This is a genomic window from Lysinibacillus sp. NPDC093692 (assembly GCF_050280125.1).
Lineage (GTDB): Bacteria > Bacillota > Bacilli > Bacillales_A > Planococcaceae > Lysinibacillus.
This window is the reverse complement of sequence record NZ_JBNNUW010000001.1, coordinates 112,166-342,851: the sequence shown is the minus strand read 5'-3', so window position 1 is coordinate 342,851 and position 230,686 is coordinate 112,166. Positions and strand designations below refer to the sequence as shown.

At 37.2% G+C, this 230,686-nt stretch carries 200 protein-coding genes, 3 pseudogenes and 1 other annotated feature; of the genes and pseudogenes, 33 read left to right on the top strand and 170 right to left on the bottom strand.

Annotation, left to right across the window (positions count from 1 at the left end; translation table 11 throughout):
- Positions 1–260: 260 nt before the first annotated feature.
- The 5 genes from ACQKN4_RS01510 to ACQKN4_RS01490 form a co-directional block, all read right to left on the bottom strand.
- Positions 261–437, bottom strand: coding sequence for a YjcZ family sporulation protein (locus tag ACQKN4_RS01510; RefSeq protein WP_079559577.1), 177 nt, complete (start codon positions 435–437; stop codon positions 261–263).
- A 65-nt stretch (positions 438–502) separates the two neighbouring features.
- Positions 503–862 (bottom strand): stage V sporulation protein AE, encoded by a 360-nt coding sequence (spoVAE, locus tag ACQKN4_RS01505; RefSeq protein ID WP_170938878.1) that lies wholly within the window; start codon positions 860–862, stop codon positions 503–505.
- Positions 863–878: 16 nt separating this feature from the next.
- Positions 879–1,874, bottom strand: coding sequence for a stage V sporulation protein AD (locus tag ACQKN4_RS01500; protein WP_079559575.1), 996 nt, complete (start codon positions 1,872–1,874; stop codon positions 879–881).
- Positions 1,868–2,323 (bottom strand): stage V sporulation protein AC, encoded by a 456-nt coding sequence (gene spoVAC, locus ACQKN4_RS01495; RefSeq protein ID WP_079559574.1) that lies wholly within the window; start codon positions 2,321–2,323, stop codon positions 1,868–1,870. The genes ACQKN4_RS01500 and spoVAC overlap by 7 nt, the downstream gene beginning before the upstream one ends.
- Positions 2,323–2,727: a YhcN/YlaJ family sporulation lipoprotein gene (locus tag ACQKN4_RS01490; protein ID WP_240518163.1), complete on the bottom strand. Its 405-nt coding sequence runs from the start codon at positions 2,725–2,727 to the stop codon at positions 2,323–2,325. Before ACQKN4_RS01490 ends, spoVAC begins: the two co-directional genes overlap by 1 nt.
- Before the next feature lie 133 nt (positions 2,728–2,860).
- On the opposite strand from ACQKN4_RS01490, the gene ACQKN4_RS01485 reads away from it, so the two are divergent.
- Positions 2,861–3,385, top strand: a complete 525-nt coding sequence (locus ACQKN4_RS01485; protein ID WP_079559573.1) for a CotY/CotZ family spore coat protein — start codon at positions 2,861–2,863, stop codon at positions 3,383–3,385.
- 66 nt (positions 3,386–3,451) lie between these two features.
- Here ACQKN4_RS01485 and ACQKN4_RS01480 read toward each other — a convergent pair whose 3' ends face one another.
- The 6 genes from ACQKN4_RS01480 to ACQKN4_RS01455 form a co-directional block, all read right to left on the bottom strand.
- Positions 3,452–3,856 (bottom strand): hypothetical protein, encoded by a 405-nt coding sequence (locus ACQKN4_RS01480; protein WP_240518162.1) that lies wholly within the window; start codon positions 3,854–3,856, stop codon positions 3,452–3,454.
- A 53-nt stretch (positions 3,857–3,909) separates the two neighbouring features.
- A complete protein-coding gene (mgtE, locus tag ACQKN4_RS01475; RefSeq protein ID WP_079559571.1) occupies positions 3,910–5,286 on the bottom strand; it encodes a magnesium transporter in 1,377 nt (458 codons plus the stop codon).
- Positions 5,287–5,929: 643 nt separating this feature from the next.
- Positions 5,930–6,838, bottom strand: a complete 909-nt coding sequence (locus ACQKN4_RS01470; protein ID WP_427481860.1) for an RluA family pseudouridine synthase — start codon at positions 6,836–6,838, stop codon at positions 5,930–5,932.
- A 1-nt stretch (position 6,839) separates the two neighbouring features.
- Positions 6,840–7,634, bottom strand: coding sequence for an NAD kinase (locus tag ACQKN4_RS01465; protein WP_079559569.1), 795 nt, complete (start codon positions 7,632–7,634; stop codon positions 6,840–6,842).
- Positions 7,631–8,302, bottom strand: coding sequence for a GTP pyrophosphokinase (locus ACQKN4_RS01460; RefSeq protein ID WP_049668156.1), 672 nt, complete (start codon positions 8,300–8,302; stop codon positions 7,631–7,633). The genes ACQKN4_RS01465 and ACQKN4_RS01460 overlap by 4 nt, the downstream gene beginning before the upstream one ends.
- A 62-nt stretch (positions 8,303–8,364) precedes the next feature.
- A complete protein-coding gene (locus ACQKN4_RS01455; protein WP_079559568.1) occupies positions 8,365–8,748 on the bottom strand; it encodes a hypothetical protein in 384 nt (127 codons plus the stop codon).
- Between the two features lie 746 nt (positions 8,749–9,494).
- Between ACQKN4_RS01455 and ACQKN4_RS01450 the strand changes: the two genes are divergently transcribed.
- The 4 genes from ACQKN4_RS01450 to ACQKN4_RS01435 all read left to right on the top strand — a co-directional run bounded on the left by ACQKN4_RS01450 (position 9,495) and on the right by ACQKN4_RS01435 (position 12,529).
- Positions 9,495–10,088, top strand: a complete 594-nt coding sequence (locus tag ACQKN4_RS01450) for a CYTH domain-containing protein (protein WP_427481857.1) — start codon at positions 9,495–9,497, stop codon at positions 10,086–10,088.
- Positions 10,089–10,270: 182 nt separating this feature from the next.
- The gene (locus ACQKN4_RS01445) at positions 10,271–11,068 is read left to right on the top strand and encodes a lytic transglycosylase domain-containing protein (RefSeq protein WP_427481855.1); all 798 of its coding nucleotides are present in this window, start codon (positions 10,271–10,273) and stop codon (positions 11,066–11,068) included.
- Positions 11,069–11,319: 251 nt separating this feature from the next.
- The gene (locus tag ACQKN4_RS01440) at positions 11,320–11,727 is read left to right on the top strand and encodes a globin (protein WP_197139873.1); all 408 of its coding nucleotides are present in this window, start codon (positions 11,320–11,322) and stop codon (positions 11,725–11,727) included.
- Entirely contained in the window at positions 11,720–12,529 is an 810-nt protein-coding gene (locus tag ACQKN4_RS01435; RefSeq protein ID WP_079559564.1) for a DsbA family protein, read from the top strand. The genes ACQKN4_RS01440 and ACQKN4_RS01435 overlap by 8 nt, the downstream gene beginning before the upstream one ends.
- A 446-nt stretch (positions 12,530–12,975) precedes the next feature.
- Here the strand turns inward: ACQKN4_RS01435 and pepF are convergent, their stop codons facing one another.
- The 5 genes from pepF to ACQKN4_RS01410 all read right to left on the bottom strand — a co-directional run bounded on the left by pepF (position 12,976) and on the right by ACQKN4_RS01410 (position 18,864).
- Entirely contained in the window at positions 12,976–14,787 is a 1,812-nt protein-coding gene (pepF, locus tag ACQKN4_RS01430) for an oligoendopeptidase F (RefSeq protein WP_427481852.1), read from the bottom strand.
- A gap of 48 nt (positions 14,788–14,835) precedes the next feature.
- Positions 14,836–15,957, bottom strand: a complete 1,122-nt coding sequence (locus tag ACQKN4_RS01425) for a competence protein CoiA (RefSeq protein ID WP_079559562.1) — start codon at positions 15,955–15,957, stop codon at positions 14,836–14,838.
- A 215-nt stretch (positions 15,958–16,172) separates the two neighbouring features.
- Complete coding sequence (gene mecA, locus ACQKN4_RS01420) at positions 16,173–16,841, bottom strand: adaptor protein MecA (RefSeq protein WP_079559561.1); 669 nt, start codon at positions 16,839–16,841, stop codon at positions 16,173–16,175.
- A gap of 433 nt (positions 16,842–17,274) precedes the next feature.
- The gene (spxA, locus tag ACQKN4_RS01415; RefSeq protein ID WP_024362527.1) at positions 17,275–17,670 is read right to left on the bottom strand and encodes a transcriptional regulator SpxA; all 396 of its coding nucleotides are present in this window, start codon (positions 17,668–17,670) and stop codon (positions 17,275–17,277) included.
- Positions 17,671–18,368: 698 nt separating this feature from the next.
- Positions 18,369–18,601 (top strand) — a binding site (T-box leader).
- 83 nt (positions 18,602–18,684) lie between these two features.
- The gene (locus ACQKN4_RS01410) at positions 18,685–18,864 is read right to left on the bottom strand and encodes a hypothetical protein (RefSeq protein WP_427481850.1); all 180 of its coding nucleotides are present in this window, start codon (positions 18,862–18,864) and stop codon (positions 18,685–18,687) included.
- A gap of 149 nt (positions 18,865–19,013) precedes the next feature.
- On the opposite strand from ACQKN4_RS01410, the gene trpS reads away from it, so the two are divergent.
- Complete coding sequence (gene trpS / locus ACQKN4_RS01405) at positions 19,014–20,003, top strand: tryptophan--tRNA ligase (RefSeq protein ID WP_427481848.1); 990 nt, start codon at positions 19,014–19,016, stop codon at positions 20,001–20,003.
- Between the two features lie 643 nt (positions 20,004–20,646).
- On the opposite strand, the gene fabF is transcribed toward trpS, so the two are convergent.
- On the bottom strand, positions 20,647–21,888 hold the full coding sequence (gene fabF, locus ACQKN4_RS01400; protein WP_079559557.1) for a beta-ketoacyl-ACP synthase II: 1,242 nt from the start codon (positions 21,886–21,888) through the stop codon (positions 20,647–20,649).
- A gap of 30 nt (positions 21,889–21,918) precedes the next feature.
- Positions 21,919–22,857 (bottom strand): beta-ketoacyl-ACP synthase III, encoded by a 939-nt coding sequence (locus ACQKN4_RS01395; protein ID WP_427481845.1) that lies wholly within the window; start codon positions 22,855–22,857, stop codon positions 21,919–21,921.
- Positions 22,858–23,258: 401 nt separating this feature from the next.
- Between ACQKN4_RS01395 and ACQKN4_RS01390 the strand changes: the two genes are divergently transcribed.
- Positions 23,259–23,453, top strand: a complete 195-nt coding sequence (locus tag ACQKN4_RS01390) for a YjzD family protein (RefSeq protein WP_079559555.1) — start codon at positions 23,259–23,261, stop codon at positions 23,451–23,453.
- A 47-nt stretch (positions 23,454–23,500) separates the two neighbouring features.
- On the opposite strand, the gene ACQKN4_RS01385 is transcribed toward ACQKN4_RS01390, so the two are convergent.
- Positions 23,501–25,627, bottom strand: coding sequence for an ATP-dependent Clp protease ATP-binding subunit (locus tag ACQKN4_RS01385; RefSeq protein ID WP_427481843.1), 2,127 nt, complete (start codon positions 25,625–25,627; stop codon positions 23,501–23,503).
- Between the two features lie 269 nt (positions 25,628–25,896).
- On the opposite strand from ACQKN4_RS01385, the gene ACQKN4_RS01380 reads away from it, so the two are divergent.
- Entirely contained in the window at positions 25,897–26,583 is a 687-nt protein-coding gene (locus ACQKN4_RS01380) for a Crp/Fnr family transcriptional regulator (RefSeq protein ID WP_079559810.1), read from the top strand.
- Between the two features lie 68 nt (positions 26,584–26,651).
- Here ACQKN4_RS01380 and ACQKN4_RS01375 read toward each other — a convergent pair whose 3' ends face one another.
- Both ACQKN4_RS01375 and ACQKN4_RS01370 read right to left on the bottom strand, forming a co-directional pair.
- A complete protein-coding gene (locus ACQKN4_RS01375) occupies positions 26,652–26,960 on the bottom strand; it encodes a metal-sulfur cluster assembly factor (protein ID WP_079559553.1) in 309 nt (102 codons plus the stop codon).
- Positions 26,961–27,013: 53 nt separating this feature from the next.
- A complete protein-coding gene (locus ACQKN4_RS01370; protein ID WP_079559552.1) occupies positions 27,014–27,778 on the bottom strand; it encodes a prolyl oligopeptidase family serine peptidase in 765 nt (254 codons plus the stop codon).
- A 121-nt stretch (positions 27,779–27,899) separates the two neighbouring features.
- Here ACQKN4_RS01370 and ACQKN4_RS01365 point away from each other — a divergent pair, with 121 nt between their 5' ends.
- Positions 27,900–28,709 (top strand): Cof-type HAD-IIB family hydrolase, encoded by an 810-nt coding sequence (locus ACQKN4_RS01365; protein ID WP_079559551.1) that lies wholly within the window; start codon positions 27,900–27,902, stop codon positions 28,707–28,709.
- 355 nt (positions 28,710–29,064) lie between these two features.
- Positions 29,065–29,922 (top strand): DegV family protein, encoded by an 858-nt coding sequence (locus ACQKN4_RS01360; protein WP_079559550.1) that lies wholly within the window; start codon positions 29,065–29,067, stop codon positions 29,920–29,922.
- Between the two features lie 59 nt (positions 29,923–29,981).
- Here ACQKN4_RS01360 and ACQKN4_RS01355 read toward each other — a convergent pair whose 3' ends face one another.
- The 8 genes from ACQKN4_RS01355 to ACQKN4_RS01320 form a co-directional block, all read right to left on the bottom strand.
- Entirely contained in the window at positions 29,982–31,472 is a 1,491-nt protein-coding gene (locus tag ACQKN4_RS01355; RefSeq protein WP_427481839.1) for an alpha-amylase family glycosyl hydrolase, read from the bottom strand.
- Positions 31,473–31,671: 199 nt separating this feature from the next.
- Entirely contained in the window at positions 31,672–32,040 is a 369-nt protein-coding gene (locus tag ACQKN4_RS01350) for a YisL family protein (protein WP_349659098.1), read from the bottom strand.
- A gap of 211 nt (positions 32,041–32,251) precedes the next feature.
- Positions 32,252–33,154, bottom strand: coding sequence for a fumarylacetoacetate hydrolase family protein (locus ACQKN4_RS01345; RefSeq protein ID WP_079559548.1), 903 nt, complete (start codon positions 33,152–33,154; stop codon positions 32,252–32,254).
- Positions 33,155–33,526: 372 nt separating this feature from the next.
- On the bottom strand, positions 33,527–34,693 hold the full coding sequence (locus ACQKN4_RS01340; protein WP_079559547.1) for a DUF418 domain-containing protein: 1,167 nt from the start codon (positions 34,691–34,693) through the stop codon (positions 33,527–33,529).
- Between the two features lie 99 nt (positions 34,694–34,792).
- A complete protein-coding gene (addA, locus tag ACQKN4_RS01335) occupies positions 34,793–38,509 on the bottom strand; it encodes a helicase-exonuclease AddAB subunit AddA (RefSeq protein WP_427481836.1) in 3,717 nt (1,238 codons plus the stop codon).
- A gap of 1 nt (position 38,510) precedes the next feature.
- A complete protein-coding gene (gene addB, locus ACQKN4_RS01330) occupies positions 38,511–42,020 on the bottom strand; it encodes a helicase-exonuclease AddAB subunit AddB (RefSeq protein WP_427481834.1) in 3,510 nt (1,169 codons plus the stop codon).
- Positions 42,021–42,324: 304 nt separating this feature from the next.
- On the bottom strand, positions 42,325–42,948 hold the full coding sequence (locus ACQKN4_RS01325; RefSeq protein WP_079559544.1) for a TVP38/TMEM64 family protein: 624 nt from the start codon (positions 42,946–42,948) through the stop codon (positions 42,325–42,327).
- An 11-nt stretch (positions 42,949–42,959) separates the two neighbouring features.
- Positions 42,960–43,511 carry a helix-turn-helix domain-containing protein gene (locus tag ACQKN4_RS01320; RefSeq protein WP_079559543.1) on the bottom strand — a complete coding sequence of 184 codons (552 nt, stop codon included), beginning with the start codon at positions 43,509–43,511 and terminating at the stop codon, positions 42,960–42,962.
- A 125-nt stretch (positions 43,512–43,636) separates the two neighbouring features.
- On the opposite strand from ACQKN4_RS01320, the gene ACQKN4_RS01315 reads away from it, so the two are divergent.
- Both ACQKN4_RS01315 and ACQKN4_RS01310 read left to right on the top strand, forming a co-directional pair.
- Positions 43,637–44,368: an AzlC family ABC transporter permease gene (locus ACQKN4_RS01315; RefSeq protein ID WP_079559542.1), complete on the top strand. Its 732-nt coding sequence runs from the start codon at positions 43,637–43,639 to the stop codon at positions 44,366–44,368.
- On the top strand, positions 44,365–44,691 hold the full coding sequence (locus ACQKN4_RS01310; protein ID WP_079559541.1) for an AzlD domain-containing protein: 327 nt from the start codon (positions 44,365–44,367) through the stop codon (positions 44,689–44,691). Before ACQKN4_RS01315 ends, ACQKN4_RS01310 begins: the two co-directional genes overlap by 4 nt.
- 123 nt (positions 44,692–44,814) lie before the next feature.
- Here the strand turns inward: ACQKN4_RS01310 and ACQKN4_RS01305 are convergent, their stop codons facing one another.
- From ACQKN4_RS01305 to ACQKN4_RS01235, 15 genes are all read right to left on the bottom strand, one after another.
- On the bottom strand, positions 44,815–45,051 hold the full coding sequence (locus ACQKN4_RS01305; protein ID WP_079559540.1) for a DUF2198 family protein: 237 nt from the start codon (positions 45,049–45,051) through the stop codon (positions 44,815–44,817).
- Positions 45,051–46,232, bottom strand: coding sequence for a PDZ domain-containing protein (locus tag ACQKN4_RS01300; RefSeq protein ID WP_427481831.1), 1,182 nt, complete (start codon positions 46,230–46,232; stop codon positions 45,051–45,053). Before ACQKN4_RS01300 ends, ACQKN4_RS01305 begins: the two co-directional genes overlap by 1 nt.
- A gap of 202 nt (positions 46,233–46,434) precedes the next feature.
- Positions 46,435–47,880: a S41 family peptidase gene (locus ACQKN4_RS01295; protein WP_427481830.1), complete on the bottom strand. Its 1,446-nt coding sequence runs from the start codon at positions 47,878–47,880 to the stop codon at positions 46,435–46,437.
- Between the two features lie 424 nt (positions 47,881–48,304).
- Positions 48,305–48,892, bottom strand: coding sequence for a peroxiredoxin family protein (locus ACQKN4_RS01290; protein ID WP_427481828.1), 588 nt, complete (start codon positions 48,890–48,892; stop codon positions 48,305–48,307).
- Positions 48,889–49,530: a hypothetical protein gene (locus tag ACQKN4_RS01285; RefSeq protein ID WP_079559536.1), complete on the bottom strand. Its 642-nt coding sequence runs from the start codon at positions 49,528–49,530 to the stop codon at positions 48,889–48,891. Before ACQKN4_RS01285 ends, ACQKN4_RS01290 begins: the two co-directional genes overlap by 4 nt.
- A gap of 289 nt (positions 49,531–49,819) precedes the next feature.
- The gene (locus ACQKN4_RS01280; RefSeq protein WP_079559535.1) at positions 49,820–51,154 is read right to left on the bottom strand and encodes a murein hydrolase activator EnvC family protein; all 1,335 of its coding nucleotides are present in this window, start codon (positions 51,152–51,154) and stop codon (positions 49,820–49,822) included.
- A 57-nt stretch (positions 51,155–51,211) separates the two neighbouring features.
- A complete protein-coding gene (ftsX, locus tag ACQKN4_RS01275; protein ID WP_079559534.1) occupies positions 51,212–52,096 on the bottom strand; it encodes a permease-like cell division protein FtsX in 885 nt (294 codons plus the stop codon).
- Complete coding sequence (ftsE, locus tag ACQKN4_RS01270; RefSeq protein ID WP_079559533.1) at positions 52,086–52,772, bottom strand: cell division ATP-binding protein FtsE; 687 nt, start codon at positions 52,770–52,772, stop codon at positions 52,086–52,088. Before ftsE ends, ftsX begins: the two co-directional genes overlap by 11 nt.
- Before the next feature lie 271 nt (positions 52,773–53,043).
- Positions 53,044–54,237, bottom strand: a complete 1,194-nt coding sequence (locus tag ACQKN4_RS01265; protein ID WP_079559532.1) for a DUF4097 family beta strand repeat-containing protein — start codon at positions 54,235–54,237, stop codon at positions 53,044–53,046.
- Positions 54,238–54,573: 336 nt separating this feature from the next.
- Positions 54,574–57,438 (bottom strand): excinuclease ABC subunit UvrA, encoded by a 2,865-nt coding sequence (uvrA, locus tag ACQKN4_RS01260; protein WP_427481823.1) that lies wholly within the window; start codon positions 57,436–57,438, stop codon positions 54,574–54,576.
- Between the two features lie 7 nt (positions 57,439–57,445).
- Positions 57,446–59,425 carry an excinuclease ABC subunit UvrB gene (gene uvrB, locus ACQKN4_RS01255; RefSeq protein WP_427481821.1) on the bottom strand — a complete coding sequence of 660 codons (1,980 nt, stop codon included), beginning with the start codon at positions 59,423–59,425 and terminating at the stop codon, positions 57,446–57,448.
- Positions 59,426–59,845: 420 nt separating this feature from the next.
- Positions 59,846–60,955 carry a DUF4179 domain-containing protein gene (locus ACQKN4_RS01250; RefSeq protein WP_427481819.1) on the bottom strand — a complete coding sequence of 370 codons (1,110 nt, stop codon included), beginning with the start codon at positions 60,953–60,955 and terminating at the stop codon, positions 59,846–59,848.
- A complete protein-coding gene (locus tag ACQKN4_RS01245; RefSeq protein ID WP_079559528.1) occupies positions 60,927–61,520 on the bottom strand; it encodes an RNA polymerase sigma factor in 594 nt (197 codons plus the stop codon). The genes ACQKN4_RS01250 and ACQKN4_RS01245 overlap by 29 nt, the downstream gene beginning before the upstream one ends.
- A gap of 108 nt (positions 61,521–61,628) precedes the next feature.
- Entirely contained in the window at positions 61,629–61,757 is a 129-nt protein-coding gene (locus tag ACQKN4_RS01240; protein ID WP_276207734.1) for a hypothetical protein, read from the bottom strand.
- A 43-nt stretch (positions 61,758–61,800) separates the two neighbouring features.
- Entirely contained in the window at positions 61,801–62,043 is a 243-nt protein-coding gene (locus tag ACQKN4_RS01235; protein WP_079559527.1) for an IDEAL domain-containing protein, read from the bottom strand.
- A 224-nt stretch (positions 62,044–62,267) separates the two neighbouring features.
- Between ACQKN4_RS01235 and ACQKN4_RS01230 the strand changes: the two genes are divergently transcribed.
- On the top strand, positions 62,268–62,777 hold the full coding sequence (locus ACQKN4_RS01230; protein ID WP_427481816.1) for a competence protein ComK: 510 nt from the start codon (positions 62,268–62,270) through the stop codon (positions 62,775–62,777).
- A gap of 86 nt (positions 62,778–62,863) precedes the next feature.
- Here the strand turns inward: ACQKN4_RS01230 and prfB are convergent.
- The 55 genes from prfB to ACQKN4_RS00955 all read right to left on the bottom strand — a co-directional run bounded on the left by prfB (position 62,864) and on the right by ACQKN4_RS00955 (position 119,061).
- Positions 62,864–63,968, bottom strand: a protein-coding gene (gene prfB / locus ACQKN4_RS01225) for a peptide chain release factor 2 (RefSeq protein WP_427413545.1) whose coding sequence is annotated in 2 segments (ribosomal slippage) — positions 62,864–63,892 and positions 63,894–63,968 — 1,104 coding nt in all. Because the reading frame shifts where the segments join, the coding sequence is not laid out codon by codon here.
- A 146-nt stretch (positions 63,969–64,114) separates the two neighbouring features.
- On the bottom strand, positions 64,115–64,669 hold the full coding sequence (locus ACQKN4_RS01220) for a competence protein ComK (protein WP_079559524.1): 555 nt from the start codon (positions 64,667–64,669) through the stop codon (positions 64,115–64,117).
- 346 nt (positions 64,670–65,015) lie between these two features.
- Positions 65,016–67,526, bottom strand: a complete 2,511-nt coding sequence (secA, locus tag ACQKN4_RS01215; protein WP_427481814.1) for a preprotein translocase subunit SecA — start codon at positions 67,524–67,526, stop codon at positions 65,016–65,018.
- Positions 67,527–67,894: 368 nt separating this feature from the next.
- A complete protein-coding gene (gene hpf, locus ACQKN4_RS01210; RefSeq protein ID WP_079559522.1) occupies positions 67,895–68,446 on the bottom strand; it encodes a ribosome hibernation-promoting factor, HPF/YfiA family in 552 nt (183 codons plus the stop codon).
- Between the two features lie 173 nt (positions 68,447–68,619).
- Entirely contained in the window at positions 68,620–69,003 is a 384-nt protein-coding gene (locus ACQKN4_RS01205; RefSeq protein ID WP_427481811.1) for a PilZ domain-containing protein, read from the bottom strand.
- Between the two features lie 214 nt (positions 69,004–69,217).
- Positions 69,218–69,628, bottom strand: a complete 411-nt coding sequence (fliS, locus tag ACQKN4_RS01200) for a flagellar export chaperone FliS (protein ID WP_427481809.1) — start codon at positions 69,626–69,628, stop codon at positions 69,218–69,220.
- Positions 69,629–69,704: 76 nt separating this feature from the next.
- Positions 69,705–70,064: a flagellar protein FliT gene (locus tag ACQKN4_RS01195; RefSeq protein ID WP_427481808.1), complete on the bottom strand. Its 360-nt coding sequence runs from the start codon at positions 70,062–70,064 to the stop codon at positions 69,705–69,707.
- Between the two features lie 21 nt (positions 70,065–70,085).
- Positions 70,086–72,413, bottom strand: coding sequence for a flagellar filament capping protein FliD (fliD, locus tag ACQKN4_RS01190; RefSeq protein WP_427481806.1), 2,328 nt, complete (start codon positions 72,411–72,413; stop codon positions 70,086–70,088).
- A 23-nt stretch (positions 72,414–72,436) separates the two neighbouring features.
- Positions 72,437–72,823, bottom strand: coding sequence for a flagellar protein FlaG (locus tag ACQKN4_RS01185; protein WP_427481804.1), 387 nt, complete (start codon positions 72,821–72,823; stop codon positions 72,437–72,439).
- Positions 72,824–73,012: 189 nt separating this feature from the next.
- Positions 73,013–74,665, bottom strand: coding sequence for a phospho-sugar mutase (locus ACQKN4_RS01180; RefSeq protein WP_427482139.1), 1,653 nt, complete (start codon positions 74,663–74,665; stop codon positions 73,013–73,015).
- A 37-nt stretch (positions 74,666–74,702) separates the two neighbouring features.
- Complete coding sequence (locus tag ACQKN4_RS01175) at positions 74,703–75,917, bottom strand: glucose-6-phosphate isomerase (protein ID WP_427481802.1); 1,215 nt, start codon at positions 75,915–75,917, stop codon at positions 74,703–74,705.
- Between the two features lie 60 nt (positions 75,918–75,977).
- Positions 75,978–77,120, bottom strand: a complete 1,143-nt coding sequence (gene pseC / locus ACQKN4_RS01170; RefSeq protein WP_427481801.1) for a UDP-4-amino-4,6-dideoxy-N-acetyl-beta-L-altrosamine transaminase — start codon at positions 77,118–77,120, stop codon at positions 75,978–75,980.
- A 2-nt stretch (positions 77,121–77,122) separates the two neighbouring features.
- A complete protein-coding gene (locus ACQKN4_RS01165) occupies positions 77,123–77,929 on the bottom strand; it encodes a formyltransferase family protein (protein ID WP_427481800.1) in 807 nt (268 codons plus the stop codon).
- Entirely contained in the window at positions 77,929–79,269 is a 1,341-nt protein-coding gene (locus ACQKN4_RS01160) for a DUF4910 domain-containing protein (RefSeq protein ID WP_427481798.1), read from the bottom strand. The genes ACQKN4_RS01165 and ACQKN4_RS01160 overlap by 1 nt, the downstream gene beginning before the upstream one ends.
- Positions 79,266–80,312, bottom strand: coding sequence for a pseudaminic acid synthase (gene pseI / locus ACQKN4_RS01155; protein WP_427481797.1), 1,047 nt, complete (start codon positions 80,310–80,312; stop codon positions 79,266–79,268). The genes ACQKN4_RS01160 and pseI overlap by 4 nt, the downstream gene beginning before the upstream one ends.
- Positions 80,309–81,265 carry a UDP-2,4-diacetamido-2,4,6-trideoxy-beta-L-altropyranose hydrolase gene (gene pseG, locus ACQKN4_RS01150; protein ID WP_427481796.1) on the bottom strand — a complete coding sequence of 319 codons (957 nt, stop codon included), beginning with the start codon at positions 81,263–81,265 and terminating at the stop codon, positions 80,309–80,311. Before pseG ends, pseI begins: the two co-directional genes overlap by 4 nt.
- Positions 81,266–81,988, bottom strand: coding sequence for a cytidylyltransferase domain-containing protein (locus ACQKN4_RS01145; RefSeq protein WP_427481794.1), 723 nt, complete (start codon positions 81,986–81,988; stop codon positions 81,266–81,268).
- 36 nt (positions 81,989–82,024) lie between these two features.
- The gene (locus tag ACQKN4_RS01140; protein WP_427481792.1) at positions 82,025–82,750 is read right to left on the bottom strand and encodes an SDR family NAD(P)-dependent oxidoreductase; all 726 of its coding nucleotides are present in this window, start codon (positions 82,748–82,750) and stop codon (positions 82,025–82,027) included.
- A complete protein-coding gene (locus ACQKN4_RS01135) occupies positions 82,747–83,988 on the bottom strand; it encodes an AMP-binding protein (RefSeq protein WP_427481791.1) in 1,242 nt (413 codons plus the stop codon). Before ACQKN4_RS01135 ends, ACQKN4_RS01140 begins: the two co-directional genes overlap by 4 nt.
- A gap of 1 nt (position 83,989) precedes the next feature.
- A complete protein-coding gene (locus ACQKN4_RS01130) occupies positions 83,990–84,214 on the bottom strand; it encodes an acyl carrier protein (protein WP_427481789.1) in 225 nt (74 codons plus the stop codon).
- Between the two features lie 19 nt (positions 84,215–84,233).
- Positions 84,234–84,770 (bottom strand): UDP-4-amino-4,6-dideoxy-N-acetyl-beta-L-altrosamine N-acetyltransferase, encoded by a 537-nt coding sequence (gene pseH / locus ACQKN4_RS01125; protein ID WP_427481787.1) that lies wholly within the window; start codon positions 84,768–84,770, stop codon positions 84,234–84,236.
- 539 nt (positions 84,771–85,309) lie between these two features.
- Positions 85,310–87,178, bottom strand: a complete 1,869-nt coding sequence (asnB, locus tag ACQKN4_RS01120) for an asparagine synthase (glutamine-hydrolyzing) (protein ID WP_427481785.1) — start codon at positions 87,176–87,178, stop codon at positions 85,310–85,312.
- A gap of 27 nt (positions 87,179–87,205) precedes the next feature.
- Positions 87,206–88,219, bottom strand: coding sequence for a hypothetical protein (locus tag ACQKN4_RS01115; RefSeq protein ID WP_427481783.1), 1,014 nt, complete (start codon positions 88,217–88,219; stop codon positions 87,206–87,208).
- Positions 88,220–88,396: 177 nt separating this feature from the next.
- Positions 88,397–88,534 carry a hypothetical protein gene (locus ACQKN4_RS01110; protein WP_427481781.1) on the bottom strand — a complete coding sequence of 46 codons (138 nt, stop codon included), beginning with the start codon at positions 88,532–88,534 and terminating at the stop codon, positions 88,397–88,399.
- Positions 88,535–88,779: 245 nt separating this feature from the next.
- Complete coding sequence (locus ACQKN4_RS01105; RefSeq protein ID WP_427481779.1) at positions 88,780–89,706, bottom strand: methionyl-tRNA formyltransferase; 927 nt, start codon at positions 89,704–89,706, stop codon at positions 88,780–88,782.
- A complete protein-coding gene (locus ACQKN4_RS01100) occupies positions 89,681–90,826 on the bottom strand; it encodes a DegT/DnrJ/EryC1/StrS family aminotransferase (protein ID WP_427481777.1) in 1,146 nt (381 codons plus the stop codon). The genes ACQKN4_RS01105 and ACQKN4_RS01100 overlap by 26 nt, the downstream gene beginning before the upstream one ends.
- The gene (locus ACQKN4_RS01095; protein ID WP_427481775.1) at positions 90,823–91,797 is read right to left on the bottom strand and encodes an NAD-dependent epimerase/dehydratase family protein; all 975 of its coding nucleotides are present in this window, start codon (positions 91,795–91,797) and stop codon (positions 90,823–90,825) included. Before ACQKN4_RS01095 ends, ACQKN4_RS01100 begins: the two co-directional genes overlap by 4 nt.
- A 17-nt stretch (positions 91,798–91,814) precedes the next feature.
- Positions 91,815–92,936 (bottom strand): DegT/DnrJ/EryC1/StrS family aminotransferase, encoded by a 1,122-nt coding sequence (locus tag ACQKN4_RS01090; protein ID WP_427481774.1) that lies wholly within the window; start codon positions 92,934–92,936, stop codon positions 91,815–91,817.
- 9 nt (positions 92,937–92,945) lie between these two features.
- Positions 92,946–93,506 (bottom strand): DapH/DapD/GlmU-related protein, encoded by a 561-nt coding sequence (locus tag ACQKN4_RS01085; RefSeq protein WP_427481772.1) that lies wholly within the window; start codon positions 93,504–93,506, stop codon positions 92,946–92,948.
- A complete protein-coding gene (locus ACQKN4_RS01080) occupies positions 93,503–94,579 on the bottom strand; it encodes a Gfo/Idh/MocA family protein (RefSeq protein WP_427481770.1) in 1,077 nt (358 codons plus the stop codon). Before ACQKN4_RS01080 ends, ACQKN4_RS01085 begins: the two co-directional genes overlap by 4 nt.
- A 12-nt stretch (positions 94,580–94,591) precedes the next feature.
- Positions 94,592–95,905, bottom strand: a complete 1,314-nt coding sequence (locus tag ACQKN4_RS01075) for a nucleotide sugar dehydrogenase (protein WP_427481768.1) — start codon at positions 95,903–95,905, stop codon at positions 94,592–94,594.
- Positions 95,902–97,134 carry a glycosyltransferase gene (locus ACQKN4_RS01070; protein WP_427481766.1) on the bottom strand — a complete coding sequence of 411 codons (1,233 nt, stop codon included), beginning with the start codon at positions 97,132–97,134 and terminating at the stop codon, positions 95,902–95,904. Before ACQKN4_RS01070 ends, ACQKN4_RS01075 begins: the two co-directional genes overlap by 4 nt.
- Before the next feature lie 10 nt (positions 97,135–97,144).
- A complete protein-coding gene (locus tag ACQKN4_RS01065; RefSeq protein ID WP_427482137.1) occupies positions 97,145–98,278 on the bottom strand; it encodes a glycosyltransferase in 1,134 nt (377 codons plus the stop codon).
- Between the two features lie 23 nt (positions 98,279–98,301).
- Positions 98,302–99,519 carry a UDP-glucose dehydrogenase family protein gene (locus ACQKN4_RS01060; RefSeq protein ID WP_427481765.1) on the bottom strand — a complete coding sequence of 406 codons (1,218 nt, stop codon included), beginning with the start codon at positions 99,517–99,519 and terminating at the stop codon, positions 98,302–98,304.
- Positions 99,516–100,403, bottom strand: a complete 888-nt coding sequence (galU, locus tag ACQKN4_RS01055) for a UTP--glucose-1-phosphate uridylyltransferase GalU (protein ID WP_427481763.1) — start codon at positions 100,401–100,403, stop codon at positions 99,516–99,518. The genes ACQKN4_RS01060 and galU overlap by 4 nt, the downstream gene beginning before the upstream one ends.
- On the bottom strand, positions 100,404–101,342 hold the full coding sequence (locus tag ACQKN4_RS01050) for a UDP-glucuronic acid decarboxylase family protein (RefSeq protein ID WP_427481761.1): 939 nt from the start codon (positions 101,340–101,342) through the stop codon (positions 100,404–100,406). It abuts the gene before it with no gap.
- Positions 101,342–102,316 (bottom strand): UDP-N-acetylglucosamine 4,6-dehydratase (inverting), encoded by a 975-nt coding sequence (gene pseB, locus ACQKN4_RS01045; RefSeq protein ID WP_427481759.1) that lies wholly within the window; start codon positions 102,314–102,316, stop codon positions 101,342–101,344. Before pseB ends, ACQKN4_RS01050 begins: the two co-directional genes overlap by 1 nt.
- A 121-nt stretch (positions 102,317–102,437) precedes the next feature.
- Complete coding sequence (locus tag ACQKN4_RS01040) at positions 102,438–103,637, bottom strand: motility associated factor glycosyltransferase family protein (RefSeq protein WP_427481757.1); 1,200 nt, start codon at positions 103,635–103,637, stop codon at positions 102,438–102,440.
- Positions 103,637–103,981, bottom strand: a complete 345-nt coding sequence (locus tag ACQKN4_RS01035; protein ID WP_427481755.1) for a hypothetical protein — start codon at positions 103,979–103,981, stop codon at positions 103,637–103,639. The genes ACQKN4_RS01040 and ACQKN4_RS01035 overlap by 1 nt, the downstream gene beginning before the upstream one ends.
- A complete protein-coding gene (locus ACQKN4_RS01030; protein ID WP_427481753.1) occupies positions 103,974–105,674 on the bottom strand; it encodes a motility associated factor glycosyltransferase family protein in 1,701 nt (566 codons plus the stop codon). The genes ACQKN4_RS01035 and ACQKN4_RS01030 overlap by 8 nt, the downstream gene beginning before the upstream one ends.
- Before the next feature lie 85 nt (positions 105,675–105,759).
- Positions 105,760–106,674, bottom strand: a complete 915-nt coding sequence (gene hag, locus ACQKN4_RS01025; RefSeq protein WP_427481751.1) for a flagellin Hag — start codon at positions 106,672–106,674, stop codon at positions 105,760–105,762.
- A 201-nt stretch (positions 106,675–106,875) separates the two neighbouring features.
- A complete protein-coding gene (gene csrA / locus ACQKN4_RS01020; protein ID WP_323645554.1) occupies positions 106,876–107,094 on the bottom strand; it encodes a carbon storage regulator CsrA in 219 nt (72 codons plus the stop codon).
- Positions 107,094–107,537, bottom strand: coding sequence for a flagellar assembly protein FliW (gene fliW / locus ACQKN4_RS01015; RefSeq protein ID WP_427481749.1), 444 nt, complete (start codon positions 107,535–107,537; stop codon positions 107,094–107,096). Before fliW ends, csrA begins: the two co-directional genes overlap by 1 nt.
- Before the next feature lie 16 nt (positions 107,538–107,553).
- The gene (locus ACQKN4_RS01010) at positions 107,554–108,117 is read right to left on the bottom strand and encodes a DUF6470 family protein (protein WP_427481747.1); all 564 of its coding nucleotides are present in this window, start codon (positions 108,115–108,117) and stop codon (positions 107,554–107,556) included.
- 104 nt (positions 108,118–108,221) lie between these two features.
- The gene (flgL, locus tag ACQKN4_RS01005; protein ID WP_427481745.1) at positions 108,222–109,139 is read right to left on the bottom strand and encodes a flagellar hook-associated protein FlgL; all 918 of its coding nucleotides are present in this window, start codon (positions 109,137–109,139) and stop codon (positions 108,222–108,224) included.
- A gap of 41 nt (positions 109,140–109,180) precedes the next feature.
- A complete protein-coding gene (gene flgK / locus ACQKN4_RS01000) occupies positions 109,181–110,737 on the bottom strand; it encodes a flagellar hook-associated protein FlgK (protein ID WP_427481744.1) in 1,557 nt (518 codons plus the stop codon).
- 66 nt (positions 110,738–110,803) lie between these two features.
- Entirely contained in the window at positions 110,804–111,304 is a 501-nt protein-coding gene (locus tag ACQKN4_RS00995; RefSeq protein ID WP_079559478.1) for a flagellar protein FlgN, read from the bottom strand.
- Positions 111,305–111,331: 27 nt separating this feature from the next.
- Positions 111,332–111,592, bottom strand: a complete 261-nt coding sequence (gene flgM, locus ACQKN4_RS00990; protein ID WP_079559477.1) for a flagellar biosynthesis anti-sigma factor FlgM — start codon at positions 111,590–111,592, stop codon at positions 111,332–111,334.
- Positions 111,593–111,893: 301 nt separating this feature from the next.
- Entirely contained in the window at positions 111,894–112,307 is a 414-nt protein-coding gene (locus ACQKN4_RS00985; RefSeq protein WP_197139767.1) for a TIGR03826 family flagellar region protein, read from the bottom strand.
- Between the two features lie 263 nt (positions 112,308–112,570).
- Positions 112,571–113,161, bottom strand: a complete 591-nt coding sequence (locus ACQKN4_RS00980) for a ComF family protein (protein ID WP_427481742.1) — start codon at positions 113,159–113,161, stop codon at positions 112,571–112,573.
- Complete coding sequence (locus ACQKN4_RS00975) at positions 113,158–114,543, bottom strand: DEAD/DEAH box helicase (protein ID WP_427481740.1); 1,386 nt, start codon at positions 114,541–114,543, stop codon at positions 113,158–113,160. The genes ACQKN4_RS00980 and ACQKN4_RS00975 overlap by 4 nt, the downstream gene beginning before the upstream one ends.
- A 79-nt stretch (positions 114,544–114,622) precedes the next feature.
- The gene (locus ACQKN4_RS00970) at positions 114,623–115,465 is read right to left on the bottom strand and encodes a DegV family protein (protein WP_427481739.1); all 843 of its coding nucleotides are present in this window, start codon (positions 115,463–115,465) and stop codon (positions 114,623–114,625) included.
- Between the two features lie 498 nt (positions 115,466–115,963).
- Positions 115,964–116,506 carry a nuclear transport factor 2 family protein gene (locus tag ACQKN4_RS00965; protein ID WP_427481737.1) on the bottom strand — a complete coding sequence of 181 codons (543 nt, stop codon included), beginning with the start codon at positions 116,504–116,506 and terminating at the stop codon, positions 115,964–115,966.
- A gap of 695 nt (positions 116,507–117,201) precedes the next feature.
- Complete coding sequence (locus ACQKN4_RS00960; RefSeq protein WP_079559471.1) at positions 117,202–117,876, bottom strand: response regulator; 675 nt, start codon at positions 117,874–117,876, stop codon at positions 117,202–117,204.
- Positions 117,877–117,912: 36 nt separating this feature from the next.
- The gene (locus ACQKN4_RS00955) at positions 117,913–119,061 is read right to left on the bottom strand and encodes a sensor histidine kinase (protein ID WP_079559470.1); all 1,149 of its coding nucleotides are present in this window, start codon (positions 119,059–119,061) and stop codon (positions 117,913–117,915) included.
- Between the two features lie 167 nt (positions 119,062–119,228).
- Between ACQKN4_RS00955 and ACQKN4_RS00950 the strand changes: the two genes are divergently transcribed.
- Positions 119,229–119,867: a YigZ family protein gene (locus ACQKN4_RS00950; protein WP_427481735.1), complete on the top strand. Its 639-nt coding sequence runs from the start codon at positions 119,229–119,231 to the stop codon at positions 119,865–119,867.
- 137 nt (positions 119,868–120,004) lie between these two features.
- The gene (locus tag ACQKN4_RS00945) at positions 120,005–121,042 is read left to right on the top strand and encodes an LCP family protein (RefSeq protein WP_427481734.1); all 1,038 of its coding nucleotides are present in this window, start codon (positions 120,005–120,007) and stop codon (positions 121,040–121,042) included.
- Between the two features lie 422 nt (positions 121,043–121,464).
- On the opposite strand, the gene ACQKN4_RS00940 is transcribed toward ACQKN4_RS00945, so the two are convergent.
- Complete coding sequence (locus ACQKN4_RS00940; protein ID WP_079559467.1) at positions 121,465–122,529, bottom strand: glycosyltransferase family 4 protein; 1,065 nt, start codon at positions 122,527–122,529, stop codon at positions 121,465–121,467.
- 223 nt (positions 122,530–122,752) lie between these two features.
- Here ACQKN4_RS00940 and secA2 point away from each other — a divergent pair, with 223 nt between their 5' ends.
- Positions 122,753–125,116 (top strand): accessory Sec system translocase SecA2, encoded by a 2,364-nt coding sequence (gene secA2, locus ACQKN4_RS00935; protein WP_427481732.1) that lies wholly within the window; start codon positions 122,753–122,755, stop codon positions 125,114–125,116.
- Positions 125,116–126,009 (top strand): accessory Sec system S-layer assembly protein, encoded by an 894-nt coding sequence (locus ACQKN4_RS00930; protein WP_427481730.1) that lies wholly within the window; start codon positions 125,116–125,118, stop codon positions 126,007–126,009. Before secA2 ends, ACQKN4_RS00930 begins: the two co-directional genes overlap by 1 nt.
- 376 nt (positions 126,010–126,385) lie before the next feature.
- Here ACQKN4_RS00930 and ACQKN4_RS00925 read toward each other — a convergent pair whose 3' ends face one another.
- Positions 126,386–127,267 (bottom strand): LysM peptidoglycan-binding domain-containing protein, encoded by an 882-nt coding sequence (locus tag ACQKN4_RS00925; RefSeq protein WP_427481728.1) that lies wholly within the window; start codon positions 127,265–127,267, stop codon positions 126,386–126,388.
- A gap of 249 nt (positions 127,268–127,516) precedes the next feature.
- Between ACQKN4_RS00925 and brnQ the strand changes: the two genes are divergently transcribed.
- The 3 genes from brnQ to ACQKN4_RS00910 all read left to right on the top strand — a co-directional run bounded on the left by brnQ (position 127,517) and on the right by ACQKN4_RS00910 (position 132,947).
- Entirely contained in the window at positions 127,517–128,836 is a 1,320-nt protein-coding gene (brnQ, locus tag ACQKN4_RS00920) for a branched-chain amino acid transport system II carrier protein (protein ID WP_079559463.1), read from the top strand.
- Positions 128,837–129,079: 243 nt separating this feature from the next.
- Positions 129,080–130,459, top strand: a complete 1,380-nt coding sequence (locus tag ACQKN4_RS00915) for a S41 family peptidase (protein ID WP_427481727.1) — start codon at positions 129,080–129,082, stop codon at positions 130,457–130,459.
- A gap of 496 nt (positions 130,460–130,955) precedes the next feature.
- Complete coding sequence (locus tag ACQKN4_RS00910; protein ID WP_427481725.1) at positions 130,956–132,947, top strand: S-layer homology domain-containing protein; 1,992 nt, start codon at positions 130,956–130,958, stop codon at positions 132,945–132,947.
- A gap of 1,055 nt (positions 132,948–134,002) precedes the next feature.
- Here ACQKN4_RS00910 and ACQKN4_RS00905 read toward each other — a convergent pair.
- From ACQKN4_RS00905 to ACQKN4_RS00885, 5 genes are all read right to left on the bottom strand, one after another.
- Positions 134,003–134,893 (bottom strand): alpha/beta fold hydrolase, encoded by an 891-nt coding sequence (locus ACQKN4_RS00905; RefSeq protein WP_427481723.1) that lies wholly within the window; start codon positions 134,891–134,893, stop codon positions 134,003–134,005.
- Between the two features lie 777 nt (positions 134,894–135,670).
- Positions 135,671–137,593, bottom strand: a complete 1,923-nt coding sequence (locus tag ACQKN4_RS00900) for an N-acetylmuramoyl-L-alanine amidase (RefSeq protein ID WP_427481721.1) — start codon at positions 137,591–137,593, stop codon at positions 135,671–135,673.
- Between the two features lie 219 nt (positions 137,594–137,812).
- Positions 137,813–138,727: an NlpC/P60 family protein gene (locus ACQKN4_RS00895; protein ID WP_427481720.1), complete on the bottom strand. Its 915-nt coding sequence runs from the start codon at positions 138,725–138,727 to the stop codon at positions 137,813–137,815.
- Between the two features lie 222 nt (positions 138,728–138,949).
- The gene (locus ACQKN4_RS00890; protein ID WP_427481718.1) at positions 138,950–140,029 is read right to left on the bottom strand and encodes an S-layer homology domain-containing protein; all 1,080 of its coding nucleotides are present in this window, start codon (positions 140,027–140,029) and stop codon (positions 138,950–138,952) included.
- A 192-nt stretch (positions 140,030–140,221) separates the two neighbouring features.
- Positions 140,222–143,689: a hypothetical protein gene (locus tag ACQKN4_RS00885; protein ID WP_427481717.1), complete on the bottom strand. Its 3,468-nt coding sequence runs from the start codon at positions 143,687–143,689 to the stop codon at positions 140,222–140,224.
- Positions 143,690–144,005: 316 nt separating this feature from the next.
- On the opposite strand from ACQKN4_RS00885, the gene ACQKN4_RS00880 reads away from it, so the two are divergent.
- Complete coding sequence (locus tag ACQKN4_RS00880; protein ID WP_079559455.1) at positions 144,006–144,683, top strand: hypothetical protein; 678 nt, start codon at positions 144,006–144,008, stop codon at positions 144,681–144,683.
- A complete protein-coding gene (locus ACQKN4_RS00875) occupies positions 144,683–145,936 on the top strand; it encodes an HlyD family secretion protein (RefSeq protein WP_427481715.1) in 1,254 nt (417 codons plus the stop codon). Before ACQKN4_RS00880 ends, ACQKN4_RS00875 begins: the two co-directional genes overlap by 1 nt.
- Before the next feature lie 660 nt (positions 145,937–146,596).
- Here ACQKN4_RS00875 and ACQKN4_RS00870 read toward each other — a convergent pair.
- On the bottom strand, positions 146,597–149,092 hold the full coding sequence (locus tag ACQKN4_RS00870) for an S-layer homology domain-containing protein (protein WP_427481714.1): 2,496 nt from the start codon (positions 149,090–149,092) through the stop codon (positions 146,597–146,599).
- A 72-nt stretch (positions 149,093–149,164) separates the two neighbouring features.
- Positions 149,165–151,042 (bottom strand): copper amine oxidase N-terminal domain-containing protein, encoded by a 1,878-nt coding sequence (locus tag ACQKN4_RS00865; RefSeq protein WP_427481712.1) that lies wholly within the window; start codon positions 151,040–151,042, stop codon positions 149,165–149,167.
- Positions 151,043–151,336: 294 nt separating this feature from the next.
- Here ACQKN4_RS00865 and ACQKN4_RS00860 point away from each other — a divergent pair.
- Positions 151,337–151,540 (top strand): annotated as a pseudogene (locus ACQKN4_RS00860) (IS3 family transposase); the annotation flags it as partial.
- Between the two features lie 111 nt (positions 151,541–151,651).
- On the opposite strand, the gene ACQKN4_RS00855 reads toward ACQKN4_RS00860, so the two are convergent.
- From ACQKN4_RS00855 to ACQKN4_RS00830, 6 genes and pseudogenes are all read right to left on the bottom strand, one after another.
- Entirely contained in the window at positions 151,652–153,538 is a 1,887-nt protein-coding gene (locus ACQKN4_RS00855; RefSeq protein ID WP_427481710.1) for a stalk domain-containing protein, read from the bottom strand.
- 698 nt (positions 153,539–154,236) lie between these two features.
- Positions 154,237–154,617: an Imm8 family immunity protein gene (locus tag ACQKN4_RS00850; protein ID WP_427481709.1), complete on the bottom strand. Its 381-nt coding sequence runs from the start codon at positions 154,615–154,617 to the stop codon at positions 154,237–154,239.
- Between the two features lie 155 nt (positions 154,618–154,772).
- Positions 154,773–155,093: a hypothetical protein gene (locus ACQKN4_RS00845; RefSeq protein WP_427481707.1), complete on the bottom strand. Its 321-nt coding sequence runs from the start codon at positions 155,091–155,093 to the stop codon at positions 154,773–154,775.
- 481 nt (positions 155,094–155,574) lie between these two features.
- Positions 155,575–155,757 (bottom strand): hypothetical protein, encoded by a 183-nt coding sequence (locus ACQKN4_RS00840; RefSeq protein WP_427481705.1) that lies wholly within the window; start codon positions 155,755–155,757, stop codon positions 155,575–155,577.
- Positions 155,758–156,082: 325 nt separating this feature from the next.
- Positions 156,083–156,589: a hypothetical protein gene (locus ACQKN4_RS00835; RefSeq protein ID WP_427481703.1), complete on the bottom strand. Its 507-nt coding sequence runs from the start codon at positions 156,587–156,589 to the stop codon at positions 156,083–156,085.
- Positions 156,590–156,633: 44 nt separating this feature from the next.
- A pseudogene (locus ACQKN4_RS00830) lies at positions 156,634–156,720 on the bottom strand (colicin E5-related ribonuclease); the annotation flags it as partial.
- Positions 156,721–157,281: 561 nt separating this feature from the next.
- Here ACQKN4_RS00830 and ACQKN4_RS00825 point away from each other — a divergent pair.
- Positions 157,282–158,121 carry a copper amine oxidase N-terminal domain-containing protein gene (locus ACQKN4_RS00825; protein ID WP_427481701.1) on the top strand — a complete coding sequence of 280 codons (840 nt, stop codon included), beginning with the start codon at positions 157,282–157,284 and terminating at the stop codon, positions 158,119–158,121.
- A 423-nt stretch (positions 158,122–158,544) separates the two neighbouring features.
- On the opposite strand, the gene ACQKN4_RS00820 is transcribed toward ACQKN4_RS00825, so the two are convergent.
- Positions 158,545–159,120: a site-specific integrase gene (locus ACQKN4_RS00820; protein ID WP_427481699.1), complete on the bottom strand. Its 576-nt coding sequence runs from the start codon at positions 159,118–159,120 to the stop codon at positions 158,545–158,547.
- A gap of 984 nt (positions 159,121–160,104) precedes the next feature.
- The gene (locus ACQKN4_RS00815; RefSeq protein WP_427481698.1) at positions 160,105–163,590 is read right to left on the bottom strand and encodes an S-layer homology domain-containing protein; all 3,486 of its coding nucleotides are present in this window, start codon (positions 163,588–163,590) and stop codon (positions 160,105–160,107) included.
- Between the two features lie 601 nt (positions 163,591–164,191).
- On the opposite strand from ACQKN4_RS00815, the gene ACQKN4_RS00810 reads away from it, so the two are divergent.
- The 5 genes and pseudogenes from ACQKN4_RS00810 to csaB all read left to right on the top strand — a co-directional run bounded on the left by ACQKN4_RS00810 (position 164,192) and on the right by csaB (position 171,996).
- Positions 164,192–166,063, top strand: coding sequence for an S-layer homology domain-containing protein (locus ACQKN4_RS00810; protein WP_427481696.1), 1,872 nt, complete (start codon positions 164,192–164,194; stop codon positions 166,061–166,063).
- A gap of 625 nt (positions 166,064–166,688) precedes the next feature.
- Positions 166,689–167,429, top strand: a complete 741-nt coding sequence (locus ACQKN4_RS00805; RefSeq protein WP_240518156.1) for a WecB/TagA/CpsF family glycosyltransferase — start codon at positions 166,689–166,691, stop codon at positions 167,427–167,429.
- Positions 167,426–168,973 (top strand): annotated as a pseudogene (locus ACQKN4_RS00800) (putative polysaccharide biosynthesis protein); the annotation flags it as partial. The gene ACQKN4_RS00805 and the pseudogene ACQKN4_RS00800, both read left to right, overlap by 4 nt.
- 30 nt (positions 168,974–169,003) lie before the next feature.
- Positions 169,004–170,917, top strand: coding sequence for a DUF5693 family protein (locus ACQKN4_RS00795; protein ID WP_427482135.1), 1,914 nt, complete (start codon positions 169,004–169,006; stop codon positions 170,915–170,917).
- Positions 170,917–171,996, top strand: a complete 1,080-nt coding sequence (gene csaB / locus ACQKN4_RS00790) for a polysaccharide pyruvyl transferase CsaB (protein ID WP_427481695.1) — start codon at positions 170,917–170,919, stop codon at positions 171,994–171,996. The genes ACQKN4_RS00795 and csaB overlap by 1 nt, the downstream gene beginning before the upstream one ends.
- A 43-nt stretch (positions 171,997–172,039) precedes the next feature.
- Here the strand turns inward: csaB and ACQKN4_RS00785 are convergent, their stop codons facing one another.
- Both ACQKN4_RS00785 and ACQKN4_RS00780 read right to left on the bottom strand, forming a co-directional pair.
- Positions 172,040–172,873, bottom strand: coding sequence for a flagellin (locus ACQKN4_RS00785; protein ID WP_427482133.1), 834 nt, complete (start codon positions 172,871–172,873; stop codon positions 172,040–172,042).
- Between the two features lie 361 nt (positions 172,874–173,234).
- Positions 173,235–173,708: a transcriptional regulator gene (locus ACQKN4_RS00780; RefSeq protein WP_427481693.1), complete on the bottom strand. Its 474-nt coding sequence runs from the start codon at positions 173,706–173,708 to the stop codon at positions 173,235–173,237.
- Between the two features lie 198 nt (positions 173,709–173,906).
- Here ACQKN4_RS00780 and ACQKN4_RS00775 point away from each other — a divergent pair, with 198 nt between their 5' ends.
- Positions 173,907–175,481 carry a hypothetical protein gene (locus ACQKN4_RS00775; RefSeq protein ID WP_427481691.1) on the top strand — a complete coding sequence of 525 codons (1,575 nt, stop codon included), beginning with the start codon at positions 173,907–173,909 and terminating at the stop codon, positions 175,479–175,481.
- Complete coding sequence (locus ACQKN4_RS00770) at positions 175,478–178,240, top strand: DEAD/DEAH box helicase (protein WP_427481689.1); 2,763 nt, start codon at positions 175,478–175,480, stop codon at positions 178,238–178,240. Before ACQKN4_RS00775 ends, ACQKN4_RS00770 begins: the two co-directional genes overlap by 4 nt.
- Positions 178,241–178,496: 256 nt before the next feature.
- Here ACQKN4_RS00770 and ACQKN4_RS00765 read toward each other — a convergent pair whose 3' ends face one another.
- On the bottom strand, positions 178,497–178,928 hold the full coding sequence (locus tag ACQKN4_RS00765; RefSeq protein WP_079559429.1) for a single-stranded DNA-binding protein: 432 nt from the start codon (positions 178,926–178,928) through the stop codon (positions 178,497–178,499).
- 309 nt (positions 178,929–179,237) lie between these two features.
- Between ACQKN4_RS00765 and ACQKN4_RS00760 the strand changes: the two genes are divergently transcribed.
- Both ACQKN4_RS00760 and ACQKN4_RS00755 read left to right on the top strand, forming a co-directional pair.
- Positions 179,238–179,663 (top strand): YwpF family protein, encoded by a 426-nt coding sequence (locus ACQKN4_RS00760; protein WP_079559428.1) that lies wholly within the window; start codon positions 179,238–179,240, stop codon positions 179,661–179,663.
- A gap of 101 nt (positions 179,664–179,764) precedes the next feature.
- The gene (locus tag ACQKN4_RS00755) at positions 179,765–180,745 is read left to right on the top strand and encodes a nuclease-related domain-containing protein (protein ID WP_427481686.1); all 981 of its coding nucleotides are present in this window, start codon (positions 179,765–179,767) and stop codon (positions 180,743–180,745) included.
- 776 nt (positions 180,746–181,521) lie between these two features.
- On the opposite strand, the gene ACQKN4_RS00750 is transcribed toward ACQKN4_RS00755, so the two are convergent.
- The 51 genes from ACQKN4_RS00750 to ACQKN4_RS00500 form a co-directional block, all read right to left on the bottom strand.
- Positions 181,522–181,872 carry a hypothetical protein gene (locus ACQKN4_RS00750; protein WP_240518155.1) on the bottom strand — a complete coding sequence of 117 codons (351 nt, stop codon included), beginning with the start codon at positions 181,870–181,872 and terminating at the stop codon, positions 181,522–181,524.
- A 109-nt stretch (positions 181,873–181,981) separates the two neighbouring features.
- Complete coding sequence (locus tag ACQKN4_RS00745; protein ID WP_079559426.1) at positions 181,982–182,365, bottom strand: hypothetical protein; 384 nt, start codon at positions 182,363–182,365, stop codon at positions 181,982–181,984.
- 189 nt (positions 182,366–182,554) lie between these two features.
- On the bottom strand, positions 182,555–182,998 hold the full coding sequence (gene fabZ, locus ACQKN4_RS00740) for a 3-hydroxyacyl-ACP dehydratase FabZ (protein ID WP_079559425.1): 444 nt from the start codon (positions 182,996–182,998) through the stop codon (positions 182,555–182,557).
- A 198-nt stretch (positions 182,999–183,196) separates the two neighbouring features.
- On the bottom strand, positions 183,197–183,481 hold the full coding sequence (locus ACQKN4_RS00735; RefSeq protein ID WP_079559424.1) for a DNA-directed RNA polymerase subunit beta: 285 nt from the start codon (positions 183,479–183,481) through the stop codon (positions 183,197–183,199).
- 47 nt (positions 183,482–183,528) lie between these two features.
- On the bottom strand, positions 183,529–184,368 hold the full coding sequence (locus tag ACQKN4_RS00730) for a flagellar hook-basal body protein (protein WP_079559423.1): 840 nt from the start codon (positions 184,366–184,368) through the stop codon (positions 183,529–183,531).
- A gap of 24 nt (positions 184,369–184,392) precedes the next feature.
- Positions 184,393–185,226 carry a flagellar hook-basal body protein gene (locus tag ACQKN4_RS00725; RefSeq protein WP_079559422.1) on the bottom strand — a complete coding sequence of 278 codons (834 nt, stop codon included), beginning with the start codon at positions 185,224–185,226 and terminating at the stop codon, positions 184,393–184,395.
- 21 nt (positions 185,227–185,247) lie between these two features.
- Positions 185,248–186,243, bottom strand: a complete 996-nt coding sequence (locus ACQKN4_RS00720; protein WP_079559421.1) for a rod shape-determining protein — start codon at positions 186,241–186,243, stop codon at positions 185,248–185,250.
- 514 nt (positions 186,244–186,757) lie between these two features.
- Entirely contained in the window at positions 186,758–187,018 is a 261-nt protein-coding gene (locus tag ACQKN4_RS00715) for a sporulation transcriptional regulator SpoIIID (RefSeq protein ID WP_079559420.1), read from the bottom strand.
- Between the two features lie 290 nt (positions 187,019–187,308).
- Positions 187,309–188,004 (bottom strand): peptidoglycan DD-metalloendopeptidase family protein, encoded by a 696-nt coding sequence (locus ACQKN4_RS00710; protein ID WP_427481682.1) that lies wholly within the window; start codon positions 188,002–188,004, stop codon positions 187,309–187,311.
- A 7-nt stretch (positions 188,005–188,011) separates the two neighbouring features.
- Positions 188,012–188,947, bottom strand: coding sequence for a stage II sporulation protein D (spoIID, locus tag ACQKN4_RS00705; RefSeq protein WP_197139690.1), 936 nt, complete (start codon positions 188,945–188,947; stop codon positions 188,012–188,014).
- A 410-nt stretch (positions 188,948–189,357) separates the two neighbouring features.
- Positions 189,358–190,671 carry a UDP-N-acetylglucosamine 1-carboxyvinyltransferase gene (gene murA / locus ACQKN4_RS00700; protein WP_079559417.1) on the bottom strand — a complete coding sequence of 438 codons (1,314 nt, stop codon included), beginning with the start codon at positions 190,669–190,671 and terminating at the stop codon, positions 189,358–189,360.
- 378 nt (positions 190,672–191,049) lie between these two features.
- Positions 191,050–191,289: a DUF1146 family protein gene (locus tag ACQKN4_RS00695; RefSeq protein WP_079559416.1), complete on the bottom strand. Its 240-nt coding sequence runs from the start codon at positions 191,287–191,289 to the stop codon at positions 191,050–191,052.
- 86 nt (positions 191,290–191,375) lie between these two features.
- Entirely contained in the window at positions 191,376–191,783 is a 408-nt protein-coding gene (locus ACQKN4_RS00690) for a F0F1 ATP synthase subunit epsilon (RefSeq protein ID WP_079559415.1), read from the bottom strand.
- Positions 191,784–191,807: 24 nt separating this feature from the next.
- A complete protein-coding gene (atpD, locus tag ACQKN4_RS00685) occupies positions 191,808–193,223 on the bottom strand; it encodes a F0F1 ATP synthase subunit beta (RefSeq protein ID WP_079559414.1) in 1,416 nt (471 codons plus the stop codon).
- Between the two features lie 49 nt (positions 193,224–193,272).
- The gene (gene atpG / locus ACQKN4_RS00680) at positions 193,273–194,130 is read right to left on the bottom strand and encodes an ATP synthase F1 subunit gamma (protein WP_079559413.1); all 858 of its coding nucleotides are present in this window, start codon (positions 194,128–194,130) and stop codon (positions 193,273–193,275) included.
- A gap of 47 nt (positions 194,131–194,177) precedes the next feature.
- Positions 194,178–195,686, bottom strand: coding sequence for a F0F1 ATP synthase subunit alpha (gene atpA / locus ACQKN4_RS00675; RefSeq protein WP_079559412.1), 1,509 nt, complete (start codon positions 195,684–195,686; stop codon positions 194,178–194,180).
- Positions 195,687–195,714: 28 nt separating this feature from the next.
- On the bottom strand, positions 195,715–196,251 hold the full coding sequence (locus ACQKN4_RS00670; RefSeq protein ID WP_427481679.1) for a F0F1 ATP synthase subunit delta: 537 nt from the start codon (positions 196,249–196,251) through the stop codon (positions 195,715–195,717).
- On the bottom strand, positions 196,248–196,769 hold the full coding sequence (atpF, locus tag ACQKN4_RS00665; RefSeq protein WP_079559410.1) for a F0F1 ATP synthase subunit B: 522 nt from the start codon (positions 196,767–196,769) through the stop codon (positions 196,248–196,250). The genes ACQKN4_RS00670 and atpF overlap by 4 nt, the downstream gene beginning before the upstream one ends.
- A 177-nt stretch (positions 196,770–196,946) precedes the next feature.
- Positions 196,947–197,159, bottom strand: a complete 213-nt coding sequence (gene atpE, locus ACQKN4_RS00660; protein WP_049668022.1) for a F0F1 ATP synthase subunit C — start codon at positions 197,157–197,159, stop codon at positions 196,947–196,949.
- A gap of 66 nt (positions 197,160–197,225) precedes the next feature.
- A complete protein-coding gene (gene atpB, locus ACQKN4_RS00655) occupies positions 197,226–197,948 on the bottom strand; it encodes a F0F1 ATP synthase subunit A (RefSeq protein ID WP_079559409.1) in 723 nt (240 codons plus the stop codon).
- Between the two features lie 36 nt (positions 197,949–197,984).
- The gene (locus ACQKN4_RS00650) at positions 197,985–198,356 is read right to left on the bottom strand and encodes an ATP synthase subunit I (protein ID WP_079559408.1); all 372 of its coding nucleotides are present in this window, start codon (positions 198,354–198,356) and stop codon (positions 197,985–197,987) included.
- 516 nt (positions 198,357–198,872) lie between these two features.
- Complete coding sequence (wecB, locus tag ACQKN4_RS00645; protein WP_276569468.1) at positions 198,873–199,994, bottom strand: non-hydrolyzing UDP-N-acetylglucosamine 2-epimerase; 1,122 nt, start codon at positions 199,992–199,994, stop codon at positions 198,873–198,875.
- A gap of 421 nt (positions 199,995–200,415) precedes the next feature.
- On the bottom strand, positions 200,416–201,045 hold the full coding sequence (gene upp, locus ACQKN4_RS00640) for a uracil phosphoribosyltransferase (protein WP_079559406.1): 630 nt from the start codon (positions 201,043–201,045) through the stop codon (positions 200,416–200,418).
- Positions 201,046–201,170: 125 nt separating this feature from the next.
- Complete coding sequence (locus ACQKN4_RS00635; RefSeq protein ID WP_427481676.1) at positions 201,171–203,321, bottom strand: EAL domain-containing protein; 2,151 nt, start codon at positions 203,319–203,321, stop codon at positions 201,171–201,173.
- A 309-nt stretch (positions 203,322–203,630) separates the two neighbouring features.
- A complete protein-coding gene (gene glyA, locus ACQKN4_RS00630) occupies positions 203,631–204,872 on the bottom strand; it encodes a serine hydroxymethyltransferase (protein ID WP_427481674.1) in 1,242 nt (413 codons plus the stop codon).
- A gap of 60 nt (positions 204,873–204,932) precedes the next feature.
- A complete protein-coding gene (locus ACQKN4_RS00625; protein WP_427481672.1) occupies positions 204,933–205,475 on the bottom strand; it encodes a TIGR01440 family protein in 543 nt (180 codons plus the stop codon).
- A 102-nt stretch (positions 205,476–205,577) separates the two neighbouring features.
- On the bottom strand, positions 205,578–206,015 hold the full coding sequence (gene rpiB / locus ACQKN4_RS00620) for a ribose 5-phosphate isomerase B (protein ID WP_079559803.1): 438 nt from the start codon (positions 206,013–206,015) through the stop codon (positions 205,578–205,580).
- A 500-nt stretch (positions 206,016–206,515) separates the two neighbouring features.
- Positions 206,516–206,641: a hypothetical protein gene (locus ACQKN4_RS00615; RefSeq protein WP_276207733.1), complete on the bottom strand. Its 126-nt coding sequence runs from the start codon at positions 206,639–206,641 to the stop codon at positions 206,516–206,518.
- Positions 206,642–206,945: 304 nt separating this feature from the next.
- The gene (locus tag ACQKN4_RS00610) at positions 206,946–208,229 is read right to left on the bottom strand and encodes a methyl-accepting chemotaxis protein (RefSeq protein ID WP_079559401.1); all 1,284 of its coding nucleotides are present in this window, start codon (positions 208,227–208,229) and stop codon (positions 206,946–206,948) included.
- Positions 208,230–208,237: 8 nt separating this feature from the next.
- Complete coding sequence (locus ACQKN4_RS00605) at positions 208,238–208,678, bottom strand: low molecular weight protein arginine phosphatase (RefSeq protein WP_427481670.1); 441 nt, start codon at positions 208,676–208,678, stop codon at positions 208,238–208,240.
- Positions 208,679–208,702: 24 nt separating this feature from the next.
- Positions 208,703–209,200 (bottom strand): manganese efflux pump MntP family protein, encoded by a 498-nt coding sequence (locus ACQKN4_RS00600; protein ID WP_079559399.1) that lies wholly within the window; start codon positions 209,198–209,200, stop codon positions 208,703–208,705.
- A 258-nt stretch (positions 209,201–209,458) separates the two neighbouring features.
- Positions 209,459–210,493: an L-threonylcarbamoyladenylate synthase gene (locus ACQKN4_RS00595; RefSeq protein WP_427481669.1), complete on the bottom strand. Its 1,035-nt coding sequence runs from the start codon at positions 210,491–210,493 to the stop codon at positions 209,459–209,461.
- Between the two features lie 101 nt (positions 210,494–210,594).
- A complete protein-coding gene (locus ACQKN4_RS00590) occupies positions 210,595–211,194 on the bottom strand; it encodes a stage II sporulation protein R (protein ID WP_427481667.1) in 600 nt (199 codons plus the stop codon).
- A 44-nt stretch (positions 211,195–211,238) separates the two neighbouring features.
- Positions 211,239–212,099: a peptide chain release factor N(5)-glutamine methyltransferase gene (prmC, locus tag ACQKN4_RS00585; RefSeq protein ID WP_079559396.1), complete on the bottom strand. Its 861-nt coding sequence runs from the start codon at positions 212,097–212,099 to the stop codon at positions 211,239–211,241.
- Positions 212,086–213,162 (bottom strand): peptide chain release factor 1, encoded by a 1,077-nt coding sequence (gene prfA, locus ACQKN4_RS00580; protein WP_079559395.1) that lies wholly within the window; start codon positions 213,160–213,162, stop codon positions 212,086–212,088. Before prfA ends, prmC begins: the two co-directional genes overlap by 14 nt.
- A 192-nt stretch (positions 213,163–213,354) precedes the next feature.
- Positions 213,355–213,927, bottom strand: a complete 573-nt coding sequence (locus ACQKN4_RS00575) for a thymidine kinase (RefSeq protein ID WP_197139666.1) — start codon at positions 213,925–213,927, stop codon at positions 213,355–213,357.
- 237 nt (positions 213,928–214,164) lie between these two features.
- Positions 214,165–214,368, bottom strand: coding sequence for a 50S ribosomal protein L31 (gene rpmE, locus ACQKN4_RS00570; protein ID WP_010857976.1), 204 nt, complete (start codon positions 214,366–214,368; stop codon positions 214,165–214,167).
- 157 nt (positions 214,369–214,525) lie between these two features.
- Entirely contained in the window at positions 214,526–215,332 is an 807-nt protein-coding gene (locus tag ACQKN4_RS00565; RefSeq protein ID WP_427481665.1) for a hypothetical protein, read from the bottom strand.
- A 421-nt stretch (positions 215,333–215,753) separates the two neighbouring features.
- Complete coding sequence (locus tag ACQKN4_RS00560) at positions 215,754–216,803, bottom strand: NAD(P)/FAD-dependent oxidoreductase (RefSeq protein ID WP_079559802.1); 1,050 nt, start codon at positions 216,801–216,803, stop codon at positions 215,754–215,756.
- A 24-nt stretch (positions 216,804–216,827) separates the two neighbouring features.
- Positions 216,828–217,772 carry an ABC transporter substrate-binding protein gene (locus ACQKN4_RS00555; protein WP_427481664.1) on the bottom strand — a complete coding sequence of 315 codons (945 nt, stop codon included), beginning with the start codon at positions 217,770–217,772 and terminating at the stop codon, positions 216,828–216,830.
- 30 nt (positions 217,773–217,802) lie between these two features.
- On the bottom strand, positions 217,803–218,837 hold the full coding sequence (locus tag ACQKN4_RS00550) for a FecCD family ABC transporter permease (RefSeq protein WP_079559391.1): 1,035 nt from the start codon (positions 218,835–218,837) through the stop codon (positions 217,803–217,805).
- Positions 218,834–219,886 (bottom strand): FecCD family ABC transporter permease, encoded by a 1,053-nt coding sequence (locus ACQKN4_RS00545; protein WP_079559390.1) that lies wholly within the window; start codon positions 219,884–219,886, stop codon positions 218,834–218,836. The genes ACQKN4_RS00550 and ACQKN4_RS00545 overlap by 4 nt, the downstream gene beginning before the upstream one ends.
- Positions 219,887–219,930: 44 nt before the next feature.
- Positions 219,931–220,725 (bottom strand): ABC transporter ATP-binding protein, encoded by a 795-nt coding sequence (locus ACQKN4_RS00540; RefSeq protein ID WP_079559389.1) that lies wholly within the window; start codon positions 220,723–220,725, stop codon positions 219,931–219,933.
- Between the two features lie 76 nt (positions 220,726–220,801).
- Entirely contained in the window at positions 220,802–222,526 is a 1,725-nt protein-coding gene (locus ACQKN4_RS00535; RefSeq protein WP_427481660.1) for an ABC transporter ATP-binding protein, read from the bottom strand.
- Positions 222,527–222,621: 95 nt separating this feature from the next.
- Positions 222,622–224,529: an AraC family transcriptional regulator gene (locus tag ACQKN4_RS00530; RefSeq protein ID WP_427481658.1), complete on the bottom strand. Its 1,908-nt coding sequence runs from the start codon at positions 224,527–224,529 to the stop codon at positions 222,622–222,624.
- A gap of 125 nt (positions 224,530–224,654) precedes the next feature.
- A complete protein-coding gene (gene rho / locus ACQKN4_RS00525) occupies positions 224,655–225,938 on the bottom strand; it encodes a transcription termination factor Rho (RefSeq protein ID WP_049668004.1) in 1,284 nt (427 codons plus the stop codon).
- Between the two features lie 332 nt (positions 225,939–226,270).
- Positions 226,271–227,230, bottom strand: coding sequence for a class II fructose-bisphosphatase (gene glpX, locus ACQKN4_RS00520; RefSeq protein WP_079559386.1), 960 nt, complete (start codon positions 227,228–227,230; stop codon positions 226,271–226,273).
- A 95-nt stretch (positions 227,231–227,325) separates the two neighbouring features.
- Positions 227,326–228,612 carry a UDP-N-acetylglucosamine 1-carboxyvinyltransferase gene (locus ACQKN4_RS00515; protein WP_079559385.1) on the bottom strand — a complete coding sequence of 429 codons (1,287 nt, stop codon included), beginning with the start codon at positions 228,610–228,612 and terminating at the stop codon, positions 227,326–227,328.
- A gap of 62 nt (positions 228,613–228,674) precedes the next feature.
- Positions 228,675–229,325 carry a fructose-6-phosphate aldolase gene (fsa, locus tag ACQKN4_RS00510; protein WP_079559384.1) on the bottom strand — a complete coding sequence of 217 codons (651 nt, stop codon included), beginning with the start codon at positions 229,323–229,325 and terminating at the stop codon, positions 228,675–228,677.
- Positions 229,326–229,580: 255 nt separating this feature from the next.
- Entirely contained in the window at positions 229,581–230,435 is an 855-nt protein-coding gene (locus ACQKN4_RS00505; protein WP_079559383.1) for a class II fructose-bisphosphate aldolase, read from the bottom strand.
- Positions 230,436–230,479: 44 nt separating this feature from the next.
- The coding region (locus ACQKN4_RS00500) for a hypothetical protein (protein ID WP_427481655.1) at positions 230,480–230,686 on the bottom strand (207 nt) is incomplete at its 5' end.

The window sequence follows — 230,686 nt, the reverse complement described above, 5'->3', positions numbered from 1 at the left end:
ATAATAAAGCACTCTGAAGAAAAGCTAAAGCCTCTTATCGACTGTCACATATCAATTATGCCTCGGCATAATTGCGTCAGGAATCGGCTTTGTGCCTGCACAAAGAACTCCTTTCCGATTCCATGGCATCCGCCGGAGGCTTAACTTCTTTCAGCAGGTATTTGGACACTCACTGAAAAGCAGCTTAAATCCCCTTCATCTCAGAAGACTTCTGTACCTGTCGCTACCCTTTCGGTACTAAAGACATATGCTGAAAGAAATTAAATGATAGTAGCACCAACAATGATTAGGAGAATGAATAGAACAACGATTAGAACAAACGTTGAACTCTGACCATGTCCATAGCCATAATATCCGCAGCCATAATATCCGCCGTAATCTCCTCCGTAGCAACCATCAGAGTGCCCTCCATACGAGCCCCAGCCTTGATATCCCATAAAAATACCCCTCCCTTCTACAACCTATAATATGTTTTGGTTGTAAAAATGGGTGGGGTATTCGTCTAGTCAACATTTCCTTTTGGTTTAAAAAGTAATGCTCCGATAAAGCCAAAGACAATGGCAGCACTGATTCCTGAGCTGGTTACTTCAAACATCCCAGTCAACACGCCTACAAGCCCATGCCTTTCTGCCTCAGCAAGCGCACCATGCGTTAAAGAATTTCCAAAGGACGTAATAGGAACTGTTGCACCAGCACCTGCAAAATTAATGAGAGGCTCATACAAGCCCATTCCGTCTAGAATTGCACCAATTACGACTAGAGTACTCAATGTATGTCCTGGCGTTAATTTTCCAACATCCATTAGTAATTGACCGATGGCACAAATAATGCCACCTACAATAAATGCAAATACAAATGTCATTACCATAGCTTTTACCTCATTTCATTGTAATTTCAATCGCGTGTGCCGTACATGGAATCGTCTCGCCCTGTTGAAAAGTAAGCGGAGACAGTAATGCTCCTGTCGCTACAAGAAGAACTCGTTTATAAGTACCTGCTCGCATCTGTTGAATTACATAACTAAAAAAAACAGCTGCTGAACAACCTGCACCACTTGCACCGGATTGAAATGCCTCATCCTGTCCATAAAACTCGGCACCTGCATCACGTAAAGGTTTTAAATCCTCACTTTTGATGCCATTTTCAACAAACATGCCTTTTAAAAGTTTTAAGCCAAGTTGACCCAAATCACCTGTTAAAATTAAATCATAGTGGTAAATTTTTTGATTACGTTGCTCTAAATGTGATTGAATCGTCTGAAAAGCGGCTGGTGCCATCGCTGCACCCATGTGAAATGGATCATCCATACCATAATCAACTGATTTTCCAACAGTTGCTGCTTCAATAGAAGGGTATTCCTCTTGATGTTTACCAATTAGAGCATATCCAGCAGCCGTTACCGTCCATTGAGCAGTTTGGGGCTTTTGTGAACCATAATCGATTGGATAACGGAATTGTCGCTCAACCGCATTGTGTTGGCTGGATGCACCAGCGAGCGAAAAGTTTGCGGCACCTGCCTCAGTTAAAAGGCTCGCAACGATTACTGAAGATATAGAGGTAGCACATGCTGAGAAGAGTCCAATAAAAGGAATTTCTAAGTCTCTAGCTGCAAAATTGGTCGGTGTCATTTGATTTACTAAATCGCCGCCCATAAAGTAATCAATGTCCTTATTTTTTACGCCCGCTTTTTTCATGGCAAATTCACAGGCCTCTTCCACCATTTTTCGATGACCTTGTTCATTTGTTTTCATTTGCCAACGTTCATCATCATAGGTCGCATCAAAGTGTTGACTAAATATACTTCGTTTCTCTAGTGGACCTGCGACTACACCTGCTGCTATTATGGATGGCTTCGATTGAAAGATAATTACCATGAAACCACTCCTAGCGTTACGAGAATGTATTTAATAAGTCCAACAAAAAAAGCGGAGACAACACCAAATAATACAACGGACCCAGCTAATTTGAATATATTCCCACCAACACCAAGTACTAATCCTTCAGATCTGTGCTCGATGGCAGCAGAAATAACAGCATTACCAAACCCCGTAACAGGCACAGCTGATCCAGCTCCAGCAAATTGACCAATCTTCTTATATAAGCCAAAACCTGTTAAAATCATGGCAAAGAACACCATTGTTGCAACTGTTGGATTTCCAGCTGTCTCTTCAGTAAAATTAAAGAAAATGATATAAAAAAGTGAAACGGCCTGTCCGATTGTACAAATAAGTCCACCTACAAAAAATGCCTTTGCAACATTTTTAAAATAAGGCGGTTTCGGCGTGACATTCTGTTCTAATTGATGGTATTGTTCTTTTTCCACTATGCTTTCTCCTTTGCTAGCTTTTTCAATTCGTTAATTTTATCTTTCAGTTTATTATCTTCAACTTGATCCCTTTTTATTTTATTGGCTTCATAAAATATTTTATAATCGGTTGAGACAAAAACCTTTTTATTTGGATATTTTTCATCAAATTTCTTTTGCAACTTTTTCTCTAATTTAGCCTTTTTCCATTTATCCCATGGTTTAATTTGCACTGCTACAAGCATACTATTGTCGTATTGGATAACCGTTGTTTTGTCTACATATTTCTGCTCTTTTAATATGGATTCAACTTCTTTTTCATTTTCCGGTGAACCGTAGACAATAAATTTTTCTTTTTCACCGCACCCACTTAAAAGCGATAAACTGACTAATAGAGGTAACATCATTCCTAATAGCTTCAAGTTTTACCCTCCTTTTCTTTAAAGTTTCTCCAACCATAAAAAAACTATTCATTTAACTATATATACAAAGGCCCGAGTCCATTTTTCTTAAGTACATATTGTAGAAGTAGTAACAAGGAAAGGAGGTGACAATATGGGTTGTGGCAAGCCAACAAATCCTATTGGACCAATCCATTCAGCAGGCTGCGTTTGTGACGTAGTACGCGCTATTTTAGACATTCAGAATCAAGCGGTGAGAGAAGAATGTCAACCATGTACAGCTAACTGTTTCCTAGAACCACTGGGAGGCATCGTAAGTCCAGCACGCTCTCATGCAGATACACGTGTATTTATGTTAATTACAAAAGATGGTACTCCTTTTAAAGCATTTTTCAGTTCTCCAACAGCAGATCCATGTATATGTACATCCGTATTTTTCCGTGTAGAAGATATGTTTGATGAGTGCTGCGCTACCTTGCGTGTTTTAGAACCTTTATGTTCATTTGACTCCAGTGAAAGTACAGTCGATCTATTAAGTCGAGATGGCTGCTGTGTCAACATGAAAAAAATATGCAAAGTAGATGATTGGAATTCCACTGAGAGCTGTATCACTGTAGATTTATCGTGCTTCTGTGCTGTACAATGTATTGCTGATGTAGACTTAGGGATTTGTGAATAATCTTTTTCTCCTTTGACACACTACACATAAAAAAAAGTGTACAGCATCCTCTGCTGTACACTTTTTTCATAAAGTAGGTAATTGTTTACCTCGCCATAATACTTGTTCTATGTCCTCAAAATAAATAATTTCTTGTGTCTTTAATTCAAAAGAAGTAAGCATCAATGAATCCGTCTCTACATTAGACGCACTACCTCGTAAATTTCGGCCATCCTTTAAACTTACGACTAACGGTTGATAAGCTTTTTGCCGAAATGGCTTTTCTAAAAATTGAAGTTGCTTTAGTAAATACGGATCTATTTGTAATTCTTCAACCACTTCTTCTTCTTTTTCTTCAATTGTCTGTTCATTGAAATAGCCGTCCTTTAGATACACTGACGTACTTTCATCCAAATCAAGTTCATGTAGTGCCTTAGAAATATTCAGAAAATAGGATGGTGACTTTATAAATAAGCGTGGCTCTTGACCCACATTACTCACTTCCCTTTTTTTCATACAATATGCGAAAGGAAGAAAATTGGTTCTCAGCCTATTTTGCTTATGAATGTTGTCGCCAAACCTAAGTAAATTAAAATACTTGTAATATCATTTAATGTTGTAATAAATGGACCTGATGCAACAGCTGGATCAATTTTCATGCGATGCATAAGCAATGGAATGAAAGAACCTGCAAGTGTTGCTACTAAAATTGAACCACACAGCGCTGCTCCTACTAGCATTCCAAGAATAAGCTCTTGTTTCCAAATATAGACGATGCCGATCACAATCAGCCCACAAACAATTCCAGACATTAAACCCGTGCCTGCTTCACGTAGGAGTAATTTTAACTTGCTATGTTCTTCAACATCTCCTGTTGCAATTCCTCGAATAGCTACCGCTAATGCCTGTGTTCCACTATTTCCAGAAGTACCTGAAATAAGAGGGATAAACACCGCGAGTAACGCTACCTGTTCTAACGTTGCCTCAAACTGTCCCATCAAATTTGCTGTCAACATCCCTAAAAATAATAATATGACAAGCCATGGTAAACGTTTTTTAGCCGCTTGGAACGAGGTTGTATCAAATTTATCCATATCGGAAATACCCGCTAATTTAGAGTAATCCTCCGATGCTTCTTCATCAATAACGTCGATAATATCGTCGACTGTAATAATCCCTAGTAATTCACCCTTATCGTCAATAACTGGTGTCGCTAAGAAGTTATAGTCCTTCATAATTTGGGCAACCTCTTCTTGGTCATCCCCCGCGTGCACCATCACAACACGTTCATTCATAATCGAGCGTATACGAGTATCTTCATCCGCAATGATTAAATCACGAAGCGAAATAACACCCGTTAATCGATGTGCTTCATCCACGACAAAAATATAATAAATGGTTTCAGCATCCGGTGCTTCTTTTCGTAAAATCGCCATCGCTGAACGAACAGTAGAATTTTCTGGTATCGCTACATATTCAGTCGTCATGATAGAACCAGCTGTGCCTTCGTCATATCTTAAAAGCTCATTAATCTCTTCAGCTGTTTCCTCATCCATCATGCCTAAATAGCTTTCACGTTGTTCCGTATCCAATTCATTTAAAACGTCTGCTGCATCATCTGCGTACATATGAGAAAGCATTTCTGCACCATATGACGGATCCATCTCAGCCAGATACGCTGTGTATTCATCATCATCTATTTCGATTGCCTCAAAAATATCAGCCATTTCCGCCGGAGACAAGAACGAATAGATGGTCTTTCGTATATCAGGCTCCACCTTCTCATAAAACGTTGCCTGATCATATGGATGAAGCTCTAAAAACTCATCGCGGAATGCGTTTATATCATGTGCTTCGAGCATTTCTCGCAAACGAGCCTCGTCGAATTGCACATCATCCCTTTCATTTCTTTCCTCTATCATGCTTGTCCCCTCCTTCCGAGCATTAAATCATTAATACGGGCAATTCCGTAAATCTACCTTTTATATAATAGAGCGTATGATGCCTTTTCTGCAAACCCTTTTTTTACTACATAGCATCCTACAACATCTCCGCAATCTAATTGGATAAATCTGTAGATAAAAGTTTCCGTTTTTCACCTTTACTGAATAAAAACTAGCTCCTCACCAAAAGTTGGAGATGACATTTATTAACCGTATGCCATAAATAGTTGATCTTCGTTCCGACTGGGCGACTCCTTGGGGATCAGCGATAGAGGACGGAGGCTAAAAGCATCACATCCTGTGATAACGCCTTCGTGACCAACATCGGTGCTGTTGTTGTTACTGTCGCTGCGCTTTCGCACAATCAAAACCCTCTGCTACCGCGAAAGCGAAGCGGCAGCAGCAAAGCGCCCAGTCGGAACGGAAATCAACCACACGTTATGGTAAATCCTCTACTCTACTATACCCTACAAATCGCTTTTTGTTCTGTTACGATGTTTTTAAGATAACTTATAAAATGATAAAGAGATGCCCGTTTGTGCGAACATCTCCTTAAATATATAACATGATTCAGTAATAGGTTTCACACTTCGGGAATAAAAGAGGATTGAAGAAATAAACTTCAAACTAAAGAGTCAATCAATAATTGCTGCATATCTTCATTTACGTTACTTGTAAATTGTAACCTCTCACCTGTCAAAGGATGAAGCATCTTTAAGGACACACAATGTAATGCTTGTCTATTTATATGATCACGACTTCCACCATAAAGTTCATCTCCAACAAGTGGATGTCCCACATAGGCCATATGCACACGAATTTGATGTGTTCGCCCTGTGTGCAACTTTAGTTGTATATGTGTCATCGGTTCACCCTGTAAATAAAAGTGCCTTAATATTGTCACATCTGTATGTGCAAATTGACCGTCCTCACGCACCTCACGCTCAATAATGCTCGTCTCCTTGCGTCCAATAGGAGCAATAATTGATCGTACATCTCGTGCCACATGTCCATGTACAATGGCTTCATATTGTCGAGAAATTTCTCCGCTACGTTGTGCAAGTCCCGCTAAATGATGAATATGAGCATGTTTGGCAATGCATAGCAAGCCAGAAGTATCACGGTCAAGTCTCGTGACGATATGAGCCGTTGATGCTAAACCTTGCTGTTGAAAATGACCACACACTAGATTCGCTACGCTATGTGTTGGATGCTCACGCGAAGGAATCGTACTTTGATGTGCTGGCTTATTAAGCAATATAATTGCTTCATCTTCGTAAATAATAGAAAGTTCACCATGTTCAACAGCAAGCCCCTCACTTTTTTCTTCAAGAGGGAATGTAACTTCAACTCGATCGCCAACGTGAAGAGGATGTCGAACATTGCGTTCGACATCATTTACTGTCAGTAAGCCTCCATCAAATTTAATAGCCGTTAAAGCTCGCTTGGAGATGCGCCATTCAGCTAAGGCCTCCCTAAGTAGTTGGCCTTCCTTTTCCGCTATAAAATGCAGTGTAAATCTTGTATCCATTTTACTCATTGGCCACGAATGATTCATGCACTCTTTCCCAGAATGGGAATGGACGGAAACGTGCAAAACGCACTCTTTCAGTTGCTACATTAAATGCAATCGACTTCACATCACCTTGCGTGACTTGTAAATGATCAACTGTCATATTAAAGTTTTGTTCATTGACTGGACGTAAAACACAATGATGGTGTGCTGGTAATATGAGTGGTGAACCAACTGTACGGAAGACACGGTTATTGATAGATGCTATCTCAGTAATTTGGAGTGCCGCTAAAGTCGGATGAATAATTGCTCCACCGAGGGCTTTATTATAAGCTGTACTACCAGAAGGCGTTGATACACATAGTCCGTCTCCACGGAAACGCTCAAACTGATTACCGTTTAATTCCACATCCATTACAAGCGTGACATCAGGTGATTTCACAGTTGCTTCATTTAACGCTAAATACGTATTGGATTCCGCATTATGATGCTCCACCTTTACCTCTAGTAGAGGATATTCCACAACGTTAAAGTCCTTTTTCGCAATGGATAAAACAAGCTTTTCTAATTCAGATGGCTTCCAATCGGCATAAAATCCTAAATGTCCCGTATGAATACCTACGAAGGCAACCTGATCTAGCAAATGAGCATATCGATGAAAGGCATGTAGTAAAGTGCCATCTCCCCCAATAGAGATTACGATTTCAGGAGCCTCTTCATCATAAGTTAACCCAAAATCCTGCAAATACGTTCTGGCTAGCTCCATTAATTCGTTCGACTGTGCATCTCTACGTGATTGAATGGAAAATTTCATTTTGAGTCACGCTCCTTCTCCGATAGTAAATTAGGATTCGATGCTTCTTTATATTCACTGAAATAAGCCTGCGCTTCTTGTATCTCACTACGAATGGACGACATTTCCTCATCTAATCGGAAAGCGGCCTCTGCTGCACTTTGAAGGCGATTTTTAATTTCCTCAGGGAACATACCTTTATATTTATAATTTAAAGAATGCTCAATAGATGCCCAAAAATTCATGGCTAATGTTCTTATTTGTATTTCAGCTAATACCACTTTTTTCCCCTGTATCGTCTCTACAGGATACTCCACAATCATATGATATGAGCGGTAGCCACTTGGCTTATTATGTGTAATATAGTCACGCTCTTCCACTACACGCATATCTTTACGTTGCCGTATTAGCTCTGTAACTGTCGATATATCATCTACAAATTGACACATAATACGTAAACCTGCGATATCGCCTAGCTCGTCACCTAGCTGTTTAGAAGGCTCAAAGGAAAGTCCTTTTTCTAGTGTTTTATCATATATACTTGCTAAAGGCTTTACACGTCCTGTCACAAATTCAATTGGTGAATTTGCATTAACAATACCAAACTGTGAACGCATACCCTTTAATTTTACTTTTAACTCATCTACTGCTTGTTTATAAGGACTTAAAAATATTTCCCATTGCCCCATCGCAAAAACCTCCCGACATTCGGTATCGAACAAAACCAACACCGTCTGTTCGTTTTGTCTTTTTATTCAGCTAGAATTTTCTCGAAGTGTTGTTCCACCGCTTGGACAAATTCCGCCCCATAATTGTAATTTCCTTCAATATTATACACGAGCATTTCCAATTCATCGTAAAAATTTGTAAGCTCAAGTACTTCTTCACCTAGTTGTAGCTTTGGGTTTTTCCCTTTTTGCAAAATATGTACAAGCTGATCCCAACTACTCGGCGGAAAACGCAAGTAATGATAATCCTCTCCTGCATCAAGTAAATAAATAAACGCAAAGTCATCAGAATCTGCAATTAATTGTGCAGCAGGTTTTAACTGTAAATTTACTTCATTGTCGTTTAAACTAAAATGAAGTTCTTCATTTTCAAAATTCAATGTTTCTATTGTATAAATTTTACGCACACGCGGTTCCCCTTTTCGTCGTACTCTTCCTCTTATTTTAGCATAGAGGGTAAATAGTTGCAGTGTGTAAATACTAAATCAATGAAATAACGAACGAAACTTTTTTATTATAGCGTGTAGTTGATTTCCGTTCCGACTGAGCGACTCCTTCGGGATCAGCAATAGCGGAACGAAGGCTAAAACATTACATCCTGTGATAACACCTTCGTGACCAACATCGATGCTGTTGCTACCGCTACGCTTTCATACAGAAATCATTTGTTGGTCCAAGCGAAACGGAAATCACCCCCATGCTATTGTAATGAGCCATACTAAAATTTTTATCTATCATCGGAATTTTAGTATGACCTTTTACTAAAACATATGATATGCATATAAGTTGATTGGAGTGGAGGCTGGGCGACTCCTTGGGGATTAGCGATATAGTAGAACGAAGGCTAAAAGCATCACGTCCTGTGATAACGCCTTCGTGACCAACATCCTGCTGCTGCCGCTACGTTGCACTCACGCTTTCCCGTTGCCCCGAGACCCTGCAGCGAGCAACGCGAGTGAAGCGGCTCATCGGACGCCCCCAGGAAGCTCTGCGCGAAAGCGAAGCGGCAGCAACAAATGTTTTATCTGTGCGAAAGCAAAGCGACAGCAACAACAAAGCGCCCAGCCGGAACGGAGATCAACCCCATGCTATGCTGATGAACCTTTCCCCTAATCAACACAAGTAAAAAAATTAAAATAAACAGGTGAACATAATGGCACAACAAATTGAAATAGAGTTTAAAAATCTTTTAACAAAAGAGCAATACGAATATTTACTGCAAGAATTCAACATTTCTGAAAATGCTATTCATCGTCAAACAAATCATTATTTCGACACACCTTCGCAAGCTATTCGGAAACGCCAAAGCGGGCTTCGTATTCGACAAATCGACAAATACTTTGAGTGTACTTTAAAAGAAAAAAATGCAGAGCATGCACACTTAGAGACGACTGACGAATTAACGGCTGAGCAAGCTGAGAAAATGCTTGCTAGTGAAGGTTTCTTTGCCCAAGAAGTAGCCAAAAGACTAGCTCTCTTTAACATCCCTTTGGAAAAATTGGAGGTATTTGGTTCACTAACAACTGATCGTGTCGAAATACCTTATAAGGATGGCCTTCTAGTATTCGATCATTCTTTCTATTTGCAGTGCGATGATTATGAGGTAGAATATGAATCAAAAGATGCAATAAAAGGAAATGCAACCTTCGACGAATTTCTACAGCAATATGGTATTGAAAAACGGGCAACAGATAAAAAAATTGCGCGTTTTATGAAAGCATTACAAATGAATAAAGAACAATCCTAATAGAGCAATTATGCCCCAGCATAATTGCGTCGCGTCCGGAATCGGCTTTGTCCTTGTACAAAGACTTCCTTTCCGATTCCGTGACATCCGCCGGAGATATTAGGCCAATGTGATGTTGGTCACTCTCTTAGCGGATGTTGCTGAAATAAGTTAGCTAGATAACAAGAAAGGGTGGCAACTCCTTGGATATCCAATCACTCAGAACTTTACTTGACATTCAAGCATTACAAACACTAGGAGCTTCAGAAAATTCATCGTCAAACAATCTTACAGACAGCAATTCTATGTTTTCTGACATGATTAGCGAAATACTTGGCGATTCAACTACTACTAACAATGCAAAATTATCTAGTTTGCTCGGAGGAGTATCAAGCGCTTCGTCTATGATGAATCAGTTTAATAGTTTAACTGGTTTATCTGAAAACATGCAAAATAATGCGTATCAAGCATTACTTTATAACGGTTCTAATAGCGTCTTTATACCTTCATCTGTACAAGCAGCTTTAGCAAACACACAATCTAGTACAACTAGTACAAAGCTAGACTCCTACGTTTCAGATAACGTAATTGGTTCAACAGCGTATGCCAATTCATTAGCAGGTGCGAATCAGTACGCTTCGATTATTCAAAAGGCAGCAGCTACATATAATGTACCTGAGAAACTCATCGCTGCCGTGATTAAGCAAGAGTCTAATTTTAATGCAAATGTGGTTAGTCATGCTGGAGCACAAGGATTAATGCAATTAATGCCAAAGACAGCACAATATTTAGGCGTTACAAACGCCTTTGATCCAGAGCAAAATATTATGGCAGGAGCCAAATATTTACGCCAAATGCTAGATAAATTTGATAACGATCCTACATTAGCATTAGCTGCTTATAACGCAGGAGCTTCACGCGTTACAAAGTATGGTGGCGTTCCTCCTTTCAAAGAAACGCAGAATTATGTCAATAAAGTGATGAATTACTACACAGTTTAACTTCCGGGCTCAATTATGCCGAGGCATAATTGATTCGCATAATCATTGTTAATACAGCGTTTTTCGGCAAATTTCACCCGCGTGGTGAAATTTGTGCTTTTTTAGCGAAAACATTTCGGAAGAGCGCTTTATTTGTGTTAACGAAAAGACGTTGATAGAATGAAGGTAGTCACAAGAAATTCACATTTAAAAAAATGACTAAGTATAAAAATATACTTTACGATATAAAGAATTGAAGGGGCATTAAACTTATGAGTCGAAAATACACTGTTCCTTATGAGGAGCTGGGGGCTGAAAAGCTTTCAGAGCTAATCCATGCGTTCTATAGAAGAGTTGCACAGCATCCTGATCTTATTCCAATCTTTCCAAAAGATTTAACGGAAACAGCACGCAAGCAAATTCAATTTCAAACACAGTATTTAGGTGGACCCAATCTTTTTACTGAGGAGCATGGTCATCCAATGATGCGTGCACGTCATATGAATTTTCCGATTACACCTGATCGCGCTCAAGCTTGGCTTGAATGTATGTCCGAGGCGATGGATGAAGTAGGAATGGAAGGTAAGTTCCGTGAAGTTTATTATCAACGTTTAGTATTAACAGCTCATCACATGATTAATACACCAAATGACGATGAGGGGGAATTGTTACGTGAATAATATTCAAATGCTACAAGAGCCAACTCCTGAGATTTCTACTGCTAATAAGCCTATTGAATTGTATATTTTCGTAGATCCACTTTGTCCAGAAGCTTTTAAATTGCAAGCCGTTCTTCGTAAGTTACAGCTAGAGTACAATCATTACTTTACATGGCGCTTTGTACTAAGCACAGAGCTAGCCTCTCTGAATTGCTTAAGTAAGCGTGTAAAAGGTTGTGTATCCGGTATTGAACTTGACATTAATCACCCTGTTTTGCCATCGATCGCTATTAAAGCAGCAGAGTTACAGGGGAAACGTGCAGGCGCACGTTATTTGTCGAAACTACAAGAATATGTATTACTAAACCAACAAGATGTCAATTCTTATGCTACGTTGCTAAAAATTGCGGAAGATGTTCAATTAGACATGAATGAATTTACCGCAGACTTCGGTTCAAAAGAAGCAGCACGTGCCTTCCAATGCGATTTATATATTAAACGTGAGATGGAAGTTGATGAAGTCCCTAGCATTGTATTTTTCAATGAATGTATTGAAGATGAAGGTCTTAAAGTTAGTGGCAACTATTCCTATGAAGTTTATGAACATATTTTACAAGAAATGATGGATGAACAGCTTGTGCGTCAACCATTACCAACAATGGAAGAGTTATTTGAAAAATTCCATACCCTTTCAACAAATGAAGTAGCTTTTATCTACTCATCAACAGAGCAAAATGCTGAACGTGAATTAAAGAAGCGTATGCTACAGCAAAAGATTGAACGAATTCAGACAGATCACGCTACACTGTGGCGTCTTAAATAATGCAATTATACTATTATTCTAAAGAACAGGGATACAACACACATTTAATGTTGTGTCCCTGTTCTCTTTTTTATTTATCGGATCGTTTCTGCGATTTATCGGAATGCTTCTTAAAAAAATAAAAGAAGCGCCACTATCCTCGACAGATAATGACGCCTCTTTTTCACAAAGGGGATGGGAGAAATGTTCACGTTCAAACAAAGGGGTGTATGTTTGTTTTTGTGATTTATTTCACATGATTCAATTTATCACGGAATAGTAAATATAGCAACAAGTCCAATGATAGATTCACAAATTTGTCAAATAGAAAGCGATTACAAACAGTATTTTTTCAAGATACGCACTTTTAAACATTTGGAAATCAAAAAAAATCATTATTCTTACAATTTTTATTATTTAATTAATCATAGAAAAAGGCTGTAGGGAAATTCCTACAGCCTTCCAAATTAATTATTCAACAATAATTTTTCTAACTCATTTAAACGTTCTTCAAATACTTTACATGCATCGTCAATCGGTTGTGCAACGTTCATATCAACGCCTGCTGCCTTTAATACCTCAATTGGAAAATTAGAGCAGCCTGCTTTTAAGAAGTTATTAATATAACGTTCTACAGCTGGTGTACCCTCTTCTAAAATCTGTTTACTTAATGCTGTCGCAGCTGATTTACCTGTAGCATATTGATACACATAGTAGTTATAGTAGAAGTGTGGAATACGAGCCCATTCTAAGCCGATTTCCTCATCTACAACAATATCCTCACCGAAGTATTGTTTATTTAAATTATAGTAAACCTCTGTTAGACGCTCTGCTGTTAAAGATTCACCATTTTTATCCATTTGGTGGATTAGGTGTTCAAATTCAGCAAACATTGTTTGTCTGAAAACAGTACTTCTGAAGCCGTCTAGCCAATGATTTAATAAATAAATTTTCTGTTGAGGGTCTTCAATTGTTTTCAGTAAATAATCATTTAACAGCTCCTCGTTACAAGTTGAAGCTACTTCCGCTACAAAAATAGAATAATCGCCATAAACGAACGGCTGATTTTTACGTGAATAATAACTGTGTACACTATGACCAAATTCATGCGCTAGTGTAAACAGATTATTAACATTGTCTTGCCAGTTCATTAATATATATGGATTTGTTCCATAAGCACCTGAAGAGTACGCACCACTGCGTTTCCCTTTGTTTTCTAAGACATCCACCCAACGATTATCTAGACCACCTTGAACAATGCCTTGATATTCCTCACCTAGTGGCGCTAAAGCTTTTACTAAAATATCCTTCGCTTCGTCGTAAGTGATTTTCATATCCACTTCCTTAACGAGTGGAGCAAATAAATCCCACATATGCAATTCGTCTACACCTAAAAGCTTTTTACGTAACGAAATATAGCGCTGCATAGCTGGTAAATGCTTATGGACTGTTTCTACTAATTGATCATAAACACTTTCCGGAATGAAGTTATTAGACATCGCTGCGTGACGTGCAGAATCATAATTACGAATACGTGCACTAACATTATGCTTTTTCACATTGCCCGTTAATGTAGCGGAAAACGTATTTTTAAAGTTACCGTAAGTTTCGTACATTGCTTTAAAAGCATTTTCACGAACAGTGCGATCTTTACTTTCTAAAAACTTAATATAGTTACCGTGTGTTAGCTGTACTTCTTCCCCTTCTTCATTTTTCACTTTAGGGAAGACAATATCAGCGTTATTTAACATACTAAATGCATTTGAAGCAGTACCTGTAACCTCAGACATTTGTGCAAGTAACGCTTCCTGCTCTGCTGGTAATACATGCGGACGTGCCATCGTGATTTCTTTTAATGATTGCTTATACAGTTGTAAGTCTTTGTTTTCTGCTAAGTAACTTTCTATCGTTTCTTCACTCAATGATAAAATCTCAGGTGTTAAAAATGATAGGGCAGCCGAAATACTAGTCGCTAATGTTTGAATACGACTATTCATATCTTGATAGAAGCTATTTGTCGTATCTTGGTCATTACGCATATGAGCATACGTGTAAAGCTTCATTGCACGTTCATAAATTTCATCGTGATAAGTTAGAACTGCCGCTAATTCATCTGCTCCATTTTTCACAGTACCTGCATAACTAGGTGCTTTTTTCGCAAGTTCTGCAACTTCTTTATACTCTTCTTCCCATAGGGCATCAGTTGCAAATATATCCTCTAAGCGCCAAGTTAACTCTTTTGGAACATCATTTCTTACTAAAACTTGATTACTAGCCATGTGCCAGCCCCCTTTATATGTGCGTTTTTCCTATACTCTCATATTTTCTCAGTATATTGCGTCAATTGCAAATAAATGTGCGTACACTCGCTCACAAATATCCGGAAAACGATCATCTTTTTCATCCCTTTTCGCCAGTACCATTCCGTAATTTTTAATAGCTTGTACAGCCTGGATTGTAACCTCTATATGTTGTTGGCTTAAAAACAATCGTATATTTCTCTCGTCTAGTTCATGAGGTGCTAATTGTAAACAACGACAAAAATGATGTAAAATCGTTTGCCACTCTATAGAAAACCTCGGTATTGCCTCTCCATCTTTTACCGGAATACCTACGTAATCAGGCATCCCCGTTAAAGCAAAGCCTAACTCATACCTACTTCGTAAAAATGCATCTTGCACCCCATTTTTACTATGGAATAATCGTTGATATACAAATTGCTTACAATACTTTTTATAAAGCTGCCAATACAGACGAAATTCCTCTTTCGTAATTGTCTTAGGCTCATAAAAAGGAAAATGTTGCTTGTGAATAGTTAATTCCTGTACTTTACCTATAAAAGTATGCCCATGAACATAAAGAAGATTCGCCCAATAAATAAATCTCGATGTGTTTGCATCATATGTCACTAAATAAGACAAGCCTAATGCTGTGGCATTTAGCACTTTTTGCATAATCGGAGAAATGGAAATTTTTTGAACACCTTGTGTAGTTTGTCTTTGAGGTGTTTGAAAAAGCCACAACGGCTGTATACAATTTTTCTCATATCCAGATGTACGTAATAGCCACTTTTCATGAGAAATTGTACTACATTGAAATTCAATGGCAATTTGCTTATGCTCCTTGATCAAAAGCATATCTGGCCGCTGTGAAAGCTTCCTTAAAAAGGGCTCCAGCTTTACTGTATGCCCGAGTTTTTTTAACCATTCAAATAATTGGACTTTTCCTTGTAAATGAAGTTTTGATTCACCCTCTGCAAATAACTGTACACAGCTATTAGTAGCAATATGAGCGAAATGAGGGATATTATATTTGCCTATCTTTAATTGGACAGGCTGCTGGCATTGAGGACAATAAAATTTCATCTGCCGCCTATATCGTTGTAAAGCTTCCCTTGAATATTGGTATGGGAGAAAAATCTGTTGCTGCTCATTATAGGCCATAAGCATAAAATCATCTCCTTTTTGCCTAATTGTATAGGAGCCTTTTTATAGCGACAAATAAAGTACGGCTTTTTCTTGAAATTTATAAATTGCTATCTTTTTTAATTACTTACGTTACCAAAAACACTTACTGAAAGAAGTTAAATAAAAAGACTGCAAACAAACTTGATAATCACCAAGTTTGTTTACAGTCTAAACCACTGAATCAAGTACTCATTACTTTAAATAAAATATTTTCGTACAGTTTCAAAGCAATCAAATTCCATAATTTTTTCGCCATATTCCTCTAAACGATGGATTGTAAAATTCGATGGTAGTAAAAATTCTTTAATAACCGCATTTCTATCGTGATGATTTAGCTCTTCTTCTGCGTTCGCAAAGTCAACTACCAGATAGTACCAATTTTCATATTTAAATAATGAGGAATCCACTAATTCATCTGTTATGCGTTTCGCTACAGGGATTAACTCATCAATATCTTTAAATTTATAAACATAAATGTCTGTATCCATAAATAATTCTGACTCATCAATGTCACCAAATTGAGTTAGTTGACTGAGAAGATCCTCTCCAACATCCTCGAATGGAGCAAACATATCTTTGTGTTCATCAAAATGCGAAGAACCATCTAAGGTTTCACCGTCTTTTAAAATATGTGCACGTGTGACAATGATCTCTAAGCCTACTTCAGAAGCATTGATATGAATCCAAATTGGACCTTCTACATCAAAATAATCCTCCGTATTTACTTCATCAATCATATCCCAAAAAAGTTGTTCACCCTTTGCTCGATTGTACCAAATTTCTTCACGACTATAGCCGCGATCCTCTATATCATTGTACGTAATAAAGAGCTTGAGTGTATTTTCGTTTACACGTTCGATGTCCACTAGACCTCATCTCCCTTCACTGTCATTTGTCGAAAAACAGTTTATTTCATTAGTATGCTATTATTCATTGTTTTTAACCTCATACTTCATTTTTGTTTTTCAACCTTTGACCACACTACAGTAAACCCTTCGAGCAACCGAAATTAAAAAATTAATGTCCACAGTTGTCTCTAATTATATTGTATGCTGTTCTGTCATAAAATGAAAAGGATATACACCGTTTCACAGAAGTTATTTGAATTATTGAAATTGTAGTAAACTATTAAGCTAAAATCAAGTTTAACATACTTTACCGAAATATATGACTTTTCCCTATTATTTATTATACTCTATATAGAAGGATTTACATAAGAAAAACACAAAAAAATAGATGTCACAATATGCTTGTTGCATATGTAACATCTAATACTATTCTATGCAGAATACGGCAATATTAGTTCACCATACGCTGTGCTTCTTGCAATTGATAAGCACGAACCTTACGAGGTAGGAAACGGCGAATTTCATCCTCGTTGTAGCCGACCTGTAAACGTTTTTCATCTAAAATAATGGGACGACGTAATAAACCTGGATACTCTTGAATTAATTCGTATAAACGTTGTAATGGCAAGCTTTCCACATCAACATTTAATTTTTGGAAAATTTTTGATCGAGTTGAAATAATTTCATCCGTACCATCTTCTGTCATACGCAAAATTTCTTTAATTTCACTAATGCTTAATGGTTCAGAAAATATATTACGTTCTGTATATGGGATTTCATGCTCCTCTAACCATGCTTTAGCTTTTCGGCAAGACGTACAACTTGGTGATGTAAATAAAGTTACTATCATACTGACACATCCTTTCCTTTTAATCATTATCTATAAACTAGTGTGTTAAATTAGAATTAATGTAATTTAAATATACATACCATTATACAGTACTCTGTGATGTTTGAATATAGTTCCAATAAAAAAAGAATACCCATTTGACATGAAATTTTCTGTTTTTTCACATAAACTTCAAAGTAGTTACTTCTTGAGATCTGTAATGACCTACTACTAACATTCCCATTCGTAGAGCATTTTAAACATCCACTGCTTGATTGTTTTTGTTCTCATTTAAAAATTTTAAACGAGAATACTGTCAATTCTGTGTGTACAAATATAGACGTATTTTTACTAATATCGGTTGCATTTCCAAATAAATTGATTGTTACCATAACGTGCGGTTGATTTCTGTTCCGAATGGGAATTTTACTGGGGGCGTCCAGTCGGAACGAAGATCAACTTATGTATATGGAATGTGTTTTAACAAATGTCATTCGCAAATTTTGGTGTTGAGCCACACCTTCATATAATTTACTGAAATAAAAAAGCAACAAAAGTAGCATATAACTTTCTTCCGAGAAAAAACACCGCCAAAAGTCTGACTTTACACACTTGCTTTTCACCGAGCCTTTATAATATAATTTTTTGCAATAAATCAATTATGTCTTTGGTGAATTCACCTCGCCATCTATGCAGATGGAAGACAGGTATTGAGCTAAAAAACGCTGACGAAGAGTAGTACATTTGCCTTTTACACGTTTAGAGAGTCTGTGGTTGCTGCAAACAGATCGTGTAAGCATTTGGAATGGACTTCCGAGTTAGCTTTGTGAACGACTTAATTTCTTCCTTAAGTCTATTAGCAAAGCTCGTCCCTTCACGTTACGAAGAAGAGTGGCCGTTTTAGGCAAGCTGGGTGGTACCGCGGATTCAAACATCATTCGTCCCTTCATTAGAAAACTAATGAGGACGCATGATGTTTTTTTATTTTGGTTCATCACCCAAAATTGTGAATGACTTTTATTAAAACGTCTATTATGAAAAAGTTGATTGTAGTGGAGACTGGGCGACTCCTTGGGGATTAGCGATAGAGGAACGAAGGCTAAATGCATCACATCCTGTGATAACGCCTTCGTGACCAACATCCTGCTGCTGTCGCTTCGTTAGCACTACGCTTTCGCGCAAAAAACATCCTGTTTGCCCCAAGCGGCTCATCGGACGCCCCCAGGAAGCTCTGCGCGAAAGCGTAGCGGCAGCAACAAAGCGCCCAGTCGGAACGGAAATCAACCACACGTTTTGGTGATGACTCTTCATTTTGATATTTATGTAAAAACAAGGGACTTAAATTCAAGGAGGAAATGACAATGACAACTATTTTTTCAGGCGTACAGCCAACAGGTATTGTAACTTTAGGGAACTATTTAGGAGCATTTAAGCAATTCCCTTCATTACAAGATGAAGGTGATGCTGTTTATTGTATCGTCGATCAGCATGCAATAACAGTGGCTCAAGATCCAAAAGAATTACGTCAAAATATTCGCAACCTAGCAGCAACGTATATTGCTACTGGCATCGACCCTAAAAAATCGACATTATTTATTCAATCAGAAGTACCAGCTCACGCACAAGCAGGCTGGATGTTACAATGCGTTGCATCGATTGGTGAGCTTGAACGTATGACACAATTTAAAGATAAATCGCACGGGAAGGAAAGCGTATCTGCCGCTCTTTTAACATATCCACCATTGATGGCAGCAGACATCCTTTTGTATAACACAAACATTGTTCCTGTCGGTGATGATCAGAAGCAGCATATTGAGCTTACTCGTGATCTAGCAGAGCGTTTTAACAAACGTTATGGTGACGTTTTAACGATTCCTGAAATTCAATTACCTAAAGCAGGAGCTCGTATCAAATCACTACAAGAACCTACAAAGAAAATGAGTAAATCTGATCCAAATACAAAAGCGACAATCAAGCTGTTAGATTCAGCGAAAGATATTGAGAAAAAAATTAAATCTGCTGTTACTGACTCTGATGGTATTGTGGCATTTGATGTGGAAAATAAACCTGGTGTTTCTAATTTACTAACAATCGAATCTGCCATTTCAGGCGTATCTATTGACGACCTTGTAAAAAAATACGAGGGCGTTGGCTATGGTGGTTTCAAGCAAGGTGTTGCAGCAACGGTTATTGATCACCTGACACCAATTCAAGAGAAATTCTATCACTTGGTGGAATCATCAGAATTAGACATCATTTTAGATGAAGGTGCTGAAAAGGCAAATGCTATTGCTAGCGCTACATTAAAACGCATGGAAGAAGCAATGGGTCTTGGCCGTGCACGTCGCTAAGAAAAAAGCTTTAACATGAAATGAAGAAATACTGTAGCTTTGTTGAAACTTATCGAAGAGCTTGGCCAAAAAGAGAGTAATCTAAGTATTACATCTTATCCTTGTTTATCGTTTTATCATAACCAAGATCAAGCACAACAGCACATAACACAACGATTGATCCAATTGCCACATAAAATGCTGCTGTCTGTGCCATAAATTTAAAAACAACTATCCAGGTATATCCGAGTGTCCGATAATTCAAATACAATATGAGATTCCCAACGGAGAGAATCAATAAGCCGTAGCTCACTAAAAATAAAAAGAGTCGTACCAAGTTAGGGCATCCTTTCTATTTTTTCTTTATTATCATCTATTCATAAAACTATAAAAAAAGACGTCAGCCATTTAAATTAGGCTGACGTTTTTTATGTTGTTCATATTAAATAACGTAAGGTTCTTCTGCAAAACGAGGAGGTGATTTCCGTTCCGGCTAGGCGCTTTCCTGGGGGCGTCCGATGAGCCGCTGATCCCCAAGGAGTCGCCCAACCTTCACTCCAATCAACCACTTTACATATCGTGTATCTTTTGACATGACACTCTTATTTTTAATAATAAAAAAAGTGGGGATAATGAAATCCCCACTAATTAAAGTTTTACTTTATTATTCCTCGATTTTTTTGAATAGTAGACTAGCGTTGTGTCCACCAAACCCAAGTGAGTTACTCATTGCATATTGAATATCTACTTTTCGAGCTTCATTTGGCACATAATCTAAATCACATTCTGGATCTGCGTCTGTTAAATTAATTGTAGGTGGTAAAATGCCTTCTTTAAGTGCTAGCGCTGTGAAAATAGCTTCAACACCACCAGCTGCACCTAATAAGTGACCTGTCATTGATTTTGTTGAACTCATTGCAAGCTTATAGGCATGTTCACCAAAAACAGTTTTTACTGCTTGTGTTTCAAATAAATCGTTATATGGTGTACTTGTTCCATGGGCATTAATATAGTCAACTTGTGAAGCTTCTACGCCGCCATCAGATAATGCTTGCATCATTGCACGAGAAGCACCTTCCCCTTCAGGAGCTGGAGCTGTAATATGATGTGCATCTCCTGTTGCACCATAGCCAAGAACTTCTGCGTAAATTTTAGCACCGCGTGCTTTTGCGTGCTCATATTCTTCCAAAATAACAATCCCAGCACCTTCACCGATAATGAAACCATCGCGATTTTTATCGAATGGACGGCAAGCTTTTTCTGGATCAGTGCTTAAAGATAATGCAGTATTAGCGCAGAAGCCTGCTACTGCCATCGTAACGATTGGCGACTCAGCACCGCCCGAAATCATAACATCTGCATCGCCGCGTTCAATGACTTTAAAAGCATCCCCAATAGAGTTTGTACCTGAAGCACAAGCAGTTACTGAACAAGAGTTAATGCCCTTTGCACCAAAGTGGATCGACACTTGGCCTGAAGCCATATCTGGAATCATCATTGGAATAAAGAATGGACTTACTCTTCTTGCTCCACGCTCTTGGAAAGTTAAAAATTGTTGTTCATATGTTTCCATACCGCCGATGCCAGAGCCAATCCAGACACCTGCACGTGGTGCTAGCTCTTCATCGATTGTTAATTGTGCATCTTCCATCGCCATGATAGATGCTGCTAAAGCATACTGTGTAAAGCGATCCATTTTACGAGCTTCTTTACGTTCGATATACTTTTCGATATTAAAATCCTTCACTTCAGCAGCAACTTTTGCTGCGAAAAGATCTTTATTTAAACGCGTTAATTCGCCAACGCCAGATTTTCCAGCTTTAATGTTAGTCCATGTTTCTTCGATGCTATTTCCTAGTGGTGTAACTGCGCCAATTCCTGTAATTACTACTCGTCGTTTACTCATTGTATTACTCCCCTCAAGCATTTTTCGTTTTTATTTTCCCCATCTCATTGTAACGGCACCCCATGTTAAGCCACCGCCAAATCCAACAAGTACTACTAAATCATCATCTTTTATCTTACCTGCTTCAAGCTCATCTACCAAGGAAATACCAATAGATGCCGCAGACGTATTCCCATATTTGTGAATCGTTTTTGACATTTTTTCCGGTGGTAGCTCTAGACGCTCACGAGCTGATTCCATAATTCGAATATTCGCCTGATGCGGCACTAAAAAATCTACGTCTTCTTTTGTTAAACCTGCTTTTTCTAAAACGTTCATTGCAGATTCACCCATTTGACGAACGGCAAATTTAAATACTTCACGGCCATTCATAGCGATTGTATCTTGCTGTGTTAAATACAAATTCTTTCCACCTGTACCGTCAGCACCAAGTTCAAATGATAAAATACCTCTACCTTCTGATACTGGACCAATAATTACTGCACTTGCACCGTCACCGAATAATACAGCGGTATTACGATCTTCCCAGTCAAGTACTTTCGACAGCTTTTCAACACCTACTACTAAGACATATTTATAAGCATTTGATTCTACAAACTGCTTTGCCGTCACTAAACTATATATAAACCCTGCACAAGCTGCCGCTTGGTCCATCGCTGCTGCATTAACTGCTCCAATTTGCTCCTGAACCATACATGCGACACTTGGAAAATTTTGATCTTGTGTTACTGTCGCTACGAGGATTAAGCCTATTTCCTCTGGTGAAATTCCTGCTTTTTCAATAGCCTCTTTTGCTGCAGCTACTGCTAAATCTGAAGTTTCCTGATCATCAGCAGCAAAATGACGCTGCTCAATCCCTGTGCGAGTTCGAATCCATTCATCCGAAGTATCCATTATTTTTTCTAAATCAAAATTCGTAACGACCTTCTCCGGAACGTATTTGGCAATCCCTAAAATACCAGCGTTCATTTAGCAACCCCTCTGCTTTCTTACTATCAATTATTAGTAACTGGTCATAATTATAACTCATAAATAAGATCAGGTGCAAGATGAATTAAAATTAATGCTTTTTTTCCTATCAATTCCACCACGAATTAATCACTGCGTGAAATCGGGCGCTTGATAGCAATTGTATAGAATTTAGCGGGGCTTGAAGCACTTCTACACGCTACGACACACAAGTATTTGTGACGTCTTTTAATTTCAGTGATGTATTGAAATTGCATTAAAAATAAAAAAAATGTTATTGTTGTGACAAATTCGCCATGTTTCACAGAAAAGGTTCTTTTTTTTTCGATTTATGTTATGATATGATAATGAATATGTAGTAAAATCTTATGATATAAAAAAGTTCGGTTGAGGTGAAATTAATGCGATATATCGTAACATTCATATGGTCATTCCTACTAGTTTCAATGTTAAACTACGTAGTAGGCTCTGTACTTGGTGCAGAATTTGATATCGATACTGCTATTGTTACATCAGTTGTATTTACAATTCTTGTTTTCATTATCGGTGCAATTATTCCAAACGAGTCAACTCCAGAAGCTGCAGACAATCATTAATTCAACTAGAAAAAACCTGTTTCGCTCAATGCGGAACAGGTTTTTTGTTATTTTTCAACGACACATTGACCATCATGCATTTTAATGTGCAATGTTTCTCCTGGTAATACTTCACCTCGAAGCAATTCTTTTGCAACCGCAGTTTCAATATAACGTTGCACGAAGCGTTTTAATGGTCTTGCGCCGAACTGAGCATCTGCTCCTTGTTCGACAACCCAATCAACTACATTTTGTTCTACTTGTAAAGTAATGTCTTGCTCTGCAACTCGTTTGACAAGCTGTTCGATATATTTCCATGCAATGGCTGTAAAATGCTCATCTGATAGTGCATGGAACATAATAATATCATCCATACGATTTAACAGCTCTGGTTTAAAATGTTGACGCAGTGCAGCCATCACTAAATCCTCAACAGCAGCATCGGCTTCTTTTGCTTCCATTAAATAGCTTGAGCCAATGTTAGAAGTTAAAATGACCACTGTGTTCGTAAAGTTAACCATACGCCCCTGGCTATCAGTAATGCGACCATCATCTAAAATTTGTAGTAAAATATTTGCGACATCCGGATGGGCCTTTTCAATTTCATCTAATAAAACAACTGAATACGGATTTCGGCGAACAGCTTCTGTTAATTGACCACCTTCCTCATAGCCAACATAGCCTGGAGGTGCCCCTACAAGGCGCGATATGCTATGTTTCTCCATATATTCACTCATATCAATGCGAATAAAATGATCCTCAGAATCAAACAATTGTGCCGCTAGTGCCTTCGCAAGCTCTGTTTTACCAACACCTGTTGGTCCTAGGAATAAAAAGCTACCAATTGGTCGATGCGGATCTTTAATACCCGCTCGAGCACGCCATACCGCTTCCGTAACAAGCTGTACTGCATTATCTTGTCCGATTACACGCTCATGCAATGTATCTTTTAAGCGCAATAATTTTTCTCGCTCACCTTCTACTAATTTCGTCACTGGTATTCCCGTCCAGCGCGAAACGATTGATGCAATTTCATCAGCCGTTACCTCTTCACGCAAAATACGTGATTCCGTACCATTTTCTAATTGTTTTTCCATCTCTTGAATGTCCTTTTCAAGTGTAGGAATTTTCCCATGACGTAGTTCAGCTGCTTTATTTAAATCATATTTACTTTCTGCTTCATCTAAGTCGCGGCGGTATTTATCAAGTTTTTCACGTTTTTTCTGAATGCCGTGTAACGCTTCTTTTTCGGTTTCCCATTGTTTACGCATGCCCTCAGAGGATTCTTTGAGCTTTGTTAATTCCTCACTGAGCTGCTCTAGACGTTTTTTACTCGCCTCGTCTTTTTCATTACGCAATGCTTGCTCCTCAATTTCAAGCTGCATAATACGGCGTGTAACTGCATCCAATTCCTGTGGCATGGAATCAATTTCTGTTCGAATCATCGCACATGCTTCATCGATTAAATCGATCGCTTTATCTGGCAGGAAACGCTCTGTAATATAGCGATTGGAAAGCCCCGCTGCCGCTACGATTGCACGGTCATGAATACGTACCGCATGATGCAACTCAAAGCGCTCTTTCAAGCCTCGTAAAATGGAAACTGTATCTTCAATAGACGGCTCTCGTACAAGCACCTGCTGGAAACGACGCTCTAAAGCAGGATCTTTTTCAATATACATACGGTATTCATCTAATGTTGTAGCCCCGATACAATGTAGCTCACCTCGTGCAAGCATTGGTTTAAGCATATTCCCAGCGTCCATTGCACCATCCGTTTTACCAGCACCAACAATTGTATGAATTTCATCGATAAATAAAATGATGCGTCCCTCTGATTCTTTTACTTCTTTTAATACACCTTTTAAGCGCTCTTCAAATTGGCCACGATAACTAGCACCTGCTATTAAAGCACTCATATCCAGCTCATACAGTACGCAATCTTTTAACCCCTCAGGAACATCGCCCTTTACTATACGTTGAGCTAACCCTTCTACAATAGCTGTTTTACCAACCCCAGGCTCCCCTATTAAGACAGGATTATTTTTCGTTTTGCGTGTTAAAATACGAATGACATTACGAATTTCTTCGTCACGACCGATAACCGGATCCATTTTACCGTTTTTAACTTCTTCTATTAAATTACGTCCAAATTGTTCTAATGGCTTTTTGTCATTTGTTTGTTGAAATTGCATATTTAGCACTCCTTTTTAATAATGTTAATCGGAATCCCGTTTGCCATTCTATTTCATAGAAAATGTTTGACCTTTTTTGACTAACTTTATTTTACAACACTCGACAAACTAGAGCAAAGAATTAGCCCTAAAATTTCTTCACTTATTACTGGAAAACTACGTTATAATGAAAGTATATTTCTTAGATCTAGTAAATTGCTCACTTAATTTTGTAATAATTAAACAATTTTTACGAAAAAAGAAAGAGATGTGTTGAAGATATGGCTATTATGGATAATATACAGGAGAAATTTCACGATCTTTTTCAAAAGCACGGTGTTTTTATTAAAGTGAATAAGGATAGTAAAATCTTTTTAGAGGGCGAACGTGCGAAAGAAATTTATTATATAAAAACAGGAGCTATCTCGATTAGTCAGGAAACGGAGAATGGAAAGGAATTAACCATTCGTATTTGTGGTCCTGATAGCATCATTGGAGAAAGCTCATTATTTTGCAACTTTACGTATAATTCGATGACCGCTAAAGTACTAGAGCCCTCCAGTTTATATGTTCTTAGCCTTGAAACATTAGAACTTTTACTAGTGGAACAGCCTATTTTAATGGTGGAGTATATGAAGTGGTTGCAAACAGAAAATTTAAAGCATCAAAGCCGTTTGCGTGATTTGATTTTACATGGGAAAAAGGGCGCTTTATTTTCAACGCTTATCCGTCTTTCAAACACTTATGGGAAGCCGTTAGAAAATGACACTATTTATATTGACTTCCCGTTAACACATACAGAGATTGCTAATTTATGTGCAACGAGTCGAGAGATGATTAATCGCATGCTGAATGACTTAAAGAAGCACAATATTATATCTTTTGAAAAAGGTTATATAACCATTCACGATCTACAATTTTTAAAGGATGAAATCGCCTGTGAAAATTGTCCGTTACAAATATGTCGTATTGATTAGTACACTTACATACGAAATCCCCGCTTATGAGTTATAAGCGGGGATTTTTTATCGTGCTTTAAGTGAACTTAGCGTACACCTAATGCCATTTTTGCATAGCGTGACATTCTATCTTTTGACCAAGGTGGATTCCATACAATATTTACATTTGTACTTTTCACCTCTGGAAGCTCACCTAATGCTGTATTCACTTGATCAACAATAACAGGTCCCATCGGGCAGCCCATAGACGTTAACGTCATTGTAACAATTGCTGCACCCTCTTCATCTAACTCTACATCATATACTAAACCTAAGTTGACGATATCAATACCAAGCTCAGGGTCAATTACATTTTCTAATGCACCGAACATGCTGTCTTTCATATCTTGATCCATCTGTATTTCTCCTTCCGTCACAGTGTTAACTTAATCATAGCAGATGCATCTTATTATGCCAAATGCTGTGCAAGCCATTCAGTTGCTGCTAACATACCATCACGTGGCACAGTATGACCTGCTTTCTTATTCGCTATAAATTTTAAGTTTTCTGGATTTTTTTCATAATATTTGCGTAAAGTTAAATAAAAATCATACGTTTCCTTGAAAGGTACAGTTTTATCTAACTCCCCATGCCAAAATAGAACAGGTCGTTCTGCAAATTTGTCTGGTGTTAGGCTCACATCATATTTAGCTAGAAGCTCATTCGTTTGTTGTACTTCTTCTTCGGACATCGGCAAATTCACACCGTTTTTAGCGAATTGCTGTAATTGATACTCCGCTAATTTAGTGAAACTTGGTGCACCCATGCAAACTGCTGCTGTCTTGATCCAATCATAGCGCTTTAAACAGCCTGATGTGACAATACCACCCATTGATGTACCAGAAATACCAATTTTATCATTCACTAATAATTTTTTATTCTTTAATTCATTATATAATTGTTCCACTTCATGAATAGAATTTAAAACAATATCCCAAAAATGTAAGCTCAATTGCATCTCAGTTAGGCCTTCACTACGGTCGCCATGTAATTTTGCATCTGGCAATAGGACACGCACCCCTCTGCCTACTAATTGATATGCATAATGTAAGTTATGTTCTTTTGCACTCGTGAAACCATGTAAAAAAATTACTACCGGGGTTTCTTCATTCATATTTTCCGTATGTATATGTAATAAAGGAATATTTCCCCACAATTCTTTCTCAACAATCATCTTTGTCACTCCCAACATTTGTCTCATCTTTATGTTAGCAAACTTTTTTCACTGTGACAAAATTTTGACGAATGGTTTACAAAACGATACTATTCAAAATATAAGAAAGGGGCAATAAGCTATGAAACCGCATTTAATCGTTTTGGACTTAGATGGTACGTTATTAACGGACCAACAACAAATTTCAGCAAAAACTAAAAAAACATTATTGCAGGCAAAGGAACAAGGCCATCAAGTTATGATTGCTACCGGTCGTCCTTATCGTGCGAGTGATCTTTACTATCACGAGCTTGGCCTTACAACGCCCATCGTAAATTTTAATGGTGCTTACGTCCACCATCCTAAAAATGCTGCTTGGCAGACTAAACATACTCCTATTGATTTAAGCGTAGTACATGATGTCGTCAATTCCATCAATAGCTATGAATATGAAAATATTATAGCGGAGGTGAAGGACGATATTTATGTTCATACAGAGAACTCACGGATTTTAAATATATTTAATATGGGGAATCCTAAAATTACTCATGGGAATCTCTATACCCATTTACTTGATAACCCTACTAGTTTACTGATTCAAGCGAATGACGTGAATTCAATGATTATTCGTGACCATTTACAGGCTGTTCATGCAGAGGTCATTGAACATCGTCGTTGGGGTGCCCCACTTCACATTATTGAAATTGTTCGCCGTGGCTTAAATAAAGCAGTAGGAATCGCTCATGTAGCACAAGATTTAGGTATCCCACGTGAGCGTATTATTGCATTCGGTGATGAGGACAATGATTTAGAAATGATTGAATATGCCGGTATCGGTGTCGCAATGGGCAATGGCATCCCTGCTTTAAAAAACATTGCCAACGAAATTACGACAACCAATAACGACGATGGCATCGCTAAAATGCTTATCGAACGTTTAAAACTATCCTAGTTAAATAAAAAAACCCTATTTTTTGGATCATCACCATAAGTTGTGGATGTCATTCATGAAAATGTAAGCCATCTATGAAAGTTGCGCGAAGTACGCCCAGTCGGACGGAAATCAACCACATGTTATGGTGATGAGCCCATTTTTCACTTTAACTTTCGAGTTAACAATACACTGAGTTGCAATTATACTGAAACTCGATATGATATTATAACTATATAAAATTTTATTAGGAAGTAGTTTCGAGAAATATAGAGTGGAAATTGAAAACTCGACACGTGTTCACCTGTTATGTAGTATAGGTATTTGTAAACTTCTCATATAGAGTTAAAAGAATATTAAATTAGGGGGACAAATGATGAAAATTTTTACTGATAGTGGCTGTGATCTACCAAAGTCTTACTACGAAGAAAACAATATTGAACTTCTTCCACTACGAGTGCAATTGAACAATAATGAATATGATGATGTCATTTCGATTGATTCCAAAGAAATTTACGACGCTATTCGTCAAGGTGCTCGCCCAAAAACATCCCAAGTATCACCAGAGATATTTCTCAATCATTTCGAAAATCTAGCGAAAAATGAAGAAGAAGGAATCTATATTGCCTTTTCATCGGAATTATCAGGCACCTATAATACCGCTGTCATGATTCGCAATCAAGTACAGGAGCAATATCCATCCCTTAAATTAGCTATTATCGATTCTAAATGTGCTTCACTAGGTTTCGGCCTAGTAGTCGAAGAAGCCGTTCGCCTTCGAAATACAGGTGCTTCACTGGAAGAAATCGAAGCAAAAATTACAGCTCTTACTCCACAGATGGAGCACTTATTTACGGTGGAAGATTTAGATTACCTTGCTAAAGGTGGTCGTGTATCTAAGGCAAGCGCATTTCTAGGGGGGCTCCTAAGCATTAAACCCATCTTAAATGTTGAGGATGGTAAACTTGTGCCGATTGAAAAATCGCGTGGACGTAAAAAAGCCATCGCTCGCATGTTAGATTTAATGCAGGCGCGCGGTGAAAATTTCTCTGAAAAAGTTGTTGGTATTAGCCATAGTGATGATGTGGAATTTGCCAACGAAGTAAAAGCTTCTATCCAAGAAAGATTTTCACCAAAAGCCATTCAAGTAACAATGATTGGTTCAGCTATCGGCTCCCACGTAGGACCAGGTACAATTGCCATCTTCTTTACAAATAAAAGCTATCAAGCTTAACAAAAACCCCCTCCGCACTGAAAAGTGTTGAGGGGATCTTTCATTTTATCCTACTAGGATTAGTTTAGAGCATCTTGCTCTTTACGTCGTACTTTACCTCGTCTAATAATAACAACTACAAATCCTATGAATATTAACCATACTAATCCTAGTGCTACCATATAAGGTACATTTAATCCTTCATCATTTCTAACTTGATAAATCTCTACCATTTCGCGATTTAAAATAACTGGATAAACGTCTTTTTCATTAATACGAACTTTTTCTTCATGTATAATACCGTTTAGCATTTTACCTTTACCAAGCTGAGCAGGTGTTAAATCAACGCGTTGTGTTTCACTAGTATTATTAACCATGATGACCCATTTCTCTTTATCGGACGTACGTGTAAATACAAGTAGGCCATTTTCATTTGTGAGAACTTCAAAATCACCGTTGCGTAATGTCTCAGATTTATTACGTAAAGATTGGACATGTTTAATATAATCGATTAATTCTGTATCAGTTTTAAAGTTATATATTTGGTGCGTATCTGGCTTTTTTTCACCGTTCATTGCAATTTCTGTACCATATTGTACAACTGGAATTCCTGGCATCATAAATAAAGCACCCATCGCCATTTTCAAACGCGTTGGTGGGAACATATTTTCTGCTGCAGAATCAAATGTAAATCGATGCGTTTCTAACGAATCAATCATAATCTGAGTTGGTTTCTTACCTGTAAAAGGCTCCATCAACTTAGTAGAATCCATATCAACATTTTTAAAGATATTACGGTAAATATCAGCTGAAGCTTTAGAAAAGCTTGCATCAAAGTTTGCATCACTTTCTTCATTTGAAATGACATAGAGTGATTTTTTCGTATCCTTTAATGCTTTAATCACAGCATTGATAAATTCTGTATCAGCACCAGCAATATTCGTTAAACGCACTCCACCAACATCGTATGTAGAGACAAAGTCTGTTACTGATTTAACAAGTGCGTCTTGTACGTCTTTGTTTGTTAAGTCCCACTGTACTTGTCCATTATTTGTTGAAGCAATCCAGTCCTTTTTCGCTGGATCTTTTGCCCACTCATGATTCGGACTTACATTGTTTAATGGAAAATCAACCATGATCGATACGTTTTTAGCTTTATAGGCCTCAATGACACTTTGAAACTCCTCAGCTGTCCCAAAATGACGCTCAATTGAAGAGTAGCTCGTCGGCATCGATCCATCATATTTCTCAGTGGCAAAAATCGGGCCAATAGAAGCGATTGTAAAGCCCATCTCTCCTATAAATTTTAGTTTATCCTGTAAACCTGCAAAATCGCCTCCTGCAAATTTAGTAGCGTCTTGCGTATTTGTATCAAAATCGTTAGTGCCCGAACCATTAAAGAAACGATCAACGAGTAAATCATAGATGCTTTCTTCTGCAATCGTTCTTGTCGACGCTTCATCAGCATGTGCAACTGGTGTAGCACTCACTAATGAAGTTGCTAGTAAAAGCGATGCAGCTGTCGCACTTATCCACTTTTTGAATTTCACTTTTAATTCCCTCTCTTTCAAACCAATCCTCCGTCATTTTACCAAATAAAATAGTCCCCTCGCTATCAATTTAAAATATTTTCCGAAAATGACAAAATGAATTACGGCAAAAAGGTGTCAACTTCTCCTTCAAACACAATTTATCGACTTGATTGTGGGACCTGAGCAATTTCACCTTCAAAAAAAGCCGTGAAGCGAGAACTTCACGACTTTTACAAAATTATGCTAAGAAATTTTGACCCATTGGTAATTTGAAGCCTAGGAACAATGTAATCAATAAGAACACTGCAAATAAAATCCAAAACATACCAGTTGGTTTATTTTTCTTTTGACGAACTAATACCATTTCCATCATACCAATGACTAAAATACCACCTATAAATTTAAAGCCATAGAGCATACCCATACCATAATCCATGCCTTTAATAAATAGTGCTCCACCAGTAATGATAATTAAAATGTAGAATAAACGTAATGTCATATGTAAGCCTTTTGACTGCTTGCCCATTAATGCTGCAATTAAAAAGATTACAATTGCAACTACCCAAGTAGTAATATGCAAATGCGTTTGGCTAGTTAAGAAACTCATTATTGTCCCACCTCATATTCTTTTTTCTATCAAACTCTATCCTACCATGTGATGGAAAGGGTTTCAAACATTACAATAGTGTTCATATAATTTACATCAATTATGCCTCGGAAAATTGCGTCGAAGGGTCTAACTTCTTTCAGCAGATGTTTAGACACCCACTGAAAGAAGTTAAAAATCCGCGGAGGTAAACTCACGCGGATTTGAAAAATTATTCAAAATGATTCACTAAAGTACCGATGCCTTGGATAGATACTTTTACAGTATCACCAGCTTTTAAGAATTGTGGCGGATTCATGCCTTTGCCAACACCTGCTGGAGTACCTGTTAAAATAACGTCACCTGGCTCTAATGTAACATGCTGAGATAAAATCGATACTAATGATTCTACAGTGAACATCATATCTTTTGTTGAGCCGTTTTGACGTACTTCGTCGTTCACTTTTGTAACGACTGTTAAATCTTGTGGATTCGGAATTTCATCTTTTGTTACAAGGTAAGGTCCAAGTGGACAAGTTCCATCCAAGCTTTTTCCTAAGAAGAATTGCTTATGTTTTTCTTGTAAATCACGAGCTGTTAGATCATTGGCAATCGTATAGCCAAATACATAATCGTATGCTAAGTTTTTCGGAATATTTTTACCACGTTTACCAATGACAACCGCTAATTCGCCTTCATAATCCATTTTAGATGAAAGATCAGCATGAATAGAAATTGTTTGGCCATCAGCAGCAATAGCAGTCGGAGATTTTGTAAATACCATTAAGTCTGTTGGAGCTGCTTCTGCACCCATTTCTTTAGCATGTTCATCATAGTTTTTCCCAATACACATAATGTTTTTTGGTGTGCGTGGAATCGGTGATAACCACTCGATCACTGTAAATTCGCGTTTGAAACTATTAGCACGGTCTGATTTTTCAGCGGCTTCTACTAATTTACGAATCTGTTCAACAAAATCAAAGCCTAGAGCAATGCCATCTACAATTGAACTTGAAAAAGAAGGGAGAACTTGAAGTTCATTTTGAATAGCGAGTACATCCCATACTGCTTCTTCTTTTTTTACTTTTGGTCCAAAGCTTACATGTCCACCTAATTTAAATGATAAAATTTTCATGATTTTCAGAGCTCCTTCTTTTTTTTACATAATACAACAAAATTATAGAAATTGCCTTACTTTTACGAAAACTATTTTTATTCCGAATAATTTGCTGTTTTTTTACCATAAAGTGTGGTTGATATCCGTTCCGACTGGGCGCTTTCCCGGGGCGTCCGAGGAGTCGCCCAGTCTCCACTACAATCAACTTACTTACATAACATACGTTTTAACAAATGCTATCCCAACTTTTGATAATGAGCCAAATCGCAATTAATTATTCTTATTATACAAGACGTATTCATTAACTTTATGTTGCCCTCACATTAAAGATGCACGCTGATTTCTACCGCAGATTGTTCGCTTTTTGCACGAGAGTCAAGCCCTTAACATTTACCCTGCTTTCGTTTTCGCCTTATACGTTAACTTGCGCCATAAAGCCTCTAGCGGACCTTGTTGCCATTTCGCTAGCCAAATTTCTGCCACAATCATTTGTACAATAATAATGCTGACCGCAATTAGCACGCCTGTTGCGACGTTTACTTTTCCATACAAGCCAAATCCAAATTGATAAAATAGACATGTTCCAATGACCGATTGAAGTATATACATCGTAAACGACATACGCCCTATTTTCGCAAAAGGACTAAGCAATTTTGGTACACCTGGGAGTAAACAAAGTAAAACAATGAGCCCCGTATAGCCTACTGCTAAAATTGGACCACCTATGTATACTTTTAAGTAGTCTAATAAATACGTACGCGTAAACATGATCGGTGAGCTTTTAATAAAAATACCAATTGCTAACCCAGCTACCGCTAATGTCAGCCATAGCCATTTAAGCTCTCTCGCTCGTTCTACTAAACGCCATTTAGAGGCTGCGGCACCAATTAACATAAATGGTAGAATTGTAAATAATGCCACAAACCACATGCCGATTCCTGCCTGAACAGATAAATCAGTTAGACGTTGCATAAATGCATCAACCCAGCTCCCTGTTCCATAAGCAGTTATCGCCTGCTCTACTGAAGTAATATCTAAATACTCATCAATCTTTGTATTGAAATTAATATATCCTACTACAAATAACATAAAAGCTTGCATGACGCCGCTAATCATAACGCCAATTGACAATAACCAAATTGGATGTAGACGTAGTAATAGCACTAAAAAAACGCCACAAAATGCATACATCATCAAAATGTCGCCCCACCAAATGAGCACAGCATGTAGCAAACCAAATACAAATAATACAGAAAGTCTTCGAAGTCCTATCGCATAAAAATTTTGTTCACGACTTTGTGCTTTCTGCCATTGCATAGCGAGTCCGTAGCCAAATAACATGGCGAACAGTGGATAAAAGCTACTTTGTACATAAATATCTAAATTTTGCTGCCACACTATATCTGACGGTGTTGTAAACCATGATGCCAAATCAATATAGGGCATTGGCAAATAAAAGGCAAACATATTAACGAGTAAAATGCCTAGTAAGCTAATACCACGTAAAATATCTAATGTTGCGATGCGCTCCTGCAACATTGTCGGTTTTAACTCCACAAAAAAGCCTCCTCTATGTATATGGCGAAAACAGGACTTCCTAACATGCATTCCCTTATATGAAACTACCTCAGATAGCCCTGTTTTCACCGCTTTCACTTATGCATGTAAAACCCGTTCAATATCAAATAAATAGAGAACCTTATCACTCACTTTAATTTGAAGGATTGATTCAATCGCCTCACTATACACTCTAAGCTGGACACCATATCGTTCTAAAAGTTCCTTCGTCAACGCTGGTTCCTCAGCAAAATGTGATTGGATACGATCGGTCTTATAATCAAGCAAGATCCAATCCCCGTTTTCATCCTCAAATAAGCAATCAATAATTCCTTGTACAATTTGAGCGTCGCCATCTTCATCTACTCTACTAATGGTAAATGGTAATTCTCTGCGAATCGTTTTTGCTTTTTTAAAGCGTTGTCCAATGTCTGTTGTAAAGAAATTATATATTTTTTTCGACGGAACAACTTTCCCCTCAGCCTCGGTCAGAAGCTGTCTATCCACTAAATTAGTGACAAACTCCTGAACCTCCTGTACATCCATAAAGCCGTTTTGAGGGACATGTTGCATTACTGTATGAATCGCTGTCCCTATTTCTGCACCTGTCAGCTGCTTGTCCTGTAAAAAGGTTGGACGGGGTGCAACGGCCGTCGTTTTTTGCTTAGAAGGTGCTGAAAAGTAATATTCAGGCTCTTCCTGTCTTTGAAGATTTTCTAAACGCTTAATTTCACTTACAGATGTTTTTGAACGTTTTTGTGTTGATTTCTGAAACGCATATTGTGCTTGAAAGCGCATCGTAATTTCCGACTGCAAAGCTTCATCCTCTGGCGTTTCTAGCAATTGCTGTACCTCGTCCTCTAACGCCTGTATATCATACGCATAATGGCTTGTTTCAATAGCTCGTACCCACCAATGCGATACATCATCTGCTGCCTTATAAGGGGAAGCAGCAATGGCTGAAAAATCTGCATGTCTTGCTACTGCAGGCCCAAGCCAATCAAAGTAACTATTTGCTCTAGCGCGTAAATACTCCTGTAGGGGGGCATCTAGCGGCAAGCTTTGTGCATCTAGCCAATTGTCGCGGGTTTTATCCCAATTTTTTACCGAGCCTACTAAAATAAGTCGCTCCTTTGCACGTGTCATCGCTACGTATAATACACGCATTTCCTCAGCACGCATTTCCAGCTCTTTTTTCTCCTTCAAAGCTAAAAATGGTAGAGATGTATACGTAATGCGATTTTCTGGATCAACTGCCTTCACTGCAAGACCAAAATCTTGATCGAATAAATATGGGTTATGGAAATCCATTTTATTAAACGGTCGCCCCATCCCAGCCACAAAGACAACGGGATACTCTAACCCTTTAGATGAGTGAATGGTCACAAGGCGAACGACGTCATCCTTTTCTCCAATCGATTTCGCCGTCCCTAAATCGTCACCACGCGTACGCATACGATCAATAAAACGTAAAAAGCGGAATAGTCCTCGAAAGGCTGTTTTCTCATACATTAAAGCACGGTCGTGTAAAATGCGTAAATTGGCCTGACGCTGCTTCCCATTCGGCATCGCTCCAACCATCTCATAATAATGCGTATCTAAATAAATTTTCCAAATTAAATCTGACAGCGAACCACGTCGCGCTAAATCTCGCCAGTTTTCAAATGCTAACATAAATCGTTGAAGCTTCACAAAAGTGTCAGACTGCACACCAAGCCCCTCACTTCGAATGAATTGCCTTAACGCATCATAAAATGGCGCTTTCGCATCTGCTAGCCGAATTTTTGCTAGCTCATTTTCTGTTAAGCCAACAAATGGAGCGCGTAGCACTGAAGCTAAAGGAATATCCTGATATGGATTATCAACAACCTTTAGTACATTCAGCATAATCATTACTTCAAGCGCATCAAAATATCCTTTCGAGGACTCCGCATAGAGCGGGATTCCCGCAAGCTTAAATTCCTCTACTAAATCCGTCGACCATGTCATTGAACGCATTAAAATTACAATATCACTATATTTTAACGGACGTTCTGTCTTCGTTTTTGTATCGAATACGGTTGTCCCGTCTTCCATCATCTGTCGAATACGTTCAATAATAAAACGTGCCTCATACTGTGATTTTTTTAATTCTTCTAATTCAGAAGCGTCGCTTACAGTATCTTCTGCTTCTTCGTCCAACTCCTCTTCCCCGGGAGGATGCATGATGACTAGCTCTACCGGAACTTCTTTGTCATCATACGGGGCTGCTGGCTTTAGTGAAGCATTTTCATCATAAAGAATTTCTCCAACTCGCTCACCCATAATTTGTGCAAATACATAGTTTGTAGCATTCAACACTTCTTGTCGACTACGGAAGTTAGCGTTTAAATCTATACGCATCCCCGTCAAATCTGGGGTCTCTTGAAACTCGCTGTACTTTTGCATAAAAAGCTTCGGTTCTGCTAAACGGAAACGGTAAATGCTTTGTTTGACGTCCCCAACCATAAAAAGATTTCCATCTTGCTCACTACCTGTTTTCACAAGCTGTAATATCGTTTCTTGTAACATATTTGTATCTTGATATTCGTCTACAAGCACTTCTTTAAAATGTTGCTTCAAATCTAGAGCTACAGGTGAAGGCTGTAATTCACCTTCGATTTCTACAGTTAAAATTTGCAAGGCGAAATGTTCTAAATCTGAGAAATCAATAATTCCTCGTTCTAATTTTGCCATGCGGAACTGTTCACTAAAAACATTCGTCAATTCGACCAATGTTCCTATCGTAGGCCCCATTAATCGAATCTCTTCCAGCAATCGTGCAGGAGTACGAACGAAGAAAGTCTCTTTAAGCTTGTTTACAATTTTTTTAGCTGCCTCACGCTTTTTCTTAGCAAGTTCCTGTAGCTCCACATCTACTAAAGCATCCTTGGATACACGCTTTAAAGTTGACCATTTTACCGTAGCAAAATAATCAAAAAGTTCTTGCCACGTTCCTTCACGACTAATGCGAATGCCTTCCTGAATCATAGCAAAATCCATTTCTGCAGTTTCAGCATACGGTCCAGGCCCAGCAGGCTGTAGCGTAATGGAACGCATTTCAGAAATTAACACAAATGCCTCTTCAAGACTATGTTTGACTGTTAATTTCACATATTTTGATAGCTCTAAATCATCAATTGTTACGTCCGCCGCCAAGTCGTATGTCTCAGGTAGACTACGAAGCCATTTTTGAGGCTCTGCATGAACACGGGACGTATCATAAAGCTTACTTATTAACGTTTCTATTGCCTGATCATCACGATCCGATGTAAAGCTATCAACAAGACGATAGATTGCTTGAACCTGTGTTTCGTCCTCAGAATCGTAAGCATCTTCTAATACTTCGGCTAATATATCGTCCCTTAACAAAGCAACCTCTGCCTCATTTGCTATACGAAAGCCTGGATCAATATCTAGCATATAGGCGTACTGCTTCACAATAGCTAAGCAGAAAGAATGCAGCGTTGAAATTTGCGCTTTATTGACAAGGCTTAACTGGCGTCGCAAATGGTTAGAAGTTGGATTTTCTGCAATAGCCTTTTCAAGTGCCTCCGCCATACGGTGACGCATCTCAGCAGCGGATGCATTTGTGAATGTTACGACAAGTAACTCGTCGACATTGATGGGATCCTCTGTCGCTACTACCTTTTCAATCATTCGATTAATGAGAACTGCCGTTTTACCAGAGCCTGCCGCAGCCGATACAAGTGTATCCTGGCCGCTTGCATAGATTGCCTTCCACTGGTCGTCAGTCCATGTCACTTCCGCTGGCTTTTCAGGTATTTTTTGTACCAACTTACTTCATCTCCTTCCGAATTATCTCAACGATATCATTCGGTTTTGCTTGCTGTAACTGACGGTAGCTTTGCTTGCCATCAGATGGGTCAAATTGACAAACAGCTGTAAATTGACAGTAGTCACAGGCTGTTTTTGATTTCAGTTTATACGGACTAATGGAAGTATCCCCTGCTAAAATTCCGTTACCAGCCTCTTGATGCTTGCGCCGTACAAAATGCTGTAGATTTTTCATATCATTTACAGGTACAATCCGTGACTGAGATTCTGATGGTGTCCCATCTTTTTTCATATAGACAGGAATAATTTTTGAATGCCCACTCGATTCCTCTAATTGCTCGTCCATCGATAAAATGGCCTCCGCATTTTCTGACAAAAGACCTTTCATTTTATACTGTTTTAAACGGTCTTCTTCTATTTCGCTGTCGCTTAAATCCTTGTCAAGCTTTAGCATTGGATTGTGGACATGTACATAAAGAACCCCAGCCGGTTCCGCTTCACCTGGTAGCCAGTAAGAGGAATTTTCCATTGCTACATCTAAATATGTTAGTACCTGTAGTGACAATCCATAGTAAACCTCATTCAAGTCTAAATCACGGGCTGATGATTTATAATCGACGATCCGTAAATAAGAGCGGTCATCAATAGACGCACTATCCACCCTATCAATACGACCTCGCATTAACATTTTCTTACCACCTGTTAAATCAATTTCAAGCGGTGGAAGCTGTTCATTTTGGCCCGGTCCAAATGATGCCTCAATGGCGATTGGCTTAAAATGAGAGACATTTGCATGCTGTGTAAGTGCAGTCATTGTTCGCTCGACAATTCGAATAAGCTTACGTTGAATGTAGCGATAACGCGCGCTTGATTGTAAGATTTGATGTGAAAACACCGGCACAATTTGCTCAACGGCTTGTCGTGCTAATTGTTTAATTTGCTGCTTTGTTAAACGTATCCACGATAGTTGCAGACGATGTGTCTCCTCAGTAATCCATTTCAATGCCTCATGGAATAAATCGCCCATTGCGAATGTTTCTAGCCTGTACTCTGCCCGCTCTTCTAGACGAAGACCATACGTTGTAAAATGCGAAAATGGGCAACGGAAGTACTTCTCAACACGAGACACGCTAGAAGTTAGCTTTTGACCATATAATTCTTGCGTAATGTAGTTTTCTAAAGGCTCTGCCTCATTTTTATGAGTGATTGGATGTAAAACTCGATTATAAACAAGTGCCCAATAAGGGTCCTGTTTATAAAATTTTTGTAACGCTACCCACTCTGGCGCAAGCTCACGGCTATGTTCAGCTTGGCGTTTTTGCACCATTAAATGTGCTAAAGCTGTCCGAGGATGACGTATATACGGTAAAGCATTTTCATCCAGTAATTCAATTGGATCAATGACCACTCGTTCGACCTTGACACCACTCAGAAGACCAGCCGTTTTATCATTGCCGATAATTTTCTTAATATAGAGTGAAGACAATAGAGCCTTCCCCTCTTCATCTGCCGTCGAATAGGACATATATAATTTATCGGATGGCGTCGTTAAAGCACGATATAACAAGAAATTTTCCTGCAGTAAACGATTTTTAGATGTTGGCGCAAGCTCATAACCAATTTGACTAAACCACTCACGCTCAGTATCTGACAGCAATCCCTCGTACTCCATACGGGTTGGATAGACCCCATCATTCATCCCTAAGACAAAAGCGACTTTTATATTGGATAAACGAGCTAATTCAACGGTCGCTACCATGACCTCATCTAATGTAGGAGGGATACGCGAAAACTCTAAAGTGTCAAAGCCCTCATCTAAAATTTTAGCCGCTTCCTCCACGGACATCTCCTGCTCACCAAACATATAAACAAACTGATCGAGCACTGCAATCCATTCTCTCCAAGCTTGATCATGCTCACTTGCAGCTAATGCATCACCTCGATCAAGTTCACTGTCTTTCATCGCTTGAAGCTTTTCATAAACATTCAAATTCTCAATCAGCTCAAATAAAGCTGTCGCAACATCTCTGCCTGTTGTCGCTACTTTCAGCTTGTCCTGCAATAATTGGAGCGGTTGACGAACTTCATCGCGAACAGCCTCGATTTCTGCTTGCATAGCACGTTCTTCGTCCGTTTGTACGCGTGAATGGAATTCAAGTCCACGATACTTTTTGAAAAACCAGCGAGCTTCCTCAAACCAGCGCTCACCAAAGATACCCTGTGCTAAACAGTAGTTTTCTAAACGATCCGCCCGTTCTCGCCAAACATTTAACTCCGCATGTAACGGAAAAAATAGATCTGTTTTTACACTCCGAAAAACTGGTTCATATTTCCAATCAGAAGTGATAACCTCTAAAGCCGACCGACTAAGCTCAATTAAAGGATGATGCAGCATCGTCTTTTTCGAATTTGTAAAAATAGGAATTTCATATTGCTGAAAAATAGTTGTAATAAGCGGATCATAAACTTCCGCTTGTCTATAAAGAAGTACGATATCTTGATAACGATACCCTGTCTCCCTTGTCAGCTTTGTTATTTCCCGGGCAATGGCATGAATCTCCGCACGTCGATTAGATGCTTCAAGCACCATTACATCACCTGAAGTTTCTTTCGTTTGAGGCACCAAATCAGCAAACTGATTTTCCATATGCTGCAAATCAGCGGATTGAAAACGGTGCGTATGATAGAAGTGTAGTGGTGCTTCTACCTCAACGCCTTCTTCATAGGCAATATCGTGTAAACGTTGGTTCGTAGAAGCGGCTTCATGAAATAAAGATTGCTCATCATACACTTCTTCAATATGGTCAAAGGGAAGAACTACCGTTACCTGCTTCGTCACCTTTAATAACTCTTTTACAAGCTCTAGTTCCCTTACAGTAAATGCTGTAAAACCATCTATATAAATAGACGCCTGCTTCATCGTCTCAGAGTATTTCAGATGCTCCGTCAAAATCGGATAATACCCTTCACTATCGACATACGTTGTGCCCAATCGTTCCTCCAAAGCTTGTAAAACGACTTGCAAATCATTCGCCTTCGCTTGCAATGTATTAGGCGCATCAATGGCCTTCAAAGATGCTGATACTTCAGCTAACACCGAACTATTTACACTATAACGACTAAACTCTCGTAATAGCGTTTCAATTTCTTCCGTAAAGCCTCGTTTCCCAGCCGCTTGTCGAAATAACGAAAACTCACTTTTTTGTTCCTCTAAAAGTTTACGAATCAGCATTCGATAGCCATAGCCGTTTACTTCTTTTCGAGCAATGCCACCCGTTTCCTGTAACACTAGCCACGCCAATCGTTTAAATGTCATAACTTGCGCACGAATTAAGCCTTGCAAGCCATGCTTATTTGTTAGCTCATACTCCGTTGAGTACGACATTTGGTCGGGGACAATTACAAAAATTGGATGACCTAACGGATCCGATTTTAGTTGTTCAACAATCTCTTGATGAATAAATGTTGATTTTCCTGTTCCTGAACGTCCTGATACGATACGCAATGTCATATACTTTCCCCCTCCTATTAATGATCTATTTAAAAGAAATGATAGTTGTTGTGGATTATCTTGATTTGCTGTTTTACCTGAGCGGGTTTCGCTTGACCCGATCACTTTGCTACTCTAACTAAAATATTTTATCTAAGCGCTACTCAATGCTTTCGCGCATCGCCTACCATTTTAGAAAAATCTATTTCGCCTTGGCGTAATGGAAGTTGTCGTACAAAACTATTTACTACATAAAGAAGATAAAAACCCCTTCTCTCATTTTACATGATAAAAGGGGCAAGATGTGCATATTCAACTTTCAACGTTAATGATTTTTCGTCAATTTTCGCGCTTGTTTTAAATCTTTCTCTACACGCGCGTTTAATCGCTTCTCTATAAACTTGCCAATCCACCAAAGCAGAACAATCGCAACTGCCGCAATAATTAGCCTTACAGGGCTTGTTAGGAGAGCTTTTAAATCGTAACCGAGCACGCTCATTGCTAAAATCATAACGAACTTCCCAGCCATTAACACTACTAAATAAAACTTTTTATGAATATGAGATAGCCCCGCTACTATGTTTACAATGACTGATGGTGTAAAAGGAAAACAAAGTAAGACGAACAAGGGACTAATGCCATTCATATCTACCCATTTTATTAGCTGCTGTACTTTTTTATTACCTGTGACAAAACGAAGCTTCGGATGCTTGCCAAACTTTCGGACAAGCAAAAATAATGCATATGACCCCGCTACAGATCCTAGCCAGGATAATAAAAATCCAAACCATAAACCGAATGCACTCGCATTAGCAACAACGAACACGACTAAAGGTAAAAACGGTAAAAACGCTTCTATAAAAGGTAATAATAAACCAATAATCGGACCGAACGTTCGGTATTGTGCCGTAATCTGCTCAATATTTTCTACAGTAAACCATTCACTCAAAATCGACACCTCTATTTATATTGCAAAATTAAATGTAAAATCGTTAGCTTTTCCGAAGTATTTTTATACTCATGGGGCTGATGTCCTGAGAATACTAGTGTATCCCCTTCTTCCAGCAATTCATGCATCTCTCCAGCAGAAATAACGGCTTGTCCTTGGATAACAGTTACAGTTTCCTCTACCCCTTCTGTGTGAGCCTCACTCCTGCTAATGGCTCCGGGCTCCATTTCAATCTTATAAAGCTCCCAGCCACGCTCTGGATTATAAGGAATAATGGAATACACACGATATCGACCATCATCTTCATCTACATGTGGTGCATCCTTACTACTATATTTCATGAAGTGTGCTGTCGGTGCTTGTAGTAACGAAGAAAATGAAATGCGCAATCCAGCAGCAATTTTCCAAATCGTTGATACTGTAGGATTTGCCTCTCCCTTTTCAATTTGTGCAAGTTGCGCTTTACTTACACCTGTAGCCTTGGCAACATCGTCTAAACTTAAATGACGCTGTTGTCGAATCTTTTTTAATTGAAAAGCTAAATTCCGACTCATTTGTTCCATTTTAATTCACCAATTTCTATTGTTTATTTTATCAGACATATGTATACTCTAATAAACATTAAGAACTATCAAACTATTCCGCTATTAGTATACATGGAAATTTTTAAGAAAGGATGATCTATTTTATGACAAGTACAACTGATTTTCAGAATGAAACGGTTAACACGCCCGATGATAGCTTTTTACAAGGCGTGAAAGATTGCATCCCCACCTTACTCGGTTATATTAGCATAGGACTCGCTTTCGGTGTTGTAGGTTCCGCTTCTGGGTTATCTGTACTCGAAATTGCACTTTTATCTATACTCATTTATGCAGGCTCTGCACAATTTATCTTTTGTGCACTTCTTTTAACAAATAGCCCTGCCTCTGCTATTATTGTAACCATTTTCGTTGTAAATTTGCGCCATTTACTAATGAGTTTAACATTAGCACCCCATTTCACACGCTATTCCATGCTAAGAAATGTTGGTTTCGGCACTTTATTAACGGACGAAACATTTGGTGTAGCTGTTACAAAGCAAATGCAAGCCGGTAAGCTATATGGTAAATGGATGGATGGGCTGAATATAACGGCCTACTCATTTTGGATTTTTTCTTGTGTAACCGGCGCCTATTTGGGACAATGGGTAGCAAACCCTGAAAAATGGGGCTTAGATTTCGCATTGATCGCTATGTTTGTAGCACTCCTTGTTTTACAGCTTAGCAGTGTAGGCAAAAGTAAAATAATGCATTATCTTATGTTAATCGGCTATATGTTTGTTATTATGTATGGTCTTTCTTATATTGTACCTTCGCATGTGGCTGTTCTTCTTTCAACTATGATTGTAGCAACTATAGGGGTGGTGACAGATAAATGACGACAACTGCTACTATGGTATGGCTCATCATTGGCTGTGCACTTGTAACCTGGCTACCCCGTATTATTCCTTTTATGTTCGTCCGAAGTGTGAAGCTACCAGAAGTTGTATTAAAATGGCTAAGCTTTATTCCAGTCTGTATTTTGAGTGCCCTTGTCATCGAAAACTTATTGGATACCGAAAACGGAAAAATTGTTACACTTAATTGGCCTGTATTTATTACATTTGTGCCAACGCTTATGATTGCACTTGTTACCAAAAGTTTATCTATTACAGTTGTAGCAGGGGTTATCATTATGGCAGCTGTAAGATTTTTTATGTAAAAAAGGTCAGTCTTAAAAGTGAGAAAGCTATCACTTTGGACTGACCTTTTATAGTAAATTTCAGCAGGTGTTCTTTTGTACCGAAAGCGTAGGTACAGGTGTTTGGACAACTGCTGAAAATAGTTAAACCGTACCTTTGTTTTTCTTCATTTTACTTGCTAGCCAAAAGCCTACTGTTAACGAAAATGCATCGATGACGAATATAATAGACGGCGACGTATAACCTGCATAGACAGATGCCGCCATAAGTGCAATAGCCAATATTAACGCAACATACCGATTATACGTAATTCGAGTAAACAATAATACGAGTAATGCTGGTAAAAATAACGCTAACATCATTTTCCCGAAAACATCCATCATATATCCCTCGGCTCAGCTAGTAATAATCCAATACGATAATGATCATTACTATATATAACATGCTGTGTTAAGCGTATTTCATTGTTACGATCTACTACTTCTAGACGACAATGTGCAGCATTTAATTGCAAAGCCTCGTATAAATCATTTTCAGTAAAAATGGCCTCACCGTTTACTTTACGAATACATTCCCCTGCCTGTAAGCCCATTTTTTCAGCTGGTGAATCAGGTAAGACAGCCGCAATAATAGCACCCTTTGAACTTGGGGCAACCGCGTAAATATCCGTTTTATCTTGCTGCGCGTAGTAGATTGAAATAACAATACGAGTCACTACACCAATTGCTAGCGTTATAAAGCCGATGAATGGCTCCAAGGCAGCTGCAAGTCCACCTATTAAAATTAATTGCCCTAGCATTAGCACCGATCGGCCAATTTTAGGCAATTGCAAAGCCGGCAATTCTTTTCTAGTAAGCTTTGAAAAGCCAATAACGAATGGGAATAGTACAAGTGCAAAGGTACTCTCCCCTAATGTGAATTGTGGCCAATATGGGAAATCTACTGGAATAACATCACCAGGTATTACAAAGAAGATTGGTAGTACCCATGCATTTCTTGAACGATAGACAATTGCCTGCATACCTCGCTTCGTCTTTTCAACTTGCGGCGTCGTGACCATCATTGCTGTTCGACGAATTAACATACCCTCCGCAATCACACATAGACCTGCTAAAATCGTAATCGTTACAATGGAGCCCTCTAATAAATATACACCTTCTAAAGAGATTCTCCACCAAGAAAATGTCCAATTGAAGTGATACATTAACCATATCGCTAACGTCGCAAACCCCATCGTATAAATAGGTGAAAGGGCATTAACAAAGTACAATATTAGTGCCAATGCAGAAATAGCGATTAAAATCATAATAAACGCTTTTGGCACCGTTAAACCTAAACCAACACTCACAAGCGAAATAAGGAGGGCAGATAACCAACCATATTTCCATTGCCCCATTAACTCTGTCCAACCCCAAATAATACGTCTATTAAAAAATTTACGCTCCTGCTTTACACGCCTATAACCTAATAAAATCGCAAACAAAATTGCGATATACATTAATGGGTTGATTAAAAAGCGGCCAATCGCTGTTACAATTTCTAATAATATATCACTAACCATACGAACACCCGCCGTTTCTATCTAGAATACTATGAATTTATTGTATCAAACGACTACACTCTTGCGTAGTACAATCTAGTAGAAAGCCTTCTATTCTTACTTTTTTCGTCATTTTGGTGGATGTCCCCGTTTTTAATAATAAAAAATGAGGATATGAGACCAACTATCAGTCTATATCCTCAAATCAAACTATCACTATTTTTTATTCTTCAATATTATGCAATAAGAAGCTTGTCGCCATTTGGAACTGTAAATCATTTTGACGATCCTCTTTATATTTTTTCAACGTTTCGTTTAAGCTGTTAAAGAAGGTAGTGTCCATATTATAATTCCCTTCTGCTTTTTTCACCTTCTTATCGTCTCGATAAAGTTTAACAGCCTCCTCCGTTGATTCATCCAAGTAACCGTCTAAACGAGCAATTTTATACCCTAGCATTTTTAAAGCATTTTGAGTATAAGCAATTTCCTCACTCATGTCGCCCTCTTTAAACTTCCCTGATAGTGGGTGCATTTGGAAAGCAAACAATTCATTTTGTTCAATCACTAAGTTAGCCTCAATACCTTGCTTATGAATCCATTCACGCTTTGGTGTCAGCCATTTATTTGTAGACAATTTAAGCTCTCCACCATTTTTCAGTGACCAAGACTCCTGTACTGTTCCTTTTCCGAAACTCTTAACACCAACAAGGGAAGCACGTCCCCATCCTTTTAAAGCGCCACTAAGCACTTCACTAGCAGATGCACTGCCCGCATTCTGTAAAACAACAATCGGAATTTTGTACATTGACTGTAAATAATTCTCGTCAAAGCTTTTTGATTCCGTTTTTAATGGTTCCATAGCACCTTCAGCATTTTGCATATAGGCAAACACTTTGCCATTCTCCAAAACTGTGCTCAGTAGCGCTGCGACGCTATGTAAATAACCACCTGGATTATCTCGCACATCGATCACTAACCCTTTTATATCTTTTCGAAGCAACTTACTCGTTTCGGCAACCCACTCATTTGCCGTTTTCTCACCAAAAAGTGAGATTTCCACATAACCTATCGGCGTATTTTCTACGTTCACTACTTCACTCGTCACCGTTTTATTAGAAATTGCTGCTCGCTCCATCGTCATTTTAATATGTTTATCTTCACTCGGACGATAGACGACAATCGTAACTTTCGTCCCTTTCTCCCCTTGAATTAAATGCATTAGTTCACTCATCTTTTTACCTTCCACTCGAGTGCCATCAACTTGTACAATTTCATCGAGAGAGCGCATCCCTGCTTTATCTGCTGGGGACGAACGGACTGGAGACACAACAATAAATTTCCCATTATTTTCAGTTAGCTCAATCCCAATACCCACTCTTTCCTCAGCTAACATTTGTCGGTGCTGTTCCGCCTCTTCCTTCGAATAATAGGTACTATAAGGGTCCTTAATAGCATCTGCCATACCACGAAGTGCCCCTTCCACCAACGCATCTTTTTTCGTACTGTATACAGATTTTTTTTCAATTAAATTCATCGCTTCATTAATCGAATCAACCTCTGTAACGACCGGTTCCTTATTATCCCCTAAATTAAACCAGTCAAAATAAATGCCACTCCCTAACAATAGACTACTAGCAAGTACGCCAACACCCGCCATCATTTTGCGCAAACCTTCCCTCCTCCGTCTCTTCTACTGTATGAATTTTATTTTTCAAACATACAAGATTAAGCTTCAAAATACTTTGTTGAATCCTATGATTTTTGTTTCGCTAGTATTCTATTGTGTATCGCAGGCTTTCTATTTCGTAGCGTAGGTATTCTATTTCGGATCAAGGGGATTTGCATTTCCTAGTGCGAGTGTTCTATTGCGGATCGTGTGGGTTTGCATTTTCTAGCGCGGGTGTTGTTTCGATGTTCACGGGTATTTACCCTCCTTCCGCGGGTATTTATCTTCCTTCCGCGGGTATTCACCTTCCTTCCGCAGGTATTCTCCCCATTCGCGGGTATTTAATAAACAAGGAAATACTCACATAAAAAAATCTGCTTCGTTTCTTCTGGCAAACGAGCAGATTCTTTCCAAATTTATTTTTTGCTTAGTCCATTGCATCTACATAGCTTTTTAACATTTCCGCATTCATCGGCCCTCTAATAGCACGTTGAATATATCCATTTGAATCAATAAAATAGGTTGTGGGAATCGTTAGTACTTGGTAGTCTAAGCCGGCTGAGTTTTTCGGGTCGAGTAAAATAGGGAATGTTAGATCGAAACTTTCTCTAAATGTCATGACAGAATCTATTTTTTCGTCCTCTGTAACGTCTCGTTCAGCCTTTGTTAAATTGACAGCTATTATTTCTACATTATCTTTTTTAGCATTTTGTTCGTAATAATTTTGCATATGTGGCATTTCTGCCTTACATGGTGGACACCATGTTGCCCAAAAGTTTAACACGACTTTTTTTCCGCGAAGCTCACTCAATGTCACATCTTCGCCATCCAAACTTGTTAAAGTAAAATCCGGTGGTGTATCTCCATTTTTTAAACCAATCTTTCGTTCGTCCATTTCTTTCCCTAGAGAAGCTGTTTCAATTTCACGATCTTCATCAATCTGCTGTTTAACATATGTACCAATCATCGCGACTACTAATAACACGACGATAAGTAGTCCAATATTTTTTTTCATTCCTTACCTCCATATGATTTAGTTACGCCAGCTAGACGCTGAATCCCTATACCTACTATAAATAATACAACGCTCACTCCTACAGCCGGTTGCCATAAACCAAGCGGCTGAAAGAAGGCCACAATGATAAGACCACACGTATATAAAAATAATGCACGATTGATAGCGGTTATTTTCCATAATATGAGGACTGTTAGTGTGCTTAGTACAAGTAGAGTAATCACTTCGCTATTGGTTGGATTATCATTTAGTAACACTACAAGGCATTGATAGCTCGATTGCGTTAAAATGATTGCCCAGCTACAAGCAACAATTCCAGTTTCGTCAAAGTGGATTTTTTTTCGATTCCACAAAATCTGTAGTGAGACTGCCATAACTCCTAAAAAGACACCGATTGTTCCACCATTAAAATAAAGGAGCGCAAACGGCTGAGCAATAACAGCTTTAAAATCAGTGACGATTACGCTAAATTTCCAAACGAGAATAAAGGTAAAAACCGCGTCTCCATATACCCCCGCCCATTTTTTCGGAAACTGTACCCGTATAACGAGCCACACAATAAAAAACGCCACAAGCAGAGCGACAGCAGTTGCTGGTAATGTTAATGTCCGGATAGAGAACCATTCTGTATTATTCACCTAATAAATCCCCCACAAAAAAAGATAGCTTCAGCATAGCATATATTCTTTATATGAACTGTCATTTCACAGTGTGTTCAAAAAATCTCCCTGAAACATGCAAAAAATAGCCTTTTGCTGAGCAATTTCATTGAAATACCCACAGAGGTATTCACACTATAAATATATTACATCAAATGGTGCCACACTAGGAAAAAGGCTTCCACATAATACTAGTTCTTAACAAATGTGAATGGCAAACAAAAAAGCTATACATTAGAAGAACTCTAATGTATAGCTTTCAATATGTTTATACCGGAATATATTTTAATGGATTCACACTTCCGACTGCTTGTCCTCGCCAAGCGCCGATGTGCACTTCAAAGTGTAAGTGAGGTCCTGTTACACGTCCAGTCATACCCATTGTTCCTATTTGCTGACCTTGGGATACTTCTGAACCAACACTAACATTGAAAGAATTTAAGTGTGCATATACTGTCGTATGAATTTCGCCATTGATAGAATGCGTAATGATAACAACATTACCATACGAGCTAAGTGGTGCAGCGTAAGAAACAACACCGTCAGCAGCTGCCCAAATTGGAGTACCTGTGCTATTTGCAAGATCGACCCCATAGTGGAATTCTGGGCCTGCGCCAATATTACGCCAGCCATAAGGTGATGTTAAACGACCATTTGTTGGCTTAATCCATGTACCATTCGATGGTGGCGCTTCGACTGTTGAAGACCCTCCACCACTATTACTGCTTGAACTGTTTGAATTACTTGAATTAGATGCTTTTGCTGCGGCTGCAGCTGCAGCAGCTGCCTTACGTTTCTCTTCTTGTTGACGAGCAATTTCAGCTAATCGATTTTGCTCATTAATGATTTTTTGTTGTAAATCCGCACTAATCTCAAGAGCCTCAGAATATTCTTTTTCAAGCAATACTTTTTCAGTCTTCAGCTTTGCTTGTTCTTTTTCTAATTGATCAATTAATTTGTTTTTCTCAGTCTTTTGACTATTTAATGATGCTTTTAAACGATCAAGCTCGGCTTTTTTGTCTTCAAGCTTTTGGCGTTTGCTTTCTAAAACTTGCTTTTGTTCCTCTAACTTTTGCTTATCCTCTTTTTGATCTTGGATAATTTGACGATCCGCCTCTAGTAAAGCATTAACAGCAGAGAATCGATCGATAAAATCTACGAAGCTATTAGAACTAAGCAGTACATCTATATAGCTAACGGAACCACCCGCCTGAATGGCACGAGCACGATCCTCTAACAATAAATCACGCTCTTCAATTTTGCGTAGAAGCTCGGCTATATCATCTTTTAAAGACTTTATTTCTTTATTTGTAGATTGAATTTCTTCCAATACATTTTTAATATTGCTATTCGTTTTATCAATTTCAGCATTTAATGTTTGAATTTGATCTAATATTTTTTGCTGCTTGTCTTCATTTACATTAATAGCATTTGATTTATTATTGATGGATGAATTTAAGCCATCTTTCTTTGATTCAATTTGTCTTTTTTCATCTTTTAAATCCGATAAACTATTTGCATAAGCTGATGGAGTTTGGATAAAAAGACATAGTGCAGATGCTGCAGCAAGTGATTTCATTAAGTTTTTCGCCATACTTTTCACCGGTTGAACTCCTTTTCGACTATTAATTTTGGTTGATGCTTGTCCTGCTTCACAAAGCTAAATTTTTAAAAACTTACGTACTGACATGAAACTTCCCCAAATACCGATTAGCACACCGATCAGTAATAGTAGAGCGCTTACTTGGTACACAAGAGGTGAGAAATCAAGTACTTGGACAAGTTCGCCTTTTAATCGAGGCGCAATAATTTTATATACATTGTGGTAAAGAGTTGCGATGACCGCAATCGGAATAATAGAACCTAAAATTCCGAGCCACATTCCTTCTAATAAAAATGGGATACGCACGAATGAATTCGTTGCTCCTACAAGTTTCATAATTTCTATTTCATCTCGACGCGCAATAATAGTAATTCGAATCGTATTAGAAATTAAGAAAATTGCTGTAAATAATAATCCTAAAATAAGCACAATCCCTACGTTACGGCTAATATTCAAGAAGTTAAACAGCTTTTCAACTTTGCCTTCACCATACATAACGTCATATGTATAATTAAATTTATCAATTGTTTTAGCAACTTTAGCTGTTTGCTGAGGATCTGAAGCCTTCACATAAATAACATTACGTAATGGGTTACTTTGCTCAAATAGTTTAAAATCGTCCCCAAAATCTTTTACTAATTTAGATAATTCATTTTCTCTTGTCGAATAAGTCATCTCAGCGATATCTGGCAATTTCTTAATTTTTTCCATGAGCGCTTTTTCATCAGCTTTACCTGCTGTTTCATCAATTAATACTTTAATTTCAACATCGTTTTCTAAATCAGATGCTACTTTATTTAAATTCATCATGATAAGCGCAAAGACGCCTACTAATATTAATGTAACTGTAACTGCACTTACGGAAGCAATAGTCATCCAGCTATTACGACCAAGAGACTTTAAACTTTCTCTAAAGTGACGTTTTACCGTATTAATTTTCATAGCCGTAGTCACCTCCGTGCTCATCACGGACAATCATTCCGCCTTCTACTGCAATTACTCGACGACGAATCGTATTTACGATTTCACGGTTATGTGTTGCCATTACTATAGTTGTACCTCTCGCATTAATTTCTTCAAATAAATTCATAATATCCCAAGACGTTTCAGGGTCAAGATTCCCGGTAGGTTCATCCGCAATAACGACCTTCGGCACATTCACGATTGATCGTGCAATCGAAACACGCTGCTGTTCGCCACCTGACAGTTCATTAGGGAACATTCTTGCCTTTTGCTTCAGTCCTACAAGCTCTAAAACCTCCATCACTCGGCGGCGAATTTCTGCTGGTTCTTCCTCGATTACCTCTAGAGCAAACGCTACATTTTCATAAACATTCAAACGAGGTAAAAGTTTAAAATCTTGGAAAACCACTCCGATTTGACGACGTAAAAAAGGTACTTTTTTATTTTTCAAGGAAGCTAAATCTATACCATTAACAGTGATTTCTCCCGAAGTAGCTTTTTCCTCGCGATACATTAATTTAATGAATGTAGATTTACCTGCTCCACTTGGACCTACAACGTAGACAAATTCACCTTGCTTTATGTTAACGGAAATTCCATTTGTCGCAACAACACCATTTGGGTATTTCTTTGTCACATTTTTCATTTCTATCATATTTAAACCACCTAAATCTCTTACATGTAAGAGGTATTTCGTAACCTATTATAACACTCAATTTCTACCTTTATTATTACAGTTTCATTTCATTCCGTGGTAGTTCCTGTTATTTCGTTATCTGATTGCCATAAATGTGTTACAACCTCGACAAACAAAATAACAGAAATCGAGCCCATTAGAGGAAAGTCGATTTCTGCCTTTCTAAAGTTTTTAAGCAAAAAAAGCATTCAAACTATGTTAGTATACATAGCCTGAATGCTTTTGTTAGTTAAACAGTTTGCTCGTCAGTCGTTGTATAGCGTACTAAAACTGCACCTGTTTTAGACTCACCTTCGATAAATAGACGATTAGCATTCTCTACTTCTTTATCGAAACGTACGACTTTTGATAAAAATTGATCCTGTGATTCAATTTTTGAAGCATCTTGAATACCTACATCTACTTTACCAAAATTCGTAACAATTTTACCGCTTAACGATATTGTACGTGGCACATACAATTCAACGGCTCCTGCGACTGTTTGTGCTTTGATTTTCGATGAATTAGTAGAGCAAGTTGTGACCACAACATGTCCATTAACCGATTTTGCTTCAACTTCATCCAATGCACCATCTAAATAAACACGGCCATTCAATGTTTCAGCCTCTAAATCTTTACCACGAACATTTGTTAATTCAATGGAACCATTTGAAGAATCTACTTCTGCCTTTCCGAAGTTAAATTTAGAGCCTTTAATCGCACCGTTTAATGTCTTTACTTTTAAATGCTCGAAGTCCGTATCTTGTAAAGTAACACTTCCGTTCATTAAACGTACTGATAATTTTTCTAATTTATCCTTTGGAACAAGGACTTTCACATTTACTTGCACTAGCTTAAGTTGACTTAAGATTCGTAATGAATCTCCATCTTCTTTGACAACGAATTGCTCTAGGAAATTAGCACGTGTTTCCTCTTCACTATCATTAACAAGAGGTGCCTTTACCTTGCAAACGACTTGGAAGCTATCTCCTTCAGCGGTTTCTAATGAAAAATTGCCATTCGGTAATTCAGCAATTATTTTATCTACATGTTCAGCTGCAACTTCTTCCGTATGTGTAAACTCAAATTTATCACCAAATGGAGAAGCTACATCAAATTCTTTGACCTTTTTTACTGCCGTATTCATCATATCCATAAAAAGTGAACCAATTTGTGATAAATCTTTACGGAAGTCCCGCATTTCTTCTTGGAAATATTTAGGGAAATCTTCGTCATTTTGCGATTGTTCACTCTTAGGACTTTCACCTTTAAATACTGACTCTTTTTCTGTTTGGGAATGCTGGCCCTCATTTGACACATCATTCATAACATGTTGAGTGGACTTGCTAGGTTGCTCTAATGCTTCTAATAATGTAATCGCCTCTTGCGCTGAAATTGTTCCTTTTTCCACAAGTTCTAAAATTCGTTGACGTTCATTTTGCATAATTAAAATTAGCCTCCCTCAGTTCGTTATAGTATTTATACGAAACACATTGTGAAAAGTTTCACCCAAAAACAAAAAATTGGGAATATATCTTATTTTAGGCACATTACCATAAGGTGTGGTTGATTTCCGTTCCGGCTGGGCTCGTACGGCCGGAACGAAGATCAACTTATTCATATGACATTCGTTTTAATAGAATGTCACCCAACTTTTGAAGTTTATCGATTAACTTTCACGTTTTATTACCCTACTTTTAGTTCTTATCGACATCCACCTTCCCAGTATGCCCCTAACGTAAAAAAAGTTCGCAAATTGCGAACTTTTTTAGTGGGTGCTTTATTGAGAAGCCTTGGCTAAAGCATCTTCCATACGTAGACGATCTCTTGTTAATATTGGCTTTAAATATTTACCTGTATATGAGCCGCTGACTTCAACGACTTCTTCTGGCGTACCTGTCGCCACAATCGTACCACCTTTGTCGCCACCTTCAGGCCCTAGATCGATAATGTAGTCTGCTGTTTTGATGACATCTAAATTATGTTCGATGACTAGCACTGAATCGCCATTTTCTACAAGGCGCTGTAAAACAACGAGTAAACGTGCAATATCATGCGCATGTAAGCCTGTTGTCGGCTCATCTAAAATATAGAATGATTTACCTGTTGAACGACGGTGTAATTCAGAGGCTAATTTTACACGCTGAGCCTCACCACCAGATAACGTTGTGGCAGGTTGTCCTAATTTCATATAACCTAATCCTACATCCACGATTGTTTGTAGCTTACGCTGGATTTTCGGAATATTTTCGAAGAATACGACTGCGTTTTCAATCGTCATATCTAAAATATCTGCAATGCTCTTATCTTTATATTTCACTTCAAGTGTTTCACGGTTATAACGCTTTCCATGACAAACTTCACATGGCACATAAACATCTGGAAGGAAATGCATTTCAATTTTTATAATACCGTCACCACGACAAGCCTCACAGCGACCTCCCTTAACGTTGAAGCTAAATCTACCTTTTTTATAGCCACGTACTTTTGCTTCGTTTGTTGTTGCAAAAACATCTCGAATATCATCAAAAACGCCTGTATACGTAGCAGGATTTGAGCGAGGTGTACGACCGATTGGTGATTGGTCAATATCTATAACCTTTTCGAGTTCATCAATCCCCGTTACCTCTTTATGTTCGCCGGGCTTCACCTTTGAACGATTTAGCTTTTGAGCTAAGGACTTATATAAAATTTCATTAATAAGCGTTGATTTACCTGAACCTGAAACTCCAGTTACAGCAACGAATAAGCCAAGTGGCACATCCACTTTCACATTTTGAAGATTATTTTCTTTGGCACCTTTAATCGATAATTTACGTCCATTCGGTTTACGGCGCTCAATTGGCAGTGGAATAAACTTCTTACCGCTTAAATATTGCCCCGTCAAAGACTCTTCATTTTCCATTACTTCCTGAGGTGTTCCTGCCGCTACAATTTGACCGCCATGCACACCTGCACCAGGACCAACATCAATAAGATAATCCGCCGCCAGCATTGTATCTTCATCGTGCTCGACAACAATAAGCGTATTGCCAATATCACGCATATTTTGCAATGTGCTAATAAGTCGATCATTATCACGTTGGTGCAAGCCGATTGATGGCTCATCTAAAATATAGAGAACACCCGTTAAGCGCGAGCCGATTTGCGTTGCAAGGCGAATTCGTTGAGCTTCTCCCCCTGAAAGTGTTCCTGCCGCTCGACTTAATGTTAAATAATCTAGCCCTACATTGACAAGGAAGCCAAGGCGCTCTTCAATTTCACGTAAAACAAGTCGAGCAATTTTCATATCCTTTTCTGATAAATCCAGCTCTTTGAAAAATGTATCAGCTTCCTGAATCGAATACTGTGTCACTTCACCAATATGCTTATCTGCTAGCTTTACAGCTAATGTTTCAGGCTTTAAGCGATACCCTTTACAAGATGGACATGCTTGCTGGGCCATATATTTTTCCATTTGTTCACGCACGTAATCAGACGTTGTCTCCTTAAAGCGGCGCTCCACATTACGGACAACACCTTCGAATTCAATCATTTGATCTCGCACATTGCCAAACTCATTTTCATAATGGAAATGGATTTTATCTTTACCAGAACCATATAAAATTTTATCCATCTTTTCTTTCGGTAGATCCTTTACAGGTACGTCCATCGGGATATCATAATGATCGCACACAGCCTTTAATAACTGAGGATAATATTGAGAGCTTGTCGGTTCCCACGGTGCTAAAGCATGCTCTAATAAACTTCGATCCCAATCGGGTACTACTAATTCAAGATCAACCTCTTGTGTCGAGCCTAAACCATCACAGCTTGGACAAGCTCCGAATGGACTGTTAAATGAAAACATACGAGGCTCTAGCTCACCGATTGAAAAACCACATAATGGGCAAGCATGATGCTCACTAAATAATAATTCCTCATGTTCCATCACATCGACAAGTACTCGCCCATCTGCCAAACGTAATGCTGTCTCTAAGGAATCACTAAGACGTGCCGCGACGCCTTCCTTCATCACAACACGATCGATGACTACTTCTATTGAATGTTTTTTATTTTTATCAAGTTCAATCGAATCATCTAAATCACGTAGCTCACCGTCGATACGTACACGAACAAAGCCTTGCTTTTTTAAATCTTCCAGTAGCTTTACATGTGTTCCCTTACGCCCTGCTACCATTGGAGCAAGCAACTGCATTTTCGTTCTTTCTGGATAAGTTAATAAACGATCGACCATTTGCTCAATCGTTTGAGAGGTAATTTCTATACCGTGATTTGGACAAATAGGCTTACCAATACGTGCATATAGCAAACGTAAATAATCATAGATTTCCGTTACTGTCCCAACTGTCGAACGTGGGTTACGGCTCGTCGTTTTTTGATCGATTGAAATAGCAGGAGATAATCCCTCTATCGCATCGACGTCTGGTTTATCCATTTGACCAAGGAATTGACGGGCATAGGCTGAAAGGGATTCTACATAACGACGTTGTCCCTCGGCATAAATCGTATCGAACGCTAATGATGATTTCCCTGAGCCCGATAAACCTGTTAGCACGACTAATTGATCGCGTGGAATTGTGACATTAATATTTTTTAAATTATGTGCTCGTGCGCCCTGCACGACTATTTCAGTATTTTTCACAAGCCGTTCACCCTTCTAATTTCAATTCAAATATTGTATCGCGCAACTCAGCAGCACGTTCGAAATCGAGTGCTTTTGCTGCTTCCTTCATTTCTAATTCTAGCGTAGCAAGTAACTGCTCTTTTTCCGCCTTCGTCAGCTTCTTACCTTTTGTAGCCTTCGCTACATAAGTCTCTTCTTCCTCTGCCACCTGTGTCGCACGAATAACATCAGGAATTTTCTTCACAATCGTTTTCGGTGTAATACCATGCTCCTCGTTATACGCCATTTGCAATGCTCGACGACGTTTCGTTTCCTCAATCGCCTTTTTCATCGAATCCGTCATATTATTTGCATACATAATGACATGACCATTAGCATTACGCGCGGCACGTCCAATCGTTTGAATTAATGAACGCTCTGAACGTAAAAACCCTTCCTTGTCAGCATCTAAAATTGCCACAAGAGAAACTTCAGGAATATCTAGCCCTTCTCGCAATAAGTTAATGCCGATTAGAACATCATAAGTACCTTTTCGCAGCTCACGAATAATTTCAATTCGCTCTAGCGTCTTAATCTCTGAATGCAAGTACTCCACCTTTAAGCCCATCTCTTTCAAATAAGCTGATAAATCCTCTGACATTTTTTTCGTCAACGTTGTAACGAGCACTCGTTCATCACGAGCAATACGACCTTGAATCTCATCGATTAAATCATCAATTTGCCCTTCAATAGGACGTACGTCAATTTGTGGATCAAGCAGCCCAGTTGGACGAATAATTTGCTGCACCATTTCCGGCGTATGCTCAAGCTCGTACGGACCAGGTGTCGCCGATACATAAATAGCTTGATGTATATGTTTCTCATATTCTTCAAAACGTAAAGGGCGGTTATCTAGTGCTGATGGCAAACGGAAGCCATGCTCAACTAGCACACCTTTACGTGCTTGGTCACCGTTATACATCCCTCGAACTTGTGGCAAAGTAACGTGACTTTCATCGACAACAAGTAAAAAATCATCAGGGAAATAGTCAAGTAGTGTATATGGCGTCGCCCCCGCTTCACGCAATGTTAAATGACGCGAGTAGTTTTCAATCCCCGAGCAAAAGCCCATTTCACGCATCATTTCTAAATCATAACGAGTGCGTTGCTCTAAACGCTGCGCCTCCAATAATCTATCCTCTGAACGCAAAAGAGCTAAACGCTCCTCCAACTCTTTTTCAATATTATCAATAGCTTTTAGCATTTTTTCTTCTCGTGTAACGAAGTGGGACGCTGGGAAAATAGCAACATGATCACGCTCTGCTAGTATTTCTCCAGTTAACGCATCCACCTCTCGAATTCGATCAATCTCATCCCCGAAAAATTCCACGCGGATACAATGTTCATCACGGGATGCAGGGAAAATTTCCACTACATCACCACGTACCCGAAACGTCCCACGTGTAAAACTCACATCATTACGCTCATACTGTACATCGACCAATTTTCGAAGCAACTGATTACGTTCAATTTCCATTCCCGTACGCACTGATACGACCAGTTCACGATATTCTTCTGGAGAACCTAGACCATAAATACAGGACACGGATGCAATAATAATGACATCATCGCGCTCGAATAATGAAGATGTCGCAGAGTGACGCAACTTATCAATTTCATCATTAATGCTTGAATCTTTCTCGATATAAGTATCCGTCTGCGGTACATAAGCCTCTGGCTGAAAGTAATCATAGTAGCTAACAAAGTATTCAACTGCATTATCAGGGAAGAACTCTTTAAACTCACTATATAATTGACCCGCTAGTGTTTTATTGTGTGCCATAATAAGTGTCGGTTTTTTTACTTCTTTAATGACATTAGAAATCGTAAATGTTTTTCCCGTTCCTGTTGCCCCGAGCAACGTTTGATGACGCTTACCTGCACGTACACCCTCCACTAATTCCGCAATTGCCTGTGGCTGATCCCCATTAGGCGTATATGGCGCTTGTAAATCAAATGTTTGCACACATGTCCCCGTCCTTTCCTTCCAATTTGTACATATATTTTAGCATAGCGTTATTAAAATTTCGAACATTTAACGAACGAATGTTTGTAAATATTTTTCCGTTTGCTCTATTTGCGATGAATTCAACAGAACGTATGTACTATAATAATTAATCGGAACCTCTCTATCAATAGATTACCCTTTCCAAATGTTAGCTAATCGAGATAGGGCGATGTAAATACATGATCTTAGCAGGAAATTCACTGTTTGGTGACGAATTGCTCGTCGGGTTTAGGTTTATTAAAAGGTTATATAAAAGGAGCCTAGTAGTTTTGATTGGGTGTGATCAGCTTGATTGGAAAATTATATTTTTAAAGTAAGTAAATAATTTGACATACTAAAAAGTAGAGAAAGTAAGTTTGCCTCACTTTCTCTACTTTTTTATTTTTGTAAATTAATAGGGAGTGTAACCTCCAGCTCAGGAATATATTGAATCTTCGGGTCACCATTTTCATTCATTTGATATACCCACATTTCTTTTTCATCAAAGAGATGTATATACGGCTTAAGGGTTATTGTTTTGGGAATAGATTCAAATGGTTGGAATCTACGATCAGAAATATGAATGTTTCCATTTGTAGCATTCCAACCATCTCCGCCAATCAATTTAAGTTTATGGCCTTGATCATCAAAAATATCTACACCCATCGTTAGTAAAGGTAGCGTAAAAATTGAGTTGTCAGTTAAAACGACTCGTGTAGTTAATCCTGTCGTTATTGGTGTAAATTCGACTTTTTCAACACTAAAATGAATATTTTTGTATTCTCGACTTACATTAGGTTGTAAAGTCAGATAGTTTTCGATTTTATTCACAGGAATATCAATTTTGAAAGGACCCTGTATACCAGCTATTGTAGCCGATACTGTTAAATCAAACTGCTCTGGGAAAGGACTTCCTCCCTGATTTCTCAGATCAGAAAGCTCAATAATAGCAGAATCATTATCTTTACCTGGTTTCATAACAATTCCAATAGATTTAACAGGAGCATCATTAATGAGCAATTCGATATTATTGATACGTTCCATTAACGTTTCTTTCTCATCTTCTTTATGAGGGCGTTCAATAGCTATTGAAACGCGTGTACCGTCATACACTACTTCTGATACATTTAATGTAAAATCATCATGAGTAGCACTTGTATTAAGTTTCGTTGAGAGCCCTTTCTCATCAGCAGTTTGCAGGCCAAGATCACCAGCGAGTTTGAAAATAGAAGAAAGCACGGGAACTTGTTTGATCGTTGCAGCCAAAGTTGGTGAAACTAAACTAGAAATAAATATAAGACTAAAAATCATTGCTGCAGAGGCCGTAATCATCATTACTTTTTGACGCTTGTTCTTAGAAGTTCTAAAGCTTTCTGGCTGCTTTGTATAACGAGTACTTTCGAATTTGTTCATTGTACGATTAACTAAATCCACTTCCATTGGGGTTTCTCGGATTAATCTTTCTAACTGATCTAACTCTTTATCCTCCTGTTTTGAACGAGTGTTCATAACTTTCCCCTCCTAACTTATTCTTTTTCAACAATTTTTTACGTAATCGTTCATATTTTTTTCGAACAGTAGTTGGCTTAAGTTCCATAATAGAAGCAATTTCGTCGAAGCTATATTCCTCTATTGACCGAAGTAGCAGAATCCTTCTTTCGTCCATATGTAACTGTTCTAATAACTCATGAATGATATCGTCATATTGAAATCCTTGTTCATGAGTGTGCTTGTACGCATGATCTTTCTTAAAACTTGTCCAAAATTTAAAACCTTTATTTTTCTTTTTTATTAAATCAATACAGTGATGATGAGCAATCTTATAAAGCCATGCTGAGAAAGAAACAGTATAAGAAAAATGACTAATATTCTCTAATCCCTTTATAAAAATATCTTGTGAAGCATCCTCCGCTTCTTCTTTATTTCCTAAAAGATAGTAGCAGTAAATATAGATTGGCTTTTGAAAACAACGAATTATTTCTGTATAGGCATGAATATCGCCTGTTTGAACTTGTTCCACGATAGATTTTATATCTAAATCGGCTTTTTCCTTGGAGTTATTCAGTACAGTCAAATTCTCCCCTCCTTTCTAACCTATATAACTGAAATTAATAGGGATTTGTGACACTATAAAAAAACTTTTTGGGGAAAAGAAAAAAAGAGTGACACAACTTGGGACGCTTTACTTCTTTAACGGTGTATAGAATCCTGGCAAAATGAATGCCTTCTTTTCTTCAGTCGATTCTTCTACTTGCTCTACACTCCTAACGAATTCAAGGTATTCACTCATCAATCTTGCAAATAAAATCACAAAAAAATCCCACCCTCCAATATCAGAGAGCGGGCTCGTCATATTATTCAGTTGTATCTTGGTGTAAAGCTACTAGTTCGGTTGCGTATAGATGAAATGCGTTTTCATCTTTGTCATCGAGTGCTCTATCTATCAGAACCATGAGCTGCTCTTCACGATGCTTACGCTGGATATGATTTAAAAATAAATCTAAATAAATCTCGTTTAATAATTTCTCTGCCTCATCAACTTTCTTTGTCTGACCAACGGCTTTTAGAAAATCTGTATACGAATAATATTTATCCAACGATCTCACCTCGATCCTTTTCTAAATTATAAGAAAATTGAAATTAAAATGCAATGCTTTAGAACTGAAAATCACTTCGATTTACTATTAATCTCGTGCTATTTTAAGCAATTTTTCTAAGCAATTGCTTGAAATAGCACGAACTTCCTTCTTTTATCTATATTTTCTGAATTTATTTTTGTGTTATACACTTCAAGAAGAAATAGAAAAGGAGGCTTACATAGATGTCAGCAAACTACATCAATGGATATTTACTTTCTTTTAACACCTATTTACTTCAGCCAGTTCAGTACGACTCTAAAATTTTCACTCGGGTAATCGATAAGCATAATGAACTTATTGTTACACGGAGGCCAATGCATATATTACGGAAATCTTGTATTTCACTAGGTACAACCTATGAAGCAGCGAAGCATTCCGCTAAACGCTTCTTCGGCAATCAACATAAGCTTCCAATCGTTGTTGCTTACGATTATGGTTATCCGTGTATTTTTCTACCAATCTATTCGCCAAACTCTGTCCACAACATCTGGATTGGACTTCACGCCATTTCGAATATTGTACCGAGTAAAACGGGCTGTATCGTCACACTGAAAAACGATAAACAAATTGAATTACCCATTCAATATGCTTCGATTAGCAAGCAATTTGTCAATGCATCAATGTTATATAAGCATTACATGAATGAACGCAAGCAGATTAGTCAGGACACCCCGAATCACCCACCTTTTTAAAGCAATGAATTTCGCTTTGGTGTAATTGTAGTGAAAATAAAAACCCCTCAAAAGCACAATGTTACTGTGCCTCTGAGGGGACTTCATTACCCGATTTTCGAACGTAAGTATGCGTTAATGAATGGATCTAAATCGCCATCCATCACCGCTCCTACATTACCTGTTTCTTCATTTGTACGATGATCCTTCACCATTGAGTAAGGATGGAATACGTATGAACGAATTTGTGAACCCCAGCCGATTTCCTTCTGTTCACCACGGATTTCATCTAGCTGCGCTTGCTGCTTTTCAATCTCTAATTGATAAAGCTTCCCTTTTAACATCGTCATAGCTTTTTCACGGTTTTTAATTTGTGAACGTTCTGCCTGACATTGTACGACAGTACCAGTAGGAGTATGCGTAATACGAACAGCTGAATCTGTCGTATTAATATGCTGACCACCTGCTCCTGTTGCACGATACGTATCAATTTTTAAATCCTCTGTGCGAATATCAATTTCAATATTATCATCGAATTCAGGCATAACATCGCAAGAAACGAATGATGTATGACGACGACCCGAAGAGTCAAATGGTGAAATACGTACTAAACGATGAACACCTTTTTCTGCTTGTAAATAGCCGTAAGCATTATGACCCTTAATGGACAATGTTACAGATTTAATACCTGCTTCATCTCCAGGAAGATAATCAACTGTTTCCACTTTAAAGCCACGTTTCTCAGCCCAGCGTGTGTACATACGAAGTAGCATTGAGCCCCAATCCTGAGATTCCGTACCACCTGCTCCTGGGTGCAGCTCTAAAATCGCATTGTTTTGATCATAAGGGCCACTTAATAGTAATTGCAGCTCAAAATCGCCCATTTTTTGCTGAAATTCTACTAATTCATTGCCTAGCTCCTCCTGCAATTCTTCATCAGGCTCTTCTTGCAATAGCTCTAGCGTCATATCTAGGTTCTCGTGTGTTTCCACTAAATCTTTATATTCATTAACAATTGCCTTTAAGCCATTGCTCTCATTAATAATTACCTGTGCACCTTGCTGGTCATCCCAGAAGCCTGGCTCAAGCATCATTTCATCTAATTCCTGCATGCGTGCCTCTTTGTTTTCTAAGTCAAAGAGACCCCCTAAAGTCCGCCAATTTTTTGGCTGAAGTGTCTAACGCGTTACGTACATCTGCTAATTCAATCATTGTTAAATCCTCCGAACGTTTTTAATGGGGCTGGTTTTAAAAGCTTAAAAACAGGTTAAGAAATGAATTTAAAATACTTCTCCCTCATTTCTTTCAAGCCCCGTATCACTTCATTATAACGTTTTTACGAAGGAAAACATACTTTTTTACAACACTGTTTTGTTTCTATCTTTATCATCGTCAAAGATAACGTTGTTCGTCATTCGCGGGAATACTCTGCCTTGATCATATTGAACTAATAGCTTCGTTCGTTTTTCCAGTTTATATTTTAGTAAATACGCTCTTTGAATTCTGTATTCAAATGATCTGAAACTTAGATCCACAGTAATTTCATAGCCGTTCATAAAAATTACTTTTGTATTCTTTTTATCCATAGCTTGATAGTCTAGGATATGATGGACAGCAAACCATTGACATTCAGGTCTTATATAAGATTTACTTGGAAACCATACAATATTACTTCGTTCATGAACAACTATTGGATTTTTATTCAACTTTCCTAGTATCATTCTCGATCCATCGAGAGCCCCTCTTAAACTTGAACCAAAATATCGTAGATTATAATCCATTAATTTTGTCGGCGCTAATTTTGAAATATATTCGTTATCCCTTTCAATTACGCGTGTGCACAAGTTTCCCAAGGCATCATACTCCGGCTTATACAGCATCGTTTCGCTACTCATAATGTCATCATACTGCATTGTTAACCCTCCTTTATTTTTTTAGAAATATATTGGTATACCCCAATGCATTTCCTCGAGAAGGTCTTCCGCGGACTGCTGTTCTCGAGGATTTTTTATCTCCACATATCAATCACCTCCTCTGTCATTTATCACAACTTTCAGACTATAAACTTATATTCATAATAAATCAGAAAAAAGTTATAAACATTACCCTTTTTATTGAACTATTTACCTATTGTTGTAGTATTATGTACCTTTTCTGAATTTTTTGATATTTCATTGCATTAAATTGTGAAAATATCCTAAACATAGAAAAAAGACCATTTTAACTTTCGTTAAAATGGTCTTTTCCGTCATTATAATGTTATTGACCTGCACCATGGCAGTTTTTAAATTTCTTACCGCTTCCACATGGACATAAATCATTACGCCCAACATTTTCAGCCTTACGGACAGGTTGCTTTTTCGGAGCTGAACTGCCATCCTCTTTCGGATTAACAGCTTGACCTTTTGCAACTTCCTCACGCTCTAAATTATTATGGATCTCTGCCTTCATCGCATATTTTGCTACATCTTCGCGAATGGAAGCAACCATATCCTCAAACATAGCAAAGCCTTCTTGTTGATACTCACGAAGAGGGTCATTTTGACCATATGCACGAAGGTGGATACCTTGACGTAGCTGATCCATAGCATCAATATGATCAATCCACTTCGTATCAATTGAACGTAATAAGATAACTTTTTCAAATTCACGCATACGCTCTGATGTAAGCTGTTCTTCTTTTTCATCATAACGTGCTTGGACAGTGTTCGAAATTAGCTGGTTAATCTCTTCTACAGATTTACCTTGGAAATCTTCCATCTTCAGAACGCCTTCATCCAATAGGTTTGCAGCGACAAAGTCATCAATCGCTTTTAAGTTCCAATCCTTCTGCTCACCTTGCGTATATACTGCGACAATGTCATCGATTGTTTCTTGAATCATCGACTCAACAAGCACGCGCATATTTTCTGTTTCTAATACGTCGTAACGCTCTTGATAAATAATCTCACGTTGCTGACGTAACACATCATCATATTGTAATAAACGTTTACGAGAATCGAAGTTATTACCTTCAACACGTTTCTGAGCTGATTCTACCGCTCTTGAAACAACTTTTGATTGAAGTGGCTGTGAATCATCCATCCCTAATTTCATCATCATGGATTTCATATTATCAGAGCCAAAACGACGCATTAATTCATCTTCTAATGACAGATAGAATTGAGTAACCCCTGGGTTCCCTTGACGTCCAGAACGACCACGTAGCTGATTATCGATACGACGAGATTCATGACGCTCCGTACCAATTACCGCTAGACCGCCAATCTCCATTACACCTTCTCCAGGCTTAATGTCTGTACCACGCCCAGCCATGTTCGTAGCGATCGTTACGGCACCCTTCGTACCAGCATTCGCAATAATTTCTGCTTCACGCTCATGGTTCTTCGCGTTTAAAACGTTATGTGGGATTTTATGTTTATTCAACAAATCCGAAATAATTTCAGATGTTTCAATAGCAACAGTACCGACAAGAACTGGTTGTCCAGCTTTATGGCGCTCTGCAATATCTGCCGCCACCGCTTTATATTTTCCTTCCATAGAAGCAAAAATTAAGTCAGGACGGTCATCACGAGCAATCGGCTTATTCGTTGGAATCGCCACAACACTCATATTATAAATATTACGGAATTCCTCTTCCTCTGTTTTCGCTGTACCTGTCATACCTGAAAGCTTTTGATACATACGGAAATAGTTTTGGAATGTAATTGTCGCCATCGTCATCGATTCATTTTGAATCTCTACGCCCTCTTTGGCCTCGATTGCCTGATGCAGCCCATCTGAGTAGCGACGACCTTTCATTAAACGCCCCGTAAAGCCGTCAACAATAATAATTTCGCCCTCTTGTACAACATAATCAATATCATTATGCATACTTACATGAGCCTTTAACGATTGGTTAATCGCATGGTTTAAACGTACATGCGTTAAATCAAATAGGTTATCAATGCCAAATGCTTTCTCTGCCTTTTCAACACCAGCATCTGTCAACGTAACACCCTTTGTCGACTCTTCATATGTGTAATCCGTTTCCGCACTTAACATACGAACAAACGCATTAGATTGTTTATAAAGCTGCGCCGATTTCCCAGCTTGACCCGAAATAATTAATGGCGTACGCGCTTCATCAATTAAAATTGAGTCAACCTCATCGATTACCGCAAAATGTAGCGGACGTTGTACACGTTCTTCTTTATAAAGCACCATATTATCACGTAAATAGTCAAAGCCTAACTCATTGTTCGTACTATACGTAATATCAGCTTCATAAGCAGCACGTTTTTCTTCTTTTGACAGGCTGTTCAAATTTAAACCAACCGTTAAGCCTAAGAAATTATACAGATGTCCCATTTCCTCAGCATCACGACCCGCTAAATATTCATTGACCGTCACAACATGTACGCCTTTACCAGTAATGGCATTTAAGTAAACAGCCATCGTAGCCGTTAACGTTTTACCTTCACCCGTTTTCATTTCCGCAATATTACCTTCATCTAATGCCGCAGCACCCATAATTTGCACACGGAATGGGTACATCTCTAACACACGCTTTGATGCTTCACGACAAACCGCAAAAGCTTCCGCACGAATCGACTCTAAAGGCTCTCCGTCGGCAAAGCGTTTTTTAAATTCTTCTGTTTTCGCTTGTAATTGATCATCTGAAAGCTGTTCCATTTGAGAAGCGAATCCCTCAACCTGGTCAGCGATTTTTTCTAATTTTTTTAGTTCACGTTTATTGAAATCAAATAATTTATTTAATAGGTTTACCATGAATTTTTTCACTTCCTATATAGTCTCAACTTTCATTTTACCATTGTATAACAGATTCATGCAAACAGAGTCCCTAGCATAAAAAGAAATCCTTGGCGTAATTGCGTCCGGATTTTGAATTGTGCTAAGGCCTGCACTACGCAGGTAAGTTAGCCGTTGTCGCATGAAGCGACGGTTTTAGGCTAACATCCTTATATTGACTCCTTTCGAAATCTGTGACATCTGCCAGAGGTTTATCTTTATTCAGTAGGCGTTTGGAGAAAAGATATACCTGCAATCATTCCATCACCTATTGAGATAAGAATGTTCTACTGAATGAAGATAAAAAAGGCTCCCGCTATGGCGAGAGCCCTTGAACATATTTAAGATTAAGTTGTTTCAATTAAGCCGTATTTACCGTCTTTACGTTTATAGACAATATTTGTGCCGTTTGATTCCGCATCTGTAAAGATATAGAAATCATGCCCTAGCATATTCATTTGTAAAACAGCTTCTTCTTGATCCATCGGTTTTAAATCAAATTGCTTTGTACGAACAATTGAGTATTCATCTTCCTCTGTCACTGCATCAGCGGCTGCTTGAGAAGTAGCAAAATAAAGGCCTGTACCTTCACGCTCACGGAATTTACGGTTTACTTTCGTTTTATGCTTACGGATTTGACGTTCTAATTTATCAACGATCAAATCAATCGCAGCATACATATCTGTATGACGCTCTTCTGCACGAAGAGTTAAGTTCTTCATCGGAATTGTAACTTCCACTTTAGTTTGCTTGTCATTATAAACCTTTAAATTTACGTTAGCGTTGGCGTTAACATCTTCGTTAAAATAACGTTCAACTTTCTCGACTTTGTTCTCAACATATTCTCGAATAGCTGGAGTTACCTCAATATTTTCACCACGAATGTTAAAGTTTAACATGTAAACTCCTCCTTTATAACTGCTATACTTTATATTTCTACACAAGTGTGCGAAATTCCTCTAAAATAATTCTTTTTTTCAAAAAAAATTTTTTTCCTGCATGAGCAGTATCTGTAAAAGCAACGAAGCTAGGTGATTGATGAACAAAATCTCTCACTGATGAATGTTTCACTTTATAAATGAATATTATTTAGTTTTGCCTCATCCGCTTCTTTTCTTCGGCGCAACTTCAACTCTTCGACAATCAAATCTTCAACCGATTCTTGATCATTGAAATTCACACCATACTGCTTACCAGTACCAAAAGGACGGCTCCAAATGACTTCTCCATAAGCTCGTACCTCTCTTGTGTCCAGAATAAAGCGTAAATCCAAAGGACGAGGATTAACACCTAAATCCACCTCAGTAAACATCTTTAACCCTCGTGGACTTATATCAAGCAAATCAGCCATTGCCGTTTGTGCTTGATTGACTCTACCATTCTCATATATTGCAAAAGTCATTTTAACAGGCTCCTCGAATTTAAATCGAAAGCCTTCTTGGCGCTTAAATATCATCTTCCCACCTCAATACTATTCTAAATATCTATTTAGCTTGATTATGACACGGTGCATGTTTTACATCTAGAGGGAATAAGTAACTTATTTTACTGATAAAAGACCCATTTTATGACTAATAAAATGTTTCCCTTTTGTATGATTATGTAAATGTCATTTCTCGCTTTTCTCGAAAAGAAAAGAGACCATCATGAATTGATGGCCTCTATGTTGTCTAAATTTGTCCAGCGTTACCCTGACCGAATTGCTGCTGTCGATTAATGCGAATTACTTCCTTCCATGTATCACGGAATTCCGTCACTAATCCCTCAACTTCTTCAATAATAGTGACATCACTTTGAATGTTTGCCTCGACTAAGCGACGGTTGATATATTCATAAAGGGCAAACATATTTTTTGACACTTCGATATCCATATTCAAAGTCGACATCAGCTCGCTAATAATCGCCTGTGCTTTGATAAGATTAGTATTTTTTTCTTGGATATTCTTTTCTTGAATTGCTAGCTTAGCTTTGTGCAAGAACTTTAAACATCCATTATAAAGCATTAACGTCAGCTCACCAGGGGAAGCAGTGGTAACACTATTTTGTTTATACGCATTTTGTGCTGTTAAATTTGCTGCCAATAAAAGACAACTCCTTTGAAAGGTTACTTAATTACTAGTTTAAACCATAATATGAAGAAAAGCTAATAGGTGAATGTTAATTCTTTTTGTCATAATACATCCCATCCATCACACGAACATTCGAATATGGATTGAAGTATTGCTCTTCACTTTTCTTCGTTTTCTGTAAGTTTGCCATATCCTGTTTTACGGCGCCCATAACAGCAGCCAATCGTTCTTTTATCCCGTTATCTAATTCCAGTAACGTTCGATGAATTCGATTCTGTTCATCGAATTTAAAGCCTTCTTGAACTAAATCTTCAATAATCTTTCCACGCTTGTCTAACATACTGTTAATATTATCAATATATTCATCGCGCTCTTCACCATTTGGAATATCACCCAAAAGCTTAAATAAATTAGCTGATACCTGTAATAGTTGATTTATTAGTTGCATAATTTTCTCCTACCTTGCTAATTAGAAGCCTGCACCTTGCATAAACATACTTGATTGCTGGTTTGCTTTATTGATTGCTTTCTCCATGGCTGTGAATTGTTTCCAGTATCGAGCTTCGATATCTTTTAACTTTGCTTGTAATTTAGTAATGCGATCATCAGATTCAACAATTTTCTTACCTAAACTATATGTGTGATCTGTTGCTCCTTCTCTACCAGCCTTTTTTTCAATATTCTTTTGAAGTGTTTCAATTTCAGCAGTTAAACGTTGTGAAATACCACGTGAATCTTTTGTAACTTTTCTACCATTTTCATCAGTTGTCGTAGTTACACTTCCTGTATTAGTAAACATTTGAACAACTTGATCAGGGTCTTTAGCTAATGCTTTATCCAGTTTAGCATCATTAATTTTCAGTTTTCCACCATCCGATAATTTATCAGATGTTGTAATGCCAATTTCAGCTAATGAATCTATTGTGTCGTCCCCAAGTCCGTTTACCGATGACATAAACTGCGTACGGATTTTAGCTAAGCCATCTCGAATTAAGGAATCGCTACGTAATAAACCACTTTTTGCTTTTTCATCCCAAAGCTTTTGTTCGTTTTCAGACATATCTTTACGTTGTTCACTTGTTAGTGCTGGATAGTCACGATATTTCTTCTCTTTTAATGAACTATTTAGCGAATCTACCATCTCATTGTAATTTTTAACAAACTCTTGAATAGAGTCTTTTATACTTTTGGTATCAGTCGTTGATGTAAGATTTACAGCCGCTACAGCTGGAGAAGTATCATTTGCCACGCTATCCGATGCTGCTTTTGCATTATCATAAGATTTTTGTGCTTCATCTAGACGTTTTTGACCCGCCACTGCATTGTTTTCAGCTGTTTTATATGCAGCTGCATTTTCGTTATTTGTTTTCTCAATGGCACTAAACTGTTGAAAATCTTCTAAGGAACCACTTAAATCAGCTAATTTATTTAAATCCATTGAATCCATCTTGCCGAATTTATCTTTAATAGCGTCATCTTTTCCTGCTAAAATTTGTTCAATTTCACTTCCTGTTTTTCCTTTAATTTCGGATAAGAAAGCAATATCATCAGTTGTTAGGTCATTTAAAAATTTCTTATCAAGAGTTTTATATGAATTTTCAAAATCAACTTGATGTGCACGTTCAAGTATATCTGCACCATCCGGGCTTTGTAATGCCTGTAAATCATCGGATGATAGTCTTAATAATTTTGCTTTTTGTTCATCTGTTAAGCTGGAATTATTAATAGATGATTTAATACTATCTGCATCTGTGTAATCAATGTTCAAAGATTGTAGGTCAGACAAATCTCCAGAGTTTAGGAGCGCAACCTTCCCTACATTTGAAAGTTTATCAAATTTTTCCTGTTGATCAGCTGTTAAATTATTTTCCCCAAAAGTATTCTTATATGCATTTTTATACGTATTATCTCGATAGCTTTCATATGCAATACGCTTACTGTCTCTTTCTGCTTCTAAGCCAGGTAGAGCAGCCTGTGCATTATTTAATTCTACTTGTGCTGCTGCCAAGCGATCAGCTGCACCTGACTTTGCATTGAAAGTTGACTTCAGTGATACCTCAAAACCAGAGATTGTAAAAGTATTTGATGAACGCTCCATTGAAATGCCATTTACTTTAAAGATTGCATTTTTACCTGAATTTGTTGTCGCATTATCCATACCTAATGCATCGAACAATTCTTTCCCTTGTCCAAATACAATTTCGCCGTTACCACTTTTTACACTACCAGAATTATTTGCAGTTAGTGATAACTGTCCATTTTCGAATAGTGCTGTAACACCTGCATTGCTTTGATTGATTTTTTTCACTAAATCATCAACTGTATCATTTGTTGGGTCGAAGGTAATTGTCGTTGCCTTTTCTGCTAAATTTCCATTTTTATCAATAGCTTGAATCTCTACTGACTTAACGGATTCTCCTACTAAAGCAGACAATTTTGTTGTTCCAGTGTACCCTGTCTGACTACCAATCATTTGAGTTGATGTAGCTAATTGTGTAACACTTTCTATATTGAGCGTTCCATTAGCTGTACTTGTTGCCTTTACAGTGGCTAAGTTTTCATTGGAAGATGTAGCTGTCTTTTTCATCATGCTACTTTGTAACCGCATACTATCCTTTAAAAACTGATTAAATTTCTGGGTTGTTTTATTAACATCGCGGTAAGCATCCCGTTGCCATTCGAACGTTTGCTTTTTTTGATAAGTTTTATCCAAAGGCACTCTTTCTGCCTGCATCAGTTTCTCTACAAGACTATCAATATCCATCCCTGACGCTAATCCGCCCATTCTCATTACCATGTTTATTTCCTCCCAATTTCCGTTTAAATTTTCTCGTCTACAATCATTCCAACCATTTTTTGCATTTCATAGAAAGCATCTAATAATTTTTTAGGTGGAATTTCCTTAACAACTTCCTCAGTATCACGATTCACTATCGTCACATAATAGCGTTCCAAGCCATCATGATAAACAAACTTCGAGGAACTGTGATTTATTTCCAAAAATTCATTTACAACATCTACAGCTTGTTGTAGTTTTTCTTTTGAAATTTCCTGTTCTTCTCCAACAGTAGTTGCTTTTTCTACTACTTGTTGAGAGTCGGTTACTTTTGAAACATTAGGCGTTATATTTTCCTGTACATTCATTGCTTTTGTATTAGTTGGTGCAGTAATCGTATCATTTGACTGCCCTTGGGATGCAATACGCATGAAACTCAACCTCCTAAACTTTTCAATTGCTTACCATTATTATCGGAAGCATTTTGTATAGTTTCACGTTTTTTGGTAAACAAATGCTTAGTAACTTGTTAAGTCTTCATTTCATTTTTAGACAAGCTATAGTTAAAAAACCTCGAAATCAGACAATGTGCCATGTGATTTCGAGGTTTTTTTAAACTTTTAATTAATCATTTTTTGCATATACTCTTCTATATCAATCATGGTTTCAAATGCTTTTGTTTCGCTATCCTTTCGTACTCCAATGTAAATCTTACATTTTGGTTCTGTTCCAGAAGGTCGAATACATATCCATGAACCATCTTTTAATCTATATTTGAGAACATCTGTTTTTGGTAAAGATAATGCTTGTTTCTCACCGTTTGCAAGATATGTGAAACCAACTTTGTAATCTTCTGTTGCTATAACTTTGATTCCAGCAATTTCGGCAAGTATTTTGTTTCTAAATTGCTCCATAATATTGGTTATGTGTTTCTGTCCCTCCATCCCCTCATATGTAAATGACAACAATTTTTCTTGATAGTATCCATGTTGTTGGTAAAGGGAGTTCAGTACATCTAAAAGTGTTAAATTTTGTTCTTTGTAATAAGAAGCCATTTCTGAAGTTAAGAGCGCAATTTGTACTGCATCTTTATCTCTTACAAAATTCCTTGCTAAATATCCATAGCTTTCTTCATAACCAAATAAAAATGAATGCTCACCAGTAGTCTCAAATTCCTCAATTTTCTCAGCAATATACTTAAAACCTGTAAGTGTATTTATTGTTTGTATGTTAAAACTATCTGCAATTGCTGTCCCTAACTCTGAGGTTACAATAGTTTTTAACATCGCCCCATTCGAAGGTAAAGTTCCTACTCTTTGCTTTGTAGAAAGTATATAGTTTAACAATAAAGCTCCAAGTTGGTTCCCTGTCAAAAGTTGATACTGGTCTTCATTAAGTATCGCTACACCAAGACGATCAGCATCTGGATCTGTAGCTAGTATTAATTCAGCTTCAACCTCCTTCCCTAAAGCAACCCCCATTTGAAAAGCAAGAGTTTCTTCTGGATTTGGATACAACACTGTTGGAAAATCGCCATCTTGAATAGCTTGTTCGTTAACAATATGTACATTTGTAAAGCCTGCCTCTTTTAAAGCACGCTTTGTCGGCACAAGACCTGCACCATGCAAAGGAGTATAGACTATGTTTATATCCTTTTTACCATTAGCTTGAACAAGTGTTTTTAGAGCAGCATTATACGCATCATCCAATTTTTCTAGCATCTCAATGCAATAACTCGATGTAAATAATTCATCTTTTGTGAGAGAATGAATTTTAAAAATATCTTCTACACTTTTCATATGTTCAGAGACTTCATCGGCAAATTGAGGTGTTAACTGTGCTCCATCTTGTCCATATACTTTAAAACCATTATATTCTTTAGGATTATGACTTGCTGTAATAACTACTCCGGCATAAGCCGCTAAATATCGAATAGCAAAACTTAATTCAGGAGTTGGTCTACTTTCACTAAATACATAACTTTGTATACCATGCGCAGCCAGAACTCCTGCTGTTTCATAAGCAAACTCCTGTGAAAAATGTCGTGTATCATACGCAATAACGACACCACTTATTTTCGCCGCTTCTCCCTGACATTCAATTTGACGAGCTAATCCTTCAGCTACTAAACGAATGGTATGAACATTGATACGATTCGTGCCGGCGCCTAACCTCCCACGCATTCCACCCGTACCGAAAGGAACTAACTGATAGAATTGATCTTCTATCGCTTGTTTTTTATTAGCAATTTCCAAGAGTTCATCTTGATACATACTACTCGCTTTTTGTCGCCATAACTCATACAACTCTCTATGCACGAACCTTCACCACATCTTCCTTTAACAACTCTAACATTTTCTTTTTATATGCTTCTACACCAGGCTGATCAAATGGATTCACCTCAAGTAAGTTAGCACTGATAACACACGCTTTCATAAAGAACATCATCAAATATCCAACATGATATGCATCTAACTTTGGCAATTCTATACGAATAACAGGTACGCCACCTTCTTCATGTGCGAGTGCTACCCCATCTTTTGATGTTGCATTTACCTCATTCATTGATCGACCAGCTAAATAATTCAGATCATCTATATTTTCAGCAGAAAAAGGGATTTCAATATCTTCTTCGATATTATCAAAGTGAATAAGTGTTTCAAACATTATACGACTACCATCTTGAATAAACTGTCCAATAGCGTGTAAATCTGTCGAATAGTTCACGGTTGAAGGATATAGCCCTTTATGCTCTTTCCCTTCACTTTCTCCAAATAGCTGTTTCCACCATTCATGCAATTTATTAAGTCTTGGCTCAAACGAGGCAAGCAGTTCAACTGAATAACCTTGTTTATATAATGCATAACGATTACTAGCATAATCGACTGCACTATTCGATTCACTAGAAAAATCTAATTCCGCTTGTCTTCCACCACGAACAAAAGCTTCTATATCAATACCTGCAACAGCAATTGGTAATAAACCTACAGGCGTAAAGACAGAATAACGTCCTCCAACTTCAAACGGAACAGTAAACTGGCGATATCCTTCTTTTTTCGCAATTTGCTTTAAGATTCCTTTTTCAGCATCAGTAGTAACAATTATTCTTTTACATGTCTCCTTACCATATCGTCGTTCCATATATTTTTTTACAACTCGAAAGGCAAGCGCAGGCTCCATCGTTGAACCAGACTTTGAAATAACATTGACATAAACGTCCTTCGTATCTAAATAAGATAATAGCTGCTTTAAATAGGCACCACTCATATTATTTCCAGCATATAAAATTTCAACACCGTTATTAGTATGGAAATAAGGAGTTAGAGCATCAATCACCGCACGTGCACCAAGAAAAGAACCACCTACACCAATAACTAGAAAAATTTGTGCTCTTGAATTTATTTGATTTGCAACATTTTGAATCGTAAAAAGCTCTTGCATAGTAACAGGATTATAATGCTGCATGCTTGGATTTTCTGAAATTTTCATTTTAGGAATATTAGCTAGTGGATGAAAATTAATCATATCGTCAACTCCTGTTAAAAACAGCTTACTCTTTTAAGAGCAAGCTGTGTGTTGTACTACTTATTTCGGCTGTTTTAGTAATTCTTTAATATTCGACACAATTATTGATATATCTTCAACTGTCATATTTGGATGAATTGGTAACGTTAAAGCTTTTTCGTACCACTTTTCAGCAATTGGGCATATTCCGCGTTCATACCCCAACTGCTGATAATATGGGTGCCAATAGACAGGAATATAATGTACATGAACTCCTATATTTAAAGATCTCATTTGTTCAAACACAAACTTACGCGATATTCCCTCTAGCTGAAGCATATACAAATGCCAGCCGGAATTAGTTCCCTCTAGCTGCTGTGGAACGATAATTCCTTCTATATCTTGAAATGCCTCTGTATAAAAGGATGCAATTTCACGACGGTGCTGGATAAACGTATCAATTTTAGTAATTTGGGATAAGCCAAGTGCAGCTTGTAAATCAGTCATTCGATAATTATAGCCAAGGTCAGTCATTTCATAATACCAACCACCTTGTTCAGCAGAGAAGTCAGTTTGCTCAATACCATGACTTCGGAATAGTTGTAATTTACGATAATAGTCCTCATTATTCGTTACAATAATACCGCCTTCAGCTGTCGTAATTGGCTTAACAGGGTGGAAGCTAAACATTGTCATATCTGCCTGTGTACCAACTTTTTTCCCTTTATATTCAGCACCAAGAGAATGAGCACCGTCTTCAATCACAACTAGATTGTGTTCACGTGCGATATCCATAATGACATCCATATCTGCTGGTTGACCTGTAAAATCAACTGGGATAATTGCCCTTGTATTTGGTGTAATCTTTTTTCTTATTTCTTCAGGATTGATGTTGTAAGTATTTGCATCAATATCTGCAAAGACAACCGTTCCTCCCATATAACGCACGCAGTTAGCGCTAGCTGCGAAAGTAATTGGTGATGTAATAACTTCATCTCCAACACCAACCCCTGCCGCATAACAGGCTGCGTGAAGTGCTGCAGTTCCATTGCAAAAAGCAACTGCATATTGAGTGCCAACATAATCAGCAATTGCCTGCTCAAACTGTTGAATTTTTGGTCCTTGTGTTAAAAAAGGTGAGCGTAATGTTTCTATAACAATCTGTATGTCGTCCTCATCAATCGATTGACGACCATAGGAAAGAAATTCAGGCAATTTTTTCATATCTATTCCTCAAATCTCAAAGCAGAAATAATAGGAGGATCAGTTCTTGGAATTTTGCCGTCTAAAAACTGGTCTACTAGATCATTGTTATATTGATTGTAAACAAAACGAAGATGCTGTGGCATCCAATCATTACCTACCCAAAGTTTACCGTTTCCTTTTTGCGGATGATATTCTACTTGGTCAAGTGGTGTTGTAGTTAAAATTGTAGACAAATCCTTAGCAACTTGAACGACCGCCTTACAAGCAACATCATGAAGCTCATCTCCATAATCTAAATTTGGAACTGATTGATGGACAATATCTCCTCCATCTAAACGCGCTGATAATCGGTGTACTGTCATACCTGCCCAATTTGGTCGTAACATAAAGAATGGCCAAAATAGTGTAGTGTTTCCTTTATACCAAGGTGATAGTCCACCATGAATATTCCATGCATGCTCTGGTAAAACATCTAACAACTCGTCAGATAACTTATGTACCCCATAACTAATAGCTATATCAAATGATTGTGAAGCAACCCACTTAATTGTTTCCTCACTATTTAATTGTGCTAAAGACACATTTAAAGTTGGAATCTCAAGTTGTACTTTTTCATGTCCTACAAAATGGCGCTGTTCGGCTTCATCTCTATCTGCAAAATGTCGCATAAAATTCAAGCGATCGATTTCTTCTAGATTAGCTGGTGGTTGAGGGACAAACGCTTCTCGAACTTCCATAACATGAGCAGCTACTATACCTAATTCTGCTAGTTTATTCACTACAAATAAATGTCTCGGATGAGATCCTGTTAGTAATAATACTCTCACTAAAATAACTCCCTCTCCTCATAAAATGGACCTTCAAGTAATTGATGTTCTTTTAAGACATCAATTGAAATTTTATAATCCTCTAGTGAATAGTTTAAAGTTTTGGCAACATCGGATAATCTATGTTTCCCATCAGAATAACTTAAAAGTGTTAATACTTGATTTAATTGTTGTCGATTATCTATTTTTTTGCTATTAGAACTACCCCATGTCCCAGGAGCGTTTATATCAGGGTAAAGATCATACTTCCCTAGTTTTGGTTCACTAAATGGTTTTTTATTAATATAATAACCATCTAATTCTTGTAGCTGTAAAATATGTTCAATTTCATTGACACTATTTAATAAAGCTTCTATTGTCATATGCTCTTTTGTATCTAAAGAATTATGATAGCCTTGGTACGTTCCATATATCATTTTAGAGAACTGCCCTACTGGCAAATTAAAACCAGGTGAACAATATTGACGTTCATCTGAACCAAACAATGGTGTAAATGGACGTATTGAATAACTATGTTGTCCACTTTCATTTAAGTAGGTTACCAAATTATTAAGTGGTGCATTAATATTACGAGATTTCTTGTAACTAAGCGGATGCTCTTTTCCACCCAAACATGTTAATACTGCTCCGGAATACATATTTTCCTTTAAATGTTGTCCGTATTTTGATAAATATGCAATAGATCCTATTGTTTCAGGTAAAAAAACAAATCGATAAGTTAACTCTCTATTTTCCCATTGTTTAAGGCGATTATATAGAAAGGTTGCAACAATTGGTCCACTTAGTTCGTTATTTGCCATGGAAGGATGACAGATATATGTACTAATTAATACTTCTTTTTTTGATTTTCCCGGTAAAACAGCTTGAGCAAAGTTTAGCTCACCATCAATTTTTTCACTATCAATATACACATGGTACTGTCCATCTGGAAGAGCATCTACCTGATTTTGGCTCATACAAAAACCCCAACGATCCTTATAATAGGAAATAACATAGGGCACGGCTTCTGGTAAGTGGGGAAGGGTATGAACATGTTTCTTTAAATCCTCTAAAGAAAACCACATATCTATAGGTTCACTATAATTTACAACATGTAAATTTAAATCCTTTATATCAATGATTGTCTCATCATGCTCATCCTTAATCCAAGCTTCACGGATAACCCACTCTTTTGGAATTTCCCAATCAAATACTTCTGTACCTGTTGGAATTCCTTCCATTTCAAGTGGAATATATTCTTGTAGGATACGAATTGTTTCTCGAACACCTTCTCCTGTAATACTACGCATTATTGGAAAAAGTCGATCAAACAATTCGTCCATTTCTTTTAATTCATTCATAGTAATAACTCCCAACTTAAAGGTGTTCCCTTCTTCACATCTTGCTTAACAGTCTTTCCAAGTACTAAATCATAGTATTTAGTCGGCAGACCCAAACCTGGTCGAACATTTCGAAGATTTTCATCTGTTAAAACGTCGCCTGCTTTTAAGTCTTCCCCTATATATAATGAACGTCGGAATTTAGTTGAGTCCTTTTCAGCTTCTGTTGGGCCATATTGAATTTGCCCTAAGCTTTGCCATGCTCGTTCAGTTTCCTCTACAAGCATTTTTAACTCCTGTGGCTCCATTGAAAATGCAGAATCAACTCCTCCATCAGCACGAGAGGTAGTGAAATGTTTTTCAATAACAGTTGCTCCAAGCGTTACGGCAGCAACCGATACGCCAACACCCATCGTATGATCTGATAAACCAATTTCAGTACCAAATAACTCTCGCATATGAGGTATAGTGGCTAAATTAGAGTTTGCAGGTGTTGCAGGATATGTGCTTGTACACTTTAATAATACAATTTGATGATTTCCTTCGGCTTTTGCAGCTCGAACCGCTTCATCAAGCTCTGCTGCTGTTGCCATACCAGTCGAAATAATAATTGGTTTACCAGTGCGAGCAACTTTTCGAATTAATGGAATATCCACATTTTCAAATGATGCAATTTTATAAGCAGGTACATCAAGAGTTTCTAGAAAGTCTACTGCCGTTTCGTCAAATGGAGAGCTGAAAGCGAGTAATCCTAACTCTTTCGCCTTATTAAAAATCTCTTGATGCCATTCCCACGGAGTATATGCCTCTTTATATAAATTGTACAAAGAGTTACCTTTCCAGATATTGATATTATCCTGAATAAAAAACTCTCCTGTATGTACATCTAGCGTAATCGTATCTGGAGTGTATGTTTGTAACTTTAATGCATCAACCCCCGCCTCAGCGGCAAGTTCAACTAAGTGTAATGCACGTTCCAATGATTGGTTATGATTGCCTGACATTTCTGCAATAATAAACGGTTTTGTATGGCGACCAATCTCTTTATGCCCTATTTTTATCATTTCATCAACTCCATTATTTTGTACATCCAAGCATTTGTTTGCTTGTTTGCAGTTAATGCAAGCCCGTTAGCCCCCATTTCATTAAATGTAAGGCTACTAAGCAAATTCTTATATGTATCTTCGGTTACTTCCTCATGCCAACCTAAATTGTTCACAACACTAAGCTTCTCTGCGTACTCAGTTGTTTCTCGTTGATTATCTGCTACAATTGTTGCACTTGAAGGGAGCCCAACATAGCATCTTTCCCACATCGTTGCTCCTCCAGTACCAATGGCAAAATCAGCTTGTTGCATGAGTATTGCCATATAGTCAATTTGACAATGAAAATGATACCCTCGCTTGTTACAGATAGATTCGATTTGTACTTTTGACGGATTGCCATTACCAACAACGATATCGACATGCTCAAAAATAAAATAATCAAGAGCCTGTAATACTTTCATTGTTTCATTTGTTGGATCGTTTCCCCCCATAAAGACAAGTAAACGCTTCACTATACCCCCGCGTTCCCTTTGCTGTTGACGTACTTTAATAAATTCATCTCTTACAATTAAATACTGAGGTCCTAATAACTTTATACAATGCTCAGGTACAAGCCCGTCATAGCGTGTTGCATAATTTGGTACAATATTTTGATCCAACAGTACATCACATTCATGTGAACGGGCCAAATCATCTATCACAAAAATTTGTTTTGCATACTTTCGAATTGCTTGTTCCCATTCTTTATTAAGTGAATAATGATCAATAATATAAAGATCCGCATAATCTGCTTGTTTCATATTGTCAAAGCCTTCTTGTGCCACAAAATTTATTAAATTTCCAGGTAAAGGCTCCATCCAAAATGTCACATGGCAGCCTGCTTCACGAATTTTCTTAGCAACAGTTAGGCAACGCATCACGTGACCGCTACCAATTTCAATTGAAGCATCTGCTCGAATTATGACTTTCACTTATATCACCGGCTTTTGCTCAATATGGGCATTCAAATTAGCTACTTCGGGATGATCATTTAAGTATTGTATGACATCTACACTCGATACAAGCGGATTGTTGAAATGCTTTGCTACATTATAAATAAGTGCATAATCTTCTTCTGTGTCTAATGTAATCCTTAAGTGTGGCGCATTACGATTGGTAGGTGCTTTATAGATCACCGCCTCAAATTCATTTTCAAATTCATAGGCATAGTACGTTACATGCTCGCGATGCCTTTCTTCCTTACCTGCTACATTAATATGTAATAGTGCCTGGTAAGAAATTAGTTCTACTGCAAGTCCGCGTGGCTGTTCTCCATCAATAAGAACAATATCCTTCTTCTCGTTTGTCATTAATTCAACGATTTCACTCGCCATTTCATAATCAACAAATGGACAATCAGACGTTACACGCATAACATAGTCTGGCTCGTACTCCTTTGCACAATCTACAAAGCGGGATAGGACGTCATTTTCTGAACCTCGGAAGCACCGAATATTATTTTCTAAACACCAAGTTGCAATCGCATCATCTTGAGGCATTGAAGTCGTTGCAACAATTACTTCTTGCACACCTTTTATTTGTGAACAGCGCCTTGTAACATACATCAGTACATTCGAATCTCCTACAGGTTTTAATATCTTTCCTCTAAGTCGAGTAGAACCTATTCTAGCTTGAATAATAACAATTGTTTTCAAAAAATCACATCCTAAGTTCACATAGAAATCTTCTACCTAAATCGTTCCATTATCGACATGCACTACTGTTCCCGTAATAGACTTAGCTTGATCTGAGAGTAAAAATAGTACGGTACTTGCTACACTCGAAACATCCGTTTCCTTTTTTAAAGAGGTTCTTTGATAAATACGTGCCTTTTGATCGTCTGTCAATGTCGAACTCATTGATGTTTCCATAAAACCTGGTACAACACAATTAGAACGAATTCCTTTGCTTCCCCATTCTCTAGCCGTATTTTTTGAAAATGCCTCTATTGCTCCCTTTGATGCTGCGTACATGCTCAAACCTTTATATCCTGTATGAGCACTGATTGAAGAAATATGCACGATTGAACCCTGTGTTTTATGCAATAACATATCTCTGATTGCATATTTTGATAGATGCATTGCTGAAAATACGTTCACTTGGAACATTTGCTGCAATTGTTGCACATTTAAATTAGAAACAATGTCGTCATAAGCCATTGCTGAATTATTAACAAGCCCATGAATTGGTCCTATTTTACGAATCTTATCCATGTACAACTGCTTAATTCCATCTACATCTGTTAAATCATAAGAAAGTGCTTTGAAACGATTTGGGTATTTTGCTAACAGTTCATCTGCTGCTTCTTCGCTTGAACGACTAATACCGATTACACCAAAATCTGTTTCAGATAGGATTTGTTGAACAATCTCTCTTCCGACACCTCTTGAATCACCTGTTACAATAATCCATTTCATTTTCTAACCTTCTTTCCAGTTCGTGTAATCAGTAGCTCATCCACGAACTTAATAATGCGCGGTACTTTCCATGCTTGTAAATGAGTTGTAGCAAATTGCTTTATTTCTTTTTTTAACTCTTTTTCATCCAATTCCTCGTACTTAATTACATCTGCAACAAGCATTTCTCCCGTTACACTATTTTTTTTCGACTTCACTACAACATCTATGATGCCTGGTACTTGCATAAGTAGATTTTCAACCTCTATTGGATTTACTTTGTAGCCCCCTACATTGATCATATCCGATTGGCGCGATTGAAATTTAAAATGTGTTTCATCAATGGTTTCAACAAAATCGCCCGTTTGAAACCATTCATTTTCTAATGAGTGTGTCTTTCCAAGTAAAGTACGATGTATACATAATTCCCTCTGTGCAGTGATTTTTACCAATTGCTTATATTCTGGGCTAATTTCAAAAACATCACCTTTTGCCGCAAACAAGCTCCCAGCCTCTGTAGATGCATATACATTTGTTATTTTTGAATTAGGAAAAGCATTCTTGATTTTCTCTTCTAAAAGCAAATCAAATTTTTCCCCACCAAATGTAACTCTTTCCATTATTGGATATGTTGTTCCCTGTAGATATGGAAGGATATTACGATAAAATGTTGCCGTTGCTGAAATATGTGTAATTTGATACATTTCCATCAATATTTTTATATTACTCATAGACTTACCAAACATATAAATTAATGGATTTTGATTAAGAAATGCCTGAAAAAAAACTTGTATACCAGCCATATGTGTAGGGTTATATGCAAATGCCCAAACACAGTGTTCGAACTTTGCATGCACCTTTACATTTCTTGTCAGTGTATCGAAAGTATGGCCCATCTTTTTAGGACGTCCTGTTGTACCAGATGTATAGAGAGTTAGCATCCATTGCTCTATTTTGTAGATTCTCCGCATCACTTCATCCATATTTCGAAATTGAAGACGCTCATGTTTCAGTACTTTTGTTGTTAATAGATTTGTATCGACACCTAGTTCACTAATCTCTTTCTTCGAAAAATCCCCGTCTAATATTTCAAGTGGATAATCAAAAATCAAGCTATGAATAATCCCTAAAAAAACCTCATACGGATGGTTGTCTTTCACATATAAGTATGAATATCCTGCGTCCTTACTGTTCAAGTCCATTAACAATTGTTCATATGTATAAACGGTGTCATTATATACTAAAAAAATCTTATCCATATTATTTACCTTCAATTTTAGCTATAATTTCACCAACTGTTTGAACGATGCCGTCTTCAAAAATATCCACACTAAACTCACTTTCAATTCGAACTGTTAATTCTGCTAACATTAAAGAATCTAATACAAGATCCTCTCGTAAATCCATTGAGTCCTCTAAAGTCTCAAGTGGCGCACGCCCATCTTCTTCTCGCATTTCATTAATGATTAATAATAATTGGTCCATTGCTCATTCTCCATTCTTTTTACTCTTCAAATTCGCCTATATATTTCTGATATTTATTTAATTGTAGCCAATCTTCTTTTAATAGCTCTAATAAATTCAAATCCCTGTATGAACCATTCTTTAAAATATGATCTTTATACATTCCTACCAGTCGATAGCCATGAAATAAATTCAACTTAAGGACATTATCATTTCCTTCCATCACTTCTGCAGTGATTTTATGGAAGTCAAATTTCGAAAATATGTAATTATAAAAATATGGAGGAATAATACCACCGTATAATCGATATTTTTCCTCACCGATATAAAAGCCCCAACTTGTTCTTTTATTCACATAATCTATATTATTTAAAGAAATCACCCCTACAGGTTTTTCTTTTATTTCAATTACCCAATAAAAATCTGTTGTAGAATTTGAGATTTTTCTAAACCACTCTCTTTGTTTCTCCATATCTTTATCAATATCTGTATTCATAAATTGAGTAACATCTTCCTTAGTCCGCCACTCCAATACTTGCTCAAGATGTTCTTCTCTAAGTTTAATAAAACGAATCATTTAGAACCTCCTTTAATATCCGACGTATTGTCAAAAAATATATAATAAATCGCTAATAAAACTTTGAGTTCCATGCGTCTGCATAAAAAAAGCAAGCCACCCCTCTTAATTTGGTGTTTGATGTAGTTACGACACAACACCAACTATTAAAAAGGAAGTGACAAGCTTTATACCTCCAATTTTTAGTATGTTTATTCCAAATAATCAAGTACCAAAAACTAATTATTACTCAATTATTAATTATTTCTCTTGATCGAGCTGTTGAAGCACATCCGGAACAGCCTATAAATAAAGAATATCGCAAGTTAATTGTCGATGATTTTGGGGCTTATTTCAATTTCTTACGCCCACACAAGACTCACTTGAAGGCAAATATCCCAACGCTTGAAAAGATGCCTTATATGCCTGCATGATGGACAAAATTATTGGCTCTCGCACAAGCTGAATTTGCCGAATAATCCGCCTACTTTTTCCCCTTCGCCCCCAAAACTAGGTGCAAACCTTTTCGACTGTTTTTCAAGAGCGCTTGTGCTAAAAACTTAATCTAATTCACATGAAAATGTCTCCACCCAAATTTTAAAACAAATAATTCTCCAAACTAAAAAGTTAAAAGGCTTTTCACCATTTAATATTTTTTGGACTTCTAAAATTATATCTTCGTTTAAAATACCGTGAGATATTTCAACAGCTTTCTTGACAATCTCTATTACTTCTTCTTTTGACTCTTTTTTAAACCAAATCTCCTCAGGAGTAACAAATCCCATTTTATCGTTTCGATTTCGTATCTGCTCCGGTAAAATATCGTACATTGCATCTCTAAAAACTGCTTTTGTAATACCATTATTAATTTTAAATGAAGCAGGTAAACTTAGAATAAATTCAACTAAACGATAATCTAAAAAAGGAAACCTAGATTCCACTGAATGGGCCATAGAGTTACGATCTGCATACTGTAACAATTCGGGTAAATTAGTACTAAATAATTGTGCATATGACAGTTCATTTACAGTAATAACTTTTCCACCCAACTGAAGATACGGATCTTTATGTTTAACACCCAGTTTTTCTAAATCCAACCATACAGGAGACGGGTAATAAATTTCCACGTTTTCAGTAAGTTGAGGATTAATAATTTCATTAAACTTTTTTACGACTAAGTCTCTGCTTACATTATGAATATTGTTCAATGCATCAACTTCGCTTAATAATTTATCTAAACTGCCATCTTTAATAAGTCCAACTAAATGTGCTCCAAAATACGTTCCATAACCTGCTAACAATTCATCTGCACCTTGTCCATCAAGAACTACTTTATTTTCCTTACCAACCATTTTGAAAACTTCCCAGCTAGCATAAATGCTAGTCGATCCAAAAGGCTCATCTTGATGCCATATTAGACTATCCATTGACTCTAATAAATTCTTTAACGTTGGAAACGTATAATTTGGCTTCGCCTTTGTTTCATTCAATACAAATTGAATGTATTCACTTTCATCATATTTTTTTTCATGGGCACAAGCAGAGTAAGTTTGAAATTTTTCTTTTAACAGATGCTTATCTGCTGCACACACAATAGAAGACGAATCTATTCCACCTGAAAGTAAAAAAGCTGCTTCAACATCAGCTCTCAATCGTAATTGAATTGATTCAATAAACAAATCCTTTATCTTTGCTTTTGCCTCTTCATATGTTCCTTTAAAATTCTCTTCAGGAGGATAGTACCATTTTTTGATTTCTAAATTCTCTTTATCCATGCTCTCATTATTTAAATCTAATATTAAAAAATGTCCACCCTTTAATTGATAAACATTTTTAAACATAGTTTCATTCGTATGATTGAATAGTCCCCAATACAAATAATCATATGTACGGGAACCATTAATTAAGGACTTCCATCCTGGTAATACAGTAAATTGTTTTATCTCAGATGCAAATCCTAACATTCCATCTTCAGAAAACCAATAATATAATGGTTTTACACCAAATCGATCTCTACTAGCAAATATTCTATTTCTCTTTACATCGTAGATAACAAATGCCCACATCCCATTAAATCGATGTAGACATTCCTCTCCCCATTCACAATATGCAGCTAGAATAACCTCTGTATCTGAATGTGTCGAAAATTTATAACCCTTATCTAATAATTCTTCTCTGATTTCTATGTAATTATATATTTCACCATTAAAAGTTATCCAATATTCTTTATTATGATAACTCATTGGTTGATGACCTAAACTGCTTAACTCAATAATAGATAGTCGCCTATGTCCAAACCATAATGAGCCATTAAGAAAATTCTCATAACCTTTTCCATCAGGTCCTCGATGAGCAATAACATCTGTCATTGCTTCAATAATATCTCTATTTATTTTGTTTATAGAATATAGAGCAGAAATACCACACATAAGATATTAATCCCTTCAAAATTAAAATTAGTATTTAGAATATATCTTTTTCAACTTTCTTGCTACAACTTTAATATCATGTACTTCTTCAGCATATTTCCTACTACGCGTACCAAGTTCATATCTTTCTTCAGGTGAAGTTTCTATCCAATATTTTAGGACATTCTCAATACTATCTGGACTTGCATTAATAATCGGGAATCCTTTTGGATAGCCCTCTAAATGTTCATCTAAAATATAACAAATCACTGGTTTACCTAGGGCCATAGCCTCACAAGTAAATACCCCGTGTGACCCACCACATAATTGATCAATAATTATATCTGCTTGTTTATATAAATCAATTGCCTCATTATGTGATTTATTTTCTATTAGAATAAACTTAAATTTATAGCCCTTACTCTTCAAATTTTCAATTGCTTTAAGCACATATTTTGTACCTTTAAATGCTTGTTGACTAGGGGCATGAGCTATTATCAGTTCTTTTTTTTCCTCAAGATTTGGATAAACAGGTTGCAGAAAACCCGTATCAACTCTTTGTCCAATTATATGAATTTTATCAAAATATGGTGCCAAAAAATCATTAAAAGTGTGATCACTAAAAATTGCTACTCCATTAGTAAATTCTGACCATCTTTTCATTCTTTCAATATTTTCATGTTCATTTTCTTTATAACTATTTATGTAGTATTTATTCCTCTTACTTTCAATTGAAGGTATTCTAACTTCACTTCCCCAAAACTCAACAAATACTTTTTTATTTTCTTTTAGAAAAAATTCAACATCTTCATAGTCATGAAGGATAGGTGTACCATAACTATAATGAATAACATCATAATTTTCATTTATAAAATTCAATTTATCTCTTCTACTTTGTCTTCTTTTTTCTTGACTTTCGAAAAATTCAAAGTAAAAATCATTTTGATATCCAAAGGGATGTTTATATACTAAACTATCCGAATTGATTCCAATTTCTCTTAATCCCTTTACAGACAATCCTAATTGACCAGCTATTTCCATAGGTGTATGAATTACTTTCATAAATAGAAGCTCCTATATATTTTTAAAATTGTTTATGACTGTACTTTAAAGAATATAATTGTTCAAATAATCTTTAATGGTAAGTAAGTATACTTAGTGTCCTAATTGATTAGGGTGTATACAGTCATTCAAATATCGTATTACATTAATGGAGTTGCTGAATTTACATTTATATAATCATTGTATTTTCCCGTATAACTCATCAGTAAACCTTTTTACATTTTCCGACGGAATTCTGAGGTTTATTTTATATTTTCCCCAATCATTCACTCCTTGCCACACCATGACAATCTCCTTCATTAATTTATTTTCCATTCAATTATTCTCCCATAAATGCTTATTTAACATTTTATCAAAAGCCGTTCTAAAATTTAAATCATCAAACTTATTTAACATTTTATCAAAAGCCGTTCTAAAATTTAAATCATCAAACTTATTTATCATTAAGCTTAATTTTTTTAGAACCAATTAAAAGCTTTTTCCAGCTAAGATACTTTTTTAATATTCGAGTTTTAATTCCCCATAACAAGATATTTTACATTTAGTTATTTTATCAAGAATTATAATATTCTCGATTTTATGGATTTGAACACATTTACAGGCGACATTTCACTCCCATTTATATAGATTTGTAAAATTTCAATAACTTCATTATCTCCTACGCCTACCAGGATACTTCCTTGTTCTTTATTAATTCTCACCACTTGCCCTGGCACACTATACCACACATCCGATACCATTTTAGCTTTCAAAACTCTAATTTTAGTTTCATCTTCTAAAAAGGCAAACGCCCCTGGATAAGGGAATGTTTGAGCTCTTACAAAATTATATATACTTCTAGCTGGCTTATACCAATTTATTTTTCCGAATTCCTCAATTCTATTTGAACAATATGTAGCTTCCATTTCATTTTGAAAATTCACCTCCATTTTACCATCAATTATTTTAGGAAGATTATTTTCTAGCTGTGTAAGCATAATATTATTACATTTTTCTACTAAGCTATTAATATCATCAATTTCTTCTATGCTTATTTTAGTTTGCTCAATAATAGGACCATTATCAATCTCATCTCTAAAACAAAACATTGTGACACCAGTTTCTTTTTCATTATTTATTATTGCCCACACTAAAGGCGAGCCTCCACGGTACTTCGGAAGTAGAGAATAGTGGAAACCTATGATTTCCTTTTTAACAAAATTTAAGACATCTCTACTTATTATCCAATACCATCCAACTACAATAACGTAATCTGGTATATCGCTTCTTTGTTTAAATTTCAATTCAAATTCTTTATTAGTACTTACAGCTAAAAATTCTATTTGATTTTCTTTACATAAATCTATAATCTCTTGAAATTTTGTTCTTTTATCATTTCTATCATCAATGGTATATACTCTATTTAACACTTTTTTATCGTGATCAATAATGTATTTTAAACACTCTAAACCAAAGCTTTTACTAATTAATAAGACTATTTCCGTCATAATCTCCCGCCTTAATTACACCTGCTAAGGAAAGACATATATATTTTATGTCAGCAGCGTTCATTGTATTATCTAAAGGTAACACTAGTCCTTTTTTGGCTAAAATTTCTGAATTACTATTTTTCAAATAGTCATTTTTATATTTTTTATTAAAATAACTCAATTTAGAAATAGCTTGTGCACCTTGACCTGCCTCGATTTTGCTATTGTATAACTTCTCTATGAGAAAGCTTCTGTTTAACTTATCATTAAGGATAATCATAAAGCTCTGCCATGCATGACCCTCAATAGTTCTTGGTAACTTGATACTCTCAATATTTGATAATTCATTAAAATAATTATCAACAAGTAGAGATCTTTTTACCAAATTCCCTTGAAATGTTTTTAATTGGGAAATACCGAGAATAGCTTGAAAATCAGTCATTCGATAATTATATCCCGGCATATCAACGTCAATTAATCCATTTTCATCACGTTTTAGACCATGGTTTCTTAATAACTCTACTTTCCTGGCTAACTTTTCATTATTAGTAATTAACGCTCCACCTTCACCAGTAGTAATCGATTTTCTAGGATGAAATGAAAAGCAACCTATATCACCAAAAGTTCCTACATGTTGCTCATTATGATACGCTCCTAAAGCACACGCCGCGTCCTCTATAACATAGAGATTGTATTTTTTTGCAATAGCCATAATTCTAGTCATATCTGCTGGAGCACCAAACTCATGTACAACAATAATTGCTTTTAGCTGTTCTTTATAATTATAATTGGAAATTGTCTCCTCTAATTTATCAGGACACATATTATAGGAAGATGAATCAACATCAACTAATACAGTTCTCGCCTTTTGAATTTCAACTACATTTGCAGTCGCTACAAACGTAAAATCAGGTACAAGAACCGCATCCCCTTGCCCAATCTCTAATGCCTCTAATGCCAAATGTAACGCAGCTGTTCCACTTGAAACAGCAGATACATAATCCACATTAATGTATTTTTTTAATTCTGTTTCAAACTCTAGAACTTTTTCACCTTGTACTAACATACCTGATTCTAAAACTTTACAAACTTCTTGCATTGCTTCTTTAGTTATATTTGGTCGAGATAATTTAATCATACTAAAACACCTTCAAAGAACTTTGCTGTATTTGTTATCCCATGCTCTAAATCGACTTTTGCTTCAAATCCTAATAATTCTCTTGCCTTATCAACCTTCGGAATACGTAATTCAATATCAGCGGAAGTCTTTGGAACAAATTTAATTTCAGATTTTGAATTTAAAACCCGAACAATCGTACTAGCTAATCCATAAATAGTTGTTACTGCTTTGGCATTCCCTATATTAAATGATTCTCCAATAGCACTATCATATACTAATGTTCGAATCACACCCTCAACCATATCATCTACATAGCACCATGCTCTAATTTGGCTTCCATCTCCATGTATTTGAATATCTTTATTCTGTAAAGCATTTTCAATAAAGGCTTTTAAGGCTCCCTCACCCACTTGGTTAGGTCCATAAACGTTAAATGGTCTTACAGTTACTGTAGGTAATCCATATTGTTTATAGTATGCATACGCCATATGTTCCTCAGCTAATTTACTAACTGCATAAGTCCATCTTGCTTCACCGACTGCACCTAAGACTGTAGGTGTAATTTCTTCTGATTTAAAAGCAACTTGACCGAATACTTCACTTGTACTAAAACAAACGACTCTTTTACAATTTTCTAATGTATTTGCGGCTTCTAACAGATTAGCTGAACCAATCATATTCACTTGCATTGTTTTCACTGGATTTTTCACTACTGTATCTATTCCAGCAATTCCAGCACAGTGGATTACATATTCAGAGCCCTGGATGCTTTGTGTTAAGAATTCTAAATCAAGTATATCCCCTTCTATTAATGTTAAATTGGGGTGATCTAGTAATTCTGTATTTTTAATAGCATTTCTTGCAAAAGAATCATAAATAACTACTTTATTGTCCTGTAGCAACACTTTTGCTAAAGTTGAACCTATAAAACCTGCACCACCAGTGATAAAAATCCGTTTACCCTTAATTTTTTTTAATAATTCTTTCATGAATACTTGCCAACTTTCTATTTCAGCATCAGCTGTATATTTTTTAATATTTCATGTAGATTTTCATCTTTTAAATATGGATGCATTGGTAATGACAAAACTCTATCAGTTAAGTTATCTGTTTCATACTCTTTCATTTTGTTAATAAACACTGTTTGTTCACTTATTTTTTTTGAATAATAAACCATTGTAGGTATTTCTAGGGCTTTCAAAAAGTCTTGTAGCTTTTCTCGCTCTTCTTTATTGTGCAATTTAACTGTATATTGTGCATAACTTGAATAATAACCTTCAGGAATATATGGAGTTTCAACAATTCCATTTAATTCTCTATTATATATAGAAGCAATTTTATTTACATCTTCCACTTCGTGTTCTATAAACGCTTTTAATTTTACTCGTAAAATAGCAGCTTGAATGGTATCAAGTCTAGAATTCATCCCAATACGGACATTATCATATTTATCTTTCCCTTTACCATGTACCTTTAAAGAATTTAATAACTCTGCCAACTCATCATCATTTGTGAATATAGCCCCACCATCTCCGTAGCATCCTAATGGCTTAGCAGGGAAAAATGACGTAGTGGCGGCATGTCCAAAACTACATGCACGCTTTCCATTAATATGTCCACCAAATCCTTGTGCTCCATCCTCTAAAACAAGTAATTCATATTTCAACCCAATTTGCTCAATCTCAGGATAATTTGCAGGCAAACCAAATAAATCTACGGGAATAATCACTTTAGGATTTAATTTCCCTTCTGAAATTACTTCCTTAATAGCTTTTTCTAATTTTTGTGGGTCCATATTAAATGTTCTTTCATCTACTTCTATAAAAATTGGTGTCGCTTTTGCATAAGCTACTACTTCTGCTGTTGCAAAAAAGGTGAAATCAGGTACAAACACTGCATCTCCTTCACCAATTCCCCAAGCCAGTAAAACAAGTGTTAATGCGTCTGTACCATTAGCACATGTAATACAATGCTTCACACCAACATAATCAGCCAGTTCTTTTTCTAATACTTTTACCGGCTCTCCCCCAACAAAAGTACCACTTTTTAATACATCAGCAATTGCTTGATCTATTTCACTTTTATAAGTTTGATATTGCCTTTTTAAATCTCGAAATTCTATTGTCATATAATCACCTTAGATTTCAACTAAATCTTCTTCTTTTATGCTATATTTTCTATTGCAATTAGTACACACCAGTGAAGAGTCTAATTGAGTACCACATTCACAAATCCAACCTTTTTGTTTTGCTGGTAATCCAACCATTAATGCATAGTTTGGGACATCTTTTGTAACAACAGCTCCAGCTGCGATCATTGCATTCTTTCCAATTGTAATACCACATACAATTGTCGAATTTGCTCCCAAAGAAGCACCTTCTTTTACTAACGTTTTCACATATTTTGATGAACCTTTTGGATATTTACTTCTTGGATTTAAATCATTAGTAAACACGACTGACGGACCACAAAAAACATTATCTTCCAACGTTACACCTTCGTAGACAGAAACATTATTTTGAATTTTTACTCCATTTCCTATCTGTACATTACAAGCAATATTTACATTTTGACCAATAACGCATTTTTCCCCAATATTCGAATACGATTGAATATGTGAAAAATGCCAAATTTTTGTCCCTTCACCTATAGTAACATCATTATCAATATATGAACTTTCATGCACTGAATAATTCACCTTGTTACCTCACCTTCTGCACAATCTAAAGTTGAATAATTTATCAAAGGCAACTTTATAGTTTGTTTAGAATTAGATGATTTATAAATTGCCAATACAAGCTCTAATGCATTTCTTCCATCTTTAGCTGTTACATATGGCTGTCTATCTTGCTCAATTGCTTCTATAACATCTGTATATAACAAGTAATGGCCAAAACCATAAATATTGGGTGGATTTTCTTTATAGTTTTCTTTTATATTTTCCGGATTATCAATTTCATCCGAAAAATTCCACTCCTCTATTAAATTAACAGACTTTCCACCAACCTTAACTGTTCCCTTTTCACCAAATATATAAAGAGTCTCTTCTAAGTTATTAGGATATATATTCGTTGTTCCCTCAATAATACCGTAGCTACCATTTTTAAATCGGATAAGAGCTAAACCCAAATCTTCTGCCTCAATATAGCCATGCATTAAAGTATCTGTCATACCTACAACCTCGACTATTTCATCTCCCATCATCCATCGAAGTAAATCGATATTATGTATACATTGATTCATAAGCGCACCACCATCATGCTCCCATGTTCCACGCCAAGGTGCTTGCTTATAATAATCTTCACCACGATTCCAACGAATATGCGCAGCGCCATGTAAAAGTTTTCCAAACCTACCCTGTTCCATAGCTTCGCGAGTCTTTTGTATAGATTTATTAAATCTATTTTGATGACATGCACTGACTTTCAAATTTTTTTCTTGTGCTTTTTCAATTATTAAATCAGCTTCTTTTAATGAAAGTGCAATTGGCTTTTCAATAATTAAATGGCAATTGTAGTCAAGACATTTCATTGCAATTTGACCATGAGAACCACTTTCTGTACATATTGCTACTAATTGTGGGGTTTGTTCAATTAACATCTGTTCATAATTTGTATACTTTTTCGCATTTGAAAGGTTAAATTTCTCAATTGTCTCGTCCATCTTTGACTCAATCAAATCACAAATTGCTACAATATCAATTTCGTTTTTTAATGCTGCAGCAATATGATTTGGAGAAATTCTTCCACAGCCAATTATTGCATATTTCATTTAACTATCCCCTTACATTAGTTCAATATTTTTACGGTTTAATACATGTTTCATTGCATTTTTTGTGTCAAAAATAAACTTGGAATTTTCTTGAACAAAGTTATAATCTATGTTTGAATGTGCTGTAGTAATAATTACAAGATCCTGACACTGTAATAATTCTATAGATAATTCTTGTACAGATTTATGTTCTACACTATTCAAATTAAAAGATTCAACATATGGGTCGAAATAATTCACTATCGAACCATGCTTTTCAAGTTCTTCGACCACTTTTAATGCAGGGCTTTCACGATAATCCGATATATCCCCCTTGTAAGCGACACCTAATAACAAGATCTTTGAGTCTGCAAGTGGTTTTTTAAATTTATTTAGTATTTTACTCATACGCTCTACACAGTATTCTGGCATTTTATGGTTTATTGTCATTGAAGCTTCTATTAATGTTGTATGAAAATTATATTCTTTAGCTTTCCATGAAAGATAATAAGGATCTAGTGGAATACAATGCCCTCCGACACCTGGACCAGGATAAAAAGCTTGAAAACCATAAGGCTTTGTTTTAGCTGCATCAATTACTTCCCAAATATCTATATTCATTTTTTCACATAACATCGCTAGCTCATTAACTACAGCAATATTGACATTTCGATAAATATTTTCTAAAACTTTCTCCATTTCTCCTACTGCCGGACTTGAAACAATATGTACATCACTTTCTAAAACCGTTTTATATACAGTCGCAATTACTTCAGCAGCTTCTTCTCCCACTGCTCCTACAACTTTCGGTGTATTTTTTGTTTTATATATTAAATTACCAGGGTCAACTCGTTCTGGAGAAAAACCTAAATAAAAATCTTTTCCGCAGATAAGGTCGGAACCTTCTTCTAGAATAGGTTTTAATACTTCTTCTGTTGTACCAGGATATGTTGTTGATTCTAAGACAACAATAGTTTCAGGTTTTAAATGCTTGGCTATTGATTTTGCAGAATTTACTACATAACTGATGTCTGGCTCTTGGTGAGAATTTAAAGGAGTTGGAACACAGATTGCTATAAAATCCACGTCTTTAATACAGGTAAAATCATTTGTTGCTGTAAGCATTTTATTTTCAACAAGCTGCTTTAAATCCTCATCAACAACATCTCCAATATAATTAACACCTTGATTTACCATATCAACTCTATCTTGTAAAATATCGAAACCAATTGTTCTAAATCCTGCCTTTGCTTTTTCAACTGCCAAAGGTAGTCCAACATATCCCAAACCTATAACTGCTATTTTAAAATCTCGAGATTTTATCTTTTTTAACATTAATTCTTTCATAAAGTGTCTCCTACTAAATTTATACTATTGAATACATTTTCCAGTTGTTTTGTCTGAAATTCTCTAGAATATTTATCATAAGAAATTAAATATTCTTCTTTAACACCATTTTTTTCATTCTTCAATAACTTCGAAAAACCCCCAAGTATTTCATGAATTGAAGAACTATGGTTCACTACAATAGAATCTTTATAAGGTTTTAAAAACTCTTTCACAAAATTATTTTCATCGTTTACTATCGAGAAAATTGGACGTTTTGCAGCCACTAAATTATATAGTTTACTAGTTCCCCCAACTTCAAGGTTGTTAATAAGTAAATTAATAGTAGCAGCATGATTCATTCGAATTGCTTCTAGATAATTTATATATCCACCATATTCTATAAAATCAAATTCAAATAATAACTTGAATTTTTCTGTTATTCCATCACCGAAAATTAAAAATTTAAGTTTTATTTCATCTTTATTTATTTCTTTTAAAGCATTTATAATTTTTTCAAAGTAGCTGTAATATGCAGGATATATTTTCCCACACCATACTAAAGTTTTTGCAGATTCATAATATGGTTCTACCTCTTTACAGTTATAGTCATCGTAATCAAAACCATTCTCTATAACATGTATGTTTTCTAAACCTGCTCCCATTTGCAAAAGCATGCTCTTTAACTCATTATTCACAGTTACTAAACTATCAGCATTTTCAATTACTTTCTTTTCAAATAATTCATTTATCATTCTTCCTTCTAATGTTCTAAACTTATTATTTTCATTTTTCCTTGTCCATCCATCTCTATAGTCTACTATTAGAGGGATTTGAGTAATTTGTTTTAACAACGTACCCACAATTCCTAACGTATATGGTGGAATTGTTACAAATATTAAATCTATCTTTTTAGAATTAATTATTTCTAATGATTTAAATAGAAAATGCATTAATGATCCCACCGGTGCTTCTGGTGTTTGCACTTCATAAAAATATTTTAAATATTCCTCATTTGATTTCGCTGTTGGTTCAAGCGTATTAACATAATGAATTTCTAAGTCTTCTGGAACATCTTTCAACAAACTATTATCTCTAGGTCTTTCAGGATAAATATCTGGATTTAAAGTAACAACAATTGGATTCCAATTTTTATTTTTCTTTAAATATTTAACAAATTTCAACGGTCTAAAAACACCGCTATCTGTATATGGTGGGAAATAATATGTTAAAAAAAGCACATTTTTCATAAAGTTCTCCTTATTTATATTGCAACAAATTTTCTCTTAATTCCCTCAGTGTAAACTTATACTCTTGCTTGGAGTTAAATTCTTTTAATTTCATCAAATTTTGTTTTGCATCAAAATACCCTGGATTATATTCTAATGCAGTTTCAAATAATTTTTGCGCCATTTCATAGTTGTTTTTTTGCGCTTGAATTATGCCTAAATTATTTAAAGAAGCACCATGTTTAGGATTTACTTTTAAAATATTTTTATATAATTCTTCTGCTTCACAATAATTGTTAAAATGTAATTCTACTAAAGCTTTTAAAAATAACTCAGATATGCTCGTATTTTCATTATTTAAATTCCCCGCGCTTTTTTTTGCTTCATTCCATCTATTAAATCTTATTTGAAAATCTAAAAGGTAATTTACTTTTTCTTTCGATGCTACATTTTTTTCAATTGACTCTTTAATAAAATGATAATTATATTTTTTTAATAAAGTTTTTTCTCCAGTATCTGTTGTCCCAATATTTGATGTTAAATTATTTGCATGTCTTCTAATATAAGTTAAAGGTTGGTTTATATATTCTATATTCCTCCCACTTAATAATAGCCTTAACCAAAAGTCCACATCTTCTACATATTTTATTGATTCATCAAACCCCTTTAATTTTAAAAAATCACTTCTCTTTACCAAACTACCTGATGGTGAAATAATCGGGTTACGTTTAATCATCTCTAAGAACCCTATTACCCCATTTAATGTTTGACCTGTATTTAAGCCTGTCAGTTTTTTACCATGTGAATCAATTTGCTGAAATTGACAATAAATCGCTGAAAATTCTTTATTTATATTAGCTTCATATATTTCTAATAGTTCTGAATCACATTTGTCATCTGCATCTAAAAAGAATAACCAATCAGTCTTAGCTTTTGTTGCTCCAAAATTGCGCGCTGCCGAAGCTCCTGAGTTTTTTTGGGAATACATGTATATACATTCTGTTTCTACCTGTAATTTCCTAACAATATCTAATGTCTTATCAACACTTCCATCATCAATGACAATAATCTCTTTACACTTTTTAGTTTGGTTAAGAACACTTTCTATTGTTTCCTGAATATACTCTTCAGCATTATATGCGGGTATTATCACAGATACTTCCATCACATACCTCAACTACTTTCGTATTATTTCTTCAACATATATCTTCCGTCAAATACTACCATTTCGTTAGATATTTCTTTAACTATCTCTTTAAATTCATTCCACTCTGTAACCAATAATATAACTTCAGAAGTTTCAATGACTTCATTCACTGAGTCTACACAGCAGGGCAAATGTTTTACAACAGGATCATATGCTTTCACAAGTGCCCCACGTTTTTTCAATTCTTCAATTAAATAAATCGATGGAGCCTCACGTAAATCATCTGTATTTGGTTTAAATGCTAGTCCTAATATACCAATTGCTTTACCAATTACATCATCATTAAAATAATCTAGTACCTTTTGTAAAAATAGCTGTTGTTGTCTAAAGTTTACCTTAATCGCAGATTCTATAATTGTCATAGGATTGCCATTTTCTCTTCCTAAATAAGCAATTGCTTCTGTATCTTTCGGGAAGCATGAACCTCCATATCCTAGACCGGGATTTAAGAAAGCACGGCCTATTCTATGGTCCATACCCATTCCATCTGCCACATCTAATACACTAACACCAACTTTTTCGCAAAGGTTTGCAATCTCATTAATATAACTAATTTTTACTGCTAAAAACGCATTTGCTGCATACTTAATCATTTCTGCACTTCGACGATTTGTTCGAATGATTGGTAATTTTAGTGGTTTATACAATTGCTCTATTTTATCACCAATTACTTCTGATTCGGCACCTATGACGATTCGATCGGCATGAAATGTATCATGAATCGCAAAGCCTTCACGCAAAAACTCTGGGTTGGAAACAATATCAACGCATGCATTCACTATGAGATGCTTTTCAATTATTGTTTTTATTAAATCATTCGTTCCGACTGGCACAGTGCTTTTTACAACAACAATTGTGTCACGTATAATATTTAAAGCGATGTCCTTAGCTGCTTGCTTAATATAACTTAAATCTGGAGCCCCACTTTCACTTTGTGGTGTCCCAACTGCAATAAATACAATTTCAGCCTCTTTAAACGCCTCTTTATGGCTCATTGTAAAAGATAATCGATTTTTCCCAATATTTCTCATCATTAAATCATCTAACCCTGGCTCATAAATTGGCGACTTGCCTGACTTTAAAGATTTCACTTTATTTTCATCAATATCAATACAAGTAACTGTATGACCAATCTCAGAAAGTACTACGCCTGTTACAAGGCCTACATATCCAGTACCAATCACCGCTACATTCATCATGATTGTCCCACCTTTTGTACAACTTCTTTTAAGTATGTTAAAACGTCCTCTTTTAAATCCTCACGCTCTAATGCAAAGTCAATCGTCGCCTGTACAAATCCAAACTTACTGCCACAATCATATAACATCCCCTTTACATCATGTGCCACGATTCGCTCCGATTGATTGAGTAGCTCAATTGCATCTGTTAACTGAATCTCATCTCCAGTACCAGGCTGAATTACTTTCAATGCATTAAAAATGGTTGGTTTTAACACATAACGCCCCATAATCGCTAGATTTGAAGGAGCTTCCTTAGCATTTGGCTTCTCGACGAAGCCTTTTACCTCTATAGCTTTGCCTTTTACAACTTCACCATCTGGATTAATGACACCATATTGATTGACTACATCCATGCCTACTGCTTGTACACCGATTACTGAAGTTTGTTCCTTTTCATACGTTTCGATGAGTTGAGCCAATGCAGGCTTCTCTGCTTGTAGAATAATATCTCCTAATAGTACGGCAAACGGTTCATCACCAATAAAACGATGTGCACAATATATTGCATCACCAAGGCCTTTCGCCTCTTTTTGACGGATATAATGAATGTTCGCTAAATTTGAAATCGCTTGGATTTGCTCAAGTTCGTCCCATTTTCTCTTTTTTATCAGTAGTTCTTCCAGCTCATAGGTTTTATCGAAATGGTCTTCAATGGAACGCTTGTTACGGCCGCTAATAATAATAATATCTTCAATCCCAGATGCAACTGCTTCTTCTACTATGTACTGAATTGTCGGTTTATCTACAATTGGTAACATTTCTTTCGGCTGCGCCTTCGTTGCTGGCAAAAAGCGTGTGCCTAGCCCAGCAGCTGGAATTACCGCTTTCCGTACTTTTTGCATTTACACCCGCTCCTTAAAATAGGCAATTGTTTTTTGAAGCCCTTCATCAAGCATGACAGTCGGCTCCCAATTCAGCAGTCTTTTTGCTTCATCTATAACTGGCTTGCGCTGCTTCGGATCATCTTGGGGCAGTAGCTTAAATTGTAGTGTTGTATCGTTACCTGTCCATCTCATTACTTTCTCTGCTAACTGTAACATTGTAAATTCATTTGGATTACCCAAATTTAAAGGTCCTGTGATTTCCTTTGGTGTTTCCATTAAGAGCAAGAAGCCTTCTATAAGATCATCCACATAGCAAAATGAACGTGTTTGTTGACCATCACCATATACAGTAAGATGCTTATTTTGTAATGATTGTACGATAAAGTTGCTTACGACACGTCCATCTTTTACATCCATACGTGGTCCATATGTATTAAAAATACGGGCAATTTTTATTTCGATATCGTACATTCTCGCATAATCAAAAAATAGAGTTTCTGCGCCACGTTTCCCCTCATCATAGCAGCTACGAATACCAATCGGATTGACATTTCCCCAGTAATGCTCTGTTTGTGGGTGCACTAATGGATCACCATAAATCTCCGATGTAGAAGCTTGGAAAATTTTTGCCCCTGTCTTTCGAGCAAGTTCAAGTAAATGTAATACTCCAAGTACACTCGTTTTAAATGTATGTATCGGGTCAGATTGATAATGTACTGGACTCGCGGGACATGCTAAATTATAAATTTCATCAAAATGACCAAGTTCAGGGAATGACTCCGTAACATCATGTTGGATAAATGTAATTCGCTCATTAAAAAGAAAATGCTCAATATTATCTAGAGAACCTGTCTTTAAGTTATCGATACAAACAATCTCATGCCCTTGTTCAAGTAATCTGTCAATTAAATGTGACCCTAAGAAGCCTGCTCCGCCTGTTACTAAAATCCGTTTCACTATAACATGCCCTCCATGAATTCATGCAATTCTTCAATCGTTAACCATTCCTTATTCTTATCACTCGTATATGCAAACCCCATAGGTAATTCTTTACCTCCTTCTGCAAACGTCTTTGACCACCAAGGAAACTCAGGCTGAATAACATAGTATGTATCAAACTCCACCGTATGACGAGCATCATCTTCCATAATCATCGCTTCATGTAATTTTTCTCCTGGGCGAATACCAACAATCTCTATTTTGCACTCTGGTGCAATGGCTTTTGCTAAATCTATAACTCTCATACTTGGAATTTTAGGAACAAAAATTTCTCCTCCATGCATGCGCTCTAAATTATCGAGCACAAACTGTACACCTTGATCTAATGTTATCCAAAATCTTGTCATTCGTTCATCTGTAACTGGCAATGTCCCTGTCTTTTTTATCTTTTTAAAGAAAGGCACCACACTACCACGACTACCAGCTACATTGCCATAACGAACAACGGCAAAGCTTGTTTTTTTATCACCAACATAGGCATTAGCAGCTACGAATAATTTATCTGAAGCTAGTTTCGTCGCTCCATATAAATTTACAGGACTGCATGCTTTATCCGTAGAAAGAGCAATTACTTTTTCCACTCCACAATCTATAGCTGCTTCAATAATATTTTGTGCACCGTGTATATTTGTTTTGACCGCTTCAAATGGATTATATTCACAAGCATCAACATGTTTCATTGCTGCTGCATGAATAACAATATCTACACCGTTAAAAGCTCGATATAGACGATCTTTATCTCTAACATCTCCGATAAAGAAACGAATTCGATCATCATGAAACTCTTGTTTCATTTCATACTGCTTTAGTTCATCACGACTAAAAACAATTATTTTTTTTACACCAAGTGTTAATGCTTTATGTATAAATTTCTTCCCAAATGAACCTGTTCCACCTGTGACAAGAACTGTTTTATTTTTTAATACGTTCATAGTGCGTATATCTCCATTCTAATTCATTCATTTTATGTATTTTATTATATAACCAACTTCTAACTATATATATCGACAAAATTCCTCAATAATAAATAAAAACCTACATCTCAGTAGGCTTTTAATTTGAATTAACAATTCTATTCAGTTCATTTTGGTTTATACATGGTACTTTAGGTATAAAAACACCTTGCACTGATGTAGTATAAAGTTTTATTGACATTCGTTTAGCCTTATTTTCTATCCATCTTGTATAGACTTGCAAATTCGGTGTCGTATAAACTAAAGAGCCATCATTAGCAAGAACTTCTCTTATATTTAAATCATCACTCACTGCCCGTCCAGATGTAGAACCTTTGGCATGAGTTTGATTACCTACAAAACCTAGATCTTGTCCAAATAAAATAATCTCTTCAAAATCCAAATATTCTAGTAAGCTAATAGCAACTGTAGATACAGAGCCCCCCGTCTCAAGCAAAGGCATTTTATGTTTTTCTGCAGCTACCTCGGCTAAAGGATACCCTTGTTGAAATATTATATAAGAGTCTCCCTCATGATTGATAACAGTTTCGGCATTAGCAGTGCTTAAAAAATATAATGGCCCTAGATATCCTGAACCTTCAATTTGTTTAATAATGTCAGGCTTTGCATCTGAAATTACAGTTGCTGTCGGTGTTATTCCATTTAGCAATAATAATTTTAATGCAGAGCCTACTACAAATACTTCAACTTTATCCTGTATCCCCTTTAACCAGCTTACTGTGTTATTAAGTGATGGGCCTGAGGCAACAATACATGCAATTTTCTTTTTATATATTGGGTAATTTCGTATTTTGGGAGATATTTGCATGTTGCAGTTGAAATTATTTTCCATCAAATCAGCAGACCTTTTATAGGTTACTTGATTAATTTTTATATCTTCTAAATATGTAAATAGTGGATGGTCTTGTCCAATTGCTTTTATCCAACTACCGGGAATCAGCACCTGGGTCTTTTCATTCAATATAAAATCTTTCAAATCATGAATAACTTCTATTTTTAATAGTAAATCATCATATTCTTTGTTATTCAAAAATAATTCATATTCTAATTTTTCAAAGAAATATACAATGACTCTTTTACCTTTTGCTAATTGTGCTAATCTTTCCGCATGATAGCCAAGACCTAGACCGATTAAGAAATATTGGTCCATGGATTCCTCAAACTCACTATCTATCCATTTCCAAGCATCTTCCCTAGGTCTATATTTACTATAAACCGCATAATTATTTAACGTTAATGTTGCTTCTCCATTTTTCGCGGTAGCAACTTCCCAGTTCATTAGTTTTCAAACCCTTCAATTGGCGATAGTTGTTCAAAAAATGGTGCAATTTCATATTCAAACATATCTGCAACTAATACATAATCTTGGAGTTCTAGCCCACTATTTATTTCATTTAAAAACTCATGAATTTGTTCAACTGGTAAGTTAACTGTTACTTTATTTTTAGAAAGTAAATCGCTTGCTTCCACTAACCAGCCCATTCCTTCTGAAAACTGTAAAATCATTTGCATAGCTTCTGGTACTTCATCTTTACGTAAATGTTCTGCAATCTGAATACTTCCTGAAGATACTTTTAAAATATATTCATTGTAACTATTAACTACTTCCATTACTTCACTCATTGTTTTCAACCTCACTATTTTCTAATACATTTTTGATACACTGCTCTGTATAATTTATAGCATCTTGTAGCTGTGTATATAACGCTTTAGTTTGCCTATTAACCCGATTAAACGTTTCAGTTGTAGTTTCATTTTCCACTGGTAAATAATGATTTAATATATCTATTGTAATAGAATTAGTCATTGGCTCCATAGGAATTTTATCAAGAAGTTTATTAACTTTCTTCTCTATACTATCTAATTTCTTTAGAGCTTTTTGATCGATCTGATTTAATGACTCTATTTTTTTTACAATAGTTAACCCTTTAATTAATAATTCTTTTAGTTCATTTAAATTAATAGTAATTTTTTTTAATTTATCATGAATATCCAAGTGTAGGCTAGTATCATTTACTTTTGTTACTTTAGATATTTCTATATCACTTGCAAATTTCTTTAGAAATCCTTCGAAAGTTAGCTGCTCAAATCCATTTATCTTAATACCGCCTTCAGTACAATTAAAATAAGGTGCATCTGGCTTTCTTACCATGATAAGGGCTTCAAAATCTAATTTCATTGATTGGAAGACAGGATTTGTCCAAACAGGCTCTCCATAAAACCCTTCAACTTGAAAAGCTTCTTGTTCTTTAATAAATGCTTCATCAATCTTTCTAGCATTTTTATTGTTTGCAGCATGTGTTAAATTATCGGTATACGCTAAATCCTGACCGATTAATGCAATTGGCCCAGACGAAATATAATGGGCGATATTAAAAGCAGCATGTGCCACACTGCCGCCATACTCTAAAGTAGGCAATTTTAAATTTAACTCTTTTTCAAGGTAATTTGATAATTTATTGAAACTATGTGTTCCAATTAAATATCCTCTTTGCGAGAAAGATTCTCTAACCTTATAGTGATTTTGCATACTATAAATTATTTCAGCATTTATTAAGTCCAATTGTTTAAAATGGTTATAATTTGGTTCGCCACCATCTATTGTTACAACATAATCAGGCTCAATATCATTACTTAATAATGAATTAGTCGTTGAGCCAGCTGAAATTAATATCATATTATTTCTATATTTTTTTAATAAAGGTATTTGTTTCGTTAAAGAAGGGCCCCCAGAAGCTATCACTACAGGGCAATTATATTGTTTATGTAATTTCTCAATTGTACAATCTTCGTTAAGATTACGTAAATTTTCAATAAAATTACGTTGCCATTCTTTCGCATAGCGTATTAACGTATAATCATTTGTCCTATTTTTATATTGTAGTTCAACTATTTTTTTCAGCAATTCTTTGTACTCATTCGGGAATACTTTTTCATAATTTGGAGTACATATCGTTTTAAATGATACACGTGTATTTGCAGCAATCTCATTTATATAAAGCTCGAATATAGGAATAACCGTACTATTAAACGCAAATAGATTAGATGCTTGGTGTTTAAGTTCTAAAGTTTGGTTATTAAATAAAGGATCTACTACGATTATATTTTCTTCAAATGATCTACGATTTAATAACGCTTCTACAATATAACCACATCCATAACCAAAAATGATATGAGTGTGATGTGGTGTATATTGGCGATCTACTAATTGTTCAGCTTCTTTAACAGGGTTATATTTACTATGTATAAAATACTCATTTATTTTTAATGTCTCATCACCATTTTTAGCTTGCAAGAACTCAACATTTATACTCAAAACGTATCACCTCAATACTTCTATCAACATTGATTTAAATATTTAAAAAAACCTCTAGCCAAAGCTAGAGGTTTAGCGTTTAAAATTAACCTAATAATTGTAGAACGCCTTGTGGTTGTTGGTTAGCTTGAGCTAACATAGATTGTGCAGCTTGCATTAAGATGTTGTTCTTAGTGAAGCCCATCATCTCTTTAGCCATATCTGTGTCACGGATACGTGATTCAGCAGCTGTTAAGTTTTCAGAAGTTGCGCCTAAGTTGTTAATAGTGTGCTCTAGACGGTTTTGAACCGCACCTAAAGATGCACGAGTTTCAGATACACGGTTTAATGCTTTATCGATAACTGTGATTGAGTTATTAGCAGATGTTTGAGTTGAGATGTTAACACCTTTACCGATTTTGTCTGTAGAAGCTAATGCATCTACTTTTCCTGTAATTGCATCTACACCAAGTGCTTTTGCAGACATATCACCAATGCTTAAGTTGATTGATTGACTAGAGTTCGCACCGATATGGAATACTTTTCCGCCTTTTGCAGTTGCATTGTTGATATCGAAGTTTGCTGAATCGATTTTACCACCAAATTTACCGTCAAGTAATTTTTGAGTGTTGAACTCAGTGTCTGTAGAAATACGAGTGATTTCTTCTGATAAAGAGTTGATTTCTAATTGAAGTGCAGCACGGTCAGAAGTTACGTTTGTATCGTTCGCAGATTGTACTGATAGTTCACGCATACGTTGTAGGATAGCGTGAGTTTCGTTAAGAGCACCCTCAGCAGTTTGGATTAAAGAGATTGAGTCTTGAGCGTTTTTAGTTGCCATGTCAAGACCACGGATTTGTCCGCGCATTTTTTCAGAGATTGCTAAACCAGCAGCGTCATCGCCAGCACGGTTGATTTTGTAACCTGAAGATAATTTCTCAAGGTTTTTAGAAGCTTGAGTGTTGTTGAAAGCAAGGTTACGGTGTGTATTTAAAGCTGAAATGTTGTGTTGAATTCTCATTTGGAATTCCTCCTTGAATGTTTGTTTTTGTCATTCCACATCCGTGTGGAATGTTCGGATTAGGTAGTATGTATGTACTTCCTGCCCCTTACAATTTATATATCGTATTTAGTTGGAAATGTTTAATAGTTTTTCGAAAGTTTTTTTATTTTTTTATGTAATAGATTACTAATTTAAAATTATCACTAAAAAACGTAGTCTTTATTTTTTCTTTAGCTGTTCCAAGAAGCTTGAGGATGCTGTTAAAGCTTCTCTATTTTGCGCTTGAATAGCTTCAAAAACTTCGGAGCGGTGTACTTTAACTGTTTTTGGCGCAACAATGCCGATTTTAATTTGCTCACCTTCGACAGCCAATATTTTAATTTCAATTTGATCGCCTATCATGATAGATTCATCTTTTTTTCGAGAAAGTACTAACATTATTCCGCACTTCCTTCCAATGTTTGCATTGGGTAGCGTAGTGGATAGGATTTATTATCTTGCAGGACTATTTGTTTACCACACTTTTTATCCATGTTAACGATTATAGGTGCAAGCAAATTAATCGTTGATTCCTGGAATGTTTCCTTCATTGTAACTATAGAGTATGTAAGTACATTCTCTTCCTTTTCAATTTGTAGTTGGCTACGATCATCTTCGCTTATATCAAAACTGTAGTCTTTTTTGAAGGCGAACGGATAGGCAACTACAAAGCCAATTTCTGCATTATCAACAGATTGCAGTATCGCTAAAGGAAGTTCTGCATCTATAGGTAATAATACGAATTTTTTTTCATTCTCTAATCCAAGTAAACCATGTTCAAATTTTAAGATGTCCTGTTCCTCAATTTCGATTTCACCTAAAAATTTAGTAGCAATTTTCATTCTTTTATACGCTCCTTTAAATGACGACATTGATATCAACATCCGGTCTTTGTACCATTGTACCAGTTACTTTTCCTGGCGTGTATTCGTGTATTGGTTTGTTCACTTTTGCGTCAATTATTGGCTCTCTCCGCTGAATATTGACATCAGTTGTACCTGGTGTATAGTCTATTTTCACAGAACCTACTGATGGTACAAATTTAATATTAAATGGGGTACGGTGTGGACCATGATTTTGTTTAGCGATATTTTGGATAGTTGCACGGCCTTGGTCTTTACCAGCGCTGACCATCATTTGACGTCCCTCTCTCGCTCTACGTGCCATTCCCTGTAGATTCTCTTGTTTTCCTTTTTCTGCGTAGTTGGCACTTGATTCTAATGGACCTATCATCCCAATATCCCGCCTTGCCTGAGAAGAGTCTATTTTTAAAATGCCTTTAGTCGTACGAATTTCTAAAATAGCGGCTGGCTGTTCAATATGCTGTGTTGCTTTTGGTTGTTTAATAGATTGTTGTGGTTTTGATATATTAAGACTTAATTTTGCATCTGTTGTATGAATTTGAATTTGTGGGAGTCTCATCTGCTTCTCTCCTTTCAAGAAAAGCGTCTGAACAAAATGTCCAAACGCTTCTTTTAATCTTATTCGTTAAGATCTATTGTCGAATTTAAATAGGTAAAACTGTTTTATCTAATAAAATCTACTAATGTTTGTTGAATAATTTTCGCACCAACAGAAAGTGCAGCTTGATGAATTGATTCACTAGTAACCATTTCCGTAATAGCCTTCGCATAATCAACATCTTCATTATCGGACAACTGCTTTGTTACACTTACCTCACGGATAGAAAGGCGATTCTCCATTAACTCTACACGATTTTGACGTGCCCCAACATCAGCCTGAGCCTCGAGAATTTTATTATGCATCGCTGTAATATCATCGCCTTTACTTTGTTCAGCTACTCCCCCAAGCGCATTACCGATTTCTTCACCAGTAGCTGGCCCACCAGCACGATTAGGATCTAAAAGATCTGAAATTTTCCCCATCATGTCATCAACATTTTGAAAAAGTTCAGCTCCAGGAGTATTCACTTTCATCTGAATACCATCATAAACTTCAATAACTACATCTTCTGAGTTTACTTTTGTTGGATCAATTTTACCATTTTCAAACAACGGCTGAGTAGTACGTGTTCCGCTGAAAATATAACGATCGGCAATCTTTGTGTTTCCTACATCTTGAATTTGCTGACGAATTTGATCAATTTCAGACTTGATTTTCGCACGCTCGTCCGGTGTATTCGTATCGTTAGCCGCTTGAATAACGAGCTCACGAACACGCTTCATCTGTTCACCAACTTGGTTGAGCGATTCGTCTGTTGTGTCTAACCAGTTATTAACCTCATTCATATTACGTGTATATTGTTCAACTTGACCTAAATCACGGCGATAGCCCATTCCTTTTACTGCTATTACAGGATCATCAGAAGGGCGAGTAATTTTAGAACTTGACATGATTTGATCTTGCAGCTTAGACATTTTACTGTAGCTATTATTTAAGTTTAAAAGCATGTTATTGGATAACATGGATTGTGTTACGCGCATATTTTTAAAAGCCCCTTTCTATCTTAATGCTAGAGTATTTTCTATAGTCCTACACGGCCCATGCCGTTAATGATTTTGTCTAATGTTTCATCGACAACTGTAATCATACGTGCGTTGGCATTATATGCTTGTTGGAACGTAATCATATTTGTCATTTCCTCATCAAGGGACACAGAACTTACTGAAGCACGGTTACCTGAAAGTGTTACTAATAATTTTTGAGAAGTCATGTTTAAGCGATAAGCTTCTTCACCATCAGTTCCTAGTTTTCCAATCATCCCTTGATAGAAGGAGTTAAACGTCGCACCATCTAAATCGGCTTGGCTTTTTGATTGAAGATTAGCGAGTTCAAGTGCAAATTTACCATTTCCTTCTTCATTTGCCGCATCAGATGCAGCTAATTTAGAAGGATCTTTTAAAAATTCATCATTTACCTTAATATTGCCTGCAGTTATTGGTAATCCATCTTCCGTAGTAAAGAAATCTAAACCATTTTGAACACCTGTTAAATCATAACCTTGCTTATGCATTTTATTGAAGGCTTCAGCAAATTTAACTGCCAATTTATTAAGGTCAGCTAATGTTTCGACGTAATACCCTTTTGGTCCACCTGGACTATCGTATCCGTACGAATCAATAAGAGATAACATTTTCCCTTTACCTGGTTCTAACTGGTCATATGTAATGGTTTCTGATGTACCAAGTCCACTTACTTGAATAGATGAGAACACATTGGACAAGTCGTTGCCATTAATTTGCTTGGAACCACTTGGATCTGCGACAGTGCCATTTACTTCAATAGTAGCAAAGTCTCTACCATTCACTAGCTCAATCTCTTTATCTGTACCATATGGCTTGAATACAACTGTCACGCTTCCTTCTGCCACAGCACTAGCATTTCCGCCTGATGGGACACGTTTAATGGATACAGGTATGTAATTATTTAATTCATCGATTAAAACATCACGTGCATCGTATAAGTCGTTCGGTACATGACCATTCGGTTCTACTTCCTGCACTTGTTTATTGATGGCAGCAATTTGCTTTAAGAGCGAATTAATACGATTCGTCGCTACATTAATTTCATTTCCTAAATTGCCTTGAATTGTTTTTATCTGCTTGTCCATATATCTAAATGATTCAGCTAGGTGGTCAGCACGTTGTATCGCTACTTTACGGGAGGCTGTATTTTCTGGGTTTGTGCTGACATCTTGAAGACCTTTCCAGAACTGTTCTAATGCTGCGTTTAAACCATATTGAGACGGTTCGTCCATTATATCTTCCATTTGAGAAATCGCATTTGAACGTGATTCCCAATAGCCTAGTTTGTTTGTTTCTTGACGGAATTGACGATCAACAAATTCATCACGCATACGTTGAATCGATCCCGCTTCAACCCCAGTTCCTAGATGCCCTGGATAGTTAGGTTGATTTAAACCAGCTTGTGGGAAACCTTGTGTTGCTTGCATATTTACTCGTTGGCGAGAGTAACCTAATGTATTTGCATTGGAAATATTATGTCCTGTTGTATATAGAGCTGTTTGTTGTGTAAATAAACCGCGTTTACTAGCTTCTAAGCCCATAAATGTTGAGCGCATTCTTTTTCCTCCTTTTTATGAACATTTATAATTCCAAGCAAATGTTTCTTGCATGGGCGCAAGAAACTAAGCTTGAGAATCAAAAAATGATTTTTTAGCAACCTTATTTGTTCCACGTATCTCACTACCAGAGTAGTTCATTTGCTCGTTCTGAGGTCGTAAGGAACCCATTGTCAGATTGACAAATTGTAGTGATTGGAACACGAGTTTTTGATTTAAATCGTTTTGTTTTTTTAAGTCATTGACAATTTGCAATAATCGATTGCGAACAGCTGAGAGCGTGTCTTTTTCAGTCTGTTGTTCAGCGGCCTCGATGACATCAGCGACAGTTGCTTTGTCAGTTGAAGCAAATCCTTTTGCCCCAAGGTAATCCGTTACCTGTTTCTGACGCTGTTGCTCGAGCTTGTCGATGGCTGCTACATGTGCCTGCTCATCCTTGAGCATTTGGTCCAGTGCTTCAATATCGCCAGCTGTAATGATTTCAGTTTTTTTTATAGCTAATTCAAGTAAGCTTTTATGCATTCTTTCTAGTTTTGTTAGTGTAGAACAAATCGTTTCTACAGACATATTGCGAAGCACCCTTTCTGAAATTCCTTAGAAACGATAATATTTCAGCATATCTTCTGCCACTTTGCGAGCGTCTACTTTGTATTCACCAGATGCGATATCTTCTTTTAATTGTTTTACGCGGTCTGCACGCTCTGTGTTATATGTTGAAATCCCTTGCATCTCTTGTGCAGTCTTTGAAATTTCGATTTTATCTGTGAAGGATGCCTTGTTAGTGCTTGATTTTACATTGCGCACCTGATTGTTATAGGCGTTCACTGCATTAATACCATATGATGTAATTTTCATGTAATCCCCCCTGTCTAAAAGCTTATCTTACTATTATTTCGGATTGTCTCACATAATGTTAAGTTTTCAAATAGAAAAAAGTGTGCTAATTTTGTTTAAAATTAACACACTTTAGACCTATCAATTATGCCTCGGTATAATTGCAATATAAGATATCAGCCTAAAATCATCGATTCCAGGCGATAACGGCTAACTGACCTGGATCACGCACAAAGCCGATTCCAGGCGTTTTCACAGGATGTGAAGCTCTTAGCCTGAGTTCCTCTATTTCAGCGGGTGTTTGGACACTCACTGAAATAAGTTAACGTTTTCGGTCTGCATGATAGGTTACACGATCACGATCTGCCACACTGTCACGGAACTCCTTCGCTGCCTCAAATGTACGTAAATCCGCCTTCAATTCATCCTGACATTTTGTACAAAGCTTGCCTGTTGTCGTTAAGTGACCACAGTTATCACATGGGTAGCCAAGATTCGGGAACATTGCAGGCTGTAAGCGTCCTTTTCGTACCCATTTATACAACAGTTCCTCTTCAGCTCCTGTTGCTTCAACAATACGTTCTACTGTCGCCGCACGGTTTTCACGTTTACGTAAAAAGCGATAAACGATTTGATATAATTCTTCTTCTGATTGAGCGCATTTATGACATACTTCTCTGACCCCTATATAATTAAAAAACTCATTACATTTCGGACAATTGCGAACCTCTGCCATCTTTCTTCCTCCTCTTAAATCAATTGCGCCTTGGCGTAATTCCGTCTGGATTTTGAATTGTGCCGGGCACCATTCATTCCTTTCAAAATCCGTGACATCCGCCGGAGGCTTTAGGCCAACGTGATGTTGGTCACTCAGTCGTTGCCACAGGACGTGGCGTTCTTAGACTGAGTTCCTCATTCAGTAAGTGTCTGAATGAAGATAATAACAGCTAAACGAACCTTATTTACTCGTAATCTATTATACACAATGCATTAGCATTTTCATCCATTAATTAGTGTGAAGCTTTTGACATTTTCGGCGCCTGCATTTAATAAAACCTCAGTAGCATGCCTTAAAGTCGTCCCCGTCGTTTTTATATCGTCAAAAAGAAAGTATTCTTTATGCTCTACATGGGCTCCATCCATCAGACGGAAAAGAGATGCGACTTGGTTTCGCTGCTCTCTATTTTTGGAGCTTTGCGTTTCTGTCGTCGTCTTTTCTAAAAGTTGTATAAAAGGAATATTCGCAGCCTTCAATAACTCCTCCATATGCGAAAATGTACGTTCCCTTTGCTTAACGGGGTGCATAGGAATCGGTATAATGGTTACTTTTTCATGCTTCAATCGTGCATGTAGCTCCTGCCGAAATACTTTAGCAAGTGCAACATCCTGAAGAAATTTATATTGGTGTAAAAAGTCTTTCATCGCATCATTATATTGGTAAAGTGCCGTTGCTGTTGAGGAATATTCAAACTGAGCAGAGCACCTATCACAGATAGTTGGCTGAAATTGTTTTGTTAAAAGTAGTTTCCATGAGATTGCTGATTGCAAAGGCTGTGAGCATAATAAGCACAGTGTTTCAATTTTATTCATGATAAAAATCCTTTCTTATTGTAATAAAGAATTTTTGTCCGAGCATCATCCATTTCAGCCGTAATCCCATGATGAAAAAATTCGACGTCTCCCTCTGCAAAATCGGCATTTCGGCCAACTCGCCCTGCGATTTGTATGAGTGCACTTGAAGTAAAAATGGTCGATTCTGCCCCAATCACTGCAACCTGTACATTCTTGATCGTAATCCCTCTTTCTAAAATAGTCGTAGTCAGTAAACCTGGCACTTCTTTATCACGTAGTTTAAGCACCTTCTCTTTACGCTCCGGATCTTCCGCATGTACTGCCATGATGCTGTCATCTAATAATTGAAAAAGAGGTGTTGCTATTTTCATTAACTCTACTTTTGGAAAAAATAATAGAAATGGCTCTTTGCGTGCAAGGCGCTCCTCTGTCCATTGTTTTAGCTTTCGAGGAATTTTCCCTCGTTTCAAGCTTTTTTCATAGCGCCATAGGGAATGAAATCGAGGGACTGGTAATGGACGATCATGATAGCGCTTCGGGATAAATGAATAGCTTTCATTTTGATACTGAGTAAGTAGTTTAGGAGAAGGGGTTGCCGTGACCAACAATAGTGGCGCATTTTCTGTTTTTGCCTGTTGGACTGCATTTTGCAACGTTTCATCAAATGTATACGGAAAGGCATCAGCTTCATCAACAATCATGACGTCAAACGCTCGGTCAAATCGATAAAGCTGGTGTGTTGTCGCCAACACGAGCTGGGCGTAGCCCTCCTGCTTTGGTGATTTACCATATAATGCATGGATTATCGTTTGCGGGAAAACTTTTTGAAAGCGTGGATATAACTCTAACACTACATCTGTACGAGGCGTAGCGATACATACTCGCATGCCTTGCTCTAACGCATAATGAACAGTCGGGAAAAGTAGCTCTGTTTTACCCGCCCCACATACCGCATGCAAAAGATGGGAGCTCCTTCCCTTCACACTTTCTAGCATTTCATTTGCCGCCCTCTGTTGAAGCACTGTCAATTGCCCCGCCCACTCGAGTGAATGCTTTTTTGTCCTAATTGCGCGAGGGCCTGTCCAAATCATCAATTGTGTACAACTACTCACTCTGCCCATATTCAGACAATGCCTACAATATATACATTGCTGCAGACACTTTGAACAATCAAACGTTGTAAATTGCTGAAGATCTTCATTATGGCAACGATTGCATTTTACATGTAGCTCTTTTTGAATTCCTTCTATTATATGGAAGAATTTATTCTTGATTGATTTCTCAATATCTTCCTTGGAAAATGGGGCATGCTCCTTCAACCAAATACGTCCTTCATGGAAATCTCGTAATGCAGGTGGCAACAACCAACCTTTGTATGTCATCGCTTCGCTCCCTTTCATGTCGTTTTTTTCGGTAAAAAGTTTCTAAATAAAAAAAACAGCCTCTACACATTTCCTGTAGAGACTGTCTCACTTACTATTATTTTTTTGCCCAACCTAGACCCATTGAGCCTTCACCTAAGTGTGTGCCAATAACGGGACCGAAATAGCTCATTTTAAAGTTAACGTTCGGGTAGGTTGCTGCTAGTTGTGCTAGCCATTCTTCTGCTTCAGCCAGGCAATTCCCGTGGATTACAACAGCGTCCATTGCTTCATACTTTTTAGCATCTTCAGCTAGTAGCTCTTCCGCACGCTTTAATGCTTTTTTACGTGTACGAATTTTTTCAAAAGGTACAATGACCTTGTCCGCAAAATGCAGAATCGGTTTTACTTGTAATAAGCCGCCGATTAATGCCGCTGCTGCAGACAGACGTCCCCCACGTTGTAAGTGCGCTAAGTCATCTACAATGAAGTAAGCACGAACTGATTGCTTCATGTCCTCCAACGAAGCGTGAATCTCTTTTGCAGACAAGCCCTGAGCCGCCAATTCAGCTGCTCGTAGAACGTAAAAACCCTGCACCGCACAGGATATTTCACTATCAAAAGCGGACACATCAATGCCTTCCACCATATCGCCAGCTTGAATGGCCCCCTGATATGTACCACTGATACCACTAGATAAATGAATAGATATTACCTCATCATACTCTTTTGCCAGCTCTTCAAAGAGAGCGACAAATTCTCCAATTGGAGGCTGGGTTGTTTTCGGGAATTCTTTTGCCCCACGTACTTTATCATAAAATTCAGATGCCGTGATATCTACTTCTTCTTCAAAAAGTTGACCTGAGATATTTACACTTAACGGAATCATATGAATGTTTAAGCGTGCTCGTTCCTCAGCCGAAATATATGCAGTACTATCTGTTACGATTGCTGTCCTCATCCATGTCCACTCTCCTATTCTAACTAGTTTACAATCAATTGCGCCTCGACGCAATTGTTGAGAAGATAAAAAGAAATGAATATGAAATGAATTACGACATAACGTAATCTTGTCTAAGCGTCGAATAGGAGGAAGTCGCTTCACTCTTTCAACATTCTAGACAACTGCTAAATTAATCAATTATGCCTCGGCATAATTGGGTCCGAAGCTTTAACTTAGCATTCATTTCACATTCATTTCTTATATATAAATCTCCCCATAACCAAACGAGGTTGATTTCCACCCTATTAATCCTTCTTTGAATAAAAAAAGGCTCATCACCATAAAGAGGGGTTGATTTCCTTTCTTATGAAGCAAGTCCAATAAGCAGTTAGGCGTGATGCTTTTTGCCATCGTTACTACTGCGCTCGCTCTAGGGGCTTGTCTTTGACGCTAATGCCCAGGAAATCGCCCAACCTCAACTTTTAGTGATTAGCCTGAATGAAGAGATCCTCATTTTTATTTGCCAGTACTTGATTTCGTGTCGTCCATATAAAAGACGCTAGTGACCTTCCAGTCCCCATCTTCTTTGACGAGTACTGTAACTTGTTGTCCTGCACTTTCATGCTTCACATTTGTTTTAGTTTGCACTAAATGTAATGTTATATTGGAATGGACCTGTGCTTCATTTTCGTTATATTTTATGATTGTCGTATCTTTAGCATCTCGTTTAACGTCTGACTCTTTAAATACTTCTGTCGTGAATTCTTTTTCTTCATCATAGTCGAAACCTTTTGGATTCTTCGAGAGCGTTTGCATATAACGATCAATATCTTTTGAATTAAAAGTTTCAATATATTCATTAAAGGCTAGTAAAATTGCTTTTCCTTCATTAGCAGGGACATTTTCTGCCTTCGTTATTTGCCCACCATTCATTTCAAATCCGACGGTTCCATCATCAATGATTTTTTGTCGTTCTTCTGCATTCATTTCATCTTTTTTATTACCACAGGCAGTTAACATTAATAAAGTAAGAACTGCTAGAAAACTTTTCTTTAACATCAAAAAACCTCCCGCGCATATTGTAGCATATAAATCCCGTTGTAGGAATTTTGTTGTGTATTTTCAACATTTAGGTGCTATATCTTCCTTATGACGCCCACGCTTATAAAATGTTGCACTAAATCAATTATGCCTCGGCATAATTGCGTCCGGAGTCGGCTTTGTGCTTGGGCCTGCACGATGCAGGTCAGTTAGCCGTTATCGCATGGATGCGATGGTTTTAGGCTAACATCCTATGTGAACTCCTTTCCGATTTCCGTGACATCCGCCGGAGCTTTGGGCCAACGTGATGTTGGTCACTCAGTCGTTGCCACAGGACGTGGCGTTCTTAGACTGAGTTCCTATATTTCAGCGGATGTTTAGATACCCACTGAAAAGTAACTTAAAACCTCATTCATCTCACCACATATAGAGGTAGGAGATGAATGCTGAAAGTAGTTAATCGTTCTCTATGTATAAATTGTTACATTTTTCGACAATTCATTCCCATAAAAAAAACTGTTTTAAAAACTACTAAATAATATAGTAGCCTTTAAAAACAGCTATCAATTATACCTCGGCATAATTGCGTCCGGAATCGGTTTTGTGCTAGGGCCTAGATCAGTTAGCCTGACTCCTTTCCGATTCCGTGACATCCGCCGGAGGCTCTAACTTCTTTTAGTTCTCCTCAAAGAAGTTAAATACAATATATACTATTAGCGTACTTCAACCCAGCCATTTTTGATGGCTGTAACAACAGCTTGTGTACGGTCGTTTACATTCATTTTTTGTAAAATGCTTGAAACGTGGTTTTTAACTGTTTTTTCAGAAATGAATAGCGTCTCACCAATTGTACGGTTTGATTGTCCATCTGTTAATAATTGTAACACTTCACATTCACGCTTTGTTAACAAATGGAATGGGCGACGAATTTCTGTTTGATGGAAGTTACCTTTATTTTCATGCTCAGAAAGGCGACGGAATTCCGCTACTAAATTTTTAGTTACTTTTGGATGTAAATAAGATCCACCATTGGCAACTACTTTAATAGCTTCAACAATTTCATCCGCATCCATTTCTTTCAGCATATAGCCTAGTGAGCCAGATTTTAGTGCGTGTGTTACGTATGTTTCATCATCATGGATAGAAAGCATAATAACCTTTGCATCTGGGTACTCATTAATTAAATCTGCTGTTGCCTCTACGCCATTTTTCCCCGGCATATTAATATCCATTAGTACAACATCAGGTTGATTTTCAGCATATAAAGATACTACATCCGTACCATCATCACCTTCTGCTACCACATCAAACGTATCTTCAAAATCTAAAATACGCTTTACTCCTTCGCGGAATAGCTGGTGATCGTCTACAATAATAATCTTCGTCATTTGTCTTTACCCCCTAAATTTCCTCAAACAATCGTTTTACTCTACTTCTAACGGTATTTTAAATACAACCGTCGTACCTCGATTTATCTCACTTGTAATTGAGATTGTCCCATCCAAAATTTCAATACGTTCTTTCATACCTAAAATCCCAAAGGAATGGTCTTTAACTTTCTGGGAATCGAAACCTATGCCATCGTCCTTTACAACGATATTTACGGCATCTTTCAACCACTCAAGCTTGACCCAAATATCCTTACATTTTCCGTGCTTCATGGCATTCGTTACACATTCCTGCACTAAGCGGAAAATAGATACTTCATAGTTTGATGGTATACGCTTTTCGGTGCTTCTTGATTGGAAATGAACCTCAACACCCGGATTATATTCAGTCACTGTTGATAAGTACTTTTTTAATGTCGGAACAATTCCCAAATCATCAAGTGCCATTGGTCTTAAATCATAGATGATACGTCGCACCTCTGATAATGCATTACGCACCGTTTTCTTTAAATCAGCAATTTCTGCCAAAGCATATTCAATGCCCTTTTCACGATACGTTCTGTCTATTAAATCAGTGCGCATTAGTACATTTGCGAGCATCTGAGCAGGTCCATCATGGATTTCCCTAGATAGACGTTTGCGCTCCTCTTCCTGCGCCGCAATGATACGTATACCAAAATCTTGTTTCATTTTTGCTTGTTCAAGTGCTAAACCAACATTTTTTAAATCTGAAGTTAAGTAATTCAAAACGACATTTACCTGATTGACAATATGATCTGCACGTTCAATCGTATCGAGTAATGCTCTTAACCTTCTCTCCAAATCATCTCGTTTATCACGTAGTTGCTTTTCTTGTGTTCTAATAACGGAGAGCTTCACTTGAAAATCCTGTGCAGTTTCATACGCTTCTCTAACTTGTTCTTCGGTATAATTATCAAAAGCTTTACTCACTAACACAAGTCTTTGCTTGGCAAGCTGTGTGCTTTTTTCTAAAGCATCGCCTTCATCAATAACAATTGAAACTTGTTTTCGAACAATTTCTAGCTCTCTTTGCATATCTTCGAAGCTTCTACGGCTCTGCTCACTTATAATAAAGATATCGTCCTTTGAGCTCATGATTGTTTCTAACATTCGATTAAATATGTCATCAAGCGACTTTAAATCGAAGGTATCATTTGAAAACATAGTATACTCCCCAGTCTAATGTCTTATGATTACTTACCATTTCAATAGACCAATTACATAGTCTACACCCATTATATCATCCCGCTGTTAAAATTTAATGCTTTTTCTTTATGAAAATTATAGAATAGAAGTCAAATAGAACTCTACCTAAAAGGAGATTGGTACGGATGAGAGAAAACTATTTAACAGTAAAAGGATACGGCGAAAGCGAAATTGTTATTTCTAAATCTCGCTTTCTTACTTATATAGAACGCGCAGAAACGGAAGAGGATGCAATTTCTTTTATTGAACGCATAAAAAAAATGCATCATAACGCGACACACAATTGTTCAGCCTATATGATTGGTGAGCATGATCATATTCAAAAAGCAAATGATGATGGGGAACCTAGTGGCACAGCTGGCGTCCCTATGTTAGAAGTCCTAAAAAAACAAGGATTAAAAGATACGGTCGTTGTCGTCACACGCTACTTTGGTGGCATTAAGCTTGGCGGTGGCGGTCTCATTCGTGCTTACGGAAAAGCGACAACAGAAGGTTTACTCGCTGCCCAGGTTGTCGAACGCAAGCTTCATCATTTTATGAAAATTTCTGTTGATTACACATGGCTTGGCAAAGTGGAAAATGAAATTCGCAGTTCTTCGTATACTTTAGAGGAAATTCGCTATTTGGAAGGCGTCGACATTATTGTATCCGTGTTAAAAGAGGAGGAAGAACAGTTCCGAAACTGGGTAACAGAAATGACAAACGGACAGGCAAACATTACGTTTGAGAATGCTCAATTTATTGAATTTATTGTAGATAAATAGTTTTAATTGCCGAAACTATTTATGCATAGTATAATTTTAACGTTAAGCTATTTTATAAACTGCCTATTTATTACATGTATTTGCATAAATTTTAGTTTAATCGTAATATAATCCCCATAACTTAGAGGAGAATATAAATGAAAAATAAAAAGTACAAAAAGAGGTCTTCTAAAGCTTCCTTATTTATAAAAGTTTCCTTACTTCTTGTTGCTAGTTTGGCAATCTGTGTTACTGCTTATGGTGTTTACCTTACTAAACAAGTGGAACACGCAGCTGACTCAGCACATGAAAAATTAGAAGGCCGCGACGTTTCTGCACTTCGCGAAAGTAAAGTAGAGCCGATAAATGATAATGTATCTATCTTATTTGTCGGTGTAGACGATAGTGATAATCGTGGGCAAGGCTCTGATCATTCACGTTCCGATGCACTAGTTTTAGCGACATTAAACAATAAAACGCATACGATTAAAATGCTAAGCATTCCTCGTGATTCATACGTTTATATTCCTAAAGTAGGATATAAAGATAAAATTACCCATGCACACGCTATGGGTGGTACACTGACAACAATCAAGACAGTTGAAGGATTATTAGATATTCCAATTGACTATTATGTACGTATGAACTTCAATGCTTTTATTGACGTAGTTGATGCATTAGGTGGCATCGAAGCTGAAGTACCTTATGCTTTACACGAATTAGACGAATTCGACAAATTTACAATCAACCTGAAGCCAGGTATGCAACATTTAAACGGTAGTGAAGCACTTGCACTCGCAAGAACGCGTAAACAAGATAGCGATATTGAACGTGGTAAACGTCAACAAGAAATTCTATCAGCTATCATCAATAAAGTTTCTTCTGTTGGTTCTATCTCAAAATACGATGATGTCATTAAGGCACTTGGTAATAACATGAAGACGGATATGACATTTGATGAAATGAAATCCTTCTTATCTTATTTAACAAAAGGTGTACCACGCATTGACACTTTAAATTTAGAAGGCACTGATGATATGTCTACTGGTGTATATTATTATCAATTAGATCCAGCGTCAGTTAATGAAGTAAAAGAAACTTTGCAAAACCACCTTGGCTTAGATGAAAATTCAACAAGCCTCACAAATAACGATACTGACAGCGATTCAAGTGAAGAATCTTCAGTAAATAACTAGCTTAACTTATAGCCTTTCCACTTTCATTTCGTGGGAAGGCTTTTTTTATGGAATCCTATGGAGTATTGCTTTCGCGGGGATCCGCTTCTCTTCCGCGGGTATTCACCTCTCTTCCTCGGGTATTCACCTCTCTTCCTCGGGTATTCACCTCTCTTCCTCGGGTATTCACCTCTCTTCCTCGGGTATTCACCTTCCTTTCCGCGGGTATTCACCTTCCTCCCGCGGGTATTCACTCCTCTACCGCGGGTATTCGCCTCTCTTCCGCGGGTATCTCTTCCTCATCCAAGGATTTATTTCTCTTCCGCGAGCATCTCTTCCTCGCCCCAGGATCCGCTTCCCTTTCGCGGGTATTCACCAAAAATCGTGCAAATAGAGTCGACAAAAAAAGCAATCACACAAAATGTATGATTGCTTTCACTTTATTATTTATTAAATATCCGTACAAAATTCAATAATGGTTTATAGTTTTTACCCGCGAGTCCAATGACTTCAACCAATATTTCAATTGCTGTTAAAATAACTGCTACGAGTAAAATTGCACCCCATACTTTTGCCATAGAGAAAATAACTGCTGCTAAACCAAACATTATTGCAATCCCATAAATAATGAGCACTGTTTGTCGATGTGTAAAGCCCATATCTAGTAAACGGTGATGTAAATGTGATTTATCAGGATCAGACCATTTTTTCTTCATGCGTACACGACGAACAATCGCAAAGAATGTATCAGAAATCGGCACACCTAGGATGATAACTGGGATAATTAATGAAACGACTGTAACATTTTTAAATCCAAGCAATGCGAGGACCGATATCATGAAGCCAAGGAATAAGGCTCCTGTATCTCCCATGAAGATTTTCGCTGGGTGGAAATTGTAAAATAAAAATCCGAATGTTGCTGCTGCTAAAATGGCTGCGATTGCTAATACGAACATATTGTTCATAATAATTGCCATGACAGCTAAAGTTATAAGGGCGATCGTTGAAACGCCTGCCGCTAGACCATCTAAGCCATCGATTAAATTAATGGCATTGGTAATACCAACAATCCAAATAATTGTTAAAGGAATACTTAGCAATCCAAAGTTTAATTCACCTACAAATGGTAGGGTAATCATATCAATTTGAATGCCACCTACAAAGATAACGATAAGTGCCGCAATAAGCTGGCCAACTAATTTGGCCTTTGCGGAAATTTCACGCATATCATCTACGACACCTGTTGCTACGATAATGCAAGCACCAATAATAATTGCCAGTAAAAAGTTACTACCATTTTCATTGATTATCAAAATCGGCTGAAATATAGCCACAGCTATTAAAAAAGAAAGGAAGATCGCCAATCCCCCGAGTCTTGGCATAATTCGTGCATGTACTTTTCGGTAGTTTGGTGCGTCGACAGCACCTATTTTGAACGCTAATCGTTTAACTAGTGGAGTTAACAATATTGAAGCAACAAATGCTGCTATTATAGACACGTAGAGCATGTCTCTCCTCCTCAAAAAATAATCTACATTAAATCCAAATTGATTATAGCACGAACCGGCGCCGAAATATACTTTTTCTATTTATTTTCCACCATTTCACAAATATTTTCCATCTTTTGCAGATTGGAAGAATGCTGTATGCCAAATGTAGTCACCATACGTAAAATTTGATAGAATAATGTAGTGTCTAGCAGTTAGACAACATTAAAGGAGCGTATATTTCATGTTCTCAATTTTCAAAAGTAATAAAGAGCAAACGAGTGCTCGTCAATTAAAACGCTACTATAAAATAGTAGAACAAATTAATAGTCTCGAAGAAAAATATGTTAATAAGTCAGATGCAGAATTAAGAGAAATGACTTTTATTTTCAAAGATCGCTTACAACAAGGTGAGCCTATTGTATCCATCATCCCAGATGCATTTGCGGTTGTACGCGAAGCCTCAAAACGTGTATTAGGAATGCGTCATTTTGATGTACAGCTTATTGGTGGTCTTGTTTTAACTGAAGGCAATATCTCTGAAATGCCTACAGGTGAAGGTAAAACGCTAGTTGCTTCCCTTCCCTCTTATGTACGTGCATTAGAAGGCAAAGGTGTTCATGTTATTACCGTCAATGATTACTTAGCGAAACGTGACTTTGAACTAGTTGGACAGATTCACCGTTTCCTTGGTTTAACAGTTGGTTTGAATTTACCAATGATGGAAGCAGACGAGAAAAAGGAAGCCTACAATGCAGATATTACATATGGAGTTGGAACTGAATTCGGTTTCGATTACTTGCGTGATAATATGGCATACAGCTTAGCTGATAAAGTACAGCGTCCTTATCACTTCGCCATTATTGATGAAGTAGATAGTGTACTAATCGATGAGGCAAAAACACCACTGATTATCGCTGGTAAAATGCCATCTAACGATGAATTGCATCGCATCTCATCTATGTTAGCAAAACGTTTCAAAGTAGATGAAGATTATGATTTTGATGATGAAACAAAAGCTACTTCCCTAACAGATAAAGGTATTGAAAAAGTTGAGGCTGCATTCAATATAGATAATCTGTACGACTTAGAGCACCAATCACTTTTCCATTATGTTATCCAAGCCGTTCGTGCTCATGTCATGTTTGAACGTGATGTTGATTACATCGTAAAGGATGACAAAATCGAGCTTGTTGATATGTTCACAGGTCGTATTTTAGAAGGTCGTTCACTATCTAATGGCTTACATCAAGCGATTGAAGCAAAAGAAAATGTAACGATTACCGATGAAAATAAAGCACAGGCACAAATTACAATTCAGAACTATTTCCGTATGTATCCGAAGCTTTCAGGGATGACAGGTACTGCGAAAACACAGGAAAAAGAAATTCGAGAAGTGTACGGCATGGAAGTTATTCAAATTCCAACCAATCGTCCACGTCAACGTGTCGATCAGCCTGATGTTATTTTCAACAAGCAAGAAGATAAATATAAGTATGTAGCCGCTGAAGCGAAACGTCGTCACGAAAAAGGACAACCCGTCTTAATCGGAACAACGTCTATACTGCAATCTGAAACAGTTGCCGATAGCCTGAAAAAAGTAGGCTTAAAATTCCAATTGCTAAACGCTAAAACAGTTGAGCAAGAAGTTGAGCTGATTTCTCAAGCAGGTCAAAAAGGGCGTGTTACAGTAGCTACCAATATGGCTGGCCGTGGTACAGATATTGTGTTAGGCGAAGAAGTTCATGCACTTGGAGGTCTATATGTTATCGGTACCGAAAAGCATGAAAGCCGTCGTGTAGATAATCAGCTTCGTGGTCGTTCAGGTCGTCAAGGCGACGTAGGTGAAAGTCGCTTCATTCTCTCTATTGAAGATGATATGTTCCGTCGCTACGCAAAAGAAGAAGTTGAAAAATTCTCTGCAAAAATGGTTGTCAACGATCAAGGTATTATTCAAAATAAAGATGCTCAAGAACTCATTGACCGTACACAACGAATTGTTGAAGGTTCCCAATACGGTATGCGTGAATACAACCTAAAATTAGATGATGTTATCAATGACCAACGTACAGTTATTTATGGTCTACGTAACAAAATCTTAACTGAAAATGACTTGATGGGCGAGCTTAAAAAAATGCTTCGTGAAACGGTTGAATTTGCTGTTCTTGACGCTGCACCAGAAGAAGTAAATTCTGTTGAATGGAATTATGATCAAATGGAGAGTTCTCTTAACTCACTATTCATTACACCTGTCACAATTAACCGAGAAGTGGGCAGAGTAAAACAAATTTTAGAAGACATTAAACCTTCTGAACAAGAACTGCTCAATCATATAGAGAAATTCGCTGAAAATGAACAAGTACTAGAAGTTCTGCCACAAATCATGCTTAGTTTCATCGATAGTGGCTGGGTGAAACACTTGGAAGTAATGGCTCATTTAAAAGAAGGTATTGGCTTACGTCATTACCAGCAAGAAGATCCAATGCGAATTTACCAACGCGAGGGACTTGAGTTGTTCGGTAAAAATTTCCAAGAATTACGTCGTTCGATTATTATAGAAATTACCGGCTTCATGAAAAAAATTGACGCACAACAGGAGGTACAATAATGGGCTTATTCTCATTCTTTAAAAAATCAGACAAAATCGTTCAAGAAAACACAATTGACTCAAAAGACTTACTAGGAAAAGCTTCTACAAATACAGGCGATAATCGCGATGTTGAAACAAAGCTTTCATTCCATCCAGATTGGGATGTACCACAGGAGCAAAAATACATTTTCAACTTCCTAGCAAACGAACTTGAACCATTAAAACCAAATCAATTATCTCTTTCTTCTATTAGTATTGAAGAAAACAAACGTAAATGGCATGTTCGCGCATTTTTCCGCTCATCTTTACCACAAGCAATCGAGCTGGGAGAAATCGAGCTTTTCATCATGGATAAAAATGACGAGCTAGTAGCATCTAAAAAATTCGATTTCAAAACACTTGGCACAATTCCAGCAGAAAGCGCTCGCCCATGGGTATTTGAATTCGATAAATCTGCAATTAAAGTAGACGAAATCCCTGAAGATGGCTGGAAAATTGCCTTCAACCTCGTGTCCCTTCGCGGCCACCAATTAGAACTTGACCCATCATGGGAAAAACAACTACCAGCAGCTCAAAAAGAAGAGCTAGCAAAAATCGTCGAGACTTTACCAAAACTAGGTGAAACTGAAGTAAACTTCACCGGCCTACAAGCAAAACTAGCTGACAACGGCAACCTAAATGTATCGATTTTCATCCGAAACGGACACAATAAAGCTATTAATCTAGAACAATTACCACTAGAAATTGTAGATGCTACAGGTAAACAAATTGCTAACGGTTCATTCAACATGGATCCAGTATTAACTGTACAACCAAACTCAACGAAACCTTGGACATTCGTCTTCCCTGCAGAACTTGTTGACGCAAAAGACGCCGACCTATCTCGTTGGACAGCACGCGTAACACAATAAACTATCGAAATCCCTTCTTTTTTTAAAAAAGAAGGGATTTTTTTGATCTGCCTTGTGCAGGTGTTTCTGCTTCGCGTGGGTGTTCGCTCGTTTCGCGGGTATTCGTCTTCCTTCCGCGGGTATTTGCTTCTCTTCCGCTGGTATTCACCTCCCTTCCGCGGGTATTCCCCTTCCTTCTGCGGGTATCCCCCTTCCTTCCGCGGGTATTCCCCTTCCTTCCGCGGGTATTCCCCTTCCTCCCGCGGGTATTCCCCTTCCTCCCGCGGGTATTCCCCTTCCTCCCGCGGGTATTCCCCTTCCTCCCGCGGGTATTCCCCTTCCTTCCGCTCATAAAAAAAAGCGATTTCTGCTGTATATGCAAAAAATCGCTTTATTTTTATTTTATAGCGTCGAAACGTTTATAAGCTACTAATCTTGTAGACCAGTAAGAGTATGTAACGTCTGAGACTTCAACACCGTCTGCCCCTGCATGGATAAATTTATTGTTGCCTATATAAATACCCATGTGAGAGATACCCTGTTTATACGTATTTTCGAAGAATACTAAATCGCCTGATACCGGATTATTAACTTGTGTTGAATTACCGAAATAGCCTTCGCTACTGTGTCTGCCTATTTTTAATCCACCTTGATTAAAGGCATAGTAAATAAGGCCACTGCAATCTAGACCATCAGGTGTGTTGCCACCGTAGAGATATGGTGTCCCTACTAATGAATTAGCTACTTCTACTGTTTTCTTATTGATAGCTTGTCCATTTGCAGTAGGATCTTTTGATGTTCCTGCACCTGAAGATCCGTTATTATGTACTGTTTCATTCCCAGGTACTGAAGCTCCCGCAGATAATTTTAACACTTGTCCAATGTAGATCGTGTCTGTCGCAAGCCCATTCCAGTCTTTGATTTCCTTTACTGATAAATTATATTGATTAGCGATTTTGGATAAGGAATCGCCTTTAACTACTGTATGGGAAGTAGTTGTAGGTTTTGATGGTGTTGTTGTTGATGGATTTGAAGGTTTTACCGTTTCGTTAGTCGTTTGTTTTGAAACTTCAAGCTTTTGTGCGACATAAATCATATCATTCTTTAAATTGTTCCATGTTTTTATGTCTTGTACTGTAACTTTATGGTTTGTAGCGATTTTAGATAAAGTATCTCCTTTTTGTACGGTATAAGTAGCTGCTTCTGCGGTCTGTAATGCTAAAAAAGAAGTAGCAATAGTAGTTAAAGCAAGGATTCTTAATTTTTTTGTTTTTTTCATACCAATTTGCCTCCATTCGTGCTAAAATATTTCCTTGTGTGTCTATCATACTAGATATTTTAGTAATCAGAAATCGGAAAAACTGACTATTTTTCAAACAATTTATGAATCTTAATGAATCCGACATATTCTGACAGATAATAAGAGATTATTGATTGCAAGAATAGTATTCGTATGATAACATACACTTCTGTATTTAAAATTTTTAGAAAGTTTAATCTTTTCAAATTTAAAGGAGTTTTAATTTTTATGAAAAACATTTTGCTTTTCATCAAAGAGAATTTAGCAGTAGGTTTACTATTATTTGCCTTGTTTTTAGGCGCCGGAAATATTATCTTCCCCCCATTATTAGGTCAACAAGCTGGTGAGCATATAACGTCAGCAATGATTGGTTTCTTAATAACAGGTGTTGGGTTACCACTATTAGCCATCGTTGCGATTGCGAAGGCGGGTGGCGATCTACAAATACTAGCAAACCGTGTTGGTGCTACCTTTGGTATTATTTTTACATCAATTGTTTATTTAGCAATTGGTCCATTTTTTGCAGTGCCGCGTACGGGTTCTGTTTCCTACGAAATCGGGATTGTCCCATTTCTTCCAGAGGGAGCAGCAGATCATTGGGCACCACTTTTGATTACTTCTGTTATATTTTTCGCCTTAATACTAGTCTTAGCAATTAACCCTTCAAAGCTTGTTGATCGCGTTGGGAAAATTTTAACGCCTGTTCTATTAGGTGTTATTCTATTACTAGCTATTAAAAGCTTTATTTCCCCAATGGGTGAACCAGGGGCAGCTATAGGAAAATACACTTCGTCACCATTGACTGAAGGCTTTGTTCAAGGCTATTTAACAATGGATGTACTTAGTGCATTAGTATTCGGAATCGTTATTTTGCAAGCATTACGCGACATGGGTATGTCAGATACTAAGAAGCAAGTCAAAACGACAATTTTCGCTGGAATTGTTGCCGCTATTGGCTTATCATTTGTCTATATCGCACTTGGACAAATTGGTAACACTAGTATTAATGCAATAGGCGCTTTTGATAATGGTGGTACTATTATAGCGAAGTCAGCTGAAGCTCTTTTTGGTACACTTGGGACTATTATATTATCTGCCACAATTTTACTAGCGTGTATATCTACTGCTGTAGGTTTATTGACTGCCAATGCTCAATTTTTCAATAAACTATTTCCTAGTGTTTCGTATAAAACGTTTTTAGTAATTTTCACAATATTCAGTGCAGCAATTACAAACGTTGGTCTTGAAACAATTATTAGTGCATCACTACCTGTATTATTAATTATCTATCCGCTAGCGATGGTGTTAATGGTTCTGTCACTTTTCGATAACTTCTTTAAAGGTGGAAAAATCGTTTACATTTTAGCATTAATTCCTACATTCTTCGTTAGTCTGAATGATGGTTTTAAGCAAATGGAGATTACTATTACACCGTATGTGAACATTTTGAAAACTTTACCATTATATGAACAAAGTCTGGCATGGCTTGTACCTGCAATAGTCGGTGCGCTTCTCGGCTTTATTATTCATAAGCTAACAAAAAAATAAAATATCTTCATCTATAAGATAACTAGAATCTGCTTGCTTTTTTTGCGAATAAGACTTTAGACAACGACTGTCTAAGAATCTTGCATCCTTTACTTTTTCGCAAAAAGCTAGCAGATTCTTTTTTTGTAGGAAATCCCGTCCATTGCGTGAAGAAGGAAAAATGTCACCTACAACTTTGGTGATAAGCCCTATTACAGTTATATGGAAAATCATGTATACTATATATTAGAAAAGAGGTGTCCTATGAAAAGAATATTGTGGTCATTTGTATTCGTTTTAAGCTTTTTCATCTTTCCGTTAACAAATGCTTCTGCTGCAAGCAATGAACAACAGCTTGTAAAGGAAATCAAGGAAATTATTACGGAAAATTATGTGGGAACTATCCACGGAAATTTGCAAAAGGCTAAAACGATTCCTGAAATCATTGAAATGCTAGATCCTTATTCTACATATTTTACGAAAAAGGAATTCGAGGAATTTATCAATAGCATCGATCTATCAACAATTGGGGTTGGTGTGATTCTCGAAGAACATGAAGATGGCATTCATATTTTACAAGTGTTTGAGGGTAGCGGTGCATCAGATGCAGGTGTCGTTGCTGGAGACATTATTACTGCCATTAACGGACAATCCGTTGTAGGAAGCTCCACGCAAGAAGTCTCTGCCCTATTAACTGGTGATGAAAATACTAAATTAGGCGTGACACTCCAACATGCAAATGGTACAACTACTACGACAACGATTACACGAAAAAAATTCACATTACCGAATGTAGAATCTGCATTACTATTTGGGAATGTTGGATACATTTCTATGTCATCCTTCTCTGAAGACGGTGCAGAGCTTGTAAAGAAAGCACTAATTCAGTTAAAACAGCGTGGTGCAACTTCTTTTATCTTGGATTTGCAAAACAACGGTGGAGGCTATGTAACAACGGCTCAGGAGATTACAGGGTTTTTCCCAAAAGCAAAAATCGCCTTTTTACTGGAAGAAGCGCATGCCAATTATAAAGTGCGTGCAGTCTATCAAGACGAAAAATTACCTGCTGATACACGTATTCTTGTAAACCGCTATAGTGCTAGCGCCTCTGAAATGTTAGCAGCAACATTACAAGATCAGCAAGCTGCTATCTTATATGGAGAAACTACGTACGGAAAAGGCTGTATGCAGGGCTTTTTTGAACTGCAGGATGGTAGCTATTTAAAGCTTACGATCGGTAATTTTACAGGTCCTTTAGGGAAAACAATTAATGAGGTCGGTGTAAAACCAGACATTCAAACAAAGACTGCCCCTATTTTTCAGGCACATTATGATGCTATAAAAGCTCAATATACAAAATATAAAGAGCTGGCAAGCTTAAAAAATGTTGCGGATCCTAAAAGTTTAACAGTGAAAGTTCCTTCTGCACTTTCTTCACAAATGGCTGAGGATAAGGTTCAGCTAATTGCTTTAGGTGGTAATGAAGTGCCTATGACAGCAAAAGTAGAGGGTCGTTCATTAATCGTAACCCCATCAAAACCTTTATCTGCTGGGCGAGAATATATGATCCTTGTCCATCCAAAAACACAAAATGCTAACAAAGCGCAGCAAGGTTTTTATCAGCGTATAATAATGAAAAAATAAAAAATACCTCTCACCATTTAAGTAGTTTCATTACTTAATGTCGGTGGGAGGTTTTTTTCTATTCTTGCATTAAAATTATTAGCTGAAGATATACACGCTAACGTCTTACTCATCAAATACTTTACCAATCCTCAATACGCAAATGTCCTTCACCTTACTGTCTATCCAACTATTTCAATCAATTATGCCTCGGCATAATTGCGTCCGGAATCTGCTTTGTGCCCGCACAAAGAACTCCTTTCTGATTCCGTGACATCCGCCGGAGGCTTAACTTCTTTCAGCAGATATTTGGACATCCGCTGGAAAATAGCTTAAGAATCTGTACCTGTAGTTTCGCTACGGTACGAAAAACAATTTGCTGAAGGAAGTTAACATAGCTCAAAAGTATAACGTTGGTAAATTTAGGTTGGCATATTTTATGTTATTTCTAACATTTGACCCTTATCTTAATTCTCCAACTTTGGTAAAATAATAGAAGCTTAGGAGGGTTATAAATATGAAAAAACTATCAATGTTAACGGTGGTGTTAATGGCACTTGTTAGCTTGCTTATTTGGCAACCAAACATGGCATATGCTGATGAGCTCTCAGGACATATGCATGAAAGTGGTTTACGCTATTTAATTTCCAAAGATGCATTACTGCAAGATGCAAATGGAAGCTATCGTCCAAACGACACTGTCACGCGCGGTGAATTTGCTACTTACATAGCAAAGGCTTTAAACCTTGAGAAAAAAGATAATATTAGTTTCACAGATGTCCCAGATACATATTTATTTGCAACGGATATTAAGCTTGCTGCTACTGCTGGGATTATCACAGGTTATACAGATGGTTCGTTTAAACCAAATGCCCGTATTTCAAGAGAGCATATGGCAGTCATGCTAATTAGAGCTGTTGATTATTTAAAAATCCCAAAAGGTACGCCATCCACTACTTTTATGGATAATGCAGCTATTTTTAAAGACTTCCGCCAAGACATTGCTATCGGAGCAGATTTAGGGCTTATAAAAGGTAGCTCCAAAGGAATGTTTTTACCAAAAGATAATGCCACAATTGGCGAGGCCTCAACATTTGTACTTCGCTTAATACTTCTAGCGGACGATGTTGAAAATAATGGTGGTAATACTAATAATAACGGCAATAACAACAACAACGGTAACAACAACAATAATAACGGCAATAACGGTAACAACAATGGTGAAACTGGTAATGGTAACTCTACTAAGTTCATCGTAAAAGAAATTTCAAATGGCAATCTTGTAGGAAATGAAGCCTTTTCGAGTTTCGATGCTGCTGAAAAAGCTTTGTCAAAAAATACACTTGTCATTACGCTAAATGATAAAATTATGAAAATGTCATCTGGGTATGTTGTAACCAATAATTATGTAGCCCTTAAATCTGAAACAATTAAAGATCAAATCGCTGTTGCTGCTAATACAGAAATGCAGTATTTAGGCAGTGATGCGACACAAGTAAAAGTTAGTTTAGCAGGTCAGGTTGGGTATTTAAAACATGCCGATGTTACATTAATCCCATCTGCTTTAAGTAAGGGTCGTTCTTACTATTCAAACGAGAATGGTGAAATTAAACATACTTTATATGATTATAAATCAAATAAATATTCTTCTAGCTATGTGTATGGAAAAGCTCCCGACTTCATGAAGCAGGGCGAAAAGTACTTTAGCTGGAATGGCATTAATTTCACAAATGCTAGTGGCTCTTCAAAAGGTGAAGCTTATAATTACTATCAATTTTTACCTGCACGTGCCCAAACTCAATATACTGCAGCAGAACTAGATAATTACATTATGCAAAAGTTAGCTGAGATTGAAAGTTCAGGGGCTAGTCTTTATAAAAATGCGACAAAGAAAAGTAAGTTAATCGGTTTAGGGAAAGTATTAAAAGAGGTAGAAGCAAATTCTAACATTAATGCCATGCTTATTTTATCGCTTGCCCAGCATGAGAGTGCATATGGTATGAGTGACCATGCTCAAAATCTCAACAACTTATTTGGTTTATATGTATATGACACGAATCCACTAAATAAAAAGTTTGATAGTGTTGCTGACAATATTAATGAGCTTGTTGAAAAGTTCTTGCAGCCGAATTACATTACACCAGGTGGTCCTTACACGAATGGTGCAGTGGTTGGCTCTAAGGAAGTCGGTTTTAACGTGAAGTATGCATCTGATCCATTTTGGGGTGCTAAAATTGCTGGACACTACTACCGTACTGAAAAAGCTTTAGGCTTTAAAGATGCAAAGAATCCATACAAAATTGCCCGTACGACAACAGCAGGTCTGAATGTTCGTCCAGATGCATCAACAAGTCAAAGTCCACTTTTCACATTTAATAAAAGCGGTATGCCCGTTATTGTTACCGATACGAATGTTAATGGTTGGTATGAGGTACTTTCTGATAAACCCCACCCACAACCAGCCTACATCAATAAAGAGTATGTTAAAATCATTAATACCGTGAAGTAGCAATTAGAGGCTGTCTCCGAATATTTTCGGGACAGCCTTTTTCGATACCTTTACCAAAACCAATGGCAAATTGAATGATTCTATCAATTATGTCTCGATATAATTTCATCCTGAATCGGCATTGTGCTTAGGCCTGTATGAGGGCCGTCACGATGTCTCTCCTTTCGGTAATGCCACAGGACATCGTTTTGGTTAGTTAGCCGTTACCGTATGAACACGGCGATTTTATGCGGCTTTTTTATTTTAATTTCCGGGTCCATCAACTATACAAAACTATAATTTCAACATAGTTATAGTCATGTTTAGCAAACAAGCTTTTCAGTCTCTCTATTACGATCACACCCTAATTACTATTCAGCCATTTCTTTTTCTCTTTTTAATCCTTTTCTCACATTTTTATAGTGTTATAAATATTTTAAATACCATTACATATATTAGTTTTGGGATAGCAATCTGTTGCATTGCATCGCCCCAATTTGCTATTGCACTACGCTATCCCGCTAATACATAATTTAGCCTTCATACACATTTTATTCATTTGACGGTGCTGCTATTTTTTTAATGTATAGGTAACATCTATTTGCACAAATTAATGTTGAGTGTATTAAACGCACTTACTAGGCTGTGGCGTTGGTTGACCGTCACATCCTCCCTCATTTGTCACCTAGGGTCACTTCCAACTCAGTGACCCTTTTTATAATTTCTTGCCTCAAAGTTTGTAGGTTAAATATAAAAGTAGCTAATCTATTCAAAGATAAACTAGCTGCTTTTTTTCTTTTTACGATTGCCTAAGAAATAGATATTATACATATTTAAATTATCTCCCAGAAGATGCATTTAGAGATTTGAAAGAGTTAACTTTTCATCAGATGCTTTTTAAACAGATTTAGCGGTTTACTGTTATTCAACTAAACTGAGCAGGTTAGTTGAATAGCGTTGTTTAACTTGTGTTCAATAATCGGGCCATTTTATTGCATTAAGTTAATTGAGCTAACGAGGCAGAATAGCATATTCCTTGGCAAAAAAAGACTCAAGCATATTTACGCTTGAGTGAATCAATCCCGACTTGCTTCGTAAAGCTTCTGTGCCAAATAAGCCGGTCTTGTGCGTGTATCTGTAAAGTGGTCCCCATCGCCAAGTATCAGGCGGAACAGACCCAGTCGTATTGACATATGAGGATTCCAACCGTAGCCTTCCCCTTGAGGCAATACATTATCTTGGTAGAAGTATACGTAGCTTTTTGGGGTTTGTAGCGCATAGAACGCTTTAAGATCCAGTTTCTCAAAAAGCGGTTTAGCCGGCTCCGGAGCTACACTTTTATAAAAAAGTTTAGCATCCTCGGTGGTGGCAGTATTTACGAACAAAGCTCGAAACAAATCAAACGGAAGCATGATTGTGTCGTCATTGGACATGGCTCTAAGCTGTTCAAAACCTTTTCTCGTTTGAGGCGGTAACTCATCAACAAGCGATTCTCCGTCTTTTAATACAAACGCATCCCAGAAGACCAAACGTTTAATACGATCAGGTATCTGTTCAGCAACTTTTTGGATGACTGTTCCACCAAAGCTGTGCCCAACGAGAATAAAATCGTACAAGTTCAGGTGTCTAATATAATCAACGACTGATTTTGTAATCATTGCATGAGTGACATTTTTATTTGGATCAGTTCCATGGCCTGCGTATTCTGGAGTGTAAACTATGTTCCCTTGACTACGCAGTACCGTAGCTACGCCATCCCAAAAGTGAACATCAGCCCAGGAACCATGCACGAGGACAAAAGTGAGCCGTTGAGAATGCCTAAAACTTCCTTCCAATTCTATGGGATAATACTCCCACAACCAGCCTGCTTTGGAATAAGGATTACAATATTGTCCCTGCGGCACAAACTGGTAATCAGAATTTGGAATTTGATTTTCCCCCGAATGATAAGAAAACACGTACAACATCCTCTCCGAGACGATATAATCAAACTTATTCCTCAGGCTTCGAAAAAATACATTTCCTGTTTTGAAATGGGAATACGATAACATTAAGTATGAAACCATTGAACAAGCTTTGAAAAGAATAAAAAGCGAAGATTAAACTAACGGCGCTTTACTTCAATAACGTTGTTCATCAAAAGGGCGCGATTATGGAATAAGTATTCTTTTCCTATTCAACTAACGGAAGTTTAGTTAAATTTTCGATTCATGAAAACTCTAACTTTAAGGGGTCACTACCGTTTCGTAGATTAAATCTGTCTTTTTAGTTTTAACAGCGACAATCTTTGAGAAAACACCCTCCTTTAAACAAGTCTCCCTCTTCATATAAAAGGTTATTTTCCATCCAATCATCATACTTTTCCTTACGAGCATGATCGAACAACTTGGTATATGCTCGGGTAGTTTGATACATCTCATGTCCCAACAAGCACCTTTCCGATTCTATGACAAGCTGTCTGAGCCTATAACTTCTTTCTCCTATCTGACACTAGCCGAACACTTCCCTAACCTACTTGAGCCTTTGAAAACAGCCCCCTTCTTAGCCCCAAACAAAATATATTTATCTATACATAAAAACCTACATGCAAACATAAAAATAATCAGTGGATAAAATATATCTATCATATATCAACTATGCCAGGGATAAAGACTACTTTCATATCACGCCCTACCTTTCCTTAACAATAAAAAACTGCCCCAAAAGTGAGTTAATCACTTTGGGACAGTTTCTATGTTGATCAATTATTGCTTTTTGTAGTATTGCTCAATTCCGTTATAGATAGAATCTGCAAATTTATTTACGTATTCATCAGTTGTCATTTTTTGGCGATCCCCGTCATTTGTTAAGAAGCCAAGTTCCACTAAAATGGATGGGATGCTCATATTATTAATGACATAGTATGGATATTGCTTAACGCCACGATTCTTCATATTTAAATTGTTGACAATTTGATTATTTACAAAAGTGCCTAACTCAATATCCTCCTGATACATATCTCCAGCTGAAGCAGCATAATATGTTTCAGTACCTGATGCTGATGTACTGGAAGCAGAGTTTACATGCACACTCACGAAAATCTCACCAAAGTTTGCACTTGTAAAGTTTACTCGATCTTGTAAAGTTGGATACGTATCAGCAGTACGAGTCATGTACACTTTTGCACCAGCATTCTCAAGCTTTTGCTTAACTAGTGTGCTCACTTTTAATGTAATGTTCTTTTCAGAGAATGAACCTAGTACTGTTCCTGGATCCTTACCACCATGACCTGGATCTAGGATAATAATACGATTTTGCAACGGTTTGCCATTTTGATTTAATAATTTTATATACGATTTATGGACATACCCTGCTTTACCATTGTATTCGATGCTTGCCCAATAACCATTAATTCCGTTAACTTTAACAGAGTCGCCCTTGTTAAGCTTAAATAGCACTGTAGAAGTTGCATTTGCTTCACTACGGACATTTAGGTTTCCAACAGTTGCTCGTCCTAATACATCACCTGAAGCTGTAGGTGGTGTTGGAGGCGGTGTTGGATCAGGTTGTTCGTCTTTACCCGTTTCTGTTGTGCTGTTCGCTACAATGTAACCTGGTAAACCATTTACTTGCGTTAAATGATAACCGCCAGCAGTTTTGTAAACTGGTAATTTTACATTCGCTTTAATAGGTTGAATGATTTTTGCTGAAGAAGTTGGTTTGACATATAAGTTAATAGCCCCATTAGATGTCACTTCTTTTTGGACAGCCCCTAACTCATTGCCATCTGCATCTAAAAATTGTGCATAATCTTTATAAAGATAAGCATATGCACCTTTATATGATACCTTTAGCCATTTGCCCTGAACTTCATAAACTGATAGTTTGCCGCCTTTATTAACTGTACCAACAATGTTAGTATTTGATGAACTATCCGCTGTTTTGCGGATATTTAGACCATCTGTCGTCACTTTAACTAGACCAATAACTTCTTTTGTATCAGGTACAGATGATCCTTTTACAGGTAGCTCTAAACGGAATTTCTCATTTTTTGCACGTGCTACAAATAATGAAAAGTGTGCACGTGTAACAGTATTATTTGGTAAATAATTTTTACCACTACCATTTGTAATACCATTATAGTAAATTGTATTTACATACTTAACGTAAGGGTGTGTAATACTTACGTCAGCAAATGGTGAATCTAAGTTTTCATATTCACTTGTGTCTAAGTTAAATGCCTTTGTTAATACATGGCTCATTTCATCACGAGTGATAGCCTTTTTTGGTAAGAACTTGCCTTGTGTATTCGTTGAAAAGAACCCTAATTGCACAGCTCTTTCGATATAACCTGACATTTCAGTACCTACTGTTACATCCGAGAAACTTGATTTGTTTACGACTAATGGTTTATTACCAGAGGCAACAACAACCATTTTTGCCACTTGTTCACGTGTTACAGAATCATTTGGACCAAAGACTCTTTTCCCATTTACAAAATATCCTTGGATAACACCCAAGCTCACTAAATAATTGATTTCTTCATAAGCTTCGTGATTTTTGGAGATATCTGCAAATGTTACATTTGTAGTTGTATCTGCCATTACACTATCACTATGTATAGTAAACATAGAAGCTGAAATGAATAAGACGCACAACAAAATAAGACTACTTTTTTTAAGATTCAATGTCTTATTTCCTCCCTTCCTGTTCTCTTAACGTATTCATTTTAACAAAATTAACTAAATAAATCATCATCCGACAGCACTTTTCACGTTTGTTTTTTCCAATCACTTCCTTTTCAGTGAAATTATCATAAAAATAGAAGAGTCTGCAATTGCAAACTCTCCTCTAATTATAAGCTATTTAAAAGATCTTTTCTTGCAATCAATGCATCAATGAAAATATTATCTAGATTGTAATCTTTCAATAAACATTTTTAGCTCTTTAATTTTTAGTAATTCATCCATACCAAAGCTGCCATTGCCATCTCCATTAGTAACACCGTTCGATGCAAGAATAGAAACATATTGATTAGCCCAGCTATCTTGTGGTACATCACTAAATGTTACTTCTTGACCAGCATTCTCAAGTCCGAACGCTATAACTAATACTTTCGCAATTTGTGCGCGAGTAATTGGTGAAGATGGATTGAATTTACCACTTGCATCACCTTCAAAAATACCTAATTTTGCAACAGCTGCAATAGCACCTGCATGCTCATATGTTGGTTTTATATCGACAAAACCACTATTTTTGTCAGATGTATCTAAGTTTAAAGCTTTCGCAATTTGTGAAGCAGCTTCCGCACGTGAAGCATATACTGTAAAATCAATTGCTACTTTCTTTACTTCAGCTTGTTGTTCTTCGTCAAATGTAGCAACTCGTTTAGCGCCAATGTAGCGAGAACCCCAATAATATGGATCATTTACGTTCGAATAACTAACACCTTGGTTAGTTTGAGAGTGGATCATTTTACCGTCACCTATGTATATAGATACATGTGAGACACCTTTGCCACTTGTATTGAAAAATAGTAAATCTCCAACTTGAAGATCACTTTTAGCAACTGCTGTCCCTTGTTGATATTGAGCGCCTGATGTGCGGTTTAATATGATGCCTAAATCTGCAAATACTTGAGAAGTAAAGCCAGAGCAATCAAAACCGCTTGTAGTTGTCCCACCGTATTTATATGGAATGCCTAAATATTTAGAAGCTGTATCAGTGACTTCAGTTTTAGTCGCTGCTTCAGCTGAATCTATATGAGTTGTAGTAAATAACATGAAAGATGCAAAAATCGGTAATAACCATTTTTTCTTCATACTTTTGTTATACCCCCTCTAAACTTTTTTGCCTATACATAGACTATCATAAAAGGAGGTATTTTAATTTTTCAATTGTGTAACGATTTCCGGAATAAACAAAAACGCTGATATACCAACGTTTTTTGGCATCATCAGCGTTAAAAATGGAAAAATTTTATTGGTTATTTATAACACTCGTAACATAAATGTAACATTAGCAACTCTTTGTTACATAACCATTTATTTACTCGAAAATAGTTGAACCCAATAATAATTTCCTTGGCGGTCCTGTGTAACCGCAACACCTGTATTTGTATAATGCTCCTTCATAATATTATCTCGATGGTCAGGAGAAGTCATCCATCCTTTTACAACGGTTTCGGGCGATATGAAATACCTTGCAATATTCTCGCCAAAGCTCGTGTAAGAATAATCAAATAATGTCGCTAAATCCCAAGGAGCACCATAATAAGGAGAAATATGTTCAAAATAATTGCGCTTAACCATGTCCTGGGCTTTTATAATTGCGATTTGTGTCAGTTCTGAATCATAGACAACAGGTGCTAGTTGGTTCTCTTCCCGTTCCACATTGATTAACCGAATGACCTCTTTTGACCAAGCTGTCGAAAGATTTATTGTTGGTATATAATCCTTTGCTAAATAATCATAAGCCACTTCAAGCTTCTTTACTTTTTGCTGAAAATTTATGCTACGTTCAACAAAAACTGCTGTTTGAGCCCGTGTCACTAACTTGTTGGGTGCAAAATGCTTAGCATCTATTCCGCCAATAATTCCTATGTCTGTTAGTGATTCAATATAGTTTTTTGCCCAGTGTGTTGGAGAAACATCATCAAATTTGCTTTTATTTTTACCATCCACTTTAAACTGATAGGCTAGTGCTAGCATTTTTGCAACTTCCGAACGCTTTAAAGGCTCATTTGGATGAAAGGCATCACTATTTTGTAAAACCCCTAAGCCTACAAGTTTTTGAATTTCCTTGTAATACGGATGTGTAGCAGGAACATCTTTAAAGTGTAGTGAAATCGAAGTATCTGTGTTTGTTTGAATAGACCGAGCAATTGCAGATGCAGCCTCTGCCCTCGTAATAGCTTGCTCCGGCTTAAATGTATTGTCAGTATATGTAGTCATATATTGCTTCGACAGCATATGTTGAATCGACGAGCCTGCCCAGTATGAACTAGACACATCAACAGCTATGTTGGATGCTGCGTCCGCCTTACTAATCCCAGATAAATTTCCAATAGTTGTAGCTTGTAAAACAATTGAAAGTACCAATATACTTATCACCCTTTTAAACATGGCTACCTCCTATATTTAAATTATTTTAAATTATACCCCTCAAACACGGAAATAAAACTCCCTATTACATACGATTTCTTGATTGATAAGGTTTCACTTTTTTTGGAAATTTCATAGCTTTTTAAATTGTTTTCTATAGTATAGAAGGAGTCTCCCCAAAATATGCATTGGGAAAACTCCTTCTTGTTATTTCTATTCGATCATTTTTAAATATTCTTCTAGAATGCGGTAGTTATATACTAAATCCTGCTGCTCCAGTGAAAGTGAGTTATATAGTTTTTGAGCAGCTAACACCTTTTTCTCAAATGACGTGTTGTCTGGATCAATAACAGAGATGGCTTGAACTACTTTTTGAACAGCCTCTACATCCTTTTCAGCTTTCTTTAATACGTCCTCATTGATGACTTGCGCTCTTAATTTCGAGTCTAACGCTTTATAGGCTGCAACTGCATTCGCTACATCTTCTAAATACGTTGAAGAGGTTGGTGAAAGGCTAGCTATTAATTCAACGACTTTCTTTACATCGGCCATACTTTTCTCCGCTTCTAACAAGATCGAATAATTCGTAATCCTTTGCTTATCTGTCGTATTTAAGCTATCGTACTCTTTTCGTACTGCTTCCACCATACCAAAGTAAAACTTGTCCTTTGGATTTAAATTAGCAATGTTCTTATATACTTTTATTACGTTATCTAATGATAATAATAGATCATCATTATAGACGTAACGTCTTTGCTCGGCATTTAGCTTATCATAGGCTTTTAAGATTTTTTGATATTGACTATTCATGTCTTTGGCTGTAAGTAGTCGATCGATATCCTCGACAACACTAATAACAGGCTTTAAAAGCTTCTCTTGATCTTGTAACACTTTGTAATTTTGTACGGCTCTTTGTTGATCCTTTGGTAAAGCGTTATAAGCTGAACGAATTTCCTGAATACGTTTCACATATTGCTTCGGATCTACAGACGGCAAATCATTAATCATCTGCATAACATTACCAGCACCTAAAATACTAGTTTCTGCTGCTTGTAATAAATAATAGTTTGTTACATATTGCTTCTTATCTGCCGCTAGCGCGTCATAAAGCGCACGTGCCCGAACTGTATCCTCAAGATATGTACTACTTGAAGATTTCAGTTTATTAATTAATTCAATCACCTGAGATACAGGCTCATAGTTTTGTAGAATATCGATATTATTAATATATTTTTTCTGATCTTTATTTAAATTATCATACGCCTTACGCGCAGAATTGACCTTGCTGACAAAATTATTGGATTCCGGATCCAAATTATTAATTTGCAGCATCACATTTAAAATAGGTTTTACCTCTTTTTCACGTGCTGTTAATTCTTTAATATTAGTGACTAATTTCTTTTGATTCGAAGTTAGCTGATCATACGCTACACGTGCATCCAGGAGCTTCGTTAAATAGTCGCCATCTTGTTGTTTCGTTAAATCAATAAGCTCGACAACTTTTTGTGCTACTCCATACTCATTTTCTGCTGCTACAAGTGCATCATAATTAATGATTACTTGTTGCTTCTCTTTAGGTAGTGCATCGTACATCTCTCGTGCTGTTTTCATATCTTGGTAAAATGTCTTGCTTGATGGCTTTAATGTTGCAATGAGGCCAATCAATGAAGCCACATCTTCAACTGCAGTTAGATTCGCATAGTTCGTCACACGTTTTTGTGATACTGTATCTAGTGCATTATAAGCCTTACGCGCAGCGAGTACTTTTTTCGTGTAATCCTTACTTGTTGGATTTAAGGCATCGATCATTTGAATAACCTTAATAACAGCCTTATTATTTTTTTCGTAAGTAGTTAAAGCTTTTGCCTGCTCTACTAGTTTCTTCGCATTTTTATCCATTGTTTTGTACTCTGCAGATAATGCAGCTACCTTCGCGACAAAAGTATCAGGATTTTCATTCGCTAATGCTAAAACACGATCATCAAATGCCTTGGCTGTATCGATATAGCCCTGTGCTTTTGTTAATTCACCACTATTGACTACCTGCGATTTAAGGGCTTCAGCCAAATTATTAAACGCGCTATTTGCTTTCGCTACATTGTCTTTATATGTCTTTTGAGATGGATTTAAGGCGTTTATTTGCACAATCACTTCTATTACAGCAACCTTATCACTTAAATTATTATGATTTCTTACATACCCTTGTTTTGTCTCGTCCAACTTTGCGTAAGCTGTATAAGCAGATTTCGCCTTTGAAATATAACTTTTAGATGTTGGATCTAACTTTTCTAACTTTTCAAATTGATCAATAACATTGACGACTGCCTTATGTGATTTCTCTAAATCTGTTAGGATTTTAATGTTTGTCACAAGTTTTTTAGATGCTGATGGAAGTGCATTATAGTCGGAGCGTGCTTTTAGCATATCAACTACTAAATTATTAGACTTACTTAAATTATCAATTTGACTAATAACAGCTGCTACTGCTAGTTCTTCATTTGCAAGTTGCGACAATTTAGTCTCAAGCTTGTTTTTAATTTCATTTAACGCTGCTGCATCGCTACTATTCCCAACATCTAACGCAGTTACTTTAGTTCGTAATGCCTCTAGTTGTGCTTTGTAATCCTTCATAGATGAGTTTAGTGCATTTACTTGTTTCGATAAATCAGCATATTGGAAAAACAACTTTAATTTATCGCTATTTTTCACTAATGCCTTTTCACTCTCTCCAAGCTTGTCATAGGCAGCTTGGGCAGCAAGTGTTTTGCTTTCGAAAGTAGAAGATTTAGGGTCTAAGCCGTCGATTAATTTTTCCACGCTTAGCACTGCTTTATTAGCCGAAGACAGATTTGATAAGGCATCCGTATACTTTTTATAAGGTGTTACAGAATCGTTGTTTGGATTATGGGCTACGACCACTTTCTTTTGATTCGCTGTTAGTGGATTATAAGCTGTCGTAACTTTTTCTAGCTCTGCAGAAATGGCTGTATAGTTATTTGGGTCGTTCTTTAATAACTCTACTAAATCCTCTAGTGCTTTAGTGGCTGGTAGTACAGCAGTTGCATCTCCTTTTAAATTAGTCAACTTCGCAATATCTGCGCCCTTTGTTTTAAAATAAGTATCGCGTTCTGCATCAGTATAGCCATATTGTAAGGATGTGCCGCGAATAGTCGAAGCAATACTGCTAGCTCCATTTGAATTTGCTAATTTGAAAGCTGTTTCGAATTTACTTTGAACACTTAGATAGGAACTTAAAAATGTTTCATAGGTACCTTCAACAGCTGCAACATCCTTTATAAATGACTTACTTGTATATGTTAATGCATTAATGTTCTTTCCTATTTCCTGTAATTTCTCTAATTGTTGGCGTTGCCCGACAACATATTCATACTTCGCTTGAATAAATGCAATCTCATCGTTATTAAAATCTGTCGTACTTAGATTTTCTACATCACCCTTCGCAATAACCATTTCATCCGCTGTCGATTTCTCGGAAAGCTTTGCAAATTGTGCAATTATTTGTTCTTTTGTCGTTGCGGCAGCTACTCCGTTAACGTTGGCAACTTGCTCTGTTTGCGTTAATACGCGAGACTGTGCATCATTATTTTCTTGCGCATTCGCTATAGCTGTTGGTGCCAGTAATAGACTCGTTATAACTCCCGCCGTCAATTTTCGATTCAATCGAACCACCCTTTCATTTTTCGATTCATTACTTTTGTATCGGTGAAATTCATGTGATTTCAAGCCATTATTTACACTATTAAGCGTATCAAAAGTAATTTTTTATAATAACTTGATAGAAATACAGGAAGTTTTTTCTATTATACTATACAATAGTTTTATATGATGTTTTCCCATCATTCGACATGTAGTTTTTCATAGTGTTTTTTTGACGAAATTATTGAAAAAAAACAGCTGTTTTTATATGTCAATATCGTTTAACAAGGTGTATACTACAACTTTGATATTTACTATTTTGGAAGAGAGGAAACTGTATATGTTTTACCGTTATAAATTTTGGCATAGCTTAAAAAATCCAACCTACTTTACTAAAATTGTAGAAGAAGGTGAGATTATTGGATACAAAAGACGTTCGTTAACGGTTTTCATCTTATTCATTCTGTTATTTACTGCTCGTGAATATTGGGGGATGGGTACTGAAACTTTAACGACATTGTTCGCAATGGATTTACATAATGAATACTACGTGGCTCGTTACCTTTCGATGCTTGGTGCCATTTTATGGGCTATTGTCTATTTTTGCTTCCATTATTACGGTGTTACCTACCTTTTACATCTATTAACGGACATTCCCTATACATGGATTAAAAAAGTCCAATTATATGTTGTCACATTTTTATTAATCGAAAAAACTATCTTGTTTGTTGTATTCTACTTAACCGGCTATACAACACTCTTTTCATTCTTTTCATTAGCGCCTCTTGCATTGCAGATGATGAGTACGGATTATGTCTTATTCTCACTTAATCAATTGACAGTGGCGACTATGCTAACAATTGTTGTACAGTACACATTCCTTTCTAAATGGGAGGAAGAGGCGAGCAGAAAAATATTAGTCGTAAAAATTATCGGCATACAATTATTCATGGCCTTATTTGTTGGTCTGATTAGTGTATTACCAATTAAAGAATGGATTATTAGGGGGTTAGGATAATGGCATTTATCAAATCAAAGCCTTGGACAAGCTTGACCATCGTATTGACAATGCTATTAGTCGGCGTAAATGCTTATTTTGTCTTTAAAGACGATAGCAAAATTACACGATCCTACTTTATCGATGAATTTCAAAAAGCTTATAAAGGTACAAATACAGAGCGTGTCAAAAAGGAAACGATTGTTGCACCAGCTGAAACATACACACTTACAGCCGATGCGACAAGCTTATCCGCAGTGAATGTAAAGCGTGGCCAAAAAGTATCTCCTAATGATGTACTAGCTTCCTTTAAAACAGAAGAAATTGATAATGAGTTAACAAAGCTTGAGGCAGAACGTGCAGCCTATGAAACTGAACGAAGTGATTTAGAAGATGCGCTTTCTCAAATCGAGAATGATTATGATGATGCTGATCCGAAAAGCTCCGTCAATACGGACCAAATAAACGGCACATTATCTGTCACACTACAATTGGAGCTAGGACAGCAAAGTTCACCATCGACAGCAATAGCCCTTTTGAATCGACATATTGCCGAAACAGATCGTCAAATTGCGCTAATGGATGCACAAATTGAACAAATACAGGCTCGCGAAGGTGTCGTTAGCCCAGTGGACGGTGTTATTGCAGCCGTTAAAGAAGAATCTGGGACAGTTACATTTGAAATCTATTCTACTGAAAAAACGATGCTTGCCTATTTATCAGAAGATGAATGGCAAAAAGTATCGGAAGGCCAAACCGTTGATTTTAAAGTAAAACATATGAAAGATTCCTTATCTGGTACTGTACTAGAAAAACAAACGATTGCAACAGATGATTCTTCTATCTGGGGGAATGAACTTGCAAAAACAACAGATTTACCTCAACCAACGAATTATGAAGTAGTGTTGCAACAAGATGAAGCAATGGAGGACATTCCATTTTCGACTACTGGCAAAGCCTCTATTATTGTCAACGAAGCATCTGATTCTTATAAAATAGATAAATCGTGGGTGCATGCTACTAAAAAGAAAGGTAAAAAAATATACATTGTTGGACCGGATGGAAAAATCGACATGAAGGATATTCATGTTAACTTTAAAACTGCACAGTCAGCTATTTTTACTGACAGTTTAGATGAAGGAACACCTATGCTATCCGATAAACAACGTAATCTTACAGCCTATGCTTTCCGTACAATGCCTGTCGAGAAAATTCAATGGAAACATTTCAAGAAATTAGATTGGAAACACTATGTTAAATATATTGTTTTCTAAATAACATACTATGAATAAATCCGCTTCAATTTCTGTGAGCAGGAAAAGAGCAGCAACGGTTTGCTCTCCTCACAGAAATCAATGCGGATTTTTTCATTGGTGATGATAAAAAAGACTAAATGACTTATTAAATAAAGTATGACTTTTCGCCAAAGCGAGGGGTTGATTTCCGTTCCGGCTGGGCGCTTTGTTGCTGACGCTTCGCTTTCGCACAGAGCAAAGCTTCCTGGGGGCGCCCGATGAGCCGCTTTTGGTGCTGACGCTTCGTTAGCACTACGCTTTCGCACAGAAAACATCCGCTACGCTGCAGGGTCTCGGGCCAACAGGATGTTGTTCACGAAGGCGTTATCACAGGACGTGATAACGCCTTCGTTCCTCTATTGCTGATCCCAGAGGAGTCACCCAGCCTCCACTCCAATCAACTACTTCACATGACATACGTTTTAACAAAATGTCATCAAACTTTTGAGTTTTATCGAAACACTTTTACGTTTTATCACCCAACTTTTAATTTTTATCGACATCCACCTGCCAAAGAGCAAAAAAAGATTCACACACGAAACTGTGCATGAAGCGTCACCCATAAAAATACTAGAACATTGCAAAATACCAAACCCCTGTAGTTTTCAATCCTACAGGGGTTTGTCATTTGTGCTTTTATTATTTTAATGATAAGGATCTATTCAAGAAGCTTGAGAATTCTGCACGCGTAATTTGTGAGTTTGGTCTGAATGTATTATCTGGGAAGCCGCTTGTTAAGTTATTTGCTACAAGCGCTTGGATATCGCTATACGCCCAATGCGTCGATTTAACATCTGTAAAGTTTACTTTACCTGAGCCTGTTAATTTAAAAGCTCTTGTTAAAATTGCCGACATTTCAGCACGTGAAAGCTTTCCGTTCGGGTTGAACTTCCCTACTTCTTGCCCTTTAATAATCCCAGCTTGCTCTACTGCAGCAATGGAGCTGTATGCATAATGGTCCTTGCTAACATCTTTAAAGTTCGACTCTTTCGATGTTGTTAAATTAAGAGCCCTTGCAATAATAGTAGCTGCCTCTGCACGTGTAATGGACGCTTCTGGTTTAAATGTTCCATTCTCGTATCCTTTAATAAGAGATTTATTATACAAGCTTTGGATTTCTGAGAAAGCCCAATAACCTTTCGCTACATCTGTGTAGACTAATTCCTCATGATTGTCTTGATACACAGCTTGTAATTGATCGAAATACAGTTGACCTTTCTTTTGAAGAGAGGCTGTAGGCTGTGCAACGTATAATCGTTCGAACTTCAATGGTAGTGTCACATCATTTGGGATTTTCGCAGTGACATACTTCCAACCATTCCAGTCCATACCGCCTTGGCTAGTGAAATCAATTGTCTGTTTTGCTCCTGAACCATCTACAAGTACTCCACGAAGCCATTGCTTTCCACCATCGCCAAATACCCAAACGCCTATGTTATTTGGCTTTCCATTAAGAGGAATCGGTGATTTAGCTACCATATAGGCTGCTTTCGTATCAGATCCTGCTGTTGTAAAATCATAATTTAACTTTAAGCTAGCCGTTCCCTGTCTAGCATAGTCTTTAGAATTTGTTACTGAAGCATTTGCTTTTGCAACTTCCACTGTCCATGATGAAGCATTATCGAAGCTATCTAGTAAAATAGGTTTTTCTGCTAAATCAACCACTTTTACAGTTGTTGATGTTCGCACACCGTCATACTCACCGATAATTTTGCCTTCCCCTTTTTGCGTAGCTGTGAAGGTTGCACCGTCCATCTTACCGATATTGCCCTCAACCGTCCAGTTCATCTTAGACGGGCTGATTGTCATAGGATTTAAGTATTGATCGTAAGCACTAGCTACTTTCATGTCAACGGATGAACCTTTCATAACTTGGTTCACATTGTTTAACGTAATAGATTTTGCTTTCCCTGGTGGCGCTGTATTGACAACCTGTAAAATGGCTGACACACGTCGCTCGCTGCCTTCTGAAGGTTTATTCACAAGGTTCGCATAATAGCCACCCGGATTTCGAGCAACCATCGCTGTAGAGCCGCCTCCATCAAGGTTAATGGCTGAAGAAGCACCTTGTGAAATTAAATAAGAAGCTAAATCTGTTAAATTAGTGCCATTACTATGACCACTTAATCTACCATCTACTGTTACAAGAGACACTTTTGTACCAGTTGCATCTACTGCCACCGCAGTACGAGGACTGCGCGTTGAAGCAAATCCAGAGTTCGTTGGCATAGAAATTTCCACTTTTCCATTTTTAACCAACATAGGTCCTGCAGCTAAAATAAATTGAGCATCCATCCATTTCTCATCAATAGATAGATTCACATCAATGTTTGTCCCCGCAGCTATTTGGCTACTTAATTCGGCTGCTAACTCTTTATTTTGCACCGAAATAACAAAGCCATCAGATGGAACTGTTGAATTCCCTTCTGCACCATACGCCGTTACCTTTGAAACCGTCCCTGAAAGCTGATCTCCGAAATGTAATACTTTCATATCTTGACTAGCATTTGAGACAACAATTTCGATACCCCAATTATTTGTACCTGTTGTACGTTTATCAGGTGTATATAATACTATTTTATCTGTCTTTCTTTCTGTATTGATCAGATCAATCGGATAACTTTTACCATTTACTTGAAAAGATAGATTCGTAGAATAATAGTCTGCGATTGCCTTCCCTGTTTTTGATAGACCAAAAGCAACAGGCTTTTGTGTTGGACTATCATATGTATCTCCCAAAATACCATAGTTAATAATTTCGTTTTTTTCAGCTAACAAGTTGGCTGGCATACCATTTCCTAAAAAATAAGATGCATTGACAGCACCAACAACGCGATGTCCATCATATGTGTTTTGCTTTGCCATATTCGTCGTTGTTAAAAGTGAGTTAATCGGTTTCGGAACACCGATTTCAAGTTTAGTATATGTATTATTTAAATTAACATCTAAAACATTGACAAACTCACGAACAGAATTAGAATTAAAAGTTTGCTGTATGTGCATTACTTGTGGCGATATTTCTTTCTTTTCTTCTTTTACTTTATTATCAAAAACTGCTGCATTTGCATAGCTTGGATTTACTGCTAGCATTAAAACGAAACATGCTACAACAATTGTTACTAGTTTTTTTGCCAATTTCTTCAACTCCGAATCAAAAAGTATGGCACGAAGTCATATTGTGAAACTCATTCGTGCCAGGGACTTCATTTATTTTGTTTCTACATAAATAGCTACTGGAAGATTTACTCCTCCGGCATGCATGAATTCTAACTCAATCGTTTCAGATGAACCCTTCATCTTGTAATCTGGCAATTCAACATATTCTGTACCTACTCTCAATGTAGGCACTAGATACACTTTGCCATTGACCTTTACTGCACCACTATAGATGCCACCTCGACCAGCTAATTTAAGCTTGATCGTTTTTGTCTGTCCAGTTGGATTCACAAGTGGAATCGACACCTTATAGTTCATTCCGAAATGACCTGGATTCCCTATTGCACCATTGATTTGTGACAGTGAATTTTGTGCTGTTAGCAAATTGTCTGTTCGATCATTTGAGATGCTATAACCTACTTCTGGTGAATCTACTGTATAAGCAGGAAGATCTGCTTGAATAGTAGAGCTCGTCCAGGCACCTCGTGGGTGCATCGCAGATACATCAATCGGAACAGGATCTGATAAAATGCTTGTTAAATTACTATTATTCTTTGTTAATACTGTGCGAATCGTATACTCTGGAGTCCCACCATTGACAGCTTGAATATCTAGCTCATGTAAAAATCCAATGATATAATCACGGTGCAAACCATAGGATTCGATTACCTTTGTTTCTCCTGGTGCGATGACAATCCCTTTACTGCTAGATTTTTTATATTTATTATTAAACGTTGCATCAGCAATAGTTAACCCAATATCATGGCCAACCCAGCTATTTCCCGTTTGTTGGCTAGTCCCTTTAGAGTCGATTACTTTGATGCTTTCAGTACTAGAAGTATTTTGAACTGTAATACCGATTTGTACATCTGTCCCTAACGTATTGTAATGCCAGCCAAATACTCGATGTTTATTTGTAGCTGCTGTTGCTTTCACTTGATATTGGGAAAGTGTAGCATTAGAGTTAGGAATCAGCTTGTTCGTTAACGTTTCTGGATTATCACTTATCAATAAATCACGATCTCCTTCTAAACGAGCAGAAGGAACATTTATAGGCCTTGCTGTAGCACCATAAGATTTTTCAAGGAAGGAGCTTGTATACATATATTGATAGACATAAATGTACAATTCTCTTTTATTTTCGATATAACGTAAATTCCCGCCTAATGTGTTGACAATAAAACTAACAGGAACATACATTTTTCCATTTTGCATAAATGGTTTTTCTTCCATTGTCACAACTTCATCATTTACTAGAACTTGGTTACTATTTTCCTTGAAAAGAAAGCTCGTTCCCGCAATTTGCAATTCAAACGATTTATCTGGTAACAATGTGCCAGAAGAATCTTCTAAGTTATCATATATATAATTAGCCGGAATATAGGTTCTCGATTGCTTTACGATAATTGGATCCTGCATTACAATACGTTCGTTATTAATATGTAAAATATATGGGTCTCCTTGAGTCTCATCTGTTAAGGAAATATCAACAGTTTGTGTAGTAGGATTCCAGTTCACGTTACCACCAAAATTTTCACTAACGAAACGCAATGGCATGTAAGTGCGATCCTTATACATAAATGGTGCAACAACCATTGGCACCTTTTGTCCATCCACTAAGGCAGTCTTTGAATTTACTGTTAAATTAACCGACTTGCCATCTCGAATAGCTGACGCAGTAAGTGTTTCTTTCTTCCAGTCCACACTCGCACCAACCGCCTCATACAAAGCTCTCATAGGTAAAAAGATATAATCGGATTTATTTAAAACCGGATCATTCATTTTGAGCTTCTCACCATTGATATTAATAGAAACATTATTCTTAATATGAATCTTGTCACTAGCTGCTGATGCAGAGGCTTGTCCAGGTAATATCGTAGCCAAAGCAACTGCGGTAATCATACATGTTGTCTTAAATTTATTAAACATCTCAAACTCCTTTTTCCATAATTAATCTATAGGGTATCTTAACATGAAAAAAGTCCAAAAAGTGGTACTTAAATCGAAAAAAGTCGAATTGGGTACTGGAACCTAAACCCTATTCATGCAAAAGATGCATGGAAATCTTAGGTTTTTCCAACACCTATGAACTTCTTCTTTCAATCTCTTGAATGTCCATTAATTCTTTCCTTACAGGTATAGCTATATATAGGGAAAGAAACATAAAATTAACAATCACTCGTCTTAGAAACTGACACTTATTACTTTAAAATGCCTTGTTCGAAAAAATATAAATCTCGCAAAAGAACAGTTGATAAAATCGCACCGAATCATTTAGATCGCCCATTTAAAGCAAATGCTCCAAACGAAAAATGGAATACGAACATTACGGAGTTTAAATTATTTGGAGGAAATGCTTTATTGGTGAAATCATTACGTCACGATTGTTCTCGTCCAATATATTCGCTTGTTTCGGAGATGTTAGAATAGACTTTTTATATTACAGCAGTTGGTACTAGTTTTCTTATATTCTTCATTTCGAATTAAAAAGTATGGCACGAAGTTATGTTGTGAAAAACATTCGTGCCAGGGACTATATTATTTTGTTTCTACATAAATGGCTACTGGAAGATTTGCTCCGCCTGCATGAATAAGTTCTAATTCAAGCTGATCTGATGGACGCTTCATCTTGTATTCAAACTCAACATATTCTGAGCTTGTTCGCAACGAAGGCACTAAGTAAACTTTGCCGTTGAACTTCACTGCACCACTGTATAAGCCACCTCGACCAGTTAACTTAACCCTGATCGTTTTTGTTTTTCCTGAATCATTTATAAGTGGAATCATTACTTTATAGTTCATACCGAAGTGACCAGGATTCCCCACTGCACCATTGATTTGTGACAGTGAATTTTCTGCCGTTTGCAAATGATCTGTTCGTCCATTTGAAACGTTATAACCTACCTCTTGTGTATCTACTGTATATGCTGGAAGATCTGCTTGAATAGTAGCACTTGGCCAAGCACCTCGTGGATGCATCGCATATTCATCAATTGCCACCGCGTCCGTTTTGATCTTTGTTAAATCACTATTACTCTTCGTTAATACTGTTCGAATCATATAGTCCGTACTTCCACCATTAACAGCTTGAATATCGATGTCCTGTAAAAATCCAATGACATAATTATCGAACAACTCGTATGTTTCAATCAGCTTTGTTTCTCCTGGTGCAATCACAATACCTGTACTATCAGATTTTTTAAGCTTTCCATTTAACGTTGCATCTGCAAGCGTTAAACCAATATCATGACCAAACCAGTCATTCCCAGTCATTTGCGTAATCCCTTTAGAACTGCTGACCTTAATACTTTCAGAGCTTGAAGTATTTTCAATTGTAATACCAATCTTTACTGCCGCTCCAAGCTTATTTAAATGCCAGCCAAATACTCGATGCTTATTTGTAGCTGAAGTGGATTTAACTTGATATTGTGCAAGCGTAGAATTTGATTTAGGTAATAGACTGTGTGTTAAATTTTCTGGATTATCACTGACCATCAAATCACGATCTCCTTCATAACGAGCAGAAGGAACAGGTTGAGGATATGATGTACTACCAAAAGATTTTTCTAGGAACTCACTTGTATACATATAGCGATAAACATAAATATACATTTCTCTTTTTTCGCTAATATAACGTAGGTTTCCTCCCAATGTATTGACAACAAAAGTAATAGGAACGTACATTTTACCTTTTTGAATAAATGGCTTTTCTTCTATTGTTACAGATTCATTGTTGATCAAAATGTTATTACTACCGTCCTTGAAGACAAAGCTTGTCGCAGCAATTTGTAATTCAAATGATTTATCTGGCAGCCAATTACCAGCCGAATCATCTAAATAATCGGATAAATAATCCGCTGGAATATAGGTTCTAGATTCTTTCGTAATAATTGGATCATCCATTACAATACGCTTATTATTTACATGTAAGATATATGGATCTTCTTGAGGTTTCTCTGAAGAACCATCTAATAAAATATCAACAGTTTGCGTAGTAGGGTCCCAGCTGACATTTCCATCTAAGTTTTCAGTAACAAAGCGTAATGGCATATATATTCTATCTTTATAGATGATTGGCGCAACATCCATCTCTACCTCTTGTCCATCTACTAAGGCTGTCATAGAATCAATTGTTAAATTAATAACTTTGCCATTTCGATTAGCTGATGCAGTAAGTGTTTCCTTGTTCCAGTCAACACTTGCACCAATCGCCTCATATAAAGCTCTCATAGGTAAAAGAAGGTGATCCGCTTTATCTAAAATGGGATCATTAATTTGAATCGTTTCTCCATCGATATTAATCGTAACATTATTTCGTATCTGAATTCCTTTGTCAGTAGCAGCTGACGCAGAAGTTTGTCCAGACAATACGAAAGCAAAAACAAGAGCTGCCACCATACATAAAGCCTTTAATTTGTTTAACATCCCTATCTCCTTTTTTCTACAAAAATTTACTAACTACTATTTACCATATTAACACGAAAAAAGCCCAAAATGTGGCATTCTTATTGAAAAAAGTAGAAATAGGTACTGTTAGCCTAAGGCAACATTCCTGCAAAAGCTCCATGGTGATTTACGGGTCTTCCAAGCCCCTAGGAACTTCTTCTATTCATCTCTTAAGTGTGTTCATTCTACTTATAGTTTTCACCTAAAAGAACGAATCATTATGGGGAATCAAAGAAACTTGCTTTCAAGAAATTTAGCACTTCAGCATAACGTGTGGTTGATTTTCTTTCCGACTGGGCGCTTTGTAGCTGCCGCTTCGCTTTCGCACAGAGCAAAGCTTCCTGGGGCGTCCGATGAGCCGCTTTAGGTGCTGCCGCTACGTTAGCACTACGCTTTCGCACAGAAAACATCCGCTATGCTGCAGAGTCTCGGGCCAACAGATGTCTTTTGCGCGAAAGCGTGAGTGCAACGTAGCGGCAGCAGAGGGTTTTGTTTGTGCGAAAGCGCAGCGACAGTAGCAGCACGATGTTGGTCACGAAGGCGTTATCACAGGATGTGATGATTTTAGCCTTCGTTCCCCTATTGCTGATTCCAAAGGAGTCGCCCAGTCTCCACTACAATCAACTTGAGGGTAAAAGTAAGACCTTGAGGATTGCCGTCCCCAAGGTCTTCTAAAATCAAGTATCTTTTTTTAGTTTTCCCATAGCCTCATCAAGCGTTTCGTATTGGATGTTATCATATTCCCAATTCAGGTGACGATTAATAGCCTTAGCTACCTCATCCCAAGTTGGCCGTATACAATCTTCCAATATTAAATTTATTTCTTTTTCTATCAACGTCAAATCAAGTTCATTTACCAAAAAAGTTGCTCTGCCATCTAGTAACTTATCTCCTTCTAAAATTGAAAGTAATCTTTTAGGTGTCATAATCCTAAAATAAAAATATTCAACTCCCTCTGAATCAGCAGTCCCTATATCTGCACTTGCAGGGAGTACGAAATCATCTACTATCTCAGGCTCACCACGTAATAGAATTCTTTTCAAAACAGGAACTATCAAAAAAATCACTCCAAATCAAAAATTATTCAAGTTCGACATTCTGCTTAGTCTTTTTTATAGCTGCTTATTGACAGTGAGCAGTTCAAATCTACGTTTTTGCCTTTCACTATTCAAAAATAATCTTTATGACCGCCCCTTATACTACAAATCATATTTTATTCCTTCTCTTTTTTTATTGTTTTTCTCCATTTTTTAATCCAGCGCTCCTCCTGTACTAACCAATCTTTTTCTGACAAATCTAAATCACCAAAAAAACTATCAAATTCAATTGCTTTTCCATTTTTATCTGTTAACACTAATGTAGATCTTGCAGAATTAAAACTAAAATAAGGACAAATGTTATTTTTGCTAACAGCATCCTGCAAACAATGGTAACCTAAAATACCCGGTTTCTCACTGCAACATTTTGGTATCTCTTCTCCTTCATTTTCCTCAAAAGAGCAATAGCCTTCTAATACAATATGAGTCCATGACATATAAACATCTTCCTCTTTTCTAGTATTTATGTGGTTGAATTTTCGTCCGTGGGATAACACCGTTTTTCAGTATACCATCAGCCCTAAATTGTCCATTAATTCTTGTACTCACTCTAATTGCATAGGCGTCATATACCACAATTCCTAGGCTAATCAAGAGCATTAAAATAACCCGAATTAGCATCATTTTGTCTTCTGCTTTTAAAAACCAATGACTCCCATTTTGTATCCATTTATTTCACAACTAGGTCACCGGGTTATTCGAAACTAAAAATAAGCCCTTGATAAATATCTTATCAAGGGCAAAAATATGTTAACTTCTCATCTGGAGATCAGTAAACTAATACATAATTAAATCAAAATCATCAACCTCTCCATTTAGAGTAAAATATAACTTAAATTCTCCTACTACCTCTCCCTTGTACTCAATACATAAATATGAAACCAAGTGATTGTAATCGAGTTCAGGAAAGTTTCTCAATTAGAGTGAGATTTTTTTAATATAATAATTTAAGTCTGTTTGCACAAATTCTTCAAAATACGAATAGAATTCCTCTTCCTGTTCATACATATAAATATTAAAGTGAATCAAAAATTGTTCTATAGTTTGTTTCTCAATCTTCCATTGTTCTATTAAACTTCTAAATTGATCTATGTCTAGCATAATAGAAACCTCCCTAATTAATGTTTTTTTCAAAGTAAGTAAAGACTATATGACATGACTTTTTAACCATATTTCCATATACTCTTGCGTTATCATATTTACCGTAATTTTTATCTCATACGGGTAAAACATTTTTCCTTTTTTAAGCCATTTCCACTATTAACAAAACCTTTATTCATAGCATTTGAAACCTTTTTAGCAGCATCTTTACCAAGATCTATTATATTTTATTTCTTCGATTAAAGAAAAAACCTTGAAAGGCACTAAGGCAATCAAGGTCAATAAATGATATATCAAAACTTCAATACTCATAACTTACCAAACTCTATCCAGAATGAACTTCAAAACAAAAATACCCAAAAGCTAAATCATCGTCTTTTAGTTGCATTTTTATTTTTGCAGTTTCAAATAACACTGGTAAAAGTTCATCTAAATATTGACGATATTTTTTAAAAGAAAAACCAAACTGTTCTGCATCATCATACTTACATAAAGGATAGAGTATTTTCCCCATTTCAATTTCCTTAATTGTAATAGTTTCATAATGCGTATCTAAACAATCAAGTAGATGATTCTCCACTTCTTTCTCCTTTAGATTTTCTCTACACTCTATATAAAACATATACTCTTCAAATTCAATCTGCATGTCCACTCTTTCATTTCTGTAAAAAGGAGTTATTCTAATGTACTCCGTCGTAGACTTTGATTCGATTATTTTTTCTAAAATTCTATTCAAGTTAGTGATTATTGGGAAAAAACTATATTTACCACTGTGATACGTAGTATTCTCATAGATTATTTCATTAATCTTACCTTCTTTTTTTATTATCATAACATCACCTTTTACTTTGAAAAATCAGGGACAAACTTCCAATTCTAATCATTTAAATTCGAAACTTGTATTACTTCCCCAGTACCATTATCTACTGCTACATAATGATTTTTATTTTTATAGTATATAGTTACTGAATTACCTGTGTATCTGTTTTTTGCCTTAACAGTTTTTTACGGTTTATTTATCGTATCAGCGATAAATATAAATACTGTCTACTTAGCAAATAAACGAAGAGACCATCCTTCTTCGATATTAATACCAATATAATACGAAAAGCACAAACGATTAAGGGTAAAAGCGCTTCTTACAGCACCATATAGGTAAATCATGATAACGGAGGAAAATACTTATCCTTGAGGAACACTTATATAATAAATACAATAAACGTTAGAGGAAGGTTAGATACATAAACGAAGATTTAGAAGAAATAATTGCAAGGCGTTAAGGAACGGCAAAGACCCCACTCGCTTGTCAAAGACAAATAAGAGCGACCAACAACCAGCAGTAGAATTAGGCTTCAAGTCACCTCAAAACTGACTATCAAAAGTCCTTCATTAAACCACCCCTTTCAAACAAGCTCACACCCTACGCAGATAGAAGGGATAGGGTCGGTCGGTTTAAATCAGCGTTATTAGCTGACAATCAATCTATTATTTACCCAATTAAATTATGATTAAAGGAGATTTAAAGTGATCAAAAAAATTACATCTAGACTTACACTAGCACTTATTTTATGTTTAATTAGTTTCTCATTTGCCCCTTCTGCAGAGGCAGCACCTGCTATTAAAGTAGAAATTGATGGTGATATTATACGATTTGACCAAGGTGCAGTATCTATTAATGGACGAACTTTAGTACCAATGCGAACGATTTTCGAAGAATTAGAATCAACAGTACAATGGGATGCAAAAACAAAATCTATTACAGCTGTCCGAGGTACCAAAAAAATTGGTTTAGTAATTGGTAGCAAGACTGCCACTGTTAACGGGCAAAAGATTGCTTTAGACGTTGCTCCTCAAATTATTAATGGTAGAACCCTAGTACCTCTTCGTTTTATTAGTGAAGCGCTTGGTGCAAAGGTTGATTGGAATAATCAAACGAAAACAGTTTCTATTACAACATATGATCTTGCTGAAAGATACTATTTTGTAAATCTACAAACTCTAAATTTAGAAGTTATTTCGGAAGACCGTTATTATCAAGAAGTCGATCAACCTAATTCCTCAAAGGAACTTGTAAGCGATTTTATCTTTAATTCATACCTAGATAATACTCGAGACTTCTTTTCTGAGCATACCGTTCGAGTATCAAACGGTGGTACAGGATTTGCTACTGCACACGATGCCTATATGACTTTAGATGGAACTGTTGCTAATGGTAAGGCTTCAGGTGAATATACTATCGCACTATTCGATATAAAAACCGGATCTCATAAAAAGACATATACTGGTACTTTTAAAGATATAAAATATGATCGCAATATTAAAACTACAGTACAAGAAATAATCAATAAAAATCATTCAAAATAATACCAGCGAAAATAAACATAAACCATAAATTTTTAACATGAATGTAAATGGCTTATGATTTGATTTTCAGGAGATTCAATAATACAAGTTAAATACTCTAACAACGTTGGTTGCGAAACACGATATTTTGGGGCTATGGTATCGTTCCTTAGAAAATCTACTGTACCCATTAAATCGTTAATCTTTGTCTTGTTCCTTGCTTGAAGATGGGGCAGTGCCTTACGCTCTTTTTATTTTTGAACTTCAAGATTTTCAGGAGACCGATGATGATTTAGCTTAATCGGTCTCCAGGTTGTAGTATCGGCTTTACTTCTTAGTTAGTGCCTCTATTAGTTCTTATATGGACTGATAGGGGCTATTTTTTATTTTCTTTTCTAGGCATTCTTAAAGTCCGGCCGGTTCGATTGAAGCTGATCACCAAATTTATTCATAAATAAAGAATCTTTTTTCATATGTTCTAGTTAGTAAATAATCTTTTAAAACAATGGCACATTCCACTGAAAAATGTATTTGTCTATATTTATTCCCTTTTCCTAGTATTTCAGCTGTTCTGCGATCCAAATTAACATTTTCAATGCATAGTTTTGCGACTTCTGCCCTCCTACATCCTGAAGAAAATAGAAAAAGAACTAACGCTCGATCACGAAAAGGCAATTTTTCTGCGGCCAATTTCACCTGAGCATATTCTTGCTCATTTAAATAGTTTGGTAATCCTTGAGGTATTTTAAGTCTCCATCTTGTTTTCATTACCATGTTTTCTAAATACTCTTCCTCTAGACAAAATCGAAAAAATGAAGAAAGAGTTGATAAAAATAGATTTAATGTTTTTGTATTCTTGCCAGCTGAAAACTTATTCAACCATGTAAGTACATCCTCCGATGTTAATTCTTCTAAAGAAATTAAACACTCCGAAAAGAATCTCTCTAGTATCCATCGATATTTTGTAATAGTGGCCTCTGCTTTATTAGTCAACTTTAAACTCAATAAATATTCATTCATAACTTTTCTTGTTAATATCGGGATATCTTCTCGAGTGCTTTCCCAGTATTTCTGTGTCACTTTTAGTCTTTTAACTCCTTTCAGGTTAATAAATTAGTATAGTTATTTACCAAATTTATATTTTTTAAACCTATAAATTAAAATGGGATAGTTATATAAAAGGAAAAGTTTAAATGTTTACTCGAAATATAATCTATAGGCATATCTATATTTATGCTTAAAATACAAAACAAAATTTAAAAACTTTTATTAGAAAAGACAACTTAAGACTTTTTACCATTACAAAACTGAGCTATTGATGGAACAATTATAAAAGCATTCTCATGAGATAAAATAAAAATAGGTCTAATCTTTAAGAGGAGGTGTTCTTCAATTTCAATAGTGGAAGATAAGATTGTGGAAAAATTTGAAGATTAACAAGTAGTTGAATTTGTTGATGAAATAACGAGGAGATTATGTCTGTTATTTATCGTTTATACGATAAGACTTTAAGGGATTTAGTAAATCGCTAAAGATTTTTCTATTACTCCAAACCAAAATCATTTTGTTCTTCAACAAAGGTAAAGGAAATTGACTAACTAGGCTGTAACAGGGCTAAGCCCATACAAAGTTGTTGTACATACTATATAATTTGATTAACATCGTATTGGTATTTCAATGGAGTATAAAAAGGAAATAGCTAGCTTTTGCTATTTTAAACACTTTCCCTCTTCATATAGAATAAGTTTTTTTACATCCATTCATTATACATTTCCTTACGAACATGATTGAACAATTTGGTATATATACGGATAGTTTGTTACTTTTCATGTCCCAATACGATCAGTTAGATAACCTTTGTACATAAGTTTTATTTAGTTTAAAATTAGTATTTTTCGATAAACTAGGGCCTATAAAATATTTTTTGCAAAAGGAAAAAAGCTCTGAAGAGATGTCTCAACAGAGCTTTTTTCTTGTTATTTAAATCTTTGCTGCAAGTTAAGCTTACTTAGTAACAGTTACGTTAAAAGTACCAGCTTTGATAACTTTACCGTCAGCTTTGTCTTTCACTTGAACAGTGATAGTTGCGTTACCTTCTTTAACACCAGTTACTTTAATTTTTCCAGCATCTTCAATTACTGTAGCAGTAGCAGTAGCAGAAGAAGTTAAAACAAGAACTTCAGTGCCTGAAACTGCAACAGTATCATTAGCAGTATCATTAGCAGCTTCAGCTAAAGTTACATCTTTTAAATCGATTTTTGCAACTGTAGCAGCAGCATTGTAAGCTTCAATAGCAGTATTTAAAGCTGCTTTTGCATCATTTAAGTCTTTTGCTGTAGCAGCTGTATTGTTTTTAACTAATGTTGCTGCATCAATAGCTTTTTGTAAAGCTGCTTTAGTTCCTACAACTTGGTTACCAGCTTCTTCACCTTCAGTACCAGTAGCTTTTGCTGCTACTGCATTAGCGATTGCAGTGTTTAAATCTTTTTTGGCAGTATCAAGTGCTGATTCTGCACCTTTTTTATCCAACTCTACAGAAGCTTTTTCGATTTTAGCAATAGTATTACCAGCTACATCAGCCACAAAACGTGGGTTTGCAACTTCAACTGTTGCAGCAACTAAATTTGGATCGTTCTTAAGAGTTAAGATAACAGTTTTACTAGTATCCACACCATCTACCTGAGTTGGTTTATCTAATTTCACACCAGTAATTTCAATTTTATCTTTTTTATCTGTATTTAGACCATTTAATACTTCGAAATCTGTTTTTGCGTCACCTGTAAGTTTAACAGCTTCGTTGAAAGTAATTTTAATTTCATTTTGGCTATTTTCAACAGAAGTTATATTTTCAGCATCAACAGTAGCTGCAATTTTGTCAGCAACTGCAACTGGTGTTACAGTTTTATCAATTTTGTTACCTAATACATCAATAGTTGATGGATTTGCAACAGTTAAGAATACTTTAGTATTACTTTTTGTAACTGTAGCATCTTCATTTAAATCTGATTTTAATGTGAAAGTTGCTGTTTTACCATTACTAGAAAGTTCATAATGAGCAATTTCAGAATCAGTAAATTTGAAGTCACCTTGAACTAGTGATTGAATTGGGTTAGCGAATTCTACTTCAACTTTATTTTTTGCAGTAGCTTCAACTGATTTAATAGCAGTTGCTGTATGTGACTCAACAACTCGCTCTTTAGTATATCCGTCTAAATGATTGCCAGCTAAGTCTTTTACAAGTGATACTTTTACTTTGAATTTAGAGTCATCTTTTTTCTCTACTTCTGGAAGAGCTTTACTGAAGTTAAGAATAACTCCTTTTGCATCTTGAGTTACAGTAAATCCTGAAATTGTTAATTTTTTACCTTCTGTGTCAGTTACAGTATATTTATCTACATCAACGATGTTACCGTCTCCACTTGTAGCCATTGCTTCACTAAATGCAACATAAAGTTGTTTTTCGCTTAAGCGTGTTACTTTGTCAAATGTTGGTGCAGTAACATCTTTAACTGATAAAGTTGTAGTGTATGGAAGCATTACATTTTTCAATGTAGTGTTATCAGCTACACCATTTACACTTAATGTGTAATCAGTAGTATCTTTTAAATTACCAAGTAAAGTAATTGTTACTTCTTTATCTTTATCTACATTAACAGTAGTAGAGATTGGTTGAACTTTACCATCTTTATCTTTAATCACATAGTTTGCAGCTTTTTTAGCTGTATCTTTATCTAATGATTTTGTAAATTTGATAGTGATTTGTTTGTTGTTAGAATCTTTAACAAATGTAGAACTAATTACTTCTGGACGAGTTTGATCGATTACAGGTGTTACTTGAACTTTTGTATCTTTATCAATAGCGTTACCAGAGTAGTCTTTTACGTTAGTAACATATAAGTCTGTTGTGTAAACAAGTTTATTGTCACCAGCAAATGTTAATTCATATTTATCATCAGCAAGTTGTTTTAAAGAAGAAGCTTGCTTTTTAGTTCCACCTTGCATCCAGTAGATGTTTGAAGCAAATACTTGTTCAACTGGCTCAGAGAATTTAAGAACTACTTTCTCAAATGAAGCACTTACAACTGATACAGTTGGAGCAGTTTTATCTTCAACAACATTGAATTTAGTGTCAGCTTTCACTGTTTTGAAGTTGTTGTAATCTTCAGTACCTTCAGCAGTTAGAGTGTGTTCTCCATCTGTTAAAGTATTAGATAATTTAAGGATTACTGTGTTTAAGTTAGGTTGGATTGAACCAACAACTACTTTACCATCAATTTGGAATTGTGATGTTGTAGCATTTTTAACTGGCTCGCTGAATTGAACGCGAATAGTTTTATTACCTAAAGCTTCAACTTTAGCTACAGTTGGTACTGTATTGTCAAGAGGCTTGAATTTTAAATCTTTTTCATTTAAAACTTTATCGCCAGCTTTAATGTTGTTAAGAGTTAATTTATATTCAGATTGATTCTCAAATTGTTGTTTAAGAGTTAACGTTACAGAGCGACCATCTTCAGAAACTACTGCAGTATCAACTTCTGGATCGTTAGTACCAGTAATTGCATAGTTGCCTTCTTCAGAAGCAGTAGCTGGATCAACTTTACCGTCAAATTCTACTACTACTTGTTTAAGGTTAGTTGCAGATACAGATTTAACTGCTGTAGCTGTAGTTACAACGTAAGTAACTTTTGCTTTGTATTCTACATCTTTGATTTTGAAAGTAACTTCAGTTTCTTTGTTAGGCTCTAGAGCTTTTTCTAAAGTGATAGTTTCTTTAGTACCATCAGTTAAAGTTACGTTTAAAGTTTTAGCGTCAACTACTTCAACTTTATCAACTTTTACAGCGTTATCTACTTCATTTTCAAGAGCACGATTGAATACTGCTGCAAATTCTTGACGAGTGATTGAAGCATTTGGGTTTAGGTTTGTTTTACCATTAACTTCAACACCTTTGATAATGCCGTTTGCAACAGCAACTTCTAGGTAAGATTTAGCCCATGGTTTAACAGTTGAAGCGTCAGCGAAATCTTTAAGATCTGCTTCACCTTCTAATTCGAAAGCTTCTACAAGAATTTTAGCTGCTTCTGAACGAGTTAAGTTTTTAGCTGGTGCGAATTCAGTTGCACTTACACCTTCAAAAATTCCGTTTTCTACAGTAGCTGCGATTGCATCATAGTACCAAGCGTCTTTTTTAACGTCTTTGAAATCTACAGTACCTTCAGCTTCTAATTCAAAAGCGCCTGTGAAGATTTGAGCTGCTTCAGCACGAGTAATTGATTTAGTTGGGTTGAAGTTTCCTTTTTCATCCCCTGAGATAATTCCTGCTTCAACTAAAGCTTTAACATCTTCCTTTGCCCAATCTGAAACTTTATCGAAGTCCTTGATTGTTGTAGTTGTTTCTGCTGCTGATGCTGCAGGAACGATTGCTGCTGCAACTAGTGCTGCTGTTGCTGATGCCGCGAAAAACTTACGGCCTTTGTTTTGCTTTGCCATTATTGTATTCCTCCCTAACATTTCCTTTAAATTGGTATTATCCTAACGAAGACTATAGTACTGCTTTGCCTAAATGTATGTATTATAGCTTCCTTGAATAATAATAAAACCTAAGCAAATTTTTTTAGTAAAATTCACCAGAAAAACAGTATTAGAATACCATTCTAGTAAATTTATTCACTTTCCACAATAATATAACACTATCTTTCTCTAAATTCAAGCATTATGACATAAATTTAGATATAGAAGATTTTTTTACCGGTTATATTATGGTAACCACTATAAACCAATATTTTTACCTTATTCAGGTTGGTAACATATAGAACCATTACCTATTATACCTGACTCTCAACATTATCCAAGCATTTTCTGGAATAGATACGAAATTGTCAAATATTAAAGACTTCCGTAAATAATTAGTCATAATTGTAAAGAAACAGTAATATATAACGTGATTTCCAAAGGAGGAATGTCTTTTCCTTCAATATTATTACTGCAAAAATGGACCTGTTCCCATGTTGTAACAATAGATTACCTATTTTTATGCTACACTTTTAATAGTTTGATAGGATCTTATCAACTATAGAAAGGGGCTTAAAGAATGAAAGGTAAACTCTCGATTTTCGGGGCCATGCTTATTGCGATGTTCTACTTCGCGCCTACAAATGTAGCAGCAGAAGATATTTCTAAGCACTGGGCCTACTATGAAATGAACTATCTTATTACACACGATTTAATGAAAGGGGATGATTCAGGAAATTATCGCCCGAATGATTCCGTCACTCGTGCTGAATTTACTGCATTTCTCGTAAGAGCACTTGACTTACCAGAAGTATCTACGAAACCTAACTTCTCGGACGTACGTGAAGGAGATTGGTATTATGGTGTCATAAAGCAAGCAAGTCATTATCAATTAGTCAAAGGTAATGCAAATGGAAAATTTAATCCAAATGATAAAATTGATCGTCAGCAAATGGCTGCCATGCTAAAAAGAGCTCTCGATTACAAAAACATCAAGACGACTTCCTCCCCTCTTAAGTTTACAGACAATGCTAGTATCGCTAAATGGGCCTATGCCGATGTACAAGAAGTCGTGTCATTAGGGCTGATTGTCGGTAAACCGAACAATTCATTTGCGCCACTTGCCCAAGCAACACGTGCTGAGTCAGCTACTGTACTCTACCGATTGATACATTTAGAGACACCTGAAGTTGGTGGCAAGCAATATACTACTACCAACTACTCACAGGACTATAAGGCTGTGGTGGATAAACAGGCGAAAAATAATCCAAAAGTAGATGGCGCTGGCGTTTTCACAGCTAGCGAGGCACTAGTGTCATACTATGTACACCCTAAAAGTTTTATTCAAGATAGTCCGTCCTTTTACCAATTTTTAAAATTATCGACGACTGTTACGAATCTAAATGCAAAAACAATCAACGAAAAAGTTCTTTCTAATAAAGGAAACTTAGTCGATTCAGCAGACGCCTTTATTCAGGCAGGTGTTGATCATAATGTCAATGCCATCTATTTGTTATCACATGCATTGCATGAAACAGGCAATGGATCTTCAGCATTAGCAAACGGAATTGAAGTTGGTCTTGATAAAGACGGTAAAGCAGTAATGGTCACGACTGAAAATCGGAATAGCCTGACTGCTATTAAGAAAACATACAATGTATATGGCATTGGCGCTATTGATGCAAACGCCAATAAATATGGGGCTGAACGTGCTTATACAAATGGATGGTTCACGATTAAGGATGCAATTATTGGTGGGGCACAATTTGTGAAAGATCAATATATTAGTAAAGGGCAGGACACATTGTATAAAATGCGCTGGAATCCTGAAAACCCAACGGTCCATCAATATGCAACACATGTCATGTGGGCAGTGCTCCAAGCACAAAAGATTTATGACATGTATGAATTAACAGGTGCTAATACTACGACTACTTTAGTATTTGACGTTCCTGTCTATCAAAACCAGTCTTCCCCTACTTCATTACCTACTCCTGCCAAGCAATATGCCGTAGATACGGCTTTAGCTGGGGCTACTGGACAGGCTACGGTTGATGACTTAAATATGAGAACTTATCCGAATACAACGGATGCTTCCTCAATCATCACGAAATTACCAAAGGATACATCATTCATTGTACTCGGTGAAAATGGCGGTTGGTACAAAGTCAAGGTGAATGGACAAGAAGGATGGCTATTTAAAGATTATGTAAGTCTGAAAAATGGATTACAGATTGTCGATATGAACATCACGCTAAATGTAAGAAGCGAGCCATCTACTGAATCATCTATTTTAGGAACTGTAAAACCAAAGAGCTTTATCATCGGTGTTGTAGATGCCAATGGTAATTTTGTAAAAAACGGTAACTGGTATAAGGTGATTTATAATGGCAAATCTGGATGGGTTTTTGGTGATTATATTGTAAATAATAAGTCACTTGATTCAAAATAGGTTTATAAAACAAGAGAGTGCGAATCAAAACGATTCGCACTCTTTCTTTATATACACCTAATTTTTTACATCCAGGATGAATTTAAATTCCCCCATGAAGATACGCTTATTTCTCTATAATATTTATATGCTATATATAATAGAAGAAACTCAAATTTAGAGGATTTTTTTACCATTTTTATCGTTGTTTTTACCGCCTTTTGAAAGGTACTTTATTAGATTAATCACTGTAAAATTGAAACTACATATTGGTAATTTATAAGATTGTGCAAAAAGTTGATTGGAGTGGAGACTGGTCGACTCCTCGGGGATCAGCAATAGAGGAACGAAGGCTAAAACTATCACATCCTGTGATAACGCCTTCGTGACCAACATCGTATTGGCCCGAGACCCTGGACTGAACGAAGTGAAGGAAGCGGCTCATCGGACGCCCCCAGGAAAGCGACCAGTCGGAACGGAAATCAACCCTCATTTATAGTGGTGAACCTACTATAAGTCCGTTTCTCTTCCCCTTCTCTTTCACAATTCGCCCCATATCATTCCACCGAAAATTTCCTGTCAATATTGCTTTTGTGGTATGATAGATTGCAGTTAAAAAGGAATTAAAGAAAGGTTTGAACACTATATGAAGCATGTAACGATTATGGGCGTGCCCTTTTTACATAGTAAACAGCAAGAGTTTGTTGATTTACTCGTTAATCGTATTGAACATGAAGAAAAGACATTCGTTATTACAGCAAATCCCGAAGTCGTGATGCAGGCAAATGAAAATCCTACTGTCATGAATTATCTGAAGCAAGCAACTTACATTTGTGCAGATGGTATTGGCGTTGTGAAAGCTGCGCAAATACTTGGTGATCCGCTTCCGGAGCGTGTTACTGGTTACGACACGATGGTACGACTTTTAGAAGTCGGCAATACAAAGCGCTTTAAGATTTATTTGTTAGGCGCGCAAAATGAAACGCTCGAAAAGACTGTGAAAAATATCAATCAAACGTATCCAAATGTTGACGTAGTAGGCTATCATGATGGATTTTTTGATTGGAACAAAAATGATATTGCAAATAAAATTGCTGAATTACAGCCTGATCTTGTATTTGTTGCATTAGGTGTGCCAAGACAAGAAAAATGGATTACCGAAAATTTAGGTCAATTTAGCAAAGGTGTATTTATGGGTGTTGGTGGTTCCTTCGATGTTATCGCAGGAACAGTAAAACGGGCTCCTATGATCTGGCAAAAATTAAATCTCGAATGGCTCTACCGACTGCTTCGTCAGCCAAGTCGTTTTGGAAGAATGCTTGTCCTTCCTCGATTTGCTTTAAAGGTTTTCGCAATGAAATTTAAAGGTCAGGGAGCACCAAAATGAGTCAGTCTACATTTGTTAAAAGTACTCTTGTCCTAACAGTTGCTATGCTACTTTCTAAAGTCATCGGTAGTATTTTCAGAATTCCGCTACAAAATATAGCGGGCGATGAGGTACTTGGTATATTCAGTTTAGTGTATCCCGTTTATATGGTAGCACTCTATTTATCGGTTGCTGGAATCCCTATTGCTATTTCGAAGCTTATTGCGGAGGCCAATGCAAAAAAAGATACAGATAATGTGAAGAAAATTTATGTTACAGCAAGCATCCTAGCACTATGCTTTGGCGTCATAAGTTTTGCTATCATTTATGGCTTTTCAACTGAAATCGCAAATGCTTTAGGGGGCCCATCAACAGAAATTGCGTTAATTGTTGTTGCTCTTACGTTACTCGTTGCTCCTTATATGGCTGTCTATCGCGGATTTTTCCAAGGCTATGGGGATATGCGTCCGACTGCGATTTCTCAGGTAATTGAACAGTTAGTGCGTGTTGCTCTAATTTTAATTGTTGCCTATTTCCTAGTTGCAATGGATTATTCAAATGACATTGTCGCTGGGGGTATTATGGCAGGCTCTGTCATTGGGGCTGCTGCATCACTCTTCTATTTACGCTTTAAATATTTCCGTTCATCTGTAAAAGTAACGAGCAAGGGGAAATATAAATTTAACGATTTCTCACTCTGGGGTAAGACAATTTTAAAAATATCGATTCCGATTGCCATCGGTTCTGTCACAATGGCACTCTTTAACTTTGTTGACTCCTTTACAGTAACGTACGGCTTAAGAAGTGCTGGTGCTGACTCAAGTGAAATTAGTTTCCTTTACGGTATTTATGGTCGAGGCTTAACGCTTGTTCAAATTACAACTGTTTTTGCGTCCTCTATCATATTACCGCTTGTTCCACTAATTACAACAAAACTAGCCGAACGTAAATTAGATGAAACACGTGGAATTATTGAGCGAACACACCGTATTACACATCTTATTTCCTGGCCAGCCGCTTTAGGGTTACTAGCATTAACCTTACCTTTAAACCTCGCTCTTTTCACAGACTTAAAGGGAAGCTTAATGTTAGCGGTTATTAACCTTAGCTCTGTATTTACATCTCTGACACTACTTGGTACAGGTATTTTACAGGGGATGAATGCTGCCAAAGCTGGAGCTATCATCATTCTTGGTGGCGTTGTACTAAAGATATTTTCAAATATCTTCTTTATCCAAGCGTTTGGATTAGATGGGGCTGCCTATGCAACATTATTTGTTTACTTTGTTTTATTTATTGTAAATTCTATTTTTATTTATCGTGCAATTCGCTTCACTGTATTGGGGAAAGATACGGTCAAAATCATCCTATCTTCTATTCTAATGGGAGCTGCAGTCGGTTTACCTACACTTTGGTTGGACATTGAAAACTGGTCAAGAACGTGGGCGATGGGCTACCTAGCTGTTGCAATTGCAATTGGATGTGTTATTTATTTCCTATTATTATGGCTAATGAATGCCATTCATGAAGAAGATTTAAAGAAAATCCCGATTATCGGGAAAAAGGTTGTCATAAATAAGAGAGGTAAAAAATCTATGTCGAAACAGAAATGGCTTTGGGGAATTGTCATCCTATTGCTCGTCGTATCTTCACCTGGAATCATGATGAGGTGGAATGCTGAGCAAGCGAATGATGCCTATGAAATAGTGATTCCTTATGATGAAATTCAAGTAGTAAACAAGGAAAGCGATTTAACAATGGATAAAATCCTTTCCTCTTTAAAAGATGCAGGGCTTACAACAGTTAGCCTTGAGCCTTTAACATTAAAGGAAATGGAACATCAAGGCTTGATTTCCATTTACGATGAAAATGATTTAGCTTCACAACTACGTTTCACACCTTACAAAGATGCTATAGATGTCAATAAGAGTGGATACTATATTAGCGTTCCTGAAAACGCAAGCTATCAACAGCTTATTAAAGACAGCATTAAGCCAGAAGAAGTACAAATTGGAGATGAGTCTTTCTATTATCTTCCGAGCTCAAACCATCGTTATGGGTTAAAAACACCAATTGGTTACGATAAGCTTGCCGTTGAGATGATCAACAAGCATGATCTGTCACTCATTTTTAAAGTAGAAAATGCAGACAATAAAACAGCCAACGATAAGACCGTTAAGCAATTACTTGAATTAAAAGATTCATCAGCAGGCCGTTTACTTGGTTCAGGAGATGAGGCAATCGGATTTGGTCAAAAATCAGGTGATGCTTACATTGAACAGCTAAGTAATGCAGGCTATTATTTCTACACAATTGAAAGCAATCCCCTTAAGGGTGAAGACAAAATTGCCAAAATGACTGATTATAATATGATCCGCTTGCACAGCATCAATGTCAACAGAGAGACAAAGTTAAGGCTTAATGCAAGCATTGATCGTACAACACGCGCAGTGAAAGAGCGAAATATTCGATCTATCTTCTATCATATTAAAACAAAAGGTAATGCTGAGAAAAATTTAGAGGAAACAATTAAATATTTAACAGGTGTTCAAGAACAAATGCCAAATCATTTCAAGTCTGGCACACCAAAACTATTTGATGTTGTTGCAGTCCCAACATGGGTAACAGCACTTGTCTTATTAGCAGGTATCGTATTTACTTTCCTTATTTCAGAACTAGTGAAATGGATGCCACTTCGTATAGCAGCAGTTTTATTTATGAGTGCTTTAGCCATCGCGTACTTCCTTCTGAAAAGTACACTTTTCTTACAAGCATTCGCATTAATTATTGCAGTTATGGCCCCAACGTATGCAGTCATTAAAGCAGCTAAGGGCTCTAAAAATATTGCTTCGATCTTACTACAATATTTAAAAGCAGTAGGTATTAGCATCATCGGTATCGTTATTGTCATTGGATTATTAAATGGCAATGCATTTATGACAGGCTTCGAAGCATTTAAAGGCGTTAAGCTTGTTTATGTTGTTCCAATCGCAGGTATATTAGTATTTGTGCTACTAGAACTTAACCGTCTAGTTGATCAAGATCTAAAGAAAACACTTTCGAATACCGTTACTTTATTAAATAAAGATTTAAAGTATTGGCATGTTTTACTGGTAATTGTCGTTGCAGTTATTGGTTTATTCTATATTAGTCGAACTGGTAACTCTGGTTCCGTTAGTAATGCTGAATTGGCATTTAGACAATGGCTTGAGAACATCCTATATGTTCGACCAAGAACGAAGGAATTTTTAATTGGTTTCCCATTCTTTGTTTTATCACTTTATGTGATGGGCATTAATCGAAAATGGGGCAGTATCCTTCTAGTACCAGGCGTTATCGGATTCTTGTCTATCGTTAATACTTTTACACATTTACACATTCCTGTTGAAGTGTCGGCATTACGTACACTTTATAGCGTTGTACTTGGTTTTGTCGTAGGACTAGTATTTATCTTTATCTTCAAGATCGGTTACCGTTTTATTTCTAAAGCAGTCGCGAGGTGGTCATAATGCATGTTGTATTATCTGGCTACTACGGATTCGATAATGTTGGCGATGATGCGATCCTGCTTTCCATTATCCAAGCTCTAAGAAAATGTCAACCTGATATAGACATTACGGTATTATCGAATAATCCAGCGGCCACTGAAAAAACATATGGTGTGAAGGCCGTGAATCGTTGGAAAATGAACGAAATCAAACAAGTGTTAAAGACAGCAGATGGACTTATCAGTGGTGGCGGTAGCCTCATGCAAGATCAAACAGGAATGAAGACGATTCCTTACTATGCGGGCGTTATTCAAATAGCAAAATGGTTAAAAAAACCTGTATTTGTTTACGCTCAAGGTATGGGTCCAATCAATCATCCTGTAAGTAAATTTATTGTCCGCAAAGCCTTTAATAAGGTGAAAATAACAGTACGAGATAAAGCCTCACAATCTCTTTTAACAGAGATTGGTGTCAAAAACGAGTCTTTCATAGTGCCCGATCCTGTAATTGGACTTAACGGCAGCACCTTCCATACTGATTGGTTAGCAGATGCGTCACTATCAGCGAACACTTATATTGCTATAAGTGTTCGGGACTGGCCATCAACAGTAGATTACAAACAAAAAATAGCAAACAGCCTCGATCAATTAGTACGTCATGGTGAACAGATTGTCTTCTTGCCAATGCACGGTGAGCACGATGCAAAGTCTTCAGAAGAAGTAGCAGCACTTATGCAAGAAAAGAGCATCATTGCCCCTGCTGATTTATCGATCGAAGAAAAAATTGCAGTCATTGGTCAATCTAAATTGTTAATTGGTATGAGATTGCATTCACTAATTTTTTCATCCATCTACGCTACTCCATTTATTGCGATTTCTTACGATCCTAAAATCGATGCATTTGCTGAAATCATGGATCAACCCATTATTGGACATGTTGAAGTTGATAATTGGGACGGGACGTTATTGTTCGAACAAACTGTAAAAGTAATTGAACAATTACCGACCATCCAAGAAAACATGCATCAAAAAGTCCAAGCGTTCCAAGCTGCCGCAGAGACGACAGCAAAATTAGCATTAGAGGCTTTCACGAAGGTATAGAAGTTAAATAAAAATGATGAATTTCAATAAAAATTGAAATTCATCATTTTTTTTGGAACTCTAACAATTTTAAAATGGATTGAGCCTGCTGCATATGCATCGATAGTACATATTGACTTGCCTGCATTAGAATTTGCGCCTTCACCATATTCATCATTTCTTTGGCGATATCTGCATCACGAATGCGAGATTCCGCATCTTGTAAGTTTTCTGCCGTGTTTACGTTCGCATTATAAGCATGCTCTAGACGATTTTGATAGGCACCTAGTCTTGAGCGCTCGCTTGATACACGCTTTAAAGCCTCGTCCATTGAGGAAATAGCTTTATCAGCATCCTCACGAGTTGCAATAGATGACGTATCGTCCAAGCCTAGTGCTCCAGCACCCATGTCGTTAATATACAGCCCGATGCTTTGACCTGAATTGGCACCCGCCTGAATTTTAATACCGTTCGTAGCATAATCCCCATTTAGCAATGTCTTAGTATTAAACTCCGTATCCTTCGAAATACGCTGAATTTCTTTTTTTAATTCCTGATATTCCAAATCGAGTTTCTCCCGATCACTATCCGTTAATGTATCATTGGCTGCCTCGACTGCAAGCTCCCGCATGCGCTGAATCATATCATGTGTTTCATTCAATGCTCCCTCTGCTGTTTGAACAAGTGAAATACCATCCTGGATATTCTTCGCGCCCATGTTCAAACCACGAATTTGCGCACGCATTTTTTCAGAAATCGCAAGCCCCGCTGGATCATCAGCTGCACTATTAATACGGTACCCAGAAGAAATTCGAAGCATTGCCTTACTCATTGCCCCGTAATGTCTATTCATATTATTTAAAATGGACATCCCCGTTGCTGACCACTTCCCAATCATCATTTCACCACCCCCTATTGTTAAGTATATCGGTCTTTGTGACATTCTCTTTAACTCATTTTGGTAATCGTTTCTAATTTAGTAAGCCCTATATAGTAATAGCTTCTCATCCGCTTTTATGATTTCAACTTTAGACCCATATCGATTTTGCCTTGGCGTAATTGTGTCCGCACCATTCATGTCATTTAACATCCGTTTGGGCTTAAGGGAAACAGTGGTTTTTGTGCGAAAGCGTAGCGACAGTATCCGTAGGAACCACATCCTTTTTCACCTCATCACCTTCAGAGGCGACAGTCTTTCTGAAGATAAAAGCACCCACTTCTCTTATATAGAAAGGGTGCTTACATAAAATACCGTGTATTCAATTTTCGAAACCTCCGAGTTGATGGTTCTTTTGTTGTAGTAGTTCAAAAAAGAGCTCTTTATTATGATCTAGTAATGCCTGATCGATTAAATAATCAATGTTTTTCTGCTCCAATTCTGTAATGAGCTGATCTACTTCGCCAACAGTCACTGAAGATACAAGCGGTAACTGAGGCTTCGGCGTAGCGTTTTCAAGAATCGGTGCTAGATGATCATGAACATTTGTAATTAATAATAATTGATATAATGGCAGTCGGATAAAACGATTCCCTTTCTGGAAAACAAACACCTCAGATATATTTTCAATTTGCTGTGTATTCAAGTTGATAATCATCTCTTTACCTTCAATGGGAATGAAATGGAAAATCTCATTCTCTTTTAATATAGAGAAATATTGATAAGCAAATACTAGACGCAATTTATCTCCAGTAATCTTCGTGTAAAATGGCTTCATATATTGAACTTGCATCATCCTTCATCCCTCCCTATTTATCTGATTATTCAGATTTTAACACAAATAAATTATCTTGTTAACTATCTTCTCCTTGATTTTTTTCTTTCAAATCATTCGGCTTATCATGGACGCATTTTAATCGTATAATGGAAGGACAGTCTTTTTTTCTTTATACTTACATGCCCACTAGCTATACATTTTGAAAGGAGTGAGGTTATGGCATTGTCTATTGCCCAATTAGCTAAGGAACACCAAGAATTTATCCTTGCCAAATTACAGGAAGCTGAACAGGCGTTACATCCTTCCTCTACTGAAGACGAAGAGCTAGTGCGTCGTGCTGTTTTTTCAGTGCGGAACAAATCAGTTGTCTTTGAACGTTTTAATGGAGCGAGTTCTATATTATATGCAAGCGTACAGGATGTCAGACCTGCTTCTGTAGAAATTGATTTTGCCAAAGAGGAGTTGAGCTGTAACTGTCCTCAGCTAAAATGGTGCAGACATCAAGTTGGCGCATTGCTTGCCCTCTATCAGTATTTTGATTCTGTACAAAATTGGTCAAGCACTTGGCGTGCGCAAAAATCAGTGCAATTAAAATCATTAGCAGATGAACGAAGTCCAGAAAGCTGGAAATTGATGGTTGATGAAGTCATGAAACGTTTATTACCACCTGGGCGTATTTTAGAAGGGTATGGCCTTTCTGCTATACGGACGGATGCACTAGAGCGACTTCAACGACATATGCCATTTGAGCGCGAGTGGCAGCCACTTTATAAGCTTTTTATGGAGTTATCGATCTTTAATACAATATGGCGTCATTTAAATGAGACAAAAGGACATTCGTTGGATTCTCCTTATATGAAATATTTTATTGATCAAAGTGTCCAATCATTCGAAAGTATTTTAACCGAGCTAACGGGTCGATCACGACTTTTTGCCACTGACCCATTCTATGATGCGATTCAGGAATTAGTTAGGAAGTTTTTATTGGAACGACAAGGATTGTTTGCGGATCGACTACAAATTTATATGCTACTTTGGGCAGTGCTTTTTTATGAAAAGCCACGACGCGAACAGGAATTAGCACTTATAAATAACCTTGAGAATCCTTCATCTGAGATTTCCTTGCAGTCCTTACAACTGCTATTTTATGTACTGCTACAAAAAGAAAGTTTATTACAAGAAAGAATTGCTCAAATTGATGTACAACAAATGCAGGACCTTTTTGAACTAGCTACCTTTGCAAAACGCGCTGGTGAATCACTTGCACAAACTATTATTTTACGTGCGATGCTACCATTTACCGAAGTCTTTTTACAGCAAACTGTACCAGTTGTAAAGCGAGCTCAATACGTACGTCAATTCCAGCTTTTATACGAAGACATACAGCTTACAGAGGAAGAGGAAGCTACATTATATAGTGCATTTGGTGTTTACGGGCTTCAACCATTTTCGTTCTTTCTTATTAAAAAAGGACGCTATCGTGACTGGGCAGCCCTTCATCAGCTAAACCTCTCCTCCCTTTCCTATTTAGAAATGTGTGGATTAAAGGATGTGCTTCAAGTTGCTCCTGCAACAGTATTGCCCTTATATCATCTATATGCCATGGCTGAAATTACACAAAAATCACGTATGAACTATAAGCAGGCTGTACGAATTTGGAAAAGTATGCGCAGTGCAGCAAAGCGTGCTGGTAAAACTGCTTATTTCGAAACATATATGCAAACCATTCGTGCAGAGTATAAACGACTCCGTGCATTACAAGAAGAAATTGAGAAAGGAAACTTAGTATGATGACTATAAATGCTCCTTCCCCGTTTTCAAAAAAATTACAGCTTCGTATTCATGCTGCACAGGAAGGATATTTTACGTTACAGGGATTTACTGCTGATGGTGCAGCAATGGACGCAGACTCCCTCATTTCTTCATTATTTTTTAACTATGAAGCGAATGTCTATGGGATATTAACCAATCGTTCAGAGCTCACTATTGAAGTTTCAACTTCTGAGCTCCTTGATATTTTTTCACAGCGTTATCTACATCCTTTTATTGAATGGCAAGGTGTAAACACTGAAAGTCAGGTGTTGCTAGAAAAAGCATCTGCTTTACAAACGTATTGGCAAGAACCATCGCTCTGGTCACATGCAGTTATTGCAGATGATTTTTCATCGCTAACATTTCCTCTGGACGGTGTTGAAACATCTTTATTAGAAACAGCCGTTCAGCAAAAACTGGCACAAGCAGGTCTTATACTGTCTGATTTACCAAAGTTAGTGCCATTTTTCTTACGTGGTGGCTGGCCATTAGACCAGGAACGACAAGCAGGTGCAGTTAAAGTCTCCCTACGCTTAAGTGAGCCTGAGGAAGATTCAGATGTGTGGCTTTTAGAAACAGTACTGAGCACGGCTACAGCTAAGAACTACTGGACGCCTGCTATGCGAAAGCAGTCACTACCAATCGCTGATGCTCTACCAGCAAAATGGGAAATGTATGCTGAAGCTATTGAACAACAACAAGGTCAAATTGTAGATCTTCTTTCTATTGAAGATGTAAGTAACGATATTTTCATCCGTATTATGCTTGAGGATTTACAAGTTCGAACATTTTTACGTGAAGATTTAGCAAGGTTACAGGCACTCGGCTTTGACGTAGTATTACCGGCTTGGCTTAAAGATTTAAAACAGTCAAAAATGCGTGTTCGTGTAAGTACTGGCAATGTATCGACAAAGAAGGTTGCTGGACTAGATGATATCTTAACATTTAAATGGCAGTTTTCTATGAACGGACAGTCCATTTCACCTGAACAATTTAAAAAGCTTGTGGAAGAGAAACGCGAATTCATTCGTATAGGTACTGAATGGTTTAGAGTCGATGCAAACTGGATGCAAGAGATGCGTACATTGATGCAGCAAGCAGAAGATGAAAGCTGGACTGTTCGCGAATTACTATTTCGTGAGCTACCAGAGGATTTATCCTTACCTCTTGAAGAAGAGGATGCCGATGATGAAATGCGGGATGACCCGATTTTTGCATTTGAATTGCAACAATCACTTAAATCTTATATGGAGCAGCTTCAAGAGAAAAAAGGACTTCCTACAGTACCCGTTCCTACACCTTTACAGGCTGAATTGCGCCCTTATCAACATGAAGGCTTCGAATGGCTTGTCTTCATGCGCGAACAAGGCTTTGGTGCGTGTCTAGCGGATGATATGGGTCTTGGTAAAACGGTTCAGCTTATTTCATATTTGCTGTATCTTTATGAATCAACTGAGGATACAAAGCCAGCCATCATTATTTGTCCTACTTCAGTGTTAGGCAACTGGCAAAAGGAACTTGCCCGTTTTGCTCCATCGTTGATTGTGCATACGCATTATCAGGCGAATAGAGCAAAGGAGGATGCTTTTAAACAGCTAGTAGAAAGAGAAAAACCACATGTGATTTTATCTACTTACGGTACCGTATCTCAAGATGCTGAGTTTTTACAGGAAGTAGAATGGGCAACGGTTGTACTGGATGAAGCTCAAAATATTAAAAATATGCAAACGCTCCAATCAAGAGCTATTCGTAAATTAAATGGGAAGCATCATATTGCTTTAACAGGTACGCCGGTGGAAAACCGTTTATCTGAGCTATGGGCAATTTTTGACTTTATTCATAAAGGCTATTTAGGTAGCTTCGGTCGCTTTAACGAAGAATTTATTTTACCGGTAGAACGAGATGAGTCTGAGTCACATAAACAGAAGTTACGTACAAAAATTCAACCGTTTTTACTTCGTCGTACTAAACGTGACCCACACTTACAGCTTAACTTACCAGATAAACAAGAGTCTCATGATTATTGCCCATTAACGACTGAGCAAGCCTCTCTATATGAAGGATATATATTAGAGACACTCGATCAGCTTGAGCAATTAACAGGCTTTCAAAAAAAGGGACGCGTCTTAAAGATGCTCAGTAAGCTAAAGCAATTATGTAATCATCCTGCCTTGTATTTAAAAGAACCTTTCGAGGATGCAGAATCAATGCTGACTCGTTCTACGAAATTAGAACGTATCGTGCAAATGGCTACAGAAATTGTGGACAACCGCGAGCAATGCCTCATTTTTACTCAATATATTGGAATGGGACAATTACTACAGCATTGTTTTAGCGAACTATATAATATTGACGCACCGTTCTTAACAGGTGCCATGCCTAAGCAGCAGCGCGACCGCTTAGTAGAGGCTTTTCAGGCAGGAGATTTCCCAATATTTATCCTTTCCTTAAAAGCAGGGGGTACAGGCCTAAATTTAACAGCTGCAAATCATGTTTTACACGCAGATCGATGGTGGAATCCAGCCGTTGAAAATCAAGCAACAGACCGTGCATATCGAATTGGTCAAACACAATTCGTGCAAGTGCATAAGTTTGTGACTATTGGTACGATCGAAGAGAAAATCGATAAAATGCTAGCTCAGAAATCTGCATTATCAGAAGAACTAATTCAATCAAGCAAGTGGTTAACTGAGTTAGAAGATGATGAACTTCGTGATTTAATGACACTCGATTTCTAAAGATTTATATATGTGCGCCAAGAGCAAAACGTTCTTGGCGCTCTTTTTTTCAGCGGACATTGCTTGTTACTTCTTCCCTACTTACTTCATATTAATATTTAGTTGTGTGTGTTTAAGGCTCATTGCTGAGCGGTCTTCAGCAATGAACTACATTATGAAAGGTATACATCATTCCTCTCTAAATTGATTGATTACGGTGCAAGTATAGAAGGAAAATGGCGGATCAGACAGCTTGCACTTGCCCCGTATGTACCATTCAAGACTGCGATACTACTGGTAATTGTACTTCAACATCAGGTAGTACAAAATCGGTTAAGCCATCCTGCTCATCAGGTGGCTTTGGCAACACAATAGCCCCATCACGGTCCCTTGGCTTAAGCTGATAAAATCGGACATCTTCTACGACTACTTCTGTTATATAAACCTTTGTGCTGTTTTCATTTAAAAACGATCTCGATTGAATACGACCATTTGCCCCAATTAATGAGCCTTTTCCGCAATATTTAACGATATTCTCTGCCAGCCTTCCCCAAACTGAACAAAGAATAAAGTCAGCATCCACTTCCCCACGACTGTTTTTGTAATTGCGATTAATGGCTAGTGAAAAATGTGTTTGCACGCGATTTTCAGATAAGTGTCGTAACACTGGATCCTTAGTTAACCTTCCGACCAGTCCGACTTGGTTCATTGATTCACCTCCTTTGCTGTTGATTGCTCTCATCATACAAAAATTAATTCCGCATTGGCAAAAGTCGATTTTTATCATTTCCTTCAGTTTTTAATCATAAATTGGGTAAATTGAGGCTTTTACTTTTCAAGTATTGAATGATTTTTCTAGCTGAATGCTTTTCCCTGTAGTTGCAAATGCTAATTGTTGAAATGTACAATTTCGCAGTTTTTATTGATTGCGCAAAAAGCTGTATGGACCCTCCCATAAACAGGGCTAATTGAATATGTTATACTAAAAATGATGACCGACTTAGGAGGATATTACATAATGAAAACGTTTAAAATGCTTTCCTTTGACCTTGTCACAAAAGAGGGCAAGCAACCTTTCCCTTTAGTCGATGGTATTATTATTAACCAGGAAAATAGCCATCAATCTTGGATTCTTGAACTGTTTATGGACCGACAATATCGTTCAACTTTTGATGAACTTTTAGCGAATGCTACTGTCTTTAATGTACGTGCAGTTATTTCATTTCCAGATAATGAGCCTGCTCCTTTCCAGGTTGCCGTACATACAGTTCAAGAAATTGGCGAGCACATCTCTGTCCTGCTAAAAGGAAAGCTCAAGATAAAACGCTCGAAATATGCTGAGCAATTGCTTGCCGAGTTGCTAGCTGAGGGTGTCACTTTAGATAAGTTATTGGACCGCTTCTCACACGATATGAAAGAACGACCAAAACTAAAAAATGATTGAACTTCATTTAACGATGCAAATGTTTGCATCGTTATTTTTTATTGGACAAGTATAAATTTTAGGGTACAATACGATGTAAAAATTAGAGGAGGTAACTATACTTGACTATTGCTATTAGGAAAAAGCCCGTAAAATTACTGTGGCTTGAGGCTTTAAAGCGGCGGTTGTTCGATGAGGACCCTGATTTTGATTATTATAATGAGCAATTTCGCCGATTCGATGCCGGTTTTGCTGGTGAAAGGAGAGTTGACCGCGAATGGCTTGAATTAATATGTCCCTATACTTTTTTAGTATTACATAATTTAATTTTAATTAATTCTGCACAGCATTCGTATCAACTCGATACACTCTTCATTTGCGGGCATTTTATGCTAGTGGTTGAAATTAAAAATATTAACGGACGCCTTGATTTTGACGAATCTACTCATCAATGTATTCGTACAAAGTCAGATGGTACTGTTGAAGGATTTCCAAATGCACTTACGCAGACCCAACGACATATGCAATTTCTTAAAGTTATTTGTCAAAACTATTCTCTCCCCATTGAGGGCGCAGTTGTTATTTCTAACCCCTCCGCTATCATTGCAAGTCATCCAAACACAATCCCTATTTTCCATGTTTCAGGACTTCAAAAACATCTTCATTCCCTGTTTCAAAAATATACACGAACTATTTTAAGCGAAGAACAGCTAACACAAATAGCTCAACAACTTCTCAGTCGACATCAGCCATCGAAGATTCCAGCTTCTATTGATTCTTCACGATTCCGCCAAGGCGTGCTTTGCCCGAAATGCCAATACAAATCCCAAATGCATTATGCTCGTGGGATTTGGAAATGTTCATACTGTTACTATGCAAGCGAAGAAATTTTCGCTGAAGCCTTACAAGATTATCGATACTTAGTTAGACCGACCATTACCAACAAACAGTTACGTGAATTTTTCAATATTCAATCCAGTGATGCTGCCAATCGTTTACTTAAAAAATTTCATTTTCCCTATACAGGTTCTTATAAAAATCGCGTTTACCAATTACCTGAGAATTTAGTGGACTATATGAAGCCGTTTTTCCGTTCTTCTTGAGGGGGTGCGTGTGGGAGATGGTTTTGCTTCCGCTTTGTGAGGGTTCGCGGGTATTCGCTTTCCTTCCGCGGGTATTTACTCCTCTTCCGCGGGTATTCACCCCTTCCGCGGGTATTTACTTCCCTTCCGCGGGTATTCGCTCCTCTTCCGCGGGTATTCACTCCTTACGCGGATATTCGCTTCTCTTCCGCGGGTATTCGCTTCTCTTCCGCGGGTATTCGCTTCCCTTCCGCGGGTATTCGCTTCCCTTCCGCGGGTATTCACTCCTCTTCCGCGGGTATTCACTTCCCTTCCGCGGGTATTTTACTCCTCTTCCGCGGGTATGCGTTCCTTCCGCGGGTATTCGCGTCCCTTCCGCGGGTATTCACCCCTTCCGCGGGTATTCGCTTCTCTTCCGCGGGTATTCGCTTCTCTTCCGCGGGTATTCGCTTCTCTTCCACGGGTATTCACTCCTCTTCCGCGGGTATTCACCCCTTCCACGGGTATTCGCTCCTCTTCCGCGGGTATTCGCTTCTCTTCCGCGGGTATTCGCTTCTCTTCCGCGGGTATTCGCTTCTCTTCCGCGGGTATTCGCTTCTCTTCCGCGGGTATTCACTCCTCTTCCGCGGGTATTCACTCCTCTTCCGCGGGTATTCACCCCTTCCGCGGGTATTCACTTCCCTTCCGCGGGTATTCACTCACCCCTCAGCGTATATCACTCCCCCTCAGCGTATATCACTCCCTCCCCGAAAATATAAAAAAGAGTGTTCCATTGATTGGAAACACTCTTTTTCAAATTATCGAGTAACTTTCTCTTCGACGATCTTTTCTTTAACTTCACCAGTAGTATGTGTTCCTGGTGTAGTTGTTGTTCCCGGTGTTACAGTACCTGGTGTTGTAGTTCCTGGTACTGTCGTTGTACCTGGTGTTGTAGCTTCTGGAAGAACAGTGTTACGGTTATTAACGTTACGGTCGTAAACGTCATTTCGTCTGTTCGGCTCTACTACGTCTTCTACTCGGTCAACACCACGGCGAACGTCTTCTTTAACGTTCTCCACTGGTCTTGTTTCTACAGCTCTATTTCCCCAGTTACAACCTCCAAGGAATAATGCAGCAAGAATAATTGCCAAAAATGACATTCTCCACATATGAAAAAACCTCCTTCCTCCGGTGCTATGTCATCAAATACAATGTGTGTATTTGTGATCCTACATAGATTGCCCGGGAAAGGAGGGAACTATCCGATTTTTTTACAAACTATTTTTGTTTTTCTTTTAACAATTGTTCAATGTATGCTGCTTCTGCTTTACAGTTGTAGCTATAATTTGTACCTAGCTCTTTTTGCAAGGCCTCAATTGTTTCAATTTGTTTAGCTGTTGGTTCTTCATTTAAAATTTTTGCTATTACTTCGTCGATTTTCTGCGCCATCTCTTCATGGAATTCAGTATTCATCAAAACATCTGCTGGGATTTTTTCGATCCATGCGGCATTTTCTTGAAAATAAGTTTGCCAGCTAGCAATGAAGTCTTCCATAGAAAAACGCTCCTCTTTCCAATCAATACTTGCTAAGTATGATTCAAAAGATGTTGAAATCGAACGCGTAATGCTAATTTTAACACCTGAAGACAATTCCTTATACATCTATATAATCCTCCTACGTTTTAAAAACAAAACTACATGTATTATTCACAATCACATATAGCGCCATTGCATTTTTATAAAATACCGTGATTTCTTTAACTGCACTCCCTATAGTAAACTATTAGAAGATTAACAGTTAAGACAATTTTCGATATAATTATTTTAAATCTTTTAGCCTATAATTGCAAATTACACCTGTTTTGGTTGTGCAGGTCCAATAGCGAATAAAATATCCGCTTCACATACTAGTTCCCCATCAACTGTTGCCACACCGTGACCTTTGCCCATAACTCCACGTAGTTTCACGAACTCAACTTCTAATCGAAGTTGATCTCCCGGTACTACTTGTCGCTTAAAACGACAGTTATCAATACCCGTTAAGAAAGCTAGACGACCTTTGAATTCCTCTGCATTTAATAATGCTACGCCACCTACTTGTGCTAATGCCTCTACAATTAAAACCCCAGGCATTACTGGATAGCCAGGGAAATGTCCATTAAAAAAGTCCTCGTTCATAGAGACATTTTTTAAACCGACTGCACGCTTACCTTCTTCTAATTCAACGATACGATCAACGAATAAAAAAGGATAACGATGTGGTAAAATTGCTTGAATTTGTTCTGCTGTTAACATTTCTTTTCCCCCTCGAATGCTTAATATCAATTTCGCCTTGGCGTAAATGTAGCTGTCGCTACAGATAAACAATGTGTCCCGATTTTAAAGGTACAAAAAAATCTGTGACATCCGCCAGAGACTATAATCTTCATTAAGTAAATGTTATAAACCATTACATAAATAATTATGTAAAACAAAGTATGGTAAAGAATATTATTATTCTTTACCATTCATAATATCAAATATATGCTGCCATGTTTCTGGTTTGAAAACGTCCATGGCTTTACCTTGTCCAATTACACTATAGCCAATTATTGTACCTAAAATTGCGGCAACAACAACTAAGATGATAATAAGTACAACGCGTAGCCAAATCGGAATCAGCCGTATTTGCACCCATCGAACCTCTCGTTGCTCTCCATTTGAGCCGTGTTCCTTCTCTTCTGGTGGCGTATCGGTTTCTTTTGATTGCATAGAACCTCGACTTGAATCGTTTGTCATAAATTGTACTCCTCTTCATTCCTTACTAAACAGTAATTATGGATTTACTATCGAATACCATTAATGAGCCCAAGCATTTGATCTGCTAAAGTGACAGCTCTTGCATTGAATTGATAAGAACGCTGTGTTTGAATTAAATCCGTCATTTCCTTTGAAAGATTTACATTCGACATTTCTAGCACACCGTTCTGCATACCAATTTGCTGACGATTTGCACCTTGTAAATTAGTGACAACTTCAGCTTGCGTATATCCTAACTGAGCTAGGTTATTCGGCAATCCAACATAGGATCCAGAAATGTCCTCCATAAGCTGAGGCTTTTGGAACTCTGTCACCCCTACATTAGTACGAATAAAATCTCCATTTGGATATGATGCCTCTAATACGCCCCCATCACGAATTGCGAAACTTTTTACATTATCCGGTAATGTAATAGCTTGCCCGTTTTCGTTTGCTAATGGATATCCATCTGCAGTTACAACCATTACTGTTCCATTATTTAATGGTGATAAATAAAAGTCACCTTGACGAGTATACACTGTTTTTGTGCCATTTTCACCATCTGGCATTAAAATATTGAAATATTGTTTTGGTTTTGTAAAAGCTAAATCAAGATCTCGACTTGTTGTTTGTAGAGAACCTTGTTTTTGATTAGATTGGATTTGCCCAAGCATTGCACCTGAACCGTAACGGATACCAACAGGTGATTGTCGATCAGCACGATCTAGCTTGTCATTGTTAAACTGCTGATAAAGCAATTCATTAAATGTAGCTTCTTTTGATTTATAGCCCTGTGTATTACTATTGGCAATGTTATTACTAATTGTATCTAGTCTATTTTGTAATTGCCCCATTGTGTTTGTTGCAGTCATCATTGTACGTAGCATGATCAAACGCCTCCTGTTCGCCTATTAAACTTTCCCGATTTCATTAGCAGCTTTTTCCATACTGCGATCATAAGCTTGTAACACTTTTTGGTTAGCCTCGAAAGCGCGATATGCTGTCATTAAATCGGTCATTGTGCGACTAGAATCAACGTTTGAGCCCTCTAGATAATTTTGACGCAGTGTAAAGGATACGCCATTGGCACCGTAGGCTGTTGGTAAGTTCTCACCGTTTTCTGTTCGAATTAAACCATTATCCTGTTTACGTAGCATGTTCGGATTCGTTGCATATGATACGCCAACACGAGCTACTTGCTGATCATTAACGTAAATTGCACCGTTCTCATCTAAGCGGAAATCATCATTCTGTAGCTGAATGCGTTGGCCTCTGTCTGATAACACATACAGTCCTTGTGGATTTACTAAATAGCCTTGACCATCTAATGTGAAATTCCCGTTGCGTGTATATGCTTCTCCGCCTTCTGGATGTGCTAAACGGAAGAAAATAGATCCGGTAGTACCATCTTCATTTTGCGGTAAGTTTCCATCAATCAAAGCCATATCTGTCGTGAAATCAGTGCTATAGATTTGGCCTTGTATGTAATTTGGCAATGTTTCTTGCATATAAATCCCTGTATTTAATGCACCAACTTGGCTCATATATTGAGAACCTGCTTGCTGATTAGCAGGTGCATTCGTTTTTCCTACACTTGACATGAGCATGTCAGGAAATGACCGAATTGTTGATTGGTCTGCTTTAAATCCTGGTGTATTCGCATTTGATAAATTATTAGTTAGTAATTCTGTTCGTCTTTGTTGTGCAATCATACCAGTTGCAACTGTATAAAACCCTTTAAACAAAGGACTCACCTCATTATCTTTTTATAAGGATGCGGGAACTCGATCAATATTTTCAAGCATAATTCCTGTACCAATTGCTACACAATCCATAGGTTGTTCAGCAATGAACACAGGTACTTTTAATTCTTCGATTAATAGTTGGTCCATACCGTGTAGTAAAGCACCACCGCCAGTAATAATGACCCCACGATCAATAATATCAGCTGATAGCTCTGGTGGCGTTTTTTCTAAAACATTTTTTGCAGATTGAACAATCATAGCAACCGATTCATGTAGGGCACGTTCAATCTCTTCAGAATGAATTGTTATTGTACGTGGTAAACCTGTCACCATGTCTCGACCACGAATATCCATTGAATCGTTTCGGCTACCTTTAAAGACTGTACCGATTGTAATTTTAATGGCTTCTGCAGTACGTTCACCAATTAGTAATTTGTATTCTTTTTTTATATATTGCAAAATATCATTATCAAAAATGTCTCCGGCTACCTTAATGGACTCACTCGTTACAATATCACCCATTGATAAGACTGCAACATCTGTTGTTCCGCCGCCAATATCGACTACCATATTACCGCTAGGTTGGAATATATCCATGCCTGCACCAATTGCAGCCACTTTTGGTTCTTCTTCTAAGTATACTTTTTTTCCACCTGATTTTTCTGCGGCTTCACGGATAGCTTTTTGCTCAACACTAGTAATGTTCGTTGGACAGCAAATTAAAATACGTGGCTTAGCTAAAAATCCTTTTACATTTAACTTATTGATGAAATGTCTTAGCATGGCTTCTGTAACGTCAAAATCCGCAATGACCCCATCTCGTAGTGGGCGAATTGCAGTAATGTTACCAGGCGTACGCCCTACCATTTGGCGAGCCTCTTCCCCCACAGCTAATACTTTATTTGTTTTTTTATCAATCGCCACAACAGATGGTTCATTTAAGACGATTCCCTTACCTTTAACGTGTATTAATACGTTCGCAGTTCCTAAGTCAATGCCAATATCTTTCGAAAACATTATATAATTTCTCCTTCCCACCATTTCCAACTACAAAAAACGTTCATTTTTATCTGTTTATCTAGAATATTCTATCACAACCTATTGGTAATTTCACCTAATTTTAGTGAATAGAACTCCATTCCTTTCAATTATATGAACACTTCATGAAAAGAAGAAATTGCTTAAACAATTTTTTCATGATCCATCATCGAATAGTTTTAAATGGCATTTTTTAACACCATTTATGTGAATAGGTTGATTGAAGTGGAGACTGGGCGACTCCTTGGGGATTAGCGTCAAAGATGAGACCCTGCAGCGTAGTGACAGCAACAACGAAGCGGCTCATCGGACTCCCCAGGAAGCTCTGCTCTGCGTGAAAGCGAAGCGTCAGCGGATGTTTTATCTGTGCGAAAGCAAAGCGGCAGCTACAAAGCGCCCAGCCGGAACGGAAATCAACCCCACGTTATTGTGAGTAGTCTTTTATGAGGAAATATGTATCTAGCTTGTCCTTTGCATTTTAAAAAAGAACGAATCATTCATGACTCGCTCTTTCTTTCCACTTGTTTTTCGTTGCCTCTCCTCCGCGAATATGACGTACGGCCTTATGGTAGGCGAGTATTTCCTTTACTTGCTCAGCTAATCCTTCATGAATTGTTGGCAGTCGCTCTGTTAAATCTTTATGCACCGTACTTTTTGAATAACCTGTCATTTTCGCGAGGACACGCACAGTCTCACGCGTCTCAATCAATAATTCACCGAGGCGTATACAGCGCTTCCGAATGTGCTCGTGCACGTTCTTCGTCCTTTCCACACAAATTCACAAATGGCGTTGGCATCAGATGCACGTCTGCGCATTTCTTCACATTATGTGAGGACAAAGCTGTTCAGAACACATTTTACATTTTCACGATAAAATACTGATTTTTTATGCATTTTTTAGTATTCATTTCTTACATAGAAAAAGATCATTTTCATTGTTTAGGAGAAAACAAAATGGCCTATTATCAATTATACCTCGGCATAATTGATAATAGGCACGTTGTTGGGCATGAGTTCCTCTATTTCAGCAGCCGCTGAAATAGGTTAAAAGCCTAGTAATTTTTTCGGATTAATATATTTTCCGTTTTCAAGTACTTCAAAGTGCAAGTGAATGCCAGCTGCTTGGTTCCACTCGTTGTCAGTCGCTTTTCCTAGTGCTTGACCTTGTGTTACCTCATCGCCTTCTTTGACAGCAATGTCTTTTACAGAGCTATAATGTGTTTCCTTACCATTTGCATGCTCGATCACAATTTTATTGCCTGTAAATGCGTCAAGCTTTACTTGTTTTACTTTACCGCTTAAAGCAGCAAGTACTTCGAATTCTTCACCATTCATAGAAAGAGAAATACCAGAAGATGTCGTAAATGTTTGATTAAATACCATTAGTGCTTTTTCACGTGACTCAGCATTTGCCTCTACATCATAAAACTCTTGTGAAACTTGAATTTTATTAAGATTTGCTTCCTTGAACGGGTACTTCATATTTTCTGTTCGTGCATTGGTTTCAACTACAGGACCTGAATCTACTTCTGCTACTTCTGGTAATGGAGCCTCTTCTACTTTTGATACAAGACTATTGTAACCAAGTAGTAAACCTGCTAGCATTAGAGCTCCACCAGCGTAAACAGCTGGCCAAAACCATGGTTTCTTCTGTAATTGAACTTTTTCATCTTGATTTTGAGAAGTTTTACTATTTTTATCCTCTCTCATTTTCATCACCTCTAGTTGCAGTGTGAACAACTAGAAGTTATTTTAAACATGCATCTATCTTTTTTATCTCAATATCTTGATAATAGTAGTGTAAAATTTCGGCAGCAGTTTTCCCATCACTTGCCATAGCATCTGCTCCATATTGACTCATCCCTACCCCATGCCCGTATCCTTTCGTGCTCACCAGCACTTTTCCAGCAGTGGAATTATAAGAAATTTTAAAGTCTGTTGATGCTATTCCCAAAAGTGTTCGAACCTCTCGCCCTGACCATATATTCTTCCCTAACTGCATGCGCTCAACACGTCCGGAATCATTTAAAAAGAACTGTACACGGTTGAAATCATTTGCCTGCCATTTAACAGGCCACAATGCATTCCACTCAGCCAATGTCCATTCTTTTATCGCTGCAAACTTTGGTGATGATTGATCCGTATTACTCGCGACGCTTTGTAAATATGGTACATCATTGCCACTAAAACCGTAGGCACTTTCTGTTTTCCCATTACTAGTAGAGTGAAACATTGCCGTAATTAATTCATTATTATATAGAAGAACTTGTCCTTTCGTTTCGTTAATAGCCTCGACAATTTTCTTTTCATTCCCCGGGAAATTGCTAGTCCAATTCTCTTTTCTTTGTTCCTTATTGTAAAAAACTTGTCTAGCAACAGTAGGAGCGATAGCTATTTTACCGTAATTTGTCGATTTCAACGCGTAAGTTCTTGCAGCAATAGCCTGTGCCTTTAAAGCTTCTTTTTTAAATGAAACAGGCATTTCTGCAGCTACCACACCAGTCACATACGTTTCTAAAGGGATTTTCTCCGGTTGTCCCTCCACTTCTATGAAGATTTCACAAGCTTGTTCTGTTGTTGCAGGCGCATCCTCAACCGTACGTCTCTCACCAAATGCCACAGGAAGCATATATAATGCTCCAGTCAAACAAATTATGCCTATACTCATTATCCATTTTTTCATAAGGAATAATATGCTAAAACTTTTCAAAATATGTGACCGTTGGTGAAGGCAACTTCAATCTAGCATGGTAAATAAATTGAGGGCAACATATGTAAAGCATGCATAAAAGAAGCGTATTTCCGTCATATAAAAAGGATGTTAGTTCCTATATATTAGCGTTTTAAAAACGTATGCCCTGCTATAAAGTGATCTTCGTTCCGGCCCGGCGACTCCTTGGGGATTAGCAATAGAGGAACGGAGGCAAAAAGCATCACATCCTGTGATAACGCCTTCGTGACCAACATCGCGCCCAGCCGGAACGGAACTCAACTTCACGTTATGATGATAAGCAATTATTAGACTATCGCCAGCGTGGATTAAACTATAAAGAAAAAACCCTTTGCTCTTAAGCAAAGGGTTTTAGAATCTATTTAGTTTGTTGGTAATTCTACAGTTGTTTTTTCTTCAACGATAACATCCTCTACTGGTACACGTTCAATCTGTGCGCCAAGTAAAGCCAATTTGCCGTGGAAATCAACATAACCACGATCTAAGTGATGAAGTTTTGTAACTCTAGTCACACCTTCAGATACAAGACCTGCTAAAATTAGTGCAGCCGCAGCTCGTAAATCAGTCGCCATAACTTCAGCACCCTGAAGATCTATTGGCCCTTCGATAAACACAGAACGTCCTTCTATTTTAGCACTGGCATTCATGCGACGGAACTCCTCAACATGCATAAAACGATTTTCAAAAACCGTTTCCGTAATAATACTAGTACCTTCAGCAGTTAGCATTAAAGCCATCATTTGAGATTGCATATCTGTTGGGAAGCCTGGATGTGGCATAGTTTTAATATCAACAGCTTTTAATGGTTTAGGAGCGCGTACGCGGATTCCTTCTTCTAGCTCAGTGATTTCTACACCCATTTCACGCATCTTTGCAATTAATGCTGTCATATGCTCAGGAACTGCATTTTCAATCGTTACATCACCTTTTGTAATTGCTGCTGCAACCATAAATGTGCCAGCTTCAATACGATCAGGAATAATATGATGCTCTGTTCCATATAATGTATCGACTCCTTCGATACGAATTGTATTCGTACCTGCTCCGATAACACGACCACCCATATTATTAATAAAGTTTGCAAGATCCACAATTTCAGGCTCTTTCGCTGCATTTTCAATTACAGTCGTTCCTTGCGCTAACGCTGCAGCTGTCATGATATTTTCTGTTGCCCCAACGCTAGGGAAGTCCAAATACACATTTGCGCCTTTTAAACGTCCATCTGCCTTTGCCTCTACAAAACCATGGCCAAACGAGATTTTTGCCCCCATAGCCTCAAAGCCCTTTAAATGTAACTCAATTGGACGGGAACCGATTGCACAGCCCCCAGGTAAAGCAACACGAGCATAGCCATTTCGAGCAAGTAAAGAACCCATCACTAAAATCGATGCACGCATTTTACTTACATATTCAAATTGAGCTTCACTAGAAAGTTCTTTTGTTGTGTCGATATATACTGTATTGTCCTCAGGTATATATGTAACAGCCGCATTTAGACTTTTTAGTACTTCATTTATAGTAAAGACGTCTGCTAAGTTAGGGACTTCCTTAATTACATTTTCTCCTTTAGAAGCAAGTAAAGCTGCTGCTAGGATTGGTAACACCGCATTTTTTGCGCCCTCTACGCGTACTTTCCCCTGTAGCTGTTGGCCGCCAGTCACTATTATTTTTTCCACCCTATGTCCCTCCGAATTCAATCTATTAACCTATCAAAATTTTATTTTAAAAAGAAGTATAATGTCATAATCAGTAAACAAACAACTCTATAGTACAACTTTTCTTACGCTCGTTCAAGCGTCCAAATCACTATTTTACGTCATTTTTTAATATTTTGCTATTTATTTATTGTACGCATGATTTTTTTTTTTGTGAATGACCAATAACATGGAAGATAAGCGTAAATTTTTAATATATACCCAAAGATTTGTGAACAAAAACCGAAATCTCACAAATTTCTTTTTTTACATATTTCAAAGGACCACATAAATTATGTTATAAAGCCCTGTGAAATATGTAGATTCAACATCTAGCATATAGAAAGTAATAACGGTCTCTTAAAATAAATACGGAAGCTTCCCAGACCAATTTGAAAATTGGAGAAAGAAATTTGAAACGACTGATCCTATTGCAACGCTTAATAAAATATAAATTAATTGGACTTGAAATACTTTATTCTTCTTAAAAAGCTTTTCTAACATAAACGCTTGTAGCGCATAAAAGGTAATACCGATAAAAAATATGTGCGATAGAATACCTATTAAAGCTTCCTGCCCTACTGCCCTATATAATTCCATGTTGTTCCTCCATATTCCTTCCTCTAGCCACTGTGGAATAATGTTAAAAAACGGACAGATGTTGAATCTGCCCGTTAAAATTTGAATTAGATATTACCCTCATGAACGTTGATACGATTCAACGCACGTTTTAATGCTAGGTCAGCACGTTTGAAATCAATGTTATCTTGTTTATCTTGAAGACGTCCTTCAGCACGTTTAACGGCTTCTTTAGCACGTTTAACATCAATGCTTTCAGCAATTTCAGCAGATGGCGCTAAAATTGAGATTTTTTCAGGGCGAACTTCAATGAAACCACCGCTTAAAGCTACAAGTTCAGTTGAACCGTCTTCTTTTTTAAGCTTCACTGCACCAATTGCAAGTGGAGCGACCATAGGAATATGGCCTGCAAGAACACCGATTTCTCCTGAAGTTGTCTTTGCGATTACCATTGATACTTCAGAATCGTATACTGGGCCGTCGGGAGTGACAATATTGACTTGAACTGTCTTCATATTTTTTCCTCCTCGTCCCTAGTATTAAACCTCTACGCCCATGCTTTTCGCTTTTTCAACTACTTCATCAATAGAACCAACTAGACGGAAAGCATCTTCTGGTAGGTGATCCCATTTGCCATCAAGGATTTCCTTGAATGAGCGAACAGTTTCTTTAACAGGTACATAAGAACCTTTTTGACCAGTAAATTGTTCCGCAACGTGGAAGTTTTGAGATAAGAAGAATTGAATACGACGAGCACGTTCTACTGTTTGTTTATCTTCATCAGATAATTCATCCATACCTAAGATAGCAATGATATCTTGTAATTCACGGTAACGTTGGATTGTACGTTGTACACCAGTAGCGATAGCGTAGTGCTCAGCGCCCACGATTTCAGGTGATAAAGCACGAGAAGTCGAAGCTAATGGGTCAACCGCAGGGTAGATACCCATTTCTGATAATTTACGCTCAAGGTTAGTAGTTGCATCTAAATGGGCGAAAGTTGTAGCTGGAGCCGGGTCAGTATAGTCATCGGCTGGTACATAAATCGCTTGGATAGAAGTTACAGAACCTTTGTTAGTAGATGTGATACGCTCTTGTAATTTACCCATTTCAGTTGCAAGTGTTGGTTGGTAACCTACCGCAGAAGGCATACGACCTAATAGGGCAGAAACCTCAGAACCTGCTTGTGTGAAACGGAAGATATTGTCGATGAATAAAAGTACGTCAGCACCTTGCTCATCACGGAAGTATTCTGCCATTGTAAGACCAGTTAAAGCTACACGCATACGTGCGCCTGGTGGCTCGTTCATTTGACCGAATACCATCGCTGTTTGCTTGATAACGCCTGAATCGCTCATCTCGAAGAATAAGTCGTTCCCTTCACGAGTACGCTCACCTACACCAGCGAATACAGAGATACCTGAGTGCTCTTGTGCGATGTTGTTGATTAATTCTTGGATTAATACTGTTTTACCTACACCGGCACCACCGAATAGACCGATTTTACCACCTTTGATGTATGGTGCTAATAAGTCTACTACTTTGATACCTGTTTCAAGAATTTCAACTGTAGTTGAAAGTTCATCGAAAGATGGTGCTTCGCGGTGAATTGAATCACGACGAACGTCAGCTGGAATCTCTTCACCTAAGTCGATTACTTCTCCTAGAACGTTGAATACACGTCCTAAAGTAACTTCACCAACTGGTACTGAGATAGCTTTTCCTGAGTCTGTTACTTCTGCTCCACGTTGTAAGCCATCAGTAGATGACATTGCAATTGTACGAACAGAATCATCACCTAAATGAAGAGCAACTTCTAATGCAAGAATTGTTGGTTCTTCATTAGGACGTTCAATCTTAACTGTTAATGAGTTATAGATTGCTGGTAATTGGCCGTTGTTAAATTTTACGTCAACAACTGGACCCATTACTTGAATAACATGTCCTTTATTCATTACTGTGTACCCTCCTATCGTATTCTTATACGACATTGGGAAGCTGGGCCTATTCTAAGGCTGCAGCTCCACCAACGATTTCTGTAATTTCTTGTGTAATTGCTGCTTGACGTGCACGGTTATATTGCAATGAAAGGTCTGAAATAAGATCAGATGCATTATCAGTTGCATTTTTCATAGCAGTCATACGAGAAGCATGTTCACTTGCTTTCCCATCTAATAATGCGCCATAAACTAAGCTTTCCGCGTATTGTGGAAGTAATACTTCTAGAATTGCTTCACCAGATGGTTCAAATTCGTAAGAAGCATTACTGCTAGCAGGTGCAAGATCCGTTAATGGAAGAAGTTTTTTCTCTGTCACTTCGTTAGCAATTGCGCTGACAAAGTGATTGTAGTACATATAAAGTTCATCATACGTACCATCAGTGAACATACCAACAGCTTTACGAGCGATTTCTTTAATATCAGCAAATGTTGGTTGGTCAGGAAGACCGACAACATCGCTGATGACATTATGATCACGTTTCACAAAGTAATCACGAACAACACGACCTACCGCTAAAATAACGTATTCGTCTTTTGATTTATGACGCTCGTCAATTGTACGTTGTACTTGACGTAGGATACTTGAGTTGTAAGCACCTGCAAGACCACGGTCAGAACCAATGACTAAGTAAGCTGTTTTCTTAACAGGACGAGCAGTTAACATTGGATGTCCACTGTCTTTTGTCCCTGAAGCGATCGCGCCTACTACGTCCTGGATTTTTTCCATGTAAGGAACGTACGCTTTAGCGTTTTGCTCTGCACGACGTAACTTTGAAGAAGAAACCATCTGCATCGCTTTCGTAATTTGTTTCGTACTCTTTGTAGAATTAATACGACCTTTTATTTCGCGTAAGTTTACCACTGGTATTTCACCACCTTTTGTTTTTTAATCAAGTGACTAGCTCGAACTTATTCTGATTTAGCGAAAGTTTTTTTGAACTCAGTTAAAGCTGCTACATAATCCGCATCAGGAGCAAGTTCTTTTGTAGTACGAACGTGATCTAAAACGTTTGTGTGGTTTGTATCTAACCAGCTTAAGAATTCACCTTCAAAGCGAACGATATCTTGTACTGGAATATCATCTAAGTGACCTTTAGTTAATGCATAAAGGATAGCAACTTGTTTTTCAACTTTAAGTGGTTTGTTTAGGTCTTGTTTAAGAACTTCAACCGTACGTTTACCACGCTCAAGTTTAGCAAGTGTGATTTTATCTAAATCAGAACCGAATTGAGCAAATGATTCAAGTTCACGGAATGCAGCTAAGTCAAGACGTAGTGTACCCGCAACTTTTTTCATCGCTTTAATTTGAGCAGATCCACCTACACGTGATACAGAAAGACCGGCGTTAATCGCTGGACGTACACCTGAGTTGAATAAGTCAGATTGTAAGAAAATTTGTCCATCAGTAATTGAGATTACGTTAGTTGGGATGTATGCAGAGATATCCCCAGCTTGTGTCTCAACGAATGGAAGAGCTGTAATAGAACCATTTTGATATGTTTCATTTAACTTCGCAGCACGTTCAAGTAAGCGGCTGTGTAAGTAGAAAACATCACCAGGGTATGCTTCACGACCTGGAGGACGGCGTAGAAGAAGTGAAAGTTCACGGTAAGCTGATGCTTGTTTAGAAAGATCATCATACACGATTAATACGTGCTTACCTTGTAACATGAATTCTTCTGCCATAGAAACACCAGCAAATGGTGCTAAGTATAGTAATGGAGCTGGTTGAGACGCAGCAGCAGTTACAACGATTGTATAATCTAATGCACCGTGCTTACGTAACGTTTCAACTACACCACGTACAGTTGATTCTTTTTGACCGATAGCAACGTAGATACAAATCATATTTTCACCATCTTGGTTTAAGATTGTATCGATTGCTACAGATGTTTTACCTACTTGACGGTCACCGATGATTAACTCACGTTGACCACGACCGATTGGTACTAAAGCGTCAATCGCTTTGATACCAGTTTGTAGTGGTTCGTGTACTGATTTACGAGCCATTACACCGAAAGCTGGACTTTCGATTGGACGAGATTTTGTTGTGTTGATTGGACCTTGTCCATCCACTGGTTGACCAAGTGGGTTTACAACACGGCCAATTAGTTCTTCACCAACTGGTACTTCCATGATACGACCTGTACGACGAACTTCATCGCCTTCTTTGATGTCTGCGTATGGACCTAAGATTACGATACCAACGTTACCTTCTTCTAGGTTTTGAGCCATACCCATAACACCGTTAGAGAACTCTAAAAGCTCTCCAGCCATGGCGTTGTCGAGGCCATGAGCAAGTGCGATACCGTCACCAATACGGATAACTGTACCAACTTCGCTTACTTTAAGTTCAGATTCATAATTCTCAATCTGTTGTTTAATCAGACTGCTGATTTCTTCAGCCTTGATGCCCATGTATGTCACCTCTCACATTTCTAAATTATTAACCGATTAATTCACGTTTTAGGCGCTCAAGCTTGTTCGCAACTGAGCTATCATAAATATGATTACCGATTTGAACACGAATACCACCAAGAAGTGATGGATCAATTTCGTTTGTAATGTTTAATGTTTGTTTCCCTACAAGTTTCGCAAATGTTGTAGAAATATTAGCGCTTTCTTCAGCAGAAAGTGCACGAGTAGAGAATACTGTTGCATCTGCAGAACCTTGTGCCTGTGCAGCAAGCTCAGCATATGCGTTCGCAATCAGCCTCACTTCGTTTACACGTTTTTTCTCAACAAGTAGTTGAACTGTGTGTAAAACCTCTGGAGTTGCACTTGCAAAGATTTCAGCTACCATTTGTTTCTTACGTTCGATAGAGAACTTAGGAGCATTTAAAAGTGTTAAAAAATCAGGAGATTCTTTGACTACTTTTGTTAGCTCGTTTAAGTCTGCTCCAACTTCAGCAAGAATGTTTTTTTGTTGCGCTAATTCAAATAGCGCTTGTGCGTAACGTTTTGCTACAGTTGAATTACTCATCGAGCTTCCCCTGCCTTCGCAATCGTCTCTTCAATTAGAGCACGGTTGTCAGCCTCAGAAATTTCTTTGCTAAGGACTTTAGATGCTGCAAGTACAGATAATGAAACGACTTCATCACGTACAGCTGCAATAGCTTTTTCTTTTTCAGACTCAATTTCACGTAAAGCCGATTCTTTTAAGCGGTTTGCTTCATTGCGAGCTGCAGTAAGAATTTCTTCTTTTTGCACTTCGCCTTGCTTCTTAGCGCCTTCAACAATCGATTGTGCTTCCGTACGAGCTTCTTTAAGAAGGCTCTTTTGTTCTTCTAAAAATTGGTGCGAATCTTTGCGAGCTTTTTCAGCTGCTTCGATTTCACTAGCTACTAATTCTTCACGTTGTTGCATGATGCCCATAAGTGGACCCCAAGCGAACTTTTTAAGTAAAAACATTAACACTAAGAAAATGATTAATGTTGCTGCGATGTCACCACCGTTGAAACCGGCACTAGCGCTGCCTAGTACAAGATTATCTAAAAACACGATTGTTTCACTCCCTTCAAGAGCTTTGACTTCAACATAATAAATTAATTAATTATTTGAAAAACTACCTATTTTAAAAAGCTATATTTACACATAGCTTTTATCAGTTCCAAAATGAAGGGCGAAGTTTCATCTAGAGATTTCTGCTTCGCCACTAGAATTCAGTGTACAACTGAATTATTTGTTCATTACGATGAATGCGATTACTACTGCGATGATTGGTAGGGCTTCAACTAATGCTACCCCGATGAACATTGTAGTTTGAAGAACGCCACGTGCTTCTGGTTGGCGAGCGATACCTTCTACTGTTTTTGAAACGATAAGACCGTTACCGATACCTGCACCAAGTGCACCTAGACCGATTGCGATTGCTGCTGCTAATAAACCCATTTGAAAATTTCCTCCTTGGAATTGTTTGTTTTTTTTTTGGTTTAAGCATAAGATTTATGCTTTATATTAATGGTCATCGCTCACTTTATGAGCCATGTAAACCATTGTTAACATTGTGAAGATAAAGGCTTGGATAAAGCCGATGAAAATAGAGAAACCTTGCCATGCCATCATTGGAACAATTGCTCCGACGAATCCCATTGGACCCGTAACAGCTAAACTTGCGATTAAGCCAAGTAAAATCTCACCTGCATAGATGTTACCGTAAAGACGAAGACCTAATGTTAAAGTGTTCGCAAACTCTTCAACGATTTTTAGCGGGAACATGAATGACATTGGTTTGAAGAATGTACCAACATAATGGCCTGTCCCCTTCATTTTAATACCATAGAAATGTGTTAAGGCTAAAATCATTGCTGCAAGAGTCATTGTAACGGTTGGGTCAGCTGTAGGTGATTTCCACCAAAGTTGGTGATCATAGACGATAGAGAATGGAAGACCTAATAAGTTAGATACAGCGATAAACATAATTAACGTGATACCTAAAATATGGAATCGCCCACCAGTTTTCCAGTCCATGTTGCTTTTGATGATGTTCTTTACGAAATCCATAATCCATTCCATAAAGTTTTGCATACCTGTAGGTTTTAACTTTAAGCTTCTAGTTGAGATGAATGCGATTAAGAAAACGACTACAGCTGCAACTAGTAACATCATTACAGTTGAAAGGTTGAATGTTAGTGTAAAAAGACCAAAGTCAACTACTTTCAATGGAGCTTCATGATTCATTGTTATTTTTCACCTCTCTTTCTAATTTAAAGCACATTAGCGGTTCTTTACATGGGACACAATTCTCTCGACAAAGAGAAAAACGTACGGAATCATTAGCCCTATGACCGTGCTAATTAAGTGAAAATAGTTTGGCAACGAAATGGCTAGAGCGACTGCCGCTACACCTGATCCAAAGCGGAGCATTGTACCAAGTGAGCCTATTTTCTTCCCTTCACTAATGGATCGATCAAACTTCTCCATACGGCGAACTAAAATCCAAAAATTATACGTACCAAAGAATGCACCGATTGCGATGCCCGCAAAAAACGTCTGATAGGGCGTAAATCCCCAGCCTAATGCACAGAGTGCGAGCAAAAAAAATAACGCTCTCTTCTGCATAGCAAAAATGTGATGCAAATCTAGCATTGGTTTATAATCTCCTGAATCATTTTTTCGAGTAAAGAAACATTTGCTGACCACTATGTGAAATCAGAAAAGAGCAGTGAAAAACACTACTCACAGCGGAATAGTAACGGGAGAGCGTCATTTTGAAATCACAGGTGTAAATCCCAAAAAATCTTACACCCCGAAACGCACAAAACGTTGCCAATCGACAGCTTTTAGTTTGAACTGTCAATTTAGTAGAAACTTGATGTAACAAGTGTTTCAACCTCTATTTACGAATAGAAACCCTTATCATTCTTACCCTTTGTAAGCATACAATAGGAGATATTTGAAGTCAATTAGTAAAGTAGAAAAACTTCACAGCCACTATACTCTTGTCAAATTGTTGACAAATTTGTGTATGAAAATTCATAGTTTCAAAATCACAGTTAACGTTTATGCAAAAAAAAGCTAATTTGCGACACATATATGCTCGCAAATTAGCCCGCCTACCATGATTAGTACATTAGACTCATTTTTCATTTCTGAAAAGGGATATTACTTGCTTTTTTGTAAAAATCCTAAAAGAGCCTTCACAATATACTCAGAAGCATGTCCATCACCATAAGGATTTGACGCTTTTGACATTGCTTCATAAGCATTTGTATCTTCTATTAATTGTTTAGCTAGAGAATAGATAGTTTCTTCTTCCGTTCCTGCTAGCTTTAGAGTCCCTGCTGCAATACCTTCTGGGCGCTCTGTTGTATCTCTTAGTACTAGAACTGGTTTACCTAATGAAGGTGCTTCCTCTTGGACACCACCAGAATCCGTTAATATCATATAAGAATTAGCCGCAAAGTTATGGAAATCAAAGACTTCAAGAGGTTCAATTAAATGAACACGCTTATGATCTCCTAAAATTTCATTCGCTATTTCTCGTACAGCTGGATTCATATGAACTGGGTAAACAACTTGTACATCCTCATGCTCTTCTAAAATTCTAGTAATCGCTCTGAACATATGACGCATAGGTTCACCTAGATTTTCACGACGATGTGCTGTTAATAAAATCATACGGTCTGTGCCTATTTTGTCTAAGACAGGATGTGTGTAATGTTCACTTACTGTTGTAGCTAATGCGTCGATTGCTGTGTTACCAGTGACAAAGATAGTATCAGGGTTTTTATTTTCATCTAAAAGGTTTTTCTTCGATACTTCTGTCGGTGCGAAATGAAGGTCAGCCATAACACCTGTTAACTGGCGATTCATTTCCTCTGGGTATGGTGAATACTTATTCCAAGTTCGAAGACCCGCTTCCACATGTCCGATAGCAATTTGGTTATAAAATGCAGCTAGACTTGCAATGAAAGTCGTCGCTGTATCACCATGTACTAAAACAATATCCGGTTTTGCTTCTTTCATGACTTTGTCTAAGCCCTGTAAAGCATTTGTCGTCACGTCAATTAATGTTTGACGATCCTTCATAATATTCAAATCGTAATCAGGTGTAATTTTAAATGTTTCTAAAACTTGATCGAGCATTTGGCGATGTTGGGCTGTTACCGTCACAATCGATTCTATTTGCTCAGGATGCTTTTGTAATTCCAATACTAGTGGGGCCATTTTAATAGCCTCTGGTCTCGTACCGAAAATCGTCATTACTTTCCATTTTTTCGTCAAAACGATTCGCACCGTCCTTTGTTATATTTGTATGAAAAGTGCTTTACTTCCACTGATCTGCGTCATATGAGGCAAGTGTCGAACTTTAATAGAAGTAATTCGCCTAACATACTATGAAACGTCCTTCAATAATGAAGGACGCTCTCTATAGTTATAAGTTTCCTAAAAATTACATACTGACCCTATTTTTACGGCTTATCATCATAACGTAGGTTGATTTCCGTTACGACTGGGCGCTTTCCTGGGGGGCGTCCGAGGAGCCGCTTCGCTTCGCTCCAGGGTCTCATCTGTGACGCTGACCTCCGAGGAGTCGCCCAGTCTCCACTCCAATCAACTTATCATCATGATATACGTTTTAACAAAATGTCATCCCTATTTTCCGTTGTTGAATCTTGTTAATACCATTGAATAGTGTTCAGTATTATTTTGTACCAAATAGGCGGTCGCCTGCATCACCTAGACCAGGGACAATGTAGCCATGGTCATTTAATTTTTCATCAAGTGCAGCAATATAAATATCTACATCTGGATGATGTTTTTGAATTTCTTTAACACCCTCTGGCGCAGCGATTAAGCACATAAATTTAATGCTTTTCGCACCACGTTTTTTCAGTGAGTTGATCGCTTCCACTGCTGATCCACCAGTTGCAAGCATTGGATCTACAATGATGAAATCACGTTCTTCTACATCTGCTGGAAGTTTTGCATAGTATTCTACAGGTTTTAACGTTTCCGGATCACGATAAAGACCGATATGACCAACTTTAGCAGCTGGAATTAGATTTAATACGCCATCTACCATGCCAATACCTGCACGTAAAATTGGGACAATCGCAAGTTTCTTACCAGAAAGTACTTTTGTCTTAGCAACAGTAACCGGTGTCTCAATTTCAATTTCTTCTACTGGCATCTCACGTGTAATTTCGAATGCCATTAATGTTGCCACTTCGTCTACTAGCTCACGAAATTCTTTAGTTCCTGTATTCTTATCACGAATATAAGTTAACTTGTGTTGGATTAGTGGATGATCAAATACGTATACTTTGCTCAAAGGGATTCTCTCCTAACCGTTCGGATTCATTTTTATCTCAACTAGTATAACAGAAAAAAGGAGTCGTCTCAAAAATAAATTTGGGACAACTCCTTTTCAAGAATGTTTCCTACATATGCTAGCGATTATTTATCAAGTATTGTATCTACTTGTTCTATTGTCATTGGTTTGTAATAGTAATATCCTTGTCCTACTGTACAGCCTAATGCGCGTAAAATCTCAACCTGCTCTTTATTTTCAATACCTTCTGCGACCGAAGTCATTCCTAGGTTTAATGCTAATTGAATAATGGATCGGACAATAGCGAGGGTCGCACCATCATCAATAGCATTAATAAAGCTACGATCTATTTTTAATTCAGTAAATGGCAGTCTTTGTAGATAACTTAAAGATGAAAAGCCTGTACCAAAGTCGTCCACCGAAGTTTTAAAGCCGTAGCCCTTTAATTCCTGGATAATTGAAAAAGCAGTCTGAAAATCAACTAGGCCAATATTTTCTGTCACCTCTAAAATGATATATTTCGGATCAATATCATATTTCCGAACGAGCCCCAATGTATCCTGTACAAAATTAGCATAGTAAAAATGATCAGGCGAAATATTGACTGCCACCTTCACTAATTTTTTCCCTATTTTCTTACGCTCTGCTAACCACGAAAGAACCAACTCTAATATTTGAACATCGATTTCGCGTACCTTCCCTGCACTTTCTGCCACTGGAATAAAGATTGCCGGTGACACGAAACCTAGTTTTGGAGAAATCCAGCGAGCAAGCGCTTCAATACTATGAATTTCTCCTGTCCGTAAATCAACCTTTGGCTGCAAATTCACCGAGATTTCTTTATTTTTTAATGCCTGTGCCAAATGGTTTAACACGGTCATTTGCTGCTCAAGTACATCGTTTCTTTCTTGTGTAAATATTTCCGTATGAGTACCCGGTTTATTGGCAGCAAAGGATACAGCATTATCTGCAAAGCGAATCGCATCAGCCATTTTGATCTCATCGTTATATAAAGCAATACCCGTTTTTAGCGTAATATAAATGCTCTTACCACCTATAATAAACGGCTGACGAATAATCTCTTTAATGCGCCTTTCATAATAGAAGAAATCTTCATCAGCTGTTGCATTTGACATGATTAAACTAGAGCTTGTAAATCTAGCAATATATTCGTTACGCTCATACTTCTCTTCATTTAAACGTTTGGCAATTTGCCTTAACAGCTCATCGCCCGCTTCACGTCCATATAACTCGACAATATGATGGAATTCGCTTGGCTTTAAGATTTTGATGTTCCCATTTTGACTGCACTCTTTTTCTACCTTATTTAAAAAACCATGTCGATTTGGTAGCCCCGTTGTGATATCGACATAGGCTAAATCCCATATCTTTTTTTGTGTTTTTGCATACGAATATGCCAACGCAACAAGAGCACCGATTTTCCGAAACATATATTCAAGGAACTTACGATCACTACCATGTTGCTCTAACAAGATGGCAAACAATCCAATTGCTTGCTGTTGTTGATTGTATATTGGCATAAACCACCCAAATGACTTTTTAGATGAATTGGCAAACCTTTTATATTCTATTGGAATATCAATATCATCCAAATTTTTCACTAGAATGGACGTCTCCCCTTGCATAACACTCTTAAAAAAATCATTGTTTTCACAACAATCGGGTAAACTTTTTGTTTTATCGTTCCCTCTAAAAATCTGTAATTGATTTGCCTCCGTTTTGACAAGTACCATACTTGATATATTCGGCATAAAAAATTCATCTAAACCACTGCAAACAATGCTCATCTTTTTAGCAAAGGAATTGTCCTTTTCAATCGCTTCGTACATAGCATTCTCAAGGCGCATTAAAAACTCCACATTGTGAAAGTACGTAACATCCTTCACTAGTACTAAAACAAATAATGTTTCATCTTTATTATTTTGAAATGGGAGTGCTTGTACCTCTGCCCAAAAAAGAGGTTTATCGAAGCAACTATGGTGCAATTTCGCTTGTACCAAAACTCCACTATGTATTTTTTGTTTAATCTTTTCAACAGTTGTCTGTTCTTCGTTTGACAACCATGCAAAATAATCGCTATTTATTATTTCCGAACGTGTAGTATTTGTCAGCGTACAAAAAGAATCATTACATTCCAATACGCAATGATTATTTGTCGCATCAAAAATAACGTAGCTTTCTTTAGAATGATCTCCTAACCTACGAATTGTATTTAATAGTATTTCATTTTCTATGGACATCGTTTTAGTAACCATACAGCCCCTCCTCCCTCTTACATTGTACATAAAGATTCAATAAATTGTCACTTTTATAAAAAATCCTTTTTTCACAAGGACATCATCTGTCTCACTCTTCTATACTATATCCTTTTATACTAAGTTTATGTAAATAAATTCAAAAATAAAAGTATTTTATTTCCATTTGTAAAAAAACTTATCATCGAAACATGTGGTTGAGTTCCATTTCGCGGGCATCAGTGCGAGCGGCTGGCAGCAAGCCAATAAAAAAAAGCTGTGATTAAAGTGCAAAGTACCACTTTAACCACAGCCTTATCTTCTATTAAATTATACGTATAATGGATGTTTGTCCGTTAACGCTTTTACGCGAGCTTTCGCTTCAGTTTTAACTGCTTCATCCTCTGGATTTTTAAGAACTGTAGCAATAATTGCCCCAACTTCTTTCATGTCTTCCTCATTGAAGCCACGAGATGTTACTGCTGGTGTACCAATACGGATACCAGAAGTTACGAATGGAGATTCTGTATCGTAAGGAATTGTATTTTTATTTGTTGTAATCCCTACTTCATCAAGTGCGTGCTCTGCTACTTTACCTGTTAAGCCAAGAGATTTCACATTAAGAAGTAATAAGTGGTTGTCCGTACCGCCAGATACAATTTCAACGCCTTCTGCCATTAATACTTCTGCTAAAGCTTTAGCATTCGCTTTAAGTTGTTTTGCATACTCTTTGAATTCTGGTTGTAATGCTTCACCGAATGCAACAGCTTTTGCAGCGATTACGTGCATTAATGGTCCACCTTGGATACCTGGGAATACAGATTTGTTAAGCTTTTGCTCCCATTCTTTCGAAGCAAGGATTAAACCACCACGTGGGCCACGTAATGTTTTATGTGTTGTAGATGTCACAAAATCAGCGTATGGCACTGGTGATTGGTGCTCACCAGTAGCTACAAGACCAGCGATATGTGCCATATCCACCATGAAATATGCTCCTACTTCATCAGCAATTTCACGGAATTTAGCGAAATCAATTTCACGTGGGTATGCAGATGCACCCGCCACAATTAGTTTTGGTTTATGCTCTAACGCTTTTTGGCGTACATCTTCATAATCGATTACTTGAGTATCTTTTGTTACGCCATATTCAACGAAATTATATAGAATACCCGAGAAGTTTACAGGAGATCCGTGTGTTAAGTGGCCGCCATGAGATAGGTTCATCCCAAGTACTTTATCTCCTGGTTCTAAAATTGTGTGGTATACAGCCATGTTTGCTTGTGCACCAGAGTGTGGTTGTACGTTTGCATATTCTGCACCAAAAATTTCTTTCACACGATCACGTGCGATATCTTCCACAACATCTACGTGTTCACAACCGCCATAGTAGCGTTTACCTGGATAACCTTCAGCATATTTATTTGTTAGAACAGAACCTTGTGCTTCCATTACTGCTTCTGATACAAAGTTTTCCGATGCGATTAACTCAATATTTGCTTGTTGACGTTTTTTTTCCGCAAGAATTCCGTCTAATACTGCTTTGTCTTGTACTGCTAATTTTTCGTATGCCATGTTTGAAAAAGCCTCCTAAGTATAATCGTTATTTGTATACCACTGTTTTCAAAGGTAATTTTATTTATACACTGCACGCTCTCCGCCAATCAGCTTTGGACGTGTTGTTGCAACTGTCACAACCGCTTCTCCTACCATTCGCACAGAAGTACGAACCGGAACAGCTACTGCCTTTAAATGCATACCAATAAGAGTTTGACCAATATCAATACCTGCATTTGCTTGCACAGCTTCCACTACAACTGGATTTGCAAATTGCGTAAACGCATAAGCGGACATCGAGCCACCCGCAGTACGAACTGGTACAACTGTTACCGGTTCATAACCAAAACGTTCTGCCGTTGTTGCTTCCATAGTAATGGCACGATTAATATGCTCACACCCCTGGAACGCTAGATGTAGTTGATGCTTCTTTGCAAATGCCTGCAACGGCTCAAAAATCGCCTCTCCAATTTCAAGCGCGCCTGCTGTGCCAATTTTCTGACCAATCACTTCAGATGTCGAGCAACCTACGACAAAAATAGTATTCGGTCGTAGGGTTACTTGCTCTTCAAATTCACTGAGTAACTGAGTCAAATGTGTTCGTATTTGTTGTACAACCACTATGCTCAGCCCCTTAATTCTAAATTATTTATGTCCCACAGCTAAAAAGCTTTTTGAAGAACTTTCTAGCGTAGGACAAATGTTAACAAACTTAATTGCGTTTTATTGCTCAAGTTCAGCGATTTTTTCAACGCGTCGCGTATGACGACCACCTTCAAAATCTGTCTCAAGCCATACTTTAGCGATTTCACGTGCAAGGCCTGGCCCAATAACACGCTCACCCATTGCTAAAACATTTGAATCGTTGTGGCAACGCGTTGCTTTTGCACTAAATAAATCATGTACTAAAGCACAACGAATCCCCTTAATTTTATTTGCAGCTATAGACATACCAATGCCTGTACCACAAATTAAAATACCTTTATCAAATTCCCCGCTAGCAACACCTTCAGTAACTGGTTTTGCATAATCAGGATAGTCTACTGAATCCGCAGATTGTGGACCAAAATCTTCGTAGCTGATATTTAGCTCATCTAACAGCTGCATAATCTCACGACGTAAGTTATTGCCTCCGTGATCAGAAGAAATTGCTATTCTCACTGGGTTCCCTCTTTTCGAAATTATAGTCAACACTAGTGTACCACTTCTCTCCCAAGAATAACATGATTTTTCTTGCATTTTTATGCTGATTTCTCCTAAAAGACGAACATTTCTTGTAAATCAATATAAAATCATTCACTTTCAAGACTGTTTTCCTGTGGATATTGTGTATATCATGTTGATAAATTCGGATAACGGCATTTTGTTGTAATATTCTATGTTCTAAAGTTTGTTTCCATTTTCAATTACAATGGACATACTATATCAGTATTATTTCTATGTATTACCAGTATTTGATGATGTAGAACGGTTCTGTGAGTAGATGTGGGTGTGGGGCGGTGGGGGCGGCGGGGGCGGTGGAGCGTGGCGGGGCGTGGATTCTTTTTAGGTTGAAGCTCTATCTGGCGTTTTGACGGTTCTATCCACGAATTTCGGCTTTCTATCCACGATTTTGACGATTCTATCCACGATTTTGACGATTCTATCCACGATTTTGCGGTTTATCCGTCGGTACTGCCCTTCTTTCCATCATCACTTGGCCGACTTTCCTTCGCTTCAGCTTTTCTTTCCGTCGCTCTCCTCTCTTTATCCGTCGTTTCCGCTGTTTTATCCGTCGGTACTGCCACTCCTTCCGTCGCTTGGCCGACTTTCCTTCGCTCACGCTTTGCTTTCCGTCGCTCTGCTCTCTTTATCCGTCACTTCCGCTGTTCTATCCGTCGGTACTGCCATTCCTTCCGTCGCTTGGCCGACTATCCTTCGCTCACGCTTTGCTTTCCGCCGCTTTTCCCTCTCTATCCTGCGCTCCCGCCCGTCGGCACCGCTCTTCATTCCTTCACTCTCCTCTCCAAAGCCACCACACACAAACCAACAAAAAAACTGTAGCAAACTCAAATCTCATCTGAGTTTATCTACAGTCTATTATCTTCGCATTTAGGCTTGTCTATCGAATTGTTGAATCATTTTGTGGAGTTCTTCTGATTGTTTCTTTAGGCCTTCTGCTAGTTTTTCTACTTGCTCAATGGCGTATGCTTGTTCTTCTGCTGCGCTGCGTACTTCTTGTGCGCCGGCTGACGTTTCTTCTGCGATGGCTGCCACTTCTTGGGATTGACGGGCAGTTGTTTCGATGTTGTGCATTTGTTGTTCGATTAATGAAGAAATTTCTACAATTGCTGTTGCCATTTCGTGTACGCTTGAAGACATGCCTTCTACGGCTGTTGTCGTTTCTGATACACGGGCAGCTTCTTTTGTCGCGAATGTCACTTGCTGATTCATTTGTTTGACTACAACCTCAACGTTTTGTTGCATTGACTGGATAAGGGTTGTAATGCCTTGTACTGCTTTCGCACTTTCATCCGCTAAGCTACGAACTTCTTCTGCTACAACCGCAAAACCTTTTCCATGTTCTCCAGCACGCGCTGCCTCAATGGAAGCATTTAACGCTAGTAAATTTGTTTGTGCAGCTATATCGCCAACTAAGCTAATGATGCGTTCTACCTGTCCAGCGTTTTCCTCTAGAAGATGAATGCTTTCTAATGCCTCATTATTGCCAGCTGCAATTTGTTGAATGCTATTTACTAACGTTTCGATCGCATTTGTTGTTGTCGTTAAATTATGTAGAATCTCTTTGGATTGCGTTGCTGATGCTTCTGCTCTACTATTGACTTCTGTAGCGAGGGCTCGTACATCTTCAATTGCTTCGGCTGTATCTTGGACTGCCGTTGCAGATGTCTCTGCACCAGAAGAAATATGCTTTACTGTAGAAGCGATATTCTCTGCTTTTTTTGTTGCAATAGCAGCTTCATCAGATAGTTGGATAATTGTTTGATTAGTTTGCTGGAAGTTACTATCTATACTTTCCACCATTCCTCTTAAGTTTAACACCATTTGTTGGAATGCCTCTGCGACAGAACGAATTTCATCACTTGTTTTCGGCATTTCTACATCCTGTCCAATTTTTCCTTCTGCTACTCGGGAAGCTGAATTTTCGAGTTGCTGTAAAGGCTTAATTAAGATTACACTGAAAACTGCAGCCAATATGCCTGACCATACTATCCCTGACACATAAGTAAAAATTTCAAACAGTTTACGATTGATTTCTGGGAAAAAGGTAGGTTGTAAATATTCGATAAATATAAAACTAATACTGTAAGTGATTAGTGCAAGAAAACTAACAAATAATACTAGTTTAAATCGTAAACCAAACTGCTTTTTCATAGCGACCCTCAATTCTCTTCAATTTTTTTTACTAATCGTTCTACTAATGTTGTTAATTCTGCAAATGTTTCTTTATAAATTCCTATACTACCACCGTAAGGATCTACAACATTTCCACCACTAACTTCGCTTGTATATTCTTTTAAAGTAAAAACTTTTTGTTCAGCATTTGGGAAATTAGCAATAATTGTATCTTTATGAGCTGTTGTCATTGTTAAAATTAGATCGGCCCACTCCATTTCAGTTATTGATAATTGTGTTGCTAAATGCTGATGCGTCATATTTGCTTCATATAATACTTGTTGTGCATGTGCAGACATTTCTGCATTTGGCATCGCATAAATGCCCGCCGAACGAGCTTCTACATTGTCCAATTGTTTATGTTTTAAAATAACCTCTGCCATAGGACTGCGACAAGTATTCCCGGTGCAAACAAATAGTATTTTCATACTTATCACCCTCCATTGATTTTTCTATTGCCGGATAGCAAGGAAGCCCATAATAATGAAAAATATCCCTGTTATTATTTGTAATTTATTTCCAAATAACGTCTGACTTTTACGGGCAATGACCAATGACCCATAAGAGCAAATAAGTGCACTGACACCCGCACTTATAATAAATACCATTTTCTCTAAGTTTAGCATACCAAATGAAACACTTACTGAAAAGGTATCTAGGCTTGCGGTCACGGCTAAAAGTATTGGTGAAATTGTAACTTTTTCATCTTTCCGCGAAAATAATAGCAAATGTAAGCCCATACAAAATAATAGAATACTTGATATCCATTGTCCCCACTCTAAGAGGAAACGCATTAAATAGCTTCCTAATTCGAAGCCTAATAGCGGGAAAAGCATATGCAAAGCAGCTGTCCATACTGATAAAAAAAATCGATACTTAACATTTGGCAGTAATACATATAAGCCAATCACATCTACAGACGTTATTATACCCGCAAGAATTCCCTGCAAGAAAGCACTCCTTCGCTCTCTAATATTTTATCATTTTATGCTCGAAAATACAGTATTATCATAATACAATTTCCTTACAATATGGTGCTAAAAGTCACTCTAACAAAAAAACAATCGGCTACCACTATAGTAAAAACTCGCTATACTTTCTACAAACATAGCTCAAGTACAAAAGTCTAAGTAGATACCCCCACTGATTAATACAAAAAAATAGTATGCCAGAGTTACCTCTAACATACTATTTTCTAGGTAGTTTATTTACGGAGTATACCATTTTCCGCCAGCCGCTTTCTCAAGTCGATTCATAATTGCAGCTCCTACTCCTTCAGTCGATGTAGTAGTCGCTAGGATTATTGTAGCCGCTGTTTTATCGCAAGCTCTTAGGGCATGATACAATGCCGCACCCATCTCTTCTTTACTACCAGCTTCTCCTACTGAGAAATAATAATCAGCCTTGCTGTCAACAAAACTAGCTGGTGCAAGTAACGCTACTTTATGTCCTTGTTTTTGTAATTGATGTACAGCCTCATGAACTTTTTTTAAATCACAATCGATTAATAGCACAGGAGCATTAGGTGCATAGTGTGTATATTTCATCCCAGGGGCTTTCGGAGTAGTCTCTAATTTCTGCTCTGTTTTTGAAGGTTGCAGTACTGGACCGATTTTAGCCTCTAACATTTCTTTTGTAATTCCACCTGGACGCAAAATTACTGGAGGTTCGTGTGTAACATCTAACACTGTGGATTCGAGCCCGATCCCAGTAGTACCTCCATCTAAAATATAAGGTATGTACCCTTCCAAATCATCCTGAACATGTATAGCTTCTGTAGGACTCGGCTTCCCACTACGATTAGCACTCGGCGCAGCAAGTGGCTTTTTTAATTGTTGCAGTAAGTCGAGTGCAACTGGATGATCCGGCATTCGAATGCCGACCGTCGTAAGACCAGCTGTCACACTGTTTGCCAACACATTTGACTTTACAGGCATAACAAGTGTCAGTGGGCCTGGCCAAAATAAATCCATGCATTTTTTTGATACTTCTGAAATATGCTCTATATAGAGTTCAACTTCCTCTTTCGTGCCAATGTGGACAATTAGCGGATTGTCTGAAGGACGACCTTTTGCTTCAAATATCTTTTTGACCGCTGTATCATTTGTTGCAACAGCTCCAAGCCCATAAACCGTTTCTGTTGGAAATGCCACGACCTCACCTGCATTTAAGATATCCACAGCCTGCGCATAACTTGTCTGACTATTCACATTTCTATCCACAATTTTGCAAACGGTTTCCATAATTAAAACCTTCCTTCAAATATTCGTTTTTACTGAATTATCCACATAATGTTTATAACTTATTAAAAATTGTGCATAAGTTATCTGAATTTGTGAACAATTCATTCAAAAAAACCTTTAATCCATTCCCATATAAAAAATGTAACTGGTTCCTTTTCTTCTTTTATTTCTTCTTTTTGTTCATCTTTATCGGGCTCACAAATCGATGGAAATATGCTACACCACCAGTTATCACCACGTGCATCACCGATTTTCACGACAATCGATTGATACAAATTTTGTGGATAAAGTACTGCGTTATGTCTCTTTGGTGGAAATAAGTTATCCCCAATTACAACTTGTGTATGAAGCTGTGGATAATTCTTTTTAATTTCTGCTTCAATTTCTTGTTTTAATGAAATTATTTGCTCGTTATCCACAGTTTTAGCTCCAGCACTAGCAACTACTTGCTTAAAATACGGCTTTAAATTTTGGACAAGCTGTTCCTTTTCAAGCTGATCCTGTGTCGTATTACTATTAGCAATCACGCGTATACGAAAATCATTTTCTTGCTCTTGATTGCTAGCTTCTTTCGCAAAACCTACTAATGATGGAATATATAAAATACATAATTGCAAAGAAATCGCAATTACTACTAATCTTGCAAAAGCTAAAAAGATATTTTGTTTTGGTAATCTAATAATCTTGTATTCGTTTAACATAAAAATCCCTCCTTGCTCCACATTGTGGGCAAGAAGTAGATACTTTATACATGAATTTCACAAAAAATCATTCGGGGCTTACCGTTTATATCTTTTTCTATCGAAACTGTAGCCTGCGGAAAACTATTTTTAAAGAATTGAGCGACCTGCTCTCCTTGTGTATATCCGATTTCAAGACCAATGAGGGCTGGTTTTTTCATAAGGGGTGGAAGCTGTTCAGCCAATTTTCTATATAAAATGAGTCCGTCTTCTTCTGCAAAAAGAGCACTATGTGGTTCATGCTCTAGCACAGTATTTGACATCTCTTTTGCTTCATCAAAAGCAATATACGGTGGATTCGATAAAACGATATCAAATTTCTCACCTGACAGAGGTTTCGTTAAATCTCCTAGTCGAAAATCAATATCCGCCGCTAATCTTTGTGCATTTTTTTGTGCTGTAGATAAAGCAGCCTCAGATAAATCAGTGGCTACGACTGTTAGCTCTGGACATTCCAGTTTCATAGACAGGGCAATTGCACCACTACCTGTACCGATATCTGCAAGCTTCAAGTTTTGATTTTTAAATATTTTGTTCATACGATTGATCGTTCCAAGCACTAATTCTTCGGTTTCCGGTCTAGGAATAAGTACTGATTCATCGACAATAAATGAACGGCCGTAAAATTCCTCACTACCGATGCAATACTGTACAGGTCGTCCACTCGCATGCTCTTCGATGAGTTCTTTAAATTTCTCTTGTTGCTCAGCTGTTAATGCATCTTGAAGGTGTAACATTACTTCTGAATAGCTAGTGCCAAGTATATGCTGCATGACAATACGTGCCGCTGTTTCCTCACGACCATTATCCACTAAAAAAGAAGAAGCCCATTGAAGGGCCTCCATCACATTATTATAGGTCATCATTTAATCGCTCTAACTTCGATGCTTGCTCTTCTAAAATGAGCGTATCAATGATTTCGTCTAGTCTACCTTCGACGATTTGATCTAGCTTTTGAATCGTTAAACCAATACGGTGGTCTGTCACTCGGTTTTGCGGATAATTGTATGTGCGAATACGCTCAGAGCGATCGCCTGAACCTACAGCTGATTTACGTGTAGCATCGATTTCCTTTTGTGCTTCTTGCAAATACATATCAGCAACACGAGCACGTAGAATTTTCATTGCCTTTTCACGGTTTTTAATTTGTGATCGTTCGTCCTGCATCGATACAACAACACCTGTCGGTAAGTGGGTCATACGCACAGCTGACATCGTTGTATTTACCGATTGACCACCAGCACCAGAAGATGCAAATGTATCCACTCGGATATCTTTCTCATGAATATCCACATCTACTTCTTCAACTTCAGGTAAACAAGCTACTGTCGCTGTCGATGTATGAATACGCCCTTGAGATTCTGTTGCAGGTACACGTTGTACACGGTGTGCGCCATTTTCAAATTTGAATTTTGAATATGCGCCTTGACCGTTAATCATAAAAATAACTTCTTTATAGCCGCCCATTGGGTTTGGCGTCGCTTCCATTATGTCAATTTTCCAGCCTTGTGTCTCTGCATAACGAGAGTACATACGGAATAAATCACCTGCGAAAATATTCGCTTCGTCTCCACCAGCTGCCCCGCGAATCTCCATAATAACGTTTTTATTATCATTAGGATCTTTTGGAATTAATAGAATACGTAAACGTTCTTCTAACTCTTCTTGCTGTTCTTTTAGAAGATTGAATTCTTCTTTCACCATTTCATGCATATCAGGATCTTTTTCATTATCTAGCATCTCACGTGTATCAGCTAATTGCTCTTTTACACTTTTATATTCACGATATGCATCTACAGTTTCCTGGATATCTGATTGTTCTTTAGAATATTCACGTAATTTTTTATTATCATTTACAATATCAGGATCACTTAAAAGCTCTGTTAACCTTTCGTAACGATCCTCTACTGCTTGTAATCGATCGAACATGGATTTCACCTCTATTTAGTTTTTTATAAAGTTTGCTCTGTTAACTGTCGCAAAAAAGAGAAACTCTACATTAGCATTACGCTAAGTGCGTAAAGATTTTTTATAAACATTTATTATTTCCACTACTTAGTATAAGGAATTCTTCGCATGTATGCTACTTTTTCCTCGTTCCAGCAACTGGAGCAATTTGCCTTATAGCGGCGGATGCGCGTGACATTTACGACACACTGGATAGTAGGAATCATTCCCACCAATTTGAATTTGATCACCTGTATAAACAGGCTTTCGACTTTCATCAACACGTAAATTCATTGTCGCTTTTTTATGACAGAACCAGCAAATCGTTTTCATTTCCTCAATTTTATCTGCATATGTAAGCATGTACTGACTGCCTTCAAAGAGCTCATTTTGGAAATCGTTTTTTAGACCGAAGCCCATAACTGGAATATCTAACTCATCTACGATATATGCTAACTGCAAAACATGTTCTTTTTTTAGAAATTGTACTTCATCAACAAGTACACAGTATGGTTTTACAGCATTGTTTTTTACTAGCTCAAAAATATTTGTATCATCATTAACAGGAATGGCTTGTTGACGCAAGCCTACTCGACTTGAGATAAAGCCTACTTCATCTCGCGTATCTATGCCTGGTGTAAACATCATTACAGGTTTTTGTTGTTCTTCATAGTTATGCGCAACTTTTAAAATTTCTATGGATTTACCACTGTTCATTGCACCGTGTTTAAAATATAGCTGTGCCATTTTGTCTTCTCCCTTTCTTCATGTCGAGCTGGATACTGAAAAGACTCGCATCAACGTATTTCTTTAACTTCTTTCAGTAGTTGTTTCCCACCTCTGTCGGGGCGAGATGAATGCGGATTAAAGGCGTTCTTTGTGCAAGCACAAAAGCCGCTTGCAGACGCAATTATGCCGAGGCATATGTGATTATACTGAAAAAAATACCTGCCAAGCACATGCTTGGCAGGTATTAAACTAACATTAGTTTTTAAGACCGTATTTTTTGTTGAAACGATCCACGCGACCATCAGCAGACGCGAATTTTTGACGGCCAGTATAGAATGGGTGACAGTCGTTGCAGAACTCGACAACGATGTTTTCTTTTACTGAACCAGTTTTGAAAGTATTACCACAAGAGCAAGTTACTGTTGCTTCTTTGTAATCTGGATGAATTCCTTGTTTCATATTCGTTTTCTCCTCTCGCCCTGAACCATCTGGAACAGAGTATTATCGAACTGTACCTTACATAGCCCGAATATGTCGGCTACATATGTACACGTTGCATACTTTGCAATATTACCATATGAAATATACATTTGACAATAGTTTTGAATGTATTCAGTTATTTAAAAAATTTAAACACTTCTCCGATTGCAGAGTCTATCATAAATGAGAAAACAATCGAAGATAAAATACATGTTACTACTAAATAGAAAACGAAACCGTAAAAACTATCAATGTTTTTAGATTTATTACTTAACAACTTAATCATGACAAATATAGGGATAATACCAATAGCTAACGCAAATCCAATGTATATCATCGTTGTTGAATACGAGAATGATTTCAACAATCCTAATAAAATACTTAAAACCATAATAGCTATAGGTAGTGTATAATAGTTTCCTATTTTACTAATAACATTTGTAAAACTTAGACTTTCCGAAAATAGTTTTGCCGTTAAAAATATAGCAAAGATACTTATTGCTATTAGTAAAGAAATGAATAACGACATGTAAAAAAATACTTGAAAGAAGGATGGACCAATGCTTTCAAAGAAACCAAATCCTCCGGAAAAGATTTGTTTTATTAATGTGAATACTGATAATGCAGTTAATACAACATAGATAATCATACTAATAATACTATTTTTCCAAGTAGCTTCTACATTAAAATTTGCGGATGGCATTTTTAATTGTTCTACAAAATAATTAACGTATAATTTAGATTGCTTTTTAATTAATTCAATTTGCTCATTACTTTGCGTAGTTCTCTGAGCAGTCTGCGTAAATTGTGAGTTTGGTTGTTCATCACTCATGCTATGCGTTGTTGCCGCTCGTTCTTGTGCAGCATTTTCAATCGGAGCTCCACATTTCCCACAAAATCTTCCGTCATCCTGCGCATGACCACATTCTAAACAGTTTTTCATATGTACACCTCATTAAAATTTTGTCTTTTTCGTTTGTAAGACGAAAAGACATATTTCTTTTTAGCTCGATTGCAACTTTACTACAGTATGTACAAAACAATACTTCCTCACTATTTTGCTCCCCGTAATTTGTGCAAAATCCCACTAATAATACCCATTACCTATATATTATAACAAAATTATACAACAAAAAATTGTAAAATAACAGATTTGGTTACTATATTTATTCAACCTTAGATGAATACTTTGCAGATTTATCGGAACAAAATCTCATTTTATCGGAACAATTTCAACTTTTATAGGAATATTTTCTCGTTTTATCGGATCAATCTTAGCTTTTATCGGAATAACTTCAGTTTAATTCACATTATGGTAAAAAAAATCACCATCAACTATTGCTAGTCGATGGTGATTTATTGAGTTAACCGCGTACTTCACGATAGTCATTATCCACTAATCCTATTTTTTTATTTCGTTCTTTGAATCGAATATTATGGGAAGACACGTACGCCACTTTTGGTGCGTCCGGCTCTAAATAAAGCTTTGCACTATTCAATGCTAAAATACCATCCGTAAATGCACCTGCTATTAATCTCACCTTAGAAGGATGATCTACGAAATCTCCTGCACCATAAACACCTTCTATATTTGTTTCGCGCTTTTCATTGACAATAGCTACTCCGTCTTGAATATCTAGGCCCCACTTTTCAAGTGCGCCATAATCACATTTTAAGCCATGATTAACGATGACTGCATCCACTTCTAATTGTTCGGCTTCGTCTGTTTCTTTATTGGCGATTGACACGGACTGTATTAAATCACCATCACCATGCAATTGCACCACTTCGTAAGGTGTTTTTATAGATACAGAGGATTCGCGCATTTTTATAACATTTTTTTCATGACCACCAAATTCATCACGTCGATGAACAATTGTTACACTAGCCGCAATTGGCTCTAGCTCATTTGCCCAATCTACAGCAGAATTACCACCACCAGAAATTAAAACATGCTTATTACGGAAAATTTCTAATTCCTGTACTGTGTAATATAAATTTGTCACCTCATAGCGATCTACTCCAGCTATCTCGAGCTTTTGCATAGAAAGTACACCGTATCCAACTGCTAAAATGACCGTTTTCGAATAGTGTTTCTCGCCTGTTGAGGACGTTAATATAAATGTACCATCACTCTGCTTTTCTAATTTTTCAACTTTTTGATTTAATACTATCGTTGGATCAAATGTTTTTGCCTGTTCAACTAGTTGTTCAATTAGCTGTCCACCTAATATTGGTGTCACAGCACCAACATCCCAAATCATCTTTTCAGGATAAATTAACATTCGACCACCAAGTTGAGAGCTATATTCTATAATTTTTGTCTTTAAATCGCGCATCCCACTATAAAAAGATGTATAAAGACCTGCGGGTCCCCCACCAACAATCGTTACATCATACATTTCTATCGTCATATTCGGCATTCCTCATTTCACCTTTTATTTTTCACTCTTTTTCTTTTCTAACAGCATATTTGTCACTTCTTCTACTTGGGCAAGTACAGCAACCGGGTCAAACGCCCAAAATCTTTCTGCATCTAAATAAAATACATTGTTATTTTTCACTGCATCCATTGACTTCCACAAAGAATCTTCTCTGTTTAGCTCCGCACCATTCGATTCATCTAAGAAAATATAATCTCCCGCATATTCAGGTAATACTTCATAAGAGACTTGCTTGTACGTTTCCCCAGTGTCAATTAACTCCTTTTGAGTACTTTGGGGTGCTTTTAGTTGCAATTGCTTATATATTGCTTGCCCACCACGATAAATACCATCACCGTATAAATAAAAATCTTTGCTGTATGCTCCAAAAATAGAATACGTTTCATTTGGATCTAAAACTTCTGCTAACTTTTCACGATTTTCTGATACTTTCTCTGCAAACATTTTCAGCCAAGCTTCTCCTTCAGCTTGTTTTCCTAAAATTTCAGCGAGCCCTTTTACTTCTTCTTCCACACTACGGTAGGTTTCATAGGGCAAAACAACAGTCGGTGCTATTTTGGATAACTTTTCATACGATTCTGCATCCGCTTCAGCTGTAATAATTAAATCTGGATTCAATGCTAAAATAGATTCAACTGCACTTTCCCCTGTATTTTCTATAGCATCAATTTGATCTTGAATGTGGACATTATCTAAATCTCGTTGTGTCGCACCTACTGGCTTTACCCCTAATAGTAATGAAGTTGGCAAATATGCATCCACTACAAGTCGCTCAACTTTTGTAGGAATTTCTATTTCTCCATTAATAGTTGATATCTTTTTTGTCGTTGCTTCTGTCTCTGCTTTAGGATCACCATTCACTGATGTCTCGTCATTGCTACTACATCCCACAAGCATAAATGCTACTATAATTAAAAATATAGTTCTTTTTTTCATCATTTCACTCCTCAGAAATTGAAACACTCCCTTTTATTCCTTTAAACGTGCTAATAAATATAAGAAATATGGTGCTCCTAAAACTGCTACAACAATCCCTGCTGGAATTTCTGATGGCTCTAAGATTAAGCGGCCGATTGTATCGGCCATTAAAACTAATAATCCCCCTAAGAGTGCGGCGGCTGGCAGTAAAAACTGATGTTTAGCCCCAACGAGCTGACGTGCCAAATGTGGAGCAATTAATCCAACAAATCCAATCCCCCCACTTACTGACACACTTGCCCCAGCTAATCCTACAGAAGCCGCAAGAAGCCAGCGACGCTCCCTTTCAATAGAAGCTCCCAAACCGACTGCTGTTATTTCTCCTAGATTTATAACGTTCAATACGCGGGATTTTGAATACACAAATGGTAGTAAAATTAGTAACCATGGCAATAAAGATACTACGAATCTCCAATTTGATCCCCAAATACTACCTGCTAGCCACGTTGCAACGAATTGATAATTTTCAGGTGTTAAACGCAGCGTCAGCACAATCATCGCTGAGCTAATACCCGCTGCTACTGCAATCCCTGTTAATAGTAATCGCATTGGGGTAATTCCTTCATGACGTCGATAAGAGAGTATATAAATTAAAACAGCTGTCATCCCTGATCCTACAAATGCTAACACTGGCAGTAAAAATACAGGTGCTGCTTTAGTAGATGGAAAAAATGAAATATAAAGCATAACTGCAAGTCCAGCTCCTGCATTTATACCCAAAATGCCTGGGTCAGCTAGAGCATTTTTAGAAATGCCTTGTAAAATAGCCCCTGAAACTGCTAAGCCCATCCCCACCAAAACTGCAATAACAATACGAGGTAGCCTAAATTCAAATAAAATAAGTTGCTGTTGGGCATCGCCCTGACCAAAAAGTGTTCGAATAACCTCCATTGGTGTTAGCTTTATAACCCCTGTATTCATACTAATGACGAATGTGATGACTATTAATAAAGCTAGCGCACTTAGAATTAAGAAGTTTTTCTTTTTAGCTTTTTGTTGAGTTACTGTTAAAAAACTATTACTCATAGTTCTTTTCCTCCTTTACGGGCTATATAGAGGAAGAATGGAACTCCAATAAAGGCAATTAGCGCTCCAATTGGTGTTTCGTAAGGTGGATTGATCATCCTTGCAACAAGGTCAGCCAACACAACAAGTAATGCTCCATAAATTAATGAACACGAAATAATCCACCGATAATCGTGTCCAACTATGTATCTCATAAAATGCGGAACGATTAAGCCAACAAACCCGACTGCTCCTACGACTGATACTGCCGCTCCTGCCAACACTAAAACAATCACCATTCCCCATATTTTTACTACGTTAGTACGTTGCCCAAGTCCTACGGCAATTTCTTCACCTAAACTGAGTAATGTAATGGAACGTGATAAAATTAGAGCTCCAATCATTGCCGCCAGTATCCATGGCGATAATATTTGAAGATGATACCACTTTGTACCTGAAACACCTCCTGCATACCAGAAGGCTAAGTCTTGTCCAATACGATAATAAAGAGCAACACCTTCTCCTAGCGCACCTAGTAGAGCGCTTACAGCAGCACCTGCCAACACTAATCGCATTGGCGTTAGACCACCTTTTGACAGTGAACCTACGCCATAAACAATCGCAACACCTAAGCCCGCTCCAACAAATGACCATAAAACTATATACATGTACGATAAATTAGGGAAAAAAGCAAAGCAGATTGCTAGCATAAACGCGGCCCCAGAATTTAACCCTAATAATCCAGAATCCGCCAATGGATTGCGTGTCATACCTTGCATAATCGCACCTGCGACCGCAAAGCATCCACCTACTAATCCTGCGCCTAACACTCGTGGTAATCGAATATCATGTATAATTTGATGTGTTGTTACATCCGGTGAAAAATGAGTAATAGCTGTCCATACAGTACTCAATGATATATCTGCGGCACCAAATGAAATTGACAAACCGATTGCAAATATTAACCCTATCACCCCAACAATTAAAGCTACTACACCACGGACTGGATGAGATCGCTGTTGTAGTTCATCTAAATCTCTGAGCCCTCCTACTCCTGTCGACGTAGTCATACACTTCCTCCTTAATCCTTACGATTTCAATTCCCTACTTAACGCTATTCTTTCATGTCGTGCAGTTGGTAAGATAAGCAGATAGGATTTTTACTATATGGGCAGACAGCCATTTCTGCATCAATATTGAACACCTTTTGTAAATTTTGCTTTGTCATCACTTCATTTGGCTGACCATTCACAATTAATTGTCCGTCTCTCATTGCAATCATAAAGTGTGAAAAACGAGAAGCATGGTTCAAATCGTGTAATACCATCACAATCGTTCGTTTTTCCTCTTTATTTAGCTTTTGTAACAGTAATAAAATATCGAGCTGATGTGCTAAATCTAAATAAGTAGTAGGTTCATCAAGTACTAAAATATCTGTTCCTTGAGCTAATGCCATGGCAATCCATACTCGTTGACGTTGCCCACCGGATAGTGCCTCTATCGGACGGTCACTAAACTCTCTAAGGCCTGTAACATCTATAGCCCAATGAATATATTCATAATCTTCCTTGTGCAATGTACCAAACCCTGCTTGATGTGGAAAACGGCCATAGGATACTAGTTCAAAAACTGTTAATCCTCCTGGAGCTGTTGCTGTTTGAGGCAAAATCGCCATTCTTTTCGCCACTTCTTTTGTCTTTAATTGATGAATCGCTTTTCCATCTAAGTAAACTGCTCCATCTTGGGTCCGTAGTACACGCGCAACTGCCTTTAATAAGGTAGATTTGCCACAGCCGTTTGGACCAATAATCGTTGAGATTTGTCCTTTTGGAATTTCTACACTTAAATCATGTACAATGAGCGTCGAGGAGTAACCAATAGCCACACGATCTATTTCAAGAACTGACATATAACCCTTCCCTCCTTTTATTAATTTCGCCTTGGCGTCATTGCGCTGAGTGATGATAAAATGACAAATTACTAGCTTAGATTTGTAAGCCAAATTGCGCTGTATACAAACCATAATAAGCATTTTGTCTATCCATTAATTGCTCATGAGTACCTTCTTCTATAATTCCTTTTTTCGATACAACGACAATTCGATCAGCATCTTTTATCGTTGCTAAACGGTGTGCAATCACTAATGTTGTACGGCCTATTGCGAGCTCGTTTAAGGCTTGTTGAATTGCCTGCTCGGTTTCTGTATCCAAAGCAGACGTTGCTTCATCCAAAATCAATACTTTAGGATTTTTCAAGAATATACGTGCAATCGATAATCTTTGCTTCTGTCCGCCTGATAATTTCACGCCACGTTCACCAACTAATGTATCCATACCATCAGGTAGCGCTTTAATGACATCTGTAAGCTGCGCTCGCTGTGCAGCAAACCAAATATCTTCCTCACTCGCGTTTAAATCACCATAAGCAATGTTTTCTCGAATTGTGCCATCAAACAAAAAGACTTCCTGTTGAACAATTCCTATATGTGAACGTAATGATTGCAGCTTAAAATCTCGTATATCAATGCCATCGACTTTTATTGAACCTTCATTTACTTCATAAAAACGTGGTAATAAACTGCAGATGGTAGACTTCCCTGCACCAGATGGACCTACTAACGCAACCGTTTCACCAGGATGTACCTGTAAATTAATATGATGTAAGGCATGATTATTTTCAGAGTAACCAAACGATACATTAGTAAATGTAATTTCACCTTCAATTTCATCGATAGCTTTTGCCTCTGAACGATCTGCAATTTCAGGTGCTGTTTCTAGAAATTCAATGTATCTTCTAAACCCTGCCATTCCTTTCGGATAACTTTCAATAAACATATTAATTTTATTGATTGGGTTTAAGAGAATACCTGATAATAAAATAAATGCAATGAATTCACCATTTGTTAAATGGCCTTTTAAAACGAAATATGCACCTACAAATAGCGTGAATAATGACAAAATTTTTGTGAGAATGCCTGAAATCGCTTCATTCCAAGCCATTACTTTATAGGAAAAAAGTTTTGTCATTCGAAATCTTTCATTGTTTACTTTAAAGCGCTTAATCTCATGCTCTTCATTCGTAAAGGCTTGTACAACACGAATACCACTTACATTGTTTTCAACACGTGCATTAAAATCTGCAATATCCCCAAACATTTGACGGAATGCTTTGGACATTAACTTCCCAAAAATAATCGTTAAAATTAAGATGATTGGAACTAGTAGGAAAATTAGTATTGTAAAGGTTGGATCAATGTAAAACATAACTCCGAATGTACCTACAATCGTCATTGCAGCAATAAACATATCCTCTGGTCCATGATGCGCAAGTTCACCAATGTCCATTAAATCATTCGTCAATCTTGAAACTAGATGTCCTGTTTTATTGTTATCGAAATAACGAAACGAAAGCTTTTGAACGTGACTAAATGCTTCCCTTCTCATATTCGTCTCAATATTGATACCTAACATATGTCCCCAATACGAAACGATAAAATGTAAAATAGAATTAAAAATATATAAAACGAATAATAATAAACTAGCCATAATAATCCACTTCAGTTCACCGTCTGGTAGAATATCATCAATCACCTTATTTAATACGATTGGAAATGCTAATTCGATAAGGGCTACTAGTATGGCACAGGAAAAATCTAAAATAAATAATCCTTTATAGGGCTTGTAATATGAAAAAAAACGCTGTAATAACATTGAGGAAGCCTCCTATTATCAATATCATTCATAGTATTCTAGTAAATAAGCTACCCAATCATACACAGGTAGCTCACATTACTTTGTACTATTTATTACTTTTGTTGAACCTTTGTAAACTCTACTATTTTGTCAGCAAGGTCTTCGGCTTGATGTAATCCTGAGAGTGGATCAGAAGCAAAATAATATTCTGGTTCTAATTCTATTGTTTTATTATTTTTGACAACATCGAGATTTTTCCAAGTGGAAGGGAATTTCTCTTCTTTATTAAAGAAATTAATAACAAAAACATAATCCCCAACATAGTCTCCTACCACTTCATAGGAAATTTCATAACGCCCACCTGTAGATTCTTTCGTATCGAAAAGCTCCTGTACCTTTTCCTGAGGCTTCATATTAAGTATTTGATAAAGTGCTCTACCACCTGACACACTTGAATTCCCTACAACTGTTGCATTTTTTTCGAATACATCATAAATAGTAAAAGTAGCTCCTTCTGGGATAACATTATTTATTTTTTCCTGTGCTTGCGCTATACGTTTCTCAAAATCTTGAACAAATGCGTTAGCTTCGTCCTGACGACCTAAATATTCTCCCATCGCTTTAACTTCATCGGTAGCCGATTTATGTGCTGTTTCCGAAAATACAATAGTTGGTGCAATCTTTTCATATTTTTCTACATCTTCTTTATTCCATGTAATGATTAAATCTGGCTTTAATTCTAAGATCTTTTCTAATGATGCACTCCCATCTGTACCAATATTGGAAATATCACCTTCCTTGTAATACGATTTTAAAAATGCTGCAAAGTCTAAATTAGCTGTCACTGCTCCTACTGGGATAACATCCAACGCTAGAATTTGTCCAAGATACCAGTCTGTCACTACCCGTTCTGCTTTTACTGGAATCTCTACTTGTCGTCCACTATCATCTGTCACAGTTCTAGTCTTTACTTCTTCTGACTTAGGTTCATTCTCTTTATGTTCAACAGATTGCTTTGTATCTTCTCCACATGCTGCAAGTAAAACGAACAAACTTAGCAAAAATGGTATTTTTACATGCCTACTTATTTTTTTCATCATTATGTTATTTTCCTCATTTTCAAATTGTTTTGCTTGCGCGAGCTGTTTCTTATTGTATTGAAAATGATTCTCATTTGTAATGGCGATTTCGGACAAGTTTGATGTATATTTCAGCCTAAAATTACTTGGTGCCATATTTGTTGCCTTTTTAAAAACCCGACTAAAATAATATTCATCTTCAAATCCAAGCGAAATAGCTATTTCTTTTATGCCATATTGATTTTCTACCAAGTAATGCTTAGCCTTTTCTATTCTTAGCTGCTGTAAATAAATTTGTGGACCTACTTCATAACGAGCCTTAAAAATACGTAATAAATGACGTGCACTTATGTTAAGTAAATCAGCAAGTGCCTGTATGGATAAAGATTCATGTATGTTTTGCTCTATATACAGACGTGCTGCTTCTGCCCTATCAATGTCGTGCGATTCCCCCTGCCCCTCAGCCAGTTCTCGAAAAACACGATAGACGAACTCATAAAAGGATGCTTTCACTGATAAATGCTCTTGAATAGAGCCCGACTGCCATTTGCTGTACATATCTTGCAAAATTGTATGTAAGGCTACTGGATTTGCAGGTATACAAGAGAAAGTCGTTTGGAATGGCTGATATTGTATCTGTAAATGTTGCATAAAAGCATCTTTGTAAATGACATCTCCTTTATAAGAGATAAGGAAGTAGCTAATGCTATTTGGTGCCGTAATATGAAGGGATTTGGACTTTCCAATATGGAAAATACTAAAGCGCTGTACATGATAAGGTTGGTCATCAATGACAATTTCTGCATCTCCTGCTGTCATGACAAGGAATGCGCTATTTTTTAAAACCTTTGTCATTCGAACATCGGTATTACTAACATAGTCAATTTGCTTTAACTGGATATTTGCATTTTGCCATAGAAGCATATAAGCATCATAATTCATTTCCGTCTCCTTTTAAAAATAGAATTATATGGAACTATTATATTGATAATGATTCTCAATTTCAATTATTTTTGATTAAATAAAAAAATCACCATCGACTATTGCTAGTCAATGGTGATTCATGATTATAGTAGGCCTTTGCCTTTAGTAGCTTTTTTCATATCTTCATTTAGCTTTTCAAAGAATTCTTCATTTGATTTTGTTGTACGTAATTTTTTCATGAAGCGCTCCGCGAAATCAGGTGCGTCCGAGAATGTTTTACGAATTGCCCATAGCTTTTCAAGTTGCTCAGGCTCAAGTAGAAGCTCTTCCTTACGTGTACCTGAACGGCGGATATCAAGCGCAGGGAAAATACGACGCTCTGCTAATTGGCGATCAAGATGAAGCTCTAGGTTACCTGTTCCTTTAAATTCTTCATAAATGACCTCATCCATACGAGATCCTGTATCCACTAATGCAGTTGCTAAAATTGTTAAACTACCGCCTTCTTCAATATTACGTGCCGAACCAAAGAATCGTTTTGGTCGATGGAACGCAGCAGGGTCAATACCACCTGAAAGCGTACGACCGCTCGGAGGAATAACTAAGTTATACGCTCGTGCTAAACGTGTAATAGAATCCATTAAAATAATAACATCACGCTTATGCTCAACTAAGCGGCGTGCACGTTCTAATACAATTTCTGCAACTTTCACATGATTTTCTGGAACCTCATCGAAAGTCGAGCTCACTACATCAGCATTTACTGAACGTTCAATATCAGTTACTTCCTCAGGGCGTTCGTCAATTAGTAATACAATTAACTCTGCATCTGGATAATTTGTTGTAATCGAATTCGCGATTTCTTTTAATAATGACGTTTTCCCTGCTTTTGGTGGTGCAACGATCAATCCACGCTGCCCAAAGCCTACAGGTGCCACTAAATCCATAATACGTGTCGATAAATTGCGTTGTGTAGTTTCAAGCTTAATTTGTCGATCAGGATATAAAGGCGTTAATGCAGGGAAATGCACACGTTCTTTAGCTACTTCTGGGTCTTCACCGTTAACAGCGTCTACTTGTAGTAGTCCATAATAGCGTTCATTTTCTTTAGGTGGACGTACTTTACCAGATACCTTGTCCCCATTTCGTAGGTCAAAACGACGAATCTGAGAAGCAGAAATATAGATATCCTCTTTACTTGGAGAGTAGTTAATTGGTCGAAGGAAGCCAAAGCCTTCTTGCGAAACAATTTCTAGTACGCCTTCCATAAAGAAATAGCCTTCTTGCTCCGAACGAGTTTTCAAAATAGCAAATATTAATTCTTTTTTCGTTAGCTTGCTATAATATGAAATTTTATATTGGCGTGCTAGGGCATAAAGCTCCTTTAACGTCATGTTTTCTAATTGAGCGATTGTCAATGCAGACATGTGCACAACTCCAGTCTTTTTCAAAATATAATTTTCATTTTTGGGGTTATCATAGAAGTTTTTTGTGATAGGCCTATATCACCTTGGCATAATTGTTACACTTTACTTTCAATACAATAGCATTTTGCTACATGAAGATAAAGTTAATCTTTTCGTACCTGTCAGCATTTTCAGTTGTTCGTTAGAAATTAAGCAGGGCGATAGATACTTCAATTTATTAGGCAAAACATTGAAGCATAACATAGCCTTATAAAACTATGGGATGGTTGAAAATTTAGAAGAAGGTACCTAGTGCAAAAAAAGATGCACTAGGTATATTTTAGAAGAAAATTTTATTTATAGCTAGGTTTTTTATCAAGAGCGTGACGACCTTCTACAAATCGTACAGTTCCAGATTTAGCTCGCATAACTACTGAATGTGTTAATGCGTAGGCTCCTTTATACTGAACACCTTTTAATAGCTCACAATCTGTTACAGCAGTCGCTGCAAAAATAGCATCGTCACCTTTAACTAGGTCATCTAAATAAAGAACTTTTTCTACGTCTACACCCATTTTTTCGCAGCGTTCTAACTGTTCAGCATCTTCTGGCACTAGCTTCGCTTGGAAGTCTCCACCTAGACATTTTAAAGCAACAGCTGAAATAACACCCTCTGGTGCACCACCTGTACCAAACATAATATCAATGCCAGTTTCATCAAAAGCAGTATTGATAGCTGCTCCAACATCACCGTCTTGAATAAATTTAATACGTGCTCCAGCTTCTCGGATTTCATCAACAATTGCTTGGTGACGTGGTCGATCTAAAAGTGTAGCTACTACGTCCGAAATATCTTTATTTTTAGCTTTCGCTACTTGTAATAAATTATACGTAACAGAAGCGTTAATATCTACTTTACCAGCCGCTTCTGGTCCTACTGCAATTTTCTCCATGTACATATCAGGCGCGTTTAACAGATTCCCTTTATCTGCAATAGCAAGAACTGTCATTGCACCATTTGTACCCTTCGCTACAATATTTGTACCTTCTAATGGGTCAACTGCAATATCTACTTTAGGACCACCATTGCGTAAGCCAAGCTCTTCACCAATATAAAGCATTGGTGCTTCATCCATTTCGCCTTCACCAATCACTACTGTAGCATGCATTGGAATTGTATCGAACATTACGCGCATCGCTGTCGTTGCTGCATCATCTGCCTCAATTTTTAAACCGCGGCCCATCCATTTCCCGGATGCGATTGCTGCTGCCTCTGTTACTCGTACTACTTCCATCGATAAACTACGTTCCATTGTCTTATTTGCCTCCCGTTATCGGCATGTTTCTTCGCCGAAACATTCAAATTACCTCTATTGTAACATAGTTAGTTCAAAACTTTTAGCTCTCATTATTCCTTTGTCTCTGCTACGCGTGCCATTATTGTTTCACGTCGAATATCAGCGCCTAAATCACGTAATTTCTCAATAAGTGAGCTATACCCACGCTCAATATGATAGATATCGTGAATTTCTGTTTCACCTTCAGCTAAAAGCCCTGCTAATACTAATGCAGCACCAGCACGAAGGTCTGTAGCTGTTACAGTTGAACCTTGTAGTTTATTAGGGCCTGTAATAATAGCTGTATTTCCTTCAACGCGTGCAATGGCATTCATACGACGAAGTTCATCAATATGCTTAAATCGAGCTGAATAAATCGTATCTGTTATCTTTGAGGAACCAAATGCTTGAGACATTAATACAGAAAGTGGTTGCTGAATATCAGTCGGGAACCCTGGATACACTAATGTTTTCACATCAACGGCCTGCAATGTGGATAGGTCCGTTTTGGGTACAAAAATACTTTCTTCATCAATTTCGATTTTTACACCCATTTCACGAAGCTTTGCAATAATCGCCTCTAAATGCAATGGAATAACATTATCGATGGTAATGCCTTCACCTAAAGCGGCAGCCATTATCATAAACGTAGCAGCTTCAATACGATCTGGAATAATCGTATGCTCCGTACCATGAAGCTCCTCTACGCCTTCAATACGGATAACACTAGTACCCGCACCTTTAATATTAGCTCCCATGTTAGTGAGAAGAGTTGCTACATCAATAATCTCTGGTTCTTTTGCTGCATTTTCAATAACCGTACGTCCTTTTGCAAGAACAGCAGCTAACATAATATTAATGGTTGCTCCCACACTGGCAACGTCTAAAAATATTTTGGCACCAATTAATTCATCAGCACGTAAATAAATCGCTCCATGCTCATTCGTAACTTTCGCACCCAATGCCTCAAAGCCTTTAATATGTTGGTCAATAGGACGCGGCCCTAAGAAGCAGCCTCCCGGTAAACCAATCACAGCTTTTTTAAAGCGACCAAGCATGGCTCCCATTAAGTAATAGGAAGCACGAAGTTTTTTCACGTTGCCGTTCGGTAATGGTAAAGCAATCATTTCCGTTGGATCAATTGTCATTATGCCATCCTCAAATGACACTTCTCCACCGATTTCCTCTAATAATGCCTTTAACGTCCACGCATCAGAAATTTCTGGTAACCCTCCAATTGTCACTGGAGAGTTCGCCAAAATTGATGCTGGAATTAAGGCGACTGCACTATTTTTTGCACCACTAACTTTTATTGTACCCTGTAGGCGATTTTCGCCTGTAATTTTATAAACATCCATTTTGCGTTCTCCCTCATGATTGGAAAGTAATTTTTCTGCAATTGGCTCACTATATAATCTTATTATTCGCCTTTTCTCTTATTCCAATCCGCTAAAAATCCTTCAATTCCTTTTTCCGTTAGTGGATGATTGAAAAGTTGCTTTAATACTTTAAATGGAGTAGTCGAAATATGTGCACCTGCAAGTGCTGCAGCTGTTACGTGTTGCGGATGACGAATTGATGCAGCAATAATTTGCGTATCGATATTATGGATTGTAAAAATATCTGCAATCGTTTCAATTAGTTCTACACCGTTTTGACCCATATCATCTAAACGACCGATAAATGGTGATACATATGTAGCACCTGCACGAGCAGCCATTAATGCTTGGTTGGCACTAAAAATTAATGTTACGTTCGTTTTAATACCTTTGTCTGCAAAGAAGCGACATGCCTCTAAACCAGCTGGAGTCATTGGCAGTTTAACTGTAATATTCGGAGCAATTTCAGCCAATTCTAAGCCTTCTTTAATCATACCTGCTGCATCTAGAGAGATTACTTCCCCACTCACTGAGCCATCTACAAGCTCTGAGATTTCACGAAGTCGATCATGGAAAGAAACATTCTCTTCTTTTGCAACTAATGATGGGTTTGTTGTAACACCTGATAAAATACCCCATGCGTGTGCTTCTTTAATCTCTTCAAAGTTTGCTGTATCTATAAAAAATTTCATTATTTTTTCCTCCTAATCACTATTTTGACTCATCATCCTACTTGAAGTTGATTTCCGTTCTGACTGGGCGCTTTCTTAGGACCCATCAGTTGGAACGGCAATCAATTTACTATACCACTTTTGGTGATAAGCCTATTATTTAAATTTTTGCCAAAAATTTTTTATTTCAAAAACAAGAGAAGGTCGATAACAACATCAACACTTCTCTTATTATGTGTATTCATCTCTGTTTTTTTTGCGTATTAGATACTAAAATTATGCTTTTTGTGCACTACCAAATTCACGGATTTTCCCAATAACTGTCGCTTTAATCGCTTCACGTGCTGGTGCAAGGAATTTACGAGGATCATAAACAACTTTATCGTTATCAAGAACTTCACGAATTACTTTTGTAGCAGCAATTTGATTTTCAGTATTGACGTTAATTTTTGCTGTACCTAATGAAATTGAGCGTTGAATATCTTTTGTTGGGATACCTGTACCACCATGTAATACTAATGGAAGGTCTGCTAAGTTTGAGATTTCTTCCATTTCTTTAAAGCCTAAGTTTGGTTCTCCTTTATAAGGACCATGTACAGAGCCAAGTGCTGGTGCTAAACAGTCGATATCAGTCATTTCAACCATTTTACGGCATTCTTCTGGATCAGCGTACATAATACCACCGATTACGCCATCCTCGTCACCACCTACTGTGCCAAGCTCAGCTTCAACAGAAACACCTTTCGAATGAGCGTACTCAACTACTTTTGAAGTAGTCGCAACATTTTCCTCAAATGGATGATGAGAAGCATCGATCATTACAGAAGTAAAGCCTGCATCAATAGCTTCTTTACATTTTTCAAAGCTTGAACCATGGTCAAGGTGAATAGCTACAGGTACCGTAGTGCCATAAGATTCCATTAAACCTTTTACCATGTGTACAACGGAAATAAATCCGCCCATATATTTTCCTGCACCTTCAGAAACGCCTAGAATAACTGGAGATTTTTCCTCTTCAGCTGCTTGTAAAATTGCTTGAGTCCACTCAAGGTTGTTGATGTTGAACTGACCAACCGCATAACCTTCTGCTTTTGCTTTAATTAACATCTCTTTCATAGATACTAATGCCATACTAAAAATCCTCCTCTTAGGACTATTCTTTCTACATAAATATGCTATTTAATCATAGCAAAAATAACAGCCCCTGAAAAGCAGGGGCTGTTATTTTCTACGCGAAAGCGAAGCGGCAGCGTCCAACCGTAGTGCAGTTGAACGAAACGAAGGTTAGCCCCTGAAAAGCAGGGGCTGTTATTTTCTACGCGAAAGCGAAGCGGCAGCGTCCAACCGTAGTGCAGTTGAACGAAACGAAGGTTAGCCCCTGA

Coding starts and splice junctions, on each gene's coding strand:
- ACQKN4_RS01510 (WP_079559577.1), bottom strand. CDS start 437: ATGGGATATCAAGGCTGGGGCTCGTATGGAGGGCACTCTGATGGTTGC.
- spoVAE (WP_170938878.1), bottom strand. CDS start 862: ATGACATTTGTATTTGCATTTATTGTAGGTGGCATTATTTGTGCCATC.
- ACQKN4_RS01500 (WP_079559575.1), bottom strand. CDS start 1,874: ATGGTAATTATCTTTCAATCGAAGCCATCCATAATAGCAGCAGGTGTA.
- ACQKN4_RS01485 (WP_079559573.1), top strand. CDS start 2,861: ATGGGTTGTGGCAAGCCAACAAATCCTATTGGACCAATCCATTCAGCA.
- mgtE (WP_079559571.1), bottom strand. CDS start 5,286: ATGATAGAGGAAAGAAATGAAAGGGATGATGTGCAATTCGACGAGGCT.
- ACQKN4_RS01470 (WP_427481860.1), bottom strand. CDS start 6,838: ATGGATACAAGATTTACACTGCATTTTATAGCGGAAAAGGAAGGCCAA.
- ACQKN4_RS01465 (WP_079559569.1), bottom strand. CDS start 7,634: ATGAAATTTTCCATTCAATCACGTAGAGATGCACAGTCGAACGAATTA.
- ACQKN4_RS01460 (WP_049668156.1), bottom strand. CDS start 8,302: ATGGGGCAATGGGAAATATTTTTAAGTCCTTATAAACAAGCAGTAGAT.
- ACQKN4_RS01450 (WP_427481857.1), top strand. CDS start 9,495: ATGGCACAACAAATTGAAATAGAGTTTAAAAATCTTTTAACAAAAGAG.
- ACQKN4_RS01440 (WP_197139873.1), top strand. CDS start 11,320: ATGAGTCGAAAATACACTGTTCCTTATGAGGAGCTGGGGGCTGAAAAG.
- pepF (WP_427481852.1), bottom strand. CDS start 14,787: ATGGCTAGTAATCAAGTTTTAGTAAGAAATGATGTTCCAAAAGAGTTA.
- ACQKN4_RS01425 (WP_079559562.1), bottom strand. CDS start 15,957: ATGCTTATGGCCTATAATGAGCAGCAACAGATTTTTCTCCCATACCAA.
- ACQKN4_RS01410 (WP_427481850.1), bottom strand. CDS start 18,864: ATGAGCCGCTTGGGGCAAACAGGATGTTTTTTGCGCGAAAGCGTAGTG.
- trpS (WP_427481848.1), top strand. CDS start 19,014: ATGACAACTATTTTTTCAGGCGTACAGCCAACAGGTATTGTAACTTTA.
- fabF (WP_079559557.1), bottom strand. CDS start 21,888: ATGAGTAAACGACGAGTAGTAATTACAGGAATTGGCGCAGTTACACCA.
- ACQKN4_RS01395 (WP_427481845.1), bottom strand. CDS start 22,857: ATGAACGCTGGTATTTTAGGGATTGCCAAATACGTTCCGGAGAAGGTC.
- ACQKN4_RS01390 (WP_079559555.1), top strand. CDS start 23,259: ATGCGATATATCGTAACATTCATATGGTCATTCCTACTAGTTTCAATG.
- ACQKN4_RS01385 (WP_427481843.1), bottom strand. CDS start 25,627: ATGCAATTTCAACAAACAAATGACAAAAAGCCATTAGAACAATTTGGA.
- ACQKN4_RS01380 (WP_079559810.1), top strand. CDS start 25,897: ATGGATAATATACAGGAGAAATTTCACGATCTTTTTCAAAAGCACGGT.
- ACQKN4_RS01375 (WP_079559553.1), bottom strand. CDS start 26,960: ATGGATCAAGATATGAAAGACAGCATGTTCGGTGCATTAGAAAATGTA.
- ACQKN4_RS01370 (WP_079559552.1), bottom strand. CDS start 27,778: ATGATTGTTGAGAAAGAATTGTGGGGAAATATTCCTTTATTACATATA.
- ACQKN4_RS01365 (WP_079559551.1), top strand. CDS start 27,900: ATGAAACCGCATTTAATCGTTTTGGACTTAGATGGTACGTTATTAACG.
- ACQKN4_RS01360 (WP_079559550.1), top strand. CDS start 29,065: ATGAAAATTTTTACTGATAGTGGCTGTGATCTACCAAAGTCTTACTAC.
- ACQKN4_RS01350 (WP_349659098.1), bottom strand. CDS start 32,040: ATGAGTTTCTTAACTAGCCAAACGCATTTGCATATTACTACTTGGGTA.
- ACQKN4_RS01345 (WP_079559548.1), bottom strand. CDS start 33,154: ATGAAAATTTTATCATTTAAATTAGGTGGACATGTAAGCTTTGGACCA.
- addB (WP_427481834.1), bottom strand. CDS start 42,020: ATGACATTGCGTATCGTATCAGGACGTTCAGGAACAGGAAAATCAACA.
- ACQKN4_RS01320 (WP_079559543.1), bottom strand. CDS start 43,511: ATGGAACAAATGAGTCGGAATTTAGCTTTTCAATTAAAAAAGATTCGA.
- ACQKN4_RS01315 (WP_079559542.1), top strand. CDS start 43,637: ATGACAAGTACAACTGATTTTCAGAATGAAACGGTTAACACGCCCGAT.
- ACQKN4_RS01310 (WP_079559541.1), top strand. CDS start 44,365: ATGACGACAACTGCTACTATGGTATGGCTCATCATTGGCTGTGCACTT.
- ACQKN4_RS01305 (WP_079559540.1), bottom strand. CDS start 45,051: ATGGATGTTTTCGGGAAAATGATGTTAGCGTTATTTTTACCAGCATTA.
- ACQKN4_RS01300 (WP_427481831.1), bottom strand. CDS start 46,232: ATGGTTAGTGATATATTATTAGAAATTGTAACAGCGATTGGCCGCTTT.
- ACQKN4_RS01290 (WP_427481828.1), bottom strand. CDS start 48,892: ATGAAAAAAAATATTGGACTACTTATCGTCGTGTTATTAGTAGTCGCG.
- ftsX (WP_079559534.1), bottom strand. CDS start 52,096: ATGAAAATTAATACGGTAAAACGTCACTTTAGAGAAAGTTTAAAGTCT.
- ftsE (WP_079559533.1), bottom strand. CDS start 52,772: ATGATAGAAATGAAAAATGTGACAAAGAAATACCCAAATGGTGTTGTT.
- ACQKN4_RS01265 (WP_079559532.1), bottom strand. CDS start 54,237: ATGCAAAATGAACGTCAACGAATTTTAGAACTTGTGGAAAAAGGAACA.
- ACQKN4_RS01250 (WP_427481819.1), bottom strand. CDS start 60,955: ATGAACACTCGTTCAAAACAGGAGGATAAAGAGTTAGATCAGTTAGAA.
- ACQKN4_RS01230 (WP_427481816.1), top strand. CDS start 62,268: ATGTCAGCAAACTACATCAATGGATATTTACTTTCTTTTAACACCTAT.
- ACQKN4_RS01220 (WP_079559524.1), bottom strand. CDS start 64,669: ATGCAGTATGATGACATTATGAGTAGCGAAACGATGCTGTATAAGCCG.
- secA (WP_427481814.1), bottom strand. CDS start 67,526: ATGGTAAACCTATTAAATAAATTATTTGATTTCAATAAACGTGAACTA.
- hpf (WP_079559522.1), bottom strand. CDS start 68,446: ATGTTAAACTTTAACATTCGTGGTGAAAATATTGAGGTAACTCCAGCT.
- ACQKN4_RS01205 (WP_427481811.1), bottom strand. CDS start 69,003: ATGATATTTAAGCGCCAAGAAGGCTTTCGATTTAAATTCGAGGAGCCT.
- ACQKN4_RS01195 (WP_427481808.1), bottom strand. CDS start 70,064: ATGCAACTAATAAATCAACTATTACAGGTATCAGCTAATTTATTTAAG.
- fliD (WP_427481806.1), bottom strand. CDS start 72,413: ATGGTAATGAGAATGGGCGGATTAGCGTCAGGGATGGATATTGATAGT.
- ACQKN4_RS01185 (WP_427481804.1), bottom strand. CDS start 72,823: ATGCGTATTGCATCCCAAGGGCAGTCAAATGATACGATTACTGCACCA.
- ACQKN4_RS01180 (WP_427482139.1), bottom strand. CDS start 74,665: ATGTATCAAGATGAACTCTTGGAAATTGCTAATAAAAAACAAGCGATA.
- ACQKN4_RS01175 (WP_427481802.1), bottom strand. CDS start 75,917: ATGATTAATTTTCATCCACTAGCTAATATTCCTAAAATGAAAATTTCA.
- pseC (WP_427481801.1), bottom strand. CDS start 77,120: ATGAAAAAATTGCCTGAATTTCTTTCCTATGGTCGTCAATCGATTGAT.
- ACQKN4_RS01160 (WP_427481798.1), bottom strand. CDS start 79,269: ATGAATGAATTAAAAGAAATGGACGAATTGTTTGATCGACTTTTTCCA.
- pseI (WP_427481797.1), bottom strand. CDS start 80,312: ATGATAAAAATAGGGCATAAAGAGATTGGTCGCCATACAAAACCGTTT.
- ACQKN4_RS01140 (WP_427481792.1), bottom strand. CDS start 82,750: ATGAAATGGATTATTGTAACAGGTGATTCAAGAGGTGTCGGAAGAGAG.
- ACQKN4_RS01135 (WP_427481791.1), bottom strand. CDS start 83,988: ATGGATAAGATTTTTTTAGTATATAATGACACCGTTTATACATATGAA.
- ACQKN4_RS01130 (WP_427481789.1), bottom strand. CDS start 84,214: ATGGACCAATTATTATTAATCATTAATGAAATGCGAGAAGAAGATGGG.
- pseH (WP_427481787.1), bottom strand. CDS start 84,770: ATGATTCGTTTTATTAAACTTAGAGAAGAACATCTTGAGCAAGTATTG.
- asnB (WP_427481785.1), bottom strand. CDS start 87,178: ATGTGTGGTATTTCTGCTCTATATTCTATAAACAAAATAAATAGAGAT.
- ACQKN4_RS01115 (WP_427481783.1), bottom strand. CDS start 88,219: ATGAAAGTAATTCATACACCTATGGAAATAGCTGGTCAATTAGGATTG.
- ACQKN4_RS01110 (WP_427481781.1), bottom strand. CDS start 88,534: ATGGAAAATAAATTAATGAAGGAGATTGTCATGGTGTGGCAAGGAGTG.
- ACQKN4_RS01105 (WP_427481779.1), bottom strand. CDS start 89,706: ATGACGGAAATAGTCTTATTAATTAGTAAAAGCTTTGGTTTAGAGTGT.
- ACQKN4_RS01100 (WP_427481777.1), bottom strand. CDS start 90,826: ATGATTAAATTATCTCGACCAAATATAACTAAAGAAGCAATGCAAGAA.
- ACQKN4_RS01095 (WP_427481775.1), bottom strand. CDS start 91,797: ATGAAAGAATTATTAAAAAAAATTAAGGGTAAACGGATTTTTATCACT.
- ACQKN4_RS01090 (WP_427481774.1), bottom strand. CDS start 92,936: ATGACAATAGAATTTCGAGATTTAAAAAGGCAATATCAAACTTATAAA.
- ACQKN4_RS01080 (WP_427481770.1), bottom strand. CDS start 94,579: ATGAAATATGCAATAATTGGCTGTGGAAGAATTTCTCCAAATCATATT.
- ACQKN4_RS01075 (WP_427481768.1), bottom strand. CDS start 95,905: ATGAAAGAATTAATGTTAAAAAAGATAAAATCTCGAGATTTTAAAATA.
- ACQKN4_RS01070 (WP_427481766.1), bottom strand. CDS start 97,134: ATGAAAAATGTGCTTTTTTTAACATATTATTTCCCACCATATACAGAT.
- ACQKN4_RS01065 (WP_427482137.1), bottom strand. CDS start 98,278: ATGGAAGTATCTGTGATAATACCCGCATATAATGCTGAAGAGTATATT.
- ACQKN4_RS01060 (WP_427481765.1), bottom strand. CDS start 99,519: ATGATGAATGTAGCGGTGATTGGTACTGGATATGTAGGCCTTGTAACA.
- galU (WP_427481763.1), bottom strand. CDS start 100,403: ATGCAAAAAGTACGGAAAGCGGTAATTCCAGCTGCTGGGCTAGGCACA.
- pseB (WP_427481759.1), bottom strand. CDS start 102,316: ATGAACGTATTAAAAAATAAAACAGTTCTTGTCACAGGTGGAACAGGT.
- ACQKN4_RS01040 (WP_427481757.1), bottom strand. CDS start 103,637: ATGAACTGGGAAGTTGCTACCGCGAAAAATGGAGAAGCAACATTAACG.
- ACQKN4_RS01035 (WP_427481755.1), bottom strand. CDS start 103,981: ATGAGTGAAGTAATGGAAGTAGTTAATAGTTACAATGAATATATTTTA.
- hag (WP_427481751.1), bottom strand. CDS start 106,674: ATGAGAATTCAACACAACATTTCAGCTTTAAATACACACCGTAACCTT.
- csrA (WP_323645554.1), bottom strand. CDS start 107,094: ATGTTAGTACTTTCTCGAAAAAAAGATGAATCTATCATGATAGGCGAT.
- fliW (WP_427481749.1), bottom strand. CDS start 107,537: ATGAAAATTGCTACTAAATTTTTAGGTGAAATCGAAATTGAGGAACAG.
- ACQKN4_RS01010 (WP_427481747.1), bottom strand. CDS start 108,117: ATGAGACTCCCACAAATTCAAATTCATACAACAGATGCAAAATTAAGT.
- flgL (WP_427481745.1), bottom strand. CDS start 109,139: ATGCGCGTAACACAATCCATGTTATCCAATAACATGCTTTTAAACTTA.
- flgK (WP_427481744.1), bottom strand. CDS start 110,737: ATGCGCTCAACATTTATGGGCTTAGAAGCTAGTAAACGCGGTTTATTT.
- ACQKN4_RS00995 (WP_079559478.1), bottom strand. CDS start 111,304: ATGTCTGTAGAAACGATTTGTTCTACACTAACAAAACTAGAAAGAATG.
- flgM (WP_079559477.1), bottom strand. CDS start 111,592: ATGAAAATTACATCATATGGTATTAATGCAGTGAACGCCTATAACAAT.
- ACQKN4_RS00985 (WP_197139767.1), bottom strand. CDS start 112,307: ATGGCAGAGGTTCGCAATTGTCCGAAATGTAATGAGTTTTTTAATTAT.
- ACQKN4_RS00980 (WP_427481742.1), bottom strand. CDS start 113,161: ATGAATAAAATTGAAACACTGTGCTTATTATGCTCACAGCCTTTGCAA.
- ACQKN4_RS00975 (WP_427481740.1), bottom strand. CDS start 114,543: ATGAAAGGGAGCGAAGCGATGACATACAAAGGTTGGTTGTTGCCACCT.
- ACQKN4_RS00970 (WP_427481739.1), bottom strand. CDS start 115,465: ATGAGGACAGCAATCGTAACAGATAGTACTGCATATATTTCGGCTGAG.
- ACQKN4_RS00965 (WP_427481737.1), bottom strand. CDS start 116,506: ATGTTAAAGAAAAGTTTTCTAGCAGTTCTTACTTTATTAATGTTAACT.
- ACQKN4_RS00960 (WP_079559471.1), bottom strand. CDS start 117,876: ATGACGAAGATTATTATTGTAGACGATCACCAGCTATTCCGCGAAGGA.
- ACQKN4_RS00955 (WP_079559470.1), bottom strand. CDS start 119,061: ATGTTTTCAAATGATACCTTCGATTTAAAGTCGCTTGATGACATATTT.
- ACQKN4_RS00950 (WP_427481735.1), top strand. CDS start 119,229: ATGAGAGAAAACTATTTAACAGTAAAAGGATACGGCGAAAGCGAAATT.
- ACQKN4_RS00945 (WP_427481734.1), top strand. CDS start 120,005: ATGAAAAATAAAAAGTACAAAAAGAGGTCTTCTAAAGCTTCCTTATTT.
- ACQKN4_RS00940 (WP_079559467.1), bottom strand. CDS start 122,529: ATGCTCTACGTGTCTATAATAGCAGCATTTGTTGCTTCAATATTGTTA.
- secA2 (WP_427481732.1), top strand. CDS start 122,753: ATGTTCTCAATTTTCAAAAGTAATAAAGAGCAAACGAGTGCTCGTCAA.
- ACQKN4_RS00930 (WP_427481730.1), top strand. CDS start 125,116: ATGGGCTTATTCTCATTCTTTAAAAAATCAGACAAAATCGTTCAAGAA.
- ACQKN4_RS00925 (WP_427481728.1), bottom strand. CDS start 127,267: ATGAAAAAAACAAAAAAATTAAGAATCCTTGCTTTAACTACTATTGCT.
- brnQ (WP_079559463.1), top strand. CDS start 127,517: ATGAAAAACATTTTGCTTTTCATCAAAGAGAATTTAGCAGTAGGTTTA.
- ACQKN4_RS00915 (WP_427481727.1), top strand. CDS start 129,080: ATGAAAAGAATATTGTGGTCATTTGTATTCGTTTTAAGCTTTTTCATC.
- ACQKN4_RS00910 (WP_427481725.1), top strand. CDS start 130,956: ATGAAAAAACTATCAATGTTAACGGTGGTGTTAATGGCACTTGTTAGC.
- ACQKN4_RS00905 (WP_427481723.1), bottom strand. CDS start 134,893: ATGTTGTACGTGTTTTCTTATCATTCGGGGGAAAATCAAATTCCAAAT.
- ACQKN4_RS00895 (WP_427481720.1), bottom strand. CDS start 138,727: ATGAAGAAAAAATGGTTATTACCGATTTTTGCATCTTTCATGTTATTT.
- ACQKN4_RS00890 (WP_427481718.1), bottom strand. CDS start 140,029: ATGTTTAAAAGGGTGATAAGTATATTGGTACTTTCAATTGTTTTACAA.
- ACQKN4_RS00880 (WP_079559455.1), top strand. CDS start 144,006: ATGTTTTACCGTTATAAATTTTGGCATAGCTTAAAAAATCCAACCTAC.
- ACQKN4_RS00875 (WP_427481715.1), top strand. CDS start 144,683: ATGGCATTTATCAAATCAAAGCCTTGGACAAGCTTGACCATCGTATTG.
- ACQKN4_RS00865 (WP_427481712.1), bottom strand. CDS start 151,042: ATGTTTAATAAATTTAAGACAACATGTATGATTACCGCAGTTGCTTTG.
- ACQKN4_RS00855 (WP_427481710.1), bottom strand. CDS start 153,538: ATGTTAAACAAATTAAAGGCTTTATGTATGGTGGCAGCTCTTGTTTTT.
- ACQKN4_RS00845 (WP_427481707.1), bottom strand. CDS start 155,093: ATGTCATGGACTCATATTGTATTAGAAGGCTATTGCTCTTTTGAGGAA.
- ACQKN4_RS00840 (WP_427481705.1), bottom strand. CDS start 155,757: ATGCTAGACATAGATCAATTTAGAAGTTTAATAGAACAATGGAAGATT.
- ACQKN4_RS00835 (WP_427481703.1), bottom strand. CDS start 156,589: ATGATAATAAAAAAAGAAGGTAAGATTAATGAAATAATCTATGAGAAT.
- ACQKN4_RS00820 (WP_427481699.1), bottom strand. CDS start 159,120: ATGAATGAATATTTATTGAGTTTAAAGTTGACTAATAAAGCAGAGGCC.
- ACQKN4_RS00815 (WP_427481698.1), bottom strand. CDS start 163,590: ATGGCAAAGCAAAACAAAGGCCGTAAGTTTTTCGCGGCATCAGCAACA.
- ACQKN4_RS00810 (WP_427481696.1), top strand. CDS start 164,192: ATGAAAGGTAAACTCTCGATTTTCGGGGCCATGCTTATTGCGATGTTC.
- ACQKN4_RS00805 (WP_240518156.1), top strand. CDS start 166,689: ATGAAGCATGTAACGATTATGGGCGTGCCCTTTTTACATAGTAAACAG.
- ACQKN4_RS00795 (WP_427482135.1), top strand. CDS start 169,004: ATGTCGAAACAGAAATGGCTTTGGGGAATTGTCATCCTATTGCTCGTC.
- csaB (WP_427481695.1), top strand. CDS start 170,917: ATGCATGTTGTATTATCTGGCTACTACGGATTCGATAATGTTGGCGAT.
- ACQKN4_RS00785 (WP_427482133.1), bottom strand. CDS start 172,873: ATGATTGGGAAGTGGTCAGCAACGGGGATGTCCATTTTAAATAATATG.
- ACQKN4_RS00780 (WP_427481693.1), bottom strand. CDS start 173,708: ATGATGCAAGTTCAATATATGAAGCCATTTTACACGAAGATTACTGGA.
- ACQKN4_RS00775 (WP_427481691.1), top strand. CDS start 173,907: ATGGCATTGTCTATTGCCCAATTAGCTAAGGAACACCAAGAATTTATC.
- ACQKN4_RS00770 (WP_427481689.1), top strand. CDS start 175,478: ATGATGACTATAAATGCTCCTTCCCCGTTTTCAAAAAAATTACAGCTT.
- ACQKN4_RS00765 (WP_079559429.1), bottom strand. CDS start 178,928: ATGAACCAAGTCGGACTGGTCGGAAGGTTAACTAAGGATCCAGTGTTA.
- ACQKN4_RS00760 (WP_079559428.1), top strand. CDS start 179,238: ATGAAAACGTTTAAAATGCTTTCCTTTGACCTTGTCACAAAAGAGGGC.
- ACQKN4_RS00750 (WP_240518155.1), bottom strand. CDS start 181,872: ATGTGGAGAATGTCATTTTTGGCAATTATTCTTGCTGCATTATTCCTT.
- ACQKN4_RS00745 (WP_079559426.1), bottom strand. CDS start 182,365: ATGTATAAGGAATTGTCTTCAGGTGTTAAAATTAGCATTACGCGTTCG.
- fabZ (WP_079559425.1), bottom strand. CDS start 182,998: ATGTTAACAGCAGAACAAATTCAAGCAATTTTACCACATCGTTATCCT.
- ACQKN4_RS00735 (WP_079559424.1), bottom strand. CDS start 183,481: ATGACAAACGATTCAAGTCGAGGTTCTATGCAATCAAAAGAAACCGAT.
- ACQKN4_RS00730 (WP_079559423.1), bottom strand. CDS start 184,368: ATGCTACGTACAATGATGACTGCAACAAACACAATGGGGCAATTACAA.
- ACQKN4_RS00720 (WP_079559421.1), bottom strand. CDS start 186,243: ATGTTTTCGAAAGATATTGGCATTGACTTAGGAACTGCGAACGTATTA.
- spoIID (WP_197139690.1), bottom strand. CDS start 188,947: ATGAAAAAATGGATAATGAGTATAGGCATAATTTGTTTGACTGGAGCA.
- ACQKN4_RS00695 (WP_079559416.1), bottom strand. CDS start 191,289: ATGGAATTATATAGGGCAGTAGGGCAGGAAGCTTTAATAGGTATTCTA.
- ACQKN4_RS00690 (WP_079559415.1), bottom strand. CDS start 191,783: ATGAAGACAGTTCAAGTCAATATTGTCACTCCCGACGGCCCAGTATAC.
- atpD (WP_079559414.1), bottom strand. CDS start 193,223: ATGAATAAAGGACATGTTATTCAAGTAATGGGTCCAGTTGTTGACGTA.
- atpA (WP_079559412.1), bottom strand. CDS start 195,686: ATGGGCATCAAGGCTGAAGAAATCAGCAGTCTGATTAAACAACAGATT.
- ACQKN4_RS00670 (WP_427481679.1), bottom strand. CDS start 196,251: ATGAGTAATTCAACTGTAGCAAAACGTTACGCACAAGCGCTATTTGAA.
- atpE (WP_049668022.1), bottom strand. CDS start 197,159: ATGGGTTTATTAGCAGCAGCAATCGCAATCGGTCTAGGTGCACTTGGT.
- atpB (WP_079559409.1), bottom strand. CDS start 197,948: ATGAATCATGAAGCTCCATTGAAAGTAGTTGACTTTGGTCTTTTTACA.
- ACQKN4_RS00650 (WP_079559408.1), bottom strand. CDS start 198,356: ATGCTAGATTTGCATCACATTTTTGCTATGCAGAAGAGAGCGTTATTT.
- ACQKN4_RS00635 (WP_427481676.1), bottom strand. CDS start 203,321: ATGGTTACTAAAACGATGTCCATAGAAAATGAAATACTATTAAATACA.
- glyA (WP_427481674.1), bottom strand. CDS start 204,872: ATGGCATACGAAAAATTAGCAGTACAAGACAAAGCAGTATTAGACGGA.
- ACQKN4_RS00610 (WP_079559401.1), bottom strand. CDS start 208,229: ATGAAAAAGCAGTTTGGTTTACGATTTAAACTAGTATTATTTGTTAGT.
- ACQKN4_RS00605 (WP_427481670.1), bottom strand. CDS start 208,678: ATGAAAATACTATTTGTTTGCACCGGGAATACTTGTCGCAGTCCTATG.
- ACQKN4_RS00595 (WP_427481669.1), bottom strand. CDS start 210,493: ATGGAAACCGTTTGCAAAATTGTGGATAGAAATGTGAATAGTCAGACA.
- ACQKN4_RS00590 (WP_427481667.1), bottom strand. CDS start 211,194: ATGTTAAACGAATACAAGATTATTAGATTACCAAAACAAAATATCTTT.
- prmC (WP_079559396.1), bottom strand. CDS start 212,099: ATGATGACCTATAATAATGTGATGGAGGCCCTTCAATGGGCTTCTTCT.
- prfA (WP_079559395.1), bottom strand. CDS start 213,162: ATGTTCGATCGATTACAAGCAGTAGAGGATCGTTACGAAAGGTTAACA.
- ACQKN4_RS00575 (WP_197139666.1), bottom strand. CDS start 213,927: ATGGCACAGCTATATTTTAAACACGGTGCAATGAACAGTGGTAAATCC.
- rpmE (WP_010857976.1), bottom strand. CDS start 214,368: ATGAAACAAGGAATTCATCCAGATTACAAAGAAGCAACAGTAACTTGC.
- ACQKN4_RS00565 (WP_427481665.1), bottom strand. CDS start 215,332: ATGAAAAACTGTTTAGAATGTGGTCATGCGCAGGATGACGGAAGATTT.
- ACQKN4_RS00560 (WP_079559802.1), bottom strand. CDS start 216,803: ATGACGATAGAAATGTATGATGTAACGATTGTTGGTGGGGGACCCGCA.
- ACQKN4_RS00555 (WP_427481664.1), bottom strand. CDS start 217,772: ATGATGAAAAAAAGAACTATATTTTTAATTATAGTAGCATTTATGCTT.
- ACQKN4_RS00550 (WP_079559391.1), bottom strand. CDS start 218,837: ATGAGTAATAGTTTTTTAACAGTAACTCAACAAAAAGCTAAAAAGAAA.
- ACQKN4_RS00545 (WP_079559390.1), bottom strand. CDS start 219,886: ATGACTACGTCGACAGGAGTAGGAGGGCTCAGAGATTTAGATGAACTA.
- ACQKN4_RS00540 (WP_079559389.1), bottom strand. CDS start 220,725: ATGTCAGTTCTTGAAATAGATCGTGTGGCTATTGGTTACTCCTCGACG.
- ACQKN4_RS00535 (WP_427481660.1), bottom strand. CDS start 222,526: ATGTTATTACAGCGTTTTTTTTCATATTACAAGCCCTATAAAGGATTA.
- ACQKN4_RS00530 (WP_427481658.1), bottom strand. CDS start 224,529: ATGAATTATGATGCTTATATGCTTCTATGGCAAAATGCAAATATCCAG.
- rho (WP_049668004.1), bottom strand. CDS start 225,938: ATGTCTGCATTGACAATCGCTCAATTAGAAAACATGACGTTAAAGGAG.
- glpX (WP_079559386.1), bottom strand. CDS start 227,230: ATGGAACGTAGTTTATCGATGGAAGTAGTACGAGTAACAGAGGCAGCA.
- ACQKN4_RS00515 (WP_079559385.1), bottom strand. CDS start 228,612: ATGGATGTTTATAAAATTACAGGCGAAAATCGCCTACAGGGTACAATA.
- fsa (WP_079559384.1), bottom strand. CDS start 229,325: ATGAAATTTTTTATAGATACAGCAAACTTTGAAGAGATTAAAGAAGCA.
- ACQKN4_RS00505 (WP_079559383.1), bottom strand. CDS start 230,435: ATGGCATTAGTATCTATGAAAGAGATGTTAATTAAAGCAAAAGCAGAA.